The 225,390-nt window shown below is 63.4% G+C and carries 218 protein-coding genes and 4 pseudogenes (2 of these 222 running past the window's edge); 129 read left to right on the forward strand and 93 right to left on the reverse strand.

From position 1 onward, the window contains the following. The 8 genes from MRBLMA1_RS14870 to trbJ all read left to right on the forward strand — a co-directional run. Nucleotides 1–517, forward strand: the 3' portion of a protein-coding gene (locus tag MRBLMA1_RS14870; RefSeq protein ID WP_363737656.1) for a HEPN domain-containing protein. 350 nt of this gene lie to the left of the window's left edge; the window shows 517 of its 867 coding nt (coding positions 351–867); its start codon lies beyond the left edge, outside the window; it ends in the stop codon at nt 515–517. Nucleotides 518–677: 160 nt separating this feature from the next. Then, on the forward strand, nt 678–2,702 hold the full coding sequence (locus tag MRBLMA1_RS14875) for a conjugal transfer protein TraG (protein ID WP_363737658.1): 2,025 nt from the start codon (nt 678–680) through the stop codon (nt 2,700–2,702). A 7-nt stretch (nt 2,703–2,709) separates the two neighbouring features. Beyond that, nucleotides 2,710–3,114, forward strand: a complete 405-nt coding sequence (locus tag MRBLMA1_RS14880) for a CopG family transcriptional regulator (protein WP_363737660.1) — start codon at nt 2,710–2,712, stop codon at nt 3,112–3,114. Continuing rightward, a complete protein-coding gene (gene trbB, locus MRBLMA1_RS14885) occupies nt 3,114–4,106 on the forward strand; it encodes a P-type conjugative transfer ATPase TrbB (RefSeq protein WP_363737662.1) in 993 nt (330 codons plus the stop codon). Before MRBLMA1_RS14880 ends, trbB begins: the two co-directional genes overlap by 1 nt. A 1-nt stretch (nt 4,107) precedes the next feature. Next, nucleotides 4,108–4,443 (forward strand): TrbC/VirB2 family protein, encoded by a 336-nt coding sequence (locus MRBLMA1_RS14890; protein WP_363737664.1) that lies wholly within the window; start codon nt 4,108–4,110, stop codon nt 4,441–4,443. Beyond that, nucleotides 4,440–4,715 (forward strand): VirB3 family type IV secretion system protein, encoded by a 276-nt coding sequence (locus MRBLMA1_RS14895; protein ID WP_363737666.1) that lies wholly within the window; start codon nt 4,440–4,442, stop codon nt 4,713–4,715. The genes MRBLMA1_RS14890 and MRBLMA1_RS14895 overlap by 4 nt, the downstream gene beginning before the upstream one ends. Next, entirely contained in the window at nt 4,709–7,186 is a 2,478-nt protein-coding gene (gene trbE, locus MRBLMA1_RS14900; protein WP_363737668.1) for a conjugal transfer protein TrbE, read from the forward strand. The genes MRBLMA1_RS14895 and trbE overlap by 7 nt, the downstream gene beginning before the upstream one ends. Beyond that, a complete protein-coding gene (gene trbJ, locus MRBLMA1_RS14905; RefSeq protein WP_414714770.1) occupies nt 7,183–7,938 on the forward strand; it encodes a P-type conjugative transfer protein TrbJ in 756 nt (251 codons plus the stop codon). The genes trbE and trbJ overlap by 4 nt, the downstream gene beginning before the upstream one ends. On the opposite strand, the gene MRBLMA1_RS14910 is transcribed toward trbJ, so the two are convergent. Then, nucleotides 7,923–8,093, reverse strand: a complete 171-nt coding sequence (locus MRBLMA1_RS14910; protein ID WP_363737671.1) for a hypothetical protein — start codon at nt 8,091–8,093, stop codon at nt 7,923–7,925. The genes trbJ and MRBLMA1_RS14910 overlap by 16 nt on opposite strands. Here MRBLMA1_RS14910 and trbL point away from each other — a divergent pair. From trbL to MRBLMA1_RS14935, 5 genes are read left to right on the forward strand one after another with little or no spacing between them, the layout of a single operon-like run. Next, complete coding sequence (gene trbL / locus MRBLMA1_RS14915) at nt 8,067–9,371, forward strand: P-type conjugative transfer protein TrbL (protein ID WP_363737673.1); 1,305 nt, start codon at nt 8,067–8,069, stop codon at nt 9,369–9,371. The genes MRBLMA1_RS14910 and trbL overlap by 27 nt on opposite strands. A 5-nt stretch (nt 9,372–9,376) precedes the next feature. Continuing rightward, on the forward strand, nt 9,377–10,195 hold the full coding sequence (gene trbF, locus MRBLMA1_RS14920; protein WP_363737675.1) for a conjugal transfer protein TrbF: 819 nt from the start codon (nt 9,377–9,379) through the stop codon (nt 10,193–10,195). Beyond that, nucleotides 10,192–11,157, forward strand: a complete 966-nt coding sequence (gene trbG, locus MRBLMA1_RS14925) for a P-type conjugative transfer protein TrbG (protein ID WP_363737676.1) — start codon at nt 10,192–10,194, stop codon at nt 11,155–11,157. The genes trbF and trbG overlap by 4 nt, the downstream gene beginning before the upstream one ends. Continuing rightward, nucleotides 11,154–12,350, forward strand: a complete 1,197-nt coding sequence (locus MRBLMA1_RS14930) for a TrbI/VirB10 family protein (RefSeq protein WP_363737678.1) — start codon at nt 11,154–11,156, stop codon at nt 12,348–12,350. Before trbG ends, MRBLMA1_RS14930 begins: the two co-directional genes overlap by 4 nt. A 9-nt stretch (nt 12,351–12,359) precedes the next feature. After that, complete coding sequence (locus tag MRBLMA1_RS14935; protein WP_363737680.1) at nt 12,360–12,581, forward strand: DUF2274 domain-containing protein; 222 nt, start codon at nt 12,360–12,362, stop codon at nt 12,579–12,581. Between the two features lie 216 nt (nt 12,582–12,797). On the opposite strand, the gene MRBLMA1_RS14940 is transcribed toward MRBLMA1_RS14935, so the two are convergent. Next, on the reverse strand, nt 12,798–12,938 hold the full coding sequence (locus MRBLMA1_RS14940; RefSeq protein ID WP_363738247.1) for a hypothetical protein: 141 nt from the start codon (nt 12,936–12,938) through the stop codon (nt 12,798–12,800). Here MRBLMA1_RS14940 and MRBLMA1_RS14945 point away from each other — a divergent pair. After that, the gene (locus MRBLMA1_RS14945; protein ID WP_363738215.1) at nt 12,880–13,056 is read left to right on the forward strand and encodes a helix-turn-helix domain-containing protein; all 177 of its coding nucleotides are present in this window, start codon (nt 12,880–12,882) and stop codon (nt 13,054–13,056) included. The genes MRBLMA1_RS14940 and MRBLMA1_RS14945 overlap by 59 nt on opposite strands. 229 nt (nt 13,057–13,285) lie before the next feature. On the opposite strand, the gene MRBLMA1_RS14950 is transcribed toward MRBLMA1_RS14945, so the two are convergent. Together MRBLMA1_RS14950 and MRBLMA1_RS14955 are read right to left on the reverse strand one after the other, a co-directional pair. Beyond that, nucleotides 13,286–14,542, reverse strand: coding sequence for a type II toxin-antitoxin system HipA family toxin (locus tag MRBLMA1_RS14950; RefSeq protein ID WP_363737682.1), 1,257 nt, complete (start codon nt 14,540–14,542; stop codon nt 13,286–13,288). 11 nt (nt 14,543–14,553) lie between these two features. Further along, nucleotides 14,554–14,847: a helix-turn-helix domain-containing protein gene (locus MRBLMA1_RS14955; RefSeq protein WP_363737684.1), complete on the reverse strand. Its 294-nt coding sequence runs from the start codon at nt 14,845–14,847 to the stop codon at nt 14,554–14,556. A gap of 289 nt (nt 14,848–15,136) precedes the next feature. Between MRBLMA1_RS14955 and MRBLMA1_RS14960 the strand changes: the two genes are divergently transcribed. The 3 genes from MRBLMA1_RS14960 to MRBLMA1_RS14970 all read left to right on the forward strand — a co-directional run bounded on the left by MRBLMA1_RS14960 (nt 15,137) and on the right by MRBLMA1_RS14970 (nt 17,657). Then, on the forward strand, nt 15,137–16,030 hold the full coding sequence (locus MRBLMA1_RS14960; protein ID WP_363737686.1) for a TolC family protein: 894 nt from the start codon (nt 15,137–15,139) through the stop codon (nt 16,028–16,030). 648 nt (nt 16,031–16,678) lie between these two features. Continuing rightward, nucleotides 16,679–17,503, forward strand: coding sequence for a transglutaminase-like domain-containing protein (locus MRBLMA1_RS14965; RefSeq protein WP_363737688.1), 825 nt, complete (start codon nt 16,679–16,681; stop codon nt 17,501–17,503). Nucleotides 17,504–17,528: 25 nt separating this feature from the next. Next, nucleotides 17,529–17,657, forward strand: coding sequence for a hypothetical protein (locus MRBLMA1_RS14970; protein ID WP_363737689.1), 129 nt, complete (start codon nt 17,529–17,531; stop codon nt 17,655–17,657). A 258-nt stretch (nt 17,658–17,915) separates the two neighbouring features. Here MRBLMA1_RS14970 and MRBLMA1_RS14975 read toward each other — a convergent pair whose 3' ends face one another. Beyond that, the gene (locus MRBLMA1_RS14975; RefSeq protein WP_363737691.1) at nt 17,916–18,710 is read right to left on the reverse strand and encodes an N-formylglutamate amidohydrolase; all 795 of its coding nucleotides are present in this window, start codon (nt 18,708–18,710) and stop codon (nt 17,916–17,918) included. Here MRBLMA1_RS14975 and MRBLMA1_RS14980 point away from each other — a divergent pair. Genes MRBLMA1_RS14980 through MRBLMA1_RS14990 form a run of 3 tightly spaced genes read left to right on the forward strand, consistent with a single transcriptional unit; the run spans nt 18,704 to nt 22,468 of the window. Further along, complete coding sequence (locus MRBLMA1_RS14980; RefSeq protein WP_363737693.1) at nt 18,704–19,642, forward strand: transglutaminase family protein; 939 nt, start codon at nt 18,704–18,706, stop codon at nt 19,640–19,642. The genes MRBLMA1_RS14975 and MRBLMA1_RS14980 overlap by 7 nt on opposite strands. 5 nt (nt 19,643–19,647) lie before the next feature. Beyond that, entirely contained in the window at nt 19,648–20,463 is an 816-nt protein-coding gene (locus MRBLMA1_RS14985; protein WP_363737695.1) for a transglutaminase-like domain-containing protein, read from the forward strand. Then, nucleotides 20,456–22,468 carry a M3 family metallopeptidase gene (locus MRBLMA1_RS14990; protein ID WP_363737697.1) on the forward strand — a complete coding sequence of 671 codons (2,013 nt, stop codon included), beginning with the start codon at nt 20,456–20,458 and terminating at the stop codon, nt 22,466–22,468. Before MRBLMA1_RS14985 ends, MRBLMA1_RS14990 begins: the two co-directional genes overlap by 8 nt. A 20-nt stretch (nt 22,469–22,488) precedes the next feature. On the opposite strand, the gene MRBLMA1_RS14995 is transcribed toward MRBLMA1_RS14990, so the two are convergent. The 3 genes from MRBLMA1_RS14995 to MRBLMA1_RS15005 all read right to left on the reverse strand — a co-directional run bounded on the left by MRBLMA1_RS14995 (nt 22,489) and on the right by MRBLMA1_RS15005 (nt 26,954). Then, nucleotides 22,489–22,950: a hypothetical protein gene (locus tag MRBLMA1_RS14995; protein ID WP_363737699.1), complete on the reverse strand. Its 462-nt coding sequence runs from the start codon at nt 22,948–22,950 to the stop codon at nt 22,489–22,491. Beyond that, on the reverse strand, nt 22,947–25,034 hold the full coding sequence (locus MRBLMA1_RS15000; protein ID WP_363737700.1) for a catalase: 2,088 nt from the start codon (nt 25,032–25,034) through the stop codon (nt 22,947–22,949). The genes MRBLMA1_RS14995 and MRBLMA1_RS15000 overlap by 4 nt, the downstream gene beginning before the upstream one ends. Before the next feature lie 204 nt (nt 25,035–25,238). Beyond that, the gene (locus tag MRBLMA1_RS15005) at nt 25,239–26,954 is read right to left on the reverse strand and encodes an FAD/NAD(P)-binding protein (protein ID WP_363737702.1); all 1,716 of its coding nucleotides are present in this window, start codon (nt 26,952–26,954) and stop codon (nt 25,239–25,241) included. 106 nt (nt 26,955–27,060) lie between these two features. On the opposite strand from MRBLMA1_RS15005, the gene MRBLMA1_RS15010 reads away from it, so the two are divergent. From MRBLMA1_RS15010 to MRBLMA1_RS15030, 5 genes are all read left to right on the forward strand, one after another. After that, nucleotides 27,061–27,513, forward strand: a complete 453-nt coding sequence (locus MRBLMA1_RS15010; RefSeq protein WP_363737704.1) for a PA2169 family four-helix-bundle protein — start codon at nt 27,061–27,063, stop codon at nt 27,511–27,513. 348 nt (nt 27,514–27,861) lie between these two features. Further along, the gene (locus MRBLMA1_RS15015) at nt 27,862–28,440 is read left to right on the forward strand and encodes a hypothetical protein (protein WP_363737706.1); all 579 of its coding nucleotides are present in this window, start codon (nt 27,862–27,864) and stop codon (nt 28,438–28,440) included. Between the two features lie 11 nt (nt 28,441–28,451). Then, a complete protein-coding gene (locus tag MRBLMA1_RS15020) occupies nt 28,452–29,027 on the forward strand; it encodes a nucleotidyl transferase AbiEii/AbiGii toxin family protein (protein WP_363737708.1) in 576 nt (191 codons plus the stop codon). A gap of 72 nt (nt 29,028–29,099) precedes the next feature. After that, nucleotides 29,100–29,387, forward strand: coding sequence for a hypothetical protein (locus MRBLMA1_RS15025; RefSeq protein WP_363737710.1), 288 nt, complete (start codon nt 29,100–29,102; stop codon nt 29,385–29,387). 632 nt (nt 29,388–30,019) lie between these two features. Then, the gene (locus MRBLMA1_RS15030) at nt 30,020–30,424 is read left to right on the forward strand and encodes a GNAT family N-acetyltransferase (protein ID WP_363737712.1); all 405 of its coding nucleotides are present in this window, start codon (nt 30,020–30,022) and stop codon (nt 30,422–30,424) included. 245 nt (nt 30,425–30,669) lie between these two features. Here MRBLMA1_RS15030 and MRBLMA1_RS15035 read toward each other — a convergent pair whose 3' ends face one another. Beyond that, nucleotides 30,670–32,715: a TonB-dependent receptor gene (locus MRBLMA1_RS15035; RefSeq protein ID WP_363737714.1), complete on the reverse strand. Its 2,046-nt coding sequence runs from the start codon at nt 32,713–32,715 to the stop codon at nt 30,670–30,672. 110 nt (nt 32,716–32,825) lie between these two features. Between MRBLMA1_RS15035 and MRBLMA1_RS15040 the strand changes: the two are divergent. The 3 genes and pseudogenes from MRBLMA1_RS15040 to MRBLMA1_RS15050 all read left to right on the forward strand — a co-directional run. After that, nucleotides 32,826–32,984, forward strand: a pseudogene (locus MRBLMA1_RS15040) (integrase core domain-containing protein); the annotation flags it as partial. A gap of 732 nt (nt 32,985–33,716) precedes the next feature. Continuing rightward, complete coding sequence (locus MRBLMA1_RS15045) at nt 33,717–39,242, forward strand: hypothetical protein (protein WP_363737715.1); 5,526 nt, start codon at nt 33,717–33,719, stop codon at nt 39,240–39,242. A gap of 368 nt (nt 39,243–39,610) precedes the next feature. Continuing rightward, a pseudogene (locus MRBLMA1_RS15050) lies at nt 39,611–39,793 on the forward strand (integrase); the annotation flags it as partial. A gap of 83 nt (nt 39,794–39,876) precedes the next feature. On the opposite strand, the gene MRBLMA1_RS15055 reads toward MRBLMA1_RS15050, so the two are convergent. From MRBLMA1_RS15055 to MRBLMA1_RS15075, 5 genes are all read right to left on the reverse strand, one after another. Then, nucleotides 39,877–42,459, reverse strand: a complete 2,583-nt coding sequence (locus MRBLMA1_RS15055) for a TonB-dependent receptor (protein ID WP_363737717.1) — start codon at nt 42,457–42,459, stop codon at nt 39,877–39,879. Between the two features lie 335 nt (nt 42,460–42,794). After that, the gene (locus tag MRBLMA1_RS15060; protein WP_363737719.1) at nt 42,795–43,658 is read right to left on the reverse strand and encodes a cupin domain-containing protein; all 864 of its coding nucleotides are present in this window, start codon (nt 43,656–43,658) and stop codon (nt 42,795–42,797) included. A 210-nt stretch (nt 43,659–43,868) separates the two neighbouring features. Further along, nucleotides 43,869–45,512, reverse strand: coding sequence for an AMP-binding protein (locus MRBLMA1_RS15065; protein WP_363737721.1), 1,644 nt, complete (start codon nt 45,510–45,512; stop codon nt 43,869–43,871). Nucleotides 45,513–45,705: 193 nt separating this feature from the next. Then, entirely contained in the window at nt 45,706–46,554 is an 849-nt protein-coding gene (locus MRBLMA1_RS15070) for a cupin domain-containing protein (RefSeq protein WP_363737723.1), read from the reverse strand. 262 nt (nt 46,555–46,816) lie between these two features. Beyond that, nucleotides 46,817–47,326, reverse strand: a complete 510-nt coding sequence (locus MRBLMA1_RS15075) for an antibiotic biosynthesis monooxygenase family protein (protein WP_363737724.1) — start codon at nt 47,324–47,326, stop codon at nt 46,817–46,819. A gap of 179 nt (nt 47,327–47,505) precedes the next feature. On the opposite strand from MRBLMA1_RS15075, the gene MRBLMA1_RS15080 reads away from it, so the two are divergent. Both MRBLMA1_RS15080 and MRBLMA1_RS15085 read left to right on the forward strand, forming a co-directional pair. After that, the gene (locus MRBLMA1_RS15080; protein WP_363737726.1) at nt 47,506–49,002 is read left to right on the forward strand and encodes a PLP-dependent aminotransferase family protein; all 1,497 of its coding nucleotides are present in this window, start codon (nt 47,506–47,508) and stop codon (nt 49,000–49,002) included. 162 nt (nt 49,003–49,164) lie between these two features. Beyond that, nucleotides 49,165–50,577, forward strand: a complete 1,413-nt coding sequence (locus tag MRBLMA1_RS15085) for an aldehyde dehydrogenase family protein (protein WP_363737728.1) — start codon at nt 49,165–49,167, stop codon at nt 50,575–50,577. Between the two features lie 167 nt (nt 50,578–50,744). On the opposite strand, the gene MRBLMA1_RS15090 is transcribed toward MRBLMA1_RS15085, so the two are convergent. Continuing rightward, nucleotides 50,745–51,644 (reverse strand): AraC family transcriptional regulator, encoded by a 900-nt coding sequence (locus tag MRBLMA1_RS15090; RefSeq protein ID WP_363737730.1) that lies wholly within the window; start codon nt 51,642–51,644, stop codon nt 50,745–50,747. A 93-nt stretch (nt 51,645–51,737) separates the two neighbouring features. Here MRBLMA1_RS15090 and MRBLMA1_RS15095 point away from each other — a divergent pair, with 93 nt between their 5' ends. The 4 genes from MRBLMA1_RS15095 (at nt 51,738) to MRBLMA1_RS15110 (ending at nt 55,167) form a co-directional block, all read left to right on the forward strand. After that, a complete protein-coding gene (locus MRBLMA1_RS15095) occupies nt 51,738–52,487 on the forward strand; it encodes an SDR family oxidoreductase (RefSeq protein WP_363737732.1) in 750 nt (249 codons plus the stop codon). 120 nt (nt 52,488–52,607) lie between these two features. After that, complete coding sequence (locus MRBLMA1_RS15100; RefSeq protein ID WP_363737734.1) at nt 52,608–53,369, forward strand: class I SAM-dependent methyltransferase; 762 nt, start codon at nt 52,608–52,610, stop codon at nt 53,367–53,369. A 269-nt stretch (nt 53,370–53,638) separates the two neighbouring features. After that, a complete protein-coding gene (locus MRBLMA1_RS15105) occupies nt 53,639–54,217 on the forward strand; it encodes a hypothetical protein (RefSeq protein ID WP_363737736.1) in 579 nt (192 codons plus the stop codon). A gap of 11 nt (nt 54,218–54,228) precedes the next feature. Beyond that, nucleotides 54,229–55,167 (forward strand): nucleotidyl transferase AbiEii/AbiGii toxin family protein, encoded by a 939-nt coding sequence (locus MRBLMA1_RS15110; protein WP_363737737.1) that lies wholly within the window; start codon nt 54,229–54,231, stop codon nt 55,165–55,167. Nucleotides 55,168–55,733: 566 nt separating this feature from the next. Here MRBLMA1_RS15110 and MRBLMA1_RS15115 read toward each other — a convergent pair. From MRBLMA1_RS15115 to MRBLMA1_RS15125, 3 genes are all read right to left on the reverse strand, one after another. Continuing rightward, the gene (locus tag MRBLMA1_RS15115; RefSeq protein WP_363737739.1) at nt 55,734–55,970 is read right to left on the reverse strand and encodes a hypothetical protein; all 237 of its coding nucleotides are present in this window, start codon (nt 55,968–55,970) and stop codon (nt 55,734–55,736) included. A 143-nt stretch (nt 55,971–56,113) separates the two neighbouring features. Continuing rightward, the gene (locus MRBLMA1_RS15120; RefSeq protein ID WP_363737741.1) at nt 56,114–56,875 is read right to left on the reverse strand and encodes an alpha/beta hydrolase; all 762 of its coding nucleotides are present in this window, start codon (nt 56,873–56,875) and stop codon (nt 56,114–56,116) included. A 73-nt stretch (nt 56,876–56,948) separates the two neighbouring features. After that, the gene (locus tag MRBLMA1_RS15125; protein WP_363737743.1) at nt 56,949–57,446 is read right to left on the reverse strand and encodes a DoxX family protein; all 498 of its coding nucleotides are present in this window, start codon (nt 57,444–57,446) and stop codon (nt 56,949–56,951) included. 179 nt (nt 57,447–57,625) lie between these two features. On the opposite strand from MRBLMA1_RS15125, the gene MRBLMA1_RS15130 reads away from it, so the two are divergent. Then, nucleotides 57,626–58,360, forward strand: a complete 735-nt coding sequence (locus MRBLMA1_RS15130; protein ID WP_363737745.1) for an SDR family oxidoreductase — start codon at nt 57,626–57,628, stop codon at nt 58,358–58,360. Between the two features lie 61 nt (nt 58,361–58,421). Here MRBLMA1_RS15130 and MRBLMA1_RS15135 read toward each other — a convergent pair whose 3' ends face one another. Further along, entirely contained in the window at nt 58,422–59,327 is a 906-nt protein-coding gene (locus MRBLMA1_RS15135; protein WP_363738217.1) for a LysR family transcriptional regulator, read from the reverse strand. Nucleotides 59,328–59,442: 115 nt separating this feature from the next. Between MRBLMA1_RS15135 and MRBLMA1_RS15140 the strand changes: the two genes are divergently transcribed. The 7 genes from MRBLMA1_RS15140 (at nt 59,443) to MRBLMA1_RS15170 (ending at nt 65,120) form a co-directional block, all read left to right on the forward strand. Continuing rightward, nucleotides 59,443–60,351 (forward strand): pirin family protein, encoded by a 909-nt coding sequence (locus tag MRBLMA1_RS15140; RefSeq protein ID WP_363737747.1) that lies wholly within the window; start codon nt 59,443–59,445, stop codon nt 60,349–60,351. Nucleotides 60,352–60,387: 36 nt separating this feature from the next. Beyond that, entirely contained in the window at nt 60,388–60,984 is a 597-nt protein-coding gene (locus MRBLMA1_RS15145) for an NADPH-dependent F420 reductase (protein ID WP_363737749.1), read from the forward strand. Nucleotides 60,985–61,026: 42 nt separating this feature from the next. After that, nucleotides 61,027–61,797: an SDR family NAD(P)-dependent oxidoreductase gene (locus tag MRBLMA1_RS15150; RefSeq protein ID WP_363737750.1), complete on the forward strand. Its 771-nt coding sequence runs from the start codon at nt 61,027–61,029 to the stop codon at nt 61,795–61,797. A gap of 152 nt (nt 61,798–61,949) precedes the next feature. Continuing rightward, nucleotides 61,950–62,549: an NAD(P)H:quinone oxidoreductase gene (gene wrbA, locus MRBLMA1_RS15155; RefSeq protein WP_363737752.1), complete on the forward strand. Its 600-nt coding sequence runs from the start codon at nt 61,950–61,952 to the stop codon at nt 62,547–62,549. Nucleotides 62,550–62,675: 126 nt separating this feature from the next. Next, nucleotides 62,676–63,128, forward strand: a complete 453-nt coding sequence (locus tag MRBLMA1_RS15160) for an ester cyclase (protein WP_363737754.1) — start codon at nt 62,676–62,678, stop codon at nt 63,126–63,128. Further along, complete coding sequence (locus MRBLMA1_RS15165; RefSeq protein ID WP_363737756.1) at nt 63,121–64,074, forward strand: zinc-binding dehydrogenase; 954 nt, start codon at nt 63,121–63,123, stop codon at nt 64,072–64,074. Before MRBLMA1_RS15160 ends, MRBLMA1_RS15165 begins: the two co-directional genes overlap by 8 nt. A gap of 134 nt (nt 64,075–64,208) precedes the next feature. Next, the gene (locus MRBLMA1_RS15170; protein ID WP_363737758.1) at nt 64,209–65,120 is read left to right on the forward strand and encodes a LysR family transcriptional regulator; all 912 of its coding nucleotides are present in this window, start codon (nt 64,209–64,211) and stop codon (nt 65,118–65,120) included. Nucleotides 65,121–65,142: 22 nt separating this feature from the next. Here MRBLMA1_RS15170 and MRBLMA1_RS15175 read toward each other — a convergent pair whose 3' ends face one another. The 3 genes from MRBLMA1_RS15175 to MRBLMA1_RS15185 form a co-directional block, all read right to left on the reverse strand. Further along, nucleotides 65,143–65,382 (reverse strand): Atu4866 domain-containing protein, encoded by a 240-nt coding sequence (locus MRBLMA1_RS15175; RefSeq protein ID WP_363737760.1) that lies wholly within the window; start codon nt 65,380–65,382, stop codon nt 65,143–65,145. 69 nt (nt 65,383–65,451) lie between these two features. Next, on the reverse strand, nt 65,452–65,754 hold the full coding sequence (locus MRBLMA1_RS15180; RefSeq protein ID WP_363737762.1) for a putative quinol monooxygenase: 303 nt from the start codon (nt 65,752–65,754) through the stop codon (nt 65,452–65,454). A 27-nt stretch (nt 65,755–65,781) separates the two neighbouring features. Further along, the gene (locus MRBLMA1_RS15185; protein WP_363737764.1) at nt 65,782–66,612 is read right to left on the reverse strand and encodes an SDR family NAD(P)-dependent oxidoreductase; all 831 of its coding nucleotides are present in this window, start codon (nt 66,610–66,612) and stop codon (nt 65,782–65,784) included. Between the two features lie 303 nt (nt 66,613–66,915). Between MRBLMA1_RS15185 and MRBLMA1_RS15190 the strand changes: the two genes are divergently transcribed. Further along, entirely contained in the window at nt 66,916–67,812 is an 897-nt protein-coding gene (locus MRBLMA1_RS15190; RefSeq protein WP_363737766.1) for a helix-turn-helix domain-containing protein, read from the forward strand. A 246-nt stretch (nt 67,813–68,058) separates the two neighbouring features. After that, on the forward strand, nt 68,059–68,820 hold the full coding sequence (locus MRBLMA1_RS15195; protein ID WP_363737768.1) for an SDR family NAD(P)-dependent oxidoreductase: 762 nt from the start codon (nt 68,059–68,061) through the stop codon (nt 68,818–68,820). Nucleotides 68,821–69,188: 368 nt separating this feature from the next. Here MRBLMA1_RS15195 and MRBLMA1_RS15200 read toward each other — a convergent pair whose 3' ends face one another. From MRBLMA1_RS15200 to MRBLMA1_RS15210, 3 genes are all read right to left on the reverse strand, one after another. Next, nucleotides 69,189–70,040, reverse strand: coding sequence for a nucleotidyl transferase AbiEii/AbiGii toxin family protein (locus tag MRBLMA1_RS15200; protein WP_363737770.1), 852 nt, complete (start codon nt 70,038–70,040; stop codon nt 69,189–69,191). Beyond that, nucleotides 70,033–70,719, reverse strand: a complete 687-nt coding sequence (locus MRBLMA1_RS15205) for a type IV toxin-antitoxin system AbiEi family antitoxin domain-containing protein (protein WP_363738219.1) — start codon at nt 70,717–70,719, stop codon at nt 70,033–70,035. Before MRBLMA1_RS15205 ends, MRBLMA1_RS15200 begins: the two co-directional genes overlap by 8 nt. 411 nt (nt 70,720–71,130) lie before the next feature. Continuing rightward, nucleotides 71,131–72,312, reverse strand: a complete 1,182-nt coding sequence (locus MRBLMA1_RS15210; protein WP_363737772.1) for an acyl-CoA dehydrogenase family protein — start codon at nt 72,310–72,312, stop codon at nt 71,131–71,133. A gap of 258 nt (nt 72,313–72,570) precedes the next feature. On the opposite strand from MRBLMA1_RS15210, the gene MRBLMA1_RS15215 reads away from it, so the two are divergent. The 8 genes and pseudogenes from MRBLMA1_RS15215 (at nt 72,571) to cydX (ending at nt 80,867) form a co-directional block, all read left to right on the forward strand. Next, the gene (locus MRBLMA1_RS15215) at nt 72,571–74,295 is read left to right on the forward strand and encodes an N-acyl-D-amino-acid deacylase family protein (protein WP_363737774.1); all 1,725 of its coding nucleotides are present in this window, start codon (nt 72,571–72,573) and stop codon (nt 74,293–74,295) included. Between the two features lie 39 nt (nt 74,296–74,334). Continuing rightward, nucleotides 74,335–75,537: a cytochrome P450 gene (locus MRBLMA1_RS15220; RefSeq protein WP_363737776.1), complete on the forward strand. Its 1,203-nt coding sequence runs from the start codon at nt 74,335–74,337 to the stop codon at nt 75,535–75,537. After that, nucleotides 75,494–76,687 carry a Rieske 2Fe-2S domain-containing protein gene (locus MRBLMA1_RS15225; RefSeq protein WP_363737778.1) on the forward strand — a complete coding sequence of 398 codons (1,194 nt, stop codon included), beginning with the start codon at nt 75,494–75,496 and terminating at the stop codon, nt 76,685–76,687. The genes MRBLMA1_RS15220 and MRBLMA1_RS15225 overlap by 44 nt, the downstream gene beginning before the upstream one ends. Next, entirely contained in the window at nt 76,650–77,636 is a 987-nt protein-coding gene (locus tag MRBLMA1_RS15230; protein ID WP_363737780.1) for a VOC family protein, read from the forward strand. Before MRBLMA1_RS15225 ends, MRBLMA1_RS15230 begins: the two co-directional genes overlap by 38 nt. 70 nt (nt 77,637–77,706) lie before the next feature. Further along, nucleotides 77,707–79,041 (forward strand): flavin-containing monooxygenase, encoded by a 1,335-nt coding sequence (locus MRBLMA1_RS15235; protein WP_363737781.1) that lies wholly within the window; start codon nt 77,707–77,709, stop codon nt 79,039–79,041. Then, nucleotides 78,993–79,586, forward strand: coding sequence for a hypothetical protein (locus MRBLMA1_RS15240; protein ID WP_363737783.1), 594 nt, complete (start codon nt 78,993–78,995; stop codon nt 79,584–79,586). The genes MRBLMA1_RS15235 and MRBLMA1_RS15240 overlap by 49 nt, the downstream gene beginning before the upstream one ends. A gap of 439 nt (nt 79,587–80,025) precedes the next feature. Next, nucleotides 80,026–80,755: pseudogene (locus MRBLMA1_RS15245) on the forward strand (IS3 family transposase); the annotation flags it as partial. Nucleotides 80,756–80,765: 10 nt separating this feature from the next. Further along, a complete protein-coding gene (cydX, locus tag MRBLMA1_RS15250; RefSeq protein WP_363737785.1) occupies nt 80,766–80,867 on the forward strand; it encodes a cytochrome bd-I oxidase subunit CydX in 102 nt (33 codons plus the stop codon). A gap of 8 nt (nt 80,868–80,875) precedes the next feature. On the opposite strand, the gene trxC is transcribed toward cydX, so the two are convergent. Both trxC and MRBLMA1_RS15260 read right to left on the reverse strand, forming a co-directional pair. Then, nucleotides 80,876–81,319: a thioredoxin TrxC gene (gene trxC / locus MRBLMA1_RS15255; RefSeq protein ID WP_363737787.1), complete on the reverse strand. Its 444-nt coding sequence runs from the start codon at nt 81,317–81,319 to the stop codon at nt 80,876–80,878. Beyond that, nucleotides 81,316–81,567, reverse strand: a complete 252-nt coding sequence (locus MRBLMA1_RS15260) for a hypothetical protein (protein WP_363737789.1) — start codon at nt 81,565–81,567, stop codon at nt 81,316–81,318. Before MRBLMA1_RS15260 ends, trxC begins: the two co-directional genes overlap by 4 nt. A gap of 580 nt (nt 81,568–82,147) precedes the next feature. Between MRBLMA1_RS15260 and MRBLMA1_RS15265 the strand changes: the two genes are divergently transcribed. The 6 genes from MRBLMA1_RS15265 (at nt 82,148) to MRBLMA1_RS15290 (ending at nt 89,808) form a co-directional block, all read left to right on the forward strand. After that, complete coding sequence (locus MRBLMA1_RS15265; protein ID WP_363737791.1) at nt 82,148–83,524, forward strand: phenylacetate--CoA ligase family protein; 1,377 nt, start codon at nt 82,148–82,150, stop codon at nt 83,522–83,524. 21 nt (nt 83,525–83,545) lie between these two features. After that, a complete protein-coding gene (locus MRBLMA1_RS15270) occupies nt 83,546–84,976 on the forward strand; it encodes a hypothetical protein (RefSeq protein ID WP_363737792.1) in 1,431 nt (476 codons plus the stop codon). Further along, a complete protein-coding gene (locus MRBLMA1_RS15275; RefSeq protein WP_363737794.1) occupies nt 84,976–86,448 on the forward strand; it encodes an acyl-CoA reductase in 1,473 nt (490 codons plus the stop codon). Before MRBLMA1_RS15270 ends, MRBLMA1_RS15275 begins: the two co-directional genes overlap by 1 nt. A gap of 543 nt (nt 86,449–86,991) precedes the next feature. Further along, entirely contained in the window at nt 86,992–87,921 is a 930-nt protein-coding gene (locus MRBLMA1_RS15280) for an AraC family transcriptional regulator (protein ID WP_363737796.1), read from the forward strand. 285 nt (nt 87,922–88,206) lie between these two features. Then, nucleotides 88,207–88,986: an SDR family NAD(P)-dependent oxidoreductase gene (locus tag MRBLMA1_RS15285; protein WP_363737797.1), complete on the forward strand. Its 780-nt coding sequence runs from the start codon at nt 88,207–88,209 to the stop codon at nt 88,984–88,986. 30 nt (nt 88,987–89,016) lie between these two features. Beyond that, nucleotides 89,017–89,808: an SDR family NAD(P)-dependent oxidoreductase gene (locus MRBLMA1_RS15290; RefSeq protein ID WP_363737799.1), complete on the forward strand. Its 792-nt coding sequence runs from the start codon at nt 89,017–89,019 to the stop codon at nt 89,806–89,808. Nucleotides 89,809–89,844: 36 nt separating this feature from the next. Here MRBLMA1_RS15290 and MRBLMA1_RS15295 read toward each other — a convergent pair. The 15 genes and pseudogenes from MRBLMA1_RS15295 to MRBLMA1_RS15370 all read right to left on the reverse strand — a co-directional run. Further along, nucleotides 89,845–89,988: pseudogene (locus MRBLMA1_RS15295) on the reverse strand (IS3 family transposase); the annotation flags it as partial. A gap of 137 nt (nt 89,989–90,125) precedes the next feature. Continuing rightward, on the reverse strand, nt 90,126–90,779 hold the full coding sequence (locus MRBLMA1_RS15300) for a nuclear transport factor 2 family protein (protein WP_363737801.1): 654 nt from the start codon (nt 90,777–90,779) through the stop codon (nt 90,126–90,128). A 35-nt stretch (nt 90,780–90,814) separates the two neighbouring features. Then, the gene (locus MRBLMA1_RS15305; protein ID WP_363737803.1) at nt 90,815–91,240 is read right to left on the reverse strand and encodes a nuclear transport factor 2 family protein; all 426 of its coding nucleotides are present in this window, start codon (nt 91,238–91,240) and stop codon (nt 90,815–90,817) included. A gap of 409 nt (nt 91,241–91,649) precedes the next feature. Next, entirely contained in the window at nt 91,650–91,883 is a 234-nt protein-coding gene (locus tag MRBLMA1_RS15315) for a hypothetical protein (RefSeq protein ID WP_363737805.1), read from the reverse strand. Nucleotides 91,884–91,939: 56 nt separating this feature from the next. After that, the gene (locus MRBLMA1_RS15320; RefSeq protein ID WP_363737807.1) at nt 91,940–92,740 is read right to left on the reverse strand and encodes a kinase; all 801 of its coding nucleotides are present in this window, start codon (nt 92,738–92,740) and stop codon (nt 91,940–91,942) included. Continuing rightward, nucleotides 92,730–93,704: a 2-hydroxyacid dehydrogenase gene (locus MRBLMA1_RS15325; RefSeq protein ID WP_363737809.1), complete on the reverse strand. Its 975-nt coding sequence runs from the start codon at nt 93,702–93,704 to the stop codon at nt 92,730–92,732. Before MRBLMA1_RS15325 ends, MRBLMA1_RS15320 begins: the two co-directional genes overlap by 11 nt. Beyond that, nucleotides 93,701–94,750 carry an aldo/keto reductase gene (locus MRBLMA1_RS15330; protein WP_363737810.1) on the reverse strand — a complete coding sequence of 350 codons (1,050 nt, stop codon included), beginning with the start codon at nt 94,748–94,750 and terminating at the stop codon, nt 93,701–93,703. Before MRBLMA1_RS15330 ends, MRBLMA1_RS15325 begins: the two co-directional genes overlap by 4 nt. A 14-nt stretch (nt 94,751–94,764) precedes the next feature. Beyond that, the gene (locus MRBLMA1_RS15335) at nt 94,765–95,619 is read right to left on the reverse strand and encodes a fumarylacetoacetate hydrolase family protein (protein WP_363737811.1); all 855 of its coding nucleotides are present in this window, start codon (nt 95,617–95,619) and stop codon (nt 94,765–94,767) included. Between the two features lie 2 nt (nt 95,620–95,621). Next, nucleotides 95,622–96,788: an FMN-dependent L-lactate dehydrogenase LldD gene (gene lldD / locus MRBLMA1_RS15340; protein WP_363737813.1), complete on the reverse strand. Its 1,167-nt coding sequence runs from the start codon at nt 96,786–96,788 to the stop codon at nt 95,622–95,624. Between the two features lie 8 nt (nt 96,789–96,796). Continuing rightward, nucleotides 96,797–97,528, reverse strand: a complete 732-nt coding sequence (locus tag MRBLMA1_RS15345; protein ID WP_363737814.1) for an SDR family oxidoreductase — start codon at nt 97,526–97,528, stop codon at nt 96,797–96,799. Beyond that, nucleotides 97,525–97,890 carry an L-rhamnose mutarotase gene (locus MRBLMA1_RS15350; protein ID WP_363737815.1) on the reverse strand — a complete coding sequence of 122 codons (366 nt, stop codon included), beginning with the start codon at nt 97,888–97,890 and terminating at the stop codon, nt 97,525–97,527. Before MRBLMA1_RS15350 ends, MRBLMA1_RS15345 begins: the two co-directional genes overlap by 4 nt. Nucleotides 97,891–97,893: 3 nt before the next feature. Next, nucleotides 97,894–98,721: an amidohydrolase family protein gene (locus MRBLMA1_RS15355; RefSeq protein WP_363737817.1), complete on the reverse strand. Its 828-nt coding sequence runs from the start codon at nt 98,719–98,721 to the stop codon at nt 97,894–97,896. A gap of 4 nt (nt 98,722–98,725) precedes the next feature. After that, nucleotides 98,726–99,448 carry a GntR family transcriptional regulator gene (locus MRBLMA1_RS15360; protein WP_133653172.1) on the reverse strand — a complete coding sequence of 241 codons (723 nt, stop codon included), beginning with the start codon at nt 99,446–99,448 and terminating at the stop codon, nt 98,726–98,728. 72 nt (nt 99,449–99,520) lie between these two features. Beyond that, nucleotides 99,521–100,816: an MFS transporter gene (locus MRBLMA1_RS15365; RefSeq protein ID WP_363737819.1), complete on the reverse strand. Its 1,296-nt coding sequence runs from the start codon at nt 100,814–100,816 to the stop codon at nt 99,521–99,523. Continuing rightward, on the reverse strand, nt 100,783–101,877 hold the full coding sequence (locus MRBLMA1_RS15370) for a mandelate racemase/muconate lactonizing enzyme family protein (protein ID WP_363737821.1): 1,095 nt from the start codon (nt 101,875–101,877) through the stop codon (nt 100,783–100,785). The genes MRBLMA1_RS15365 and MRBLMA1_RS15370 overlap by 34 nt, the downstream gene beginning before the upstream one ends. A 316-nt stretch (nt 101,878–102,193) precedes the next feature. Here MRBLMA1_RS15370 and MRBLMA1_RS15375 point away from each other — a divergent pair, with 316 nt between their 5' ends. From MRBLMA1_RS15375 to MRBLMA1_RS15410, 8 genes are all read left to right on the forward strand, one after another. Next, a complete protein-coding gene (locus MRBLMA1_RS15375; protein WP_363737823.1) occupies nt 102,194–105,025 on the forward strand; it encodes a TonB-dependent receptor in 2,832 nt (943 codons plus the stop codon). Nucleotides 105,026–105,090: 65 nt separating this feature from the next. Further along, nucleotides 105,091–105,267: a hypothetical protein gene (locus tag MRBLMA1_RS15380; RefSeq protein WP_363737825.1), complete on the forward strand. Its 177-nt coding sequence runs from the start codon at nt 105,091–105,093 to the stop codon at nt 105,265–105,267. Nucleotides 105,268–105,575: 308 nt separating this feature from the next. Beyond that, nucleotides 105,576–106,445, forward strand: a complete 870-nt coding sequence (locus MRBLMA1_RS15385; RefSeq protein ID WP_363737827.1) for a cytochrome c oxidase subunit II — start codon at nt 105,576–105,578, stop codon at nt 106,443–106,445. Beyond that, nucleotides 106,445–108,163 carry a cytochrome c oxidase subunit I gene (locus tag MRBLMA1_RS15390; RefSeq protein ID WP_133653177.1) on the forward strand — a complete coding sequence of 573 codons (1,719 nt, stop codon included), beginning with the start codon at nt 106,445–106,447 and terminating at the stop codon, nt 108,161–108,163. Before MRBLMA1_RS15385 ends, MRBLMA1_RS15390 begins: the two co-directional genes overlap by 1 nt. Next, entirely contained in the window at nt 108,160–108,750 is a 591-nt protein-coding gene (locus MRBLMA1_RS15395; protein WP_363737829.1) for a cytochrome c oxidase subunit 3, read from the forward strand. Before MRBLMA1_RS15390 ends, MRBLMA1_RS15395 begins: the two co-directional genes overlap by 4 nt. Before the next feature lie 12 nt (nt 108,751–108,762). Continuing rightward, complete coding sequence (locus MRBLMA1_RS15400; RefSeq protein WP_363737831.1) at nt 108,763–109,458, forward strand: heme-copper oxidase subunit III family protein; 696 nt, start codon at nt 108,763–108,765, stop codon at nt 109,456–109,458. Between the two features lie 5 nt (nt 109,459–109,463). Beyond that, entirely contained in the window at nt 109,464–109,817 is a 354-nt protein-coding gene (locus MRBLMA1_RS15405) for a cytochrome C oxidase subunit IV family protein (RefSeq protein ID WP_363737833.1), read from the forward strand. A 3-nt stretch (nt 109,818–109,820) separates the two neighbouring features. Further along, entirely contained in the window at nt 109,821–110,492 is a 672-nt protein-coding gene (locus MRBLMA1_RS15410; protein WP_363737834.1) for a c-type cytochrome, read from the forward strand. A gap of 108 nt (nt 110,493–110,600) precedes the next feature. On the opposite strand, the gene MRBLMA1_RS15415 is transcribed toward MRBLMA1_RS15410, so the two are convergent. After that, entirely contained in the window at nt 110,601–111,401 is an 801-nt protein-coding gene (locus MRBLMA1_RS15415) for a DUF2189 domain-containing protein (RefSeq protein WP_363737836.1), read from the reverse strand. Between the two features lie 505 nt (nt 111,402–111,906). Between MRBLMA1_RS15415 and MRBLMA1_RS15420 the strand changes: the two genes are divergently transcribed. The 6 genes from MRBLMA1_RS15420 to MRBLMA1_RS15445 all read left to right on the forward strand — a co-directional run bounded on the left by MRBLMA1_RS15420 (nt 111,907) and on the right by MRBLMA1_RS15445 (nt 118,493). Next, on the forward strand, nt 111,907–112,554 hold the full coding sequence (locus MRBLMA1_RS15420; RefSeq protein WP_363737838.1) for a glutathione S-transferase family protein: 648 nt from the start codon (nt 111,907–111,909) through the stop codon (nt 112,552–112,554). Nucleotides 112,555–112,563: 9 nt separating this feature from the next. Beyond that, a complete protein-coding gene (gene arr, locus MRBLMA1_RS15425; RefSeq protein ID WP_363737839.1) occupies nt 112,564–112,980 on the forward strand; it encodes an NAD(+)--rifampin ADP-ribosyltransferase in 417 nt (138 codons plus the stop codon). A gap of 223 nt (nt 112,981–113,203) precedes the next feature. Next, nucleotides 113,204–115,462, forward strand: a complete 2,259-nt coding sequence (locus MRBLMA1_RS15430; RefSeq protein ID WP_363737841.1) for a molybdopterin-dependent oxidoreductase — start codon at nt 113,204–113,206, stop codon at nt 115,460–115,462. A gap of 5 nt (nt 115,463–115,467) precedes the next feature. Next, nucleotides 115,468–116,631, forward strand: coding sequence for a sulfotransferase family protein (locus tag MRBLMA1_RS15435; RefSeq protein WP_363738221.1), 1,164 nt, complete (start codon nt 115,468–115,470; stop codon nt 116,629–116,631). Next, the gene (locus MRBLMA1_RS15440; protein ID WP_363737843.1) at nt 116,631–117,539 is read left to right on the forward strand and encodes a DUF6473 family protein; all 909 of its coding nucleotides are present in this window, start codon (nt 116,631–116,633) and stop codon (nt 117,537–117,539) included. The genes MRBLMA1_RS15435 and MRBLMA1_RS15440 overlap by 1 nt, the downstream gene beginning before the upstream one ends. A 102-nt stretch (nt 117,540–117,641) precedes the next feature. Further along, complete coding sequence (locus MRBLMA1_RS15445) at nt 117,642–118,493, forward strand: SDR family oxidoreductase (RefSeq protein ID WP_363737845.1); 852 nt, start codon at nt 117,642–117,644, stop codon at nt 118,491–118,493. 267 nt (nt 118,494–118,760) lie between these two features. Here the strand turns inward: MRBLMA1_RS15445 and MRBLMA1_RS15450 are convergent, their stop codons facing one another. From MRBLMA1_RS15450 to MRBLMA1_RS15475, 6 genes are read right to left on the reverse strand one after another with little or no spacing between them, the layout of a single operon-like run. Then, the gene (locus tag MRBLMA1_RS15450; RefSeq protein WP_363737847.1) at nt 118,761–119,552 is read right to left on the reverse strand and encodes an enoyl-CoA hydratase/isomerase family protein; all 792 of its coding nucleotides are present in this window, start codon (nt 119,550–119,552) and stop codon (nt 118,761–118,763) included. Next, nucleotides 119,549–120,619, reverse strand: coding sequence for a phosphotransferase family protein (locus tag MRBLMA1_RS15455; protein ID WP_363737849.1), 1,071 nt, complete (start codon nt 120,617–120,619; stop codon nt 119,549–119,551). The genes MRBLMA1_RS15450 and MRBLMA1_RS15455 overlap by 4 nt, the downstream gene beginning before the upstream one ends. Further along, nucleotides 120,616–122,058: a DUF1254 domain-containing protein gene (locus MRBLMA1_RS15460; protein WP_363737851.1), complete on the reverse strand. Its 1,443-nt coding sequence runs from the start codon at nt 122,056–122,058 to the stop codon at nt 120,616–120,618. The genes MRBLMA1_RS15455 and MRBLMA1_RS15460 overlap by 4 nt, the downstream gene beginning before the upstream one ends. Beyond that, the gene (locus tag MRBLMA1_RS15465) at nt 122,055–123,215 is read right to left on the reverse strand and encodes an acyl-CoA dehydrogenase family protein (RefSeq protein ID WP_363737853.1); all 1,161 of its coding nucleotides are present in this window, start codon (nt 123,213–123,215) and stop codon (nt 122,055–122,057) included. Before MRBLMA1_RS15465 ends, MRBLMA1_RS15460 begins: the two co-directional genes overlap by 4 nt. After that, nucleotides 123,212–123,964 (reverse strand): SDR family NAD(P)-dependent oxidoreductase, encoded by a 753-nt coding sequence (locus MRBLMA1_RS15470; protein ID WP_363737855.1) that lies wholly within the window; start codon nt 123,962–123,964, stop codon nt 123,212–123,214. The genes MRBLMA1_RS15465 and MRBLMA1_RS15470 overlap by 4 nt, the downstream gene beginning before the upstream one ends. Continuing rightward, nucleotides 123,961–124,848, reverse strand: a complete 888-nt coding sequence (locus tag MRBLMA1_RS15475) for an SDR family NAD(P)-dependent oxidoreductase (RefSeq protein WP_363737857.1) — start codon at nt 124,846–124,848, stop codon at nt 123,961–123,963. Before MRBLMA1_RS15475 ends, MRBLMA1_RS15470 begins: the two co-directional genes overlap by 4 nt. 170 nt (nt 124,849–125,018) lie before the next feature. Here MRBLMA1_RS15475 and MRBLMA1_RS15480 point away from each other — a divergent pair, with 170 nt between their 5' ends. Beyond that, entirely contained in the window at nt 125,019–125,708 is a 690-nt protein-coding gene (locus tag MRBLMA1_RS15480) for a carboxymuconolactone decarboxylase family protein (RefSeq protein ID WP_363737859.1), read from the forward strand. A 13-nt stretch (nt 125,709–125,721) separates the two neighbouring features. Here MRBLMA1_RS15480 and MRBLMA1_RS15485 read toward each other — a convergent pair whose 3' ends face one another. Beyond that, a complete protein-coding gene (locus tag MRBLMA1_RS15485) occupies nt 125,722–126,474 on the reverse strand; it encodes an SDR family NAD(P)-dependent oxidoreductase (RefSeq protein WP_363737861.1) in 753 nt (250 codons plus the stop codon). 116 nt (nt 126,475–126,590) lie between these two features. Here MRBLMA1_RS15485 and MRBLMA1_RS15490 point away from each other — a divergent pair, with 116 nt between their 5' ends. From MRBLMA1_RS15490 to MRBLMA1_RS15525, 8 genes are all read left to right on the forward strand, one after another. Continuing rightward, a complete protein-coding gene (locus tag MRBLMA1_RS15490) occupies nt 126,591–127,208 on the forward strand; it encodes a TetR/AcrR family transcriptional regulator (RefSeq protein ID WP_133653197.1) in 618 nt (205 codons plus the stop codon). A 2-nt stretch (nt 127,209–127,210) separates the two neighbouring features. Then, nucleotides 127,211–128,008 (forward strand): helix-turn-helix transcriptional regulator, encoded by a 798-nt coding sequence (locus MRBLMA1_RS15495; RefSeq protein ID WP_363737863.1) that lies wholly within the window; start codon nt 127,211–127,213, stop codon nt 128,006–128,008. Nucleotides 128,009–128,176: 168 nt separating this feature from the next. Then, the gene (locus MRBLMA1_RS15500) at nt 128,177–128,599 is read left to right on the forward strand and encodes a Zn-ribbon domain-containing OB-fold protein (protein ID WP_363737864.1); all 423 of its coding nucleotides are present in this window, start codon (nt 128,177–128,179) and stop codon (nt 128,597–128,599) included. After that, nucleotides 128,596–129,744: a thiolase family protein gene (locus MRBLMA1_RS15505; RefSeq protein WP_363737865.1), complete on the forward strand. Its 1,149-nt coding sequence runs from the start codon at nt 128,596–128,598 to the stop codon at nt 129,742–129,744. The genes MRBLMA1_RS15500 and MRBLMA1_RS15505 overlap by 4 nt, the downstream gene beginning before the upstream one ends. A 4-nt stretch (nt 129,745–129,748) precedes the next feature. Continuing rightward, nucleotides 129,749–130,927 (forward strand): acyl-CoA dehydrogenase family protein, encoded by a 1,179-nt coding sequence (locus tag MRBLMA1_RS15510; RefSeq protein ID WP_363737867.1) that lies wholly within the window; start codon nt 129,749–129,751, stop codon nt 130,925–130,927. A 21-nt stretch (nt 130,928–130,948) separates the two neighbouring features. Beyond that, entirely contained in the window at nt 130,949–132,124 is a 1,176-nt protein-coding gene (locus MRBLMA1_RS15515; protein WP_363737869.1) for an acetyl-CoA C-acetyltransferase, read from the forward strand. A 3-nt stretch (nt 132,125–132,127) separates the two neighbouring features. Then, nucleotides 132,128–133,126, forward strand: a complete 999-nt coding sequence (locus MRBLMA1_RS15520; protein WP_363737871.1) for an acyl-CoA dehydrogenase family protein — start codon at nt 132,128–132,130, stop codon at nt 133,124–133,126. A gap of 11 nt (nt 133,127–133,137) precedes the next feature. Further along, nucleotides 133,138–133,884, forward strand: a complete 747-nt coding sequence (locus MRBLMA1_RS15525) for an SDR family oxidoreductase (RefSeq protein WP_363737872.1) — start codon at nt 133,138–133,140, stop codon at nt 133,882–133,884. Between the two features lie 76 nt (nt 133,885–133,960). Here MRBLMA1_RS15525 and MRBLMA1_RS15530 read toward each other — a convergent pair whose 3' ends face one another. From MRBLMA1_RS15530 to MRBLMA1_RS15545, 4 genes are all read right to left on the reverse strand, one after another. Further along, nucleotides 133,961–135,256, reverse strand: coding sequence for a spinster family MFS transporter (locus MRBLMA1_RS15530; RefSeq protein WP_363737874.1), 1,296 nt, complete (start codon nt 135,254–135,256; stop codon nt 133,961–133,963). 103 nt (nt 135,257–135,359) lie between these two features. Continuing rightward, entirely contained in the window at nt 135,360–138,248 is a 2,889-nt protein-coding gene (locus tag MRBLMA1_RS15535; protein ID WP_363737876.1) for a TonB-dependent receptor domain-containing protein, read from the reverse strand. A gap of 66 nt (nt 138,249–138,314) precedes the next feature. Continuing rightward, entirely contained in the window at nt 138,315–139,397 is a 1,083-nt protein-coding gene (locus tag MRBLMA1_RS15540; protein WP_363737877.1) for a phosphotransferase family protein, read from the reverse strand. Continuing rightward, on the reverse strand, nt 139,394–140,596 hold the full coding sequence (locus tag MRBLMA1_RS15545) for an acyl-CoA dehydrogenase family protein (RefSeq protein ID WP_363738223.1): 1,203 nt from the start codon (nt 140,594–140,596) through the stop codon (nt 139,394–139,396). The genes MRBLMA1_RS15540 and MRBLMA1_RS15545 overlap by 4 nt, the downstream gene beginning before the upstream one ends. A gap of 218 nt (nt 140,597–140,814) precedes the next feature. Here MRBLMA1_RS15545 and MRBLMA1_RS15550 point away from each other — a divergent pair, with 218 nt between their 5' ends. The 7 genes from MRBLMA1_RS15550 to MRBLMA1_RS15580 are packed head-to-tail and all read left to right on the forward strand — an operon-like array spanning nt 140,815 to nt 148,092. After that, nucleotides 140,815–141,522: a carboxymuconolactone decarboxylase family protein gene (locus tag MRBLMA1_RS15550; RefSeq protein ID WP_363737878.1), complete on the forward strand. Its 708-nt coding sequence runs from the start codon at nt 140,815–140,817 to the stop codon at nt 141,520–141,522. A gap of 40 nt (nt 141,523–141,562) precedes the next feature. Further along, nucleotides 141,563–142,360, forward strand: a complete 798-nt coding sequence (locus MRBLMA1_RS15555; RefSeq protein WP_133653209.1) for an enoyl-CoA hydratase/isomerase family protein — start codon at nt 141,563–141,565, stop codon at nt 142,358–142,360. A 3-nt stretch (nt 142,361–142,363) separates the two neighbouring features. Beyond that, the gene (locus MRBLMA1_RS15560; RefSeq protein ID WP_363737880.1) at nt 142,364–142,702 is read left to right on the forward strand and encodes an EthD family reductase; all 339 of its coding nucleotides are present in this window, start codon (nt 142,364–142,366) and stop codon (nt 142,700–142,702) included. Next, the gene (locus tag MRBLMA1_RS15565) at nt 142,695–143,489 is read left to right on the forward strand and encodes an SDR family NAD(P)-dependent oxidoreductase (RefSeq protein WP_363737882.1); all 795 of its coding nucleotides are present in this window, start codon (nt 142,695–142,697) and stop codon (nt 143,487–143,489) included. Before MRBLMA1_RS15560 ends, MRBLMA1_RS15565 begins: the two co-directional genes overlap by 8 nt. After that, entirely contained in the window at nt 143,467–145,008 is a 1,542-nt protein-coding gene (locus tag MRBLMA1_RS15570; protein WP_363737884.1) for a class I adenylate-forming enzyme family protein, read from the forward strand. The genes MRBLMA1_RS15565 and MRBLMA1_RS15570 overlap by 23 nt, the downstream gene beginning before the upstream one ends. Nucleotide 145,009: 1 nt before the next feature. Further along, on the forward strand, nt 145,010–147,079 hold the full coding sequence (locus tag MRBLMA1_RS15575) for a 3-hydroxyacyl-CoA dehydrogenase NAD-binding domain-containing protein (protein WP_363737886.1): 2,070 nt from the start codon (nt 145,010–145,012) through the stop codon (nt 147,077–147,079). Then, the gene (locus MRBLMA1_RS15580; RefSeq protein ID WP_363737888.1) at nt 147,076–148,092 is read left to right on the forward strand and encodes an NADP-dependent oxidoreductase; all 1,017 of its coding nucleotides are present in this window, start codon (nt 147,076–147,078) and stop codon (nt 148,090–148,092) included. The genes MRBLMA1_RS15575 and MRBLMA1_RS15580 overlap by 4 nt, the downstream gene beginning before the upstream one ends. Nucleotides 148,093–148,140: 48 nt before the next feature. On the opposite strand, the gene MRBLMA1_RS15585 is transcribed toward MRBLMA1_RS15580, so the two are convergent. The 4 genes from MRBLMA1_RS15585 to MRBLMA1_RS15600 form a co-directional block, all read right to left on the reverse strand. Then, nucleotides 148,141–149,340, reverse strand: a complete 1,200-nt coding sequence (locus tag MRBLMA1_RS15585) for a cytochrome P450 (RefSeq protein ID WP_363737890.1) — start codon at nt 149,338–149,340, stop codon at nt 148,141–148,143. Between the two features lie 269 nt (nt 149,341–149,609). Further along, nucleotides 149,610–150,617: an aromatic ring-hydroxylating dioxygenase subunit alpha gene (locus MRBLMA1_RS15590; RefSeq protein ID WP_363737892.1), complete on the reverse strand. Its 1,008-nt coding sequence runs from the start codon at nt 150,615–150,617 to the stop codon at nt 149,610–149,612. Beyond that, nucleotides 150,614–151,399: an EthD domain-containing protein gene (locus MRBLMA1_RS15595; protein WP_363737894.1), complete on the reverse strand. Its 786-nt coding sequence runs from the start codon at nt 151,397–151,399 to the stop codon at nt 150,614–150,616. The genes MRBLMA1_RS15590 and MRBLMA1_RS15595 overlap by 4 nt, the downstream gene beginning before the upstream one ends. Nucleotides 151,400–151,418: 19 nt before the next feature. Then, the gene (locus tag MRBLMA1_RS15600; RefSeq protein ID WP_363737896.1) at nt 151,419–153,875 is read right to left on the reverse strand and encodes a TonB-dependent receptor; all 2,457 of its coding nucleotides are present in this window, start codon (nt 153,873–153,875) and stop codon (nt 151,419–151,421) included. A gap of 279 nt (nt 153,876–154,154) precedes the next feature. Here MRBLMA1_RS15600 and MRBLMA1_RS15605 point away from each other — a divergent pair, with 279 nt between their 5' ends. The 3 genes from MRBLMA1_RS15605 to MRBLMA1_RS15615 all read left to right on the forward strand — a co-directional run bounded on the left by MRBLMA1_RS15605 (nt 154,155) and on the right by MRBLMA1_RS15615 (nt 157,625). Beyond that, nucleotides 154,155–155,036: a LysR family transcriptional regulator gene (locus MRBLMA1_RS15605; RefSeq protein ID WP_363737898.1), complete on the forward strand. Its 882-nt coding sequence runs from the start codon at nt 154,155–154,157 to the stop codon at nt 155,034–155,036. A 182-nt stretch (nt 155,037–155,218) separates the two neighbouring features. Next, nucleotides 155,219–155,551 (forward strand): hypothetical protein, encoded by a 333-nt coding sequence (locus MRBLMA1_RS15610; protein WP_363737900.1) that lies wholly within the window; start codon nt 155,219–155,221, stop codon nt 155,549–155,551. A 67-nt stretch (nt 155,552–155,618) separates the two neighbouring features. After that, nucleotides 155,619–157,625: a TonB-dependent receptor gene (locus MRBLMA1_RS15615; RefSeq protein WP_363737901.1), complete on the forward strand. Its 2,007-nt coding sequence runs from the start codon at nt 155,619–155,621 to the stop codon at nt 157,623–157,625. Nucleotides 157,626–157,662: 37 nt separating this feature from the next. Here the strand turns inward: MRBLMA1_RS15615 and MRBLMA1_RS15620 are convergent, their stop codons facing one another. The 3 genes from MRBLMA1_RS15620 to MRBLMA1_RS15630 all read right to left on the reverse strand — a co-directional run bounded on the left by MRBLMA1_RS15620 (nt 157,663) and on the right by MRBLMA1_RS15630 (nt 160,824). After that, nucleotides 157,663–158,235: a DUF3237 family protein gene (locus MRBLMA1_RS15620; RefSeq protein ID WP_363737902.1), complete on the reverse strand. Its 573-nt coding sequence runs from the start codon at nt 158,233–158,235 to the stop codon at nt 157,663–157,665. 19 nt (nt 158,236–158,254) lie between these two features. Continuing rightward, nucleotides 158,255–159,820 (reverse strand): peptide chain release factor 3, encoded by a 1,566-nt coding sequence (locus MRBLMA1_RS15625; protein ID WP_363737904.1) that lies wholly within the window; start codon nt 159,818–159,820, stop codon nt 158,255–158,257. Between the two features lie 119 nt (nt 159,821–159,939). Continuing rightward, a complete protein-coding gene (locus MRBLMA1_RS15630; RefSeq protein WP_363737906.1) occupies nt 159,940–160,824 on the reverse strand; it encodes an aldose 1-epimerase family protein in 885 nt (294 codons plus the stop codon). A gap of 96 nt (nt 160,825–160,920) precedes the next feature. Here MRBLMA1_RS15630 and MRBLMA1_RS15635 point away from each other — a divergent pair, with 96 nt between their 5' ends. Next, a complete protein-coding gene (locus MRBLMA1_RS15635) occupies nt 160,921–161,445 on the forward strand; it encodes a hypothetical protein (RefSeq protein ID WP_133653224.1) in 525 nt (174 codons plus the stop codon). Here MRBLMA1_RS15635 and MRBLMA1_RS15640 read toward each other — a convergent pair. The 7 genes from MRBLMA1_RS15640 to rpmI form a co-directional block, all read right to left on the reverse strand. Beyond that, nucleotides 161,393–162,103 carry a DUF4386 domain-containing protein gene (locus tag MRBLMA1_RS15640; RefSeq protein ID WP_363737908.1) on the reverse strand — a complete coding sequence of 237 codons (711 nt, stop codon included), beginning with the start codon at nt 162,101–162,103 and terminating at the stop codon, nt 161,393–161,395. The genes MRBLMA1_RS15635 and MRBLMA1_RS15640 overlap by 53 nt on opposite strands. Then, nucleotides 162,100–164,514, reverse strand: a complete 2,415-nt coding sequence (gene pheT / locus MRBLMA1_RS15645) for a phenylalanine--tRNA ligase subunit beta (protein ID WP_363737910.1) — start codon at nt 164,512–164,514, stop codon at nt 162,100–162,102. The genes MRBLMA1_RS15640 and pheT overlap by 4 nt, the downstream gene beginning before the upstream one ends. Continuing rightward, entirely contained in the window at nt 164,511–165,614 is a 1,104-nt protein-coding gene (gene pheS, locus MRBLMA1_RS15650; RefSeq protein WP_363737912.1) for a phenylalanine--tRNA ligase subunit alpha, read from the reverse strand. The genes pheT and pheS overlap by 4 nt, the downstream gene beginning before the upstream one ends. A 50-nt stretch (nt 165,615–165,664) precedes the next feature. Continuing rightward, a complete protein-coding gene (locus MRBLMA1_RS15655) occupies nt 165,665–165,856 on the reverse strand; it encodes a hypothetical protein (protein WP_363737913.1) in 192 nt (63 codons plus the stop codon). Between the two features lie 158 nt (nt 165,857–166,014). Further along, nucleotides 166,015–166,641 carry a LysE family translocator gene (locus tag MRBLMA1_RS15660; protein ID WP_363737915.1) on the reverse strand — a complete coding sequence of 209 codons (627 nt, stop codon included), beginning with the start codon at nt 166,639–166,641 and terminating at the stop codon, nt 166,015–166,017. A 94-nt stretch (nt 166,642–166,735) separates the two neighbouring features. Continuing rightward, nucleotides 166,736–167,098: a 50S ribosomal protein L20 gene (gene rplT, locus MRBLMA1_RS15665; protein ID WP_007689504.1), complete on the reverse strand. Its 363-nt coding sequence runs from the start codon at nt 167,096–167,098 to the stop codon at nt 166,736–166,738. Nucleotides 167,099–167,111: 13 nt separating this feature from the next. Further along, nucleotides 167,112–167,315, reverse strand: coding sequence for a 50S ribosomal protein L35 (gene rpmI, locus MRBLMA1_RS15670; protein WP_007689506.1), 204 nt, complete (start codon nt 167,313–167,315; stop codon nt 167,112–167,114). Nucleotides 167,316–167,473: 158 nt separating this feature from the next. Here rpmI and MRBLMA1_RS15675 point away from each other — a divergent pair, with 158 nt between their 5' ends. Then, entirely contained in the window at nt 167,474–169,642 is a 2,169-nt protein-coding gene (locus tag MRBLMA1_RS15675) for an AsmA family protein (RefSeq protein ID WP_363737917.1), read from the forward strand. Here MRBLMA1_RS15675 and MRBLMA1_RS15680 read toward each other — a convergent pair. From MRBLMA1_RS15680 to purD, 3 genes are all read right to left on the reverse strand, one after another. Further along, nucleotides 169,612–169,896 (reverse strand): hypothetical protein, encoded by a 285-nt coding sequence (locus MRBLMA1_RS15680; protein ID WP_363737919.1) that lies wholly within the window; start codon nt 169,894–169,896, stop codon nt 169,612–169,614. The genes MRBLMA1_RS15675 and MRBLMA1_RS15680 overlap by 31 nt on opposite strands. Beyond that, a complete protein-coding gene (locus MRBLMA1_RS15685) occupies nt 169,883–170,422 on the reverse strand; it encodes a hypothetical protein (protein WP_363737921.1) in 540 nt (179 codons plus the stop codon). The genes MRBLMA1_RS15680 and MRBLMA1_RS15685 overlap by 14 nt, the downstream gene beginning before the upstream one ends. A gap of 64 nt (nt 170,423–170,486) precedes the next feature. Then, entirely contained in the window at nt 170,487–171,770 is a 1,284-nt protein-coding gene (gene purD / locus MRBLMA1_RS15690) for a phosphoribosylamine--glycine ligase (protein WP_363737923.1), read from the reverse strand. A 7-nt stretch (nt 171,771–171,777) separates the two neighbouring features. On the opposite strand from purD, the gene xseA reads away from it, so the two are divergent. From xseA to MRBLMA1_RS15710, 4 genes are all read left to right on the forward strand, one after another. After that, nucleotides 171,778–173,274 carry an exodeoxyribonuclease VII large subunit gene (gene xseA, locus MRBLMA1_RS15695; RefSeq protein WP_363737924.1) on the forward strand — a complete coding sequence of 499 codons (1,497 nt, stop codon included), beginning with the start codon at nt 171,778–171,780 and terminating at the stop codon, nt 173,272–173,274. A 34-nt stretch (nt 173,275–173,308) separates the two neighbouring features. Next, nucleotides 173,309–173,518, forward strand: a complete 210-nt coding sequence (locus MRBLMA1_RS15700) for a DUF2093 domain-containing protein (protein WP_363737926.1) — start codon at nt 173,309–173,311, stop codon at nt 173,516–173,518. Beyond that, complete coding sequence (locus MRBLMA1_RS15705; protein ID WP_363737928.1) at nt 173,519–174,355, forward strand: M23 family metallopeptidase; 837 nt, start codon at nt 173,519–173,521, stop codon at nt 174,353–174,355. It begins immediately after the preceding gene. Nucleotides 174,356–174,676: 321 nt separating this feature from the next. Further along, nucleotides 174,677–177,700: a TonB-dependent receptor plug domain-containing protein gene (locus MRBLMA1_RS15710; protein WP_363737929.1), complete on the forward strand. Its 3,024-nt coding sequence runs from the start codon at nt 174,677–174,679 to the stop codon at nt 177,698–177,700. A gap of 89 nt (nt 177,701–177,789) precedes the next feature. On the opposite strand, the gene clpB is transcribed toward MRBLMA1_RS15710, so the two are convergent. Together clpB and MRBLMA1_RS15720 are read right to left on the reverse strand one after the other, a co-directional pair. Further along, on the reverse strand, nt 177,790–180,369 hold the full coding sequence (gene clpB, locus MRBLMA1_RS15715) for an ATP-dependent chaperone ClpB (protein WP_363737930.1): 2,580 nt from the start codon (nt 180,367–180,369) through the stop codon (nt 177,790–177,792). 101 nt (nt 180,370–180,470) lie between these two features. After that, nucleotides 180,471–182,105: a M28 family metallopeptidase gene (locus MRBLMA1_RS15720; protein WP_363737932.1), complete on the reverse strand. Its 1,635-nt coding sequence runs from the start codon at nt 182,103–182,105 to the stop codon at nt 180,471–180,473. 136 nt (nt 182,106–182,241) lie between these two features. Here MRBLMA1_RS15720 and MRBLMA1_RS15725 point away from each other — a divergent pair, with 136 nt between their 5' ends. From MRBLMA1_RS15725 to MRBLMA1_RS15755, 7 genes are all read left to right on the forward strand, one after another. Next, nucleotides 182,242–185,112 (forward strand): M16 family metallopeptidase, encoded by a 2,871-nt coding sequence (locus MRBLMA1_RS15725; RefSeq protein WP_363737934.1) that lies wholly within the window; start codon nt 182,242–182,244, stop codon nt 185,110–185,112. Between the two features lie 23 nt (nt 185,113–185,135). Then, nucleotides 185,136–185,438 (forward strand): hypothetical protein, encoded by a 303-nt coding sequence (locus tag MRBLMA1_RS15730; RefSeq protein ID WP_133653240.1) that lies wholly within the window; start codon nt 185,136–185,138, stop codon nt 185,436–185,438. Between the two features lie 147 nt (nt 185,439–185,585). Further along, nucleotides 185,586–186,035 (forward strand): MarR family winged helix-turn-helix transcriptional regulator, encoded by a 450-nt coding sequence (locus tag MRBLMA1_RS15735; RefSeq protein WP_363737936.1) that lies wholly within the window; start codon nt 185,586–185,588, stop codon nt 186,033–186,035. A gap of 43 nt (nt 186,036–186,078) precedes the next feature. Beyond that, entirely contained in the window at nt 186,079–188,154 is a 2,076-nt protein-coding gene (locus tag MRBLMA1_RS15740) for an FUSC family protein (RefSeq protein ID WP_363737938.1), read from the forward strand. Further along, on the forward strand, nt 188,151–188,366 hold the full coding sequence (locus tag MRBLMA1_RS15745; protein WP_363737940.1) for a DUF1656 domain-containing protein: 216 nt from the start codon (nt 188,151–188,153) through the stop codon (nt 188,364–188,366). The genes MRBLMA1_RS15740 and MRBLMA1_RS15745 overlap by 4 nt, the downstream gene beginning before the upstream one ends. Beyond that, complete coding sequence (locus MRBLMA1_RS15750; RefSeq protein WP_363737942.1) at nt 188,363–189,265, forward strand: efflux RND transporter periplasmic adaptor subunit; 903 nt, start codon at nt 188,363–188,365, stop codon at nt 189,263–189,265. Before MRBLMA1_RS15745 ends, MRBLMA1_RS15750 begins: the two co-directional genes overlap by 4 nt. A 52-nt stretch (nt 189,266–189,317) precedes the next feature. Then, a complete protein-coding gene (locus MRBLMA1_RS15755) occupies nt 189,318–190,706 on the forward strand; it encodes an efflux transporter outer membrane subunit (RefSeq protein ID WP_363737944.1) in 1,389 nt (462 codons plus the stop codon). 82 nt (nt 190,707–190,788) lie between these two features. On the opposite strand, the gene pal is transcribed toward MRBLMA1_RS15755, so the two are convergent. The 6 genes from pal to ybgC all read right to left on the reverse strand — a co-directional run bounded on the left by pal (nt 190,789) and on the right by ybgC (nt 195,350). Beyond that, nucleotides 190,789–191,301 (reverse strand): peptidoglycan-associated lipoprotein Pal, encoded by a 513-nt coding sequence (gene pal, locus MRBLMA1_RS15760; protein ID WP_133653245.1) that lies wholly within the window; start codon nt 191,299–191,301, stop codon nt 190,789–190,791. A gap of 87 nt (nt 191,302–191,388) precedes the next feature. After that, a complete protein-coding gene (gene tolB / locus MRBLMA1_RS15765) occupies nt 191,389–192,738 on the reverse strand; it encodes a Tol-Pal system beta propeller repeat protein TolB (RefSeq protein WP_414714771.1) in 1,350 nt (449 codons plus the stop codon). After that, nucleotides 192,735–193,646 (reverse strand): TonB C-terminal domain-containing protein, encoded by a 912-nt coding sequence (locus MRBLMA1_RS15770; RefSeq protein WP_363738225.1) that lies wholly within the window; start codon nt 193,644–193,646, stop codon nt 192,735–192,737. The genes tolB and MRBLMA1_RS15770 overlap by 4 nt, the downstream gene beginning before the upstream one ends. A gap of 18 nt (nt 193,647–193,664) precedes the next feature. Beyond that, the gene (tolR, locus tag MRBLMA1_RS15775; RefSeq protein WP_133653246.1) at nt 193,665–194,132 is read right to left on the reverse strand and encodes a protein TolR; all 468 of its coding nucleotides are present in this window, start codon (nt 194,130–194,132) and stop codon (nt 193,665–193,667) included. A 31-nt stretch (nt 194,133–194,163) separates the two neighbouring features. Then, nucleotides 194,164–194,883: a protein TolQ gene (gene tolQ, locus MRBLMA1_RS15780; protein WP_363737946.1), complete on the reverse strand. Its 720-nt coding sequence runs from the start codon at nt 194,881–194,883 to the stop codon at nt 194,164–194,166. Further along, nucleotides 194,880–195,350 carry a tol-pal system-associated acyl-CoA thioesterase gene (gene ybgC / locus MRBLMA1_RS15785; protein WP_133653248.1) on the reverse strand — a complete coding sequence of 157 codons (471 nt, stop codon included), beginning with the start codon at nt 195,348–195,350 and terminating at the stop codon, nt 194,880–194,882. Before ybgC ends, tolQ begins: the two co-directional genes overlap by 4 nt. Before the next feature lie 181 nt (nt 195,351–195,531). Between ybgC and MRBLMA1_RS15790 the strand changes: the two genes are divergently transcribed. Continuing rightward, on the forward strand, nt 195,532–196,410 hold the full coding sequence (locus MRBLMA1_RS15790; RefSeq protein WP_363737948.1) for a 3-hydroxybutyryl-CoA dehydrogenase: 879 nt from the start codon (nt 195,532–195,534) through the stop codon (nt 196,408–196,410). A 13-nt stretch (nt 196,411–196,423) separates the two neighbouring features. Here the strand turns inward: MRBLMA1_RS15790 and pspF are convergent, their stop codons facing one another. Beyond that, on the reverse strand, nt 196,424–197,446 hold the full coding sequence (gene pspF, locus MRBLMA1_RS15795; protein ID WP_363738227.1) for a phage shock protein operon transcriptional activator: 1,023 nt from the start codon (nt 197,444–197,446) through the stop codon (nt 196,424–196,426). A 176-nt stretch (nt 197,447–197,622) separates the two neighbouring features. Here pspF and MRBLMA1_RS15800 point away from each other — a divergent pair, with 176 nt between their 5' ends. The 9 genes from MRBLMA1_RS15800 (at nt 197,623) to MRBLMA1_RS15840 (ending at nt 201,257) form a co-directional block, all read left to right on the forward strand. Next, complete coding sequence (locus MRBLMA1_RS15800; RefSeq protein WP_363737950.1) at nt 197,623–197,796, forward strand: hypothetical protein; 174 nt, start codon at nt 197,623–197,625, stop codon at nt 197,794–197,796. A gap of 39 nt (nt 197,797–197,835) precedes the next feature. Continuing rightward, complete coding sequence (gene pspA / locus MRBLMA1_RS15805) at nt 197,836–198,516, forward strand: phage shock protein PspA (protein ID WP_363737952.1); 681 nt, start codon at nt 197,836–197,838, stop codon at nt 198,514–198,516. Nucleotides 198,517–198,519: 3 nt separating this feature from the next. Continuing rightward, nucleotides 198,520–198,801: an envelope stress response membrane protein PspB gene (pspB, locus tag MRBLMA1_RS15810; protein WP_133653252.1), complete on the forward strand. Its 282-nt coding sequence runs from the start codon at nt 198,520–198,522 to the stop codon at nt 198,799–198,801. Nucleotide 198,802: 1 nt separating this feature from the next. After that, a complete protein-coding gene (gene pspC, locus MRBLMA1_RS15815; protein WP_363737954.1) occupies nt 198,803–199,183 on the forward strand; it encodes an envelope stress response membrane protein PspC in 381 nt (126 codons plus the stop codon). A gap of 122 nt (nt 199,184–199,305) precedes the next feature. Beyond that, a complete protein-coding gene (locus MRBLMA1_RS15820; RefSeq protein WP_363737955.1) occupies nt 199,306–199,629 on the forward strand; it encodes a hypothetical protein in 324 nt (107 codons plus the stop codon). A 29-nt stretch (nt 199,630–199,658) separates the two neighbouring features. Beyond that, nucleotides 199,659–199,910 (forward strand): hypothetical protein, encoded by a 252-nt coding sequence (locus tag MRBLMA1_RS15825; protein WP_133653255.1) that lies wholly within the window; start codon nt 199,659–199,661, stop codon nt 199,908–199,910. Between the two features lie 30 nt (nt 199,911–199,940). Beyond that, entirely contained in the window at nt 199,941–200,174 is a 234-nt protein-coding gene (locus tag MRBLMA1_RS15830; protein WP_363737958.1) for a hypothetical protein, read from the forward strand. 90 nt (nt 200,175–200,264) lie between these two features. Continuing rightward, the gene (locus tag MRBLMA1_RS15835; protein ID WP_363737959.1) at nt 200,265–200,693 is read left to right on the forward strand and encodes a SufE family protein; all 429 of its coding nucleotides are present in this window, start codon (nt 200,265–200,267) and stop codon (nt 200,691–200,693) included. Between the two features lie 69 nt (nt 200,694–200,762). Further along, on the forward strand, nt 200,763–201,257 hold the full coding sequence (locus MRBLMA1_RS15840; protein ID WP_363737961.1) for a hypothetical protein: 495 nt from the start codon (nt 200,763–200,765) through the stop codon (nt 201,255–201,257). Nucleotides 201,258–201,291: 34 nt separating this feature from the next. Here MRBLMA1_RS15840 and ggt read toward each other — a convergent pair whose 3' ends face one another. Continuing rightward, on the reverse strand, nt 201,292–202,992 hold the full coding sequence (ggt, locus tag MRBLMA1_RS15845) for a gamma-glutamyltransferase (protein WP_363737963.1): 1,701 nt from the start codon (nt 202,990–202,992) through the stop codon (nt 201,292–201,294). A gap of 188 nt (nt 202,993–203,180) precedes the next feature. After that, nucleotides 203,181–204,230 carry a quinone-dependent dihydroorotate dehydrogenase gene (locus MRBLMA1_RS15850; RefSeq protein ID WP_363737965.1) on the reverse strand — a complete coding sequence of 350 codons (1,050 nt, stop codon included), beginning with the start codon at nt 204,228–204,230 and terminating at the stop codon, nt 203,181–203,183. 472 nt (nt 204,231–204,702) lie between these two features. Here MRBLMA1_RS15850 and MRBLMA1_RS15855 point away from each other — a divergent pair, with 472 nt between their 5' ends. The 10 genes from MRBLMA1_RS15855 (at nt 204,703) to MRBLMA1_RS15900 (ending at nt 212,506) form a co-directional block, all read left to right on the forward strand. After that, entirely contained in the window at nt 204,703–205,533 is an 831-nt protein-coding gene (locus MRBLMA1_RS15855; protein WP_363738229.1) for a helix-turn-helix domain-containing protein, read from the forward strand. A 197-nt stretch (nt 205,534–205,730) separates the two neighbouring features. Then, nucleotides 205,731–206,141 (forward strand): RrF2 family transcriptional regulator, encoded by a 411-nt coding sequence (locus MRBLMA1_RS15860; protein WP_133653261.1) that lies wholly within the window; start codon nt 205,731–205,733, stop codon nt 206,139–206,141. Next, nucleotides 206,138–207,622: a Fe-S cluster assembly protein SufB gene (gene sufB, locus MRBLMA1_RS15865; RefSeq protein ID WP_363737967.1), complete on the forward strand. Its 1,485-nt coding sequence runs from the start codon at nt 206,138–206,140 to the stop codon at nt 207,620–207,622. The genes MRBLMA1_RS15860 and sufB overlap by 4 nt, the downstream gene beginning before the upstream one ends. Nucleotides 207,623–207,654: 32 nt before the next feature. Further along, on the forward strand, nt 207,655–208,110 hold the full coding sequence (locus tag MRBLMA1_RS15870) for a hypothetical protein (protein WP_363737969.1): 456 nt from the start codon (nt 207,655–207,657) through the stop codon (nt 208,108–208,110). A gap of 17 nt (nt 208,111–208,127) precedes the next feature. After that, nucleotides 208,128–208,874: a Fe-S cluster assembly ATPase SufC gene (sufC, locus tag MRBLMA1_RS15875; protein ID WP_363738231.1), complete on the forward strand. Its 747-nt coding sequence runs from the start codon at nt 208,128–208,130 to the stop codon at nt 208,872–208,874. Continuing rightward, nucleotides 208,871–209,638: a SufD family Fe-S cluster assembly protein gene (locus tag MRBLMA1_RS15880; RefSeq protein WP_363737970.1), complete on the forward strand. Its 768-nt coding sequence runs from the start codon at nt 208,871–208,873 to the stop codon at nt 209,636–209,638. Before sufC ends, MRBLMA1_RS15880 begins: the two co-directional genes overlap by 4 nt. Beyond that, nucleotides 209,635–210,846, forward strand: coding sequence for a cysteine desulfurase (locus MRBLMA1_RS15885; RefSeq protein ID WP_363737971.1), 1,212 nt, complete (start codon nt 209,635–209,637; stop codon nt 210,844–210,846). The genes MRBLMA1_RS15880 and MRBLMA1_RS15885 overlap by 4 nt, the downstream gene beginning before the upstream one ends. Then, nucleotides 210,839–211,315, forward strand: coding sequence for an SUF system Fe-S cluster assembly protein (locus tag MRBLMA1_RS15890; RefSeq protein ID WP_363737972.1), 477 nt, complete (start codon nt 210,839–210,841; stop codon nt 211,313–211,315). The genes MRBLMA1_RS15885 and MRBLMA1_RS15890 overlap by 8 nt, the downstream gene beginning before the upstream one ends. Beyond that, on the forward strand, nt 211,315–211,686 hold the full coding sequence (locus tag MRBLMA1_RS15895; protein ID WP_363737974.1) for a HesB/IscA family protein: 372 nt from the start codon (nt 211,315–211,317) through the stop codon (nt 211,684–211,686). The genes MRBLMA1_RS15890 and MRBLMA1_RS15895 overlap by 1 nt, the downstream gene beginning before the upstream one ends. Before the next feature lie 22 nt (nt 211,687–211,708). Continuing rightward, nucleotides 211,709–212,506, forward strand: coding sequence for an SDR family NAD(P)-dependent oxidoreductase (locus MRBLMA1_RS15900; RefSeq protein ID WP_363737976.1), 798 nt, complete (start codon nt 211,709–211,711; stop codon nt 212,504–212,506). Nucleotides 212,507–212,748: 242 nt separating this feature from the next. Here the strand turns inward: MRBLMA1_RS15900 and MRBLMA1_RS15905 are convergent, their stop codons facing one another. Then, nucleotides 212,749–213,639, reverse strand: coding sequence for a DMT family transporter (locus MRBLMA1_RS15905; RefSeq protein ID WP_363737978.1), 891 nt, complete (start codon nt 213,637–213,639; stop codon nt 212,749–212,751). Further along, the gene (locus tag MRBLMA1_RS15910; RefSeq protein ID WP_363737980.1) at nt 213,636–214,652 is read right to left on the reverse strand and encodes a threonine aldolase family protein; all 1,017 of its coding nucleotides are present in this window, start codon (nt 214,650–214,652) and stop codon (nt 213,636–213,638) included. Before MRBLMA1_RS15910 ends, MRBLMA1_RS15905 begins: the two co-directional genes overlap by 4 nt. A 153-nt stretch (nt 214,653–214,805) precedes the next feature. Here MRBLMA1_RS15910 and MRBLMA1_RS15915 point away from each other — a divergent pair, with 153 nt between their 5' ends. Both MRBLMA1_RS15915 and MRBLMA1_RS15920 read left to right on the forward strand, forming a co-directional pair. After that, the gene (locus tag MRBLMA1_RS15915) at nt 214,806–215,897 is read left to right on the forward strand and encodes a branched-chain amino acid aminotransferase (protein WP_363737981.1); all 1,092 of its coding nucleotides are present in this window, start codon (nt 214,806–214,808) and stop codon (nt 215,895–215,897) included. Between the two features lie 93 nt (nt 215,898–215,990). Beyond that, nucleotides 215,991–217,199, forward strand: a complete 1,209-nt coding sequence (locus tag MRBLMA1_RS15920; protein ID WP_363737983.1) for an FAD-dependent monooxygenase — start codon at nt 215,991–215,993, stop codon at nt 217,197–217,199. A 20-nt stretch (nt 217,200–217,219) separates the two neighbouring features. Here MRBLMA1_RS15920 and ruvC read toward each other — a convergent pair whose 3' ends face one another. The 5 genes from ruvC to MRBLMA1_RS15945 all read right to left on the reverse strand — a co-directional run bounded on the left by ruvC (nt 217,220) and on the right by MRBLMA1_RS15945 (nt 219,718). Then, complete coding sequence (gene ruvC, locus MRBLMA1_RS15925) at nt 217,220–217,711, reverse strand: crossover junction endodeoxyribonuclease RuvC (protein WP_363737985.1); 492 nt, start codon at nt 217,709–217,711, stop codon at nt 217,220–217,222. A gap of 160 nt (nt 217,712–217,871) precedes the next feature. Further along, the gene (locus MRBLMA1_RS15930) at nt 217,872–218,615 is read right to left on the reverse strand and encodes a YebC/PmpR family DNA-binding transcriptional regulator (protein WP_363737987.1); all 744 of its coding nucleotides are present in this window, start codon (nt 218,613–218,615) and stop codon (nt 217,872–217,874) included. 68 nt (nt 218,616–218,683) lie between these two features. Beyond that, nucleotides 218,684–219,010 (reverse strand): heavy metal-binding domain-containing protein, encoded by a 327-nt coding sequence (locus MRBLMA1_RS15935; protein ID WP_363737989.1) that lies wholly within the window; start codon nt 219,008–219,010, stop codon nt 218,684–218,686. 22 nt (nt 219,011–219,032) lie between these two features. Further along, entirely contained in the window at nt 219,033–219,275 is a 243-nt protein-coding gene (locus tag MRBLMA1_RS15940; RefSeq protein ID WP_133653277.1) for a DUF2312 domain-containing protein, read from the reverse strand. Between the two features lie 143 nt (nt 219,276–219,418). Continuing rightward, the gene (locus MRBLMA1_RS15945) at nt 219,419–219,718 is read right to left on the reverse strand and encodes a DUF1244 domain-containing protein (protein WP_363737991.1); all 300 of its coding nucleotides are present in this window, start codon (nt 219,716–219,718) and stop codon (nt 219,419–219,421) included. A gap of 105 nt (nt 219,719–219,823) precedes the next feature. Here MRBLMA1_RS15945 and pyk point away from each other — a divergent pair, with 105 nt between their 5' ends. After that, a complete protein-coding gene (gene pyk / locus MRBLMA1_RS15950) occupies nt 219,824–221,275 on the forward strand; it encodes a pyruvate kinase (RefSeq protein ID WP_363737993.1) in 1,452 nt (483 codons plus the stop codon). Nucleotides 221,276–221,335: 60 nt separating this feature from the next. On the opposite strand, the gene MRBLMA1_RS15955 is transcribed toward pyk, so the two are convergent. Together MRBLMA1_RS15955 and ykgO are read right to left on the reverse strand one after the other, a co-directional pair. Beyond that, on the reverse strand, nt 221,336–221,959 hold the full coding sequence (locus tag MRBLMA1_RS15955) for an HAD family hydrolase (RefSeq protein WP_363737995.1): 624 nt from the start codon (nt 221,957–221,959) through the stop codon (nt 221,336–221,338). 3 nt (nt 221,960–221,962) lie between these two features. Further along, a complete protein-coding gene (gene ykgO, locus MRBLMA1_RS15960; protein WP_004210176.1) occupies nt 221,963–222,088 on the reverse strand; it encodes a type B 50S ribosomal protein L36 in 126 nt (41 codons plus the stop codon). A gap of 210 nt (nt 222,089–222,298) precedes the next feature. Between ykgO and MRBLMA1_RS15965 the strand changes: the two genes are divergently transcribed. Together MRBLMA1_RS15965 and MRBLMA1_RS15970 are read left to right on the forward strand one after the other, a co-directional pair. After that, nucleotides 222,299–222,913 (forward strand): DUF4136 domain-containing protein, encoded by a 615-nt coding sequence (locus tag MRBLMA1_RS15965; RefSeq protein ID WP_363737997.1) that lies wholly within the window; start codon nt 222,299–222,301, stop codon nt 222,911–222,913. Further along, on the forward strand, nt 222,910–224,040 hold the full coding sequence (locus MRBLMA1_RS15970; protein ID WP_363737999.1) for a M14 family metallopeptidase: 1,131 nt from the start codon (nt 222,910–222,912) through the stop codon (nt 224,038–224,040). The genes MRBLMA1_RS15965 and MRBLMA1_RS15970 overlap by 4 nt, the downstream gene beginning before the upstream one ends. 18 nt (nt 224,041–224,058) lie before the next feature. Here MRBLMA1_RS15970 and MRBLMA1_RS15975 read toward each other — a convergent pair whose 3' ends face one another. Then, a complete protein-coding gene (locus tag MRBLMA1_RS15975) occupies nt 224,059–224,778 on the reverse strand; it encodes a dienelactone hydrolase family protein (RefSeq protein WP_363738001.1) in 720 nt (239 codons plus the stop codon). A 104-nt stretch (nt 224,779–224,882) separates the two neighbouring features. After that, a protein-coding gene (gene purT, locus MRBLMA1_RS15980; RefSeq protein ID WP_363738003.1) for a formate-dependent phosphoribosylglycinamide formyltransferase crosses the window boundary here: on the reverse strand, nt 224,883–225,390 show its 3' end. It continues 662 nt past the right edge of the window; 508 of the gene's 1,170 nt are visible here — the last part of the coding sequence; its start codon lies off the right edge, out of view; the stop codon is at nt 224,883–224,885.

Raw genomic sequence — 225,390 nt, forward strand, 5'->3', positions numbered from 1 at the left:
GCTCTACGAACTCCCCGGCAGCACACTTGCGACGCCGCAGCCCCTGACAGCAGCCGATGCCTATGAGATGGCGAGCAAATATTTTCGCGATCAATTGAAATCTCTCGATCAATGGATCGAACTCGCCGAATTTTCGGGCTCGCGAGCTACGCAAGACCCAGACTGGAGCCGGAAGGCAGCCTTTAACCTGCATCAAGCGACAGAAACTGCCTACGCCTGTTTCCTGCTGGTCCGGACCCTCTATTTCCCCCGCTCTCACAACATCAAGTTTCTGCGCTCGCTCGCTGAGGACAGCGAACTGCGGCTGATCGAAGCTTGGCCGCGCGCGACCCGGATCGACCGCCGCCGCTTCGAACTGCTGAAGCGCGCCTATGTCGAGGCGCGCTATTCTGCGAGCTATGAGATCGGCAATGACGACCTAGATGCTCTGTCGGAGGCGGTGCGGTCCCTTCGCGACATCGTCGAGATTGTCTCGCGCGAGCGCCTCGAAACGCTCCGGATAGACGCCGGCCTGTAGGCCACCGAACGACGCCCATCGGATAGTGCCGTTCCGGCTCCTGACCGGAACAGACCGACGCGAGCCCATCTGCGCCCATCAGCGCCGTTCAATTTTCGGCGCCTGTCACCGAGTCTGAAACCGCCCGAACCGGTCCTGTCCGGCGGGCGGGAGCCTCGACGTGACACCCACCAAACTGCTCATCGGCCAGATCCTTGTCGTCTTCGCCATCGTCCTGCTGGGCATCTGGGCGGCGACACAATGGGTAGCAGCTATGCTGGCCTATCAGCCCGAATTGGGTGCGCCCTGGTTCCGGCTCGATGGCCTGCCGGTCTATCATCCCTGGGCGCTGTTCCTCTGGTGGTATCACTATGACGCCTATGCCCCGCATGTCTTCGACCGGGCGGGCATGTTCGCAGGCGCCAGCGGCTTCATCGGTTGTGCGGCGGCGATCTTCGGTTCGCTGTGGCGCGCACGCCAATCGAGCAACGTCACCACATACGGATCCGCCCGCTGGGCAAGCCGCCACGAAATCGTGCGCGCCGGCTTGCATCGCGATCATGGCGTCATGCTCGGCACACTGCGCGGAAGGTATCTGCGCCATGACGGCCCAGAGCATGTCATGGCGTTCGCGCCGACCAGATCGGGCAAGGGCGTGGGCCTCGTGGTACCGACCTTGCTCTCCTGGACGGGCTCGACCGTCATCCACGACATCAAGGGCGAGAACTGGACGCTGACCGCCGGGTGGCGCGCGCGCTTCTCGCATTGCCTGCTGTTCAATCCCACCGACGCCACCTCGGCGCACTACAATCCGCTGCTGGAAGTTCGGCGCGGCGTCAACGAAGTGCGCGACGTCCAGAACATCGCCGACATCCTCGTCGACCCCGAGGGCGCGCTCGAACGCCGCAACCATTGGGAAAAGACCAGCCATTCGCTGCTGGTCGGCGCGATCCTCCACATCCTCTATGCCGAGGAGGAGAAGACGGTCGCGCGGGTCGCGACCTTCCTCTCCGACCCGCAGCGCAGCTTCGTCGCCACGCTGCGCCGGATGATGACCACCAATCATCTCGGCGACGACGAGAATCCCAAGGTTCACCCGGTCGTCGCCTCGGCCGCGCGCGAACTGCTCAACAAGAGCGAGAACGAGCGCTCGGGCGTGCTCTCGACTGCCATGTCGTTCCTTGGACTCTACCGCGATCCGACGGTCGCCGAGGTCACCTCGCGCTGCGACTGGCGGATCGCCGACTTGATCGAGGCCAAGCAGCCTCTGTCGCTTTACCTCGTCATCCCGCCATCGGATATCAGCCGTACCAAGCCGCTGGTCCGGCTCGTGCTCAACCAGATCGGTCGTCGCCTCACCGAACGGCTGGATCAACCCGGCACCTCGCCGCGCCGCCATCAGCTTTTGATGATGCTCGACGAGTTTCCCGCGCTCGGCCGCCTCGACTTCTTCGAGACCAGCCTCGCCTTCATGGCGGGCTACGGCATCCGCGCCTTCCTGATCGCCCAGAGCCTCAATCAGATCGAGAAGGCCTATGGCGAGCACAACGCCATCCTCGACAATTGCCATGTCCGCGTCGCCTTCGCGACCAACGACGAGCGCACCGCAAAGCGTATTTCCGATGCGCTGGGAACCGCGACGGAGCAGCGCGCCATGCGCAACTATGCCGGGCACCGTCTCGCGCCCTGGCTTGCCCATGTCATGGTCAGCCGCCAGGAGACCGCCCGCCAGCTTCTGACGCCCGGCGAAGTGATGCAGCTCTCGCCCGACGAGGAGATCGTGCTCGTCTCCGGGCTTGCGCCGATCCGGGCACGCAAGCTGCGTTATTTCCGCGACCGCAACTTCACCGCGCGCGTGACGCCCGCTCCAAAGCTGACGCAAGGCCGCTATCCCGATTGTCCGAAGCCGCGCGATGATGACTGGTCCGACCAAGTTCGCGGCATCAATGTCCGGCTGCATCAGGCCGAGGATACCGCGGGCGGCGAGGACGATGGCGGCATGCAGCAGCAGCGTCACCCCGGCCTTCCTGAGCAACCAGCCAAGAGCGCCGACACCGCCGAAACCCGCGATCCGCAACTCGTGCCCGACGATGATGATGTCGCGGCCGACAAGCGCGCCATGGACCAGGCGCAGGGCCTGAGCGCCGTCGCCCGCGGCTATGCGATCAACGAGGGCGCCCACCGCGACCTCGTGCCCGGCATGTGAGGCGGCGATGAAGATCCGCCAGAACCTCTATCTCGATCGCGAGATCGGCGACGCGCTCGAAGCGCTCTCCGCCGGCAATCGCGGCAACAAGAGCCATTTGGTCAACGATGCGCTGCAGGACTGGCTGGCGCGCCGGGGCACAAAGGAAATCGACGATCTTCTGAAGGTCCGCCTCGACCGGCTGTCGCGCGAACTCGACGGCGCTCGCCGTGACATCGACGTGCTACTGGAAAGTCTGTCGCTGTTCGTCCGCTACCAGCTGATGGTGACGGCGCCGCTGCCGGAGGCCGATGCCGCAGGCCGCGCCATCGGGCGCGACCGCTTCGAATCTTTCGTCGCCCAAGTCGGCCGCCAGATCGCGGCAGGCACGCGCACGCTGGCGCCGCCCGAACCAAAGGGAGGCAAGTCGTGATGCCCGCCGGGTCCGACACGGTATCTGCCGACCGTCGCCGCGCCATGCTGCGCACCGCGATGGGGCCGGCAATCGCTGCCGCGCTCTCCGATCCGCGCGTCATCGAAATTATGGTCAATCCCGACGGCGCGCTGCGCGTCGATATTCTCGGCGAAGGCCGGGTCGATACCGATGTGAAGCTCGATGCACCCCAGGTCGAGCGGATCATCCGACTGGTGGCGTCGCATGCCCGTACCGAGGTCCATGGCGACAAGCCCATCGTCTCGGCCGAACTGCCGCCGCATGGACAAGGCGCCGGCGAACGCTTCGAAGGCATTCTGCCGCCGGTTTCGACAGCGCCATGCTTCTCGATCCGGAAGCCCGCGGCGCGGGTCTACACGCTCATGGACTATGTCGCCGACGGCATCATGCCGGCGGAGACCGCGCGCATGCTTTCTCTCGCGGTGGTCGATCGCCGGAACATCCTGATCGCCGGCGGCACCAGCTCGGGCAAGACCACGCTCGCCAATGCGCTGCTCGCCGAGATGGCGCATCTCGACGAGCGGGTCATCCTGATCGAGGACACCCGCGAACTGCAGTCGCCCGCCCGCGACACGGTGGCGCTGCGGACGCGGGCCGGTGCTGTCACGATGGGCGACCTGGTGCGCTCGACGCTGCGGCTTCGGCCTGACCGCATCATCGTTGGCGAGGTCCGCGGCGGCGAGGCACTCGACATGCTCAAGGCCTGGAACACCGGCCATCCCGGCGGAATCGCGACCGTCCACGCCAACAGCGCGTCTTCTGCGCTCTACCGGATCGAACAGCTCATCCAGGAAGCCGTCGTCACCGTACCGCGCCGCCTGGTCGCCGAGGCGATCAACCTGATCGTCTTCATCGCTGGCCGCGGCACCGCGCGACGCATCGAAATGATCGCCTGCGTCGCGGGCCTCGACCCCGATGGCGGCTACGCCGTCGTCGATCTCTCCCCAACCCCTGACAACACAGGAGACTGACATGCGCATCTTTCCCATTCCCAATCGTGACCGCTTTTTCCTGACCGGTCTGGCGCTTGGCCTTTCGCTCACCCTGACCGGCACGGCCCAGGCCAGCGGTTCCGGCATGCCATGGGAGCAGCCGCTCCAGCAGGTGCTGGAATCCGTGCAGGGACCCGTCGCCAAGATCGTCGCGGTGATCATCATCATAACGACTGGCCTGACGCTGGCGTTCGGCGAGACGGCGGGCGGGTTTCGTCGGCTGATCCAGATCGTCTTCGGCCTGTCGATCGCCTTCGCCGCGTCGAGCTTCTTCCTGTCCTTTTTCAGCTTCGGCGGCGGGGCGCTCGTCGCGTGAGTCACATCGACAACGGTCATGTTGCTGGCTTCGAGGCGCCGATCCACGCCAGTCTGGGCTTGCCGATCCTGCTCGGTGGCGCACCACGCGGCATAGCGATCGTCAACGGCACGATCGCCGCCGCAGTCGGTCTCGGCCTCCAGCAATGGCTGGTCGGCATCGCGCTCTGGGCAGTCGGCCACAGCATCGCGGTGTTCGCCGCCCGCCGCGATCCCGATTTCGCGCCCGTGCTGCTCCGCCACCTGCGCCAGAAGGGATATCTGGCATGTTGAACCTCGCTGAATACCGGTCGCGGGCCGACCGCCTCGCCGATCATCTTCCCTGGGCCGCGCTGGTGGCGCCCGGCGTCGTCCTCAACAAGGATGGCAGTTTCCAGCGCAGCTTTGCCTTTCGCGGTCCCGATCTCGAAAGCGCGACCGAGGCCGAACTCGTGTCGGCCTGCGCGCGCGCCAACAATGTGCTGAAGCGCCTCGGCACGGGTTGGGCGCTGTTCTTCGAAGCAGAACGGCGCGGCAGCCAGGGCTACCCCGACGGCGCCTTTCCCGATGCCGCATCCTGGCTGGTCGATCAGGAACGGCGTGCCGGGTTCGAAGCCGAAGGCCAGCATTTCGAGAGCATCTATCACGGTACCCTGACATGGCTGCCGCCCGCCGACAGCAGCGATGCTGCCGGACGGAGCCTGGTCGAGCGGCCCGATGATGCGCAGGGCCGCGACTGGCGCGCAAGCCTTGCCGGCTTCATCGCCGAAACCGATCGCATCCTCGACCTTCTCTCCGGCTTCATGGCCGAAGTCCGGGCACTCGAGGATGCCGAGACGCTGACCTATCTCCACAGCACGATTTCCGATCGCAGCCATTCGGTGGCGGCACCCGAGACGCCAATCTATCTCGATGCGCTGCTCGCCGACACGCCGCTCGTCGGCGGGCTCGAGCCGAGGCTCGGCCGAACCCATCTGCGCACCTTGACCGTGCTGGGCTTCCCGAACCTGAGCCGGCCGGGAATCCTCGACGCGCTCAACCACCAGGATTTCGGCTATCGCTGGGTCACCCGCTTCATCGCGCTCGACAAGCAGGACGCGACCAAGGCGCTGACCAGGATCCGCCGGCAATGGTTCAACAAGCGCAAGTCGATCGCCGCGCTGCTGCGCGAGGTGATGTACAACCAGCCAGTCCAGCTCCTCGATACCGACGCGGACAACAAGGTGGTCGACGCCGATCTCGCGCTGCAGGCGCTCGGGGCAGACATGCTCGCCTTCGGCTATCTGACCACCACGATCACCGTCGCCGATACCGACCGGACGCGGGTGGAAGACAAGGTCCGCGCGGTCGAGCGGATCGTCAACGGCCTCGGCTTCACCTGCGTTCGCGAGAGCCTGAACGCGGTCGAGGCCTGGCTATCCTCGCTGCCCGGCCAGGTTTACGCCAATGTCCGCCAGCCGCTGGTCCATACGCTGAACCTGGCCCATCTCATGCCGCTGTCCTCGGTCTGGGCGGGGCCGGCGGAGAACCGTCACCTCGGGGGGCCTCCGCTGCTCCATGCGCAGACCAGCGGATCGACCCCGTTCCGCCTGTCGACCCATGTCGGCGATGTCGGACACATGCTCGTCGTCGGGCCGACAGGCGCCGGCAAGTCGGTTCTGCTCGCACTGATCGCGCTGCAGTTCCGGCGTTACGCCCGCTCGCAGGTTTATGTCTTCGACAAGGGCTTCTCGGCGCGCGCGGCGGTGCTGGCGATGGGCGGCGCGCACCATGCCCTCGGGCTCGGCGCGGAGGGCGGCCCTAACGGCGAGGATGCCCTGGCGTTCCAGCCGCTGCGCCGGATCGACGATGCCGGTGAACGCAGCTGGGCGGCGGAATGGATCGCGGCGCTTCTGGCGCACGAAAAGGTCGTGGTCACGCCCGAGGTCAAGGATGCCGTCTGGTCCGCGCTGAACAGCCTCGCCTCGGCGCCCCCGCAGGAACGCACGCTCACCGGACTTGCCATGCTGCTCCAGTCGAACGCGCTGCGCACCGCGCTGACCGCCTATACGCTCGAGGGACCTTATGGCCGCCTGCTCGATGCAGCCGAGCAGAATCTCGCGCTGGCCGACGTCCAATGCTTCGAGACCGAGGCGCTGATGGGGCAATCCGGGGTGGTCGCCCCGGTGCTGACCTATCTCTTCCACCGGCTCGAGGAACGCTTCGACGGGCGGCCAACGCTGCTGGTGCTCGACGAGGCCTGGATCTTCCTCGACCATCCGCTCTTTGCCGCCCGCATCCGCGAATGGCTGAAGACGCTGCGCAAGAAGAACGTGGCGGTGCTCTTCGCGACGCAGAGCCTCGCCGACATTGCCGACAGCAGCATCGCGCCGGCCATCATCGAAAGCTGCCCGCAGCGCATATTGCTCCCGAACGACCGCGCCATCGAGCCGCAGTCGCACGCCGCCTACGAGCGCTTCGGTCTCAACGACCGGCAGATCGAACTGGTCAGCCGCGCCACCCCCAAGCGGCATTACTATCTGCAATCGGCGCGCGGCCATCGCCTGTTCGAACTCGGCCTGGGTCCGATCGCGCTGGCGCTCTGCGGCGCCTCCGATCCCGCCAGCCAGAAGCGGATTGACGGCATTCTCGCCGAGCACGGCGCGGACGGCTTCGCCGGTCACTTCCTGCGCTCCGCCGATCTCGCCTGGGCCGCCGACCTCATCGGCGAGTTTCCCGGCACCAACCAATCCACCGCTCCCCAACCTCCAGCCCCCGGAGAATGACCATGACCAGAATGCTGTCTTTCAAGAAGCCCCTCATCGCCGGAGTGGTCGGCTGTACCGTCACCGGCGCGCTCACCCTTGCCACGCTGGCGATAAGCAAGCCCGCGCACGCCATCATTGTCTTCGACCCCTCGAACTACAGCCAGAACATCCTCACCGCCGCGCGCACGCTCGAGCAGATCAACAACCAGATCCGCATGCTGCAGAACCAGGCGCAGGGGCTCATCAACCAGGCGAAGAACCTGACCACGATCAGCTTTCCCGAGCTCCAGGCGCTCAAGCAGACCATGCAGCAGATCGACCAGCTGATGGGCCAGGCGCAGGGCATCCAGTTCAAGGTCGCGAGCCTCGACCAGCAGTTCCGCTCGCTCTACCCCGGCAGTTTCGCGCAAAACCTGACCACCCGCCAGCAGGTGCAAAGCGCCCGAGCGCGAATGAATACCGCGCGCGCGGCCTTCGAGCAGACCATGACCGTGCAGGCCCAGGTCGTCGAGAATATCGCCGCCGACCAGGCGGCGCTGACCGGCATCATCGCGCGGAGCCAGAGTGCTGAAGGCGCGCTGCAGGCCAGCCAGGCGACCAACCAGCTGCTCGCGCTCGTCGCCAAGCAGCAGTTCCAGATCCAGACGCTGATGGCGGCGCAATACCGGGCCGAGGCGATCGAACGGTCGAACCAAGCCCAATCGCGCACCGATGCCCAAGGCGCCTCTGCGAAATTCCTCGGCTCCGGCAGCGCCTACACGCCCCAGTAGGCGCGGCCGGCCAGGGCGGCGGCGATCCCCCGCGCCTCTATCGCCGCCGCCGCGGCGGGGACCGGCTTCCGCTCCCCGAGTCCGGGGCCCGCGGCATCCTTTGAACCAAGCATCAGGACGCAAAGCGTATGGGCGATCTCAACGTCATCGATCAATTCATGGCAGCCTTCATCAGCTACATCGATAGCGGGTTCGGCCTGCTCGGCGGCGACGTCGGCTTCCTGACGCGCACGCTGATCGCGCTCGACGTCACGCTGGCCGGACTGTTCTGGGCATTGGGCGGCGAGGACAATGTGCTCGGCCGCCTGATCCGCAAGATCCTCTACATTGGCGCCTTCGCGTTCATCATCAACAGCTTCTCCACGCTGTCGGACATCATCTTCCGATCTTTTGCGCAGGCCGGGCTGACCGCCGGCGGCGGCACGATCACCGCTGCCGATCTGCTGAAGCCCGGTCGCCTTGCCGGAACCGGCTTCTCCGCCGCCTGGCCGCTGCTGCAACAGGTCAACCAGTATCTGGGCTTCACGACCTTCTTCGACAACTTCCTGACGATCGTGGTGCTGCTGGTCGCGTGGGTGATCGTGATCCTCGCCTTCTTCATCCTCGCCGTGCAGATGTTCGTCACCATCCTCGAGTTCAAGCTGACGAGCCTCGCCGGCTTCATCCTCGTGCCCTTCGCGCTGTGGAACCGCACCAGCTTCCTCGCCGAGCGCGTACTCGGCAATGTCGTCTCCTCCGGCATCAAGGTCATGGTGCTCGCGGTCATCGTCGGCATCGGCTCGAACTACTTCACCCAGTTTACGACTGCCCTCCAGGGCCAGGAACCCGATATCGGACAGGCCATGAGCCTGGTGCTGGCAAGCCTTGCTCTCTTCGGGCTCGGTATTTTCGGTCCCGGCATCGCCTCGGGTCTTGTCGCGGGCGCGCCGCAGCTGGGGGCCGGCGCAGCGCTCGGCACCGTGCTTGGCGCAGGCGGAGCCCTGTACCTCGGCGGTGCCGGAGCGGCCGGTGCTGCTCGCGGCTTTGCCGCCGCTGGCCTTGGGGCGGTGCGTGCGGGCACGGCGATGGGATCGGCAGCCTCGACCGCCTACACCCTCGGTCAGGAAGGCGCCGGCTCCTCCAGCGTCGGCGCCGGGATCGGCGGCATGGCGAGCGCCGCGGCCGGCGCCGCGCGGTCACGGATGTCGGCCGCGCTGGGTCTTGGCGAGGCCGCCGAGTCCGGCCGCCAGGCCGCGTTCAACGCCATGGCAGGACGTGACGCATCCGCCGCCACGCAAACCCCGGATAGCGCTTCGTCCATGCCCGGATGGGCGCGGGCCATGAGGGCGCAGCAGAGCGCCCGCCATCACCGCCAGACCGCCATCCACGCCGTGCAATCCGGCGACCGTGGTGGTCACGGCGCAACCCCCGACATCAAGGAAAGGGAGGACTGATCCTCATGATCTTCAGACGCGCCGTCCAGCGATATGGACATACACCTCAGCCCGAGACACCCTATCAACGCGCAGGCCAACTCTGGGACGAACGCATCGGCTCGGCCCGCGTCCAGGCACGTAACTGGCGGCTGATGGCCTTCGGCTGCCTCGGCCTCACCACTGCGCTTTCGGGCGGCCTGCTCTGGCAGTCGCTGCAAAGCCGCGTCATTCCCTATGTGGTCGAGGTCGACAAACTCGGCGAGGCGCGCGCCGTCCAGCCCGCTGACAAGGATTATCAGCCGACCGACAGCCAAGTCGCGTGGTTCCTTTCCCGGTTCATTGAGCACGTGCGGTCGGTCTCGCTCGATCCAGTACTGATGCGGCAGGATTGGCTTTCGGCCTATGATTTCACGACGAAGCGTGGGAGCATATTCCTTGGCGATTACGCCCGCGCCGCCGATCCGTTCGGTCATATCGGCGAGCGCACCGTCTCGGTGCAGGTCACGAGCGTGGTGCGCGCCTCGGACAAATCGTTCCAGATCAAATGGGTCGAGACTACCTACGAGCGCGGCGCTCAGGCAGGCACCTCGCATTGGACCGCGATCCTGACTATCCAGATGGTGCCGCCGACCAGCGCCGATACGCTGAGGAAGAACCCGCTCGGCATCTATGTCGATGCGATCGACTGGAGCCGCGAGCTCGAACCCACCGTTTCGTCCCTAGCGACCCCAACAGCCATTGCACCAGCGCGCTCAGCACTGCCGCTGCCGGCAAGGATCCCCGCCGGATCGCCGCTCGATCCCAACCTCGGCGCCGCCACAAATCAGGAGACCCAGCTATGAAAACCGCCCTTCTAGCGGCGATGTCACTTGCCTTCGCGGCTCCCGCTCTCGCCCAGAACGCGCCGACGATTCCGGCATTACCCGCGAACGCAGCGGTGCCGTCGGTTGCGGTCGCGGCACCGCCGGGCGCACCTGTCGTATCGTCTCCGCCGAAGGCCGCCACGCCGGTCCCGCGCCGTCGCCATATTTCCCCTTCGCCAGCCGAACTGCGTGTCCGGGCCGCCAATCGCGCCGCGACGCTCGAACCGGCGACCGGCGCTTATCTCAATGCTGTGCAGGTCTTTCCGTACAGCGAGGGCGCCATTTATCATGTGCTGACCGCGCCCGGGCAGGTCACCGACATCGCGCTCCAGCCCGGCGAGACGCTGGTGGCGGTGGCGGCGGGCGATACCGTGCGCTGGGTGATCGGTGATACAACGAGCGGTTCGGGCGATACCAGACGCACGCATGTCTTGGTGAAGCCGTTCAATGCTGGGCTCGCTACCAATGTGATCATCACCACTGATCGGCGGACTTATCATCTGGCGCTGAGCAGCACCGTGCGCACGGCCATGTCGGCGCTCTCGTGGACCTATCCGCAGGACGCGCTGATCGCGCTCAAGGCCGCGGCCGAACCGGCGCGGGCGGCGCAGCCGGTGGCTTCGGGGCTTGCCGTCGACCAGTTGCATTTCGGCTATGCCATCACCGGCGACAAGCCGGTTTGGCGGCCGCTGCGCGCGTTCGATGACGGGCGCCAGACCTTCATCCAGTTCCCCGCCAGTCTCGGCGAAAGCGAGGCGCCGCCGCTGTTCCTGGTCGATGCCAAGGGCAACGCCGAGCTGGTCAACTACCGCGTGCAGGGTCGCTACTATGTCGTCGACCGGATCTTCGATGCGGCGGAGCTGCGGCTCGGGCTCAAGCACCAGGACGTGGTGCGGATCAGCCGGACCGGTGAAACGGCCAGCCGGCGGAGGCCGTCGTGACCGAGGCGACGACGACACAGCCTGCCAAGCTCGATCCCGAGAGCCTGGCACTCCGTTCGCGCCCACCGCGCGCGATCCGGTTCAAGCGCGGCGTCATCATCGCCATCGCGGCGCTAGGATCGGTCAGCCTCGTGGCGGTGACCTGGTTGGCGCTGAAGCCACGCCTGTTCCACCGTGTCGCGGGGCAGGAGGAACTGTCCCAACCCGATCTGCGTCCCGCCAGCGATACGCTGAACGGCTTGCCGACGAGCTATGGCGACGTGCCTCGGCTCGGGCCGCCGCTTCCCGGCGACCTCGGCAAGCCGATCCTCGATCGCCAGCAGCAACTTGCGACCGAGATCAACCCGAGCGACCAACAACGCCAGCAGGCCGAAGCAGCCGAGCGTGAGCGCCAACTTGCCGAATTGAAAGCCGCGCGCGAGTCCGGTTTGCTGGTGCAGAGCCGGCAAGCGGCCACTGCCCCCGAAGCACCGACGCCCAGCGTATCAGCCGGAGAGAGTGCTCAGCCCAGTCTGCCGAAACTGGCGCTCGATCCGACGAACGATCCCAATGCGCAGGGGCGCAAAGAAGCCTTCGTCGGAAACCTCGATCCGCGCGGCGACGTCAATCCCCATCTTTTAACGCCGCCGCCATCGCCCTACACCCTGTCGGCGGGCAGTGTGATTTCAGCGAGCCTGATCACCGGCCTGCGCTCCGACCTGCCGGGGCTGGTCACCGCGCAGGTCACCGAGAACACCTATGACAGCGCCACCGGGCGGATCCTGCTCATTCCGCAAGGCGCGCGGCTGATCGGCAGTTACGATTCGGTCGTGGCATTCGGGCAGAGCCGCGCGCTCATCATCTGGCAGCGGATCGTCAGGCCCGACGGCGGTTCTATCCGGATCGACAATGTGCCGGCTACCGATCCGTCTGGATATGCGGGCCTGTCGGACAAGGTTGATTTTCACACCTGGGCCCTGCTTAGGGGCGTGGCGATATCGACCCTGCTCGGCGTAGGCGCGAACCTGACATTCACCGGCGAAAGCGATCTGGTCCAGGCGATCCGGGAATCCACGCAGCAGAACGTGTCCCGCGCCGGCGACCAGATCACATCCCGCAATTTGGCTGTCCAGCCGACGATCACGATCCGACCTGGCGCGCCGGTACGGCTGATTGTGCACCGTGATCTCATACTCGCACCGTGGCGCAATTAGGAGGAACACATGCCGGAACTCAAGCTCCCCAAGCTGCCGGACAGGACGGCGATCAAGCTGTCCATTGCCGTCACGCCAGACCTGCATCAAATGCTCCAGGATTATGCCGCGCTCTATGCAGAGTTCTACGGGCGCGAAGAGCCGATTGCAGAACTTGTTCCAGCAATGCTGGCCGCATTCCTCGAAAGCGACCGGGCATTCCTGCGCTCCCGGCGTGTCCCGGTGCGATGATGATCGCCTACGCTTCCCGCACTGGGACACGCCGCAATCTGGACGCCCTGCATGCCGCCGGATGGCGGCTGATGGCATCGACACGCGGTGTCCTTCGCACCAAAGGATACCGCTATGCGCTCGACAACGGCGCGTGGACCTCGTTCCAGCGCAGCGAACCCTTGCATGTAGCCGCGTTCGAAAGGCTGGCTAGCAGGAAGGGTCACACTATGACGCTCAATTGCCTGCGATCGCGGCCATGACGAGATCACCGACCATCGAAGAGCGCAGACAGGCGAGGCAGGAAGCCCTTGCCGCTATGGAGACATTGCCGACCGAGCCGATCAGCGTGCGGGTCTCCACGGCGGTGAAGCTCACAGGCATCCCCCGATCGACGCTTTACGAGTTAATCAAGTCCGGCGAGATCGAGACCGTCAAGATCGGCAGATCGACATTCATCCCCTATCGCTGCTTGAGGCGGCTGGTTGAAGGCTGAAGCAACAAATTGTCGAGGGCGTACGCGCGGCGACGCAAAAAAATGTTCCCGATCGGGAATGAATGCGGCGGCGAAAGATCGATAGGAGCGTCATATTCCCGATCGGGAATATGGATAGTCATCCTCTCGCCAAGATCGTTTGGGAAGAACGCAAGACATAGAGGGCTGCAGTGGAACGAACTCGCCGCCGCCTGCGATGACAACAATATCGTCCGAGTTTCTTCCGTGCTTATTTTTCCGCGCAGGAGTTCAGGATCGGCGTCATGACTTTCACATGCGCGTCGATACGCTCGAGCACCTTCGCAGGGACGACGGCGCGCTCCGGCAACTGCCACCAATGCTCGTTGACGCGAGCCACCGTCTCCACCACGGCTTGGAGAACCGCCGGCTCGGGCAGCCTTGCTCGGTTCGCGAAGGATTTCCAGCGCGGCGCCGATAGCGCCTTGAACGACCGCTCACCACCAAGCGACAACGCTATGCTGTCTGTGGGAATGTAGGGGATGGTCGATAACATGTCGTAGATCGGCGCGAGAGCAGGCGTGCTGCCGTCATCACGATAGATCAGCGACCAGTTCTTGAGGTGCATGTCGCCATTGCCGGTCACCACCGCCAGCACGAGCCGGCGCACGAATTCGAGCGCGGCGGCAGGGGAAACCGCCGCGTTCACGGCGGCGGCCACATCGTGATAGGCCGCCCCCTCATATTTACGGGAGGGATAGACGCCAAACACCTGAGCGAAGTCCTCGATGTGGATTCGCTCACCCCGTGGGCCACGGTCAAAACGCCTGATGAGAAGAACCTTGCCTTCCGACAGCGTGTCGAAATCCTCCGGAATGCCTTCAAAATCGGATTTCTCGACCAGTTCGCGCTCGGGCACGTCCATGCCGATCGCGGCCGCCAAGGCGAGATTGGCAAACTCGTTCTCGGACACACCCGGAAATGCCGTGGAGGGGAACTTCGCGATATATTGCCCTTGGCCGTCATCGAGCGGAAGCGTCAGTCCGCCGCCCTTGCCTGTGTTCTTCATCACCGACAGCTTCATCTGCACACCGGCGAGCGAAAAACGCGCCTTCGGTTTTCCCTTTGCACTGTCCTGCGGCGTTACTTTCATGCCGTCACTGGGTAGAACCCGGACGGCTCCCGGTAGATCTGCGCCGAGCGCGGCCAACAGGTCGAAGTCATTGCCCGGACGGACGGCGCCTGCATGATGCTTTTCCATCGCCTCGCGCAGCTTGTCCTCTGGCAGCAGGTTCGCAAAGAAGGGCGGCAATGCCCCGCTCACCGGCTTTGGATCCTTGCGCAAGCCCCCGGTGGCCGCGCGGAAGGACAGGCTGAGAATCGGTACACCGCCAGTTGTCCGATAGGCCTCTTCAAAGCTGAACGCATTGAAGTCACCGGGTGTCCTGACGATCACACCGACCTTCAGCGCATTCAGGAACACATCTAGGGACTGGATCGCCTGAGGTGCGTGAGACGTTTGAGCCATGATATTCGTCTTCAATCGGGGTGTGAGACAAAGGCGGGCAGGTCGTCGTCGTCATGCGGACGTAACAACGCCCGGACGGCCGGGACCATCGCTTGCGGCACCAGCATCATCTCCAGCCCAAGCGCACGAGCGACATTCATGAGCGTCGTGGCACGCGCAGCAGCAATGCCCGTTTCGATATCGCGATAGCGTGGACGGGATATGCCAGCCAGATCGGCCACCTGCTCTTGCGTCAATCCGGCGGCCAGCCTCGCCTGCCGTAGGAGTTCGCCTAGTTCGCGCAGGGTTTCGGATTGAGCACTCACTATGATCCCCATACGATTCAAAATGAAATCACATGAAGCGTCTACATATCTTTCTTCGGCCAGCACGTCAAATTCAGTGATCCCTTTTCATATCATATCGACCAATGAGATACGTAAACGAGTCATCGCCGATGGCATGGTCGTTTCGGGAGCGGAGAGAGGTGCAGACCGTTGTGGGTTTCGGCGGGGCCATAGGTCGAGACCGTCCGTCACCTTCCTGCCATCATTCACCGAGGTTCAAGAAATACCGCGTGCGCTTCAGTTCGCCCTGCTTGCGCAAAGCGTGACGGTGGCGGCGGAAACGACCCGCGCCTATCTCGACGCCTGTTCCTACGCCCATGCGCTCAATGTCGCGCAGGACAGCTATCGCGCCAGCAATGAAAGTCTGCGTCTGGTGACAGCGCAGGAGAAGGCGGGATCCGTCGGACGCTTCGATGTCGAGCGGGCTGCTGCTGCTGCGACCGCCCGCGCAGCCATTCCGTCGCTGGAGGCGCAGCATCAGGCTGCCCTGTTCGAACTCGCCGCGCTGCTGGGCAGTACGCCTGCCGACATTCCCCTTGCTGCACAGCAATGCACGAAACCACCCGCCGCAGTGGCATTACCGGTGGGCGACGGCGCATCACTGTTGCGCCGTCGCCCAGACCTGCGGCAGGCTGAGCGGCAGCTGGCGGCAGACACCGCGCGGATCGGTGTGGCTACGGCCGCGCTTTATCCCAAGATCAGCTTGGGCGGATCGGGGAATTTCTTCCGCAACGATAGCGTGCGTGGCAATGATAGTCTCAGCTTCTCGGTCGGGCCACTACTCAGCTGGAGCTTCCCCAATGTCAGCGTCGCGCGTGCCCGCATCCGTCAGGCGGAGGCGCAGGGCGACGCCTCATTGGCTGCCTTCGACGGGGCCGTCATCACGGCGCTCAAGCAGGTGGAGCAGGCGCTCAGCAATGCCGCGCGCGAACAGGAAAGACTCTCCATACTAGGAGAAGCGCGGACCCGTTCCCAGCGCGCCTTCGATTTTGCCACTGCGCGTTATCGCGCGGGTTCTGTCGGTCTTCTCGATGTGTTGGTCGCGCAGACGGCACTGCTGGACGCGCGGGCCGCGGAAGCGGCCTCGCTCCAGCGCCTGTCATCGTTGCGTGTCGACCTTTTTAAATCCCTCGGAGGTGGTTGGCGGGATATTGAGGCATAATCGGGCGCGCGATGGCAACAGCAGGCGCACATCAGCACCTGCCTTCAGTTCAATGAGCATGTCCCATGCTGGATCGCCAAAAAGCTGGGGAGAGCCAAGCAATTGCTCGTGCCTCTGCCTGCGGCGTACGGTTCGCCTCGCATTATCCAACGCGGTCCGCCTAACTCCCAGAACGCACCCGTGCGGTGTTTTGGATAGATGGCTCGATTGCATGCCGTCATGTGAACGAGCCTTAAACTCTCAAGTGACCGGCACAAAACCGTTACAAGTCCAGTTGGGTTCAAACCATCACGATAGATCCCAAGGATCTGCAACGGGCGGTCGATGCTGACAAGCTCCAGAGTGGTCTTAAGTCCATCTGATGTCGCGGCTTCATTGGGCTGTGAGTACCAGGCCATTTCAATCGATCAGATCAAGGTGGAGGCATTTGGCTTATGCTTGTCGCATCGGTGGCCAATTAATTCCGTTTTATTCCACGCGGTGGCTTGAAATGCATGAAGGCAAGGTCCATTTAATCTCATATCTTCTTCGACCTGATGGCTCGTCCAGATATGATGCAATTGCCCTCTTGAGCAATTGTCGCTGATCATGGCGTCAATATTTCAGCCGCGACCCGGTGCTTTTGATCCGGCAGACTAAGGATCATGAATGCTAATTCGGGCTGGATATGATATCGCCTTTGCGGCCGAAGAGGCCGTGCCGATGCTGGCCATGCTCAGCATCCACCCCAGCCGGAACCGGGATCTTCGCAGCGCCCAGCGGATATTCACCCAGCCCGATGTGGCCGCCTATGACTATGTCGATGGGTTCGGCAATATCTGTACACGGCTGACGATGCCGCGGGGTGGCATCGCCATATCCTGCGGCTTTGTGATCGAGGACAGCTTTCTGCCCGATGTCATCGCATCGAGCGCCATGCAGGTACCGTTGGAGCAAATTCCCGACGATGCTTTGCACTTTCTGCTGGGTAGCCGCTATTGCGAGACGGACCGCCTGTCCGATCAGGCTTGGGCGCTTTTTGGCCGCACGGCACCCGGCTGGTCACGGGTTCAAGCAATTTGCGATTATGTGCATGAGCATATCCGCTTCGACTATATGGCCGCGCGATCGACACGCACGGCATGGGATACAAACGAAGAACGCGTCGGCGTCTGCAGGGACTATGCGCACCTCGCCATGGCTCTCTGCCGTTGCATGAACATCCCCGCGCGATACTGTACCGGCTACATGGGCGACATGGATTTGCCGGCCCTTGTTGGCGACATGGACTTCTCGGCTTGGTTCGAGGTCTATCTCGACGGCACATGGTACACGTTCGATGCGCGCCACAACCGTCCCCGGCGTGGCCGCATCCTGATGGCCCGCGGGCGGGATGCGGCTGACGTGGCGCTGACCACGACCTTCGGCACTGCAAGGCTTACGCGCTTCGACATCTACACCGACGAGGATCGCCTCGGGCATATTGTGCCCTGATATTCAATCAGCCAGGAGACTGCGAATGGCCAAGAGCCAGAAGAGATCGAACCGCGAAGTACGCAAGCCCAAGGCCGAAAAACCGGGCAAGACTAATGCGTCCAATCCATCGACCAAGCCCGGTGTCGTCGGTATCGTGACATTGAAGAATTGATGATGCGACACACGTTTACACAGCGTGGCGCGGTGAAGCTTTCCGATGGGGAGGCCAGCCGCCAGAGCCGCGTGACAAAGCTCGCCCTGGAAAGGCTGGGCGTATCGGCCGCTATCGCTTTTCTCAAACGATCACCTGGACGATCTTTCGGGCCGACCGATCCAGATTGCCATGGCCAGCGAGGGGGGGGCTCCAGTCCATCGAGCGACTACTGGTTAAACGCCCGTGATCGCGAGATAGCCATCAACATCGTTGGCGCTAGGCGCTCGCCGCTGCCAGAATAGTATCGGCCAGTCGCTGCGCCCAGCTAGACTGGCCGGCTTGGGTCGAGATCATGTCCTGCCGGACTTCGATCTCGGCATAGCGCAATGCGCGCGAAATGGCGTGGCGGGGTATGGTATAGTCGGTGTCGTCCATTGCGTAGGGCGCATTGTCGCCGATTGTGATATCGCCCCGTTGCGCCAGGGCATGCAGCATAGCCACCGCCATGTCGATGCGACCATGCCAATACAGGATACCGATATCCCAGGGCCGGGTCATACCGTTCATGATCGGCGTAAAGCTGTGCAGTGACAGCAGGATCGTTTGGCGACCGGCCGCGAGGCGCGCGTCGATGATGGCTTCGAGCGCGGCGTGATAGGGCCGATGAATCTCCTCGATCCGCGCCTGCCGCGCGACCGCGTCCAGTCCTTCGTTGTCCGCGATAGTGATGCCATCGGACACCGCCGGCATCGCGTCCGGCCGATCTGGATCGCGGTTGCAATCGATGACGAGGCGCGAATAGGTCTGATGCAGAAAAGGCGCGTCGAGCAACAGCGCCAGTTTCCGTCCCATGCCAAGCACGCCGATATCCAGCGCAATGTGGCGAGTCCGATCGGCAGGCCCCAGTCCCAGGTCGCCGAGCGCGCTGGGAATGGCCGAACCGGCATGATCGCCGATCAGCAGGAACGGCGCGGCGCCCCCTGCGTTAAACAGAGTGAACGGCGCCGGATCATCCGGGCCCAACAGTCCGTCCACTGCGCGCCCGACCGTCAGGATCCCATTCCATGCCATTGCTGACGATCCGCCATGTCACTGACTATCGCTACAAGGCGCCGGTATCGCTGGGTGAACATCGCATCATGATGCGCCCACGCGAGGCGTTTGACCAGCATTTGCTGTCTGCTCGCCTTGATATCGATCCCAAGCCCAGCGAATTGCGTTGGCTGCATGATGTGTTCGGCAATTCGGTGGCGATGGCCCTGTTCGAGCGGCGGACGTCGAAACTGACCGTCACGAGCGAGACGACGCTGGAACATGCGCCTCTGGCGCAAGGGCAGGTCGACGTCGAACCCTATGCGCGGCTGTTTCCGTTCACCTATTCGTCCGAGGACATGCCCGATCTGCTCCGGTCGATCGAGCGCCAGCATCACGACCCCGAACGGATCGTCGACAACTGGGCGCGCGGTTTCGTCAGCAATCATGGCGATACGGAGACCGTCGCCCTGTTGACGGCCATCGCGACCGGCATCAAGCGCGATTTCACCTATGTGCCCCGGCACGAAAAGGGCACCCAGTCGCCGATCGAGACCTTGAGGAAGCGGCAGGGCACCTGCCGCGACTTCGCCGTACTGATGATCGAGGCGGTGCGCGCGCTCGGCTTCGCCGCGCGGTTCGTGTCGGGCTATGTCTACAATCCCTCGCGCAAGGAAGACGTCCTGGGCGGCGGCAACACCCATGCCTGGGTGCGGATCTTCCTGCCCGGTTCGGGCTGGGTCGAATTCGATCCGACCAACGGCATCATCGGCAATCGCGGCCTGATCCGTGTCGCCATCGCGCGCGATCCCTATCAGGCCTTGCCATTGTCCGGCACCTGGTTCGGCTTGCCCGCCAGCTATCTGGGCATGGACGTCACCGTCGATGTTTCTCGCGCCGATCCCGCCAAATTCCCGCGCTCTTCCCATGGCGCCATCAACAGCCGACCCGTCGGCTCTTCAGGAAAGTGACATGCATGCTGATCCGTTGCGGATATGACATCAGCTTCCAGGCCGAGACCCGAACCGCGATGATGGCGATGCTGAGCCTGCATCCCTCGCGTCATCAGGACCTGCAAACGGCGCAGAGGCTGACGATCAGCCCCGACATTCCGCTCTATCATTATGAAGACGGTTTCGGGAACCTGGCCACGCGCCTCACCGTTCCGCCAGGCGGCGTCACACTGTCCTGCGATTTCGTGATCGAGGACAGCGGCGCGCCGGATCGCCGCGCGCCGACGGGGCCGCAGATGCCGGTGGAAGATCTGCCGGACGATGTGATGATCTTCCTGCTCGGCAGCCGCTATTGCGAGACCGACCGGCTGATGGACGTGGCCTGGGCCAATTTCGCCCATTATGGGACGGCCAGCGAGCGTGTCGATGCGATCGTCGATTTCGTCCACAATCACATCGAGTTCGGCTATCATCATGCACGGCCTGACAAAACCGCCTGGAATGGCTACCAGGAGCGGCAGGGCGTCTGCCGCGATTTTGCCCACCTCGCCATCACGTTGTGCCGGTGCATGAACATTCCGGCCCGTTACTGCACCGGCTATCTGGGCGATATCGGCATTGCGCCGGTGGACGCGCCGATGGATTTCAGCGCCTGGTTCGACGTCTATATCGATGGCCAATGGTATACGCATGATGCCCGCCACAACCGTCCCCGGATCGGCCGCATCCTGATGGCGCGCGGACGTGACGCCACCGATGTCGCATTGACCACGGCCTTTGGTCCGGCGACGCTGACCCTGTTCGAGGTCCATTGTGACGAGGTGCAATCGATTGACTGATCTCCCCGTCCTGTTGCGGCCATGGGACGGTCCGCTCGGCGCGCCGCCCTTCGCGCAGGTGCGGCCCGAAGATTTCCCGTCGGCTTTCGATACGGCCATGGCGTGGCATCGTGCCGAGATCGCGGCGATCGCCGACCAGTCCGCCGCGCCGGACTTTGACAACACGATCGCCGCGCTGGAACGGTCGGGCGAGGCGCTAGCGCGCGTGCGCCGGCTTTTCTGGACACTGTCCTCCACGCAAGCGACGCCCGACATTCGTGCAATCGAGGGCGACATTGCGGCGCGGCTGAGCGCTCATTCCACCAAAATCGGCCATGATGACAGGCTCGCCGCGCGGATCGCGGCGGCTCATGCGGGGCGGCATGACGCCGGCCTGAATGACGCGCAGATCCGGTTGGTCGAAACGACCCATGCCGGTTTCCTTCGCAGCGGATCGATGCTGGAACCGGCGCAAAAGGCGCGCTTCGCGGCCATCGACGCACGCCTTGCCGCTCTCGCCGTGCAGTTCGGGCACAATGTGATGGCCGCGACCGGCGCCTGGATACTGGACCTGGACTCGGATGATCTCGCCGGCCTGTCGCCCGGGCTGTGCGCGGCGTCCGCCGGGCGCGCCACGGCGAACGGTGCGCAAGGCCGCTATCACTTTACCCTCGACCGCACGGACTATGAGAGCTTCCTGACCTTCTCGGCGCGGCGCGACCTTCGCGAGCGATTATGGCGCGCCTTCACCGATCGTTGCGACGGTGACGCTCACGATAACTGGCCGGTCATTGCCGAGACGCTGGCTCTGCGGCGCGAGCGCGCCACTCTGCTAGGCTATGCCGATCACGCGCACTATGCTCTGGAAGACAGCATGGCGAAGACGCCCGATGCCGTCCAAGCGCTGCTGATGCAGCTTTGGAAGCCGGGCAAGCGCCGCGCTGCCGAAGAAGTGGCTGAATTGCAGGCGCTGATCGACCGTGAAGGCGGCGGCTTTGCACTCGCACCCTGGGATTGGCGCTATTATGCGGAAAAGGTGCGCCGGTCCCGCTATGCGCTGGACGGGGCGGCGGTGGCGCAGCATCTGCGTCTGGACGCCATTCGGCAGGCGGCGTTCGATACGGCCGCAATGCTCTATGGCCTGCGCTTCATCCGCCGCGCCGACATCGTCGGCTATCACCCCGACGTTTGGGCGTGGGAGGTGAAAAACGAAGAGGATGTGCCGGTCGGCCTGCTCTTCACCGACTATCTTGCCCGGCCGGAAAAGCATGGCGGCGCCTGGATGGGCAGCCTGCGCGTGCAGGAAAGCATGGACGGCGACGTGCGGCCGATCGTCTATCTGGTCGCCAATTTCGCCGCCGCGCCGCCGCCCGACACTGCCCGCCTGTCGATCGACGAGGCGCGCACGCTCTTCCACGAATTCGGCCATGCTTTGCACGGCTTGCTGTCCCGCGTCACCTATCCCAGCCAGTCGGGCACCGCCGTCGCGCGGGACTTCGTCGAGTTCCCCAGCAAGTTCATGGAGAACTGGATCGTCAGCCGGGAGGTACTGTCGGGATTTGGCGTACCCGACGCACTGATCGCGGCGATCCATGAAGCGGAAGCCTATGGCCAGGGATTTGCGACGGTCGAACTGATCAGCTGCGCCCTGGTCGATCTCGCAGTCCACCGCGCGCCGGATGCCGCCGCCGATCCCCGCGCCTTCATCGATGCGGAACTGAACAGGCTCGGCATGCCACGGGAAATCGGTCTGCGGCACCGCTTTCCCTGTTTCACGCATATCTTCGATGGCGGCTACGCCAGCGCCTATTACAGTTATGCCTGGTCCGAGGCGCTGGACGCCGATGCCTTTGAGGCCTTTGTTGAATCCGGCGACATATTCGACACGGGCCTGGCGCATCGCTTCAAGCAGGAAATCCTGGAACGGGGCGACAGCCGTGACCCCATGGCCTCATTTCATGCTTTTCGTGGTCGCGCTCCCGATCCAAAAGCCCTGATGAGGGCACGGCATCTGTTATCCGGCTGATTTGAGGCGGATCCGCTGTTCTATTGTTTCTCGCGTTTCTTCAGCCGCCGGGCATTGGCCGTCGCCGTCTTGTGGATCGGTTCCAAGGTCACTGCTGCCATGCGCGAAACCGCATCGATCGACCGCAGCGCCTGGCTGCGGCCCTGAAGCATCCACAAGGGATTGCCTGACAGCATCGCCGCCGCCATCGCTTGCCCTTGCGACAGGAACGCCTGATGCATGACAGCTATGTTCTGCGTCAGCGCCGCCCCGCTTTGCGTAAAGGCCTCGATCTTCTCCGGCACCATGCGCGACAGTTCGCGATAATCGCCGGTCAGGGGAGACCGACCGGCATTGCAAATAAGGATGGTTCGGGCATCGATGACGCGCTGCGACGCCAGGAGCGTCTCCGTCGCCTTCATCCATGTCCTTTGCAGGTCGAAGCCGATTACGAACATTTGCGACCAGGTCGCGAGCGGTGAGGTCGTCTGCGGCGCGCTCATGCGAGCGTCCGCAGCGCGGGTTCGCGTGCATAATATCGCAATGCTGCCGCCTTTACGAAGGCCTCGCCTGTTCCGACCACGCCTTCGTCCGGCTCGACGCCCGCCTTGTCCAGCAGCGGCTTGGCGGCGTCGCTCGCGCCGATCGCCTTGAGGTGGCCGAAGGCATCCATCGCGAACTGAACGGCGGCCGCCTCTTTCACCAGCGCGGCGCATCCTTCTTGTGACAGGATGATCGCGACTGCGTCGAAAATCTGGCTCGGCGACCCGGCCAGCTGGCCATCGGCCTTGCGCATCTTGCCGTCGGACAGTTTGGCGCCGCTAACCTTGGGCGCGACGACCAGGGCCTTGCCCCCGGCCTTTCCGATCGCCGCGATCAGGCTGTCCAGTTCCTGCGCGTCGGTGCCATCCGCGATCAATATGCCGATCGCCCGGCCCTCCAGCGTGGCCTTCATATTCTTGTGGATCGAAAGCGCATCGGAGGACGCCATGTCTACCGGCGCCTTTGCCGCCGGCGCGGCCTTGGGCAGTGCGATGCCCAGTCCATCGGCGACCCGCTTCGCCAGATCCTCATCGACGTTGCGCAAATTGGCGACCAGGCGCGCTGGCACCTGGTCGAGATCGGCCACCTTCGACAGCTCGAATACGAAGGAGGAGGCGATATGGGCCTGTTCATTCTTGGTCTGCGATAGGTAGAACAGCCGCGCCTGGCTATAATGATCGGCGAAGCTTTCCGCGCGCACCCGCAGCTTCTCGCCAGCTTCCTCTTCACCTGAAAATGCGGTCGATGTCGCAAAGCCGCTTTGCGGACTTTCGCGAGGACCGCCGTTCTCGCCATGGTCGGAAAGGCTGTTGGGTTCGTAGTTGGCCCGGCCTTGGGGCACCGCCATCTGCATGTGCCCGTCGCGCTGGAAATTCTGGAACGGGCAGCGTGGCGCGTTCACCGGAATCTGGTGGAAATTGGCCGTGCCCAGCCGGGACTTCTGCGTATCGAGATAGGAGAAGAGCCGTCCCTGAAGCAGCGGATCGTTGGAAAAATCGATGCCCGGTACGATATTGCCGGGGCAGAAGGCGATCTGCTCGGTTTCGGCAAAGAAATTGTCGACATTGCGATCCAGCACCAGCCGGCCGATGATGCGCACAGGCACATCCTCCTCCGGGATCAACTTGGTCGCGTCGAGCACATCATAAGGCTGGGCGTCGGCAAAGGCCTTGTCGAAGACCTGGATGCCAAGTTCCCATTCGGGAAAATCGCCGGCATCGATCGATTCGAACAGGTCACGGCGATGATAGTCGTTGTCGGCCGCCTGCAGCTTCAGCGCCTCGTCCCAGATCGTCGATTGCAGGCCGAGTTTCGGCTTCCAGTGGAATTTGACGAAATGCGTCTTGCCGGCCGCGTTGACGAGCAGGAAGGTGTGGACGCCGAACCCCTCCATCATGCGCAGGCTGCGCGGCAGGGTCCGGTCGGACATCGCCCACATCAGCATGTGCGTGGTCTCGGGCATCAGGCTCGCCCAGTCCCAGAAGGTGTCGTGCGCGCTGCCGGCCTGCGGATAGCCGCGGTCGGCCTCCATCTTCACGGCATGGACCAAGTCCGGGAATTTCATCGCATCCTGGATGAAGAAGACGGGGATATTGTTGCCGACCAGATCCCAATTGCCTTCGCGCGTGTAGAATTTTACCGCGAAGCCGCGCACGTCGCGCGGCGTATCTACTGACCCCGCGCCGCCCGCCACGGTCGAAAAGCGCACGAAGACCTCGGTCTTCTCGCCTTTGGTAAAGAGCGCCGCCTTGCTGAGGTCGGAAATATCGTCGGTTGCTTCGAAATAGCCGTGCGCGCCCGTCCCGCGGGCATGAACGATGCGTTCGGGTATACGCTCATGATCGAAGTGGAAGATCTTTTCGCGGAGGACGAAATCCTCCAGCAAGGTAGGGCCGCGCGTGCCCGATCGCAGGCTGTTCTGATTGTCGGAAACGGCGATGCCCTGATTGGTGGTGAGGATGGCACCGGCGCCGGCGCCCCTGGCCGCCGTCTGATGCGTTTCTCCACCCTGTGAAGGCGACGTGTTTGAAGTGCGGTTGGCCATCGGGCGTCCTTTTCATGATGGGATGTCTGGTCGGCGCGGCGGACACCGGCCTTCGATCATCCAAACGTCCGAAAAGCAGGTCCGTCCCTGTTGCGGATCATTCTCAGGTCAGACTGATCTGCATCAGCGGAACCCAGGTCGATTGCCATGCCGTTCCCTCATTGTCGGACGGGGTGGGGAGGCAGTGTGGATCTTCGAGCAGCTTCAAGCGGCAGTCCGCTCCACCAGCGTGGCATTATCGTCGTGACAACGGCCAATGGCAGCGGCCAGCCTTTCCCCGACCACTTCGCCCATGTCGTGCGCGCTTGTTATGCCCTGGATGAAAGGGTGGCGGCCCATGAGGAAGGGCAGGCTGAGACAGAAGATCTGGTCCTCGGGAATGTCTTCGGAAATCGGATGAAACGCATCGTCTATGACGATGCCGCGCGACGGACTGTCGCCATTCGCCGGATTGACGTCGCGGATCACGCCCTGGCGGCGGAGTGAAGGGAAGGGAAAATCCTTGGCGCGGAGCGCGCGCTGGCCCATGGCCTCGATGAACACGGGATAGTGCGTGCGTTCGCCGTCCTTTATGAGGGTGGCGCCGCCTTCGAGGGTGTGGCTGTCCACGCGGTACTGCTCGCCCACCGCGATCACGTCCAGTTTTCCCGCGCGATGCAGCGCCAGCATCCGCTTGACGGATTCGTGAGGCGCTGTCGCATAGTCGTCGATGAACACAGGAGCGAGGAATCGAGAGAAGTGTTCGAATTCCTCATCGTTCAGATGTGGGACCAGCGTTTCCAGCACTTCGTGCATGCGCAGGATCGCGTAGCGCCAGGGGACGGTGTAGCGGGCTTCGTAATTGGCCTGGGCCTCGCGAAGGTTGCTTTCCGCCCACGCGAATGTCGGCGTGGCCATCCGCTCGGCGAAATAGCGTTCGGCGAACCCCTCAAGGTCAAGCTGCGCCACTTGCAGCCTCCGCGCATAGTCCGGGTCGGCCTCAGTCAGCTCCTGCCTGAAGAGCATGTAGGCCCGGTTGAGAAGGTCGCCGCCACCGTCCTCCGCCAACCTTGCCATCGCCTCGCGGTTGCAGACGGCCAGCGGCTCGTAGGGAAGGGGGAAATAGAAGTCCGCTTCGGGCAGCAGGCCTTTGCGGGAAATCATGGTGATGGCGAAGGCGTCCGTCCCCGGCAACGGCGTGTAGGACAGCATATCGTCCGCCGCCTCGACGAATTCCCCATGCATCACCGCCAAAGCCACCGCAGCGTCGATAGCGCTGAGCGATGATCCCCGGATACAGACCGGGACGGGTGGGATGCCGGCAAGGGCGGAGGCTGGCCAGGGACTGAGGAAATAGCCTGGGCGAACCTCCGGCTCGGCCGGCCACTGGTGGCCGGTGGCCAGCACGACATGGGTAAAGGCCTGTTCGAATGACGGACCTCGCTTCGGTCTGACCGACAGCGTCATGCCGACGGGGCCGCTTGAGGCGTCGATCACCTTGCAGTTGGTCCGGACAGTGACGTCGATCCCTTTCCTCCTGGCCCGGTCGATGAGCGCGTGGAGCTGATCGACGAAATATTCGCCGAGGGCGAGGCGGGGGTAGAAGGCGCGATCGTCGATTTCGGATGGTTCTATGCCCAGCCGGACAAGTCTCTCATTGGACTGACGACCGAGCCATTCGACCAGACTTTCGGCGAGCGGCGGGATCTCCACGCTGGATATGTTCGAAAGCATGGCCGGATCGTTCCAGCCCGGTCGATACGGCGTGCCGCGACCGACGCCCGCCTGCTCCTCGAAGATGGTGAGGTTGAAAGGTACGGACGCATGGTCGATAAGCGCATTGAGCGTATAGATCGTCGTCGGGCCGGCTCCGACGAAGGCGATGGTTGGGTTCATGCCTGCATAATGTTCGGCAATGTTGTTCGGTGCCGGGACCGTCACGCAAATCGTGCTGATCCAGGTCAATGTCGATGGGACTTTTCTCGGCCGCCCGTCGTTAAGGGGTGTCGGCGTTGCCCCAGCGCCGTCCTTAATGACAGGAATTATCATGTCCGAGAACAGCCACGACATTTCCACCCTCAACGGTCTCATCGCCACCACCCTCGACAGCGTGAAAGGCTATAGTGAAGCCGCCAAGGAGAGCGAGACCGGCCGTTACGGCGCGCTGTTCACTTCGCGCGCAAGCGAGCGCCAGCAAGTCGCGACACGGCTGCAGCAGGAGGTCGCGACGCTGGGTGGCAAGCCCGAAGACGACGGCACCATCGCGGCGGGCGCCCACCGCCTCTTCATCAACCTCAAGGCGGCAGTTACCGGCCATGACGACAAGGCGATCGTCAACGAGGTCGAGGCCGGAGAAGACCATATCAAGGCTAAGTTCGAGGACGCGCTGGCGGATCGGGAACTGTCCCCCGCCGTCCGCTCACTGATCGAGACCGCCTATGCATCGGTCAAGGAAGGCCATGACGAAATGCGCGACCTGAAGCACGCGCTGCGGGATTGAAGAGGGTGGCGGGGGAAGCCCCCGCCCCCATCTATGGAGCAAGACAGCTATGGTTGAATGACGCTGGCTGTGATAGCCCTGCCTCCCTTGCGTACCGTGCTTATTGCGGGCTTCACCGCTTCCGAGTGTACGCCAATCCATATGATCAAGTCTCTTTCCCTGCTGCTGCGTCGTTCGTTTTGAACCCCTTGGGGTATCCGCCACGGTGGCGAAGCGGCTCAACGCTCGTTCGGCGGGCACAGGATTGCGCGCTATGCTGTTCGCGCATGGCTTCATCTGCATGAGTTTTTAATGAGAATCGTTGCATCACATACTCCAAGCGCTTATCTGGGGCGCAGGAGATATGACATGTCGGCTCTCAGCGAACTCAAGCGCCACCTGCGCCCCGGACAGGTTTACCGTCGCAAGGATCTCGCGCGCTGGTCCAACGCGGTCGATCGTCATGTCCGGCAACTAGTGGAGGAGGGGCGCCTCGAAAAGGTTTCGGCAGGTGTCTATATGGCGCCGCGTCAAACCAGGTTCGGGGCGGCGCCGGCCAAGCCCGAAAAGCTCGTCGAGACATTCCTCGGCGACGACCGTTTTCTGATGGTCTCGCCAAATGCGTTCAACGGGCTCGGGGTCGGTACGACGCAGCTTTACAACGAGCCGGTCGTCTACAACCGCAAGCGGCACGGAAAGTTCACCCTCGACGGGCGCGTCTATGATTTCCGGATGCGACCCTCGATCCCCAAGCGGCTGTCCAAGGAAATCCTGCTGGTCGATCTGCTGCACAATCTCGATCGGCTGCCGGAAGACAAATCGGCAGTGCTTCCTCGCGCGCTCGAGCGGGCGAAAGAAATGGACCGTTCGCGTCTCGCCAAGGCCGTCCAGGACTTTGGCTCGGCGCGGGCTGAGCGCTTGCTCGCGCCTGTTCTTGAACAGGCCTGACAGCGCACGAAATGTTGCTGCACGATCATACAGATTTCGACGATCTCCTGGCGGTCGTCTCGCGCGAGCAAGCGATCGATTCGGGGCTGGTCGAGAAGGATTATTGGATCATGCACGCCCTCTGGGGCTTGCAGCAGTCGGGTTTTCGCTTTGAACTCAAGGGCGGAACGTCGCTCTCGAAAGGGCATGGCCTTATCCATCGGTTCTCCGAGGACATCGACATCCTGATTAACCCCGACTTGGACGATCTCCCAATCGGCAAGAACCAGAACAAACCCGCCCATATAGAGGCACGCCGTACATTCTATGATGGCCTGTCGGCCAAGATCACGATCCCCGGCATAACTGAGGTCGAGCGCGACGAAGCATTCGATGATCAGCGCCTGCGCAGCGCGGGCATCCGCTTGCATTATGCCTCCCGCAACCTGTTACCGGAGGGCATCAAGGATGGGATTTTGCTGGAGGCCGGTTTCGATCAGGTGGCACCCAATCGGCCATGCCTGATCAGTTCGTGGGCCTATGACAAGGCGGCGGCAAGTGGCCTTCCTGATCTGACTGACAACCGGGCGTTCGACGTGCCCTGCTAATCTGGCTATACGCTGGTCGAGAAGCTCCAGACGATTTCGACGAAGTTCCGGCGGCACCTTGAGGATGGCAGCATGCCGCAGAACTTCCTCCGCCACTATTACGACGTCTACTGCCTCCTCGGCGATCCCGGCGTTCAGGCGTTCATCGGCACCGAAGCCTACTTCGCCCATAAGGACGCACGCTTCCCGGCTGCGGACAACAAAGTGATCGGCGAAAATCTCGCGTTCGATCTTTCGGACCAGACCACGCGGGATCGCTTCGCCCGCGCCTACGCCGCCACGTCTGCGCTCTATTATCGTGGCCAGCCCAACCTCGACGATATCCTCGGACGCATCCAGGAGTATGCGCATCGGCTGTGAGAGATCAGCGCCGGCCTATATCAAACGGACGAAGCGAAAGCGGTCGGAGCTGGTGCGGATGCGCGACACCCGAATCACCATGCAACGGAACAGCCGACAGCTAAAAGCGCGGCAAAGGGACTCGAACCTCATCAACAAAAAGTCGTAGGGTATCGACGAGGGTATCGGCTGATGATGTCATGAAAAAATGATTATTTCTCAACTTACTAGCGCGATTTTCGAGTCCTCTTCTGGCACCACATCCACTTAAAAAACAAGGATTTTTCAAGGGGTTTGGCACAAATTGGCACACTGCTCCTTTTGGCGAATGCCATGCGCCGTTTCAAAATTGCGATGAACGGAGGCAAAGACAACGCTGATCGGCTTGGCGGATTTTGGTACGTGAGGCTGTCTCGCCGCCCTGGAGGATATGGGCTGGTCATCCCCGGACGCATGTCTATTAACCCCTTCCTACAGTGGCCCACTCTCAACTGGGGTGCAGTCGCGAGCCCTCGTGGATCAGACCCCGAACAGGCTGAAGTCGACCAACTCTCGTCGTTCGGTGTCGATGCGTGAACGACCGAATGTGGCGGACGCTGACATAGCGGCTTTTACCTATTTGCCGCGCATAATTGGAAAGGCTGGTAGGCAAAATGTTGTTCCGTCAGGTCACGGAGATGGAAATCAGACTGGCCCAGCCCGGCGAATACGAAACTATCGCTGCCATTTGGTATGAAAGCGCTCGCCAGATGGATGGAGGCGCGCCCGCCCTTGATGACCCGAGCACTTTGCCTGCCCGGATCATCGCGAGCATCGAAAATGGCTGGTGCCTGAAAGTTGCCGTGGTGGACGATCATATCGTTGGCCTACTTGCGACCATCCCTGCGCAACGCATTCTCGATCAGCTTTTTGTCGCGCCAGACGCCCAACGCAAAGGCATTGGCGCTGCGCTGCTCGATGAAGCTAAGCAGCAACTTACGACAGGGTTCACGCTTCGGACTCCCCTCACCAATGCAGCGGGCATCGCTTCTATGAACGCCAAGGTCTACGAGCGGTGAAGGATACAGCCCACCCAACCACTGGAGCGCTAGTTCGCTGCTTCGAATGGAAGCAATAGCCATCCGCCCCTCCCGGGAATCACATGAATCTCAGGCAGTCACCGCGTAATTCCGTCGAGTATCCGTCGCGCATGGAATTGCGCGGTGCTGCTATTCCTTAGAATGTCCGGAAATCACTGTCGGATTGAGGAAGTGTCCGACAACGCCCGTGGTGGGGTTTTCCGTCATGCTCTCTCCACAACGTGTCAGAAGCTGAAACGGGCCGTCCCGATGACCGAGCGCGGGGCACCGGGAAGGTTCAGGATCGGCGACGTCCCATGTCCTGCGATGATGTAACGCTTGTTGGTCAGGTTATAGGCGTTGAGCTGAAGCCGGACGGGACCGAACTGCGCCCATGCAAGGGCGTCGAACGTAACATAGGATGGCAGCACCGTCGTATTGACGGGGTCGGCCCAGCGGTCGCCGACATAATTGACCCCGCCACCCAAGCCATAGCGGGTGGCGATCGTCTTGGTGAAGAAGAGGCTGGCGCTATTGAGCGGGGTGAGCGTGGCGCGCTTGCCGATCAGGCTGGGTGTCGCCGATTCCGTAATGCGCGTATCGAGATGGGCATAACCCGCGATCGCGCGAAAGCTCTCCGGCAGATCTAACGCGGCGGACAGTTCGACACCGCGCGTCCGCTGCGTGCCGATCGGGACGATGCGCTGCGTGACCGGATCGGTACCCTTGATCCCGGTTCGCCGCAGGATGAAGGCGGCCGCCTGCACCGACAGCCGACCTCCGAACAGCGTGTATTTCGCACCGACTTCCTTGTTGGTGGTCTGTTCCGGTTCGATATCGCTATTGTTGGCGGCCAGCGCGAAGGTCTCAGCGGAAGGCTGGAAGCTACGGCTCCACGATACATAATAGGATTGAGCCGCATCGGGCTGGAAGAGCAATCCGGCGCGAGGACTCCAGTTGCGATCGGTCCGGGCCAGGTCTGTCTGGCCCGGCAGACGGCGGTCGGTCTTCTGGATGAACCAGTCATGCCGCAGGCCCAGCATCGCTTTGATGCCATGCCCGAAGTCGATCAGATCCTGCACATAGAGGCCGCGCGTATCGAGGCGCGTGACGCTATTGTCGGTAAACGTGTTGAAGCTGTCGTTGTCGACCACTGGCAGGACAGGATCGAAAATGGACGTGACCGCGACCGTGCGGCCCGCGAAACGCTGGCTGCCCTTGCTCTGATGCGCGATCTCGAAGCCATAGAGGATGGTGTGCGCGGTCCCGAGCAGGTTCAGCTTTTGCGTAAGCTCGGTCTGGTTGGACCAGCCTTCCTCATCCCGGTCGAAGCGGCTGTGTTCGAGCGTCACAGTTTGAGCTATCGCGTTTACCGCTGAAGGGATCGTGCTCTGGCGATCCAGAGTATAGCGATAATGGTTGAATCCGTTGCGCAGGCTGAGCCTGTCGGAGAAGCGGTGTGTCACGGCCACCCGCTGCGACAGCACTTCTGAATGCGCCAGGTCAGCGTCGCGGGCGTTGGCAGCGCCGTAGTAAGTGGAACGCGGCACATCGACAGGTCGGCCGTTCAGGGCCGGTATTCCCAGGTCCATCAAGCGCCGGTCATTGATATAATCGGCCTGGAGCAGAATGGTCGTATCCTGTCCGGCGCCGATCAACAGCGACGGGGCCAAGGCGAAACGCTTGAGGAACTGTTGCTCGCGGAAACTGTCATTGTCCTCGATGGCGCCGGTCAGCCGGAACCCAACATGCGACGTTTGATCGAGCCGCCCGATATCCAGCTCGCCCCGATAGCTGTCGAAGGAGCCTGCCGAAAGGACGAGGGCGGTGATGTCGCCATCGGGCTTCTTGGTCACGCGATTGACGAGGCCCCCCGACGATCCCCGGCCATACAGCACCGCGGCCGGTCCCTTGATGACCTCGACCCGATCCACGTTCGACAGGTCGCGATAATAGAGGGCATCGTCCCGGAAGCCGTCGACGAATTGGTCGGCGATCGCCGTGAAGCCGCGTATCCGGAACTCGTCACGCTGTCCGTCGCCCGACGCAAGGGTAACGCCGGGAACATTCCTGACGGCATCCTGTAGCGAGAGTGCCCGCTGGTCGCGCAGCACCTCGGCAGGCACCACCGCAACGGACTGGGGGATATCACGGAGCGGGAGCGCCACCTTCGCGGCGGAGCTGTCCTGCGGCACGTAGCCGTCCCGCAGCCCTGTAACGATAATGTCGGTGCGCTGCTGGTCTTCGCCGGATTCGTTGGCACGTGCGGCCGTCCCTAGCGTCAATGCCATGAGCGCGCACGATATGCGCAAACCTTTCCGAAACTTCATATGAACCCCGCACTTGCCCAACCTATATTAGCCCGCCACTAGTGCTAATGATTACCAAAAGCAAGTAAGCGGGCGGCAAGATCAGCATGGACGGTCGGGGACGCTGGATGGACAATGTCTTCATCGAACGGCTCTGGCGGTCTGTGAAGTACGAATGCGTCTATCTGCACGCCTTCGAAACCGGATTTGAACTGCGCGCCGGCCTTGGCCGATGGTTCCAAAGCGTGAATCACATCTACGCCAAAATGGGAATCCTAAATCCCTACAGGTCTTAATCCAGATTAACTCGTAAGGTACGTCAATGAAACACTCGATTGAACCGCCTTTATTGGGACATTCCCGCCCTTCAAGCGGGCGATGGCGAACGACAGCTGTTGGCAGGAAGTGGGCATTCGCGAAGTTATTGGCGTTGCCCGCTTGAACGAGCAAGGCTGGCCAGTTTTCTGCCCATCGCGTTTCAGAGGTGGTTTTGCAGGTCACTGCCGTTCGTGTCGATCAGGTACATTCGAAGAAGCCGCCGATCGCCTTTCCGCCAATCTTCCCGGGCCAGAGCCATGCTCAGCGACGCGCGAGATCAACGACTGTCGGTTTAACCCTCTGATTTCTTGAGACTGCCTTGAGGCGAATGTTCCCGGTGCCCCAGTGGCATTAAAAATTTTGTAACCTCGCCGGAATTTCTGGACACCTTATCCCTTTGTGCCACAGGATTGAAATCTGGCGGATACACAGTGTTCAAAAGCGGGGGAATTTTTTCAATGTCTGACCGACAGATGGCGCGGGCGCGTCACTGGTTCTTTGCGCTCGGTTCGAGCATTGCAACTGTAGCAGTTGCATCGGCATCTCCGGCATGGGCGCAATGCAGCCCTGACCCGACGGTGGCAGATAGCACCACGGATTGCACAGGCACAGATACCGATGGCCTACACGTAACCACCAGCGGCAGCACGGTGCAGGTTGCTTCCTTGGCCAGCGTCGTTGGCGATGGCGGTGCGGCGATAACGGTGGATATCGCGCAAGTCCCTGGATCTTATGAGGCGCGCACGGCCGCGATCAACGTGGGCGGCAGCGTGGACGGCGGCACGCAGAGCGGCATCGCGGTCCTGTCCGGACCGGTGGCAGCGAATAGCTACGACTTCTATGGCACAACAGCGAACGTCACAGTTGAGGCGGGCGCTACCGTGTCGGGAGCCACGGGCATCACCGCCGGGCCTTCGTCCGGGAACGATTATGCCCCCGCGCTCGTTAGCGTGACGAATGTCGGCACCATTACGGGGACTTCCGGTGTCGCCCTGCTGGCAACCGATCCTGCGCGCGGCGCTTTCGAGGTCATCGACAACGCTCAGAGCGGCACGATCGGCGCGATCGTCGGCACGATCGGGGAGTTGAACAACGCCGGGATCATCGATGGAGGATCGCTCAGCGCGGTCGACCAGACCACCACCTACAATTCGCACCCCTATCCTACTGGTTGGACTAACACCGGCACCATCCGCTCCACCTCCTCCGCGGCGACGATTGCGAACCTGTCCACCGTGTTCAACCCGCTGACCAACAGCGGTACGATCACCAATGCTGGCACCGGCGCAGCCATTCAGGGGCAGGGAATCTCGATCGTCAATCTGGCCGGGGGGGCCATTTCCACCGCGGGCAGCAAAGCGATCGTCGCCACCTCGCTGACGCTCACCAACAGCGGCACGGTCACCGGGGATATCGTGACACAACCTGCTTTCGGCACTTACTTCTACAGCATCATCGATTCCACCCAGGGAACGATCGCAGGCGACGTCTCGCTGGGCAGCGGCAACGACCTCATTTACGGCCTCTATGATGGCACGGCGACGCTGGTGACCGGGATAACTGGTAAGATCGATGCTGGCGACGGCACCAATTCCCTAGTGCTCGCGCCCGACGCGGACCTGGCTGTATCCACCGCTATCGCATTGCCGACCAGCTTTCAGTACCTGCGGCTTGCCCCTGCGGCCGATACGACGCTCACGCTTGGTCAGGGCTTCGTGGCTCCCGGTACCATTGAGTTGGGCGGCTCCGGCACTGTCGTCAACGCGGCGGCGATCACGACGCAGGGGCAGGCTTTCGTCGTGCCGTACCATGTGTCCGGAAATCCTAGCCTCACCAACACCGGCTCCATTGATGCAACAGTGACCCAAGGTTACTACGCAGTAGACATGGGCTTCTATGGCACGCTGACCAACAGCGGGACGATCACGTCCAGCGGCAACGGCGTGAGTACATATGGTGACGTTGTCAATTCCGGCACCATCACCGCCGTCAATACCGCGCTCTCGATGTTCAACGGCGCGCTGGACAACAGCGGTATGATCCGATCGACCGGAGGCATCGGCGTCTATCTCAGCGGCAACACCGACAATACGCCGGCCGTCAACAGCGGCACGATCGAGGGCGCGACCTACGGCGCCGTCACCGGCTATGTTCTGACCAACAGCGGCACGATCTCCACCAGCGAATACGGCACCGCAGTGGGCCTTGGAAACTACGGCGTGCTCAACAACCTTGCCGGCGGAGTGATCAAAGGCGGGGCCTGGGCCATCACCGGACGCGATCCCTACGGATCAACCAGCACGGACAATGCCTATGTCTTCAATGCGGGAACGATCAACGGAGATGTGACCTTCGTCTCTCCACGCGATAGCTCCTATTACAGCAATCACAACACCTATGTCGCGCTCACCGGCGGTGTCCTCAACGGTAACCTGACGCTGGGCAAGGGCGATACGCTGGTGACCGATCTCGTCAATACCGGCACGAGCCAGTTCGCCGGCATTAACGGAACTGTGACCGCCACGGACGGCCTGCTGCGCTACCGCGTCTCCGGAGATGCGAGCGCCGTAATCGGCGCGGTGGGACCGTTCGCCACTACTGGCTATGAACTAGTTGAAGGCGCGCATCTGACCCTCACCGCAGACATGGCCCAGAGCTTGCCGCTGGTGCTCGCTGGCAGCGGCACGGTGGACCTGAACGCCGACATCTCGACCACCAACCAGGAAGCGATCGAAGTTACTGCGGCCGCCCTGGTTCCGGGATCTTTACAAGATGGCACGCTGACCATCATCAGCCGCGGCACTCTGACCGGCACGATTGACAATTACTTCGCGGGCGCCTTTGGCGTAGTCAGCCCGGGATCGGCCGACACTCTCCAGAATGAAGGCACGATCAGGGCCGCTTACACCGCGACCAACGGCGGTGACTCCTTTAACGCTGCCGTTGTCTGGGCTAACACCCTGATCAACAAAGGGCGGATTGAACTGGACGGCAGCTATGGAGCTTATCGCGTCGCCACGGTGGTGAACACCGGCACGATCGAGCAGACGGGCACGCGTACTTCCTACGGAATCTATGATGCCTACAGTGTGACTAACAGCGGCACCATCCAAACTGCAGGCAGCGCGATCTCGGGTGGTTACGGCACCGTGGTCGTCAATTCCGGCACGATCGCCAGCACCGCGTCCACCGCGATCGCGTTTGCCCGACAAGTCACCAATCTCGCCGGAGGTACCATTACCGGCGGTAACGGCACGGCCATCACCATGGACGGCGGAGCCGTGACGAACGCGGGCGCCATCATTGGCGATGTGGACCTCGGATATTGGTATAGCAGCGGCAGCGCCTATTACGCCAACGGTGGGACCCTCACGGGCAACCTGAGGCTGGGCAACGGCGACGATGTGTTCCTCCAGAGTGGAAACGCCACTGGGGTGAGCGGCACTATCGACGCGGGTGAAGGCCGTGACGCATACGGTATCGCGCTGATGAGCAGTGGCACTGTTTCGGTCGGTGCAGCTCCGGGCAGCGGCTTCGAAGATGGGATAGTCGCCGCCTTCGGTGCGGATACGGTCGCGACACTGACTGGGCTTGATGCCTCTCTCACCAATTTCCATGCTGCGGGGGATGGCACTGTCGTCAACAAAATCGCGTTCTTGGGCAACGTGGTGTTGGGCAGCCCTTCTTACTCCGGACAAGCTGCCACCCTCGGTGAGACGCTGGGCGGCTTCATCAACGACAGCTCAATCGCGGGTAACGTGAGCGGTTCGGTCACGCGCCTTGTCAACACCGGGACAATCGGATCGGCCGACTTTACCGGTCCCGCTGTCGCGGTCTGGAACAGTGGTGCGCTCTCGTTCGAAAACAGCGGTGTTGTGACGGCAAGCCAGACTGAAGGCCTAGCGTCGACTCTGTATGCATACGCCATCGACATAGCCAATACCGGTACGTTCGAAGATGGCCTGCTAGCCTATGCGGCTAATTCGCAGGACGGCCTGCCCGGCACGGTAAGCGTCGCCAACAGTGGTACGATCACCAATGGAGATGCCGGTACCGCCCTGCAGCTAGTGGCTGGATCATATGACGCCAGCATACCCGGCACCGTGTCACTCTCCAACAGCGGCGAGATCAGTGCCATTGCGCCTGCGAATGGTGAAGCCGCAATCGCGGTGAGTCTGGACCTTGCCGTTCCTCAAATATACGGCCAGCAAAGCCCGACATATGGTCTCGTAAATGGCACGATCACCAATGCCGAGACGGGGACGATCGTCGCTACCGGCGCCGGCGCCGCGGCGATCCAGACGCAAGGCACTTCGTTCACCCTCGAGAATGCCGGCCGCATAGAGGCCAGCGGGGATGGCGCGCTGGCCATTCATGTGTCGGGGGCGCTTCCCGCCATCATTTCCAACACGGGGGCCATCCTGGGCGGAATGGTGCTTGGCGAAGGCAACGATCTGATTGAGAACAGCGGCACGATGGGTTCCGTTGCCTTCGGTGGCGGTGACGACCTCCTGCGCCTCGCCGGCGGCACATTTGCCGGCTCCATCGACGGCGGAGAAGGCACCGACACCGTGGAAATCACCGGAGGCGAAGCTGCCTTCTCGGCGATTTCCGATGTGGAGGCGCTGCGCATCAGCGCGGGGCTCGCCAAAATAACCGGTGACGCCTCGCTTGGCAGCATAGTGCTCACCGGCGGTCGAGTAGTCGGGCTTGCGGGCTCGACGATCACGGCGCCGACAATCACCGTCGGGCAAGGGGCAACCTTCGGTTCGGCAGGCACTATCACCGGTAGCATAACCGTCGCAGGCACGCTTAGCCCCGGCGCGTCGCCCGGCACGATGACCGTGAATGGCAACGTCGCACTGGCCGGTACTTCAGTCTCCATCTTCGAGATTACGCCTACTGTCTTCGACAAGCTGATCGTCAATGGCAATCTGTCGATCGCTCAGGGCGCTACACTTCAGATCGAGGCGAGCGGGATCGTGACCGCCGGCCAGTCTCTAGATCTGATCGACGCCGACAGCATCACCGGAAGCTTTACGAACATCCTCAGGTCGGGTTCGATTTTCGGCGTCATCGCCCAAACCGGCGGCACCATTTTGTTACTGGGTCAGTTTGAAAACGATCCGACCTTTACGCCGCAGGTCCAAAGCTCCATCAACTACGTCAACGGCCTTTTGGTCAGCGGCCAAGCCTCGTCGGCGTTCATGGCTGCGGTTCCAGGATTGATCGCCAACGCCAGCACCTCAAACCAAGTCGTCTTCGCGCAATTGACGCCGGAGGCCTATGCGGCAGCCGGTCAGGTTACGGTGGAGCAGGGGCTGGAACTGGCGGATGTCGGGCGCAGCGTTGCATTCGCGCCGCGTCGCGACACGCCCGGAGCGTTTACGTTCGCAAGCACACTAGGCAACATCCGCACGCTCGATAGCAGTTTGCAAGGCACAGCGCGGACCCGGATCAGCGGTTACGGCTTCCTTGGCGGAATTGGCTGGGGAAGCAATGACTGGTCAATCGGCGGCTTCGTCGGTTACCTTAACAGCCAACAGACCCTGTCGTCGCTGGGCTCCAAGACCTCGGTCGATGCGGTGGTTGCGGGTGTCCATGGCCGCTGGACCAGTGGCAGCCTCGCCATCATGGCAACGGTGGCTTACGACGGCAGCAACGCCGAGACCCATCGCAGCGTGCTTGGTGGCTCGGCGAAGGGGGGCTATGACCTGACTGGCTGGACCGGCGACCTCAGCATCGGCTACACTATGTCGCTCAACGGTAATTTGATCGTACAGCCAGGCATCGGGGTAACGGCCATTCGCACAGGCCGAGATCCGGTTACAGAGACGGGTGGCAATCCCTACGCGCTCCAAGTGGCCCGCAATCGCGGCAGCGCCGTATTTGTCGATGGCGCCCTGACGTTCAAGGGCGGCATGAAGGAGGCCGCCACACGGCCTTACCTTTCGCTCGGGGTGCGTTACCAGGTCGATGGCCGGTCTCCGTTCGCAATCGCTGCCATGGGCGGAGGAGATTTCGGCCTTGCTGCAGCTGGCGCCCGGCGCGCGCCCGTCTTGGCCACCGCCACTTTGGGAGCGGACGTCGCTCTAAGCGCAAGCCTGACGCTGTTCGGCGCGGTTAGCGGGGAAACGGGTAACGCAGACAGACGCGGCAGCGCACGCGCGGGCCTGCGTTTGGCCTTCTGATAAATTGGTGGTCGGGGCCGATTTTCATCGATCCCGGCGACTCTCATAGACCAGATGCCGCGTATGAACTGTGCGTCTGCGATCAGACCATGGGCCAACTGCGGTCAGGCCGTTCAGGGCGGCTGGGCGGTGGGCCACCACGGAATTCCGCTTTCGAGTCTTCGCGCATCAGCGGAGAATGACGGAGATGAAGCGCGAGGATGCTGGCCTGCTCGGAAAAAAGCGAATGACGGCTTCCGTTTTGAGCTGCCGTTCGGTGTTGGGCTCGGGATCGTCCGGACGTGGTCGGCACGAGCCCAAAGCCACTCCTTCGCATCCTCTTCGGCAAGCGTTTTGCAGATGGCCGATGTGGCCATGGGAGAACGATCATGGAGATGGCTGAAACAGAACTCACCGCCACCATGCGCCCGGTTTGGAATGCCGGAAGGACCGTGGGTGCAAAGCGGGCTCTGAAACCCAAGCAGATTTGGGAAATCCGTTTCTACCTCAATCAGCGCCGCCGCCTGCGAGATCGGGCATTGTTCGATCTGGCGATCGAAAGCAAGCTTCGCTGCCATTGGCGGACCTTCATTCAGCTAGCGGTGGTGGCGACCGAAAGGAGGAGGGAAGACAAAGGCTTCCCTCCCAGTCGCCGTCAGAAGCGCAACGTGGCTTCGACCCCGAAGGTGCGTGGCAGCGCGCGCACGAGGTAGCCCGCGCCGGTGATCCCCTCGTTAGGATAGCCTGCCGGGAAGTAGAGCTTGTCGGAGAGGTTCTTTCCCCAGACAGACAAGGTGTAGCGGTCCGTCACATAGCTGATGCGGCCATTGAACACCCAGTAATCGCCTTCTCCTTGCGTATACCGCCCGCTCGCTAGATTGGGCAGGACACCGCGGCTGTAATCCTTGAAAGTGTCATAGTAGAAACGTCCGGTATAAGCGGTGTCGCCATGCACCTTGATCTTGCCCTCGCCGATATCCACCGCGTCCCAGTCGAACGCGAGGTTGACCGAGGTCTTGGGCGCATAGGGGAAGGGATTGCCGCCGACGCTGACATTGCCGGCTCCCGATTGCACGCAGGACCCGTCCTGTGCAGGGAAAAGGCCGCTTAGATTGAGAGCGACGCAGGCGGCCTGATCATAGCTCTTATATTTGCTGTCGAGGATACCGAGCGACGCGCTCAACGTCAGGCGATTCGTCGCAGCGAACTCAACATCGAGTTCGAGGCCCTTCATCGTTCCGTCGAGAGTGATGATGTTCGCGGTCACGCTCGGGTCGACGACCTGGCTCTGCTGGTCCTTATAATCATAGTAGAAGAAACTGCCGTTGATCTGCAAGCGGTTGTCGAGGAAGCGGGTCTTGAAGCCGACTTCGAAGGCATTCACCTCCTCGGGCTTGACGAAATAGACCTGCGGCGAGCTGATATAGGCGAGGCCGTTGAAGGTGCCGGCGCGATAGCCGCGGCTGTAGCTGCCATAAAGCATAACACCGTCTACCGGCTTCCAGTCGAGGATCGCGCGGCCCGAGACGCGGCTCGTCTTGCCGCTCTTGTTGATGCCACCAGGATTTGGGGCCGCAGTCGCGGGGATGACCACGTTCCCGCTTTCGTTATAGACAGGCGCCAGGAAATAAGGCGCGCCGTAGGCCGACACGGCCAGCATGCGCGGATTGCCGGCATCGTCATAATAGGTGGTGAGGCCATCCTTATAGTCGGTCGTGTCGGTGGTATATCGCAGGCCCGCCGTCAGTTTGAGCCTAGGCGTGATCTCGTAGCTGCCCTCGCTATAAACGGCCCAGCTTTCCCGGTTCTGCTTGAAATGCTGCTTGCCGCGAACGCCGGTGGGAACCGAGCCGGCCGACAGTGCCGTCCCGTTGAAGCCGCCCGCGGGATTGAACCAGGTTGCGGGCAGGCCCACGGCTGCACGCACATCGCTCAGCAAATTGAAGATATCGATGTCGTTGTCGGAGGTTACACTGTCCCAGCCATAATAGGCACCGACGATCATCTTGAAAGGCCCGCTGCTATAATCGAGGCGCAGGTCCTGATTGAACGCCTCGAAGGACGAACGATAGCCGTTCGAGCACAGGCGCAGTGGGCCGCTGTCACAATCGGTTGCTGTCTGGAGATAAAGGCCGGAATCATAGCCTGTGATCGAGGTCAGGTTGAGCTTGTCGGCAAGCTCGGTCTTCACGGTCAGGACGACGCCTTCGGCGCGCGTCACTGCGCGGCCAATCGTATCCTGCTCGATCTGCTTGTCGGACAGACCAACCCGGCTATAGCTGCTGGGCAGCAACCCGGCACCATTGTCACCGAGCGCCTGGAATAGAGGTGCCAGGGGGAAAGCTGGGTTCTCATAATTGATCACCCCAGGGTTGGTGCGCGAGGGCCCCGCGCCCAGCGACGCGGCGACGCCGCCGGTCGATTTAGCCGCATAGCCCTTCAAGGTGACATCAAGCGTATCGGACGGCGCGAAGCGCAGTGTTCCGCGGATGCCGTAGCTTTCGTCGCCATTGGGATCACGCCCCGTTGCATAATTGAGACCGGACGCACCGCCGGCAGCCGTGGTGTTGAGCCCGGCGGGCATCAGATTATGGATATAGGGATCGGATTTGACATAGGTGCCCGCGATGCGGATGCCGAGTTGGCCTTCCACGGGCGTCAGCTCGATCGCACCTTCAGCGCTCTTCCGGTCGTAATTGCCGTAGCCGAGCGTAAGGTAGCCGTTGGCGCCCTTCATCTGCGGCTTGCGAGTGATGAAGTTGATCGCCCCGCCGGTCGTGTTGCGGCCATAAAGCGTGCCTTGGGGACCGCGCACCACCTCGACCTGCTCCAGATCGTAGAGCTGCTGCCCCTGGCTCGCCCTGAACGTCTGGTAGACCTCGTCCACGTAAACGCCAACCGGCGAAGCCGCGCTCGCGCTCAGTTCCGTCCCCACACCCACGCCGCGCAGCGTGAAATTGGGCTGCTGCGTGCCATAAGCCGACGACACCTGGAGATTGGGCATCGAGGCATTGAGGTCCGAAGTATCGAATACGCCCTTGGCGGTGAGCGCCGAGGCGGAAATGGCCGATACCGCGACCGGCACATCCTGCAGATTTTCGGAGCGCTTGGTTGCCGTGACGACGATCTCTTCCAGCCCCCCAGATTGCGCCTGCTGCTCGTCGGGCTGCTGGGCGAGCGCTGGCGCGCCAAGGCACGCTGCGATCGCAAAAACGCTTATGGATCCAACCCTTTTCATACGGACCTCCCTGTTCGGACCACTGCATCCCAGTGCATTTCGTGGTCCAGTTTCGCCTGGACGCCGGCTTTTCGAGGGTGGGCGCTTGCCTATGCCCTCGACTCCGTTGTCAAAGGCCAAGGTGCCGGAGAACTGATACTCTCCTTAGAGCCTCTTCCTCGCTGATTGATGGTGCCAGATGATGTGAGCGGGCTTGAGGCACCGGCCTTTGTTCGCGGGCGTGCAATAGCGCGCAGCGCAGGCCGCTCTGCCCCGCTCATCGCTCTATCGCGGCAGTGCGAACGCTTGGGCACACGCTTTGAAGTGCCAGGTCGGACCTGCCGCCTGGCGCACCATCATTCCGGCAGGCTTGCGTTCGCAATCAGCCAGAATTTCTTGGCAAATGGACCCTTTGACGACCAGGACAGCCTCGTGCCGCGTGGCATGGCGAGGACGTCGCCGCCTCGCAGATTGTGGGTCTCGCCGGTATCTTCGTTGACGACATGATAGACGCCTTCGAGCAGCAGCTCGATCTCGTCGCCCAAGGGAGAGGTGTAGAGAATGGCCGTCGAACCATCCGGTGCGCAGCCTGCAATGCCGACGCCTGCCCGCCACAGGCCGCAGAGCAGGGTTCCGGTGCTTCCCGTCGAGCGCAGCTTGAACAGTTCGCCGCAAACCATCGAGCCATGGTCGGGCTCGTCCCAGGTGAAGGGTTCCCATGCTTCGGGATTGTCGCTGATATGGCCGACATAGACGTCATCGTCCTTGACCGAGGGCGCCGGCGAATCCCAAAGGATCCAGAATTTCTTGAGGAAGGGCGCATCAATGTCCCAGCTCAGCGCTACGTCCTTGGGATGGCTGATGATCGTACCGGCCTCAAGTCGGTACTGCTTGCCCGTCGCGGCGACCGTGACGGTAGCTGTGCCTTCGAGGATGACCATGGTTTCATCGCCAAGGGGCGCGGAATAGTCGACATGGCATGAACCGTCCTCGTTGCAGCCGGGGATACCCTTACCGGTTCGCCAGAAACCGAGCTGCAGCGACCCGCTGGTGTGGTCGAAGGCCACCGGCGCCACCTCGCCTTTCACCTGAGGGCCGAAATGCGGATCGTCCCAGGTGAAGGGCGCCCACTGCGCGGGATTGTCATTGCGGTTGCCAATGCCCACGGAGCGGGGTGCGGCCGCATGGGAATTGCCCTGGATGTTCGGATCGCTCGCCATAGAAAAACTCCTCGCTCGCTGCTGCCTCCCGGCTCCCCGTCAACGCGGCGCATGTGCGCCCTTGGGGATGGCTGGGAACGACGATCGGAAGCCTATGGACCAGGTGCATCTCGCCCTAGAGCCTGATCGGGCGTTTGCGATGGTGCCAGTGTTCTCAAACGGGCCATGAGGCATCCCGGCACGTCTGCGTGAAGCCCACCACGGGGTTTCCTACAGGGTGCGCAGGATGAAGCGCTGGATCTTGCCGCTGGGTGTCTTGGGCAGTTCGCTTACGAACACGACAAGCCGGGGATAGGCATGAGCCGACAGCCGACTCTTCACGTGACGTTTGAGATTCTCCGCCAGATCTGGCGAGGCTTCATAACCCTGATTGAGAACGATGAACGCCTTGACCAACTCGGTTCGCTCCGGGTCCGGTACCCCGATGACCGCCGTTTCCATCACAGCGGGATGTTCGATCAGGGCGCTTTCCACATCGAAAGGACCGATCCGGTAGCCCGAAGAGGTGATGACATCGTCAGCGCGGCCGATGAAGCTGATGCTGCCGTCGGTTTCCCATTCTACCGTGTCACCGGTTCGGTAATAGCCGTCTGCAATAGCCCGCTTTTCCTGTTGCCAGTAGCCATCGAACCAGAGAAGAGGCGAGCGGGCGATATCGATCGCCAACTCGCCGGGTTGGTTTGGTCCCAGTTCGCAGCCCGTCTCGTCGAGCACTGCGACGCGGTACCCCGGCATGGGGAGGCCTGCCGATCCCATGCGTATGCGGTGGGCCAGCCCATGATGATTGTTCACCACCATGCCCATTTCGGTCTGGCCGTAATGATCGTGGATAGGAACGGCCAGATGCCTGTCGAACCAGCGAATAATTTCGGGGTTGAGCGGTTCGCCCGCGCTGCTCACCACGCGCAGACTGCCTTTTGCCTGCGCGGCCGCCTCCGGCCCTGCGGCGATCAGCAGCCGGTATGCGGTCGGCGCCCCGGCGAGGTTAGTGATCCCGAGCCGGTCGATCACCTCATAAGCCGCCTTCGCCGTAAACCCGCCATCATAGAGCGTTGTCGCATGACCAAGCAGAAGCGGCCCGGTGATACCGTAATAGAGACCATAGGCCCAGCCCGGGTCGGCGATGTTCCAAAAGCGGTCCTGTGGCCGTAGGTCGACTGCCCAGCGCATATAGGCGCCGATGGCCAGGAGGCCACGCAGCGGCACCCCGACCCCCTTGGCAAGGCCCGTGGTGCCCGACGTCGACATCATCAGGAAGAGGTCGTCGGGGCTGCGCAGAACCGGTTGGAACACGGCGCTGCGCGCATCGAGTTCGGCGCAGAAGTCAAGATCGCCTTCCCGCAGCATGTCGCCGGGCGCAAGGACGGTCGCGACTTTCGGACAATCGGCTATTTCGTCCAGCTTGAACCGATTGGCGCTGTCCGTGATGATAAGTTTCGCGCCGCTGATGCCCAATCGGTGCTGGATGGCCTTGGGGCCAAAGGCGGTGAAGAGCGGCTGATAAACCGCTCCCGCGCGCCAGACGCCCAAGATGGTCGCAAGAAGTTCCGGAATGCGGGGAAGAAGTCCGGCCACGCAATCGCCGGGGCGGACGCCATGTTCGACCAGCATGTTGGCCATCTGTGCGGACAGATCGCGCATCTGGGCGAAGCCATAGTCTTCCCGTTGCCCATTTGCCGATACCCAGACGAGCGCGGTCCGATCATCGTCGGCATATCGATCGCAACACTCCACACATGCGTTGAAACCCGCCTGGATGCTACCCGAAAGCCGCCCGCATTCGGTCTGGATGGCGAAATTGTCACGCGCAGCCCGATAGGATTGCGGGGTGATGGATGCCGGTGTGCCGGTCATGCCTTCATGGTCCTCTTCCGTGCTCGCGATTCTTGCGCGAAGCGTTGTCTGCTGGTTGAGAGCCGGTCACGGGGCGTTCGGCGATCAACCAAAAAGCGCATCATGACCATGGCGGGTCAGACATGGTCCTAATGGATAGGATGGCGAAGCGGCACCTGCTGGAAAACGGCCCGCTCCGCCCGCGTTCGCGTGCCTATTCAGGCAATGTGTCGCGCGTGATGACCCAGAGCTTCTTGCTGAAAGGCCCCTTGGACGTCCACGTGACGTGCATGCCCGAGGAAAGACCTATCACGTCTCCAGCCCTGAAATTATGCACGTTGCCGCTCTCGGTTTCGGTGACTTCGACCTCGCCTTCGAGAAGCAGGATGGTCTCGTCGCCTAGCACCCCGGTATAGGGTGTGGACATGGTGCCCTTGTCGTCGACATCGCTTCCGGCAATGCCCTTGCCAGAGCGCCATACGCCGCTCAGCATCGTGCCGGTCGAACCGCCGGTGCGGATGAAATAGAGTTCGCCGGCAACGAGAGGCCCCTCGGCCGGCTCGGTGAAATGATATTCCTGCCATTCCTCCGGATTGTCGCTCACATGCGTGATGAGCAGATCTTGTGGCGGATTGGCAGTGGGTTCGCTGCCGTTCCAGATACACCAGTATTTCTTGAAGGCAGGACCCTCAATGTCCCATTGGACTTCGAGCCCCTTGGGCGAACTGATGACAGAGCCGGGCCCGACTTGATAGCGCTTGCCGGTGGAAATGACCGTAAGGACAGCGGTTCCGTCGATCACGCAGGCGGTTTCATCGCCGAGCGGCGAAGAATATAGTAGCGTATGCGACCCGTCGGATGCTGCTCCGGGCGCGGTCGGCCCCGTCCGCCACAAACCCGCGGAAAGCGATCCGGAGACGCCCTCGGGCCGGATCACGACATATTCGCCATGCACCTGCGCGCCAAAGCGCGGCTCGATCCATTCGAAGGGAACCCACTTCTCATTGGGTTCATTCTGCACTCCGCCATGTACGGCGCTACGGACGAGAACTTCCGACGTCATCCCCATTTCTCCTTTTCCCTGCCCGTTGCCGCGCCCGCTGGCTGAAGGCAGCTCGGGCGAGACTATCGGCGATATGCTCAAATCTGCGGCAGAACTGTCCCGGTCGCTAGCGCCATTAATCCTCTTTTTGATGGTACCAGATCCCCGTTCGGGTCGCGCCGCTATCGTTTGTTTATGGGATGTCCCTCCTGCGGGACCGCTAACGACGCTCCGCCCACCTTTGCAGCGTTTGAGTGCTGGCACGCCGTTCGTGACCGGACGATCAGGTCGGTGACGGCAAATCCGTCTCAGCGCCTGGTTGCTGCTGAAGCTTGGGCACGTCCTTGAAGACGGCGAAGCTGCTTGGCGTATTGGGCATCACCGGGAAGTGGAATTCGCATTTTGGGCAGGGCTCAGCGAGAACCTTCTGCTCTTCCTGGAGGTCGAACGCCTTGTCCTCGACCACGCCGCAATTTGGGCAGACGCGCAACAGGCGCGTGTTGGTCAGTTCGAAATTGGTGATGATGTCTTCCATGATGGCGCCGCGCGCAGCCCATTCCTTGGCATATTTATGATAGACATTCATGTGCCAGTCCTTCAGCGACTCGCGGTCGACCCAGAAGCTGACTTCGTTGAACCAGCCCGGGTCTTCGGGATGCACCCACCAGGTGAGATGCAGGAAGCCCGGCATTTTCATGAGATGGTTGCGGGTGTCGGCAAAGATCACCTTGAACTTTTCGTAGCCGTCCGGACTGGAAAAGCGCACGCGCTGCATGCTGAGATAGACGGACATTTCTTGTACTCCCCTCGATGAGTCCAGCCCTGAGAGCTGTCCTGAAAGGATTAGGTACGGCGTGGCCGTCCGGTAGGACCACAGCCCGGAAACTTTATGGTGCCAGAGTGCGGAAGCCCTATCATTGAGCCGAGCAGGCGATAGGATAAGTTGATCCGTTTCCGAGAGGCATCCTGGTCATGATGTCAATGAACCTCATCATCACCGTAGATCGAAATGACGAACGGTCGTTGCAAGTGCAGCTTTACGAGGCGCTGCGCGACCAGATCCTCAAGGGAAGTCTGCCGGCCGGCAAGCGTTTGCCTTCCACCCGCAGCATGTCCGAGCAACTCGGCATCGCCCGCAACACCGTCATGCTCGCCTATGAACGCTTGGCCGCTGAAGATTATATCACCTCACGTGCCAAGGCCGGGATATTCGTCAACGATAAACTACCTGACGCAACGGTATTGCTGCGCAACGGTCACGGTGCCGCGCAGCCTCCCCCCAAACGGCTTCGTCTCGGCAAGAACCCCTCATTCACGGGCCGCTCCCCCCAGCTGTGGCATGAGAAGCGCGCACGGCCGCAATTCGATCTTTTTGTGGGTCGCCCGCATCCTTCTGGATTCCCGACGACGTTCTGGCAGCGCGCCGTCACCCGCCACCTGACCTATGCGCGCGGTGCCCAGACCGAATATGGCGATCCCCAGGGCTTGGCGTCGCTTCGTGAGGCGATTGCGGCCCATCTGGCCGAGACCCGCGGCATTAGCCCTGGCGCAGATCAGATCGTGATCACATCGGGGATCCAGGGCGCGCTCAATCTGCTGGCGCGGATATTTCTCGCCGGTGCGTCCAAGGCAAGCGTGGCAGTCGAAAATCCCTGCTATCAGGGCGCCGCCTATCTCTTTGGCAGCTATGGCGCCAGCATTCGCCCGATCGACGTTGACGAACAGGGGATCATTGTCTCGCAACTCGACGGGTTCATGGGGAACCTCGTCTATGTGACGCCATCACATCAGTTCCCGACCGGTTGCACGCTGAGCCTCGACCGGCGTCTGCATCTTCTGGACTGGGCCTATCAGACCGGTAGCTATATCATCGAGGACGATTACGACAGCGACTTCCGCTATGACGGGCCGCCGCTAACTGCGCTGGCCGGGCTCGACCGCAATGGTCACGTCATCTATCTAGGCACCTTCTCCAAATCGATCGGGGCTGGTCTGCGGATCGGCTACGCGGTGCTCCCGCGCCACCTGATCGATCCGGCGAGGATCGTGAAGACCCTGACGGATAATGGCGCGCCCTGGCTAGAACAGGCCGTGATCGCCGATTTCCTGAAAGAAGGTGCCTTCCTGCGTCATCTGCGGCGCATCCGCCGATCCTATATGGGCGCAAGAGATGCTGTGGTTGAAGCGATCGCCAAGCATTTCCCAGGCGGCGAGCTTCTTGGCCAGGAGTGCGGCATGCACATGATGTGGACACTTCCGCCCGACTTACCATCTGCCAATGAGATGCATCGCCTAGCCCTGAACTGCGGTGTTGGCCTCTACCCTTTTGCTGGAGCCGCCGTGCACGAATATGGGATGCCAGGGCGTTTTCAAGAGCGATCATTGGTGCTCGGTTATACAGGCCTTGGCGAGCACGACATCCAGGAAGCCTTTGGTCGCGTCGCCGACCTGCTTGCCCGCACTTCCTGAGTTGAAGCCTTTCGACTGGCACCATCAATAAGGTCTGGAATGGTCCTATGTCCCTGACAGGGCGGGGCTTAGGATTCTACGCCAACACCAGATGACTGGTGCCGGTCGCTGCCTTTTACCCACATGGGCGAGCGATTGGCCAATAGCCCGGGGAGGATGACAATGGCGGAATATAAGCTTCTGATCGATGGCAGGCTGGTTGACGGCGCAGCCGTCATGGACGTACTCAATCCGGCAACCGAGGAGGTGTTGGCGCGCTGTCCCCGGGGGTCCGCCGAGCAACTCGATGAGGCGGTTGCAGCCGCGCAGGCGGCCTTTCCGGCCTGGATGCGGACGTCTATCGCCGAGCGGCGCGCGCTCATTCTCAAATTTGCCGACAGCATCGAAGTTCAGGCTGAGGATCTCGCGCGGCTACTGACGCAGGAACAGGGCAAGCCCTTGAGCGAGGCGAGCGCCGAAATCGCCTACAGTGTTGCCTTCATTCGTCAACTTGCCAGCTATGACTTGCCGGTGCAGCTTCTTGAGGACAATGACGCTCGGCGCGTGGAACTGCACCGGCGCCCCCTGGGCGTTGTTGGCGCGATCATCCCCTGGAACTTCCCCGTCCTGATCGTCGCTTTCAAGCTGCCGTTTGCGTTGCTGGCCGGCAATACGCTTGTAATCAAGCCCGCGCCTACCACGCCACTCTCCACCTTGCGCCTTGGTCAATTGATGGCCGGGATCTTTCCTGCAGGAGTCGTGAACATCGTCACCGATCAGAACGACCTTGGTGGCCATCTCACGACTCATCCCGGGATCGCCAAGATCAGCTTTACCGGCTCTACCGCGACGGGACGCAAGGTGATGGCAAGCGCGGCGGCCTCGATCAAGCGCCTCACTCTGGAATTGGGCGGTAATGACGCAGCGATCGTTCTTGCCGACGCCGATCCCGTCAAAGTGGCGCCGGACATCTTCAATGGCGCCTTCATGAACGCCGGCCAGATCTGCCTCGCGATCAAGCGCGTCTATGCTCATTCCGATATCTATGACGCACTTTGCGCCGAACTGGCGCGATTGGCGGAAGAGGCCGTGGTCGACGATGGGCTCAAGCAAGGTGCCCAGATCGGCCCGCTACAGAACAAAGCCCAATATGAAAAGGTCAAGGCGCTGCTTGAGAACGTGCGCACCGATGGGACCATCATCGCTGGCGGCGAGGTTCTTGATCGACCCGGCTATTTCGTCCGTCCGACCATCGTGCGCGATATCAGCGACGGGGCACGTCTGGTAGATGAGGAACAGTTCGGCCCCATCCTCCCTATTATCCGCTTCGACGACCCTGAAGATGCACTGGCGCGCGCCAATGCCTCAGACATGGGGTTGGGTGGCTCCATTTGGTCTCCCGACCGTCAAAAGGCGTACGATCTTGCCACGCGTATGGAAGCAGGCACCGTGTGGATCAACAAGCATCTCGATTTTGGTCCGACCATGCCGTTCGGAGGCGCTAAACAATCAGGGCTTGGCGTCGAATTCGCGCAGGATGGTTTGCACGAGTTCACCCAGGCCCACGTGATTAACGAGGCAAAACGGGTGCCATGATCAATTCGCCTCCCTGGCAAAAGAACGTTCATTTTTGCATGCGCAATGGCCGCTTTCGACCGGAGCGGCCGTCCGCAATCCGATGAGGAACGGCAAAAGTTGGTCGGTTCGGGCCACAAGCGGAGGGGGCCAGGCAAGGCCAAATCACTACATCGCGAAATTCGTGATCATGCACTCATTCGCGCAAACTGGCCCGGTGGGCATCCCAAGCGCTTGCGAAAGGCGGTGCTGAATGCGCTGGCCGACTCGTAGCCGATCTCAGCAGCAATCCGATCGAGCGTTTTGACGCCGCTTGCCAACGCATCTTTGGCGAGCGCCATTCTCCAGCGCGCCAGATATTCGATCGGCGCGCATCCGATCGTTTCGCCAAACCGGGCTGAGAATGCCGACCGCGACATGCCGGCGATGCTGGCAAGGCCGGCGACCGTCCAATTGGCACGGACGTCAGAATGGATCGCCTGGATCGCACGCGTGAGGGAGGGATCCTTCATGCCATTGAGCAATCCTGCAGTGACTCCTTGGCCTTCAATGCTGTGCCAGCGAAGCGCCTCTACGAGGAGTGCCTCCAGCATGCGCTGGATGATAAGCTCTTTCCCCGGATAGTCTGTTGCGCACTCCTCCGCCAGCAACTCAATCAAGCGACCAAATCGGGTCGCACGTCCCTGCGACGCGGGAATGTAGATTTGCTTGGGCAGCAAACTGAGCAGCAGCGGCGCGTTGACGCGTTCAAACGTGAAACTGCCCCCCAGAGCAACGAAGTCTGGCTCGCCCTCTTGTTCGCCATGTCGCACCGCTTCATTGCGCGGTGCAACCGAAACGCAAGACATCCCCTTCTCACTGCTAAGAGAGAAGGCCGGCGTCGTCGGAAGTAGCAGAAAATCACCCCGACCTAGCTGCAGTGGTTCATGGCCATTCAGGGTCAACCACACTTCGCCAGTAAGGATGATCGAGAAGCCAGGGGCGTCATGCGCCGCATACTCTACGCCCCACCGACCTCTACCCGAGATTGGCTTGGATAGGGCCGCACTGGGGCGAAGCAGGGCGATGACGTCGCTCAAAGGGTCCATCTGGACGATCCATAACTAATATTGGACTAAGGATTATATATCGTCCGGTTGGCCTCGTCTATCAAATCGTCATCCACCACGCGGAGACAGGCTATGACCAAGACAATTCTCATCACCGGCACCTCTTCCGGCTACGGCAAGGCCATCGCAGAGCACTTCCTGTCCCATGGCTGGAACGTTATCGCCACGATGCGGCGCCCCGACAATGCGTCTTTCAGTGGCGATACCACTCGGCTCCGCGTGCTGCCGCTGGACGTCACCAGCGACACAAGTATCGCTGCGTTGATCGAAGTCGCTGGCCCGATCGACGTGCTCGTTAACAATGCCGGCGTCGGCGCCGTCGGGGCGTTTGAGGTGACTCCGATGTCGCTGGTGCGGCAGCTCATCGAGACCAACACGATCGGCGTAATGGCCATGTGCCAGGCGGTCATATCACAAATGCGCGAGCGTCGTTCGGGCACGATCGTCAACGTCACGTCGAGCGTCACGCTTGGCGCGTTCCCCTTGGCGGCTGCCTACACGGCCAGCAAGCAGGCGATCGAAGGGTTCACGGGCTCGCTCGCACATGAGCTCGCGTATTTTGGTATCCGCACGAAACTGGTCGAACCCGGTTACGCGCCGACCACGAATTTCGGTGCCAATGCGATCATTCCTTTCGATCAGCTCATTCCCGCCGACTACGCCGACTTCGCTGGCCCCATTATCGAGGCGTTCGGAAAGCCCGCGCTGACGACCAAGGAAAGTGACGTGGCTGAGGGCGTCTGGAACGCCATCCATGATACCGGAAACCAGCTCCACTTCCCCGCGGGTCCGGACGCCGTCGCGCTCTCCCGCGCGCGTTGAGGGTAGCCCCGTGCCACCGGCACGGCGTAACGTCAGTCTGACTTGCGCGTCTTCGCTCCATGGGTGCAGAAGGGGCTATTCCAGATGTCGGCCGCGGTTCACGATGAGGGACGATACCCCATGTCGGTTCATGAGAAATCCCAAGGCTACCGTTCGGGTGCCCGGGATTATGTCGCCGGCCGGCCAGGATATCCGCCGGAAGCGATCGAGTGGTTGCGCGACGTCCTGGGCGCCGCTCCGGGCAGGAAGATCGTCGAGATCGGAGCAGGAACCGGCAAGTTCATCCCGACGCTGCAAGAAGTGGGCGGGACCATCATTGCGGTTGAACCGATCACCGAGATGCGGGAGCAACTGGTCCAGTCTTTTCCGGATGTGACAGCTTTGGCGGGGTCGGCTGACGCCATCCCCCTCCCGGACGCCTCGGTAGATGCGGTCGTCTGCGCGCAGGCATTTCACTGGTTTGCGACCGTCGAAGCGGTCGCAGAGATGCGTCGCGTGCTGGTGCCGGGCGGGAGGCTCGGTCTCATCTGGAATGGACGGGACGAGGGCGTTCCGTGGGTTGCTGCGCTCTCCCAGATCACCGATCGCCGTGAAGGCGATACGCCGCGATACCGCACCGGTGCTTGGCGGAAGGCGTTCCCCGCTCCGGGCTTCGAGTTCATCGGTGATCGGCACGTGCGCAACCACCACATTGGTACGGCTGAACAGGTCGTTCTCAAACGCACAATGTCGGTGAGCTTCATCGCCGGTCTGCCCGCGATCGAACGGCATGCGGTCGAGCGGGAAGTACGGGACTTGATTGACGGAACTCCGGAACTGGGCGGAGGCCGGGAGGTCGCCTTCCCTTATGTGACCAGCATGTTCGCTTACCGAGCAATCTGACAGCCGAACGGCGGCTTTCGTCAGATCTGCACGTTTGCGGCGCCGCAGTTGAACGACCTGACTTGGTCGGAAGTTGCCGATTTTCTACCCAGCTAGCGGGATCGCCACTTCACAGCCTACTGGCGAGTGTTGGTTGGTCACTTTGCGCCGGTCCTTTTGAATGGAGAGAGTGAAAGCGCCATCTCAATTCGGATCATCTGCATGAGTTTTTAATGAGAATCGTTGCATTACATACTCCAAGCGCTTATCTGGGGCGCAGGAGATATGACATGTCGGCTCTCAGCGAACTCAAGCGCCACCTGCGCCCCGGACAGGTTTACCGTCGCAAGAATCTCGCGCGCTGGTCCAACGCTGTGGATCGTCATGTCCGGCAACTGGTAGACGAAGGACGTCTCGAAAAGGTCTCAGCCGGCGTCTACATGGCGCCGCGTCAAACCAGGTTCGGGGCCGCGCCAGCCAAGCCCGAAAAGCTCGTCGAGATATTCCTGGGCGACGACCGTTTTCTGATGGTCTCGCCAAATGCGTTCAACGGGCTCGGGGTCGGTACGACGCAGCTCTACAACGAGCCGGTCGTCTACAATCGCAAGCGGCACGGAAAGTTCACCCTCGACGGGCGCGTCTATGATTTCCGGATGCGGCCGTCTGTACCCAAGCGGCTATCCAAGGAAGTCCTGCTGGTCGATCTGCTGCACAATCTTGATCGGCTGCCGGAAGACAAATCGGCAGTGCTTCCGCGTGCGCTTGAGCGGGCGAAGGAAATGGACCGTTCGCGTCTCGCCAAGGCCGTCCAGGACTTTGGCTCCGCGCGGGCTGAACGCTTGCTTGCGCCAGTTCTCGAGCGAGCCTGAAGGCGCACGAGATGCTGCTGCACGATCATCAGGATTTCGACGATCTCCTTGCAGTCGTCTCGCGCGAGCAGGCGATCGATCCGGGTTTGGTCGAGAAGGATTATTGGATCATGCACGCCCTCTGGGGCTTGCAGCAGTTGGGCTTCCGCTTTGAACTCAAGGGCGGAACGTCGCTCTCGAAAGGGCATGGTCTCATCCATCGCTTTTCCGAGGACATAGACATCCTGATTCACCCCGACCTGGACGATCTGCCAACCGGCAAGAACCAGAATAAGCCCGCCCATATAGAGGCACGCCGCACGTTCTATGATGGCCTGGCGGCCAAGATCACGATCCCCGGCATCAGCGACGTCGGGCGCGACGAAGCATTCGATGACCAGCGCATGCGCAGTGCTGGCATCCGCCTGCATTATACTCCCCGCAACACTCTGCCGGAGGGCGTCAAGGACGGGATTTTGCTGGAGGCTGGTTTCGATCAGGTGGCCCCCAATCGGCCATGCCGGATCAGTTCGTGGGCCTATGACAAGGCGGCGGTGAGTGGCCTCGCTGACCTGACCGACAATCGGGCACTCGATGTGCCCTGCTACGAACCCGGCTACACACTGGTCGAGAAGCTCCAGACGATCTCGACGAAGTTCCGGCGGCACCTTGAGGATGGCAGCATGCCGCAGAACTTCCTCCGCCACTATTACGATGTCTACTGCCTCCTCGGCGATGCCGACGTTCAGGCGTTCATCGGCACCGAAGCCTACATCGCCCATAAGGACGCGCGCTTCCCGGCTGCAGATAACAAGGTGATCGCCGAAAATCCCGCATTCGATCTTTCGGACCAAACCACACGGGATCGCTTCGCCCGTGCCTATGCCGCCACGTCTGCGCTCTATTATCGTGGCCAGCCCAACCTCGACGATATCCTTGGGCGTATTCAAGAGTATGCGCATCGGCTGTGAGAGATCAGCGCGGGCCCACGTCAAATGGACGACGCGAAGGCTGTCGAATCTGATGCGGAAGCGCGGCATCCGAATCACGGTGAACCGGACAGCCGGCAGCAAGAAATGCCCGGCAAAGGGACTCGAACCTTACGGCCAGAAAGTTGTAGGGTATCGACGAGGGTATCGGCTGACGGATATCTGGAAAAGTGATTATATTTCAATTCACTAGCGCGATTTTCGAGTCCTCTTCTGCTTGGAATCCGGGGGCGTTCACTGGCGTTCGGGTGGGTCCAGCTAGAGAGAGACTACGCGTTCAATTCTGAATGTGAAAGTCTCGTCCCGCGTTTCCCGAAGCCGACCATTTTGTTGACGTGTCAGAGTGTGTTGAGCGGCGGGACTTGGAAGCCGTCGTGCGGGGGATCGCCGGGACCGTCAGGTTTCGGTTAAACCTGCCTCTCGGCGGCGAGGCGGTTATCGACCGCTGAGTTGCCTGATCTCTGCGATCACAAACTCAACGGTGAAGGCAATCTGGGTGGCTTGACCGGCGTTGAAGCCGCATAGCGTCAGAAAAACAGGTACCCACTTCATGAGAGCCCCCTGTCGCGTGAAGCCATGGCGTATCCATAGAGCGCCGGGTGACCCGTGAATGCCGTCGCCATCTTGGTATCACCAAGCACACTTGCAGCCTTGAAAAATACCGAAAGCGGAGAAGTGACAGATGAAAGAGAAATCGCCATTGCGGGTGCCGTTTCTCCAACCGCATGCAGCAGCGGTTTGAAGATTCGATCCATGTCATGGGTCACCTTTTGTTTGCTGTTCATGATGATATTTCCCGACAATTTGGATTGTATGCCGCTAGAATAGGGAGAGTGTTTGGATCACTTAATAGCTCTGCGTGCTTCAACGCTTGTTAGCGACGCCACATAGTCCGAAGACCGAAAATAGTGGCGGCAAGCAGAAACCGTCAGTGATCGCCGCCTATTTTCGAGGCCTGAACGATGACCGCCGCCACTTTCCGGGGTTTGGACATCTGGATCAGGTGGCTGCCGGGAAGTTCGAGCGTGACCGTATGAGAACGGCGATACAATGTCCGCAGCATCTCGGGCGACAGCGTGCGATCATCCTGCGCGACGATCCCGAAACTGGGCTTGGTGTGCCACGCCGCATTCGGCACCCTGGTTCCGAATGCGGCGACCGGCGTCGGTCGCTGTGCGGAGGCAAGATAGCGAGCCTCCGACGCAGGCAGGTCGCCCGCTACATCCTGCTGGAACATCGCCGGTTCCACGATCAGCGAGGTATCATCGACCATCATGAGATGGCTCGGAAGCGGCCATCTGGCGTTCAGCTCTCCGACCGTTTCCCCAGCGTCTGGCTGCACAGCTGCCACGTAAACGAGCGATTTCACCTTGGCGTCTGTGCCTGCTGCAGTGATCACCGCGCCGCCATAGGAATGCCCGACCAACACGACGGGGCCGTTCTGGCGTTCGATGATCTGCCGGGTCGCAGCTATGTCAGCATCCAGCCCTGTGAGGGGAAGCTGCACGACCGAGACGTTGTAATGTTTGCGGGTGAGGATGTCGTAGACCTTGCGCCAGCTGGAACCATCCATCGCGGCGCCATGTACGAGGATCACGTTCTTGGTGGGAGGCGCCTCGCGGGCGGCGGCTGCGCCGCTGGCGAAGGTTGCTGCGGCGGCTGCAGCCAGTGACATGAAACTGCGCTTCATTGGTTCATCCTGTACGATCTTTCAGATTGGCGGACGCTCGGCACGGCCGCGCCGTGCCGTGCCGAGGGGGTGTTCAACGGCCTGCCTTGCCATCGAGGCTGAAACGACCGGCTCCGAACGCGACGATCTGAAGCAGTCCGCCGATGATGGAAATGTTCTTGAAGAAGTGGATGAACTGGTTCTGGTCGGCCAGATTGCTGTGGAATGCGAGCGCGGCGCCAAGGGTGAACAGCGCCATGACGGCGGCCACGAAACGCGTGCGGTAGCCGGCGAGCAGTGCGATGCTGCCTGCAATCTCGACAAGGACAGCCAGGCCGAAGCCGACCGAGGCGAACGGGAGCCCGGCGCTTGCGATCATTCCGATCGTTGCCGCGGGAGCCGTCACCTTGGAAACGCCCGAGAGAAGGAAGAGTGGGGCGATCAGCACGCGGCCAGCAAGGGCGGAATAGGACGATGCATTCGCGGAAGAGTGTGCGCCCGAGATGGTCTGGGCGGGGCTGATAGCTGCTGTATTCATGAGGTATCTCCTGGTCTTCTTCAGCCGGTCACCATGACCGCTGCTGACGTCCAAATGGCACCTCACTGCTCATCGAAATAGCCGAATTGAATAGAAGATTAGGATCGATGAAATCGACATGTTTGGACAACTCTATCGCTCGGCCTAACAAAGCTTGATGCTTTCCAGATGATTATTTCGTGTGATCCGCCGGGCTACATCCGCTTCACCAACCAAGTGAAAGGATAGCTCTCATGCAAAATCTCGATGGCAAGGTCGTGCTGATCACCGGTGCAAGCAGCGGCATTGGCGAAGCCACCGCGCGCACTCTGGCCGAGGGCGGCGCCACGGTTGTTCTGGGTGCTCGCCGCACCGACCGCCTGAAAAAGCTGGTCGCCGAAATCGAAGCTGCCGGTGGTAAGGCTCTGGCAAAGCCTCTGGACGTCACCGACCGAGAAGATGTCGCGGCTTTTGCCCAGGAGGCGCTGGCGCGGTTCGGCAAGATCGATGTCATCGTCAATAATGCCGGCGTCATGCCGCTCTCGCCGATGGCGGCACTCAAGGTCGACGAATGGGACCGCATGGTCGATGTCAATATCAAGGGAACGCTGTACGGGATCGCCGCAGTGCTGCCGGTGATGAACGAACAGGGCTTTGGTCAGGTGATCAACATCGCCTCGACGGGCGGCCACGCCGTGTCCCCGACCGCTGCGGTCTATTGTGCTACCAAATTTGCCGTGCGTGCAATTTCTGAAGGCCTGCGTCAGGAGAATGACAAGATCCGCGTGACGGTTATCAGCCCGGGCGTGACGGCATCCGAACTGGCCGATTCGATCTCCGACCCAAAGGGGCGCGAAGAGATGAAGGAATATCGCAAGGTCGCCATCAGCCCCACCGCGATCGCCCGGGCCATCCGCTTTGCCATCGTGCAACCTGCGGATGTCGATACGACCGAAATGATCGTCCGTCCTACCGCCACGGCCCTTTGAGCCAGGCTCGAAGCCTCCGCCCGAACAATCACCAGATCAGGCGATGGGCTGGGCGCTGCGCCTAAGTCGGTGCAGCGCCCGCCTGCTCCTTGAATCGCTGGATCAGCCAGCGACCGGCGGGGCCGGGCGGAGTGTCGGTCCGGTAGATCGCATCCATGACATAGTCGCCGCCGATGCTGTCGGGCATTTCCAGCTTCACCAATCTTCCGGCCGCTATATCGTCGCCGATCATCGGCTCTGGCATATTGCCCCAGCCGATCCCCGCCTTGAGCAGCATATGCTTGGAACTCAGGTCGGCAAGGCGCCACGTGCTCGTGCCGACGACAGCAATGTCGCGGCCCCTGGTGAGCGCGGATCGGTCAGTGAGCACAAGCTGGACATGCTCGCGGCCGGCTCCAGGAAGATTTTCCTTGGCAAGGGCAAGGGGATGGGTCGGGGCCGCCACGGGGATCATCCGCACGCTTCCAATGCCCTCCTTTTCGATACCGTCTACCGTCACCAGCGGCCCCGCGACCCCGATGCTGGCAACGCGGTCCAGCACCAACCGCGTCACCGAGCCCAGTGATTCGACATAAAGGTGGAGCGCCACAGTCGGGAATTGATCGCGGAAACTGGTGAGCGCATCCACCACCCGCTCCTCCGGCAGCAACGTGTCCAGAACGATATGAAGTTCGGACTCCAGCCCCTGCAGCATGCCTTTCGACTTTGCGCGCAGGCTGTCGATGCCGCCCGCCACTCGGCGCGCCTCGGCCAGGACCATCCGTCCCGCTTCGGTGAGCTGCGGCTTGCGGGTCGTTTCGCGATCGAAGAGCGTGAGCCCGAGTTGCGCCTCGAGGTTCGCGATCGAGTAGCTGACCACCGAAGAGGCGCGATTGAGCTGCCGCGCGGCGCCCGCAAAGCTGCCGATGTCGACAACCGTCAGAAAGACCTTCAGCTGGTCGAGAGTGGGTGTACCTGGCTCACTTATCATGTCGAATTCCTCGAACCTAATCACCTATCATATGCCGGTTTTTTAGGCCGAAGGAAACGCATAACTCTCCGTCATCGCCAACGGCGCATTGCCGACGATGAAGGAACAAGACATGACTTTCCAAGCAAATCCGCCACTCGTCCAGCAGGTCGTACTGCCGGCGGTGCGCGACCTCGGCGGCTTCGATGTACGCCGGGCGCTCCCTTCGATCCAACGCCGAATGATAGGACCGTTCGCCTTCTTCGACGCCTTTGGACCTGCGGTATTCCGGTCCGGTGAAGGCGTCGATACACGCCCTCATCCGCACATCGGGCTCGCCACTCTCACTTATCTGATTGAAGGCGAACTCGATCATCGGGACAGCGAAGACTACTTCCAGACCATCCGTCCCGGTGAGGTAAACCTGATGACCGCGGGGCGCGGGATCGTACACTCCGAGCGCAGTGGTCAGGCCTTCCGCGACCGCGAAGACCGCATGTTCGGCTTCCAGACCTGGCTGGCATTGCCGCTGGAGCTGGAAGAAGCAGATCCAGGTTTCAAGCATATCGAGGCGGCCCGCATCCCGCGCCTGACCGAGGACGGCGTGCGCGTGAACCTGCTTGCCGGCAGCCTGGGCGGCGAGAAGTCTCCGACACCGATCTTTTCCGAGACGCTCTATGCCGATCTGCAGCTGAATGCCGGAAAGCGCTTCAAGCTGACCTCCGATCATATCGAACGAGCGGCCTACGTCGTCGAAGGAGAGGTCGAGGTCACAGGGCAAGAAGGCCGCTTCGTCAAAGACCAGCTGATCGTCTTCAAACCCGGGTCGGAGATCATCCTGCGCGCTGTCTCGAATGCGCGATTGATGGTGCTGGGCGGCGAACCGCTCGAAGGCGAACGCCACATCTACTGGAACTTCGTCTCGAGCCGGCTCGATCGCATCGAGCAAGCCGCCGCGGACTGGCGGTCCGGGCGCTTCCCCACTGTTCCGGGCGATCCCGAGTTCATCCCTCTCCCCTCGACGTCGCCCCGCGCCGCCTGAGCTCCCCCAACCAATTCCATCAAAAGGATATTCATTATGACCTACGCAATCATCGGCTCCGGCGCGATCGGCACAGCCCTTGCCCGCCAATTCGCCCGCACCAACACGCCTGTCCTTATCGCCAATAGCCGAGGGCCCGCCTCGCTCGCCAGCCTGGCGCAGGCGTTGGGATCGGCTGTCCGCCCCGTCGCGCTTTGGGATGCGCTGCAGGCTGAAACCATCATTCTGGCGGTGCCGTTCTCAGCGGTCGAACAGGTGGCAGCCGAAACGGCCGACTGGAGCGGCCGGGTGGTTATCGATGCTACGAACGCGATCAACTTCACCGATTTCTCGCCTGCCGATCTCGGCGGTCGTCTGTCGAGCGACATCGTCGCGGCCGCGCTGCCCGGCGCTGCCATCGTGAAGGCCTTCAACACGCTTCCGGCAGCGATCCTCGCCGAGGAGCCGGGATCGGACGCGGGAAAGCGGACGATCTTCCACGCGAGCAATAACTCGCAAGCGTCGGCCGTAGCCGCCGCGCTGATCGCCACCCTTGGTTATGCCCCGATCAATCTCGGCCGCATCGATGAGGGCGGCCGTCTCCAGCAGTTCGGCGGAGCGCTGATGGTCCACAGCCTCATCAAACAGGCCTGATCACTTTCTTTGAAAGGCGCCCAAGCGCCCAGGAGAATGCACATGTCCAATATTCTTGAAGGCAAGACCGTCGTCGTCACCGGCGCAGCCAGCGGCATCGGCCGCGCCATCGCCATCTCGGCTGCAAAGCATGGCGCCAAGGCCGTCATCGTCTCCGATATCGTCGAAGCGCCGCGCGAAGGCGGCACCCTCACCACGCAGGAGATCGAAGCATTGGGTACGCCTTCGTTGTTCGTGCGGGCCGACGTGTCGAAGAAGGACGACAACGAGCAACTCGTTGCTGATGCCGAGCAATTCGGCGGCGTTGACGTCATGGTGCTCAATGCCGGCATTTCCCTTCGCTCCGATGGGGCAGAGGTCTCCGAGGAAGACTACCGACGTCTGATGTCGATCAACCTCGATGGGACGCTGTTCGGTGCCCAGGCGGCCGCCCGGCAGATGAAGGCTGCCGGAAAGGCCGGCAGCATCGTGCTGATGGCCAGCATGGGCGGCCTTGTGGGCGCGGGCATCACCGTCGCCTATTCGACCAGCAAGGGCGGCGTCGTCCTGATGGCAAAGGCGCTCGCCGACGCGCTTGGCCCCGACGGAATCCGCGTCAACGCCGTTGCTCCCGGAACGATCGACACGGAACTGCTGCGCAGCACGCCGGACATCGCGGCCGCGAGCGAAGGCTTCCGCCAGCGCACGCCTTTGCGCAGGCTCGGTCAGCCCTCGGAAATCGGCGATGCCGTCGCGTTCCTGGGATCTGACCTGTCCAGCTATGTTTCTGGCATCGCGCTTCAGGTTGACGGCGGCTTGCTCGCGGTCATCTGAAAACCGGCAAGCCCGATCGGGCCAGCACCACGCTTGTCGATTTTCTCGATGGTAGCCGTCGATCGTATTCGGATTTTCGAACCGAAAGATGGCTGGCAAAACGAATTCACACAGACGCTTTCGCTCCACCACCTCTCTCAAGGATCACTATAATGGTCAAGGTACTCGTTCTCTATTACTCCTCCTATGGGCACATCGAGACGATGGCGCATGCCATCGCCGAAGGGGCTCGTTCGGCCGGCGCGACCGTCGACGTCAAGCGGGTGCCCGAGACGGTACCCGAAGACATCGCCCGCGGCGCGCATTTCAAGCTCGAACAGGATGCGCCGGTTGCGACCGTCGCCGAGCTGGCCGACTATGACGCGATCATCGTGGGGACCGGCACGCGCTTCGGGCGCATGTCCAGCCAGCTTGCCGCTTTCCTCGACCAGGCTGGCGGGCTGTGGGCGCGGGGCGCGCTCAATGGCAAGGTAGGCGCAGCCTTCACGTCTTCGGCCACACAGCATGGTGGCAACGAAACGACACTGTTCTCGATCATCACCAACCTGCTGCACTTCGGCATGACCATCGTGGGGCTCCCGTACAGCCATGGTGGCCAGATGAGCATGGACGAGATCGTTGGGGGTGCGCCCTATGGCGCCACAACGATCGCGGGCGGCGACGGTTCGCGCCAGCCTTCGCAGATCGAACTCGATGGCGCGCGCCATCAGGGCGAGATCGTTGCGAAGACTGCCGCCAAGCTTTTCGGCTGACAATCGGCCCGGGCCGCAAGTCCCGGGCTCCCACCACCGACAGGAAATTACCTTGGAAGTCCTGCTCTTCCGCGCGATGACGCGCGCCTCGAGCAGCTTCCGCGATCAGGTTTCAGGAGACTGACCATGGCACAGGATAGCAGCGATCTTGCAAAGTCCGTCATCCGCCGCAACACCGACGAAGTGCAAGGCGGCGGTGACTGGGCGCTGTTCGAGGAACTTTTCTCGGACGATTTCTACGATCATACGCCGCAGCCCGGCGGCACCCGTGACAAGGCCGGCGTGCTGCTGCTCTACAAGCGCCTGCGCGACGCCTTTCCGGATTTTACGCCGGAGATCCACTGGCAGAGGGTCGACGGCGATGTCGTCACCACCTTCAAGACCTACCATGGCACGCATCTGGGGAACTTCCTTGGACAGGCGGGCACCGGAACGCGCGTCAGCTTCGAAACCGTGGACGCCATGAAGGTGGTCGATGGTAAGATCACCGAACACTGGGGCGTCGCCAACCTCTACTCGGTTCTGCAGCAGATCGGCGTAATTGCGCCGCTGCCCGCCGGAGAACCTAGCCATGTCTGACGTCATTCGCATGCATGCGGTCGGTGGACCGTCCGTACTAGTCGCCGAGCAGGAAACGGTTGGCGCTCCGGGACCGGGACAGGTGAAGATCCGGCACACCGCGATCGGCGTGAACTTCATCGATACGATGTTCCGCAGCGGGGCGTTCGGTGTCTCCCTCCCGTTCGTGAACGGTGTGGAGGGGGCGGGCGACGTCATCGAGGTGGGCGCTGGTGTCGAAAATCTGCAAGTCGGTGACAGGGTGGCCTATTTCTTCGCGCCCGGTGCCTATGCTCAGGAGCGGATCATCGACACCGCACCGCTGGTGAGATTGCCGCAGGATGTACCGACACAACTTGCAGCTGGGATGCTGACCAGGGGCGCGACCGCATGGCTCGCCGTCCGAATGCTGCATCAGGTCAGGCAAGGTGATGTGATCCTGGTGCAGGGTGCGACCGGAGGCGTCGGATCGCTGGTGGCACGCTGGGCCAGGAAGTTGGGCGCGACGGTCATCGCCGTGGGATCTTCGGCCAAGCTTGCACGCTTGCCGGCAGATATCGTTCATCGCCTCGCTTCCGAAAGCGCCGATCTGGGGACAGACATCCGGGCGATCGCACCGGACGGTGTCGACGTGGTCTATGATTTCGTGGGGCGAGCTACGGCCGATGCCTCTCTCGAGGCGGTAAGGGACGGCGGCGCAATCTTCACCATCGGCGCCGCGTCCGGAGCGGCGAACTTTGACGAGCAGCTGGTGGCCTCCCGTCGGATCACCGTCCGGCATGCCAGCGCGGCGTCAGCTGTGAAGGGCGCTGCGCTTGAGGCTGCCGCGCAGGAGGTCTTCGAGTGCTGGCGAGATGGCACGTTCGGGGAGATCGAACTGGATCGTTACGCTCTCAAGGATGCGGCCATTGCGCACCAGGCCATTGCTGATCGAACGATCGGATCTAACCCCGTGCTGCTCCCTTGACCAGACCATGCGGCAGCGGCGGCGCGTTGCAAAGTGTGGATTACGTCCGCTCGCCCGTATAAATACAACGTGCACGGCTTGGCCTGGTGGCCCGGGTTGCATAATGTCCGGGTTCATCACGAGTGAGGTACTCCATGACGCCGGCGGTTCAGGGCAGCGAGTTTGCGCAATTGCGCGCCTTTGTTTCCGTCGCCGAGCATGCCAGCTTCTCACGGGCGGCCGCGCAAATGGGCATTACCCCCTCGTCCCTCAGCCAGACCATCCGCAACCTCGAAGAGCGTTTGTCACTTCGTCTGTTCAATCGCACGACGCGCAGCGTAGCCCTGACCCCCGCGGGCGATGCGCTCCTGCAGCGGCTGCGTCCGGCCATGGATGAGATCGCGGCGGCGCTGGCGAATGCGTCGCACTTCCGCGACAGCGCTGCCGGGACGGTCCGCGTGCATGCGGCGCGGGTGGCTGCTGCGGCGCATATCGAGCCGATCCTGGGCGAGTTCTTCGAGAAATATCCGCAGATCCTTCTCGATGTGACGGTCGATGATGCCACCGTGGACATTGTCGCAGGCGGGTGGGACATCGCCCTGCGGCCCGGAGAAGTCGTGGAAAGGGACATGGTCGCCGTCCAGCTTGGTGGCGAACTGCGGCAGTATCCGGTCGCCACGCCGCAATATCTGGAACGCCATGCGGCGCCGCAAACGCCCGAGGATCTCCTCGATCACAACTGCATCCGGTGGCGGTGGGCAGGACGTCCACTCCCCTACAACTGGGAGTTCCAGCGCGACGGCGAGTGGTTCGAGCTGGCCGTCAGCGGATCACTAATCGCGACGGATCGTCCGATGATGATGCGCGCCTGCCTCGATCATGTCGGAATCGCCCTTGCGACAAACCGTGAGGCAGACGAACTTGTCGCCCGCGGCAAGCTTGTGCCGATGCTCGATCCCTACTGCGCTTACTACCCCGGCTATTTCCTCTGCTATCCCAAGCAGCGCCAGATGGCGCCAGCGCTGCGTGCGTTCATCGACTTCATACGAATGAAGGCGAAAGAGTAGCCCCCTTTCGCCTTAATCCAGCCTATTGGCGGTAAAGGACCATCCCGGCGTGATAGAGGACGTCGTTCCTGAAATCGCCATCAGCCGTAAACCCGGTGTCGTCCCAATATTCGATATGATCGCCAGTGACCTCATAGCGCCCCTGGTAGGCGCTATTCTTCTTTCCGCGGGCTTCGTCGTAGCGGCCGTTGGGCAGAAGCTCATGGCGAATATAATCATCCTTCGTGACCCACATTCCGACATAGTCGCGCTGCTGCGTCATCCTGCCTCGCATGTTGTTCAAAGTTGCGGCCTGGCGGACGGGGTTTAGCCGGTCCGCCCGTCCGATCAATCAAGCCGTGGGGCCGACGCGGATGAAGGGTTTGAGGTCAAGATCGCCTTCAACCAACTCCGGCACGCTGGCGACGAATGCCTGCATATGCGGAAGGCTGAAATGCTCGGTCAGGTCGTCGAAAGACCGCCAGACCTCGTAGACCATCCACAAATCCGGATCATGCGTGCCTTGGTGGATCTGGTAGATGATGCAGCCGGATTCCGCGCGGGAGGGGGCAACCAGGCGCTGCAGCGCAGCACCCAGTTCTTCGCTGCGCCCGGCCTTGGCCCTCATTTCGGCAAGGTTGGTGTGTTCTGCCATGATATTACTCCTTTCTGGCAAACATTTTCAGATCGCGAAATCGGTGCTGGTCGAAATGTCCTCCCATTGTCGCAGATCGTCCTCAAAGCGGTCGAGCCGAGCGCGCGTGCGCTGCAGGGCGTCGCTGCCAAGGACGAGGTCGAGCGGGGGTTCATCGGCGTCGACAGCGGCAAGAATTGCGGCAGCTGCCTTCTCAGGATCGCCGATCTGCTTGCCGTTCTTGTGGAGCAGGCCCGTGACGGCCCGCCCGCTGGTGGCGGCATAATCGTCGATGTTGCGCTGTGTGCGGCAAACCGACCTTTCCGAAAGGAACTCGGTTCGAAATGAACCCGGCGAGACGGTCGTGACCCAGACGCCCATCGGGGCGACTTCCTGTGCCAAACTCACCGACAAGGCAGAGATTGCCGCTTTCGTGGCAGAGTAGATCCCGGACCCGGGAGCGGGCGCGATGGCCGCCACGGAGGAGATGTTCATGATATGACCGCGCGTACGTCTTCGCAGGTGCGGGAGCGCGCCCCTGATCACGGCCAGCGGCGCGTAGACATTCACCATGAATATCTGCTCGATCTCCCGTTGAGACGCCGTCTCGATCGATCCCAGCAGGCCGAATCCCGCATTGTTGACAATCACGTCGAGGCGCCCAGCCACGCCCGCAGCCTTGGATACAGCCTGCTCGATCGCCGCCATGTCGCTCAGTTCGAGCGGAATGATGTGCAAGCGCTCTGATGAAATCGCTTCGGGCACGCGGCCGTCGCGGGTGGTTCCGACGACGACGTCGCCGCGTGCGATTGCAGCCGCAGCGATTTCCAGACCTAAACCACGAGAAACGCCTGTGATGAACCAGGTCTTGTGCGCCATTCCAACCTCCAAAAATGGCCGCGGCACCTGCCGCTCTGCTGCACAGGATTTAGGGCTTCACATGTCGGCGCATAATCACTCCCGTTCCGAACGCGCTTGTTAGCCGCACCACATAAATTGGCCACCTTGCTGCGATGCCCCTTGTTTATCCGCTGCCACCCCGCAAGACCCGCTGGCAATTCGGTATCCCGATGCAGGGGTCATCAAAGCCACTTGGAGATAGAAGCGAAGCCCTTGTAGGCATGCGGTCTAAAGCGGCCGTGGGCTCCGCAAACTGATCGATGGCGCGAGGATCGTTACGGAATGACAGAGCGGACGGCGGCAGAAACGCTGGACAAGCATATTCGGGGGCGGCTCGTTGCGGACGGCGGCGATCGTTCGATGAAATCGGTCATTGCCCAGATCTTCGTCCGAGAACGTGAACAGGACGGCTTCCTTGTCCCTGCCGTAGCTGAGCCCCTTATCGTATGGATCCTCAAGGGGACTGCCATCGTCGAAGAGCGTGAGCTTGGAGGCGAATGGACCGCTGCCCGCGTGGCGGCCGGTGATTTCTTCATCACGGATTCCGATGCGCCATATGAATTGCGCTGGAATTCACTCGATGACGGTCCATTCGAAGTGATGCACCTTCATTTCGGCTTGCCACTGATGGAACGGGCCGGTGCCGAAGTCCTGGGAAGCAAGCACCGCCCTCTGCTTTCAGAGGTATCCGGCGCGCGGGACGATCAGCTTGCGCCCTACATCGCCTTGATTGCAGAGGAGATCGCCGGGCAACCGAGACCAAGCCCGCTATATCTCGAAAGCCTCGCCCAGGCCCTCGCCATCCGTCTTGTTCAACACTACCGCGACGAGGCGCAGGATGGCAGCAGGCGACGTAACGCGCTTCCGGCTTACCGCCTTCGACGGGTCACCGAACTTATGGAGCAATCCATGGGCGAAGAGTTCGATCTCGCTCGCTATGCCGATGTTGCGAGCATGAGCATCGCCCACTTCAGCCGCCAGTTCAAACAAGCCACGGGCCTTGCTCCATCACAATATTTCATCCGCCTCCGCATCAGGCGTGCACGGCAGCTGCTCAGGGAAACCAACCAGCCGATCATCTCGGTTGGCATGGAAGTTGGTTATTCCAGTCCGAGCCACTTCGCGCAGGTCTTTCGCAAGGAAACGGGCGTTTCGCCCCGGTCGTACCGACGGGCATGACGACGGCACCAAAGAATAATCTATCGATCTGCACGCCCTGCCTTTGGCCGTAACTTCCACATGCCCAGCGCACGGGAAAGCTCCCGATAGGCAAAATCAAGCAAAACTCCGACAGTTTTCGCATAGCCCCGAGAGAAGGTCGGCGGTGGAAATGACATATCCGGTTCACGTCATCCGACGGAGCCGGATTGACCCAGGGATCACCAAGGCCGGCACAAATCGAGCGATCCTAGATGGAGAGAGATCATGACCAGCATCGTGAACACTGTGAATGAAGTTAAGGGTAAGGTTGCCATCGTGACGGGGGCAGCCAGCGGCATCGGACGAGCGATCGCAGAACTGCTGCATTCGCGTGGCGCCAAGGTCGTTGCGGAAGACGTCGATCCGGCGGTGAAGGATCTCGAGCGCGACGGCATTGTCGCCCTGGTCGCGGACATCACGGTGGACGGCATCGCAGAACAGGCCGTATCGCTTGCAGTCGATACGTTCGGCAAGCTCGACATCCTCGTCAACAATGCCGGCCGCATCCTCTACAAGAACATGATCGACCTCTCCCGCGAGGAGTGGGAGTGGCAGATGCAGACGAATGTCACTGGCGCCTTCCTCCACTCGCGTGAAGCCCAGAAGGCGATGATGAAGAATGGTTCGGGCGCGATCGTGAACATCGCTTCCTATGCGTCCTACTTCGCCTTCCCAGGTATCGCGGCCTACACCGCTTCCAAGGGCGCGATTGCCCAGATGACCCGCACGCAAGCCCTCGAGGCAATCGGGCACAACATCCGCGTCAATGCCATCGGCGTCGGCGACGTGGTCACCAACCTGCTCAACCACTTCCGCGATGACGGCCGCGAATTCCTCACCGACCATGGGCAGAATGCGCCCATCGGACGCGCAGCAGATCCGAAGGAAATCGCGGAAATCGTGGCATTCCTCGCATCCGATCGCGCGAGCTTCATCGTCGGCTCGGTTGTCATGGCTGATGGCGGCATGAGCGTTGCGATCGGCTGATCGATAGAGCGCGGGTGGCTCCGGGTCGGCGCCACCCGCGCATAGTCTCACTCCAATATGGGGTCCTGCACGGACCGCCCACGTGACTGGAATTTGTGCCGAGGCCGCAAAACGGGTTGGCGGTTGGCGAACGGCGGGTTTCGGCACAAGCAGTCATTCCCAGACGGGCTCCTGAGAGGCGAATATTGGTCGTCTCCTTCCTGAGATGTCGAATGCCGGTAAGCCGCGATTTGACCGCCAGTTCTGTTCAGGCCGTAGAACGACCTGGCGGCTTTATCGCGGAAAGCGTCAAGGTTTCTCTCTGCGGCATGGCAACCAGTCAGTGCGTTGGACAAAACGCCGCTGATCCCCATCTCTGAATGGCCAAGTCACGCCGCCGCCATCTTCTCAAGCTTTGCGACGAAGAAGCGGTCGCTCCATAATTCCAGCGACTTTGCCTCCGCCGGGCGCAAAAAGCGTCTGACATCGTCGGCGGCGGCCTTCCAGTCGATAGTGGCTATGGTGTTCCGCAACGTACCCTCCAACCATAGCATGTCGATCTTGAGGTCTGCCTGCCCCGTCCATGGGCCTGCCTGTATGAGGGCCGCCTGGAGATGTGTCAGATTGGGCAACACCCCGTTCGAGACGTACCAGGAAAAGTCATACCAATCCCTGCCCTTCAAATAGCCCCGACAAAGCAAGGCATGGATTTTCAGCGCGAAGTTGGAAGACATATCCTGATGCCGCACCTCGTAGTCGGCGGGAAAATCGAGAAAGGTGCTGGCTTCGCCGGATCCGGGCGGCGGATTGGTGTCGATCTCGAGCTTGATCTTGATCGTCCGGCGACGTCCGGTGCCTGCGAAGGTCAGATCGAGCTGGCTCGCGATGGATTCATCCTTGAGCACTGCCTCCCGAATCGCCTTGTCCATCCTTTCCTTGGGCTGGGCATCGAGCTTCAATCCAAACTGCGCAAAAACCTCGACCAGAATTTTGAGATAGGATGTCCAGTCAAACTCGGGGTTCGGTGACCGGAGCATAAAATCGAGAACTTCGGAAAATCTTGGAAGGCGATGCAGAATGCGTAGGCTGGTGCCACCTTGGAAAAGAGCGATATCAAAAAAATCGGCACGCCAGAGCGCGTAGAGGGCGATCTCCTGCACGATCTCCTTGGTCGCATTCTCTTCCTCGATCGCGTTGGTCGCTCCATATTGGCGGAGCTTTTCTTGAATAATCTCAATCATCCGAGGGGCGTCCTTTAGCCGCACCTTTGATCGTCAGAATGGCGTCTTCGAGTGAATGGAGGAACTCGTTGGCGGCCTTGTGCCTGTAAACGGGGCGGAGTGCGGAAAAATCCTTGCACCTGAGCGATCGCAGCCGGTCCTCGTCGATCCGCATGCCCTGGGTGAGCCAGTCCAGGCCGGACCATTGCTCCTTGCGCAGAGCGACAAGATCGATCAGCGCCCGTAAGGGCTGCGCGACAAATGCTGTGAGTTTCCCGAATTTTTCGCGATCTACGCCCGTGAGGAATTGGTATTCCCGGAGCGCGAGCGGATGAAAGCTGAATTGCCCGAGGGATGGTGTATCATAGGTAATCGTCTTGCGGCCTGGTGAAACACTTGCCGTGGTGAAAACGCTTTCGGGAATCCAGCCATGATAGGCCAGGGCAGTTTCAAACGAGATGTAGCTGCCCGGCAGGAGCGCCTGTGCCACGATAAAGGGATGGACGGCATCGTTGTTGATGCGCCGACCGAGCATATAGGTCGCCCGTTTGAGACGGATCAACGAACCGTCCTTCAGCGCCCTATGAACCAGAGCATAGCGACGAGCATCGCTGCCGCCTAGAAGCTCACGAAGCTGACCTTCGCTGAAAATCCGATCAACAAGGCTTGATTGTGTAATCTGATCAGCAAGCGCGCTCATAAAATTCCAGATACTTTCAAAGAGTGAAAGTTTCAAGAATTTCCTGAAACGGCGTGCACTATTTGTTCCTCTTCTGGCACCAATACTCAATATAAGTATATCAGATACTTAGATTTTATGGCGAGATAGAAAGCGCCAGTGACCCTTTTGGCGCCCCTTTTCTCGCATAATTGATTTTACGGTCGAATGCCGCCGAAACTCAGCCAATCCCGCCACACGACCCACCACCTCACCTTGCCAAGTTCTATGAGGCACTCGAACGTGCCTCTTATGGCCGATGGTGCATCGTCCGTGCAGCAATGGAAGGATGCGCTGTAGGACAGGTTCTTCAAGAAAGCGCCTGGACTACAGCGGCAATCCGTCGAGCAATATAAGGTCGTCAGGAATTTGCCTGATGCATGGCCACCACGGCTACAGCATCAGGTCGACAGGTGCGCCGCCCATCAGTAGATCGCCGAACGTGCGTGCGTACATGCGGAATTGTGCAGCAGCGTGTTGACGACCGCAGCGCATGTTGCGGTAGATGCGCGGGATACTGGTCTTTTCATAGACGCCGCCGCCGCCGGCAATCGTCATCATGTCCTCGGCAAGCCGGACGCAACGGTCAGCCACCGCAGCGCTTTGCAAGCGGAATAAGTGGCGCATTTCCATCGGCAAGGGTTCGTTGCGCTCTGCATACTCGGCCATGGTCTGGAGATTGGCGAAAAGCGTATTCTTCATTTCCGCAATGCCAGCCGTGGCCATGGCGACCGCATAATGCGCGTCCGGGTCACGCCCGGTCCGAGTGCCGACAAAGACCTTCTCCCGCGCATATTCCTTAAACAGATCAACCATCGCCTGGAGCGCGCCAATCTGCGAATTGGTAATACCGCGCATGAACACCAGCATGAACGGTGAGCGATAGATCGCGCCCGGATTCACGAAGCGGCCCGGATTCTGGCAATTATAGCCGTCGATGAACTTGTGTGTGCGGTGTTCCGGCACGAACGCCTTCTCGACCACGATGTCCTGGCTGCCCGTCGCCTGCAGCCCGGGGACATCCCATCCGCCGACGATCTTGGCGTCCGCGCGCGGCAGCAGGAACGACCGGAGATCCTGCCCGTCGGTGCCATCGACGATGCCGCCAAGGAAGGTCCATTCGCAATGGTCGCAGCCGCTGGAATAGGCCCAGCGGCCGCTGATCTCGTAGCCGCCGGGCACAGGTTTGGCGATGCCCCCGGGCATATAGGGGGACGCGATCAGCACCGAACTGTCCTCGCCCCACACGTCCTGTGCCGCCTGGTCTTCCATCAGGCAGATGTGCAGTGAGTGCAGGCTGATTACGCCGAAAATCCAGGCGACCGACATGTCGCCCTCGGCGAGCGTCATCTGCACTTCGGCAAAGGCGCGCTGCCCGAGCTCGTAGCCGTCCCAGCGCCGCGCCTGGAAGACGCGGAACAGGCCCGCCTCCTTCATGCGCCTTACTGTATCCGGGTTGACCAGGCCATTTTTCTCGTCTTCGGCGGCGCGCTCCTTGAGCAACGGGACCAGTGCTCGCGCCCGTGCGACAAGATCCTCGACGGTCGGCGCGGCTAATTCGTCGGCAATAGCCAAGGGCGATATCGATTCCACAATAATTACTCCACAGCCATTGAAAGTACAATTTCCGTTTTGCGAAAATTCATCAATCTCACGCAAGTTATATTGCAGGAAATTATATATTTGACACAATACTACCCTCAGTATCTCCTGTCATAGTCTGAATAGACTAAACATTTTATTACATATTTTGATCTACATCAAATACCGCATGCCTATGTTTAACTTATACTTGAAAAAGAATGTATCGTTCTGACTTGAGGAGAGTGGATCGTGAGGGGTAATGCGCTGATCAAGGGTGGTCGTGTGATTGACGGGACGGGCGCGCCGGCATTTACAGCTGATCTGCGGATCAAGACCGGAAGGATCGTCGAGATCGGCCCGGATCTGGCCCCAGGCGAGGAAGAGGTGTTCAACGCGGACGGCTGCTATGTCTCGCCCGGATTCATCGACACGCACGCTCATTATGATGGTTCACTATATTGGGATCCCAGGTTCGACCCCATTGCCCAGCATGGCGTCACCACGCTGCTGATCGGCAATTGCGGTCTTGGCATCGCACCGATTCACAAGCACCAAATTCCGGGCATCTCTGCCCTGTTCAGCTATATCGAGGACCTGCCGCGCGGCGTATTCGACACGGAAGTCCCGTGGACCTGGGGCGACTTCGATGCCTATGTCAGCGACCTGCGCTCGCGCGAATATGCCGTCAATGTGGCGACGCTGGTGAGCCATTCCCTGCTGCGCATGTTCGAGGTCGGGGACGAATCCTGGAACCGCCCCTCCACGGCGGAAGAGCGCAAGCGTCTGGCCGGGTGCCTGGATCGGGCAATGAAGGCAGGCGCGCTCGGCTTCTCGACTTCGAGATTTGACGTCAATCCGGATGGAAACAAGGTTCCCAGCTATTTTGCCGATGCGCAGGAATGGGACGACCTCTTCGCGGTCACCGCCGAGAACAAGGGTGTCGTTCAGATCATCCCGGACCTCAGTTCGCTCGACAACCAGGAAAAGGACCTGCGCGAGATGTGCGAGCTGTCGATCCGGCATGGCGGCGTGCCGGTCATGTCGAACGGCATCTATGAACGCCCCGAGGACGCTACATATGCAACGCGCCTTCTCAAACTCGGCCGCGAGATGCGGGCGAAGAGTGCCACCTTCTATTATTTCGCATCGCCGCGTTCGATCGAACTCGTCGTGAACTTCCATCAATGCATGGTGATGATGTACATGCCGGCGTGGGCCGATCTTGTGCAGTCGGTCGTCCCCGACGACGAAAAGAAACGTCGCCTTGCCGACCCGGCATGGCGCGCGACGGCGCGGGAGCAGTGGGATGCCGTCCAGGAGGGTTTCCCCAGCCGCGGGGGGCTTGCAAGATGCCGGATCATCACGGTCGACCGGCCGGAATATGAACACTATCTCGGCAAGACTTTCGACGTGATCCTCGGCGAGCGCGGGGGGCACCCGTCGGACGTACTGGCCGACTGGGCGCTCGAAAACAATCTCAAGGCCGAATTGGTTTGCCCCTTTACCAATCTCGATCTGGATGTGGTCGGGCAGTTGCTCGCGGCTGACGAGTCGCTGATCAGCGGCAGCGATGCGGGCGCGCATATCGGTATGTTCGACGGCGCGGGAGACACCACTCTCGTCCTGACCCGCCATGTGCGTGATCGCCACGACATGCCGATCGAGGTCGCCGTCAAGCGCATGTCGAGCGATCAGGCAAAGGTATTGGGACTGGTCGACCGCGGGACGCTCGAGGTCGGCAAGATCGCCGACGTCGCGGTCTTCAACCTCGACGATCTCAACTGGGCGCCGGAAAAGAAGGTGTTCGACGTTCCCGGGGGCGGATCGCGCCTGCGGCGGCCCGCTGGCGGCTTTCGCTACACGTTCGTCAGCGGCGTCCTGGTTCAGCAGGACGGCGAGTATACCGGCGTGATGCCGGCCCGCTTTCTCGGGCAGGAAGCCCGTGTCGCCAGCCCTTCGCCTGTCGCTGCCTGACCGCGACGGAGACGCAATTCTTTTTCGAGGGATTCAGCAATGTTCAGCCCGACCAACGATCTTACCGAAGCCCAGCTCGACAAGCTTGCGGCCAATTTCGATCATCATAGCCCGGAATATCGCAGTCATTCGATCGACATTCTCGGACATATGCAAAAGAAATGTCCGTTCACGCATAGCGAAAATTATGGCGGCTTCTGGATATCGACCAAGGCGTCGGATTGCCTCGAAATCGCCAAGAATGTCGACGTCTTTTCGAACTATCCCACAGATGTCATTCCCGACCTCGAACCGACTCTGATGATCCCCATCAATGTCGATCCGCCGGAGTTATACGACTATCGCGCCATTCTGGGCCCGGCCTTCGGCCCCGCCAAGGCCAAGGCGCTGACGAGCTTCGTACGGGAAACCGCCGAAGCCTTGATGTCCAGGATCGTCGAAAAGGGTGAAGGCGATCTCAAGTGGGACTATGCGCTGCCGCTTACTGGCAAGGTGACCTGCCTTGTCGCCGGCCTGCCGGCCGAGGATTGGGAATATTACGCGCCGCCGCTCCATGAACTGATCTACAGCGGCAAACCCATGGAAGAGCGCCTTGAGGGCATGGCCAAGATGATCGACTATATGCGATCGGAAATCGCCCGCCTCAAGGACGCGCCGGCACCAGGCAGCCTGATCGAGTATCTGTACAATGTCGAGATGGCCGGGCGGAAATTACGCGTCGACGAGATCGAGGGCATCGTCCTGATCCTGCTGGGCGGCGGACTGGACACGACCCAGGCGCTGTTCGGGATGAGTGCCGTGTGGCTGGCGCGCAACCCGGACCGCCGGAACGAACTGATCCACAATCCCCATTTGATGGACAATGCCATCGAGGAATTCCTGCGCGTGTTCCCGCCGACGCAAGGCAATGTGCGTCGGGCAACCGCGGATGTCGTCGTGGCAGGCCAACAGGTCAGGGCCGGTGAACAGGTTTTCATGTCCTATGCGGCCGCGAACCGCGACGCCGAAGAATATGAAAATCCGCACGAGATCGATTTCCACCGCGACAACATCCGTCACCTTTCTTTCGGGCTTGGTCCCCATCGCTGCCTGGGATCGCATGTAGCCCGGCTCCAGGCAAAAACCATGCTGCAAATATTGCTGGACATGGCGCCGGAGTATCGGCTGGTCGAAGACGAAGTCCAGCTCGCAACGGACATTGGAAACATCGCAGGATTTGCCAAAATCCAGATCAGAATATGACCTGAAAAATATTTCAGTGATGTATTTTTGGGAGAACAAAGAGATGGCAACCGCAAAAGATTATGGACTTGGCCCGTTCATCTTCCCTAGAGGCTGGTTCATGGTGGCGACCTCTGCCCAGATAGGGCAGAAGCCCTATTGTGTCCGCTTCTTTGGGCGCGATATGGTGATTTACCGCGGTGAAAGCGGCAAAGCCTATATGGTTGGTGCCTACTGCCCGCACATGCGCACGCATATCGGCAAGAGCACGACGTCATTCATGACGCAGCGGGGCGAGCAGATCGAGGGAGAATCCATCCATTGTCCCTATCATGCCTGGCGCTTCGGTCCCGATGGCAAGTGTAACAAGATACCCTATTCCGAGACGATTCCGCCCGCCGCCGAGCTGGGGGCCTACCCGGTCGTCGAGAAATACGGGGCGCTCTTCTATTGGCATGATCCCGAAGGCGGGGCACCTGACTATGATCTGCCTGAAATTCCCGAGTGGGATGATCAGCATTATGTGCAATGGGAAATCGACGAACTCGGAGCAATGAACCTGCATCAGATCGAGGTGATCGACAATATCTGCGACACGCAGCACCTTGGGCCAATCCACGCCACGACCAAGCAGTTCTATTTCGAGAACATCATCTGCGGCCATCGCGTGACACAGTTGCTGGGCGGCAAGCACGAGATCCTGGGTCACGATGTACCAATCTCTGAGTTCATCACCTATTACACCGGTCCCGGCATCCTTCTCTCGCGCTTTATCGGCGACAACTCCAACGATTCGATCATGTTCATCGCCCATACCCCCGTCGATGACGGTTCGGTGCGCGTCTGGCATGCCGTGCTCTGCAAGATCGCCGAGCGCAAGCCGACCCCCCAGGACATTGTGCAGGCGCGCGCGCTCCAGAAGCTCAGCCTCGATGCCTTTGCGCAGGATTTCGAGATCTGGTCCAACAAGGAACCCTGCCTGAAGGTGATGCAGATGCCTGCCGACGGCAACTTCCTGAAGGTCCGCACCTGGTACAAGCAGTTCTACGTGCCCCGCGCCGACGTCGCGGGGGTGCTCGCCCGCTGTGAGGGCCGGTACACCATACCGGGAATGGCCGGTGCGGAGGAGGGCCATGCCCGCCAGCGCGCGCTCGAGGCGATCGAGGCCTAGCAAAGGGCCTAGAGTGCTGATCGACAAATTGTTGCAGATGCGTCCCATCCAAACTGGGGAGGCGGGAATGGAAATCAGAGAACTGGCCTATCTTCTTGTCGGCGCGGCCGAAACGGCGGCGTGGCGGCAATTCGGCCAGGACGTGGTCGGCGCGATGGCGCACGATGGCCCGGATGGTTCGCTCTATCTGAAAATTGATGAGCGCGACTTCCGGCTGGCGGTCTTGCCCGGACATGATGATGGCTTGCTTGCCTGCGGCTGGCTGGTCGGGTGCGAGGCGCATTTCGCGACCGCGCGCGCCCGTTTTGCAGAAGATGGGGTCACCATCAACGATGGTACGCCCCAGGGTTCGCACCTTCGGCGCGTGCAGAACTATTTCTCCTTCGCCGATCCGGCGGGCATAACACATGAAATCGCGTGGGGCGCGATATCCGAGTTCGCTCCATTTACCTCGCCCGCCGGAGTGAGCGGGTTCGTGACAGGCAGGCAGGGCTTGGGCCATGTCGCGCTGGCGGTGGGTGACGAATATGATGCGGAACTCGCCTTCTGGGACCGCCCGGGGCGGTTTGCGGTATCCGATATCCTGCGTGTCCCCGGCCCTGCCGGGATGGCGCGGGTAAGCTTCCTGCATTGCGCCAATCCGCGCCAGCACAGCATGGCGTTGGGGGAACTGGCTATTCCCGGCCACTGCATCCACATCATGTTCCAGGCGAACAGCATCGACGACGTCGGGCGCTGCCTTGATCGGGCCAAGCGGATCGGCGTCAGCCTCACGGCGACCCTCGGCCGGCATATCAACGACGAGATGCTCTCCTTCTACATGCGCACGCCAGCAGGCTTCTCGCTCGAATTCGGCACCGGTGGCCGGGAGATCAACGACTGGAGCGAGAACGTCTTCTTCGAAACGACACGCGGCAGCGACTGGGGCCACGCGTTCACGCCTGCCTGACATTCCCTCAGACACGTTGACGGGCTTCACTGCGTCAGGGCCGTGCAAATAGAGATCAGAGGAACGGAATATGGTCGAGAAAAGTTCTGGAAATGGCGTCGATACCGCCGCGCTGTTCCGCAAGTATGAAGAAGAAAAGGCCAAGCGGGTCCGCGCGGAGGGCATGGGGCAATATGCCCGGATGGAAGGCAAGCTGGCCCACTTTCAGGCCGATCCGAATGCCGCGCCGCTGACGCGCGATCCCGTTTCAAAAGATGTCGAGGTGGCGATCCTCGGTAGTGGCTGGGGTGGAATACATGCGGGTGTATACCTGCGCCAGGCCGGTATCGATGATGTCTGCATCATCGACAAGGCCGCCGATTTTGGCGGGGTGTGGTATTGGAACCGGTATCCCGGCGTTGCCTGCGACACCGAATCCTACGTCTATATGCCGCTGCTTGAGGAAATGGGCGTCATGCCCAAGGCGAATTACGCCAGCGGCCCCGAAATCATGGCGCATGCCCAAGCCATCGCCCGCAAGTTCGGCCTTTACGACAACGCCCTCCTTCAGACCTCGGTAAAGGAAGCGCGTTGGGACGAACCGGCCGCCAGGTGGATCATCACGACCGACCATGGCGATACGGTTCGCGCAAAATATTTCGTGATGACCTCGGGGTCGCTGCAATTGCCCAAGCTTCCCGGCATTCCCGGGATCGAGGAATTCAAGGGGCACAGCTTCCATACCAGCCGATGGGATTTTGCCTATACCGGCGGTGACGCCCATGGCGGCCTGACCAAGCTGAAAGACAAGCGCGTGGCCATCATCGGCACGGGCGCGACGGCCATCCAGTGCATCCCGCACCTTGCGCAATGGTCCAAGCATCTCACGGTCGTGCAGCGCACGCCCTCCGCAATCGACGTGCGCAACGAGCATCCGACCGATGAAGCCTGGTACAAGTCCCAGCCCTCCGGCTGGCAGATGAAACGCATCGAAAACTTCACCGACGTCGTTTCGATGCACCCGGTCAAGGAAGACCTGGTCAATGACGGCTGGACGCGGCGCACATTTGCCGCCATGCAGCAGATCACGCCGGACATGTCGGAAGCCGACATCGGCGAACTGCTCCAGCTGACCGACTACCGGACGGGCGAGGAAGTTCGTGCGCGTGTCGATGCGGTCGTCAAGGACAAGGCGACCGCCGAATCCCTGAAGGCGTGGTACACCGCCTGTGCAAGCGCCCCTGTTTCCACGATGGCTATCTCGACGTCTACAATCGCGAGAACGTCAGGCTCATCGACACTCAGGGCAAAGGGGTCGAGCGGATTACGGCGACCGGTCTCGTCGCTGACGGCAAAGAGGTCGATGTTGATTGCATCGTGTATTCCACGGGCTTCGAGCTCGGGCCCTACACCGATGCCCCGGTAATCCCGGTGATTGGTCGCGGCGGCGTGACGCTGACGGACAAGTGGGCCAGTGGTGCAACAACACTCCACGGCTTTCACGTCCACGGTTTCCCAAATTTCCTGATGGTCAGCATCACGCAGAGCGCCTGGGGCGCCAACTTCATGCATATGCTGCTCGAACAGGGGCGCCATGTGGCCTATGTCATCAAGGCGCTTCGTGACCGCGCAGTCCGGGTGGCCGAAGTGTCAGAAAAGGCCGAGCAGGCCTGGGTCGACCACCATGTTTCGCTGGCGCCCCTGATGTCGCGGCTGTGGGAGAACTGCACGCCGGGTTTCTTCAACAATGAAGGGAAGCTGGATGACCGGACAGCGCGGAGCGGACCCTATGGCGCCGGCGTAAGAGCCTTCGTCGAAAAGTTGGAACAATGGCGCCAGTCCGGGGATCTGGAGGGGCTCGCGCTGAACCAGCTGGATCGGGAATCCCGGCAGTCGACATCTTCGGCCCATCCGGGACGCAGGGCGGAAACCGCTCTGACCAAAGGAAGCCTACATGGCGCCATCCAGTAAAATGCAATTACTTGACACTATTATGGAGCGTGCATGCGATATTCTTGGAGATGTTACTCCACATGTATTTAATCTATATTACGTCACCTTCCCGGAAGCGCGCGCACATTTTGTCAAACATGCCAGATCGAAATGCGGGCAATTGGAAGGGCAAATGGTCGAGCAGATTCTCTATTGCCTGATGGAATGGCCGGAATCCCCGGAACAAGTCAAAATCATATTACTGGACTGTGGACCACATCATGTCGAAACTCTGGATATACCTCCCGGACTGTTTTATGGACTAATCGATGCCGTCTGCAATGTCATAGACAAGACAATCCCACAACAAGAAGAAGATGAGAAAGCCTTGTGGAAGAGCATTCATAACGACGTGCAGGCGGTCTGCCTCGATCAGTTAGAGACCGTTGGGAAAGGGTCATTCCGCAGGGATGGAAGCCGCCCGAGGATGACGATGGAGTTGAAGGAAGTAGGTCTCGATGTTGGCGAACGCCGGGTCGGATGACTGATGACCCGAAGGGCGGCGAAGCCAACATCAACGGGATCAAGCCAGTTCGCACGCGCAGGCACAAGGTTATAACTGACAGCCATCATCGTCTCGGTGTCGCGGCAAACTGGCTGGATGGTGATTTCGCCGCCGATGCCCCTGATCGTAAGTGGGCGGGCGACATCACCTATGTCTGGACTGCAGAAGGTTGGCTCTATCTCGCCGTCATCTTCGATCTGCATAGCCGCCGCGTCGTGGGCTGGGCTGTCAGCGACAGGATGAAGAAGGACTGGCGATCAGGGCACTGGATATGGCGGTGCGCCTGCGTCAGCCACCAGAGGGCTGCCTTTTCCATTCCGATCGCGGCAGCCAATATTGCTCCTATGACTATCAGAAGAAATTGCAGGCCTACGGCCTGCATCCGTCGATGAGCCGCAAGGGTAATTGCTACGACAACGCCTCTGTCGAAACGTTCTTCAAATATCTGAAGGCCGAACTCATCTGGCGGCAGCGATGGCCAACGCGGCGGCAAGCGGAAGCTGCCATCTTTCAGTATATCAACGGCTTCTACAACACCCGCCGCCGCCATTCATACCTTGGCGGCATCAGCCCGCTCGCGTTCAAGGTCATGTTCGGCCGAGTCACTCTGATTGACGTCCGCAGCAATCCAGATTTTTATTGAGGGCAATCCCATGTGGTATTTTTCCTGGGTTCTCGGCCTTGGCCTCGCCGTCGCCTTCGCGATAATCAATGGACTGTGGCACGAGATACATTCGGTGCCGGACGAGGAGTAGCTGCTCGGTCAGTGCCGGGCCAATGCTCCCTGAACCCAGCGCACCATGGCATTTTGATCCAACACGCCCGACTGCCGCGCGATTTCGCACCCTCGCTCGAAGAGCGCCAGCGTTGGGATCGACTGGATCCGGTATCGCGCGGCGAGCTCCTGCTCCGCCTCTATATCGATCTTGACGAGCCGGATACGCGGTTCGAGCCTGGCCGCAGCCGCTTCGAATTGGGGCGCCATCAAGCGGCAGGGACCGCACCAGCCAGCCCAGAAATCGACGAGCACGGGCAAGGTACCGATCCTGATCAGGCGGTCAAAGCCCGCAGCATCAAGCACGACCGGTTTGCCGATAAACAGCGGCCGCCCGCATTTGCCGCACTTCGGCTGCTCGGCAAGCCGAGCCTCCGGAACGCGATTGGCCGTCGCACAGGCCGGGCACAGGATGATTCGGTCAGTGGTCATGGGTGTACCCCGAGCGCCATTGCGCTCTTCCACATCATATAGGCGGCGATAGCGAGGATCAGAAGGGCAAAGACGCGGCTCAGCGCCTCTTTGGCGGCGAGCCTTCGCGCTGCGAACGTTCCGATGAAGCCACCCGCCATGCCGCCGGCAATGAACAATGCTGCAAGCACCGCGCCGGAGCGCGTGGTGGTTCCTGGGCGGTGCCCTGCGCGAGGACGGCCGCATCGCAATTGAGGCAGCGTCTGCATAGTTGTGCATCTATGAAAGATGACATACTTGCCTCGATCGACCAGGCATCGGAGTTCCTGAAAGCGCTCTCCGGACGCAGCCGGTTGCGGATCCTGTGCCATATCTGTCCCAGCGACCCAGAGAGCTGAAATCGTACTATGAGCCGAATAGCGTATACTCCGGGGCCGTGATGTCACTCCAATGCGCTGAAGGATGCCGACGGCAACTGGCGAGATGTTGCGAAGAAGCCCCTTTCCTGCGGAGGGCTCCAAGTTCGAGAGTCGTGATCGCGGGTGCGTCAAGCCTTTTGGGACTCGAACCAGTCCGATAAAAAGTCCCAGGGTATCGGTGAGGGCATCACCTCATGGAGCCTCTCAAGAAATGGCTGTTTTCTGCACCTGAACGGGTCGTTTTCGAGTCGTTTTCTAGAATGCCTTGGCAGGATCGCCGCGCATGCTCGAGGCTTCAACAGCTAAATGAGCAGGATCGCCCTTACGCAGCAAGAATGCCCGCGCTTTGAGGAAGTTTGCCGCGTAGACGGAAAATCTAACAAGCCAAGCATACCGCTGAAAGCGGAAACATGGTGCGAGGAGAGAGAGGATGAACCTTGCCACAGCGGCTGGCGCGCAGCAGATGCGTATAGATGCCCAAGGACAGAGCGTCGGGCGGTCAATCGGCGCGCAGCGCTTGGGCGCCGTACATCCCGGTTATCTCAATAACACAAGCCGTTCGCTGTTCGATCCAACGTTGGAGGCGATGGCGCCCGTCGATCGGAGGGCCCTGCAGCGCGCAGCCTTCACTATAGAGTGGGAGCGTGCCTGGACGTTGCCCTTCTACCGTGAGCGATACTTGCAGGCGGGATTGAAGCCAGGAACGATTCCGGATCTTAGCGACATCCCGATGGTCCGTAAAAGTGACCTGCGCGCTAACGAGGCTGCGCTACCGCCGTTCGGCAGCCACCGAGCAGTGAACCTGGCCGACGCAGTACGAATTGCGCGGTCATCGGGTACCACGGGTCGCCCGTGGTATACCTTCTATACAATAGACGACATAGATCGCATGCGGGAAATCGATCGCACCATCTATTGGCGCGCCGGTTACCGACCAGGCATGCATTACTCACTCAGTTTTCCGCAGAACCTATATCCGACCAACGTCAATGGTGGGCGCAGCATGCGTGACGCGGGCATGCTCGAAATTCCAGTTGGCGTTCCTTTCTCGGTTGAAGACGCTGTCGGCCATATCAGAGTTTGGCAGGAAATCGGTGTCGACATCCTGATGCTCTCCTTGCCGCAACTTAACCTGTATGATGAAGCGGCAAGGTCAATTGGGTTAGACTTGGCCGAATTGCTGTCCGGCAACATCGTCTCAATCATCGAGGCGAGCATGCAATGGGAGACCCCCCGGAAGCGGTTGGAAGCGGCATACAACATCCGTGTCCGCAATACCTACGGTGTTTCAGACTGTATCGGCTTCTCCGTATTAGACGGTGAGACGCACTCCGGTATGGCACAGCCAGTCAATTATTATATCACGCAAATTTGTGATCCGGACACCGGGCGCGAGGTGGAGCCCGGCACGCCGGGTCATCTCGTGGTCACCATGTTCGGGATGGACCAGTTCATGCTGCGTTTCGACTCCGAAGACGTTGTGGTCGAGCGGACGGACCCGTGCCCAACTGGATCAACGCTGATGCGTTGGAACTATCTCGGGCGCACGGCGGACATGGCAGTGATTGGCGATGTGCGTCTGCTTCCCGTGCAGGTCCAACTGGAACTGGAGGCTTATGGCGCGCCGGAGTTTGGCATAGCGCCAGGCGCGGCCGACGTACTCCGATTGAAAGTCGAGCATCCAGACGCTGATTCCATTGCGCGCCATCTTTCCGAGAGGCTCGGCGTGCCAGCAACCGTGATTTCGGCGCCGCAGGGATCGATGCCGCGCTCCACTTACAAACCTCGCAGACTGGCGTTTGATTGAACCAGGAACAGGACAACTCAAATGAGCGCAATTCCTACTGAGCCACCCCGCTCGGAGTTGATCGATACGCTGATCGACGCGCCCGAGCGGTATGTCGACACCTCCTACAACATGATCTTCTCAATCACCGATGAACAGCGCGAGCGGCTGTGGATCCAAGGAGCGCGCCGACGCTTTGCGGAGATGCGCCCCAAGATCGCAATGCTCGAGACCTTGGCGGTGCGACAAGGGGTCGACGCAATCGCGACACTCGATGACCTGGCCCCACTGCTATTCAAAGCCTCAACCTACAATTCATATCCACTATCTTGGCTCGAAAAAGGCGATTTTGGGCGGCTGACACGCTGGCTGGACAAGTTGACGGTTGTCGATCTGTCGCACGTTAACATGGCCGGTGTAGAACTTATCGAGGAATGGTTTGCAGCGCTCGCCAAGCAGACAGATCTAATCGTCTGCTATTCGACCACGACGTCCGGGAAGATGACATTTCTGCCTCGTACCGTCGCGGAATGGCAGCTGTACTGGCGCGGAGGCCAGTGGCGGCTGGAGCCGTTTGGCGAGGAGCGGGCTCACTATCGACCGTTGGTACCCGGCGTTGACAAGGTGCCGATCTTCTTCCCCGGGCCAAAAGGGGGCAACCGCCCCTTCAACATCAATCTCGCCATCTACGAAGATGTCTACGGCGAAGGCCTCGTCAAAGCGCCCAGCGCTTACATGGACGCCGATTTGATGTCGCTGGCCGGGCGCATACAGGAGGCGAGCAAGCGTGGCGAGGAAGGCATGCTCGCCATCAATCCGCGGCTCCTCGCCCGGAAGGATGAGATTGCGCAAATCAAGATCGATGGCCCAGCGCAATATGCTGCCTGGGTGGACACACTGATAAACGCCCATCGCGGGCAGCGCGTTTGGGTGCTGGGTACGATGGGGAGCGTACACGCACTTGCGCGGCAGCTCCTTGCTGAAGGCACCACCGGTGCTTTCACTCAGGACTCGCTGATCTCAGTGGGCAGCGGCTTCCCTGATGGGGTTGAGCCGGAGAATTGGCAGGAGGAGGTGTATTCCGCCTTCGGTATACCTGCGCGCAACATGAACATAGATTTCGGTATGGGAGAGATGATGAGCGTCGCTACCCGCTGTCCTCATCGCCACTACCACCTGCCGCCGACGACCATTCCCTACATCCTCGACGTCGATACCGACGAGGTTCGACCGCGCAGCGGCAGTCAAACCGGGCGGTTCGCCTTCTTTGATCTCTTGGCCAGTACTTACTGGGGCGGCTTTGTCTCTGGCGACCAGGTTACATTGAATTGGAACCCATGCGCCTGCGGGCGAACCGGCGCTTACCTTAGCAACGAAATCGGCAAGATTCCGGAGGATGGTGAGAAGATCGGCTGCGCCGGATCAGCGCAGGCCCATGATGACGCGACTGAATTCCTGCTGGAGAATTCTTGATGACGAAATCCTACTCAATCCCGATCTTCGCCAGAGGCGAGATCATTGATGATCCAGAGATGACTTACGCCGGACGGTTCGGCACAGAGTTCAGTGCGCCCGATGCCGCTAAATACTTTGATAAGCTGATCCTGCCGTCCCGCCACGCTCTAAGCGAGCTCTACGATCTGTCGATTGACGATATCGTCAACTTCCTCGTCGAACTGGGACATCGCCTGGATTTGGAAACCAACCCACATCTGAAGTGGGCGCTTGAACTCAACGAGGCATTTTCCGACATGCCGCCGTCCCTCTGCGCCGGCAGCTTTCGGGGAATAGCGGGAAAGAACGGCATGCTTTCTCGCGAGCGGATCGAAGCCGTGATCGACACGATCGGACGCGAGCATATCGATCAGTGGGCCACGACCACTCAGTATAATGGTCGGACGATCGGGGTGCGTGCGATCGGCGTGCCCACGGTTCACGTCATCGCCGGCAATGCGCCAGGAATTGCAACGATCACCTTCATTCGCAACGCTCTCATTCGCGGATATGCGCTTGTGAAGATCCCTTCAAACGAGTTGGGCGCCGCGATTGCCATCGGTCGAACGCTGATCGACATGGATCCCCATCATCCTCTTACAAAATCATGGAGCGCGGCTTACTGGCGAGGCGGTGACACCGGGTTTGAAGAAAAGATTTACCACCCGAAGAACTTCGACCGCGTCGTGGCTTGGGGTGGGAAGAAGTCGATCACTCACATCGCGCGCTACTTGCGGCCTGGGCTCGATCTTGTGATGTTCGATCCGAAAAATAGCCGAGCCTTCATAGGTCGCGAGGCGTTGGAAAGCGAAGACGCAATGCGCGAGGCGGCGATGCGGCTTGCCGCCGACGTCGGTTACAACAACCAGATTGGCTGCGCGAATGCGCGCATGGCATTTGTCGAGTGCGACGAGGATCCGACCAGTCGGGCACAGTTGCGCCGCTTCGGCCGGCTTGTGTTTGATTCGATCCAGCGGCTTCCAGCGCAGATCAGTACACCGGCTCCCCGCATCAGCAGCGAATTCGCGGCACAACTTGACTCGCTCACCATGCTCGACGAGGAGTTCGAGCTGATCGGCGGCGGACGGGACGGCGGCGTGATCCTTTCTCTGTGCGACGAACCGGTAGACTTCTTTGAGGATCTTGCGCACCGTACCGTCAATATCGTGCCGATCAAAAGCTTTGAGTCTGCATTGCGCCGAACTACGCGCGACGTCCAAACGGTTGGCATCTTCCCGGAGCATCTTCGGGAAAAGTTGCGCCTGCCGTTGGCGCTGCATGGTGTGCAACGGGTTACAGATCTCGGCTACATGCTCAACTATGACTCACTAACGGTCCCGCACGACGGTACTGAGGCTCTCCGACGAATGGCTACCTGGGTCGTGTCCGAAGATTGCAGCAACGTACCCGAATTGTGGCATGCGCTACTTCGTGAAAAGATTTCAGCGTGAAATAGCCTTGCCATCACTTTGATAAATTGCGCTCGAGGACCGAGCTCCCATGCTCTTCAGAGCATTGGAGGCGATTCACTGCAAAGCTGAGGACCCATAAAGAATATTAATCTGCGGGAGGGAGAACATGGCGAAAGTCATAAGTACGACGACAGTGTCATCCATTGCGATGTTGGCGACGGCCGGCAGTGTACAAGCTCAGCAAGCTCGGACTGTATTGAGGTGGTGCCGCCTTCTTGGACAGTTTGGCGGCTGAGTTAAGCTCATCCTGGTCGTGGTTATGCCGCCTGTTCGGGATTAGCTTAGCATCCTGTCCAGAAAACCGGCACCATCTCAGAGATCAGCATGGCGTTCTGAAGGCGGCTTGATCGCCTCTGCTCCGTGCGGAACTTGGTTGATGGAACCTAAGCTATTTACCAACGGCCTACCATCGAAACGCGACACTTGAAAAGCGACCGCATGACGGTGAGGGGCGGGGTAAGCGGGAGCGCTCCTTGCGACAAACAGCTCGCCAGTAGGCCACGTCGGCGGTAGGCTTCCGTAATGCCAGGCTTTCAAATTAGAAACTTTATTCGCACGCCGTTGAATGTGCTTGTAGAGGATCACGACCAGACGGGAGTGTCAGCATGTCACGTCGCGGCACCCCCCGATACTATCTGGCGTTACAGGGCTGTGATGCCGGAGAAGACTCATGTCATCAGCGTCTATTTCCAGCATAGCCTTCAACATCGCTTGGTCGTTGATGATACTGTGCTCATCGAGGGGCCGCTTCCAGATATTTTCATCTGTTTTTTACCGGCGGGCACTCGCGTTGAGGCAAATGTGACCAACGGATTCGACATTTTGCAAATGTTCATGCCTTCTTGGTGGATTGAGGGCCTGGCGCAGAAGATCCAGAGGCAACAAAGCGCCTTGGCTAATCTGAGGTGTGACCCATTCGTCTGCTCCGATCCAGGGCTCTTCTATCTTGCACGGGCCATATTGGAATCGATGCGTGGCTTCAACGAGGATCAGCGCCTCCTCGAGTTTCGCACGATGGCTGAAGCCTTTGCCACGCGCTTGGTTGCAGAACACATGCTGGTGCCAGGGGATCGCGGACGTAGTTCCGGCTTGAGCGAGGTCGATGTGAAGCGGGTTAGAAGATATGTTGAAGACCACCTGGATACTCCGCTGCGAGTGGAGCTGCTTGCCAATTTGACTGGACAGAGCCTCTTCCATTTCACCCGCGCGTTTAAACGCGCTACCGGCTTTCCGCCTTACCGCTATATACAGGACCGACGAATGCGCCGTGCTCTTGAGCTCTTACGCAACTCGAACCTCTCCATAGGAAGCGTAGCTGCTGCAGTTGGCTACGAGGATCCAAGCCATTTTGCGGGGGTTTTCCGTCGCACCTTCGGTTCGGAGCCGCGCCGCGTACGGCAATCTGATCAACTCTCGTCGCTGTCGAGACCTTCCGATCAGTCTTCTGACTAATGTGGTGGATTTGAAATACGCCTCATTATAGCGGCTAGGTAGGGAGCGTATTTCAAATCCAAAAAAATACACTAAAATCATATATTTACTAGTAACCCTGATGAATCTGAAGTTCGTTCAACACCTATCCAACAGTGTGACGAACTTCAGATTCGGGTCACTAGGCCGCAGAGACATCGACAGAATTCCTGGGGTCAGGACCGCAGCGCTGTCTGAACAGACGAGGATGTTGAGGCGCAACCGGTCCTACCCAGGGGATGGAGCAGGATGACATGGAGCGCGCAGATGAAAATGCTTGAAGGGCGTACTGCCCTCGTAACCGGCGCAGGTTCCGGAATTGGCCGCGCATCGGCCCGTCTCTTCGCCGAACGCGGCGCGCGCGTCGTTGTGGCGGATATCGATGCGCAAGGGGGGCATGTCACGGTCGAGGAGATCCGGCGTCAAGGGGGCGAAGCGCGCTTCATTGGGGCCGATGTGACGAGCGAGGCATCGGTTCGCGACATGATCGAATTTGTGATCGAGACCTATGGTCGGATCGACATGGCGCACAATCATGTGGGTCATGGCGGCCCGATCGGGAAGATCACCGACATATCGCTGGCTGAATTCGAGCGATGTCATGCTCTCAATACCGTCTCCTGCTTTCTCTGCATGAAATATGAAATACCCCATATGCTGGAGGCAGGCGGCGGCGCGATCGTGAATACCGGCTCGCTGGCCAGTCTGATCGGCACGCCGGCGATGAGCGCCTATGTCAGTGCCAAGCACGGTGTGGCCGGATTGACCAAAACGGCCGCTCTGGACTTTGCGACCAGCAACATCCGCGTCAACGCCATATGCCCCGGCGCTACCGATACGCCGATGATGCGCGGCGCGCTTGAGGAAGTGAGCAGGACAAATCCGGAAATGATCAAGCAATGGGTGGAGCCGATCGGGCGGTTCGGTACAGCAGAGGAGCAGGCCGAGGCGGCGGTATGGCTCTGTTCGCCCGCGGCCTCCTTTGTGACGGGTCACATTTTTCCTGTCGATGGCGGGCATATGGCGGGCAACCGGCCAAGCGACTGAACTTCAGGTCATGGGAAGGAAGGAATGTCGATGAACAAGCGCATGGACGGCAAAGTCGTAATAGTGGTCGGCGCGACCCGGGGCATAGGTGCTGCAACATCGCGTCGCCTCGCCCAGGAAGGCGCTGTCGTGATCCTGGGCGGGATAAGCGTCGAACGCGGTCAGGCCTTTGCAGAGGAGCTGAACGACAGCGGGGGCAGGGCCGAATTCCGATTGGCCGATCTTTCGAACGGCGACAGCCTGCTGGACCTGATGAACGGCGTCGCCCATGACCACGGCCGCATCGATGGTCTGTTCAACAATGGGGCCGATCTCCACCTGCTCGATCGTGACGGCGATGTTCTTAGCACCGATCCCGAGATTTTCGCGCGGTCGCTGACGACCAATCTGACAGGTTATTTTCTTTCATGTCGGGCGGCTATCCCTCATATGCTGAAGACCGGCGGTGGTGCCATCGTGCAAACCTCGTCGCTGGCGGCTTCACGCGGCGATTCGGCGATGGTGGGCTATTGCGCATCCAAGGCGGGCGTCGATGCGCTGACCAGGCATGTCGCCGTGCGGTTCGGCAAACAGAAGATCCGCTGCAACGCCATCCAGCCCGGCATGATAATGGTCGAAAATGCGGTGGCCATGGGGGATGCGCTGCCCCTCGAACTCATCCTGAAGCAGACGGCCGGGCCTCGCCTGGGAGAACCCGAAGACATTGCGAGCGCGGCGACCTTCCTGCTTTCGGATGACGCCGCTTTCATCAACGGCCAGATCATCCGCGTCGATGGTGGCATGAGCATCCCGCTGCTGAGCAATTCCATAGCGCAGTCTTGATTGGCCCTGCCGGGTGGTCCGGTTCGACAGTTGGCGCATTGTTGCCTCTGGCGCCGTGGCGGGCCGAAGGTGGAGCGAAGCGGAACCGGAGGGAGGCGATGGCGGCGTAGCCGTTTTCGGCGCCGAGGGGCGATAGCCCAGCGAGCTGTGCGGCCTGTCAGTTTTGTGATGCCGCCGCCATCAGCAGTACAAGCTGGCCGACATCGGCTTCACCGAGAACGGTATCGACCGCATCAGCGGCGACTGCGTGCGCGCCTACGACGTTCCGCTGGAGCGCTGAACCGGCAGCGCCCGGACAATGTCCGGGCGCTGCCGGTTCAGCCCGCCGGGTGCGGACCTCGGGAATAGGTCGCAAGGTCGCGGACCGTGTCGTAATCGATTCCGTCCGGCGGCACGAAGCGTTCGCGCAGGTTCACGAACGGGCGGCGATAGGACGGATCCTCGCGCGTCTGGCTGGGTACGCCGTTGGCTAGGCGATCCGGCGCCCACCGGAACGGGATCGGCGCCCCCGGAATGTTGCAGCAGCCGTCGATCGTCGCATAGCGGAAGGCGATCCGCCAACCTTCCGGCCGCCGCTCCACCCGGTCGAGATAGCGGCCAAACGCGATCGAATTGCTGCCGTCGAGCAGCGGGCCGGTGAAAATCCAGTAGGTTTCCGTAATCGCTGTGTCCGCGTCGATGAACTCGCAAGTCTGGTTGGTCGTATGATGCAGCGTGGTTTCGATGGACCGCTTGTGCGAATCCCAGATCCATTCGAAAAATTCCTCGCGGTTGCCGCAGAAGCCCAGATGGTCGTCGATCGCATCATCGGCATAGGCGGTGAACAGGATATCCTTGTCCAACCGGTCGTCCCCGCGCGCGAGGCGGATCGCCACGTCGCGCACTGCCATGCGGTCGTGCAGGTGCTGCACTTGGGCCTGCAGGGCTTCCACCGTCCTGCACAGTCGGTCGATCTTTTCCGCGTCGGTCATTTGCTGCCTCTCCACCATGCTTCCCGTCGCCCGGATCACATGACCGGCTTGGGCGCGTCGGGATCGATCAGCCGCATGACGCAATAGCGATGCGTGATCCGCCACCCGGCGGCGGTGCGGGTCAACCGGTCACGATAGACCCCGGTCATCGTCCGGGCATCGGCGAGCACGATCACGATCTTGGAATCGCAGCGGGCCCCGTCGGGCCCGTCGGGATCGACCACCAGGTTGGTCACGTGATGACCCCAGGGGTGCACTGATGCGCCCCAGGCGTCCTGCAACTCGCGCAGGCTATTCAGCCGCACGCCATACGGCTCCACTTCGAACACCGCCTCGGGAGTGAAGATCTCGCCAAGTCGATCCCACGGACCGCCGGCGGCGGAACATTCGTCCATGATGTGGCCGTAGCGGCCCATCAGGTTGTAGATGGCAATGAAATCCTCGGCCGCGATCTGACGCATCGGCTCATCCTCCGGAAACGTGCGGTTCCCATCCGGCTTCCGTGATGCGCGCTCCGCGCCCTGCCGCAATCGTCCGTGTGGCCTAGATGCCGTAATGGGCCGTCGCCTGAAGGGCAGCGCCCGAAAGCTTTAAGGCCCTCGCCAAACAACGCTATCGCTGGCGTTCGGCACGGTACAATGTCTTTGGGAGCCTTGCGCAACCCTGCGTACGCCCCGCCTGTCGGACCTCGAGGTGGCCGGATCGCTGCAGGCCTGGCTGTTCCAGATCGTCTTCGCCGCGATCTTGCGTCCATCGATCTGGTGCCGCTCAATCCGGTCGTCGACACCGTCCTGCGTGTCTCGCGTGCGAACGCACCGGACGGGTCGCCGTCTGAACAGGATGCTACTCGGCCGCATTCGCGGAAGTCGATCATAGGCCGCGCTCGGCTGCAGCACTTCCGGCGCGACGTCCCGAAAAGGCGTCGGCTATCGTCATGCCGCTGGCGTCCACGACGCCACCGGTCCGCTCGTCGACCTCCAGCCCGCCGAGCATGAAGACCTGCGTGAAGCTGTATTTGTTCACAGTCGAAATGTTCGCCGCATAAAAGGGGCCCTTGCGGATTGCCGACCGGTTCCCAGGCGACTTGCCGAAGGCATCGTTCACTGGTCGGCTTCGGCTATCGTGAAACTATTCAACACTGGCCCGAGGACCAGCTATACCTACGGGCTAGGCCAGTCGATCGATATGCCATGCCGATTGGCGTCCAGGAACATGACGATATCGGCTCGTTCCGGCATTTCAGCCAATATATGACGTGTCAGACGCTCGTAATGGCTGATGAACCGGCTGATATCCGCTGTGGTCATGATAGCGTCGCCTGGCGCGCCGCTCTGACGCAGTGCCTCTTCCTGTTCGAGCCGCCAGCCATGCACGACATCCCAGCCTGGTGCGGCGAGGAATATCAGGAAGTCGATGCGCGCGAACAGGGAGCGGTAAGGCCCGGCCAACATGTCGTTTACATATCGGCGCCATGTGCCGTCGCGATCCTCTTCCCGCTCCAGCGCATTGGCCGGTTCCGCTAGCGCCTCGCTTTCCTGCGGCAGCGCGCCGACGCACCATCCCTCGAACAGCATGATACGGGTGTTTGCGGCTGCCGTCGGCCATGACGTTTCCGGTGATCGATCGTCGATCGCCTTGTCGAAACGGGGCAACCGAACCGCGGCGCCGCGATCCAGCGACGCCATCACGGCCATTCCCAGGTCGATGTCATGGGTGCCCGGCACGCCGCGTGTGCGGAGCAATGGATGGACATCCCGGGCCAATGCCTCGCGCTCCGCCCGCGTGAGGTAGAGATCGTCGAGCGAGAGCGTGGCGACACGGTCCAGACGCTGCGCGAGGCGGGCCACCAGCGTCGACTTGCCACTTCCCTGCGCGCCGCAAATGCCCACGACCAGCGGACGGTCGGGGCTCTGCGCCGCCGCCGCCTCGATCGCGGCGATCAGCCGATCGTCAGGCGACACGGTTGGGCAGCGCCTTGCCTGACAGGAATGCGTCGATGTTGGCGATGGCCTGCATTCCCATCGCGTTGCGCGCCTCGATCGTCGCACTGCCGAGATGAGGCAGCAGGACGGAGCGCGAATGGGCGAGCAGTCCTGGATGCACCACCGGCTCCTCCGCATAGACATCCAGGGCGGCGGCACCGATCCAGCCCGCCTCCAGCGCCTCGACGAGCGCGGCCTCGTCGATCACCGGCCCACGCGCCGTGTTCACCAGGATCGCATGGGGTTGCATCGCGCGCAGGATCCCCCGGTCGATCATGTGACGCGTCGCCGCGCCGCCCGGCGTATGCAGCGACACCACATCTGCGCCTCGGACCAGATCGACCAGCGTGTCGACCGGCTCCGCGGCAAGCCGCGCCGTCACCGCCGGATCGACCGGGGAGCGATTGAAGTAGCGGATCGTCATGCCGAGCCCGCGCGCCTTCGCGGCCGTGGCTTGCGCGATGCGGCCGAAGCCAACGAGCGCGAGGACGCGGCCGTGCAGCCCGTTTCCGACCAGATGGGTGGGACGCCAGCCTGTCCACGCGCCGGCGCGAACCTCGCGTTCGCCCTCGCCCGCGCGGCGAGCCGCCATCAGCATCAGCAGGATGGCGAGTTCGGCCGTCGCCTCGGTCAGCGCATCGGGCGTGTTGGTGACCGCGATCCCGGCATCGCGCGCGGCGGCCAGGTCGATGTGGTCGACGCCGGCGCCGTAGCTGGCGATCAGCCGCACCCGGCGTCCCGGCACCGTCAGCAGTTCCGCATCGATGCGATCGGTGATCGTCGGGACGAGGATGTCGGCGTCCCGCATGGCGTCGGCCAGCTGCGACCGGTCGAGCGGCACGTCGTCCGGATTCAGCCGGGCACCAAGCCGCTCCGCGAGCACGCGTTCGACCTCCGTCGGCAGCCGGCGCATCACGCGGATGGAGGGATGCGCCGCTGTCATGCCCGAACCGCTTCGTCCCGCGCCGTCGGCACTGGCGCGTCGCTTCGCAACAGGCCCTCCGTCACCAGCGCCTGCCAGAAGCCTCCGGGTATCGGACGGCGATACAGGTCCAGCGTCTGCGCCAGCCGGCGCGGATCACCGATGCCGGGGAGGACGCTGACGACGCAGGGATGGGCAAGCGGGAATTGCAGCGCGGCGGCGGCCAGCGGCACCTGCCACGCGTCGGCAACGGCCTCGATCCGCCGGACGCGTGCAACGATCTCGTTCGGTGCCGGGCCATAGTCGTAATAGGGCGTACCGCCGGTGCGCGTCCCGGTCGCGAGAATACCGCTGTTGTACGGTGCGCCGGCGATCACCGACACGCCGTTCTTCGCGCACAGCGGAAACAGCGTGTCGAGCGGCGTCTGTTCGAGCAGCGTGTAGCGGTTGGCGAGCAGGAGGACGTCGATCGGCGCGGCGTGGATCGCGTCGATGCAGACCTCGACCTCGTTCACGCCCAGTCCGAACGCACCGATCGCCCCCTGGTCACGCAACGACTCCAGCGCGTCGAACCCGCCGCCCGTCGTCAGTTCGGCCCAGTGACGATCGTGCGCGTCGCCCTGCACCATCCGACCGATGTCATGGACGAACAGCATGTCGACCCGGTCGAGCCCGAGGCGGTGCAGGCTCGCCTCGAACGAGCGCAATATGCCTTCGCGGCTATAGTCGTACACGACCCGGAACGGCATTGGCGAGAGGAAGCCGTCGCGCGCTTCCTCCGCGGTCGCCGACGCATCGGGCGTCAGCAGCCGCCCGACCTTCGTCGACAGGATGATCGCGCGATCCGCTTCCCGCAGTGCATCACCGACGCGCCGCTCGCTCAGGCCCCGTCCGTAAAAGGGGGCGGTGTCGACGAAGCCGACCCCCGCCGCGATCGCCGCGTCGATCGCCGCCCGCCCGGTCGCATCGTCGATCCGCCGGTTGAGGTTGCCGAGCGACGCGGCGCCGAAGCCGATCTCGGTCAGCCGGATCTTTGTCTGCCCGAGCGGGCGGGTCGGAAGGGTCATCGCGCCGGTCCCGTTCAACCATTCGCCGCGGCGACGAAGTCCTGGCGCTGCTCGCCCAGGCCCTCGATGCCGAGTGTCACCACGTCGCCCGCCTTCAGATAGCAGGGCTCGGGCTTCTGGCCGAGCCCGACGCCCGGCGGTGTGCCGGTGGTGATGATGTCGCCGGGTTCCAGCGCCATGAACTGCGAACAATAAGCGACGATCTCGGCGATGGGGAATATCATCGTCGCGGTGCTGCCGGTCTGCATCCGCTTGCCGTTGACGTCGAGCCACATCGACAATGCCTGCGGGTCGCCAACCTCGTCGGCGGTGACCAGCCACGGGCCGATCGGCCCGAAGGTCGGGAAGCCCTTGCCCTTGTCCCAGGTGGCGCCGCGCTCGGTCTGCCATTCGCGTTCCGACACGTCGTTGACGACCAGATAGCCGGCGACATGATCCAGCGCCTTGTCGACCGGAACGTCGTGCGCCGGGGTGCCGATGACGATGCCCAGTTCGACCTCCCAATCGGTCTTCTTCGATCCGCGCGGGATCACGACCGGGTCGTTCGGGCCCTGGATGCAGTTCACCCATTTGTTGAACACGACCGGCTCTTCCGGGATCGGCAGGTTCGATTCAGCGGCGTGGTCGGCATAGTTCAGGCCGATCGCGATGAACTTGCGGGTGCCAGTGACCGGCGGACCGTAGCGGACCCCCGCATCGACCAGCGGCAGATCGTCTGCGGAGAGCGCGGCGAGGCGGCGCAGTCCCTCCACCGAGATCGCGGCAGGATCGATGTCGGCGACATGCCCGGACAGGTCGCGGATGCGGCCGGCGGTATCGATCATGCCCGGCTTTTCGTGACCGGTGGTGCCGAAGCGGCAGAGTTTCATGGCTATTCCTTTGTCGAAAAATTGTTGGAAACATTGGCGAGGATGCTGTGGTCGATTGCGGAAACGGCATTGACGCCGGTCAGCGTCATGGCGACCCGCATCTCGTGTGCGAGCATGGCGAGCATCCGCGCAACGCCCGCCTCGCCTTCGGCGGCGAGCGCCCACAGCCATGCCCGGCCGAGCAGCACGCCCTTCGCCCCCAGCGCCAGCAGGCGGACGGCATCAAGGCCGGAGCGGACACCGGAATCGGCGAGCACGGTCAACTGGTCGCCTACTGCGGCGGCGATACGCGGCAAAGCGGCGGCGGTCGACATCACGCCATCGAGTTGTCGTCCGCCATGGTTCGACACGACGATGCCGTCCGCGCCGTAATCGGCGGCGGCGCGGGCATCCTCCGGATCGAGGATGCCCTTGATGATGAGCGGCCCGTCCCATTCGGCGCGCAGCCAGTCGAGGTCGTTCCAGCGGATGCCGGGGTCGAAGTTCGCGCCCAGCCAGCCCATGTAATCGTTCAGGCCGCTGGCATTGCCCAGCACTGGCTCCAGATTGCCGAGCCGGTGCGGACGACCACGCAGTCCGACGTCCCATGCCCACCCTGGCTTGCCGATCGCCTGGGCGACGCGCTTCATTGCGGCGCCCGGCCCCGACATCCCCGAATGCGCGTCGCGATAACGGATGCCGGGTATGGGCATGTCGACGGTAAACACCAGCGCCTGCGCGCCCGCTTCTTTCGCCCGCGCCAGAAGTTCCCGCATGAAGCCGCGGTCGCGGATGACGTAGAGTTGGAACCACAACGGCCCGTCCGACGCCGCCCCGCGCAGTTCCTTCATGCTGCAAATGCCGACGGTCGACAGCGTGAAGGGCACGCCGTGCCGATGGGCTCCCCGCGCCGCCTGCGTTTCGCCGCGTCGGCGGAACATGCCGGCGATGCCGATCGGACCCAGTACCACCGGCAGCGGCTGCTCGCGACCGAACAGCGTCGTGCGCAGGTCGAGCGCGGCCACGTCCTGCAACACGCGCTGGCGCAGCACCGTGGCGTGCAGGTCGTCGACGTTGCGGCGGCAGGTGACCTCCGAAAAGGCGGCCCCATCGGCATAGTCGAACAGGAAACGCGGCAGCCGCCGCCGGGCGGCGGTGCGGAAGTCGTCGATGGAGGCGATGATCGTCATCGGGCGGCTCAGGCCATCGTCCAGCCGCCATCGATCGCCATCAGGCTCCCGGTGATATAGCTGCTTTCGTCGGAGGCGAGATAGAGGGCCAGTGCGGCAATCTCTTCAGCGGTGCCGATCCGCCCCATCGGCTGGCGCGCAATGAAGGCCGCGCGCGCAGCCTCGGCATCGCCGGTCGCCGCGAGCCGCTGGTCGAGCGACGGAGACTGCACGGTGCCAGGGCAGATCGCGTTGCAGCGGACGCCGTGCCGCACATAATCCACGGCCACCGATCTGGTCAGCCCGCCCAGCGCGCCCTTGGACACGCAATAGGCGAAGCGGTCAGGAACGCCGATCATCGCCCCCGCCACCGACGCGACGTTGACGATGGACCCGCCACCCGCGGCGATCATGCCGGGCAGGAAGGTGCGGATCATCCGCATCGCGGCATCGACGTTGAGGTCGAACGACAGGCGATAGCCCCGTTCCCCGGTGGAGAGCAGGTCGCCGGCATCGACATAGCCCGCGCAATTGACCAGCACGTCGATCGTCCCGACCTCCGTGCCCAAGGCGTCGACCGCCACGGCGTCGAGCAGGTCGACCACCTTCGTCCGGCACCCGGCCAGCGTCGCCAGCGCCTCCGCCTGCACGTCCAGTGCGATCACCTCCGCGCCTTCGCGCAGGAACAATTCCACCGTCGCGCGGCCAATCCCCTGCGCCGCCCCGGTCACGAGGGCGCGCTTGCCCGCCAGTCTGTTCATATCCTGTCCTCATTCGATAGATGATCACTCTGCCGGAAGACGCGATGCGCCACCGGCCAGGGTTCGCCATCGGCAAATGGCGCCCGTTGAAGCTCGGCCATGCAGGCCTGCCATGCGATGAGCTGGGGATGATCGCGCTCGATCCGCCGCAATCCCTCCGCGTCGAAATCCTCGGCCAGCGTCAGGATCATGACCAGGCGGTGGCCGGCCCGGAAGATCTCCATCTCGAGGATGCCATGACGATGCTGCGCCTCGACGACCGCAGCCAGCGTCCGGCCGACGCGGTGCGCATCGTCATAGGCCGCGATCGCCGCGGCATCGGTGGCGAGGTCCATGATGCGGACCACTCGGTGCGTTCCCATCGCTCAGCCCTTCATGCCGTAGAATGCGGCCGCCGCACCGCGAAACAGGCGATCCCGCGCCGGCCCGTGCAGGCCGGTGAGCCGGTCGGCATCCGCCACCCATTGCGCGAAATCGTCCCCCGACAGGCGCAACACCGGCCAGTCGCTGCCCCACATCAACCGATCGCCGAAGCATGCGAGCAGATGGTCGACATAGGGGCGCAGTTGGTCCGCCGGAGCGCCGGCCACCTGTTCGGTGCGCAGGCCCGACAGCTTGCACCATGCGCCGCGATCAGCGAGCACGGCGATCTGCGTCCGCCACGGATCGATCCTGTCTTGGGCGATGAAGGGCTTTGCCGCATGGTCGATCACGACCGGAAGATCCGGCCAGCGATCCATGAAACGCGCCAGCATCGGCAGATGCCGGGGCTGCACGAGCGCATCGAAGCGCAGGCCGTGCCGCAGCATCGCCGCGATGGCGGGCTCCAGCGCCGGGTCGAGCAGCCAGTCGGTGGCGGCGATGGACTGCAGCATCGGCCGCAACCCGCGCAGCCTGGGCGCGGTCGCGAGCGTGGCGATCCTGCCCGGTGCCTGCGGCGACGCGAGATCGACCCATCCGACGACGGCACCGACGACAGGGCTCGTCTCCGCCACGGCCAGCATCCAGTCGGTATCGGCGTCGGTCGGCTGCGACTGGACCAAGACGCTGGCAGCCAGCCGGACATCGCCCGTCGCGGCGATCAGGTCGTCCATCGCGAAATCACGATGAATCGACGGTTCCGCGACGGTCGGCCACCGGTGCCCGGGCGTGTCGAGCGCCCAGAGGTGATGGTGCGCGTCGATCACCTGCATGGTATCACGCCATACCGAGAATCCGTTGCAGCGCCTGCTGAAAATGGCCGGCGAGCGCCGCTTCCGCCGCGTCCGCATCGCGGTTCGCGCACGCCTCCAGAATGTCGAGATGCTCGCGCAGCGTACGCAGCGCCAATGGTCTCGTCACCAGCCGGTCGAGCCGAACGAGCGTCACGTAATTCTTCAGCCGTCGCGCGGTCATTTCGATCAGCGAGTTGCGCAACGACGAGATCAGCGCGCCGTGCAGCTGCTCCTCCAGCAACCCTAGCCGATCCTCCTCGGCCGGACCCAGGTCGTGACGCTCCAGATCGGCGATCAGATCGCGATGCGCCGCGATCATCTCCGCAATCTCCGCCGCATCGCCCGTTTCCGCGAAAGCCCGCGCGCCCGCCCGTTCGATCAGCGAGCGGAACTGGTAGGTCGATCGCGACAGTTCCAGATCCGCCTTGACGAAGCGGATACAGGATCGCGCGTGAATCGTGACCAGGCCCTCCGTCTCCAACGTTCGCAACGCGTCGCGCAGCGGCTGGATGGTGAGGCCGAGCAATCGCATCAGTTCGTTCTGCGACAATTCGGCGCCGACCGGGATGGTTCTGTCGAACAAGCCCTGAAGGATCGCACGATAGGCCTTTTCGGCCAGCGGCGGTTCGTTTCCTCTCTCGCCGACGGATTTCTCGCTGGCAGGGGGATCGGTCGCCGACACGGCGCTGATTTTCGAACGTGGCATAGTCAGACGAAATGGCCTCATCACCGGGACGGGTCAACCGCAAAGCCTTTCGGCAGGATAGCGAAGCGCCGCTCATCGCACCGACCGGATCGGCAACACGAGACACGCACCCGCCAGCACGAACGCCCCCGCGACGACGAACAGCAGCGGATAATCGTTGCCGGTCGCGCTGAGCAGCGTCGCAGCGAGCACCGGGCTGAGGATTTGCGGGACGTTCACCGCGGTGGTCAGGATGCCGAGATCCTTGCCCGTATCATCACCGCCTTCGCTGGCCGGCAGCACCTGCGTCATCAATGCGAGGTCGACCGACATGAAGGCACCATAGCCGAGTCCGATCAGCACCGCATAGGCGAACATGCCGGCGGCGTTGGGCTGCACCAGCGGGGCGACGACCGCCAGCGCCATGATGATACCAGCGGCGAAGACCAGCGGCTTGCGGCGCTGCCAGCGATCCGACAACCAGCCGGAGGCGAGGCCGGAGATGACCAGCGCGACGAATGTTACCGACGACAGCCGCGCGATGGTGGTATTTGCGTCGCTCTGGCTCAACCCGATGTGATCCTGAAGGATATAGAGCAGATACGTGACGATCGCCTGATAGCCCATGTAGATCGTGAAGCGCCCGAGGAACGCCCATGCGAAATCGGGATGTTCGCGCGGGTCGATCCAGAAGGAGCGCAGGAACGCGCCGAGGCGAAACGGCGAGGCCGGCGGCAGCGTTTCGCGCGGTTCCGGGTTGAGCGCCACGAACGACAGGCAGGCGAGGATGATCGCACCGCCCAGCAGGCCGTAAGCGAGCCGCAGATCATGAGCGAGCAGTCCGCCGTAGATCGTGCCGGCGGAAATGCCGGCCGTCATCGCCGCGCCGACCACGCCCGACACGAAGCCGCGCTCCTCCACCGCGAACCGGTCGGCGACGATGGTCGTGATCGCCGGCTGCATCGAATTGAGGCTGATCGCCGCCACGACCCAGAGGGCCGTCACCGCGACGATGCCCGATCCGTAAGGCACCATGATGATGGCGCCGCCGCCGATCAGCGCGCCGATGACGATCCACGGTGTGCGTCGCCCGAACCGGCTTCGCGTCCGGTCCGAGAAGGCGCCGGCCATTGGCGTTGCCAGCGTGCTGAAGACGGACGTGATCGCGAACACCACGCCTAGCGTCTTCGTCTTGGTGGCGGGCGAGATATCCTGGATCTGGTTGGGCAGCAGCACGCCCAGCACCGCGGCATACAGCGTCAGCAGCACGAAGAAGACGACACCCAGCGACACGATCAGTCGCCAGTCGCGCCGACCGGTCGCCATCGTGCGGGGCGGGGGAGCAAAGGGCGCTGTCATGCCGCTGCCGCCGCAGTCAGTCGCCGGCAATCTTCCTGCGCGGTGGCGCTCAACCGTAAACCGTGCCCAGGCGTATCGCTGCCGAAGATCATGCCGTCGCGGATTGTAAACGTCTTTTCGACCAGATGGTCGAAATTCTGGAAGCTGTATTCCAGCCAGCGCACGCCTGGCAGCGCCAGCGCCATGTTGACGCCGATCTCGAGGAAACTGTTGCCCAGCGTCACTTCGACATTCTGCTCGCTGGCCAGCCATCCGGCGCGCATCACGTCCCCGACCTGGGCATGGACGTTGAGCATGTCGCATGCCTGTTGTTCGAGCAGGCGCCGCTTGCCGGACAGGTCGAGATATTCGCCGGCGTTGACCCGGGTGATGCCGGTCCGCCGGATCAGCTTCAGCCCCGCGATATCGTCGCGGGTCACGGGATCCTCGACCCAGTAGATGCGGTGCCCCGCGCGCTCGAACGTCTGCAGGGCGTCGATCGCCTGCCCGACGGTCCACGCCTCGTTGGGATCGACCATCACCGGGCGGTCCTGGCCCACCGTCTTGCGCAACAGGTTCAGCCGGTGAACGTCGCGCTCGAGGTCGGGATGGCCGACCTTGATCTTGAAGCCGCGATAGCCGGCTTCCGCGGCGTTGCCGAACAGCTCGACGAAAGCGTGGTCCGACAGATGGAAGTCCAGCCCGCTCGCGTAGACGGGAACGCTTGACCGATCGGCGCCCAGCATCTGCCACAGCGGCAGGCCCTGCTGCTGTGCGAACAGGTCCCAGACCGCCTGTTGGATCGCCTCCTCGAACGGCAGCGACATGCGGCGCACATTGCCGCCGCGCGGACGCCGCACCGCGAGCGCCAGTGCCGCCGGTTCCTGACCATCGAGGGCGGGCCACGCCTGTTCGAGGAAGGTCCGCTCGATCTCCTGCTCGTCGGGAAGGGCGTTGAACAATGATTGCGCGAAGCCGAGGCCGACATGTCCCGCCGAATCGATCAGTTCGATCGCGGCCACATGGATTTCGGTCGTATGCACCTGCGAATCGCCGACCGGTCGATCGCGAGGATAGTGAAAACGGGTAATCCGATATGCCGTAATCCTCATCCCCGTTTGCCTTTCGTCATATCTGATATTTCAGATCTATATTTCAGAGAAATTTTACGGGCGCAAGCCGATAAATCGATCTCAACGGCCGCAAATCGCGCCTAACGGCACAGCGCCGTCACCGGCAATAGAGGGGTAATCCCGCCCCGACAGCGGCATTTCGGTCTGAATTATCCTGTATCTTCAACAAAATTCATCCACTGATATATCAAAATATGAATTAGATAATGTTTTTGGCTTGCATGAAATATCGATTGGCTGCATTCACGGCGAACAAGGGCGGCGGTCGACCGATCGCGCAAGAGGGAGAGGATGAATGAAGATCACCCGGATCATGTGCCTGTGCACGGCAGGTGCAATGTCTCTCATGCAGGCGTCGATGGCCTGTGCGCAGGCTGGAGGTGAGGCGACCACGCCGTCCCCCGGCTCGCCGGCACAGCCGCAGGACTCCTCTGATGCCGCAGCTGGCACGGCCCCGGCACAGGCCAGCAATGTCGAGGATATCATCGTCACCGGTTACCGCGCCTCGGCGGAGCGTGCCGTGGCGGTCAAGCGTGAGGCCGCGTCCGTCGTCGAGGCCGTCACCAGCCAGGATCTGGGCCGCTTCAGCGACGTCAACATCGCCGACGTCCTGCAGCGTGTGCCGGGCGTTCAGATCGAACGCAACGACAGCGGCACCGCTGGCGATCGCGCATCGATCCGCGGCCTCGGCCCGGGCTACACGCAAGTCACGATCAACGGCCGCGTTCCGCTGACCGGCGGCAACGAGGGCATCAACTCACTGCGCCAGGTCAATCTCGACGTGCTGCCGACAGAGGTCATTTCGGGCATGCTGGTGTACAAGACACCGACCGCCGACCTGGTTGAAAGCGGCATCGCCGGCGAGATCGACGTCCAGACGCTGAAGCCGCTCGACTATCGCGCGCCCGGTGGCGGCACGTCGTTCGGCAGCCTGACCGTCCGTGCCGACTATGACGACCAGACGAAAAACTTCATTCCCCGGATCAGCGGTGTCGTCGGCACCAAACTGCTCGACAACCGGCTGGGCGTCTATCTGTCGGGCCTGTGGTCGCACGGCGACACTTCCAGCTCCGAACTGTTTTCGCGCTTTGCCACTCGGGATTTGTCGTTCGACGATAATGCTGACGGCAGCATCGACCGTGTCGAGCGCGGCGTGCTGGTGCCCTCGCGCATCACGGCGTCGAAGAACGACGGTAAGATCAGCCGCCTGGCGTTCAGCAGCGGTCTTCAGTTCAAACCGAGCGATCAATGGGAAATCAACGTCGACGGAACCTATTCCAAGTTTCTGAACGAGCAGTTCCGGCCGACCAACGATCTCCAGCTCAATGGCGCCAGCAGCGTCTATGACGGTGTGGCCAGCCCCGGCGGCTATACCGTCCGTGACGGACGGCTGCTCGCATTCGATACGTCGAAACTCGCCTATGCGGGAGGAACGGGCCCGGGCGTCACGCTCGATCCGCAGCCGCTGAAGTTCTTCAACAACCAGTATGCGATCGTCGCCGGCGGCAACATCAAGTATAACGGCGACGGTTTCCGCGCGAGCGTCGACTATGGCTATTCGAACGGTCGCTATGATCAGGATCTGCGGCTGTTCTTCGGCGGCACCAGCGCGCCGAATCGCAACGTGCAATTTGACGGCGTTCCAATGGTGCCGACGATCACGGGAGTGACCAACGTCGTCACGCCGCCGGGCGGCGTCTTCAACGGCTTCTTCGGGCGCAAATATTTCAACCGTTCGCATGCCCATGCGCTTCGCGGCGACATCGCCTATGACGTGGCACCGGATGTCGTGCTGAAGGCGGGCGTGCGCTATCAGGACACGACCATAAGGCTGCGCAGCACCTCGCTGTTCGTGCCGGCTCCCGATGCGGCTACCGGCTTCACTACCGCCATTTCCCAGCAGATGCCCGACGTGATCTTCAACGGGCAGGATGCCGGCTTCCTGACACGCTTCAATTTCGGGGTGCCGATCCCGTTCCTCGATTATCCGGCGGCGGCCAATCTGGTTCCCGCGCTGCGTGACGCGGCGATCGACAAGGAAGACGCGTCCTTCGCCATCACCGCGCATGAAAAGACGACCGCATTCTACGTGCAGGCCGATGGGAATGGCACCTGGGGCAATATGCCGGTCAAGGGCAATGTGGGCGTCCGGGCGGTCTACACCGATCTGACCTCGCGGTCGACGCAGAGCACGACGATCCTCAACGGCCTGAACGCGACGCTCAGCCAGACGCTGACGCCGACCAGCGACACGCATCGCTACTGGGAATTTCTTCCCTCGGCGAACCTCGACCTCAATCCCACCGACCCGCTGCATGTCCGTCTGGCCGTGTCCCGCGTGATGTCGCGCCCGGAATATGAGGATACCGCGCCACGCAACGCGGTCAGCTATTATGATCCCAACGATCCGCGCGTCGATCCCAGCCAGCGCGGCACCGCGACGCTCGGCAATACGAAGCTGAAGCCGCTGACGGCGTGGCAGCTTGACCTGGGGCTGGAATATTACACCCGTGGCGGTGGTGCGCTGTATCTCGGCGGCTTCTACAAGAAGGTCGACGACTTCATCCTGCGTACGGTGACCCTCGACACCACCATTCCGGCACAGGGCGCGACCCGCCTGGACGTGACGCAGCCCGTCAATGCATCGAATGGACGCGTCTATGGTGCCGAAGTCGGGTTGAACCAGCCGTTCAGCTTCCTGCCCGCACCGTGGGACGGGTTCGGCGTGCAGGCGAACTATACCTATATCAACTCGAAGATCACCATCGACAATGCCGCGTCGACCACCTCCTACGGCTTCCCGGGGGCATCGAAGCACAATGCCAACGCGATCGCCTATTATGAGAAGGGGCCGTTCGCGACCCGCGTCGCCTATGCCTATCGGTCGAGCTACTTCCAGGCGCTCGGCGGCGGCAACGATCGTGCTGCGCAACCGACCTTCACCAAGGGATATGGCCAGCTCAACGCGAGCATCTCCTACCGTCCGATCGAGCATCTGGAGCTTAGCGTCACCGGCACCAACCTCACCCGTGCCAATCGTCGCGACTATATCGTCGATCCCGACATGTTCCGCTCGTTCATCCAGCGCAGCCGGACGATCGCCTTCGCCGTACGCGGCTTCTTCTGATCGACCGGACCCTCGCCAGGTTCTTCGGCATCGATATCGGGACGTCCGGCGTCAAAGCCATCGTCATGGATCCATCCGGGAAGACGCCGGGCGAGGGCGTGGGCGAGGGCGTGGGGGTGCTGCCGGTGCAGCGCCCCCGGGGCGCCCGCGCCGGCCAGATGCCTGGTGCCACTCTGCTGGGGGCGGACGACCGTCCGCTCCTATTTGCCTGCAATCGGGCACAGGTGGCCCCACGCCCCTGAGTGAAATTGCCATCCGCGCGGCTCCATACTGCGCGCATATAGCCACGCTCCGCCGGAAGGGCTCGATGCTCCGCCTCATCCCCCCTCAGACGCGGCAATCGCGGCATGGGGCGAGGTTTCTGCATCAGATGCGCAGGCAAGATGAAGGATCCCTCGACATTCTGGAGGGGACGATATCGTCGGGCCCAACACTTTCACAACGCCGCGTTTTTCTGTAGACTGCGGCAAACGGTTATTATCCGAAGGCGACTCGTAAGGTCGACAAGCCGTTCGACCGGAGCCGCCTCACCATTGGTGGGAGAGGGCCTGTGCCGATTGCGGTCGCCATCGCCTTGCTGGTGTTTGGTTCGGTCGCCTTCCACTTGTTCAGTCCATGGTGGCGGACACCGATCGCGACCAATTGGGGTTCGATAGACTCCGCGCTCGACGTTACGCTGTGGATTTGCGCGGCGGCATTCGTCCTTCTCAACCTCTTCCTGGCCTGGGCGCTGGTGCGATATCGGCACCGGCCCGGACACCGCGCCCATTATGAACCGGAAAATAGTCGGCTCGAAAAACGGCTGACCTTCTGGACGGCAATCGGCATCGCCGGGATGTTGGCGCCAGGACTGGCTGCCTGGGGCAAATATGTATCGGTGCCCAAGGGGGCAACGATCATCGAGGCGGTGGGGCAGCAATGGCAATGGTCGTTCCGCTATCCGGGTCCCGATGGCGTTCTGGGCGCCGCAGCGGTCAAATATGTGACGCCGGACAATGTGCTGGGGCTCGATCCGCTCGACCCCTATGGTCGCGACGACCTGCTGGTCGAAACGGGCGACCTGCATCTACCCGTGGGCAAGCCGGTGAAGATCCTGCTGCGTTCCAAGGACGTGCTGCACGATTTCTATGTACCCGAATTCCGCGCCAAGATGGATCTGGTGCCGGGCATCGTCACCTATTTCTGGATGACACCCACGAAGACGGGGACGTTCGATATACTCTGCGCCGAACTGTGCGGCACGGGCCATCATGAAATGCGCGACAAGGTGGTGGTCGATTCGCCCAGGGCCTTCGCCGCGTGGCAGGCGCAACAGAGCAGCTTCGGGCAGATACTGGCCGAGACGCCTCCAGCCGCCATGTCGATCCTGCTGATCAAGGCGAACGCCTGTTCAGTCCCCGCCTCCTGGAGCATTCGCTGATGGCTACCACCCTGGCCGACGATCTGCGCCCGCTGCATCATCCGCATAGTTGGGTCACCCGCTATGTCTGGAGCCAGGATCACAAGGTCATCGCCATCCAATATAGCGTGACCGCGATCAGCATCGGGCTCGTGGCGCTGGTCCTTTCGGCGCTCATGCGGCTGCAATTGGGCTTTCCGGGGGCCTTCCCGGCGATCCAGCCGGACAATTACCTGCAGTTCGTGTCGATGCACGGCATGATCATGGTCGTTTATCTGCTCACGGCCCTGCTGCTCGGCGGCTTTGGCAATTATCTGATTCCGTTGATGATCGGTGCGCGGGATATGGTCTTCCCCTTCGTCAACATGCTCAGTTACTGGCTGTACCTGCTTTCGGTGATCGTGCTGGTGGCGGGTTTCTTCGTGCCGGGCGGACCGACGGGCGCGGGCTGGACGCTCTATCCGCCGCAAGCGATCAGCGAAGGAACGCCGGGTCACCAATGGGGCATCGTCACCATGCTGGTCAGCCTGGCGATCTTTGTTGCGGCATTCACCATGGGTGGCCTCAACTATGTGACGACGGTGCTGCAGGCGCGGACGCGAGGCATGACGCTGATGCGGATGCCGCTGTCGGTGTGGGGCATTTTCACCGCTTCGGTCATGGGCCTTCTGGCCTTTCCGGCGCTGTTCGTCGCCGCGGTCATGATGCTGTTCGATCGTCTGGCGGGTACCAGCTTCTTCATGCCGGCGATGCAGTCGGCCGGCATGATCACGTCGACACAGGGGGGCAGCCCGCTGCTCTTCCAGCATCTTTTCTGGTTCTTCGGCCATCCGGAGGTCTATATCGTCGCGCTTCCCGCCTTCGGCATCGTGTCCGACCTGATCAGTGTCCATGCGCGGCGCAATATCTTCGGCTATCGCATGATGGTCTGGGCGATCGTCGTGATTGGCGCGCTGAGTTTCCTCGTCTGGGCGCATCATATGTATGTGAGCGGGATGAACCCCTATTTCGGTTTCTTCTTCGCCACATCGACGCTGATCATCGCCATTCCCACCGCGATCAAGGTCTATAACTGGATGCTGACCCTATGGCGCGGCAACATCCATATGCGCGTGCCGATGCTGTTCGCCATCGCCTTTATCTTCACCTTCATCCATGGCGGACTGTCAGGACTGTTCCTGGGCAATGTGAGCGTCGACGTACCCTTGTCGGACACCTTTTTCGTGGTGGCACATTTCCACATGGTCATGGGCGTGTCGCCGGTTCTGGTAATCTTCGGCGCGATCTATCACTGGTATCCCAAGATTACGGGGCGGATGTGGAACGAGACGCTGGGAAAGCTCCATTTCTGGATCACTTTCCTCGGCGTCTACGCGATCTTCCTGCCGATGCACTACCTTGGCATATTGGGCGTGCCGCGCCGTTATTATGCGCTGGGGCAGGCCGACTTCATCCCGCCATCGGTGCATTTGGCCAACCAGTGGATCAGCATCGCGGCGCTGGCAGTGTTCGCGGCGCAGAGCCTGTTCTTCTTCAACATGATCTGGAGCCTGTTCCGCGGTCCGAAGGCCGATCCCAATCCCTGGGGCGCGGCGAGCCTGGAATGGCAGACGCCCCAGACACCGCCGGCCCATGGCAATTGGGGGCCGAAGCTGCCGGTCGTCTATCGCTGGGCCTATGATTACAGTGTCCCTGGCGCCGAGCGCGACTTCATCCCGCAGACCGAGCCGCGCGCATGAACCTCATCGCGCGCCTTTCCGAACGGAGCTGGGAACCGGCGAGCGACAGGCTGGACCCGTCGCATCGCCCCTCGGCGGGATCGGTCGGGCTGACCCTCTATGCGGTGGTGATGGCCGTCATGTTCTCGCTGCTGGTGGCGGCCTATGTCATGCGCATGGGGCTGCACGCGGCCATGGGTCATGCAGACGACTGGGCCGCGATGCCCGACCCGCCATTGCTGTGGATCAACAGCGCAGTGCTGGTCATGAGCAGCATTGCCTGGGAAATGGCCCGGCGAGCCGCGATCCGGGGCCGGGCGAGCATGGCGTCGCTCGCGGGCGGGGTGCTGGGGCTATGCTTCCTCGGCGGACAGTGGATGCTGTGGCGTCATTATCAGGCGGCGGGCTATTATCTGGCGACGAATCCGGCCAACGCCTTCTTCTATCTGCTGACCGCGCTGCATGGGCTGCATATCATCGGCGGGCTTGGCGCCGCGGGCTGGGTGCTGGCCTCGCGAAACCCGGGCCAGGTGCGACTGTGCGCGCTCTACTGGCATCTGCTGTTGCTCATCTGGATATTGATCGCCGTCTTGCTGCTGCTGACTTGAGGTTGTTGCGCCATGCTCCAGACCACGCAGGATCGTAGGGACAGGGAAGTCATCACCCCAGCCCTGCGCGAGATCGCGGCCGACTGGTCGGCGGATCAGGAGGTGTTTCGCCATACCCATTGGGGCAAGGCGATGATGTGGATCTTTCTGCTGTCGGATACCTTCATCTTCTCCTGCTTCCTGACCGGCTACATGACAATGCGCGCTTCGGCCGTGCTGCCCTGGCCCAACACGGCCGAGGTTTTCGCGCTCAACATCGGCGGACAGGACATTCCGCTCGTCCTGATCGCGATCATGACCTTCGCGCTCATCAGTTCCAGCGGCACGATGGCCATGGCCGTGAATTTCGGTTACCGGCGCGACCGCCGCAGAACGGCGGGGCTCATGCTGCTGACCGCGCTGTTCGGCCTCACCTTCCTCTCCATGCAGGCGTTCGAGTGGAGCAAGCTGATCTTCGAAGAGGGGGTGCGGCCCTGGTACAACCCCATGGGCGCGCCGCAATTCGGTGCCTCCTTCTTCATGATCACCGGCTTTCACGGACTGCATGTGACCTGTGGGGTCATCCTGTTGCTGATCATCGCGTCGAAGGTCGCGCGCGGCGATTATGATCGCACGGGCGATTATAGCGCGGTCGAGATTGCGGGACTCTACTGGCATTTCGTCGATCTCGTCTGGGTCTTCATCTTCGCATTCTTCTACCTGTGGTGAGCTCCATGAAGCAGGATCTGTCCAATGCCGATGTCGGGGCTGTGCATGAAGGGGTGCATCATCCGATCAGCCTTTATCTGAAGGTCTGGGGCTATCTTTTCCTGCTCAGCACCCTTTCCTATCTGGTTGACTACATGCATGTGCAGGGGATCGTCCGCTGGACGTTGATCGTGCTGTTCATGTTGCTGAAGGCGGGGCTGATCCTGTCCATATTCATGCATCTCGCATGGGAACGGCTGTCCCTGATCTACGCGATACTGACGCCGCCACTGGTGCTGCTGGTGCTGGTGCGGATCATGACGATCGAGGCGAACTACGCCTTCTGGACAAGGGCGATCTTCATGGGCGGGGGAGGCTGAACCATGGCGCGGATGCGTTGGGTGGTGACGGGGCTGTGTGTCGCGGGGGCCGCGGCGTCGCTCTGGAGCTTCAACTGGTTTTCAGGGCAACTCTATCCGCATGCCAGTGCCGGCGACCTTGCCTACAAGCCTGACGACATGCCGCCGCGCATAGATATGGCATCGGTGCAGCGCAACTGGCCGGCGAGCCTCGATGATCCGGCGGATGGCAATCGGCTGATCGCCTATCACCGCGACATGCGCGGGAAGGTTTCCCTGCCATCGACTGGCGCCGGGACCGGCGGCACCGCCGCCACGCCGCCGGCGGATTTGGGAACGCTGCTCGCCAGTGCCGATCCCAATGCGGGCAAGGCGAAGGCCCAGCTCTGCGCCAGCTGCCACGACTTCAGTCAGGGCGGGCCGAACCGGATCGGCCCCAATCTCTGGGGCGTGGTCGCCCGCCCGGTGGCGAGCCATGCGGGCTTTGCCTATTCGCCCGCGATGAAGGCGCATGGGGGCGCATGGAGCTATGACAAGCTGTTCGAATTCCTTGCCTCGCCGGGGCGGGACGTGCCGGGGACGAAGATGAGCTTTGCCGGGCTCCGCCGGCCCGAGGATCGAGCAGCGGTGATCCGCTATCTGGCGACCTTGGGGAATGGAGCGCCGCCTTTGCCAGCGCCGAAGAGCGCGAACTGAGTTAGAGCACGACGCTTCAGCGCCCATTCGGGCTGCGCTTGTTGAGGCGCAGCCCTTTCCTTCAGAAAAGCGAAGGGCCTGGACAGGCTCAGCCCGAACGGGTTCGGGTTACCGAACCACCGCCCGCGTGTAGAGATGCCAGGTCGCATAGCCCAGCACCGGCAGCACGATGGCAAGCCCGACCAGACCCGGCAGCGCGCCGAGGATCAGCAGCCCGACGACGATCAGTCCCCACATGGCGACCGTCACCGGATTGGCCCAGGCGACCCGTACGGAAGTGCGCAGCGCCACGCCCCAATTGGTCCGCTTGTCGATGATCATGGGAAAGGACACGACGCTGACCGCCAGGGTTATGATTGCGAAGCCGAGGCCGACCAGATTGCCGACGATGATCATCTTCCAGCCCTCGACCGTGCCGAATACCGCGTTCAGGAAGACACCGACCGAACTGACCGCTTGGGGACCGAGCTGGCCGACAGTGGCGTTATAGATGAGCCACGCTGCACCGAGCCAGGCCAGGAACAGCAGGGCGGTGATGCTGGTAAGGTCGAAGAGCGCGGGCGCCGACGGTCCGCGCACCACATCCAGGAAATGCCGCCAGCGACTGTCGAGTCCCTGTTCGCGGCGTCGTGCCAGTTCGTAGAAGCCGCTCGCCAGGGCCGGGCTGAACAGGATGGAGCCGGCGACCAGCGGGAAGAGCAGCGGCAGTATCGACACGCGGCTGGCCATCAATATGGCCATCAGCACCACTGCGGGATAGATGAAACCGATGAAGATCAGGTCGCCCCGCTTGGCCTGGAAATCGTCCCAGCCCTGTTGCAGTGCGATCTTCAGATCAGGCAGTCCGATCCTGCGAATCTCATATTCGTCACGAGACGATGCTTTTTCACCTGGATGAGCAATTGCCATGGCCGCTCTCCCTTTGAAGCTCGCCATGACGAGCGTCCGGCTTGTCCTGCCCTCTGTCGGGACCGGTGCGCGATGCAGTCCATGTTGGAGCCTGCCCAGGGCATCGTCCCGGCATGAGGAAACGCCTCATGGCCAAGGCGAAGAGTACATCTTTCCGCCGGCTTTGGACAGGGGCTGATCGCGGTCGAAACGTACATGCCGGCCCGCGGTTTCCAGCGCCACCGACAGCCCCTGGAGGCGTGCCGGCAAGCGGCGGCAGCCGTTGCGGTCAATCAAGCGCAAGCTCGTCGGTTGAACCCCGGGTCGCATGAACCTGATATGCATTGCGACAAGGCAGGATGATCCGCGCACATTCGCAACTAACTGTCTGGTTGCGATACATTATTGGCGCAATATAGCACGTCATCGACTTTGGTCATAAGATCGTCCTGTGTCGGCGGCTTGCAAGGAGGATTGGCGGGTGCGGGCATAACATCGACCCACGGCTTCGAACCGGAGATTGCCCATGAGCGACCTGATCCTGACCACGTACGACTGGGTGCCGGAAATGCCACGGGGCCTTGTGCGCGACCTTCGGGTGCGCTGGGCGCTCGAAGAGGCAGGATTGCCCTATCGGGTGGAAAGCACGCCGTTTCGAGATCGCGGCCCCGAACATTTCGCGGCGCAGCCCTTCGGCCAGGTGCCGTGGCTGACCGACGGCGACCTGACCCTGTTCGAGAGCGGCGCGATCCTGCTGCATCTGGCGGACAAGAGCCCGGCGTTGATGCCGCAGGACGCGCGGGGTCGGGCCGAAGTCCTGTCATGGGTCATCGCCGCGCTCAATTCGGTCGACCTGCCGTGCCAGCCATGGAGCCTGTTCCGGTTCATGGGATTGCCCGGCGAAGCACCCGAGGCGAAGATGATCGACAAATTCCTGAAAGCCCGGCTCGACCGAATGGATGCGGTTCTCGTCGATCGCGAATGGCTCGTTGCGGGCCGCTTCACGGTCGCTGACCTGCTCATGGCGGATGTGATGCGGCAGGTCGATCGGTTCGACGGGTTGTCCGGTCACGCGGCCTGTCGCGACTTCCTCGCCCGTGCCACGGCGCGACCGGCGTTTGAAAAGGCGCATCGTGACCAGATGGCTCACTTCGCCGCCGCCGATGTGGCCTGAGAACGCGCCATGTACGCCAAGGACGTTCCCGCCGGGACCATCTTCTATCACGGAACCAAGGCCGATCTGGCCATCGGCGACCTGATCGCGCCGGGGTTCGAGAGCAATTTCGTCGAACGGGGGCTGAAGCACGTCTATTTCGCGGCGAAGCTCGAAGCGGCCACATGGGGCGCGGAACTGGCGAGGGGTGACGGGAGGGGTCGTATCTTCATCGTCGAGCCGACCGGCCCGTTTGAGGATGACCCGAACCTCACCGACAAGAGGTTTCCCGGCAACATGACCGCCTCCTACCGATCGACCGCGCCGCTGCGGATCACGGGCGAACTGGAAGATTGGGTCGGCCATGCTCCCGAGCAAGTCAGGGAGATGAAGGACAATCTCGCCCGCATGAAACGCGAGGGCACGGACACGATCATCGAGGACTGATGCGCCGAAGGCCGGACCGCGGCAGAAAACTCCAGGCCCGAGCGGCCCAGGGCCGGATGGCGGCGCATCCTTGGCGCAGCCTCTCCATCAGGGGTCGCGGCAGGAGAAGGCCACGATTCCTGATAAGGACAAAGCCCACCCGGCACGCCACTCCCGCATTGTCCGAAAGGACGAGGCGACCGCCCAGCACCCGGTTCATGATCCGGGCTGGGAGATTAAATCGATGGCGCTGCAAACATTCCCCCGAATTTGCCCGACCTGCGAGGCCAGCTGCGGGTTGGTCATCGAAGCCGATCCCGACAGTGGCGTGGTCGGCCGGGTGTCCGGTGATCCGGCCCATCCGTCGAGCAAGGGCTATGTCTGCCCGAAGTCGCAGGCGATCAAGGCGCTGCGCGAGGATCCCGACCGGCTGACGAGGCCGCTGATCCGCGATGGCGAGGGCTTCCGCGAGGCGAGTTGGGAAGAAGCGCTGGACTTTGCGGCGGCCGGGCTCAGGCGCGTCGTGGCTGACCATGGGTCGAGCGCGCTGGGCATCTATCTGGGCAATCCCACGGCGCACGTCGCCGCGTTGCAGTTGGTCGGAGGGTCGCTGCTCTCCGCCATGCCGGCGCAACTCACCGGGGCGGCCGCGATCGACAACTTTGCGCGCAACATGGTCGACGCCTATCTCTATGGCGATATCGGCAATGTTCCCGTACCCGACGTCGACCGTACCGAATTCTTCCTGATCTTCGGCGCCAACCCGGCCGTGTCGAATGGCAGCATGTTCGGCGCCCCCGGCATGCCCGGTCGGCTCAAGCGGTTGCGTGCCCGCGGCGGGCGGCTGGTGGTGGTCGATCCGCGTCGCACGCCCACAGCCGAACTGGCCGACGACCACTTCGCCATCCGTCCGGGCACCGACGCGCTGCTGGCGCTGGCGATGATCGACACGCTGTTCCGCGAGGGGCTGGTGCGCCTTGGCCGCCTGGAAGGGCACGTGTCGGGACTCGACGAATTGCGCGCCGTCGCGGCGCAATTCCCGGCCGAGCGCGTCGCCCCGCTCACCGGCATCGCAGCGGAGCGCATCACCCAGTTGGCGCGCGACTTTGCCGCCGCCGGCAGTGCCGCCGCCTATAGCCGGGTCGGCATCAATACCCAGAGCTTCGGCACGCTCGGCGTCTGGGCGATAGACTGCCTCAACATCCTCACCGGCAATTGCGATGCCGAGGGTGGGGTGATCTTCCCCGAGGGCAGCCTGCCGGTCTTCACCCGCGATCCCTATGTCGGCGATCAGCCGCCCCATGGTCGCTGGCACTCGCGCGTCTCGGGCGCGCCGGAACTGGGCGCCACCATGCCCACCCACGCCATGTGGGAGGATGTCGAGACGCCGGGCCCTGGCCGGATCCGGGGCATGACGATCATCGCCGGCAACCCCGTACTGTCCAACCCCAATGCCGGCCGCGTCGCCGCCGCCCTGGACAGCCTGGAGTTCCTGGTCGCGGTCGACATCTACCTCAACGAGACGACGCGCTTTGCCGACGTCATCCTGCCGCCGGGCGATCACCTGCGCCACAGCGAGTTCACGCTGATCTGGAACAACTGGATGGTGGAGGACGTGATCTCCTGGTCGCCGCGCATCCTGCCGCCCGATCCCGACGGACGCACCGACTGGAGCATCATCAACGGCCTCGCCGCCCGCTTCATCGGCATGGACGAGGCCGCTTACGACCTGCGCTGCGCGATGGAATATCTGTCGCGCCAGGCACCCCAATTGCCGCGCCTGCCCGCCGGGGCGGACCTGGCCGGGCTGCTGGCCAGCGCTGATGGCGAGGACTGGCCCGAACGCATCTTCGATATCCTGTTGCGCGGCGGCAAGAACGGCGACGGCTTCGGCAGCCATCCCGGCGGCCTGTCGCTGGCCCGGCTGCGCGAAAGTCCGGCCGGGATTTCCCACGGGCCGATGCAGCACGGACGCCTGCCGCGGGCGATCGCCACCCCCGACGGCAAGATCGCGCTGGCGGCCGCTCCGTTCCTTGCCGATATTCCCCGGCTGGAGCAGGCGATCGACGATGGCAGGTTCGCGCACGGTACGCTGCGCCTGATCGGTCGGCGCGAGATGCGCTCCAACAATAGCTGGATGCACAATCTGCAGCCGCTGGTGAAAGGGCCGAAGCGCTGTACGGCGATGATCAGTCCGGCCGATGCCATCCGACTCGGCATCGACGAAGGCGACGAGGTTCGGTTGCGCTCGCGGGTTGGCGAGATCACGCTGCCCGCGCGCATCACCGACGAAGTGGGGATCGGCACGGTATGCGTGCCGCACGGCTGGAGCGAGGCGCTTGACGGCTCGCGCCTGGGCCTCGCCCACAGCCTCGACGGCGCCAATTACAACCGGCTGAGCGACGACGCCGAATTCGACGTGCCGAGCGGCTGCGCCAGCTTCAATGGCACGCCGATCGTCGTGGAGCTGGCAAGGACCATCGCGCAGCAGGACGCAGCTTGAACACTATGGTCCTGGCGATTGCCGAGGTCGAACGCCTGGTCGCCCGGGCGGCGGCAGCGGGCATCCCACCGACCGGCGAAAGCTGGCGTGAAGGATTGGAGGTGTTCCTCGCCGATCTGGCGCGTTCGCGCACGATGCGACCGGGCGCGCGCGAATGGACGGAAGCCTTCCTGGTGGAGACGCTCCGAGCCCGGTTCGCGCTGGAAGCGTGGCACGCCGCGCATCCGGCGGCGGCCGCGACGCCAGTGACGCGCCCGTTGATCGTGCTGGGCATGCCGCGCGCGGGCACGACCTTCCTGGTCAACCTGCTCAGCCTCGACCCGCAGCGGCGGATGCACTGGAACTGGGAGGGCAATCGCGAACTGCCCCCGGCCGAGGCCGCCCACCTGCACGATGATCCGCGCATCGCGGTGCGGGTGCGCGAGGTCGATGCGCGGATCGAAAGCGGTTTCCTGCCGCTCAACCATCATGTCGAGCGCGGCGACGAGCCCACCGAGTGTTTCTGGCAGATGCAGCAGGACTTCAAGTCGTTCTCGCTGCTGATCCATACCCAGGTGCCAGACTATTTCGAATGGTGGCTGCACCATGCCGACATGGCCGCCGCCTATGCCTGGCACTGCCGCTATCTCCAGGTGCTGCAGAGCGCCGCACCGGGGGCCTGGACGCTCAAATTCCCCTCGCATGCGCTCGCTGTGGAAGAGATCATCGCCACATATCCCGATTCGCGGATCGTCTACACCCATCGAGACCCGATCAAGCCGCTCGGCTCGACCTGCAGCCTCAATGCCCATCCGCTGTCGATGACCAACAGCGATGTCGATCTGGCGATGGTCGGTTATCAGGTCTCCGGGATCCTCGCCGCCAGCGCGCAGCGGATGATCGCCGCGCGCGACCGCCATCCGGACCATGCCTTTCACGACATTCACTACCGCGATTTCATCCGCGACCCGATGGCGACGATCCGCGCGCTCTATGCGTTCGAGGGGCTGGAGCTGAGCGACGTGGTGGCGCAGGCGATGGAAGCGGCGATCACCACCCATGAGGCAGCGCGTGGCCACGCCGGCGCCCATCTCTATGACCTTGCCGATTATGCGCTGACCGAAGCGACGGTCGATCGCCAGTTCGGCGACTATATCGCCCGCTTCGACATTGCTCTGGAAAGACGCTGATGCACCAGTGGTTCCCCGACTATCCGACGCGCGATGCGGACATCGTCGACTATCGTCCGTTCACCCTGGACGGTTGCCCGGTCCCGTTTCGCGGGCCCGCAATCGATCCGCAGGCCGCGCCGGAGCGGTCGTTCTTCACCTGTCTCGGCGCGGCGCAGACCTATGGCTGCTTCGTCGACCGTCCCTATCCCGACCTGCTCTCCGATCGTCTTGGCCTCAGCGCCCTCAACCTAGCGGTGGGCGGCGCCGGGCCGGGATTCTATCTCCAATATCCCGCGCTGATCGCCGCGATGAACCGGGGCCGCTTCGTCGTCGTGCAGGCGATGGCGGCGCGCCACGAGGCGAACAGCCGCTTTGCCGCCGACGGCTATGTCGAATATCTGCGTGACCGGGTGAGCGGTGACAGCATCGATACCGTTTCCGCGTGGAGCCGGGTGCTGGAGGAAACGCCCGATGACGCGCCCCGCCTCGTGGCGGAAAGCCGGGCGAGCTGGCTGGAATCGATGCGGCGGCTGCGCGCTGCGATCACCGTGCCGGTGGTGTTCCTGTGGTTCTCGCAGCAAAAGCCGGCGGCGCTTGCCTGGCCTGAACTGCGCGCGGAAGTGGGCCGGCGGCCGACTGTCGAGCTGGTCCACCGGATGTTCGGTGCGTTTCCGCAGCTGGTCGACGCGGCGATGGCCAAAGAGGCGGCGGCGATGTGCACCGCCGCGGTCAACTGCGTAAGCGAGCGGGGGGCCGGCGCGCCACTCATCAACCGCTGGACTGGCAAGCCGATCGATCCCGCCAATTATGAAAATCGCGGGGTCGAATATGTCGCGCTGGCCACCGGCCGCAACGATTACTACCCCTCGCCCGAGATGCACGAAGATGCAGCAACAGCGCTGCTCGGAGCCGTGAGGGGGTTGTGACCGCCTTGGGCACCGCGAAGGGCCCGAAATGGCGGCCACCGCCCGTTCGCGAAATTGAACAACCATCAAGCGCAACACCCCCAATATCATAGGAGCGGAAACATGAATGATAATGTCGTCGTCATTACGGGCGTTCGCGGACTGGGCCTTGCATGTGCCCGCCGTCTCGGCGTTGGCAAACAGCTTGTGCTCGCGGACAACAATCCTGAGGTTCTGGCCGACACGGTTCGGCAATTCGAGGACGATGGCTACAAGGTGCTGTCCGCGGTGGTCAACGTGGCCGACCCCGATTCCGTGAACGAGCTAGCCGCACTGGTAGCCAGAACCGGGCGGCTCGCAACCTTGATGCATACGGCGGGCGTCTCTCCCGGCATGGCGGACTGGGAGACGATCTTCAACGTGAACCTCGTCGGCACGATCCACATATTGAATGCGTTCAAGCCGCTGGCCGTGGACGGCACGGTGGCGTTCGTCACCGCCAGCAACGCCGCCTATTACTCGCCGGTCCCGCTGGACGTGGAGGAAAAACTCGCGCTGGCCCCGATCGAGGACCTGAAGGCGGTGGTGCAGAGCGTGGCGGGCCACGACACAGGCATTGGCTCATACTGGCTTGCCAAGCGCTCCAACCAGCTTCGCGTGCAGGCGCAGGCCGCCGACTGGGGCGCCCGCGGCGCGCGGTTGCTCTCGATCAGCCCCGGCATCATTTCAACCGCGATGATCCGCCATGAACGCAAGCACGGAGCGCCGATCGACCAGACCATCGCCAGCCAGCCGATTGCGCGGTTGGGGAATGCCGAGGATATTGCCTCCGCCGTCTGTTGGCTTGCCGGTCCCGAGGCATCCTACATCACGGGCACGGACCTGCTCGTCGATGGCGGCATGCAGGCTTCGCTGCGCTGGTCGAAACTGTCGACCGAATATCTGGAAAGCTTCAAGAAAGATACGAACTCGTAAGGCCCGGACCGCGTCGGGATCTTGCCGCGCGGATCATGGCTGTCTGCGGTGCTGCGGTGTTTGTCGCCCGGTATCGCGGGCTGCCGCGGCCCGATCCTTGTTATCCGCTGATCAGGCGTCGGCCAGGATCAGGTCCGACGCCTTTTCGCCGATCATGATGGCGGCGGCGTTGGTGTTGCTCTGGAGCGTCGTATCGATGGTCACACGCTGACCGCAGTCAGGCCGGAATCTCGCAGGCGGCCGATACGGACTGCGCGCTTTTTCCCATCAACTCACAGCCACGAAACGCGGCGGTCGCTTCGCCAGGAAAGCGGCGACTCCTTCCCGCCCTTCGGACGCCCCGGCAGACGCTGCAATCCAGGCGGCTTCGCGATCCAGCTGGGTGGGAAGGTCGGCGATGACGGACCCCATCAGCAAGGCGCGACATCTGGCGAGTGCGCGGATCGGCCCCTTTGCTAGCGCCGATGCCACGGTCGACGCCTCGGCACGGAGCGCATCGTCGGCGACCACGCGTGTCACAAGGCCCATGCCTGCCGCTTCCTCCGCCCCGACCCGTCGATTGGTGAACAGCATCTCCTGCGCTCGCCGCATCCCGATCAGGCGCGGCAACCACCATGATGCGCCGCCATCCGGTGTCAGCCCGACAGCGCTATAGGCCGAAGTGAAATGCGCGGAGGCGGCTGAGAGCGCAATATCCCCCAATATCGCAAGGCTGAGCCCAGCGCCGGCGGCGGGGCCGTTGATAGCCGTGACGAGAGGTTTTTCCATCGTGGCCAGTCGATGGATGCCGGCATGGAAACTGCGTGCGAGGGCGCCGACCGCCGCTTCGGCATCCTCCCCGGCGGCGGAGAAGGCATCGATGTCGCCACCCACGCAAAAGAATTTGCCGCTTCCGGTGAGCACGACGCAGCGTATGTCCTGGTCCGCCGCGCATCGCTCCGCCAGTTCATGAAGGCGCAATGCGAATTCGGGATCGACCGAATTGCGCTTTTCGGGGCGCGCCAGCGTCAGCCAGGCGATGCCATCCTCGACAGTGAGCGTGATGGCCGGGCTGCTCATCGGGCGCCCGCCCTTTCCGCCTGCTGCCATGCGAGACGCATGAGTTCCGGGAGCACCGCAACGCGCTCGCGCGCCTGCGCGGACGAAGCGTTGCCGCGGATGACCCGGCCCTTGATGCCATGGAAGATGGCCGCGAGCCGAAAGAAGTTGAAGGCAATATAGAAGTCGTAACCCGGCATGTCCGCCAACCCCCTGCGCCGGCAATAGGTGGCGAGATAGGCCTCTTCATCGGCTATGCCGAGCGCAGCGGGGTCGCTCCCGCCGAGGCCGGCGACGATGTGCGGCGGCATCCTATACATCATCGCGTGATAGGCGAAGTCGGCACCCGGATGGCCCAGCGTCGAGAGCTCCCAGTCCAGCACGGCCAGCACGCGCGGCTGCGTCGGGTGGAAGATCAGATTGTCGATGCGGAAATCGCCATGGACGATGCTCGTTTCCTCCCCCGGCGGGATGTGTGCGGGGAGCCATTCCACCAGCCGGTCCATGCAGGGATCGCGCCCCGCCTGTGCGTCCTCAAGATATTGGCGCGACCAGCGCGCAATCTGTCGTTCGAAATAATTTCCTGGCCGGCCATAGTCTGCAAGGCCGGCAGCCGCGTAGTCGATGCTGTGGAGATCGGCGATCGTCGCGTTCATGGCGTCGAAGAGCGCTGCCCTTTCCGTGGGGGACATATCGGGAAGCGCGGCATCCCAGAAGATGCGGCCCTCCACCATGTCCATGACGTAGAAGATCGTGCCGATGATGGCGGGATCGGTGCACAGGCCATGGACGGCGGCGACCGGGAAGCCCGCTCGCGACAGGCCAGCGAGCACCTTCGCCTCGCGGTCGAGCGCATGGGCACCCTTGAGCAAGGGGCCGGGTGGTTGCTTGCGCAGAACATAGGCCTTGCCCGGCGTGATCAGCTTGTAGGTCGGATTGGACTGCCCGCCCCGGAACTGCTCGATCCGGAGCGGCCCGCCATAATCGGCGACATTGGCGCGCATCCAGGCGTCCAGCGCGACCAAATCCAGCTCATAGCCGGGACGGACGGTCGCCGTACCGCTATTGTCTTCGACCAGGGCGTTCATCGGGCGTCGCCATCCCTTGAAATGGGCGGGGGCAGCCATTGGCCGTTCAGCATGTCGGGCTTCGGTCCATAGGCGCGGATCACGACGAAAAATGGTCCCGCCGGTGCGGGAAGCCAGTTTCCATCAGATGATGCGGCGCGCTGGATGCGGATTTCGATCGACCCATCCTTCTGTACCTTCAGGCCCTTTGTCCGATCGCTCACCAGATAGCGGTGGAGCGGATTGGGGTGGAGAGCGAAGGTCTTCGCGTCGTAGAGGGTGACGGACCAGAAGCTGTTGACGGGCGGAGGCGTTTGCAGCCGGAGCATGTAGCGGGACGACGCGCCGTCCAGCGCAGCACCCTTGCCGTCCGCGAACGTCGTGTAGGACGCATTTTCCTCCCGCACATTCGCGCCGAGGCCTGCCATGTTGATGACGGAACGGCGCAGATAATTGAACCCGTAGACGCCCTTGTTGACCTTCATCCAGCCAGTGCCGGTAGGTTCGCCCAATTGCGACTTGGCGCGTGTGAGCATAGCCATCGCGTCAGAGTAACCGCTTTCGATCGCGGCTCGCGTGGCAGGGGGAAGCCTATCGGGATCGAACGGGCGGTCGCCCATTATGCCGAGCGGTCGGAAGCGCGACACGAGCGCTTCCTCGCCCGGCTGCCAGCCATTGGCCCGAAGCACATAGTCGAGCGCGCGGAGATAGCCGATAGCGCCAGCGGCGGGTGGTGGTGGTGAGGATGCGTCGCCATGAGAGCTCACCGTCCCTTCCTCTTCCGGAGCGATGATCCGGACCGCATCCTGAAAAGCACGAGCAGTCCGGACCTCAGCGTCGGACTGGGCGAAGGCGCGCATGAGGATCCAGAGCTGGGTCGTGGCGGCCGGATAGACCGTGACCCCGGCGGGCGGGTTTCCGCGCCAGCCGCGCGGCACCAGCAGGAACCGGCCGCCTTTGACGCCGATGGTACGATTGCTGAGATTGCTGGGATTGCCGAAAATGTCGAAAATATTGAGCGTGAAATATTTGAGCTGCGTGGCCGGGATGTCGATTTCGACCGGGCCCTTGCTCAGGTCTACCCAGGCCGTGGAGTAAAGCGTGTCCGTATTGGGCACCTTGAAGGTTGCATAGTCCGGCCCCGCAAGGTTCCTCTCATGCGCAAAGCGGTTGAATCCGGTGTAATTGCTCGAACTTCGATCGAACGCCTGCCGATAGAGTTGCTCATAGTGCAGATAGGCAGCCATGCCATAGATGGTCGCGTCGAACGCGACGCTCCGAATCAGGGCGGCGCGATCCTTCTCGTCCCTGGGCAGCAGGTCCTCGCCATAACCGGCTTGCGAAGTAGCGGCCTCGGGCGCTGCGAAGTTCGCTGGCTGGGCATGTCCAGCGGTCGACAGGAGGAGCGGCAAGAGGGCCAGCATCGGCCGCATGGCCGGCATCCATCGTCCAGCGCTCATCCCTGCGCCGCCTTCCAGTCGCGCTTGATCTTCTTGGCCAGGCTCCATTTATGAACTTCGGTCGGACCGTCATAGATGCGGAAGGCGCGGATTTCCCGGAAGGCCTGCTCGACGATGGTGTCGCCGGACACGCCCGTCCCGCCCATCACCTGGACGCAGCGGTCGGCGACACGGAACAGCGCATCCGACACCGCGACCTTCGCCATGGAGCTTTCCGCCGTGCCGAGCGAACCTGTGTCGAGAACATCTGCGCACCAGTCGATCATGCGTTCGGCCTGTTTCAGGTCGATGAGGTTGTCCGCCAGCATGAAGCCGACGCCCTCATGATCGACCAGCGGCTTGCCGAAGGCGTGGCGGCGACAGGCATAATCGGTTGCGATTTCCTGTGCGCGCATTGCCAGGCCGAGCCAGCGCATGCAGTGGGACAGGCGGGCAGGGCTGAGGCGTATCTGCGCATAGGCGAAACCTTCTCCGCTCGCGCCCAGCATCTGGTCCGCTGGAACGCGCAGATCGACGATGTCGACCTCCGCGTGCCCGCCGGGCATGGAACTGTCGATCGTGTCGATCACGCGCACCGTCCGGATCGCGGGATCGGGCAGGTCGACGAGGAACATGCAGGCGCCGTCGTCCGACCCGGCCATGACGATGCCCACGCGCGCCCCTTCCGCCCCGGTGATGAACTTCTTGCGGCCGTTGATGATCCAATGGTCGCCGTCGCGACGGCAGGTCGTCTGCATCATCGACGGATCGGATCCCGCGCCCCCGTTTTCGGCAGGTTCTGTCATGAAGAAGGCGGAGCGCGCCTCGCCCCTCACCAGCGGATCGAGAAATCGGGCCTTCTGCCCGGCGTTGCCGACCTTCCCGAGCAGATACATGTTGCCCTCATCGGGAGCGGCGGTGTTGCAGGCGAGGGGGCCGAGCGGCGACAGCCCCGTCCTCATGAGGACGATGGCCGTCTCCCGCTGCGTCAGATGCGATCCGTCGTGCAGGACATGCGGGGTCAGCACGCCTGCCTCGCGTGCCTTTGCGCGCAGTTCCCAGACGAGCGCATCTTCCGGCCCATGGAAGCCGAGACGACTGTCCCTTTCGTAGGGAATGACCACGTTCCGGACGAAGGCTTCCACCTTCGACGCGATGGCAGTTGCCCGATCGGTCATTGCGCGGTGCTCCCCCCATCGATCACGAGTTCGGCCCCGGTCATGTAACGGGATTCATCGCTTGCCAGGAAAAGGATGCCATCCGCGATCTCCTCCGCCTGTCCGATGCGTCCGAGCGGGACATCCGCCAGCAGGGTCCGGGCGATTTCCGCATCGGCATAGGCAGGTGCGGTCAGCGGTGTCGCGATGTGACCGGGGTGGACGGAGTTCGCGCGCACGCCATTGCCGGCCGCGGCGCATTCAAGTGCGGTCGCCTTGGTGAACAAACGGACGCCGCCCTTGGCCGCGCTGTAGGATCCGGTGCCGGCGCCAGCCACGATGCCCCGGATGGAGGACATGTTGATGATCGCGCCACGGCCGGAGGCGGCGAGGAATGGCATCATATATTTTGTCCCCAGAAAGACACTGTCGAGATTGACGGCGATGATCGACCGCCACTGCGCCAGCGTCGTGTCCGCGATCGACGTGAACTTGCCGAACCCGGCATTGTTCACGAGGATGTCAAGCGTGCCGGACCGTGCTGCAACCCGATCTGCCAGCGCGGCCCATGCCTGCTCTTCGGTGACGTCCATGATGACGAACTCATGCCCGGCGCCCGGCAGCGATTCGCGCGCATTCGACAGCGCGTCGCCGTTGCGGTCCGCCAGTATGAGCGTCGCGCCCTCCGCCGCGAAGCGCCGGGCGGTGGCGAGCCCGATGCCCGAAGCAGCGCCGGTGATGAGCGCGATCCGCGCCTGAAGCCTGCTCACGCTCTTTGCCCTTCTGCGTCAGCCTTGCCCTTGCTGAGCGAAATCAGGCTGTCGAATACGGGATTTTCCCGGGCAAGGATGGCTTGCGTCCGCCGCGCGATCACCTGATCGTACCGCGCCGAGGTAAAGACATAAAACTGATCCTGGCGGATGCCCTCGAACGCCTGGGCGGCAACCTCCTCAGGCGACGGGGCATTCTGGAACAGATTGTCCGAAATCGACTGCAACTCCGTGGCTTCCGCCGGTTGGCCGTCGTTCGATCGCAAATGTGCGGGCCGGGATCGTTCGGCCTCGTAAATGCGGGTCGCGACCAGGCCGGGGCACAGCATCGTGACGCCGATCGGGGCGTTCCGCTCACGCAGACCGGCATAGAGCGCTTCAGTGATGCGGACGACGGCATGCTTTGACGCGCCATATACGGCGGAGCCTTCGCCGCTCACGAAGCCGGCCACGGACGCGGTATTGAGAATATGTCCCGGCCGTCCCTCCGCCAGCATCCTGGGCACGAAGCTGCGGATGCCGTTGACCACGCCATCCATGTTGACGCCGAAGGCCCAGCGCCAGTCCTCCAGCGCATATTCCCAGACGTGCCGGTGGCGGCCGCCGGGGACGACGCCGGCATTGTTGCACAGCAGGGATACGTCGCCAAAGCGCGACCATGCAAGGTCGGCCAGAGCCTGCACCGCATCCGGATCGGCCACATCGGTTCTGTGCAGCGCGATCGCCGGACTTTCGATGGTGCCGGCCACCGCCTCCAGGTCGGCAAGATTGATGTCGGCGAGGACTAGGTTCATGCCCTCGCCTGCGGCGAGATGCGCGAGCGCCGCGCCGATGCCGCTGCCGGCCCCCGTGATGACGGCCGTCCTGCCCTTGAAGTCCTTCATCCAGGCATGCTCCTCTCGCATCTGCCGATCCGGGATCGACCCTTGTACAAGGGTGCGATTTAGTCGACCGTCCGGTCGGACGTCAACTCCTTATCAGAAGTTGACCGCGATCGCGAAGCGGCATAGCCATATTCAACCGACCGGACGGTCCATGCATTAACGGAGAGACGATGACTGACCTTCTGCCCCCGCTCGCCAGTCTTGGCCGCTTGCGTCGCGACGCACCGAAGACCATCGCGGGATTCCGCCGCTGGCGCATGATCATCGATTCGGACGGGGCGGTCCCGGCGCGGATCAAGAGGTTGTTCGTCGCCTGCGCCGCCACGATAAAGGGCTATCGGGAACTTGCGACGCGGGAACTGGCCGAGGCCCGGTCGGCCGGTCTCACCGAAGCGGAGGCCGGCGCGGCGGTCGCAATCCTTGCAAGCGTGCGTGGGGAGGGGGCGTCGCTGCGCTTCCATGATCTTTTCCGGGAGATCTATCCGGAAGCCGCCGATCCCGACTGGCCTGACGACGACATGGTCGTGGAAGATGGTGCCGCGGAGGCGAATTTCCTGCAATATTTCGGCGCCATGCCGCCTTCCCTGGGCAAGCTGTTCGAGGTCAAGCCCCTGGGCGCCGACGCCTATTATCTCATGCGCGAGGGGACCTTGTCGGGGACGGCGCTGGGGCCTGTATATGCGGAGCTGCTGCTCGTGACCGTCCTTGTCGCCGACTACAGCGCCTGGGCGTCGGTTCACGTCAAGGGCGCGCGAGCCGCCGGAGCCAGCGAGGAAGCCGTGGCCGAAGCGGTAATCTGCGCAGTGCCGACCGCGGGCCTGTCCGCCTGGGTCGTCGGCGCGACCGCCATGGACGCATAAGGGCCGCCTGTCGTCAAAGGCCGCTGACGAGATGCCCGCCATCCACCGCGATGACCGCGCCGGTCATGTAGCGCGACTGGTCGGAGCACAGCAGCAGGAGCGGCCCGTCCAGGTCATGCACCTGGCCGAGTCGCTTCTGCGGGATGCGCGAGATGAGGCGCTGACCTGCGTCGGATGCGAAAAAGTCGCGGTTGAGGTCGGTTTCGATATAGCCGGGTGCGAGCGCGTTGACCCGGATGTCGAGCGGCGCCCATTCCAGGGCGAGCGCCTTCGTCAACTGGATGAGGCCGGCCTTGCTGGCGGCATAGGCCGCCAGTCCCTTGGACACGCGCTCTCCCAGGATCGAGGCGACGTTGACGATCGTCCCGCCGCCATGCCGCATCATCCGCGCCGCCTGCTGGGCGACGAGGAAGGCACCGGTCAGATTGGGCTGGATCACCTGCGCCCATTCGGAGGCATCGAGGTCGAGCGCCGCACGGGTCTGGGCGACGCCTGCATTGTTGACGAGGATCGAGAGAGATCCCGCAAGTTCGCGCTCGATCTGCCGGAAGGCTGTCGCGACCGCTTCCGGATCGGTCACGTCCATGGCGACGGGGATGCATGTGCCGCCCTGCCCACCAATCTCATCGGCCAGCGCGGAGAGCGCGTCGAGTCGGCGCGCCGCTACCACCACCCTAGCCCCTTCGCGCGCCAGCAGGCGCGCGAAATGTCGGCCCAGACCCGAACTCGCCCCGGTGACCAGCGCTGTCTTGCCCTCAACTTGCATAGTCCGCTCCCTCGCGCTTGCATTCTTGTCATCCAGCCCTATCCCTAGGGGGAACCGACCAGACGGTCGACTTACCTTTGTGAGAGGTAGGACGCAGACAGGGAACAGGGCCGGCAATGGCGCGACAAGCAGCAAAGAAACGGCAGACGACCGAGGCGCATGACGAAAAGCGCAACGAGATATTGAGACATTGCGCGACGCTGTTCGACCGGGTGGGATATCACAAAGCGTCGATGCAGATGCTGGCGGACGAGGTTGGCCTCGGCAAGCCGACGCTCTACCATTATTTCCCGAGCAAGAACGCCATCCTCTTCGCGATGCACGATGCCCATATGAGCGCCCTGCTCGCCGGCCTGGACGAGGAGGGGGGATCGGACGATCCGCTCGGGCGCCTGCGCGCGGCATGCATCGACATCCTGCGCCAGATTGCGGAGCATCCGGGTTATGTCCGGGCGTTCATGGACCATTATGAAGATCTGGAAGGCAAGATGCGCGACCATATCCGGGCGCAGCGCAATGCCTATCTGCAACGGGTGCGCGGCATCATCGAGCAGGGGATCGCGAACGGCCATTTCCGGCAATGCGACCCAGGGCTCACCACGCTCGGTTTCCTCGGCATGTGCAACTGGGCCTATAAATGGTACCCCCCCCTGGCGAAGCGCAGATCGCCCGAGGACGTCGCCGATGCGATCTGCCAACCCTTTTTCGAGGGGTTGAGCCTGAAGGGGCGCTGACCATGCCCGCTACCGACCATTCCTGCTCCATGCCCTCAACTGCCTTGATCGAAGCCGTCCGCTTTTCAGAGCCGGGAGGCATAGGGGCGTCGGCAGAGCGGCTGCGGGATGCGGTGATGGACCTTTGCGGGCTGCGCACGGCGGTCACGCATAATGTGGCCTCCCGCGAACCGATGCGCGATGGAAACGGCGCCGTGCTCGCCAGCGAGGTCTTTGGCTTTCGCGGCGAGGAGGCGCGGTGGTGGGAGGTGCCTCAGCTCGCCCTTTCCTCACCGATCGTTCACGCCTGCCGGGTGGAGGCGGAGCCGTTCTGGTGCAACGCGCATGGCTTTCGCACCCGCTTGCCCAACCCGCTGCTCGATGTGATCGACCTGCATGATTTCCGCATCCGGGCGATGACGGCGGCCGCGATCGTGGTTCCCATCCACCTGCCGTTCGGCCAGATCGGCGCGGCCAGTTTCCTCTCGCCAGAGCCAGAGGCCAACGACCTTTCCGATGCCTATTCCTGCGCCGCGGACGCGCTGGCCGTGCTGGCGCGGGCCTTCGTGCAAAGCTATGTCAAGGTGACCGCGCGGGCGCGTCCCGGCTTGGGCAGTATATCGCTGACCAAGCGCGAGGTGGAGTGTCTGCGTTGGGCGGCTGCTGGAAAGACGAATGAGGAAATCGGCATCATCCTCGGTCTGCAACGCACCACGGTGCGCTTCCACATCCGATCGGCTTCGGTGAAGCTGGATGCCGTCAACCGCGACCAGACGATGTTCAAGGCGGCGCAGCTCGGCTTTCTTGGAATGATAAACTAGAGCGGATTTCGATCTGATTGAATCAGATCGCCGCTCTGGATTCCTTGTTTTCCGCGATTTCTTAACCAGCGATCGGTTGCGATCGCTTGGAAATCGCTCTAGCTCCTGTCGCATTGGTCAGAAGCCGACCGAATGGTCGGGCGCTATGTCTCTCCAAGGAGATATGCCGTGCCCGACACCCTGCCCGTTCCGATCGCCGATGACCTTGTCTGCTCCGACAGCGGCGGCATCGCGCTGCTCGCCTCCCGTGAGCGCGCGACCAGCCGGATCTGCTTCCCGGCGCGACCGGAAAGCGATGCGCGCTACGACCGCGTCGTGCTGCCGCGGACAGGCCGACTATGGTCGTGGACCGTTCAGCGCTTCCGCCCCAAGTCGCCGCCTTATGCTGGCCCGGACGCGTTCGAACCCTATGCGGTCGGCTATGTCGAGCTGGATGGGGCGCTGATCGTCGAAGGGCGTCTGGTCGATGCGGCGTTCGATGATCTGGAAATCGGCATGGCGATGCGGATCGTGCCGCTGCCCTTCCTGCTGGCGGACGGCTCGCTGCGAACCAGCTTTGGCTTCGCGCCGGACAGGGGCGCCGACATATGAGCGAAGACGTCTTCATCGTCGGTGCGGGAATTCATCCTTTCGGCCGCACGCCCGGTCTTTCGGGCCTTCAGCAGGGCGTCTTCGCCGTCCGCCAGGCGCTGGAACGGGCGGGGCTTGAATGGCGCGATGTTCAGTTCGCGTTCGGCGGATCGGATGCCGCCGGGAATGCGGATACCATGGTGTCGGAATTGGGGCTTACCGGCATTCCCTTCATCAACGTCGCCAATGGGTGCGCGACCGGCGGCTCGGCCATGTTCGGCGCCTACAGCACGATCAAGTCCGGCGAGTTCGACCTGGGCCTGGCCGTCGGTTTCGACAAGCATCCACGCGGCTCCTTCTCGCCCCTGCCGGCGGACTGGGGGCTGCCGGCCTGGTATGGCGAGACCGGGCTGATGCTGACCACCCAGTTCTTCGCCATGAAGATCCAGCGTTACATGAGCCTGCACGGCATCACGCCGCACACGCTGGGCGCGGTCGCGGAGAAGGCGTTCGCCAACGGCGTTCTCGCCGATCACGCCTGGCGGCGCGAAGCGGTCGATATCGATACAATCCTCCAATCCCAGATGGTCAGCGATCCGCTCACCAAATTCATGTTCTGCTCGCCGGGGGAGGGGGCGGTGGCGCTGTTGCTGGCGAGCGGCCGGAAAGCGCGCGAACTCGGCCTGCCAGCGGTACGGCTGCGGGCCGCAGCGGTCCGCACCCGCCCGACCGGTTCATTCGAGGTCTTCTCGCCAGCGCTTGATCTCGATCGTGGCGGCTCGCCAACCGGCCTCGCTTCCCAGGCAGCCTATGAAATGGCGGGCGTCGGTCCCGAGGACATCGACATAGCGCAACTCCAGGATACGGAGGTCGGGGCGGAGATCATGCACATGGCCGAAAACGGCTTCTGCGCGGATGGCGAGCAGACGGCGTGGATTACCGAGGGGCGCACGCGGATCGACGGCACCTTGCCGGTCAACACCGATGGCGGATGCCTTGCCTGCGGCGAGCCGATCGGGGCTTCGGGGCTACGCCAGGTCTATGAGAATTATGTCCAGTTGATCGGGCAGGCGGGCGCGCGACAGGTGCCGGGCAAGCTGCGCCTCGGCTACAGCCATGTCTATGGCGCGCCGGGCGTCTCTGCTGTCGCGATCGTGGAGCGCTGACGCCATGGACCTCGCGCTTAGCAGGGAGCAGCGCGCATTCCGTGAGGAAGTGCGCGATTTCCTGGCCTCGTCGCTCTCCCCCGCGCTGCGGCGCGGGGCCGCGCTGACATCCGGTGTCTTCGCCGAACCCGACATCGCGCGCGAATGGCAGGCGATCCTGGAGGCGAAGGGATGGCTCGTCTACCACTGGCCACACCATGCGGGCGGGCCAGGATGGACGCCTGTCCAGCGCTGGATTTTCGAAAAGGAATGTGCGGAGGCGGGCGCTCCGATCCTGCCCGGCATGGGGCTGAAGCTGGTGGGGCCGGTGCTGTACACATTCGGCACCCAGGCGCAGAAGGACCATTATCTCCCGCGCCTGCGCACGGCCGAGCATATATGGGCGCAAGGCTTTTCGGAACCCGGCTCCGGCTCCGACCTTGCGAGCCTGCGCACCCGCGCCGTCCGCCATGGCGACCATTATATCGTGTCCGGCCACAAGATCTGGACGACGCAGGCCCAGTACGCCAACCGGCTGTTCGCGCTGGTCCGCACCGATGCCGAGGTGAAGCCGCAACAGGGCATCAGCTTTCTGCTGATCGACATGACCCTGCCGGGCGTGACGGTCAAGCCGATCCTCAGCGCATCGGGCGATCACGAGTTGAACGAGGTCTTCCTCGACGAGGTGCGGGTGCCGGTGTCGGAGCGCGTCGGCGAGGAAGGGCAGGGCTGGTCGATCGCCAAGTTTCTGTTGGAGAATGAACGGGGCGGGTCCAGCTTCGCGCCGGCGCTGCTGGCCGATCTTGCCCGTTTGCGGATGTCGGCGGGGCCGCTGACCGGCGAACTGGCGGACCGCGCCGTCCGGCTTCAACTGGAGGCCGAAGCGCTCGAGATGACGGAGCTGCGGACGCTCATCGAGATCGAGCAGGGCGCCACGCCCGACCCGCGCAGCCTGATCACCAAGCTGCTGGCATCCGAAATCCGGCAGGGTGTGGAGGCGCTGGCAGTCGATGCCTTTGGCCTCGCCGGCCTGCAACTGCCCGTCGAGCGCCCCTTTTATGGCGACGACATGCCCGCTCCGATTGGTTCGGCGCAGGCGCAGGTCGCAGCGGCCCGCTATCTCAACGCTCGCGCCTGGTCGATCTTCGGCGGCACCAGCGAGATACAACTGACACTCATCGCGAAGGCCGCGCTCGGCCTTTAGACAAAGAAAGAAGGATGCATCATGCCTGAAGCCTATATCGTGTCCGCACGCCGCACCGCCGGCGGCCGCCGCAACGGTCGCCTCGCCGGCTGGCATCCCGCCGACCTTGGCGCCCTCGTGCTGGACGCGCTGGTCGCCGACGCGGGTGTCGATCCCGCCGCGATCGACGATGTGATCATCGGCTGCGTCAGCCAGGTGGGCGAGCAGACCTTCGCCTTTGGTCGCAACATCGTGCTCGCGTCCAGCCTGCCCGACAGCGTGCCGGCGGTGACGATCGACCGGCAGTGCGGCTCATCCCAGCAGGCGGTGCATTTCGCGGCGCAGGCGGTCATGTCGGGGCTTCAGGACCTCGTGATCGCGGGGGGCGTCGAAAGCATGACGCGCGTGCCGATGGGGTCTCCCATCACGCTGGCCCAGGCGGGCGGCATCGGGGCCAACCCATTTTCCGGGGCGATCCAGAAGCGCTACGGAGTCGAGATGTTCAGCCAGTTCCACGGCGCGCAGATGATCGCCGACAAATATGGCTTCACCCGCGACGACCATGACCGGTTCGCGCTCGCCAGCCACCACAAGGCAGCAGCGGCGATGAATTCAGGCGCGTTCGACGCCGAGATCGTGCCGGTGCCCATCGTCACGGCGGAGGGCGAGCAGGCGATCCACGACCGCGACGAGGGGGTTCGGGCCGATGCGTCGATGGAATCGATCGGTTCGGTCAAGCTGCTGAGCGAGGGCGGCACGCTTTCCGCGGCCACCGCCAGCCAGATCTGCGACGGCGCGAGCGGCGTGCTCATTGCGTCCGAAGCGGCGGTCAGGGCGCATGGCCTGAAGCCCATCGCCCGTATCGTCAACCTGGCGGTAACGGCGGGCGACCCGGTCATCATGCTGGAAGAGCCGATTCCCGCGACCCGCCGGGTTCTCGATCGGGCCGGCATGGCCATGAAGGACATCGATCTGTTCGAGGTGAACGAAGCCTTCGCGTCGATCCCCATGGCATGGATGAAGGCGCTCGACGCCGATCCGGCAAGGCTGAACGTCAATGGCGGGGCCATTGCGCTTGGCCATCCGCTCGGCGCGACAGGCACGAAGCTGATGACGACGCTCATCCATGCGCTGAAGGCGCGGGGCCAGCGCTATGGTCTTCAGACCATGTGCGAGGGCGGTGGCATCGCCAACGCCTCGATCATCGAGGTGCTCTGAGCCATGAACCTCGCGCTCAGCGATGAGCAGGTGATGGTGCGCGACATGGTCCGCCGCTTCCTGGCGGACCGATATGACGCGACGACCATGGCGAAAGGGCCGATGTCTCCCGCCGACTGGCGCGCATTGGGGGAGCTCGGCCTTTTTGCCCTGCTGGCGCCGGAGCAGGCAGGCGGGCTGGGCGGCGGCGCGGTGGAGGTGATGATCATCTCCGAAGAGATGGGGCGCGCCCTTGCGATCACCCCGCTGGCCGAGGGCATCCTGCTGTGCGGACGAACGATCCTTGCCGATCCCGCCACCGCACGCTGGGGTGCCAGGCTGATGCAGGGGGATGTCCTGCTTGCATTTGCGCAGGGCGGCGCGCTTGTCGACGGAGGGCTCCGCGGATCGGCCGCCATTGTCCGGGACGGCATGGATGCCGACGCCTTCGTCGTGGAGACGAATGTAGGCGCGCTTTTGCTGGTGGACGCTCAGGATAGCGGCGTCCGCAGGACGCCGGTTCGTCTGGTCGACGGCAGCATGGCAGCCAATGTGCGTTTCGATGCCGCGCAGGCCGTGCCCCTCGCGGTTCCGGTGAGCATATGGGCGGAGGCTCAGGGCCTGGCCGGCCTGTCGATCGTCGCCGAACTGGTTGGCGCGATGGCGACCCTGCTGGACCTGACGGTCGATTATGTCAGACAGCGGCACCAGTTCGGCAAGCCGATTGCGAGCTTCCAGGTCGTGCAGCATCGCTGCGCGCGAATGTACACCTGGCTGGAGCAATCCCGCTCCCTGCTTTTGAAGGCGGCCATGGCCGAGGAGGAAGCGCGGGTCCGGGCTGTGACGGCGGCAAGGGCCTATATTGGCGACGCTGCCCTGAAACTCGCGGAAGACGCCGTGCAATTGCATGGCGGCATGGGCGTGACCGATGAACTCGCGGTGGGGCGTGGGCTGCGCCGCCTGTTGTTGCTGTCACGCCTCCATGGCGGCCCAATCGCCGCCCGTGCCGCGCTGGCAGCGTGAGGGGATCGGCGATGACCAGGAAGGGCAGGGTCGAAGACAAGGTCGTCCTCGTGACCGGCGCCGCGCACGGACTGGGCAAGGCCGATGCCGAAGCATTGGCGCGCGAGGGCGCGCGGGTAGTCGTCGCCGACATTGACGAGGCGGAAGCGCAGCGGGTCGCAGAGACGCTTCCGGCCGCAACGGCCTTGGGCCTGGACGTGACCTGCGAAGCGCAATGGCAGGCCGTCCTGGCGAAGATCATGCGCACCCATGGCCGCCTCGACGCGCTGGTCAACAATGCGGGCATCGCCGCCTTTGAAACGGTCGAGCAGTCGTCGCTGGAGGCGTTCCGCCGCGTGATGTCGGTTTCCGCCGAAGGGACGTTCCTGGGATGCAAGACCTGCCTGCCGGCACTGGCGGCCAGCGGCGCAGGATCGATCGTCAACATCGCGTCCGTGGCTGCGATCCGCGGCAATCCGGCGGTGTTCGCCTATAGCGCGGCCAAGGGTGCCGTGCTCTCCATGACGCGCAGCCTGATCGTTCATTGCCAGCAGCAGGGCCACCCCGTTCGCGCCAATGTCGTCCTGCCCGGCTCGCATGATACGCAGATGGTCCGTGAGGCCTATCATTTTGCCGCGCCCGAATTGCGCGACGCCGCCCGCAAATATGAAGGACAGCCGGAACATGTTGCCGACCTGGTCCTGTTCCTGGTGTCGGACGAATCGATCCGCTTGAACGGGGCGGAGATCGTGATCGACAATGGCCGGACAGTGGCCTGATGCCGGGCTGTTCCGCAGCCTGCTGAGCCAGGCGGGCCGGTAAAGCGCATCATCGCCAGCGGTGCGAACGGGGTCATCAATGTTTCTTGAGATCGGACGCATAGAAGCGTGATGCCCATCCGATACTGCCCGCGCCGGCGAGCGAGAACAGCACCACGGCCGAAAGCGCGAAACGCAGCGATGTGTCGTGCATCCCGGCGCCTGCCAGCCGATCGCTGAGGAACCCGGTCACGGCCGGGCCCAGGCCCAGACCGAACAGGTTGAAGACGAGCAGGGTCACGGCAGAGGTCAAGGCCCGGATGCGGGGCGGGACGATCGACTGCGGGACGCCTATGATCGGGCCGTAATAGAAGAACATCAGCATGGTCGCGACGAAGCCGAACGCCAGCGATGCCGTCAGCGAGGGGGTCAGGAACTGGATCAGTGCCGCCGGCACCATCAGCAGCATCGCAACGGCGCTCACCCAGACGCGACCCGCCGGGTTGCGCGATCCCGCTGCGTCCGACAGGCGGCCACCCAGGTAGATCCCGATGCCGCCGCCCAGCCCGTTCATCAGCGCCAGCCAGGAGGCGACGTCCGCGAGCGGCATGTGATGGACGCGCATGTAGAAGGGCGCGGACCAGCTCATCATCGCATATTGGGCGAAGGCATGAAGCGTCGTGCCGATCAGCATGTAGCGATAGGTCCGCAACCGCCACAGGAAGCGCATGGCCTCGCCGAGGGGCGGCGCTTGTTCTGTTCGGGTCGAACCGCTCGATCCCGCACGCGCAGGTTCCCGCACGAGCAGCAGGACGAGCGGCGCCAGCGCCAGCCCTGCGACGCCTATCACCCCAAAGGCAAGGCGCCACCCCAGCGCGGAAGCGATCCAGCCGCCCGATGCATAGCCCAGCATGATCCCCGCCGGGAGCGCCAGCCCCCATAAAGCGAGCGCCGTGACCCGCTTTTCGGGCGGGTAATAGTCGGCGATGATGGAATGGGAAGCCGGCACGGAACCCGCTTCTCCCAACGCGACGCCGATGCGGAACGCGACCAGGGAGCCAAAGCCGGTCGCCAGTCCCGAGAGAGCCGTCATGCCGCTCCAGGTGGCGAGCGACGCGGCGATGATGTTGCGGCGATTGAAGCGGTCCGCCAGACGCGCGATCGGAAGGGACAGCGTTGCGTAGAACAGTGCGAAGGCAAGGCCGGTGAGCAGTCCGAGCTGCCCGTCGCTCAACCCCAGTTCACGCTTGATCGGCTCCTGGAGCACCGACAGGACGGTGCGATCGATATAGTTGAACATCGACACCAGGCCCAGCATGACCAGCATCATGCGGCGCAACCCGGCCACGGAGGTCGTCGGCGGGGCGGTAAGTCCGATGGGCTGGCTGGTCATGCGATTACCTCTTGAAAGGCGCCTGGATTGAAGGGAGGCCCGCCTTGGGCGAGCCTCCCTGGACTGTCGAACGTCCCTTGCGGGCAGTCCATGCGGCAATCCATCAGAACTTGAAACGGACCCCCGCCGTAAGCGTGCGCCCTGCGACATTGTAGAGCGTGAACAGCGTGGGGTAGAGAAGTCCCGGCGCGGCTGCCGCGGCAACCAAAGGCGGCTTGCGATCCAGCAGGTTCGTGGCGGTCACGAACAGCTCCGGCTCCCCGCGGACGTCGAATTTATAGGATGCCGTGGCGTCGGTATAGAAGACCGGCTTGATCGCCGGGACAGCATAAAAGGACGTCGGATCGTTTTTCAGGTTGCCGATGGTCACCTTGCCGATCATCGATTCCTGCACGAACAGGGTGAGGCCGCCATGGGAGTAATTGGCGCTGAGCGTGCCCCTGAACTTGGGATATGCATAGGCCGTCTGGCTGTTGACGCCATGCCCGGCATAATCGATCACCGGCGCGATCGAGTTTGTCTGCGTCTTGTAGCGGTCCAGATAATTGCCGGAGGCGCGCAGCGCGAGTTCGCCATCGCCGAGCCTGGTGCGGTATGACATGGTGATGTCGAGGCCGCTGGTACGCAGGAAGCTGATATTCTGCGTGATGAGGCTCACCGAAATCGGATAGTTGGCGGGCGAGCGATCGCTGAACGGCAGCGGCCTTTCGATGAGGGCGCATGTCGGCGACGTGCCGTTCGACGTTTCACACTCGTTGACGACATCGTTCAGCCCCTGCGTGGCGATGGCGCCCTTGATCTTGAGATCGTAATAATCGACCGAAAGGTCAAAGCCGGGCAGGAAACTCGGACTGAGGACCACGCCCGCGGCAAAGGTGTCGCCGGTTTCGGGATCAAGGTCGGGGTTGCCGCCACTGAACTGACGGATCGAACCTGGCGTGCCCGTGTGGGGATCGTTGAAGTTCACAGGCGCGGTCTGGACGCCGGCGAACAGTTCGAACAGCGAAGGTGCCCGAATATCGCGGGACCGCGTGACTCGGAACATGATGTCCTGGATCGGCTTGTAGACGGCGCCCACCTTCCAGGTCTTGACGCTTCCGCTGGTGCTGTAGTCGGTGAGGCGGAAGGCGCCGTTGAGGCTCAGTTCCTCGGCGAAGGGCTGGTTCTTGAATATCGGAACCTGCGCTTCGGCAAACACTTCCTTCACATTCACCTTGCCGAAGGCGGAGCCGACATTGGTGTTGTTGAAACGGGTCATGCGATTGGCCGGGATGCCCCGCAGCCCGGTGAAGTCGACGGGCACCGCGGGATCGGAATTGGACGTCAGGTCCAGCTTCTGCTTGCGATATTGCCCGCCTATGGCGACCGTGACGGGCCCTGCCGGAAGCTCGAAAAGGTCTCCCCGCGCAGACAGGACGAAATCGTCGGTCGTGTTCATGGCGCGGTAGCGGGATACGCCTAGGACGGTTTGCAGATCGGCTGTGGAGGGCGTTCCCGCGCCGAAGACATTGAGCGGGACGCATCCAGGATAAAGGCCGGGGTTGGTCAGCGTGACGCGGCAGACGATCGAACCATTGGGGTCGCGAACCGCGTCCAGGGCTGCCGCAAGCTTGGGAATCTCGATCTGCGTCTGGGCGAATTTGGTGACGGACCTGCCATGGGTATAGTCGGCGGTGATGTTCCAGCCCCCCAGGTTCCACTCGAGCCCGCCGTTGATCAGATAGGCATTGGTCGCCTCGCGCGTCGGGATGGGACCCTGTTCGCCGATGAAGCGAAAGACGGTGAAGCTGTCGTTCGGGCCCATCTGCGCCTGGACCGCGGGGTTCAGGAAGGCGTTGCCACTGAAGAACCGGAAGCCGAGCACCGACTGGGCCTGCGTATCGTAGCGGGTGACGCTGCGCGAGTAGCTGCCCTGGACGTGCGCCGTCAGCGCGTCGCTAAGGTCGTACGACAGTCGGCCGAAGCCCTGGGTGGTCGTCAGCGGCGCGATCAACTGGTTGAAACCTGGGATATAGAGGCCGTCGCCGCCCACATTGGTGCCCGGCGTGCCGGTGGCCGTCCCGCGCTGAATGGGCCGCACCGCGCCGCCGGGCAGGAAGATAGTGTTGGTGAGCGAGGGCACGGTGCTCGTCAGGATGATGCCGTTATTATAGTCGTTCGTCGTAAAACGCAGGTTCGGCAGGAAGATGAACGGGTTTGCCTGGCGACCCGGCGCGGCGGTCGATCCGGGGACCGAACCCACGGCCGCATAGGCATCGTCGCCGTAGATGCGCGCGCTGCGCTTGATCCCATCGCTTTGGAAGCGTTCGATCGAGGCGAGGACATGACCGCGATCGCCCGCAAAGCTGAGGCCGCCCGCAATGCCGATCCGGTAGTTGCCCAGGTCGCCGCGCGTCGACACACCGCGCTGCGCGACGCCTTTCACGCCCTCGAACTTCTTGTCGAGGACGAAGTTGACCGCGCCGCTGACCGCGTCGGAGCCGTAGACGGCCGAAGCGCCGCCGGTCACAACGTCGACACGCTGGATCAGCAGTTGCGGGATGGTGTTGACGTCCACCGCGCCACGGAAAGTCGTAGGCGGCACGCGGATGCCGTCGAGCAGGATCAGTGCCCGCGTCGGACCGACGCCGCGCAGGTTGAGCAGATTGCCATGCTCGCCGCTGTTGCCCTGCAACTGGCTGTTGGACTGCGGGCTGACCGAGTTGGCGAATTGCGGCAGCTTGTTGATCGCATCGGCGAGGTTGGTGGGGGTCGCCTTCTCCAGCTCCGTGGTCGGCGCGACGGTCACCGGCGTCGGCTGGTTATAGCCGTCGCGTACGACGCGCGTTCCGGTGACGATGATGTCTCGCGCGGACGACGCGCCGGCATCCTCCACCGGCTGCGGCTCGGTAGCCGCCGTCGCTGCGGTTTGCGCATGGGCCGGCACGATGATCCCGGCAATCGCGCATCCCGAAAGGAGCACCAATCGGCCAAATTTGAATCTTGTCATCATCTCTCTCCCTCTGATTAGGGCTGTTATGTATTTCGCCCCGAAATCTCGTTTCATGCAGTGAGAAGGTCAGCGTGCGCCCGCCTCCTGCGCCGCCAGCCAGGCGGCCTTGGCGAGCGGCTCGATCCGTGTGACGATGTCGCCGGCATTTGTTGCGGTCTGCACGCCGTCCCGTGCCCGCCCCGCAATGCCTTGCAGGATGGCAGCGACGCGGAACAGGTTGAAGGCGCGGTAGAAGGGGTGCGTCGGATCGCAGCGAAGGCCGGTTCGCTCGCAATAGCGCCGGGCATAGTCTTCAGCCGTGGGTATCCCCAGCCAGGCAAGATCGGCGCCCTGCAAGGTTCCGCGAACGTCCACGCCCTCCGGCCTGAACCACTCCATCATATGATAGGTGAGGTCGCCCAGCGGATCGCCCAGGGTCGACAATTCCCAGTCTATGACGGCGCAGACGCGCGGCTCCGTCGGATGGACCAGCAGGTTGTGGAAGGAATAGTCGCCATGGATGATCGTGGTGCGCTCTTCGGTGTCGGGAATCGCATCCGGCAACCAGGCGACAAGCCGGTCCATCTCCGGGATGTCGCGTGTGCGCGAGGCTTCATATTGCCGGGACCAGCGGGAAATCTGCCGCGTGAAATAATTGCCCGGCTTGCCATAGTCGGCGAGCCCTAACGCCGCGAAATCGACCAGATGCAGGCGGGCAAGCGTTTCATTGGCGCTATCATAGATCGCGGCGCGCTCCGCCCGGTCGAGGCCGGGCATGAGCGGGTCCCAGAAACTGCGCCCCGGAACATAGCGCATCACATAGAAGATGCTGCCGATAACATCCTCGTCCTCGCACAGCAGCAGCGGCTCGGCAACGGGCAGGCCGGCTTCGTGCAGTGCCTTGGTAATGCGATATTCGCGGTCCACCGCATGGGCGGACTTCAGCAAAATCCCCGCGGGCTTGCGCCGCAGGACATAGCGGTGGTCCTGCGTCGACAGAAGATAGGTCGGGTTGGATTGTCCGCCCTCGAACCGCTGCACGCGCATGGGTCCGGAAAAATCGGCGAGCCGGCCCGCCAGATAAGCGGCAAGGCGGGTTTCGTCGAACGCACTGTTGGCGGCGACATCGATCGTCGCGCCGATCGTCGCGGCAGGCTGCGTGGCGCTCATGATGCTGCGCCCTCGGCATATTTGGCGAGTTCCATCCGGGCGAGCTGGCGTTCGTGGACTTCGTCCGGCCCATCCGTCAGCCGCACGATGCGGGTGTTCGCCCAAAGTTCGGCCAGGCCGAAATCGTCGCTGACCCCGCCGCCGCCATGCGCCTGGATGGCGTCATCGACGATCTGTTGCGCCATTTTGGGGGCGGCGATCTTGATCATGGCGATCTCGGCGCGGGCGGCCTTGTTGCCGACCGTGTCCATCATATGCGCCGCCTTCAGGCAGAGCAGGCGCGCCATCTCGATCTCGCAACGGGCGCGGGCGATCCGTTCTTCCCAGACGGAATGTTCGGCAATCGCCTTGCCGAAGGCCCGTCGCGACAGGAGGCGGCGGCACATCTTCTCCAACGCGACTTCCATGGTCGCGATGTTGCGCATCGTGTGGTGGATGCGGCCGGGACCAAGGCGCCCCTGCGCGATCTCGAAGCCGCAGCCTTCGCCGAGCAGCATATTCTCCGCCGGCACGCGGACATCCTCCAGCGCCACCTCGAAATGCCCGTGCGGCGCATGATCATAACCGAAGACGGGGAGGTGGCGGACGAGCGTCACGCCCGGCGTGTCGCGCGGCACCAGGATCATCGATTGCTGCCGGTAGGGCGCGGCATCCGGGTCGGTCTTGCCCATGACGATGAAGAAGTCGCAACGCGGATGGCCAGCGCCCGACGACCACCATTTCCGGCCGTTGATGACATAGTCACCGCCGTCGCGGCGAATGTCCGTCGTGATGTTGCGCGCATCGGAGGAGGCGACGGCCGGTTCGGTCATCAGGAATGCGGACCGGGTCATCCCGTCGCGCAACGGCACCATGAAACGCTGCTTCTGCTCGGCCGTGCCGTACCGATGCAGCACCTCGAAATTGCCGGTGTCCGGCGCCATGCAGTTGAACACCTCGGAGGCGAAGGAGATGCGGCCCATCAATTCGGCGATGGGGGCATATTCGACGTTGGTAAGGCCGACGCTGGTGAAAAATTCATCATCATGCTCAGATGGCGGCATGAAGATGTTCCACAGCCCCGCCTCCCGCGCCTTGTCCTTGAGTTCGTCGAACACCGGCGGGATTTCGGTCCAGCGGTCGATCGCGGCGGACTGCCGGTGATAGACGGGAACGGCAGGAACGATGTGCTCCTCCATGAAAGCGCGCACGCGCTCCATCCATTCCCTGGATTTTGCCGACTGTTCGAAATCCACGCATCCGCTCCACTTATGCCGCCGGATTCGAGCCGGCCCGCTCTTGCTATAAGACTCGCCCGACCGATCGGTCGAGAGTTAAATAGTCGACCGGTCGGTCGGCTGTCAAACTGGTCAGGAGAGAAATTTTTTATTGACGCCCGACCAGTCGGTCGATCATCTGAACGGCAGGAGAGCAAGCGATGACGAATAGCCCACTCATGGATGTTGCCCTGCTGCAGGGCCATGCGCCGTACACGCTTGCCGGCTACGACATTTTCCGGTCGGTGATCGAGTCGGACGGCGCGGTGCCCGCTCGTTTGAAAGCGCTGTTCGCGGCGGTGGCTGCCGTCGATCGCCGCCATTTGTCGCTTGCGCGCCGGGAACTGGAGCGTGGCGCGTCGCTCGGCCTGACCTCGAAGGAGGCCACTGCCGGCCTCATCGTGCTGTCCAGCCTCCGTGGCGAGGCTGCGGCGCTCGATTTCGCGCAGATCATTGAAGAGAGTTTTGGCGACACCCAGGCGCCGGACCCGCAACCGCTGCCGACGGCGGCGGAGGGAGAAGCGGAGGCCAATTTCCGCGCCTATTGGGCGGGGAGCATCCCGGCGCCGCTCGGCGCGCTGATGCGCCTCGTGCCCGAAGCGGCGGACGCCTATTATCTCATGCGGCGGGGCAGCATCGATGCGAACCCGCTTTCCGCCAAATATGGCGAGCTGCTTCTGCTCACCATACTCGCGGCCGGATACAGCCCCATGGCGGCAACTCATGTGCGCGGTGCGCGCAATGCCGGCGCGAGCGACGAGGAAATTGCCGAAGCGGTGCTCTGCGCCGTCCCATCGGCGGGGATCGCCGCCTGGATGGCGGTGGGCGGGATGCTCGCCCCTCCAGAAGACGGCGGCATCGTCCGCTGAAACGACCGATTTTTCACATCTTTGCCAAGGAGAGACTTACATGGAACCGGAAAAGGACGTCATCCAATATGAAGTGGCTGACAATGGTATCTGCACAATCTGGCTCAATCGCCCCCATGTGAAGAATTGCGTCAGCCCCCAGCTTCTGCGCGACCTGGAGGTCGCGGTGGACAAGGCGGCCGAGGACGATTCGGTCCTGGCGGTCGTGTTCCGCGGTCGCGGCAATACCTTCTGCGCCGGCGCGGACCTCGGGCAGCTCGTCGGGCCGGTGCTGCACGAAACCAGCACCTCGCTTCAGCTCGCGATCGATTCGGCGCGCACCTATGACAAGATCTACAACATGAAGAAGCCGACCATTGCCTGCGTCGAGGGCTATGCCGTCGCCGGCGGGTTCGAACTCTTCATCTCCTGCGACTTCGGCATCGCCGCCGACGACGCCAAGATCGGCGACTTCCACATCCGTCGTGCCTTGTTCGGCGGTGCTGGCCCGATCTATCGCCTGCCGCGCTATATCGGCATGCGCAAGTCGAAGGAGCTGATGCTGACCGGCAAGCTTCTGTCGGGCAAGGAATGCGTCGAATGGGGCCTGTGCAACGCGTCGGCGCCCAGTGAACAGCTTGAACAGCTGATCCAGGATTTCTGCGCGCCGCTGATCGACAAGAGCCCCTTCTGCATGTGGATGACCAAGATGGCGGTCAATCGCGGCATGGATGCCGACACCAACTCGCTCATCACGCTGGAAACGATGACCTGCAACGTTGTCCACCATTCCGCCGATGCGAAGGAGGGCGTCGCGGCGTTCCTCGAGAAGCGCCAGCCGGTCTGGACGGGCAAGTAAGCCATGGCGGTCAGCATGGTCGTCCTGGCCAGCCGGCCGCAGGACTGGACGCACGAGCAGTTCACCACCTGGTGGCGCGGCCCCCATGCCGACGCCGCCAGGGTCCTGCCCGGCCTTATGGCCTATCGGCACGGCGCGGTGACGAAGGATTATGACAATCCGGATGCACCGGGCTGGGACGGTCACGCCGTGCTGACTTTCGCTGATCAGGCGGCGCTCGACACCGCCTTCGCTTCGCCCGAATGGACGTCGGCGACCGCCCAGACGAAGGGTATGGGCGGTCGGCGCATCATCCTCATCACCGATGAGGTCGACCTGCTTGCCGGAGAAGATCATGGCTGACTGGAACCCTGGTTTCACCGCTGCTCAGTTCCGTCTCGACGGCAAGCGCGCGCTCATTACCGGCGGACGCGGTGCCCTGGCCGAGGCCATGGCCGCGACACTGGCCGACCTTGGCTGCGCTGTCGCCCTCGCGTCCCGAACGGAGGCCGACTGCGCCGACCTGGCGGCCGGCATGGCTGAACGGTTCCGGGTTCCGGCTGTCGGCCTTTCCTGCAACATCGCCGACGAGGCGTCGGTCGAGGCGGCGATCGCGACGACTGTCGATCGGCTGGGTGGCCTCGATATTCTCATCAACAATGCGGGCGCGTCCTGGTGGGGCCTGCCAGAGGATATCCCGCTCAAGGGCTGGCAGAAGGTGATGGACGTCAATGTGACGGGCACCTTCCTCGCCTGCCGCCACGCCGCGCGTCACATGATCGCGGCGGGCGGCGGCGCGATCGTCAACATCGCGTCGGTTGGTGCATTCCTGTCCTATCAGCCGGACGAAGGGCAGGTCGTTCCCTATACCACCAGCAAGGCGGCGATCGTTCACCTGACCAGCGATCTCGCCGCCCAATGGGCGAAGCACAACATCCGCGTCAACGCCATCGCGCCCGGCTCGATCGAAACGGGGATGACAGAGACGCTCGACCCCGCCATCCAGGAAAAGACGCGGGCGGGCATATTGATGCGCCGCTTCGGCCGCCCTGACGAAGTGGCCGGCACGCTGGCCCTGCTGGCGTCCGAAGCGGGCAGTTTCATCACGGGTCAGACCTTCCTGGTAGATGGAGGCCAATCCCTTGCGTGAAGAGCAAAGCCATCCGGCGTTCGAATGGGATGCCGAGCGGCTCTGGCCGCAATTCCTCCGTCTTGCCGACGCCGCACCGGATGCCCTTGCCCTTGCGGATTGCGGCGACCGCCTGTGGAGCCGCGGGGCGTTGCGGGGGCAGGCGATCGAGATCGCGGCCTTGCTGAAGGCGGCAGGGGTCGGGCCGGGTGACCGCGTCCTCGTCACCGCGCACAAAAACGCCGCGACGATCGCCACGGCGCTTGCCATATCTTCGTTGCAGGCGACCTTCTGTCCCGTGTCGCCAAAGCTTGGAGCCGGCGATCTTGCCCTGCTAGAATCCCTGCTCGGCCATGCCGCCAAGGTGAGCGGCACCGGCAGCACCTTGCCCGAAGTGACCGCTGCGGCCGGCGAACGGTCGACCGACCCGCGCGATCGGAACGCCGTGCTCATCGGCTTCACCTCCGGCAGCACCGGCGTGCCCAAGGGGGTGATGCACGGCCCGGAAGCCCTGAATTATGCCACCCGTGCCTGCGCGGCCATCGCCGGACTGGAACCGGATGACGCGATCCTGGGCATCGTCCCGCTCGACAGCGCGCCCGGCTTCACCTTCACGGCGCATTTCGCGCTGTCATTGGGGCATCCGCTTGTGCTGGTCGACCCATGGGTGCCCGCCGAAGCGCTGCGGCGGGCGGAACATTATGGGTGCGGCTGGGCGATCGCGGTTCCGACGCATCTTTTCACGATGGTGGAGGCGGCCCGGCTCGGCGAATGGTCCGGTCGCCTTCCGCTTCGCGCCATGGCGGTGGGCGGCAGCGCGATGACGCCCGAACTGATCGAGGACGCCGACCGGCTGCTCGGCCTCAAGGCGCTGCGGATGTTCGGCATGTCCGAATGCATGGGCCATGCGTCCACCCACCCGGCCCATTCGCTGGAACGCCGCCAGCTTTTCGACGGCATCCCCTTTCCCGGCACGCAGGAAGAGGCGTTCGATGCCGAGCTGCGCGCCCTGCCACGCGGCAGCCGGGGGCAGGCGGGCGTGCGTGGTCCCTCGCTCTTCCTCGGCTATGCGCAGGGCATGGGGGCGGGGCAGGAGCGTATGACGCCCGATGGCTTCTACCTGACCGGCGACGAGATCGTTCGCGATGAGGTCGGCTTCGTCCGCGTGGTCGGCCGCATCAAGGACCAGATCATTCGCGGTGGCTTCAACATCGACCCTGCCGAGGTGGAGGCGGCCCTGCTGCGCCATCCCGCCATCGCGGAGGCGGCGGTGGTTGCCGTGCCCGAACGCAAGCTTGGGGAGCAGGCCTGCGCCGTTTGCCGGCTGCGAACGGACGACGGGAGCATCGACCTGTCCATGTTGCTCGACCATCTCTCGCAGCAGGGCCTGTCTCGCAAGAAATGGCCCGAACATCTGGTGCTGGTCGATGCGATGGCCGTCACCGCCACCGGCAAGCTCGACAAGAAGGCGATGGCCGCCATCGCCGTGGAGGAGGTCGCCCGCAGGCGCGCGGCTGCTTCCACCAGACAGGACGCATGACATGAAGCAGACCGCAACCAGCGCCGTCGCCGACGGCGTCGCCATCATCACGCTCGACAACCCGCCGGTGAACGCGCTCTCCGCGTCCCCCCGGCGGGGATTGCAGGCCGAACTTGAAAAGGCGTTTGACGATGAGGCGGTTGGCGCCATCGTCTTGATCTGCGCGGGACGGACCTTCATTGCCGGCGCGGACATCACCGAGTTCGGCCAGCCCTGGCAGCCGCCATCCCTGCCCGACCTGTGCGCCATGCTGGACGATGCGCCCAAGCCCGTCATCGCTGCCATTCACGGAACGGCGCTGGGCGGCGGGTTCGAACTGGCGCTTGCCTGCCACTATCGGGTGGTGGCGCAGAGCGCGAAGGTCGGCCTGCCGGAGGTGCATCTGGGCCTGCTTCCCGGTGCGGGCGGCACCCAGCGGGTGCCCCGGATCGTCGGTGCGGAGGCAGCGCTCGAAATCATTACGTCCGGGCGGCAGATCAAGGCTGCCGAAGCCCTTTCGCTGGGGCTGGTCGATGCGGTGGTCGATGATGCGGCCTTGGCGGAAGAGGCGCTGGCCTTCGCGCGCCGCATCGTGGCCGATGGTAGTGCGACGCCGCGGGTACGCGATCGCGCCGACGCCCTCCAAAGCGATCGGGATCGCCCGGAGCTTTTCACCGCCTTCGCCACCGCAAACGCCCGTCGGTTCAAGGGATTTGTCGCGCCCGCCGCCATCATCGAGGCTGTCGAGGCGGCAGTGACTCTTCCCTTCGAGGAGGGGCTGGCAAAGGAAACCGCCTTGTTCGAACGACTGGTCGCCAGTCCTGAGTCCGCCGCCCAGCGCCATGTCTTCTTTGCGGAGCGGGGGGCGGCCCGCATTCCCGACATCGGTCCCGATACATCCGCGATCGACATCCGATCGGCGGGCGTCATCGGCGCGGGCACGATGGGCGGCGGCATCACGATGAACTTCCTGAATGCCGGCATTCCCGTCACGCTGGTGGAAACCAGCCAGGAAGCGCTGGATCGCGGCATCGCCACCATCCGCCGCAACTATGAGGCGACGGCTGCCAAGGGGCGGATGACGGCGGCGCAGGTGGAGCAGCGCATGGGCCTTATCTCACCCAGCCTCGACCTGGCTGCGCTTGCCGACGCGGATCTCGTCATCGAGGCCGTCTACGAAAGCATGGACGTCAAGACGGACATTTTCGCCCGGCTCGACCGGATTGCGAAACAGGGGGCGATCCTGGCGTCCAACACCTCATTCCTCGACCTCAATCGCATCGCGGCGGCGACCAGCCGGCCCGAATGGGTCGTTGGTCTCCACTTCTTCTCGCCCGCCAATGTCATGCGCCTGCTGGAGGTGGTGCGAGGGGCGGAAACGTCGAAGCCGGTGGTCGCCACGGCGATGCGGCTCGCCAAGCGGATCGGCAAGGTCGCGGTGCTCAGCGGCGTGTGCGACGGCTTCATCGCCAACCGGCTGCTGGCGCCGCGTGGTGCGCAGGCCGAAGCAATGATGCTGGAAGGCACGCCGATCGCGGAGATCGACCGCGTGCTTGTCGATTATGGCTTTGCCATGGGGCATTTCCAGATGATGGATCTGGTCGGGCTGGACGTCATCGGCCGGAACGCGACGGAACGGACCGTAATGGGCGACCTGGTCGCCGCCGGCCGGCTGGGCCAGAAACGGGGCGCTGGCTATTATGATTATGATGAGAAGCGGCGGTCGCGTCCTTCGGACGTGACAGCCAGCCTGGTGAAGGAGGTCGCCGCGGCCCAGGGCATCGCTTACGGCCCCACGGCGGGCGATGAGGCGCTGCTCGCGCGGCTGCTCTATCCGGTCGTCAACGAGGGCGCGAAGATCCTGGAAGAAGGCATCGCGTTGCGCGCATCCGACATCGATATAGCCGCCGTGCTTGGCTATAACTGGCCGGTCTATCGCGGCGGGCCGCTCTTCTGGGCCGATCAGGTCGGACTGGACCGGATCGTCGCGGACATGCGCCGGCTGGAAGCGGTGCATGGTGAAACCTTCCGCCCTGCATCGCTGCTCGTGCATCTGGCGGAGGGAGGGCGGCGGTTCGGCGACAGGTCGTGACCCTCAACCGTTCCTGGGTGCTTGCGCACAGGCCCGAAGGCCCGGTGCGGTCCAGCGACTTCGCCTATCGGGAGGAGGCGTTCGATACGCCCGCGTTGCAGGAGGGCGACATTCTCGTCCGCACCCGGATCATTTCCTGCGCGCCGACGATCCGCAACTGGCTGAACCCGCCCGAACGCAGCTATCGCGGCGCGATCGGCATCGGCGATCCGATCCGGGGCATGGCGGCGGTCGAAGTGCTTGCCTCTCGTCATGCACGCTTTGAACCCGGACAGTGGGCCACGGCCGTGGCGCCTTGGCAGGATTATGCCGTCCTGCGCCCGGATGAGGCGGTTGTCCCTGTCACGCCGATCGAGAGCTGGATGGATCCGGTCGACGCGATGACGCTTTACTCGCCCAACAGCCTGACCGCCTATTTCGGCCTCTTCGCGGTGGGGGAACCAAGGCCCGGCATGACCGTGCTGGTATCCGGCGCCGCCGGATCGGTCGGGGCGATGGTGTGCCAGATGGCCCGAATCGCGGGCTGCCGGGTCATTGCGGTGGCGGGCGGCCCGGACAAATGCCGCTGGCTCTCACAGGAGGTCGGGGCGGAAGTCGCAATCGACTACCGTTCGGCGGACCTTCCGGCGGCTTTGAAGCATGCCAGTCCCGACGGCATAAACATCTTCTTCGACAATGTGGGTGGGGAGGTGTTGCAGGCTGCCGTCGACCGGATGGCGCCGCATGGCCGGATCGTGCTTTGCGGTCAGCTCGCCGCCTATGATTCGAACAGTCCGGCGGCCGGCCCCAGGGATATGATGAAGCTGGTCTATGGACGGATCCGGATGCAGGGCTTTGTGGTTGGCGACCATGCCGACGATTATGCGTCCGCGATCGCGTCGATCCGACGCTGGGCGGCTGAAGGGCGCCTGCGCAGTCGGCATGATGTGCGCGACGGGTTCGATCGCATACCCGACGCCTTCGTCGACATTTTCAACGGGCGCAATGCCGGAACATTGATCGTCCGGACCTGAACCTCCGCGCTGCGCAGGAGCGCAGCCACCGCGCCTTACGGACGAAGCTTATCGGGGCCAGACCAGGTCAAGCCGGACCATCCCGTTCACCGCACCCGTGGCGGCGAGGGGTTGGCTCCCCGGATCGAGCGTGAATTCGGGGATGCGCTTCGTCCATTCGTGCAGCATGATCGCCAGCTCGCTGCGCGCCAGCCCCGCGCCCGGACAATTGTGAATGCCGTTGCCGAAGGTGCAGTGCGTTTCGCGCTTGCGGTCGAAATCCACGTTGAGCGCGTCCGGCCAGCGGCTCTCGTCCAGCCCATGGAGGCAGGTCGGCAGCACGATCATGTCGCCGGCCTTCACGGTCACGCCTTCATGCACGATATCTGCTGTCACCCGGCGGGCCACCGTCGCGACGCCATGGCGGCGCAGGATTTCCTCGACCGCGAAGGTGATCTTCTCGGGCTGTTCCACCAGGGTGCGATAATGGTCCGGATGGGTCGCCAGGAACTTCATGATGAATCCCATCATGCTCGCGACGGTGTCGAGCCCGCCAAACATGACGTCCATGCACTCGCCCATCACCTCAAGCTCGTTCATCGGCCTGTCGCCGACGGTGCCGTGAATGATCGCGCTCAACAGGTCCTCGCCCGGATCGGCCCGCCGCTTGTCGATCCACGACTGCAGATAGCCCGCCATCGACCTCTGGCTTTCCTCCTTTTCCTGCGTGGATTTCGGCCGCACCGACTTGTCGGCCACGTCGACCAGCCATTCGCGGTCTTCATCGGGCAGATCGACCAGAGAGAGGAAGATGCGCATGGGAACATGACGCGCGAATTCGGTCATGAACTCGCAGCGTCCGCGCGGCTGGAACCCGTCGATCAATGCCGCCGTGAGGCCGCGTACGTCGTCGGTCAGGCGCTTTACCGCCCTGGGGCTGACGAATGGCAGCACGATCTTGCGGTAATGATGATGTTCGGGATCGTCCGACTCGTTGGGGATCATCTTGAGCGGGCTGTCGCTTGGCGGAACCGACAGGTTGCGCGCCGAGAGGCGGTCTACATCCGCGAACAGTTCCCAGATCAGCGGTGCAGAGGTCGCTATCCAGTGGCCGCCATTGTGAGGCGTCCAGACCAGGCCTGGGTTGCCCGCTATGTCCAGCGCCTTCCACGCCATCTGGGGGTCGCGCTCGCCGCCTTCCAGGGCATAGATGTTGGCATCGACCACAAGTTCAGCCGGCACATTCTTGGGAAGCGTCTGTATCTGCAAGCTCTCTCTCCCAACCGTCCGGACTCGCGGAAGAGGATTACCGGCATGTCGAAGCCCCGCATGCGTGCCGCGCCAGAGAGCGGCGCGCTCCTACATGCGGACGTCCCAGCCTCTCTCCCATTTGCGCGGCGGCATCTTGTGAATCACTATTCCTGCCCAGGACATGTCTATCAATCTCGATCCGGGCGGAATGGCGCGTGCCTGATTCATCGCATCTCTGATCCGCCGCCGCCGGACATCTCCGGCGGACAGCGGACCGGACCTGTTCCTCAACCCTGTTTCGCAGCCTCGATCAGCTTGGCGAGCCGACGTCGCGCCTGTACCGCACCCTTGTCGATCGGCAGCATCTTCGGTTCCAATGACCACAGGTCCGGCGTGCCCATCTGGCGCTGGATCTTCTCGATCATCGGCTTGTCCTCAAACTGGAAGGCATGGATGAGCTGATCGCGCAACATGGCGGTGAAATCGGCGTCATCGACCAGGAAGCTGCGCGCGTTACAGGTGAAATAATGCGTCGTTGTCTCCGTTTCCGGCGTCATGTTGTGAAGATTGAGGCTGTCTATGCCCTGTTCGGGCTTGCCCACGGGATGGCCGCCTGCACGCAGGACCATCAGCGCCGGCGGATACCAATCCACCTCCGTCCACAGCTTTGCCGGGGACTCCATGTGGAAGACCGGCGGCGGCTCGTCGCTGTCGGATCGCCAGGCTATCGAAAAATGATCTGGATATTCCTCCATGGTCGATTTGGCGCGCGTGTTGAACCCGCTGCCCAGACTGTTCGCATGAAGATAATCCGCATGGCTCAGGTCCATGATGTTGTCCGAAAGCAGTTCGTAATTCGCCGCCACCAGAGTGTATAGCCGCAGCTGCGCGGTCTCGGGCGTGGCGTCAATGAAGGACAGGTCGGGCAGCACGCTCTCATCCGGGCTGTTCTTTCCTACCCAGATCCAGACCGCCTTATATCGTTCCAGCACGGGATAGCTGGTCACACTGAGTGAACTGGTCGCCGCGCCGTGCGGATTGTGAACGCAAAGCCCTGCGGCATTGAAGACCAGCCCATGATAGGGGCAGGCGATCGTATCCCCCTCCCGCTTGCCTTCATTGAGGGGGGCGAAGCGGTGGGGGCAGCGGTTGTCCAGCACGGCGATGTCGCCAGATTCGGTGCGAAAGGCGACCATGGGTATGCCGACGACCTGACGACTGAGTACTGCGCCATCCGCGAGTTCCTCGGCCCAGGCAAGCTGGTACCATCGATTTTCCAGAAATTCGACCATCATGACATCTCCACTGCGCTGCGCGTATCAACTGCGTCCGTCGTCCCGCGATCGGCGACGATAGTGCGTTCCTCGACCATGAAGAGCGCCTCCCTCCGGCGGTCCAACATGCCGGCAAGGTGCGATCCAGCTTCTTCGATGACGGCGCGATAGGCCTCGATGGCGCTCCACCCTGCATCGCCGTCGAACCAGAGGCTTTCGACGCCGGCATAGGGGCTGAGCGGCGCGTTGGCGACGAAATTGGCGGGCAGGTTCGCGTCCGGCTCGCCGGCTATGCTGATGCTGCGGGTCATTCGGCGGATCGATGGGCCCAGGGTCGGATGATCGGCCATTCGGGCCATTTCCTGCGACCAGGCCGCATCGAATGTCTCGGCGGACGCCGCACCGTTGCTCGCCAGAAGGCGCATCACCTTGACCGGCGCGTCGCCCGGCATGGTCACCGCCACCTCCTCGACCCGCGTGGCAAGCAGGATGACCGCGCTGTGGCAGACGAAGTTCAACTCGTCGGGCTGGATAGTCTCGCGATAATAGGGGTCGGCGATGGAGCGCGCGAATGCGGCTCCATCCGGGAAGCTGATTTCGCTGAAAGAGTCGAAATCGGGTCCCGGCGTCCAGCCTTCGCCACGGCTGCCATATACCGCGTCGACGACGTGATTCTGGATATAGCCCAGCATGAAACCGGGATTATGCGCTACCGTCCCGCCATGGACATGCTGGGCGTAGTTCAGATAATCGCGGTGCGTCATTCCGGCGCGGCGGCGGCCGCCAATGATCATTTTCAACATCGCACTCTCTCCGGATCTGTCAGAATGTGTATCGGACGCGCAGGCCATAGGTGCGGGGCGGCGCATATATGGAAGAGATGACCCCGCCGGCCGGAGCGACGAACTGTGTGAAAAGGGGCACCGCCTTGTCGGTCAGGTTGCGGACGAAGCCTGTGACCGCCCAGTGATCGTCCGCCGCGCCGAAGGTGGCGGAGGCGTCGAATGTCCAGAACGCACCGCTATTCTGCTGCGGCAGATATTCAAAGCCGATGACGCTGTTGGAACGGTAGCGCGCATCACCGTTCAGGACGATTTTGTGGGCGCCTAGCGCGATGCTTTTCTCGATCCCGCCGTTCAGCGACCAATGCGGCGAATTGTAGCTCGGCTTGCCCGCGCAATCGATCGCATAGACGGGTGCGCCGTTCGCTGTCGTCGGCGTCACGGCGCAGCCCACCGCGGGTGGCGGTGAGGTCGCATCGCGGGGGCTGTTATAGGTATAGCGCTTGACCCTGGCGTCCAGATACTGGACCGTCCCGCTCAGTCGCGTCGTTGGAGTGAGCAGCCACTGCGCCTCCACATCGACGCCCTTGATCGTCGAGCGTCCTATATTCTCGGTAAAATAATTGGTGCTGTTATTGGCGTCCAACCCGTAATGCGACACCTGCTGGTTGCGGTAGCGCCAGTGGAACAGTTCCACATTGAACTGCAGGCGGCGATCGAAGAAGCGATTCTTCGACCCGATGGTCCAGGCTTCCACATATTCCGGTTCGAAGGTTTCGTGTCCAGGCGCATTGGAAAAGCCGCCGGAACGATAGCCCGTCTCGTAGCTGGCATAAAGCAACGAAGCCGGCGCCAGGTCATATTCGGCCGCCAGTCGATAGGTGACGCGGCCCTTGTCGATCCCCGCATTCACCTGATTTGGAATGTAGAACAGGATATTGCCAGCGGTGCCATAGGGAACCGCATTGGCTGGGCCGGGCATGGCCGGCGCGCCGGGCACCTGCGCCAGGGTTTGGACGACGGGTAGCGATGGTCCGCCAAAGCAGCCGGGACCGAATGGGGGCGGCGCATTGGTGCACAGGTCGATAAGCGTGTCCGCCCCGCCGTTGAAATCCTTGCCGTCATGGGTGTAGCGCCCCGCCGCCACGAATCTCAGACTGTCGCTCAGATGCGCCGTGACACGGCCGAAAGCGGCATAGGACTTCGTCTTCGATGTGAAGTCCTGGAAGGAAATGATCTGATATTGATTGATCCCGTACAGGCCCTTTACGGTTTCGTTGAAATAATAGCCGCCGACCAGCCAGTCTATCGGACCCAGGCGTGGACCCTGGAACCGTAACTCCGTGCTGAACTGCCGGTCATCCTCACTGTTGAGTGAGCCCCTGAATGAAGGACCATTGAACAGATTGTCCAGTTTCGCCCGTCGATAGGATGGCAGGATCGTCAACGTCCCTCCGGCCACATCGGCGTTGATCTCCGCCGTCAGTCCCCAATATCTGTTATTCAGATAGGGGGAGGCCAGCGGGGCGGGATTGATGAAAGTTCCCGGAATGACGGCATGCCCAAAATAGGCGCTGCCGGCTGGCGAAAGGAGCCCGCTGAAGGGATCGACGCCAGCAGCCGTGAAGCTGTAATTTGGCGGCGAGATGGACGTCGCCGGGGTGCCAGGCGTAAAATTTTCCGTGCCGACATAACTCGCACCGACGCCTGCGCCACCTTGATGCGAATAATCACCGCTCAGGCGGATGGAGACGGCCGGGCTGGGCTTTATCAGCAATTGCGCCCGAACCGCCTGCCCCACTTCGTCGGACGTGCCGTCTTCGTTGTAACCCTTCCGGTCTACAACCTTGCCGGCAATCCGTATGGCCGCATTGTCACCGATCGGCAAATTGGCGGCGGCTTCGGCATCGATCGCATCGTAATTTCCGAAACTGCCGGAAACAGAGAGGGTTCGCTCTCCCAACCGGGGCTTCGCCGGAATGACGTTGATGGCGCCACCCGTGGCATTGCGGCCGTAAAGCGTCCCCTGCGGCCCCTTCAACACCTCGATCCGCTCGAGATCGAAGAAGGTGCCCGTCGTGGAGGTCGGCCGGCCGAGATAAATGCCGTCCAGGTTGAATGCGATCGCCGGGTCCGAGTAGCCGTTGTTGGTGAAATTGCCGACACCGCGAACAAAGAAGGTGGTATTTGCGCCGCCTCCCTGCTGCACCGTAAGCGCAGGAACCGTCGCGTTGAGCATGGTGGCGGTGACGACGCCCGCGCGGGTCAGCTCCTGCGGCGAGACAACATCTATCGCGACCGCTGCGCGCTGTGCCGTTTCGGCGCGGCGCTGCGCGGTCACGATGATGTCCGCAAGCCCGCCATTCGCGTCGGAAGACGGTGCCGGGCCAGCAAGTGAATGGGATTGGGCAATATCCGGCGCTGCCTCCTGCGCTGCGAGCGGCACGGGCGCCGACATGGCGGCGATCGCGGTGCCGACCAGAAATAATGTTTTCATGGATCCTCCCCTGGGCCCTCGTTGAGCCTCTGTTCCGGGATTAAATCCATCTTGTACGCCGCAGGCAAATCGCATGTTCGCACCGCATTATTCGCAGGATGAATAATGTGGCCTGATTTGCATTGTTTCTTTTGAGGCATGCGGGACGGCGCGCTGGATGCCGCGCCGGGGTGCTGTCCCGAAAACGGCCCGGTCGATGCCCTTGGGGCTGCAGGCAGCGGCTGCTATATCCCTCCTATGACGGCACCGCTCAATCTGGCTTCCATAGACCTCAATCTCATGGTCATTTTCGACGCGCTCATGAAGGATCGTCATTTGTCGCGCGCGGGCGACCGGGTCGGGCTTAGTCAGCCAGCGATGAGTCATGCGCTGCGCCGCCTGCGCGCCGTGCTGGGCGATGATCTCTTCACCCGGCGCCGGGGGGTTATGGAGCCCACGCCCCGCGCGCTGGCGCTTGCCGATCCGATAGGTGGGGCCCTCGACCGCCTGCGTTCGGCGCTTGATACCGAACCGGCCTTTGAATCGTCGACGGCCAGCCGTTGCTTCACCCTGACCATGTCGGACGCAAGCGCGGCTCGCCTGCTGCCGCAACTGATCCCCCGTCTTCGCGCGCAGGGTTCCGGCATCGACATCGACATACTGGCATCGGGAGCGCGCGAGGGCATAGAGCATCTGCTGTCAGGCGCGGCCGATCTCGGCGTTGGAGTCTTCCCGAACCTTCCCGAAAGATTGCATTGCGAGGTTATCCAGACCGCCAAGCTGGTCTGCATCGCCGATGCGGCGCATCCGGCGTTGCAGGGAGGGCTGACGCTTCAATCCTTCCTTGCGCTGCCGCATGTCGGCGTCGACGTCGGTCATGACACGGGCGCGAATGTCGATTCCCTGATCGAAACGATGGGCCTGCGCCGCAGGATCATGCTCCGCGTGCCGCACTTCATGGTCGTTGCATCCGTCGTGATCGGGTCGGACCTCCTCGCGGTAGTACCGGCGGCTGTTCTTCGGGAGGAGGAGAAGGGCCATCTGGCCGTCTATGAGTTGCCGGTTGCCGTTCCCGACGTCGCCATCCACATGGCCTGGCGCGCGCGCCAGTCACAGGATCCCGCCCTGCTCTGGCTGCGCCGGCTTGTTGCCCGGTCCATGCAAATCCCGATCAACGGATGAAGGCAGGTCGAAACCGGCCCTGAAGATGCGGGCACCGACGCTATGGGATAATATTACATAATCTTAATTTGTGTCCGGTCCCCGACCTTTTGTAGAGCCAGGATCGTGCTTCACCATTCGGAACCAGCCATTTGAACCCGCCGGGCTCATCCCGTTCCGAAAGAAGTCGCGCCAGCATCCTGGTGATCCTTGCCATCCTGGCCATGTGCATCTCCACCATGCTGGCGGTGCAGGTCCATCGCGAAATCGGCCATGCCGACCATCTTGCCCCGTCCCATTCGGCGCGGTTCGCGCATCAGCCGGGCAAACCGGCTTTCCTCTTCAGCTATTGCAAGCTCTGCGACCTGAAATTCCAGGCAGAGTCTGCTCCGCCGCTGCCGGTTCGCGTGATGGCGAATCGGACGCCGGTTCACGTGCGGCATGACGATGTTTCGCTCCATTTCCTGACCGTCGCATCGACAGGTCATATATGGCACAGCCGCGCGCCGCCGGAATCTCCGGTTCTCATCGCCTGATATTCCCTGCGCGCGGCGAAGCGACCGCGCCTGTCGGGGAATCAAACCGATTTCCTGGAGTATTCCCATGCGTGCCATGCTTTTTGGGGGCGCAGCGGCGGCTGCGTTCATGACCTTCCCGGCGCTCGCGGATGACGCGCCTTCATCTTCGGCCGGGACGAATCCCGGCGCCAATATCATCGTCACCGCCTCGCCGATCGCGCACGAACGCGACGACACCCCTTCCATCGTCGCCAGGGTCGATGCGGACCAGATACGCCGTCAGGGCGGCGCCACGATCTCCGATGCGCTGGCGCGCGTGCCGGGCATCGCCGCCAGCGGTTTCGCGACGGGCGCCAGCCGCCCCATCATCCGCGGCCTTGACGCAAACCGCGTTCGCATCCTGGAGGATGGGACGAGCGTTTCCGACGTGTCCGACATAGGGCCGGATCATGGCATCCCCATCGACCCGCTGGCGGCGCAGAGCATAGAGGTCGTGCGCGGCGCGGGGACGCTCCGCTATGGCAGCCAGGCCATTGGCGGCGTCGTCAACGTGATCAACAACCGCGTGCCCAACGCCCTGTCCGAACACCCGATTTCGGGACAAGTGGAAGGAAGCTATGGCAGCGTGTCGGACCTCTGGCAGGGCGCAGGGATGGTCGACGCGTCGCTGGGCCAGTTCGCCCTGCATGCCGACGGCTTCATCCGTGACGCGGGCGATTATGAAACGCCATTGGGCGTCCAGCAGAACAGCTTCTTTCACGGACATGGCGGATCGCTGGGCGGATCCTATTTCTTCGGTTCGGGCAATGACAGCCATGCCGGCGTGGCCGTGACGCAATATGATGCCCGCTACGGCATACCGAGCGACAGCAGCTATATCGACATGCGGCAGACCAAGGTCATGACCAAGTCGTCATTCAGCCTGGGCAGCGGCCTGTTCAAGTCGCTCAGTCTGGACGGCAGCTATTCGAACTACAAGCATGATGAGAAGGACCCGGATGGCACCATTCTCACCACCTTCAGGAACAAGGAATATAACGGCCGGGCGGAATTGCTGCTCAACCGGATCGGCTTTGTCGACAATTCGGCGCTGGGTGTGGAATATCAGCATCGCGACTATTCGGCGGTGGGCGACGACAGCAGCTATCTCTTCCCCTCGACCATGGAAAGCTTCGCCGGCTATCTCTTCGCCGATACCCGCCTGGGCGACCGGCTGCACCTGGAGACCAGCGGCCGCATCGAAAATGTGAAGATCAGCGGTACGCCGGCGTCCGATCTGTTCACAAGGCGGGAATTCACCCCGATCAGCGGCGCTGTCGGCGCGCTCTATACGGTGAGCCCCGCGATCAAGCTGGGCATGACCTTCTCCAGCACGGGACGGGCGCCCGCCATGGCCGAACTCTTCGCGCGCGGCGGACATGATGGCCCCGACACCTTCGAAACGGGTGATCCTTTCCTGAAGATGGAGCGGGCCAATTCGCTGGAGGGCACCCTGCGGATCCGCAGCGGCGGCTTCCACCTGGACGGGAGCGTCTACAGCAGCTGGTTCCGCAATTATATCTATGGCGATCTGACGGGCCGGACCTGTGATGATGCGGGCATCTGCTCGGCGGGTGGCAATGGCGGCCTGCGCGAGTTGAACTATCGGCAGCAGGGCGCCCATTTCCGGGGGCTGGAGGCGGAGGCCAGCTATGATCTGGTCAAGACCGATCATGGCACCTTCCGCCTCGACATGCTGGGGGACTATACCCGCGCGACCTTGGATGACGGCAATAATGTGCCGCGCATACCGCCCTATCGCATCGGGGGAGGGTTGAACTGGTCGGGTGATCGCCTCGACGCCGGCTTCAACCTCATCTATGCCGGACGGCAGGACAAGGCGGGTCAATTCGATACGCCGACGCCGGCCTATGTCTCGCTGGACGGCCAGATCGCGTTCAGGCCATTTGCCCGATATCCGGGCATCGAACTGGGGATCACCGGCCAGAACCTCACCAATGACGTGCAGCGCCTGGCCACGTCGCTCAACAAGGATGATGTCGTCATGCCCGGCCGCAGGATCATGGCGACGCTGAAACTTTCGACATTCTGATCCGCCGGCGCCCGGCGCAGGAAATGACCCGCGGGCCTCAGCTCGTCGTCAGCCGGAAGATGGACAGCTTCACCCCCGGCGCTTCTGCCGTTCCGGCCGGGCCGATCGTCCCTGTGAAGATGAACTGGTTCATCCAGGCATAGGGGCCGTCGGGCGCCTCGAACTGGGGCGTGGAAATATTGTAGTCGGCCGGCCAGTCGCCGTTCGGGCTGTGCCAGAGACCGCGATTGAGCACATGGATCTGCGCCCCGTCATGCGTTTCCATGAAATATTCCGCCTGGAGCTCCCAATAGCCGTCTGAACGAAGGAGCTGCCAGTCGAACCCGCCCGGTATGATCTTTCCGCGTATCGACGGCCCGGAAAAATCCCCGCCGATGATCGGTACGCGGAAACGCTTGCCGCGGATCGTCTGGCCATGCGGTATTTCCTTCTGGAGCAACACGACGGCGTCATAGATCCACTCGGTACGCGGCGGTCTCGGCGCTGGCTGCGCGTCGGCCGCGGCCGCCAGGGAAAACGGCGCGGCGCCGGCCAGGGCCCCCGCTGTCGCTGCTCCGGAAAGAACGCTGCGTCGCGTCATGGAATCCTGCACGCCTGCCTCCTGCTTCATGCCCCCTGCACCAGCGGCCTTACCGCTCCTTGGTGGCGCTGAACCTGACCTTGGGATGGCGTTCCTGCTGATAGCCGATATCCCAGGCGCTTTTCGCCATGAAGACGATGTTGCCGTCGCGATCCTTGGCCATATTGGCGCCGTTGAACGCGACCAGGTCCCTGACGGCCACATCATCGCCCGAAATCCAGCGCGCGGTGTCGAAGGGGGAGGCCTCCAGCCCGGCCGCGACCTTATATTCCGCCTCCAGCCGTGAGATCAGCACGTCCAACTGCAACTGTCCGACCACGCCGACGATCCAGTTCGACCCGATCTCCGGATAGAAGACCTGGATCACGCCCTCTTCGGAAAGGTCGTCCAGCGCCTTGCGCAACTGCTTCGTCTTGGTCGGGTCCTTCAGCGCGACGCGCCGCAGGATTTCCGGCGCGAAGTTCGGCAGGCCGGTGAAGCGCACCCCCGCCTTCTCGCTCAGCGTATCGCCGACGCGCAACGTGCCATGGTTGGGAATGCCGATGATGTCGCCCGGAAAGGCCTCATCCGCGATCTCGCGGTCCTGTGCGAAGAAGAGGATGGGGGAATGCACCGCGATCGGCTTGCCGCTGCCGCTCGGCGTCAGCTTCATGCCCCTTTTGAACTTGCCCGAACAGAGTCGCATGAAGGCGATCCGGTCGCGATGCTGCGGGTCCATATTGGCCTGGACCTTGAAGATGAAGCCGGTGACTTCGCTGTTCTCCGGCTCGACCGGCGCGGGTTCGGCGGGCTGGGCGCGCGGGGGCGGCGCATGGGCGGCCAGCGCGTCGATCAACTCGGTCACGCCGAACAGCTTGAGCGCCGATCCGAAATAGACCGGGGTCAGGTCGCCATGGCGATAGGCGGCAAGGTCGAAATCGGCATAGCCGCCCACTGCCAGTTCGGCTTCCTCGCGCAGCCGCGCCAGCCCCTGTTCGGACAGATGCCCGGCCAGGGCGTCGTCGTCGACGCCGGAGAAGACGGCCTCCTTGCCTTCAAATTCCTTGCTCGCGCCCGAAGGCTGGCGCAGGCGGTTCCTGGCGAAATCGTAAATCCCCTCGAACTCGCCGCCCATGCCGACCGGCCAGCTCATCGGGCACACGTCCAGCGCCAGCGCGTCGGCCACTTCGTCGAGCAGCGCGAAGCTGTCACGCCCTTCGCGATCGACCTTGTTGATGAAGGTGATGATGGGGACGTTGCGCAGCCGGCACACCTCGAACAGCTTGCGCGTCTGCGGCTCGATGCCCTTGGCGGCGTCGATCACCATCACGGCGGAATCCACCGCGGTCAGCGTGCGGTAGGTGTCCTCGGAAAAATCCTCGTGCCCCGGCGTATCGAGCAGATTGAAGGTGATCCCGTCCCGCTCGAAGGTCATGACGGAGCTGGTCACGGAAATGCCGCGCTGCTGTTCGATCTTCATCCAGTCGGATCGCGCGCGCCGGTTCGCCCCGCGGGCCTTGACTTCCCCGGCCAGATGGATCGCACCGCCCTCCAGCAGCAGTTTCTCGGTCAGCGTGGTCTTGCCCGCGTCGGGGTGGGAGATGATGGCGAAGGTGCGGCGGGAAGGAATGGTCATGAAATTTCATTCTGTCTGGAAATGCGTCATCCCCGCGCCGGCGCCAGGTGGTCAGGCCGGGAACTGGGCCGGGGGGTCGATCCCCGCCTACGCGGGAATGAGGGAAAAGAACAGAGGCATCAGCGGTCCACCAGCGTCACGTCCATCCGGAAGGCCCGCTCCGCCCCCGGGGCCAGCCGCATGATCCCCTGCTTTTCCCAGACATCTCCCGCAAAGCCCACCAGATCGGCCATCCCCGCCCACGGCTCGACGCAGAGATAATGCGCGCCCGGCTTCTGCCACAGTCCCAGCCAGGGCGTATCGGGAAAATCGATCCTCAGACCCTTGCCGCCCGGCACGCCCCAGAACAGGCTGCGGCTCTCCAGCCGGTCCCAGATCAGCGCGTCGCCCTCGAACATCGCATGGGCAGGCGCCAGCAGATTGCCCTCGACCGGCGAGGCGATGCTCTCCCGGGCGATCAGGCCCGGTTCGTCCCCCACCTTGCGGATCGGCGCGGGTTCGGCCTTCTCGAACAGCATCCGGTGCTCCTCCGCCGCCCCGTCATAGGGCAACGGCCAGGCGAAGGCAGGATGATAGCCGAAGGAGAAGGGCAGGGCGCCCGTCCCCCGATTGACGACCGTGGCGGTCATTCGCAGCGCCGCCCCCTCCACCGCAAAGCGCATGTCCAGCCGGAAGTCGAACGGATAGACCGCCCGCGTCTCCGCATCCGCATCCAGCCGGAAGGTCACGGCGTCCCCGCTCCGGTCGGCCACATCGAAGACCTTGCGCCGCGCAAAGCCATGCTGCGGCATGGGATAATCCCGTCCCTCGAAGCGATAGACGTCCCCGCGCGATCGCCCGACAAAGGGAAAGAGCAGCGGCGCATGGCCGGTCCACCAGCGCGGATCGGCATCGGTCATGAGTTCGCGTCCCTGCCGGTCCCTGAGCGACCAGAGCTCCGCCCCCAGCGGGTTGATGGCGGCGCTCATATCGCCCGACCCGATGGTGATGAATTCGTCCGCCATATGCCGCAATCTCCTCACCCTCCCGCATAGCGGCGAAGCGGGCGCGGAACCACGCCCTATCTCAAGGGGTTGAAGAAGCAGCAGGGAGAAAATCGGATGAAATGGATCGGCGTGGTTGCGCTTCTGCTCTGTTCCACGGGCGCCTTGGCCCAGGAACAGGAGAAGAAGGACGATACGTTGAAAAAGGCGGGCAGCATCGCGACCCAGCCGGCGCGGGACGTCGGCATCGACAAGGACAAGATTCCCGACGTGCTCCAGCAGGCGGTCGAAGACCCCTATAAGCGCCCGCCCGTACGGACCTGCAAGGCGCTCAAGGGCTCGCTCGATGAACTCAACCTGGTGCTTGGCCCTGATTTCACCGTGGGGCAGAAGGCGAACGAGAACCGCACCGGCAAGATCGCGGAGGCCGTCGGCAAGACGATCGTCAACTCGATCATCCCCTTCCGCGGCCTCGTGCGGGAAATCAGCGGCGCCGCGCCGGCCGAACGTCGCCTGCAAGCCGCCGTCACGGCCGGCATAGCCCGGCGCGGCTATCTGCGCGGCCTGGCCGACGCCAAGGGGTGCAAGATCATGAGCCCGCCGCCGACGGCGGAGGAAAAGGCCGACGAGCCGAAAAAATAAGCCATAGCGCGAAGACCGCCTCCGCCAGCACTGCCACGATGTCGGCCTGAATGACGGTCGCGTCGGCCAGGTCCGGCGCGATCAGGGTCACCAGCCGGACGACCGCCTGGAGCGAGCCGCCGAACATCAGCGCCGCGCCCAATGCGCGGGGAAACCACCGCGAGCGATAGGCCAGCAACCCGGTCAGAAGCAGGCCCAGTCCCAGAAGGATGCGCGCGACATGCTGAACCTGATCCCGCAGCAGCAGGGTCAGTTCCACCAGGGAATAGGTCTGCGCCATGCCGATGCCCGGATGCGGCGCCCCATCCAGCAGGACGATCGGCGCCATGGCGAGGATGCCGCCTGCCGCCAGCGCCGCGATGCCGATGACGGACAGCAGCGCCGCCATCCGCGCGACATGCCTCCCCACCGGCGCGAACAGCGCGTAAAGCAGCACGGTCGCCGCCAGCATGGCGCAGATCATGACCAGGTCGCTCGCCTCCGCCATGCGATAGGCCCAGGGAAAGTCCCTGATGTTCCGCGCCGTTTCCCGCCCGGAACCCGGCACGACCAGTGCGGCGCGGATCATGGCTTCCCCCACGCCGCGCGCCGCCATGCCGCCGAGAAGGAAAAGGCCGGCGAGCCGCGCTTTCCCCTCCATCCCGGCGAACAGTCTCATCCCCGCAGCGTGCCGCCCAGCTTTGCCGCCGCCTTCACCACGGCCGCGCTGATCGCGTCCAGCTCCTCCTGCGCGAAGCTCTTTTCGCCGGGTTGCAGCGTGATCTCGACGGCCAGGCTCTTCTTGCCCTCGTCCACGCCGGGGCCGACGAAGACGTCGAACAGCCGCGCGTCGACGATCGCTTTCTTGTCCGCGTTCCTGACGGCGCGGACCAGTGCGTCGGCTTCGACGGCTTCATCGACGAGGAAGGCGAAGTCGCGCTTCACCGCCTGAAGGGCAGGCGGCGCATAGGGGGCGCGCATGAAGCCATTGGCCCGCTTGGCGGGGATCGCGTCCAGGAAGATTTCGCCCGCGACCACCGTGCCGGTCAGCCCGAACTGCCTGGCCAGGCTGGGGTGCAGCACGCCGAACTCCGCCAGCACCGTCTTCGGCCCCAGCCGCAACGTGCCCGACTGGCCCGGATGATAGGCGCCGGACGCCTCGCCGAAGCTCTGGAGATTGGCGACGGGCGCGCCCGCCGCGGCGAGCAGCGCCGTCACCTCGCCCTTGGCATCGAAGGCGGTGAAGGGCTGCGCCTTCCCCGTCTGCCAGCCTCGCGCCAGCTTCTCGCCAGCCAGCACGAAGCCGACCGTCGCCCGTTCCTTGTCCGCCTGATAGCGGCGGCCCAGTTCGAACAGCCGCACCGACGCCGCGCCGCGATCCACGTTCCGCCGCGCCGCGGAAAGCAGACCGGGCAGCAGCGAAGGCCGCATGACCTTCAGATCCTCCGAAATCGGATTGGCCAGGGTCCATGCCCCGCCACCGACCGCAGCGGCCTCCTTTTCCGAGATGAAGGACCAGTTGATCGCTTCGGCAAGGCCGCGCGCCGCCGCCGTCCGGCGCACGCGCCGCTCTATCGCCTGCTCCGGCGTGGCGGTCGGCTTGGCGACGCCGGGCGCGCGGGGCAGGGGGGTAGAGGGCACCTGGTCCAGCCCGACGATGCGCACGACTTCCTCGACAATGTCGGGCCAGCCGTCGACGTCGCGCCGCCAACTCGGCACCGTCACGGTCCATGTGGCCGGGGTCGTGACCGGCACGCCATCCTGATATTCGAAGGTGGCGTCATGGCCTTCCACCGCGAAGCCCAGGCTTTCCAGGATGCGCTTCTGCTCGGCGTCCGCCACGTCGACCCCGGCCAGCGCCAGGCATTGCGCCGGATCATAGGTCACGGTCTTCGCGACCACGGGCGGATTGCCCGCACGCGTCGCCTCGCTGGCGCTGCCGCCGCACAGATGCGTCACCAGATAGGTCGCGATCGACAGGCCGTCGTCCAGGAAGGCGGGGTCCACCCCGCGCTCGAACCGTCCGCGGGCGTCGCTGGTCAGCCCCAGCTTCTGCCCCGTCACCGCGATCCGTTCCGGCGTGAAATAGGCGCATTCGATCAGCACGTCGGTCGTGCCGTCCTGCGCGCCCGAATGCTCGCCGCCCATGATGCCGCCAATGTCGTGCACCGCCTCGTCATCCGCGATCACGGTCATGCTGTCGTCGATGGCGTATGTCTTCCCGTTCAGCGCCAGCACCTGCTCGCCTGGCCGCCCGTGCCGCGCGACCAGCCCGCCCTTCAGCGTCGCCATGTCGTAGACATGCAGCGGCCGGCCGAGATCGGTCATGATATAGTTAGTGATGTCGACCAGCGTGCTGATCGGCTTCTGCCCGATGGCCTTCAACTGCTTCGCCATCCATTCGGGCGAACTGCCGTTCTTCACGCCCCTGACCGTGCGCGCGAAGAAGGCGGGGCAGCCATCGGCATCCTCGATCCGCACGTCCGGTCCGGGTCCGGCCGCCTCGATCGTCGGCACGATCAGCGCGTTCAGCGTGCCCAGGCCCGCCGCCGCCAGATCGCGCGCGATGCCGCGCACGCCCATGCAATCCTGCCGGTTGGGCGTGATCGACACGTCGATGACCGGATCGTCCAGCCCGGCCCATTCGGCATAGACCTGTCCCACCGGCGCGTCGGCGCCAAGTTCGATGATCCCGTCATGATCCTCGCCCAGTTCCAGTTCACGGAACGAACACATCATGCCATTGGATTCGACGCCGCGAATGGCGGTCTTTTTCAGCACCATGCCATTGACCGGCACCACCGCGCCCTCGGTCCCGAACACGCCGACCAGTCCCGCCCGCGCATTGGGCGCGCCGCAGACGACCTGCAGGGCGCCGTCGCCCGCGTCCACGGTCAGCACCTGCAGCTTGTCCGCCTGCGGATGGCGTTCCGCCGTCAGCACCTTCGCAATGCGGAAGGCGCCCAGCTTTTCCGCCGGATTTTCCACGCCCTCGACCTCAAGCCCGATATTGGTCAGGCCCTTGAGGATCGTCGGCAGGTCGGCATCGGTGTTGAGATGCGTCTTGAGCCAGCTCAGCGTGAACTTCATGCGCCCACTCCTCCGCTCAGCGTCGGCACGTCCAGCGCCGAAAAACCATAATGTTTCAGCCAGCGCAGATCGCCGTCGAAGAAAGCACGCAAGTCGTTCATCCCATATTTCAGCATGGCGAGCCGGTCGACGCCGGTGCCGAAGGCAAAGCCCTGCCATTCGTCCGGATCAAGGCCGCATGCCTCGATCACCCGGCGGTTGACCATGCCGCTGCCCAGCACTTCCAGCCAACCGCCGCCCGGCGCATCGCCGTCGCCGCCGATCACCCGCTGGCCGCTCACCAGCGTATATCCGACATCGACCTCGACCGAAGGCTCGGTAAAGGGGAAATAGCTGGGCCGCAGGCGCAGGACGATGTCGTCGCGCTCGAAAAATGCCTTCAGGAAGGTTTCCAGCGTCCATTTGAGATGGCCGAGCGTGATGCCCTTGTCGATCACCAGCCCCTCGATCTGATGGAACATCGGGGTATGCGTCGCGTCGCTGTCCGACCGATAGACCCGGCCTGGCGCGATGATGCGGATCGGCGGCGCCGCGTTCATCATCGTGCGGATCTGCACGGGGGAGGTGTGGGTGCGCAGCAGCATCTTCTTCCCGGCCCCATTCTCATCGGGCCCATCCGGGAAATAGAAGGTATCATGCATCGCCCGCGCCGGATGGGTCTCCGGAATGTTGAGCGCGGTGAAATTATGCCAATCGTCCTCGATCTCCGGCCCGGTCGCGACGGAGAAGCCAAGGTCCGCGAAAATCTCCGCCAGCTCGTCCATTACCTGGCTGACCGGATGCACCGACCCCTGCGGTCCCGTTTCGGCGGGCAAGGTCATGTCGATCTTCTCGGCCGCGAGCTTCGCATCGAGCGCCGCCTGCTCCAGCGCGGCCTTCCTGTCGGCCAGCGCCGCCGTCACGCTTTCGCGCAGGTCCTGGATCGGCGGTCCCTTCTCCAGCCGCTCCTCCGGGCTCATGCCGCCAAGGGTCTTGAGCAGCCCCGTCACCACGCCGCTCTTGCCCATGGCACCGACGCGCAGCGCCTCCAGCGCCTCCAGCGTATCGGCGGCGGCGATGTCGGCGATCAGGCCGGCTTTCAGATTGGCAGTCTCACTCATCACAGTCGTTCCCGCGAAGGCGGGAACCCATCTCCCGCACTATTCAAATTTCATGGCGCCCAATCGACGCCCCGACGCTCCAGAGGCTCAAAAACCGGATCAAGGGCGAGATCACGCCATTCGGGATGATCCCGCTCGATCAGGTCGATCGTCCCCTGCCTGCTCCACTTCTTGATCTGCTTCCCGCGCCGGATCGCCTCTTCCATCGAACCGCCGTTCCCGAACCACATCAGCCGGTGCACGCCGTAGTCTTTTGTGAAGCCTTCAATCAAGCCGGAACGATGCTGATGCCGCCGTTGAAGGCGATTTGACGTCCCTTCGATGCAAAGCGTGCCGTTTCATGACTGGCGCGGATGCAGGCTGTCGGATGGATTCCCGCGCACGGGAACGATGATGGCGGTCAGGCCCGCGCGCCTAGCAAGGCCCCGCCAAAGCCGATGAACATCACCCCCGTACCGCGATTGAACAGCCGCTGCCGGTTCACAGGCGCCAGCCAGCGCTTCAGCTTCATGCCGCCCAGCGCATAGACGCTGTACCAGAAGCTTTCGATCACCACGAAGCTGACCACCAGGATGGCGAGCTGCACGCTGAAGGGCCTTGCGGTATCGATGAACTGCGGAAACAGCGCGGCGGCAAAGATGATCAGCTTGGGGTTGCTGAGACCCGTCAGCAGCCCGGTCCCATAAAGCGCCCCAGCCGACTTCGCTCCAGCCCGCGTCGCGCCCACCTCGCCAGCGTCGCCTACCGGCGCTCGCCAGGCCTTGACGCCCAGCCAGATCAGATAGGCCACGCCCGCATAGCGCAGCACGTCGAACAGTCGGGGCGATGCCTTGAGCAATGCTCCCAGCCCCAGCGCCGACGCGATCAGGCAGAGCAGCACGGCACTCATCAGGCCCGCCATCGTCATCATCGCCCGTCGCGGCCCGTGGTGAATGCTCTGGGTCATCACATGCAGCATGTTCGGTCCCGGCGTGGCCGAGATCAGGAAAACCGCCGTGACATACAACCACCACACATGCAGCGACATGGGACGCTCCCTTCAAGGGTGACAGAAACGAAAAGGGGCGCCGAAGGCATCTGCCCCGGCGCCCCTTTTTGGACGATCTTGCGACCGATCCGGCTCAGGCCGCGGGCAGCGCAGCCTTCGCCTGGGCGATGATGGCGCTGAACGCCTCGCCCTCGTGCATCGCGATGTCGGCCAGAACCTTGCGGTCCAGTTCCACGCCGGCCAGCTTCAGGCCATGCATGAACTGCGAATAGGTCAGGCCTTCGGCGCGGACGCCGGCGTTGATGCGCTGGATCCACAGGCCACGGAAGGTCCGCTTCTTGACCTTGCGGTCGCGATAGGCGTACTGGCCGGCCTTTTCGACGGCCTGGCGGGCGATGCGGATCGTGTTCTTGCGACGGCCATAATAGCCCTTCGCCTGATCCAGAATCCTCTTATGCTTCGCCTTGGTGGTCGTACCACGTTTTACGCGTGCCATGTGCCTCTACTCCTTACTTCAGGCCGTAGGGCGCCCAGAGGCGCACATGTGCCACGTCGGCGTCGGACATGACCGAAGTGCCGCGGTTCTGGCGGATATATTTCGCATTGTGGCTGATCAGGCGGTGACGCTTGCCAGCGACGCCGTGCTTGACCTTGCCGGAAGCGGTGAACTTGAAGCGCTTCTTCACACCGCTCTTGGTCTTGAGCTTGGGCATTTTCGTCTCCTTTTCAAAGCGCGACGATTACGAACAGCCACGGCAGCCCTAGTTAGCCGGGCGGTCCTTCCGAATATCGCGAAGGGCGGCCCATAGTCGGAAGCATTGCCGAACGCAAGCGATTCGGACCCAAAAAGGCGGATCGGCGTTCAACCGCCATGGCCGACGCCGATCCCCTCCGGCCGGACATGCCGGCAAGCGGTGCGCCGCATCCCCGTGGCACGCGCCACTATGTCCGGCGCGCGCGCGAGGGCTGGCGAAGGCTCCCCCTGCCGGCGCGCATCCTGCTCTGGATCATCGGCATATTCTTCGCGCTCTGGCTGATCCTCTTCATCACAAAGGGCCGCTTCCTCAAACATCCCTTCGAACGGATCGTCAGCAGCCGCCTGGAGCGCCCGGTTCGCGTCGGCGGCGACTTCCAGCTTTATTTCGACCCCGTCACCATCAAGTTCCGCGCCCGGCAAATGGTCATCGCCAATACGCGCTGGGCCAGCCGGCCCGCCTTTTTCCGCGCCGACCTGATCGACAGCCGCATCGCGCCGCTCAGCTTGCTGTTCGGGGACAGGTACAGACTGCGCTGGCTGGAACTGCGCAACGCCGCCGTCGATCTCGAATGGTCGCGCGACGGCAGGAACAACACATGGACCTTCGGTGACCCCCTCAGGAAGGGTGAGCCGCTCAACCTGCCGCTGATCCGTCGCGCCGCGCTGACCGGGACGACGCTGCGCTATCGCGATCCCCGCATGCAGCTTGCCGCCGATCTGGGCTTCGAGACGGTGAAAGCGCAAGACACCCGCTTCGCCAGCGATGTGCGCTTTTCTGGTGCCGGCACGATGCGGGGCCGCCCCTTCACATTGCGCGGCGGCCTGCTCTCGCCCGATGAAATGGTGACGGGCGGCAGGAACCAGCTTGCCCTTCATGCCCAGGCGGGCGCGACCGTGCTGGAGGTCAGCGGCACGCTACCCGGCGCGACGGAGATAGAGGGCGCGGACCTGCGCCTGATCACCCACGGACCCAATCTTGCCCGGCTGTTCGATTTCCTGGGCGTGGCCATCCCCGAAACCCGCGCCTATCGGTTCACCTCCGCCCTGACCAAGGTGGAGGGCGAGTGGCGCTTCACCCATCTCAAGGGCCGCTTCGGCGACAGCGATCTGGCGGGACGCATGACCGTGTCGCAGCCGGATGATCGCCTGCTGCTGAAGGCCGCCCTTGCCACCCGCAGCCTTGATATCGTCGATGTCGGTCCCTTCATCGGCTATGATCCCGAGCGGTTGGCGAAGCAGGGCAAGGCCGGCGCGATCCAGACCGTGGACGGAGCGCCGCGCGTTCTTCCCGATGCGCCGCTGCGGGTGGAGGCGCTCCGCAATTTCGATGCCCGGCTGCGCTATGACATAGGCCGCATCCGCGCCGACAATGTGCCCGTGTCCAATATCGGCCTCACCCTCTCGCTCGACCGCAGCCTGCTCACCCTGTCGCCGCTGACCTTCGACATGTCGGGCGGCCATGTCAGTTCCGACATCAGCATCAACGCCCGGACACAGCCGGTTCGCACCAGTTACGACATCCGCCTGTCGCCCACGCCGATGGGCAAGCTGCTCGCCCGCTGGGGCGTCGAGGAATCGGGCACCACCGGCACGATCAAGGCGCGCGTCCAGATGACCGGCCTCGGCAACACGCTGCACGATTCGCTCAGCGCCTCCAACGGCCGCATCGCGGTCATCCTGCCGGCCGGTTCGATGTGGGCGCGCAACGTCCAGCTGTCGGAACTCGACATCGGCACCTTCATCACCAAGATGTTCCAGAAGAAACTGAAGGATCCGGTGGAGATCAACTGCGGGCTGATCGCCTTCACCGTGCGCGACGGCGTGGCGGCCGCCGACCCGATCATCATCGACACGCGAAAGAATGTGATGCTGGGCCGGGGCGGCTTTTCCTTCCGCAATGAGAGCCTGGACCTCGCCTTCCGCGCGGACGGCAAGAAGTTCAGCCTGTTTTCCGGCCAGTCACCCATCGGCATCAACGGGACGTTCGCCCGACCCGGCATCGACGTGATCAGCCCCGAGCTGGTGGCGCGCGGCGGAGCAGCCGCCGCCCTGGGCATCGCCGCGACCCCGCTCGCCTCCGTCCTTGCCTTTGTCGATGTCGGGGACGCAAAGAGCGCCGCCTGCGGCCCGGTGCTCGCCGGCGCGACTGCGGCGGCCCAGCGCACCAAAGGCGGCAAGCCCCGCGACGATGTCGGCCACGGCACCACGGCCAAGGATGAGGCGGGCAAGGGAAGCGTCCGGGAAAACAGGCGTCAGGAAAAGAAGTTTCTCGGCATCTTCTGATCATCCGCCGCGGTCCGGGAGGGGGGCACCGCGCCTCCTTGACGGACGCAGCGGTCTATCGTCGCGGGCGGCAGCACGTCGTTCAGCCGCTGGCGCACGACATTGGCCCAGATGCGATATCCGGCCGGATTCATATGCACGCCGTCCGCCTGATAATTATCGCCCAGCTTGCCGTCCTTCAACAGCGACAGGGGCCGGCGGCGCCATCCCTGACCCCATCGCCGCTGCCGGCCTGACCCGTCAGATCTTGCCATATTTGGCTTCGAAGCCTGCAACATCCCCGGCGGCGAGATATTTTGCCTGGTCGATCCACTGGTCGCGCACCGGACGGCCCTTGAAGCTGCCCAGCCTGGCGTCGATCGCGGCGATGTCGGCATCGTTCCAGCCCGCGATCTGGGCATAGCGCGTGACCCCCAGTTCGATCAGCAGCGTGTTGAGCTTGGGGCCGACCCCCTTCAGCTTCAGCAGGTCGTCGGCATCGCCGGACGGCGCGGCAGCCGCCGGTGAATCGGGGGCAGGAACCGGCGCCAAAGGTTCGACCGGCGCGGGCGCGGGCGAGGGGGCGGCCGGAGCGGCCATCGCCGGTTCGGGCGCGCTCGTCTCGACCGGCACGGAAACCGGCGGAGCGGCAACAGGCGCCGCCACCGCCACCGGCTTCGACTCGGCGGGAATGGAAGGCTCACTGGGACGGTTGCGCCCGGACAGCAGGAAAACGATGCCGATGATGACCAGCAGCGCGATCAGCAGCCACAGGCCATAGTCCATGAAGAATTCTTGCATCGCTTGTCCCTCCCTGTCTGAATTTGCCTTATTTAAGGACGGTTGAGCGCACGCCGCAAGGGGATCAGCGCTGCGCTTCCTCCCGCGCCACTTCGCGCCACCCGATGTCCCGGCGGCAGAAGCCGGTCGGGAAGGAGATGGCGTCGACCGCGCTGTAGGCGGCCTGCTGCGCCGCCTTCACCGTCGGGCCGGTCGCCGTGACGTTGAGCACGCGGCCGCCATTGGCGACGATCATGCCGTCCCGCTCTGTCGTCCCGGCGTGGAAAACCCGCGCGCCGCCGGCCTCCGCCGCATCGATGCCGGTGATCGCGCCGCCCTTGTCGGGCGTGCCGGGGTAACCGTTCGCGGCCATGACGATGGTGAGCGCGGCGCGGTCCGCCAGTTGCACCGGTCCCTGGTCCGCCAGCCTTCCTTCCGCCACGGCAAGCAGCAGCGCAACCAGATCGCCGTCGAACCGCATCATCAGCACCTGGCATTCGGGATCGCCGAAGCGGGCATTATATTCGATCAGCTTCGGCCCTTCGGCCGTCAGCATCAACCCGGCATAGAGCACGCCGCTATAGGGCGTTCCTTCGGCGGCCAGCGTGTCGACCGTGGGACGGATGATCGTCGCGATCACTTGCGCTTCCAGTTCGGGCGTCAGCACGCGGGCCGGGCTGTAGGCGCCCATGCCGCCGGTATTGGGGCCGGTGTCGCCGTCGCCCACCCGCTTGTGATCCTGTGCCGATCCGAAGGGCAATATGGCGCTGCCGTCGGTCAGGGCGAAGAAGCTGGCTTCCTCCCCCGTCATGAATTCCTCCAGCACCACTTCCTCACCCGCCGCGCCGAATGCGCCGGAAAACATGGTGTCGAGCGCCTCCAGCGCCTCCTCGCGGGTTTCCGCGATGATCACGCCCTTGCCCGCCGCCAGCCCGTCCGCCTTGATCACCACGGGCAGCGCGAAGTCGTCCAGCGCGGCGATGGCGCCGTCCTTGCTCTTGACGCGTTCATAGGCGGCGGTCGGGATGCCTGCGCGCTTGCACAGATCCTTGGTGAAGCCCTTGGACCCCTCAAGCTGCGCTGCCCTCTTGCCGGGGCCGAAGACCGGGTAGCCCTTGACCCGCAGATTGTCGGCAAGTCCGTCGACCAGCGGCGCTTCCGGGCCGATCACCACCAGGCCGATGCTGTGGCGCAGGCAGAAATCGACCACGGCGCGATGATCCGCGGCATCAAGGTCGACCAATGTCGCGTGCTGGGCTATGCCGGGATTGCCCGGCGCGGCATAAAGGGTGTCGAGCGCCGGCGATTGCGCCAGCTTCCACGCCAGAGCATGTTCGCGGCCGCCGCCGCCCAACAGAAGGATGTTCATTTCGCCCATGTCCCCGGAATATGAAGCTGGTTTCGATGTGTCGGGGCGCCTGTTAGCCGAGGAACGCTCGGGGGACAACGCGCCGCCGCTCAGCGTGAGCGAATTGTCGGGCCTGTTGAAGCGCACGGTCGAGGACCGTTTCGGCCATGTCCGCGTTCGCGGGGAGATTTCCGGCTTCAAGCGGGCTGGATCGGGGCACATCTATCTTTGCCTGAAGGACGACAATGCCGTGATCGACGGCGTGATGTGGAAGGGCGGGGCGGCACGCCTGCCCTTCGCGCCGCAGGATGGTGCGGAGGTGATAGCGACGGGCAAGCTCACCACCTATCCCGGCCGCTCCAAATATCAGATCGTGATCGAGCGGATGGAACTGGCTGGCGAAGGCGCGCTGATGGCGCTGCTGGAAAAGCTCAGGCAGAAGCTGGCGGCGGAAGGGCTGTTCGACCGGGAACGCAAGCGCCGCTTGCCGTTCATGCCCCGCGTGATCGGCGTGGTGACGTCCCCCACGGGTGCGGTGATCCGCGACATCCTGCATCGGCTGGAGGATCGATGCCCGACGCAGGTGCTGCTCTGGCCGGTGCTGGTCCAGGGGCAGGGCGCCGCCGATCAGGTGGCGCGCGCGGTGCGCGGCTTCAGCGAGATGCAGCCCGGCGGCATGGTGCCCCGGCCCGATCTGGTGATCGTGGCGCGCGGCGGCGGTTCGATCGAGGATCTGTGGAGCTTCAATGAGGAGATCGTCGTCCGCGCCGTCGCGGAATGCTCCATCCCCATCATCTCCGCCGTGGGGCATGAAACGGACACGACGCTCTGCGACTATGCCGCCGACATGCGCGCTCCCACGCCGACCGCCGCCGCCGAAATGGCCGTGCCCGTGCGGGCCGAATTGCTGGCGATGCTGACCGAACAGGGGCTTCGCATGGACCGGGCCGTGCGGCGCGGCGCGGCGCAGGCGCGAGAACGGCTGGAAATGCAGGCGCGGCTGATGCCCACGCCCGACATGCTGCTCAGCCCCCAGCGGCAGAGGCTGGACCAGTTGTCCGATGGCCTTGGCGGCGCGCTGCGGCACCGCGTGGCCGACGCGCGCGCGCATCTCGGCCAGGCGGGCGGCGCGCTGCGGCCTGCGCTGCTCCGCCAATATGTCAGCCGCGCTGCCGAGCGTGTCGACCGGTTGCGGCTGCGCCCGGATTATCTGGAGCGCGTCTATCAGGACCGGGCGACCGCCTTCGACCGGGTGTCGCGGCTCTTCACCTCGGTCGATCCCGATCTGCCGCTGCAACGCGGATTTGCGCGGGTGATGGCGGGCGACCGGCTGGTGAAATCCGTGGCGCAGGCCCAGGCGGAAGGCGTCGTCAGCCTGCACTTCCGCGATGGCGCGGTGGGCGCGAGCATCCAGGGTGGCACCCCCCTTGAGAAGCCGTCCGCGGAAGCTATATCGAGTCCGTCCCGCACCCCGCGCAAACCGCGCGAGGGCAAGGAAATCGGGCAGCAGGACCTGTTTTCCTGACGATGCCGCCGTACGAGAAAGGCCGAGTGATCCCATGCTGATGTCCAACCGCGACCGCCCGGCCCGGCTGCACTATATGGCCTACAGCTTTCGCGTCCTGCAGGCGGGCGACCATGTGGTCTGCGCCGTCAGCGGACGGAAGATCCCGCTGGACGACCTGCGTTACTGGAGCATATCGCGGCAGGAACCTTATGCCAGCGCCGAACTGTCCGCCCAGGCCGAACTGAAGGCGCGCGGATCCTAGATGAAGCGCTGGATCGTCGCGGCGGCACTGGCGGTGGCCGGCATGACGGTCGCGACGTCCGCTGCTCCCGCCGGTCCGGAACTGGTTCTGAACGGCGCCCCCATGCAGGGCGGCGCGTTGCTGGGCACGGCGCCCAGGGGCACCGTCGAACTGCGTTTCGATGACCAGCTGGTGCCGGTCGATGCCGATGGCCGCTTCCTGATCGCCTTCGATCGCGATGCCGCGCCGCAGGCCGGGCTGAGGGCGCGTCTTGCCGACGGAACCATGGTCGAGCGCACCCTGGCCGTCGCATCGCGGGATTGGCGGATCGAACAGGTCGATGCGCCGCTGCGCCCCACCAGGAACACGCAGGCCTTCCTCGCCCTGCGAAAGCCGGAGCTGGAGCAGATCGCCGCCGCTCGCCAGGAAATGACCGACGCGCAGGGCTGGCGCCAGCGGTTCATCTGGCCACGCCTTGGCCGTATCTCCGGCCTGTTCGGCGCACAGCGTATTTATCAGGGACAGCCGGGCGCCTATCATGGCGGCGTCGACATTGCGGGCGCCCCGGGCGAGCCGGTGGTGGCCCCGGCCGATGGAGTGGCGACGCTGGCGGCCGATCACCCTTTCACGCTGGAGGGCAATCTGCTGATGATCGACCATGGCCATGGATTGAACAGCGCCTTCCTGCACCTCTCGCGGATCGATGTGATTCCCGGCCAGCATGTGGTCCAGGGACAGCGCATCGGCGCGATCGGCGCCACCGGCAGGGCGACCGGACCCCATCTGCATTGGGCCATGAAGTGGAATGACGCCCGGATCGACCCGCTTCTGCTCGCCGGTCCAATGCCGCCGCAGTGAAGCAATATTTCACGGAACTATAATTTTATTCGTTCGTTTGCCGGAGCCGGAAATGTAAAATTTTGCCCGAAAACTCGGACCTGTAACAATGTTGTTAAACAGCCGTTCAATGTGAGTTTTTCGGGTTTGTGGCATAATTGCTACAGTTCAGATCAAATGCGATTTTTGACCTTCTCCCCTGCTTTACACTCATAAAACGTCTGCGCAGAGTAATCCGCAGCACGCGTGAAGAGGGTTTTGCTGTCGGGCTCTTCGCCCTCTTCACGCGTCCAAAACAGTACGCGGGCCAATCCGCGGGCCTCCAGAGCAAGGGACTGGATAGTGAAGACCAACTCGAATAACGCGTGGCTGCGCGGAAGCGCGGCGCTGCAGGCGCTTGCATTGGCAGGCGCTGGTTTTGCCGCTTTCGCCACACCCGCCTTCGCCCAGGAAGCGGCGCAGGGCGCAGCGCCTGAAGATAACGGCGACGTGATCGTCGTTACCGGCTCCATCATCCGCCGCACCGACGCCGAAACCCCGTCGCCGATCACCACCGTCTCGGTCGAAAATCTCGACAAGCGCGGCATCAGCACGGTTCAGGAAGGTCTGCAGCGCATAGCCGCCAATAACGGCCCGGCGCTGACCAACAGCTTTTCGGCCAACGGCGCATTTGCGGCCGGCGCTTCCGCCGTGTCACTGCGCGGCCTGTCGACCAACTCGACGCTGGTCCTGTTCGACGGCATGCGCGCTGCCTATTACCCGCTGTCGGATGACGGTACGCGCAACTTCGTCGACCTCAACACCATCCCCGACGATATCGTCGACCATGTCGAAGTGCTGCGCGACGGCGCCTCGTCCAGCTATGGCGCGGACGCGATCGCGGGCGTGGTCAACGTCATCACCAAGAAGAATTTCAAGGGCGTTGCCGGCCGCGTGGAAAGCGGCATCTCCAGCCGCGGCGACGGGCAGCAATATCGCCTGTCGCTGACCGCCGGCACCGGCGATCTGGAGGACAATGGCTATAACGCCTATGTCAGCGGCTTCTATTATAATAGCAAGCAGCTGAAGAACAGCCAGCGCGGCTATCCCTATAACAGCGACGACTATCGCGGTGTTTGCCATGACGGCAATTGCGGCCCCAACAACGTCGTCGATGGCCTGGACGGTGAAGGTAATTATCCGGGTTTCAGTCCGGTCGTCACCAACACCGGCAGCAACTTCTTCGTCCGACCCGCGAATTCGCTGACCGGCACTCAAAGCGGCAACTATCAGCTTCTAAATCCCGCTGGTTGTAATGCCCGCAGCACCTCCTATTCCCTGACGCCTGCCGAACTGGCGGACAATCTCGCAGCGGGTGCGCCGTCGACCGTCTGTCAGGAAGACCTGACCAAGAATTACGGCGTCATCAATCCGGATATTCAACGCTACGGTTTCTCGGCCCGCTTCACCGCCCGGGTCGGCGATTCGAGCGAAGCCTATGCCCAGTTCAACTTCCTGCAGACTGATGTCAGCTATGACGGCCTGCCCACGACCATTCGTGCGAATGCGCCGGCACCCTTCTATTTCCCGCGCTACAGCAGCTCGGGCAATGTGGCTTATTATGGCGGCAACACCATCCTGCAACTGCCGGTCTATGTCTGCCCGCGCGGCACGACCGTGGCCTGCACCGCCGCCAACGGCACGTTGAACCCCAACAACCCTTTCGCGGCATCGGGTCAGAACGCCGCGATCATCGGTCGCATTTCCAATTCGATCGAGCATGACGAATCGCGCACCCGCGCCTATCGCGGTGCGATCGGCATCAAGGGACCGATCAACGACAAGTGGAACTATCAGGTCGACGCGACCGCGATGCACATGGACCTGCGCCGCAAGTCGGACGGCTATGTCTATATCCAGCATCTGTTGGACGTGATCGCCGACGGCAGCTACAACTTCGTCAATCCGAACGCCAACAGCCAGGCAACCCTGGATTATCTGATGCCGACGGCGATCGCGACGTCGACCTCCGACATGGTGCAGGCGCAGGCGAATGTCAGCGGCGACCTGCTCGATCTGCCCGGTGGTCCGCTGCAGCTCGGCTTCGGCGTGTCGTTCCGCTACGAAGCGGTCGATTCGCCCTCGATCAATTCGGATATCAACGGTGGTACGGAGCGCTATTATCGCCTGAACGGCTTTGCCGTGAAGGGCAATCGCCGCGTCTATTCGGCCTATGCCGAATTGAACGCGCCGATCATCGACCAGGTCGAAATCAACGCGTCGGGCCGTTATGACCGCTATTCCGGCGGTATCGACAATTTCTCGCCGAAGATCGGCGTGAAGGTGAAGCCGATCAGGCAGGTGCTGTTGCGCGGTACCTATTCGAAGGGCTTCCGCATCCCCAGCTTCGGTGAGGCGAATGCGACCTTCCCGACGACCGGTTATGTGGGCAATGGCGCGACGCTGTTCAACGACACCTATCTGGCTCAATATGGCTGTACGGTCGCGACCTTCAGCAGCTGTCCGCAATATATCCGCAGCGGCACCTATGGTGCGACGTCGCTGGCCAATCCCAATCTGAAGCCGGAAAAGTCGCGCAGCTTCACCGCCGGCATCCTGGTCGAGCCGATGCGGGGCCTGTCCTTCACCGTCGACTATTACAACATCAAGAAGACGGGCGCGATCACCACGGCGGACAATACGCCTGCACTGCAGGCCTATTATGCCGGTCTGCCGATCCCGGCGGGCTTCAACGTGATCGAGGACGTGCCCATCGCCCCGGGCGATCCGCGTCAGCCGCGCGTGGCCTTCGTCCAGTCCGGCTTCATCAACGCCGACACGATCAAGTCGGAAGGCCTGGACTTCGGCGCCAATCTCGACCTGCCGATCAGCGACGGCATCCGCTGGAACAGCTCGCTGGAGGCCAGCTACATCATCCGTCTGGAAACCAAGTTCCCCGACGGTTCGGTGCAGCGCTATGATGGCACGCTGGGCAACTTCAACCTGACCGCCGGTTCGGGCACGCCCAAGTGGCGCGGCACCTGGACCAACACGTTGGACTTCGGCAAATTCGCGCTCAGCGGCACCACCAACTTCTTCGGCGGGTACGACCTGTCGGCGATGGACCAGGGTGACGGCTACAAGGATTGCGGCCAGAATCCGGACCGCTTCGTGCCCTGCCGCGTGAAGAACTACATCACCTTCGACCTCAATGCGCAGGTCAAGGTGACGGATCAGTTCACCTTCTATGCCAACATGCTGAATGTGTTCGACAAGATGCCTCCGATCGATCCGGTCACCTATGGCGCCCATGCCTATAACCCGGTCCAGGGTGGCGAGGGTATCCTTGGTCGCTACTTCCGCGTCGGCGCGAAGTTCAACTACTGATCTTCACGGGTCCGAAAGGGTATAAGGAAAGGGCGCTTCCATCAGGAAGCGCCCTTTCTGTTTGTCTCATCCGGTCCTGATTGAAACGCTCAACCAATCCCCAGCCTCAACCCCCCGTCGCCTTCATCGACCTTCACAGTCGCCCCGTCAGGCACCTCGCCGCGCAGGATCAGGTCGGCCAGCGGGTCCTGCAAATAGCGCTGCACCGCCCGCTTCAGCGGCCTTGCGCCATAGACCGGGTCATAGCCGACCCGCCCCAGCCACGCCCGCGCGCCGTCGGTCAGGTCCAGCGTCACCTTGCGGTCCTTCAGCAGCTTGCCGATCCGCGCCACCTGGATGTCGACGATCGGCGCCATATGGCTCGCGCCCAGGCGGTGGAACAGGATCACCTCGTCCAGCCGGTTCAGGAATTCCGGCCGGAAATGGGCGCGGACGATGTCCATCACCTGATCCTCGACCTTCTCCACCGGCTCGTCATCGGCCAGCGAAGCGATGAACTGGCTGCCCAGGTTCGACGTCAGCACGATGATCGTGTTGGTGAAGTCCACCGTGCGGCCCTGCCCATCGGTCAGGCGGCCGTCGTCCAGCACCTGCAGCAGCACGTTGAACACGTCGCCATGCGCCTTCTCCACCTCGTCGAACAGCACGACCTGATAGGGGCGGCGGCGGACGGCTTCGGTCAGCACGCCGCCTTCCTCATAGCCGACATAGCCCGGAGGCGCACCGATCAGCCGGGCGACCGAATGCTTCTCCATGAACTCGCTCATGTCGATGCGCACCATCGCGCTGTCGTCGTCGAACAGGAAGCCGGCAAGCGCCTTGGTCAACTCGGTCTTGCCGACGCCCGTCGGCCCCAGGAACAGGAACGACCCCAGCGGCCGGTTCGGGTCCTGCAATCCGGCCCGGGATCGGCGCACGGCGGTCGCCACGGCCTTCACCGCATCGGCCTGCCCGATGACGCGCTTGCCCAGTTCCGCTTCCATGGCGAGCAGCTTCTCCCGCTCGCCCTCCAGCATGCGGTCGACGGGGATGCCGGTCCAGCGGCTGACGACAGAGGCGATGTCCTCGCTCGTCACCTCCTCGCGCAGCATCGCGCCCTGGGTGACGTTCTGGGCCTCCTCCAGCTTGCGTTCCAGGTCGGGGATGCGGCCGTAAGCCAGTTCCCCCGCCTTCGCCAGATCACCGGCCCGCTGCGCCTGGTCCAGCTCGACGCGAGCGGCGTCCAACTGTTCCTTCAGCTTGCTCTCGCCCGCGATCTTGTCCTTCTCCGCCTGCCAGCGCTGGGTCAGTTCGGCCGACTGCTGCTCCAGATTGGCCAGGTCTTCCTCCAGCGCCGCCAGACGGTCCTGCGACGCCTTGTCCGTCTCCTTCTTCAGCGCCTCCCGCTCGATCTTGAGCTGGATGATCCGCCGGTCGAGCGTCTCGATCTCCTCCGGCTTGGATTCCACCTCCATGCGCAGGCGGCTGGCGGCCTCGTCCATCAGGTCGATGGCCTTGTCCGGCAGGAAACGGTCGGTGATGTAACGATTGCCGAGCGTCGCCGCCGACACGATCGCGCCGTCGGTGATCCGCACGCCATGGTGCAGCTCATATTTCTCCTTGAGGCCGCGCAGGATGGAGATGGTGTCCTCCACCGTCGGCTCGCCCACGAAGACGGGCTGGAAGCGCCGCTGGAGCGCGGGGTCCTTCTCGACATATTTGCGATATTCGTCGAGCGTCGTCGCGCCGATGCAATGGAGTTCGCCGCGCGCAAGGGCAGGCTTCAGCAGATTGCCCGCATCCATCGCCCCCTCGGACTTGCCCGCGCCGATCAGCGTGTGCATCTCGTCGATGAACAGGACGATCTGGCCCTCCGCGCCCTTCACCTCGTCGAGAACGCCCTTCAGCCGTTCCTCGAACTCGCCGCGATACTTGGCGCCCGCGATCAGGCTGCCCATGTCGAGCGCCATCAGCGTGCGGTCCTTCAGCGTATCGGGCACGTCGCCATTGGCGATGCGCAGCGCCAGCCCTTCGGCGATGGCGGTCTTGCCGACGCCGGGATCGCCGATCAGGACGGGATTGTTCTTGGTGCGGCGAGCCAGGATCTGGATCGTCCGCCGGATTTCCTCGTCGCGGCCGATCACGGGGTCGAGCTTGCCCTCGCGCGCCGCCTCGGTCAGGTCGCGGGCGAATTTCTTGAGCGCGTCATAGCGATCCTCCGCCCCCGCCGTGTCGGCGGTCCGTCCGCCGCGCAGATTGTTGATCGCGGCGTTCAGGCCTTCCGCCTTCACGCCCGCCGCGCTCAGCGCCTTGCCCGCCGCCGTGGTGGTGGCCAGGGTGAGGGCCAGCAACAGCCGCTCGACCGTGACGAAGCTGTCGCCCGCCTTGGCCGCGACCTGTTCCGCGCTGTCCAGCACGCGCACGGCGTCGTTGTCGAGGCCGGGTGTCTGCTGCGCCCCGCTGCCGGAAACGGCAGGAACCTTGGCCAGCGCCGCATCGGTTTCGCGCAACGCCACGCCCGCATCGCCGCCCGCCGCCTTGATCAGGCCGGACGCCATGCCCTGCTGGTCCTCCAGCAATGCCTTCAGCAAATGCTCCGGGCTGATGCGCTGATGGCTCATCCGGATCGCGACGGTCTGCGCCGACTGGAGAAAGCCCTTGGCGCGGTCAGTGAATTTTTCGAGGTTCATACTATCCCCTTCGTGAAGCTGCTCACGATGTAATGTTGCATAAAAGCAACACAAGAGGCGCTACGCAAATATCCTTATGCGCTATCAATTCACCGGATCGTTCATGGTTTCGTCGCCTTGGGCGCATCCGGCGCAAATGCATCTCCAAAGAAATCCCCCTTGTACCAGCGCGGCGCCTGCGGCTCGTCCGCGATCTCCCGCGCAATGGCATAGTTCACCCTGGCGAACTTCGCGGCCGCATCCCAGTTGAAGGGCAGGCTCATCTGATCGGAAAGCTGGTGATAGTCGGTCTTGAGGAAATGTTCGAACGCCTCCCTTCCCGGACCCGCAAAGCCGGTCATCAGGAACAGCGCCGGCACCCCTTCCTGGACGAAGCGATAATGGTCGGACCGGGTGAACAGCCCTTCGGCCGGCAATGGATCGGGCGAAAGCGAGATGCCCTGCGCCCTGGCCGCCTTCTCTGCGATTGGCCCAAGGGTCGAATGATCGGCGCCAAAGGCGATCACGTCATGGAAATCATAGGTCAGGATCGGCATGTCGAGATTGACCACCCCGACCAGCCTGCCGCCTGCCGGCAGGACAGGGTTCTTCGCCAGATATTGCGACCCCAGCAGCCCGTCTTCCTCCGCGGTGACGGCCGCGAACAGGATGGACCGCCTGGGTCGCTCCCCACTCTCCGCGAACGCCCTTGCCACGGCAAGCAGGGTGGCGATGCCCGACGCATTGTCCATCGCGCCGTTATAGACCTTGTCCGGTCCCTTGCCGTTCTCCTCCATCCCCAGATGATCGAGATGCGCCATCAGCAGCACATATTCATGCGAAAGCGCCGGGTCGGCGCCGGGCAGAACCGCCAGCACATTGCGGCTGGGTGCCGTTTCGACGATGCTGGTGCGGTCGATCCGGACCGTGGGTCGCAGCGCGAATCCCCTGGGCCGGGCACCCTTCCTTTCCGCCTGCGCGCGGATCGCGGCGAGGCTCTTGCCCGACCCTGCGAGCAGTGCGTCGGCGGCTGCGCCGGTCACCGTCGCGGTGCCCCGGATGGCAGGCGTGCGGACATAGGGCTGGCCGTCCCTGGCGATCCAGCTTACCGAAGGGTGCTGCGCCCGGTCGCGTATCTTTTCCCACGGCGTGCGGCCCAGATAGCTGGCGGTGGGTATGGTGATAAGGCCGACGGCGCCTGCCTGCTGCGCGGCCAGGGACTTTTCGGCGGCGAGATGCGCGCCGATCTCGCTCGGCATGCCGGCCGGGGCGCCGGACAGCGCAACCGCGAACTTGCCCTTGAGGTCGAGGCCAGCATAATCGTTGATCTTCTCGCGATCGGATTGCAGGCCATAGCCGACGAACACGGCCTGCGCCTCCATGCTCTGCCGCGGTTCGCGTCCAAATGCGCCGATGGCGATATCCTCGCCATTGGCGAAGCGCCTGTTGCCGATGCTGATCGAGGGCGCGGACACCTTGTCTAGCCGTGCCACGGCGAGCGTCACGGGCTGATACCAGCTATCGGGAATGACCTGCCGCAGGCCCAATGCCTCGAACCGGGCGGCGACATAACGGGCGGCGATGTCATAACCGCGCGTGCCCGCGTCGCGCCCCTCCAGCAGGTCGTCCGCCAGGAAACCGATATCGGCGCGAATGGCGTCCGCACCGATGGCAGGCGCGGTTTCAGCGGAGGAGGGGTAGGGCGTGGCGAGGACAAGGCCGAGGGCGGACACGAAGGCGAGGGAATGACGGCGCATCGGGTGCGAAGACCTCTTCTTATGGTTGGAGGCAAAGCCTATCGCGCCCATCCCGCCTGTCCAGCGGAAAGCGTATTGCGCGGCTAAAGCGCCCCGCTATGCTGCCGGCCAATCCACTGACCATCATGAGGCGCTCATGACCTTCTCCCCCTTTTCCCGCCGGATAATGTTGATGATCGGCCTGTCCTTGCTCGCGCTTGTTCCCACGATGCCGGCGGCGGCCGCTCCGGTGGCGCCGTCGGCCAGCGCGCCCGCGCCGCTCTCCAGCCTGGTGGCGGCGGTGAACATTCCCTATGAGCAGTTCACGTTGAAGAACGGGCTCCGCGTCATCGTCCACACCGACCGCAAGGCGCCCGTGGTCGGCGTATCGATCTGGTATCATGTGGGATCGCGCTTCGAACCGGCAGGCAAGACGGGCTTCGCCCATCTGTTCGAACATCTGATGTTCTATGGCTCGGAAAATGCCGACGGACCCTTTTTCGGACGGCTGGAGGATATCGGCGCGACCGACTGGAACGGCACGACCTGGTTCGACCGCACCAATTATTTCGAGACGGTGCCGACCGGGGCGCTCGACCGGGCGCTGTTCCTCGAATCCGACCGCATGGGCCATTTGCTCGGCGCCGTGACGCAGGCCAAGCTCGATACCCAGCGGGGCGTCGTGCAGAATGAAAAGCGGATGGGCGAGAATGAGCCCTATGGGCTGGTCGAATATGCGCAGCTCGCCGCCATGCTGCCGGAAGGGCACCCCTATCGCCATTCGACCATCGGTTCGATGGCGGACCTGAACGCCGCCAGCCTCGGCGACGTGCAGGCATGGTTCAAGACCCATTATGGCCCGAACAACGCCGTGCTGGTGCTGGCGGGCGACATCGACGTGCCCACGGCTAGGGCGAAGGTCGAAAAATGGTTCGGCAACATCCTCGCCGGCCCCGCGCCCAAGGATGTGGATGCGACCGTGCCCACGCTCGACAAGGATGTCGAGAAGGTGATGCATGACAATGTCGCCGCCACCCGGCTCTACCGCAACTGGATCGTGCCTGGGGTGAATTCGGACGACCTGGTCCCGCTGAACCTTGCAATGGCGGTGTTCGGCGGCCTCAATTCCTCCCGCCTCGACAATATACTGGTGCGTGACGAGAAGGTCGCGGTGGGCGTGAAGGCGAACATCCAGCCCTTCGAGAAGCTCTCCATCGCGGAGATCACCGTGGACGTGAAGCCGGGACAGAACCCGGTGGCGGTCGGCAAGCGGCTCGACCAGCTTCTGGCCGACTATCTTGCCAAGGGTCCGACGGCGGACGAGGTGCAGCGCGCCGCGACGCAGCAGCTTTCGGGCACCATCGGCGGGCTGGAAAAGGTCGGCGGCTTCAGCGGCAAGGCGGTGACCCTGGCCGAAGGCGCCGTCTATTCGAACGATCCGGGCAAATATAAGAAGGATCTGGCCGCCTATGCCGCGGCGACGCCCCAGTCGGTCAGCGATGCCGCGCGCAAATGGCTGGGAAGGCCGGTCTTCCGGCTGACCGTGGCGCCGGGCGAGCGGTCGGCGGAGGACAATGCGCTGGCCGGCAACGCCACCCATCATCCGGCCTATTTCCGCGATCCCAAGAAGCCCGCGCCGGTCGCGGCGACCCCGCCCCTGCCGACCAGGATCGCGGAGCCGGGGATCGAGCCGGTCAAGGACCTGGAGTTTCCGGCGGTCGAACATGCGACCTTGAAGAACGGCATCCCGGTGGTGTTCGCGCGCCGGGCGACGGTGCCGGTGGTGCGGGTGTCCGTGTCCTTCGACGCGGGCAACGCCGCCGACGACAAGGCGAAACTGGGCACGGCGGGCCTCACCACGGCGCTGTTGGACGAGGGCACGACAACGCGCAGTTCGATCCAGATCGCCGAGGAGCAGGAACGGCTGGGCGCGTCGATCAGCGCCGGCAACGGCATGGATGCGACCAATGTCGGCCTCTATGCGCTGAAGCCGAATCTGGACGCCTCGCTCGGCCTGCTGGCGGACGTGATCCGCAACCCGGCCTTCGCGCCGGCGGAGGTCGAACGCCTGCGCGGCCAGGTGCTGACCCGGATCGCGGCGGAAAAGACCGAACCCATGCCGATCGCGCAGCGCCTGCTGCCGCCCTTGCTCTATGGACAGGCGCACCCCTATGGCATTCCCTTCACCGGCTCCGGCACGGAAAGCGGGGTGAAGGCGGTGACGCGGCCCGATCTGGTCGCCTTCCATGACAAATGGCTTCGGCCGGACAATGCGACGATCTTCGTGACGGGCGACACGACGCTGGCCGACGTGATGCCGCTGCTGGAAAAGCGCTTCGGCGACTGGAAGGCACCCAGGGTTGCAAAGGGGACGAAGCTGTTCCGCATGGACCGCATGATGCGGCCTTCGCGGATCATCCTGGTCGACAAGCCGCAAAGCCCCCAGTCGATGATCCTTGCCGGGCAGCTGACCAACAAGGCGGGCACCGACAATCCGGTGACGCTGCTGACCGCCAATGAAGTGCTGGGCGGCAGCTCGACATCCCGCCTGATCATGGACCTGCGCGAGACCAAGGGCTGGGCCTATTATGCGGGCAGCGCACTGCCGGGCGTCAAGGAGACGATCCCGCTGCTGGTCTATGCCCCGGTGCAGACCGACAAGACCGGCGAGTCCATCGTCGCCGCGCGGAAGGACATCGGCGATTTCCTGACCGCCAAGGGAACGACCGAGGCGGAACGCAACCAGACGATCAACAGCCAGATCCTGTCCTTGCCGGGCAGTTTCGAAACCTCGTCCGATCTGCTGGGGGCGATGATGCGGAACCGGATGATCGGGCGGCCGGATGATTATTATGAGACGCTTCCGGGCGTCTACCGCGCCATGACGGCGGCGGACATGGACAAGGCAGCACGGGAGGCGATCAATCCCGACCGGCTGATCTGGGTCGTGGTGGGCGACGCGAAACTGGTGAAGCCACAGCTTGACGCGGTCGGACTTCCGGTCGAAATGGGCACATTGGCAGATTGACGATTACGTAAAGGAGAAGTGCTATGGCAGCAGTGGACGGCGCCTATGATTGCGTGGCGAAGACGCCGATGGGCGACCAGAACGGCGTGCTGACCGTCATCAGCTCGGGCGACGGCTTTCACGGGACCTTCGCCGGCATGATGGGCTCGCTCGACGTGGCAGAAGGCAAGGTCGAGGGCAACAAGCTGAGCTGGAAGATGAACATGACGCTGCCCATGCCGATGACGCTGGAATGCGAGGCGGAAGTGAGCGGCGACAGCATCACCGGCACCATGCAGCTTGGCGCCTTCGGCACGGCGGGCTTTTCGGGTACGCGTCGGGCCTGAAGGATCGGCAGGCTGAGGTTGGAAGGCTGGGAAAGGGCTGGGCGCGCGACTTCCCAGCCCCATTTTCTTGGCCCGAAAATACTCCCGATTGCGCCGGGGCGGAACGGAAACCCTTGACGCAAGAGATTAGTTAGCTATCTAAATAAAATGTCCCGATCGGAGTTGAAGCGCGCGCTGGCGCATAAAATGCCGCAGGTGGCCCGGCAATGGCGGCAATTGGCCGATCTGGCGCTGGCCGAATTCGGCGTTTCCAACAGCGCGGCCTGGTGCCTCATCTATCTCGACCGGCTCGGCGCCGATGCGCGGCAGGCCGATCTCGCCGAGGAACTGGGGATCACCCAGCCTTCGCTGGTGCGGACCCTGGACCAGTTGCAGGCGGCGGGACTTGTCGAGCGCGTGCCGAATCCCGATGATCGCCGTTCCAACCGAATCGCCTTCACGCCGGAAGGCCGGGAACTGATCGGCCGGATAGAGGCGCGGCTGGAGGATTTGCGGCGCGAATTGCTGGAGGGTGTGCCGGACGCCGCCATCGAGATCATCGTCAACCTGCTGAACCTGCTGGAGCGGCGCATGGCCGAGCGGCGGGGTCAGTCGTAACGGGGACGACCCGCCATGAATGGTCCGACATGCGAGCGCTGACATGAACGCCTTCGGCGAGCGCGTGGGCTGGCCCGCGGCTCTGTTTTCCCTCAAATGCTTCGCGGCGGCGATGCTGGCGCTCTACGTCGCGCTCAGCATCGGGCTGGAACGTCCCTATTGGGCATTCCTGACCAGCTATATCGTCGCGCAACCGCTGGCCGGTGCGGTGATTTCCAAGGCGGTGTTCCGCATCATCGGCACGCTGACCGGGGCGATCTTCTCCGTTGCCGTCGTGCCGCCTCTGGTCAATGCGCCGGAATTGCTGTCGCTCGCCATGGCGCTGTGGCTGGCCTTGTGCGTTTTCGTCTCGCTGCTCGATCGCACGCCGCGATCCTATATGTTCGTGCTGGCGGGCTATAGCGCCTGCCTCATCGTCTTTCCCGACGTCGACACGCCGCAGACCATCTTCACCGTGGCGACGCTGCGGGTGCAGGAAATCACCATCGGCATCCTGTGCGGCACCCTGGTCCACGGTGTTGTCTTCCCCGGCTCCATAACCGATCTGCTGCTCGCGCGCGCGGCGGCCATGCTGCGCGATGCAGAACGTTGGTCGCATGACGCCATCGCGCTGGAGCCGGTGGAGGGGCTGGCGCAGGAACGCCGCCGCCTGGCGCAGGACATCACCGAACTGCACCAGATGTCGGTGCATCTGCCCTTCGACATAAGCCGCCTCGCGCCGCGTGTGCGAACGGTGCGCGCCATGCAGGACCAACTCTCGCTGCTGCTGCCGCTGGGCGCGGCGGTGGAGGATCGTCTGGCCATGTTGAAGGCGGCCAGTGGCGGCGTCGTGCCGCGGCAGGTCGAAACATTGATAGCGGATGTCCGGGCCTGGATCGTCAACCCCGGCGAAGATCTCGCCGTCCGCAATGCAGCGGCGGACGCGCTGATCGCCCGATGTTCCGCGCTGGAACCGGCGGCGCGGGCGGAGATGGGCTGGGCGGACATGATGCGCCTCAGCCTTTTTGCCCGCCTCGCCGCACTGATTGCCGCGCATCGCGACTGCCGCGACCTCTATGACCAGATGGTGACCCACAGGCGGGAGGCGGTCAGCGCCCGCGTCGGCGAATTGCTGGAGGGGCGGCGCAACCGGGAACTGCACAGGGACTATGGCGGCGCGGCGCGCGGCGCATTCGCGGCCTTCGTCACCGTGGCTCTGGGCTGCGCGCTCTGGATCGGCAGCGGATGGAAGGACGGCGGCAGCGCGGTCATGCTGGCGGGCGTGTTCCTTTCGCTCTTCGCGGGGTCGGACAATCCGCTGGCGCCGCTAAAGGGTTTCATGATCGGCACCATCGCCGCTTCGCTGCTGGGCGCGGTCTATGGCTATGCCATCATGCCGCGCCTTGACGGCTTTGCCATGCTGGCCGCCGCCTATGCGCCGATGCTGCTGCTGTTGGGCACCATGATGGCCTCGCCGCGCTGGATGGGCATCGCCTTGCCGACGCTGCTGGGACTGGGCAGTCCAGTGCTGTTGTCCGATCGGTATGTCGGCGCCTTCGCGAGCTATGCCAATGGCACCGTGGCCCAACTGGTCGGCATTTGGTACGCGATCATCATGGCCGGGCTGCTGCAGTCGGCGGGGGTGGAGCGGGCGATCCGGCGCACGGTGCGCGCAGGGTGGAACGACATCGCCAATCGCGCCACGCTGATGACGCCGCCTGACCTGCGCGGCTGGATCAACCGGATGCTGGATCGCATCGCGCTGCTGGCGCCCCGGCTGGCCGCTGTCCGTTCCGACAGCGGGCAGCCGCTCTACGACGCGCTCCGCGACCTGCGGACCGGCGTTGCCATCGGCGAATTGCGGCAGTTGCGGCTCGACCTGCCCGTCGATGAAGCCGCGCCGCTCGCCGATGTGCTGACGGGCGTCGGCGCCCATTATCGCGGGCTGGACCCGGATGCGCCGGAACCGGCCCGTCCGGCGCTGCTGACCGATATCGACGGCGCGATCAGTCATCTGTCCGATAATCCCGACGCCGCGATCCGGCGGGAGGGTATCCTTGCGCTGGTCAGCCTGCGCCGCAATCTTTTCCCCGACAGTCAGGGCTATCGGAAACCCTCGCCGATCGGACAGCCGGCATGACCGGAGAAATCGCCCTGGGCGGCGTCTATGTGCCGACCCTTTTATTGCTGGCGCTGGTGGCGCTGATCCTGAGCTGGGGCGTAACCCGGTTGATCGGCGCCTTCGGCCTCTATCGTTTCCTCGCTTATCGCGCGGCGGTCGACCTCAGCATCTTCGTGCTGATGCTGGGCGCGCTCGTCATCCTCGTTCCCGCCCTTGGAATCCGTCTATGAACCGCTTTGCCGCCACGCTGACCCGCAGCGCCGCCACCATCGTCCTCGTCATCGCAGCCGTGCTCGTCGCGCTGTGGATGTGGAATCATTATGAGCGCAGCCCCTGGACGCGCGACGGGCGGGTGCGGGCCGACGTCGTGCGGGTGACGCCCGACATTGGCGGACTCGTCACCTCCGTCGCGGTGCATGACAATCAGGCGGTGAAGGCGGGCGACCTGCTGTTCGTGATCGACCGGCCCCGCTACGCGCTGGCGGTGGAGCAGGCCGAAGCGCAGATCGCCAGCGCCAGGGCGACGCTCGGCCAGGCCCGGCGGGAGGCGGCCCGCGACGTGGCGCTGGGCGATCTGGTGGCGAAGGAAGCGCATGAGCAGAATGTCGCCCGCGTCGCGACGGCGGAGGCGGCGCTGGCCGAAGCGATGAGCGCGCGGGATGCCGCCGCCCTCAACCTCCGGCGGACACGGGTGGCCGCGTCGGTCAATGGGGTGGTCACGAACCTCGACCTTCATCCGGGCGATTTCGTGGCGGCGGGGCAGCAGGCCATGGCGCTGGTCGACCGCGACAGCCTGCGCGTGGAGGGCTATTTCGAGGAAACCAAGCTGCCGCTGGTCTGCATCGGTGCGCCCGTGACGGTGCGCCTGATGGGGGAGGCGCAGGATCTGCACGGCCGGGTCGACAGCATCGCCTATGGCATCAATGACAGCAGCCGGTCGGATTCGGGCAATCTGCTGCCGACGGTCGAGCCGACCTTCTCCTGGGTGCGGCTGGCCCAGCGCATCCCGGTGCGAGTGAAGCTGACGCAGGTGCCCCCGGAGGTAAAGCTCATCGCCGGGCGTACAGCCACCGTGACGATCGAACCGGCGCGCAAGGATGCGAAGGCCGGGGGGTGCCGTCATGCGTGAGATGCGGGCCAGTGGTGCCTTTTCTTCCTCCGGCCGAAGGCGCGGAGCAAGGATGGGGGCGCCTGTCCTCGCCCTTGCACTGGTCGCCTGCGCCACGGCGGGTCCGGACTATCGTCCACCCGAAAATTCGGCGGCAACCGCTCCCGCCGCGCAGGGCGCCTTCCTGTCGGCGCAGGATGCCCGCTTCAGCAACGCCGATCTGCCCGATCATTGGTGGCGGCTCTATGCCGACCCCCGGCTGGACGCGCTGGTGGAACAGGCCCTTGTCGCCAATCGGGACCTGCGCGTCGCCGACGCCAACCTGACCGCTGCGCAGGCCGTCCTGCGCGAGGCGGAGGCCGCACGCACCATCGGCACGACGGTCAGCGGGGGCGCGACGCTTTCGCGGCCTTCGGGCACGGCAGAAAGCCTGCCGGGCGTGGTCGGCTATGATCTGGGCCTTGCCGCCTCCTATCCGCTCGACCTCAACGGCCGGATCAGGCGCGCGATAGAGGCGAGCGCCGCCGATCTGGAAACGGTCGCGGCGGCGCGCGACTATGTGCGGGTCAGCGTGGCGGCGGCAACGGCGCGCGCTTATGCGCAGGTGTGCGCCGCCAATTATTCGCTGGCCGTCAACCGGCGCGTCGTGGCGCTGCAGCGGGAAACGCTGGGCGCCACGCAGCGGCTGTTCAGGGGAGGGCGGGGCACGGCCTTCGACGTCAGCCGGGCGCAGGCGGCGGTCGACGCAAGCGAGGCCAGCCTGCCCGCCTTCGACGCGCAGCGGCAGGGTGGATTGTATCTGCTGGCAACCTTGCTGGGCCGGCCGCCGGCCGATTATCCGAAGGATGTAGAAAGCTGCGCGACCCTGCCGGCGCTGGGTGCGGCCCTGCCGGTGGGTGATGGCGCTGCGCTGATCCGGCGACGGCCGGACATCCGGCAGGCGGAACGCGGCATCGCCGCCGACACGGCCCGCGTCGGGGTGGCGACCGCCGATCTCTACCCGCAGATCAGCATTGGTGGATCGCTGGGCCTGTCGGGACCGCTCAGAAGCGCGGGTTCAGGGACCAGTTTCGGCATGAGCCTGGGACCGCTGTTAAGCTGGAGCTTTCCCAACCGTCCCGTCGTCAGGGCGCGGATCGCGCAGGCCGATGCGCAGGTCCAGGCCGATCTGGCGCGCTTCGACGGAACGGTGCTGGAGGCGTTGCGCCAGACGGAAACGGCGCTGGAAAACTATCGTCGCCATGCCGATCAGGCGGCGGCTCTCGACCGCGCGCGGGACAGCGCGGGGGTTTCGGCCGCGCAGGCAGGCAAGCTGTTCCGCTTCGGGCGGGGCGATTTCCTGTCCCTGCTGGACGCGCAGCGCTCGCTCGCCAATGCGGAGGCTTCGGCGGCGGCGGCGCGGGTGCAGTTGGTGCAGGACCAGATTGCCGTCTTCCTGGCGCTCGGCGGCGGCTGGTCCTGAAAGGAAAACCCCGGAACAGCGATCTGATCAGATCGCTGTTCCGGGGGTCATGAAGCTGGTGCGACCCGAAAGCTTCACATGATCAATATTGGACCGTGACGGTTACCGCGCGACGGTTCTGCGCCCAGGCGGCCTCGTCCGAACCCAGCGCGGCGGGGCGTTCCTTGCCATAGCTCACGGTGGTGATGCGGCCGGCGTCGATGCCCAGCGAAGCGAGATAATTCTTCGCCGCATTGGCGCGGCGTTCGCCCAGCGCGATATTATAGTCACGGGTGCCGCGCTCGTCGCAATGCCCCTCGATGGTCACGCGGACATTGGGGTTCTGTTGCAGCCAGGCGGCCTGACTTTGCAGGATCTGCTGGTCCTGCGCGTCGACATCATATTGGTCGGTGCCGAACAGGATGCGATCGGATGCGACCGATGCGACGAAATCCTCCTGGCTGCCCTTGACCGGGCCAGTCGGGGCGGCAGGAGCGCCGGTTTGCGCCGAACTGTCGCCGCCGGGCGCGGGGGGCAATTCCTGCGGCGGCTTCTTGGAGCAGGCGGCAAGGGCCACGATGGCGGTCGCCATCAGCAAAGGACGGGAAATTTTCATCGGATGCTCCTCAACAGGGTCTGAAGGTCGTTACGCAGTCGGGACGATTCGGTTCCGTCATGATGCGAATCAGCATATGTCGGCGTCCTAGGGCAGCAAGGGCCCCCAGGCCGGGTCCGACCCGCTGAGCGGCGTGGGTATGCGCCGTTCGTTCACGCCGGTCAGGTCGACCTGCCACACCTGGCTGCTGCCTTCCCGGCCGGGCGTGGTGCGGAAGAATTGCAGCACGCGGCCATTGGGCGACCAGCTCGGCTGCTCGTCCTGCCATCCATTGGTCAGGATGCGCTCATTGTCACCCGTCGGCGTCATGACCGCGATCTTGAAGTCGCCGGAAATCTTGGTGAAGGCGATCAGGTCGCCACGCGGGCTCCATTCCGGCGTCGCATAGCGGCCACCGCCATGGCTGATCCGGTGCTGGCCCGAACCGTCGGCGTTCATCACATAGATCTGCTGGCTGCCGGAACGGTCGCTTTCGAACACGATCTGGCGGCCGTCGGGGGAATAGCTGCCGCCCACATCGATGCCCGGCGCCGTGGTCAGGCGCACCGGCGCGCCGCCGCTGGCGGAAATGCGATAGATGTCGGTGTTGCCCGCGATCGCCATGGAGAAAAGGATGTTGCGGCCATCCGGCGACCAGCGCGGCGCGAAGGTGGGATTGTTGCTTTCCGTCACCAGCCGCTGCCGCCCCGTGCCGATGTCATAGATATAGATGCGCACGCGGTTGTTGAGGTAGCTCACATAGACGATCGACTTGTAGTCGGGCGAAAAGCGCGGCGTCAGCGCGATCGACTGGCCATTGGTGATGAAGCGGTGGTTTGCCCCGTCCGAATCCATGATGGCGAGGCGCTTGGTGCGGTTCCCCTTGGGGCCGCTCTCCGCGATATAGGCGATGCGGCTGTCGAAGAAGGGGCTCTCGCCCGAAAGGCGCGCATAGATGGCGTCGGCGCATTTATGCGCGGCCCGCCGCCAGTCCCGCGGCGCCACGACATAGCCCTGCCGGGTCAGTTCCTGCTTCAGCGCCACGTCGTAGAGATAGCAGCCGACGGTGATGTCCGCCTCGCCTCCCGTCGTGCGCACGAAACCCTGCACCAGCGCCTGATAGGCGCCCCATTTGTCATAGACGGGATTGGTCACTTCGGGAAAGGCGATCGCCGGAATGCCGGCAGGGCCGGAGGGATCGAACAGGCCCGACCCCTTGAGGTCGGCCGCGATCACCTCGGCGATCTTGCGGCCCAGCTCGGTCGAACCGCCTGCGGGCGTGGAAACCTCCGCCTGCGCCGGCAGGGCAGGGACCACGATCTTGAGGTTGGAGGAGGATTCGTCCGTCACATCGACGCTGAGCTGCGCCGAAGCGGCGGGCGCGAGCGCCAGCAGCAGCGCCCCCAGCATGGCCCCGAACGTGGCGCGGGCCTTTCCTGTCCTGAAGGATGGGGTCATTGCGATAGCCTCTTGTCGAAGGAGATGCGGAGGGATTTCCAGCCATCATACAAAGCGGGTGGCAGCTTGAAAGGCGCGGCGAGGCGGATCGCCTTGACCGCCAGTTCCTGATGCAACGTCACCTGGGTGCGGTTGCTGGCGGTGATGCCGGTGGTGTTGACGACCTGCGGCTGCCCCAGGAGCGAACCGTCGCGGGAAAGCTGCACGTCGACGAAGGTGCGAAGCTGCTCGATATCCGCGCCGCTGGGGGATTTCCAATAGGGCTTGAGCTGGCGACGGATTTCCGCGTCCAGCGCGGCCTTCTGCGCCGGCCCCATGGCGGCTGCCGGTGGCGGCGCGGGCTTGCGCGGGGCGTCGTCCTCGGTGTCGATGCCCTTCAGGAAGTCCTTGCCCAGCAGCGATCCCTTGGGCTTGTCCGCCTTGCCCTGGCCGGAGGCGCGCGCGGACGCATCGGACTTGGGCTTGGCCGCGGGCTTCTGCGATGCCTTGGCCGGTGCGGGCTTTTCTGCCGCCGGCTTGGGCTTCGGCTTGGCGGCCGGCACATCCTTCTTCGGGGGTGCGGGCGCGGGTTTGGGCGGTGCAGGCTTGGCCGCCTGCTTGGGTGGAGCCGGACGGGGAGCCGGCGGCGCCGGGCTTGGTTCGGGTCGTGGCGCCGGTTCGGGTTCCGGCGCGGGCGCGGCGTCCTCGGTCGGGCCCTGTTCCGGCGCGACGCTGGGGGGTGGGGGGGCGGTCGACACCTGCGGTGCCGTTGATTTCAGCGCGACCTCATCCACCAGGCTGACGTCCATCGGCGGCGAATTGAGCTTCAGGGGGTTAGGGGTAGCCAGAAAGCCGGACGAAAGCAGGCCGAACAGCAGGACATGTCCCGCCGTTGCCACGCCAAGGCCGATTTTCTCCGCACGATCCATCGCCAAGACCTATGGCCCCTATTCTGAACCGCTGCTGACAGCGGACCTGTCCTCGGTGCCGGTGCTGACCAGCGCGACCTTGTTGAGTCCCGCGCGGTTCAGCTCGCCCATGACGAGCATCACCCGGCCATAGTCCAGCCCCTTGTCGGCGCGCAGAAAGATCTGCGGCGGTTCAGCCTTGCCGGCATTGGCGGACATGATCTCGGCCAGGCGGCCGGGCAGTTCGGCGTCGCTGATCTGCGCGTCGTCGATGAAGACGCCGCCGTCGCGGTCGATCGAGACCACGGTGGGCTTCTGGTCCTGGTCCAGCCCCTTGGCGCGGGTTTCGGGCAGGTTCACCGGCACGCCCGTCACCAGCAAGGGCGCTGTGACCATGAAGATGATCAGCAGCACCAGCATGACGTCGACCAGCGGCGTCACGTTGATGTCCGCCATCGGCGCGCGACCGCGTCCGCGACGGCTGGAAGGAGGCCCGGACATGGCCATTACATCGCCCCCCGCTTTATCCCGGCCTTCGTCACCGCTGCGCCTCCAGCTCGCGGCTCAGCGTCGAATAGAAGCCGTCGGCAAAGCGGGTCAGCCCCGATTCCATGCGGTTGATGCCATGGCTGAAGCGGTTGTAGGCGATCACCGCCGGGATCGCCGCGAACAGGCCGATGGCGGTGGCGAACAGCGCCTCGGCAATGCCGGGCGCAACGACCGCCAGGCTGCTGTTCTGTTCCGCCGCGATGCTGGTGAAGGCCCGCATGATCCCCCACACCGTGCCGAACAGCCCGACAAAGGGGGCGACCGAACCGATCGTGGCGAGAATGTTGAGCCGGTCCGACAGCCGGTCCATTTCCGCAGCGATCGTGCTCGACATGGCGGTGGACAGCCGATCGCGCGTCCCCTCGCGATCGATCACCTTCTGCGCGGTCGACCGGCGCCATTCGGTGACGCCGGCGGCCATCACCTTGGCGGCCGGGAACTCCGCCTTGCCGCGGCCTTCATAGAAGCGGTCGATATCCTCCGCCTTCCAGAAATCCTGTTCGAAGGCGCGGCTTTGCCGGCTGGCCTTGCGCAGGGTGAAGCTGAAGCCGATGATCATCGCCCAGGTCCAGATGCTGGCCAGCAGCAGGCCCAGCATCACCACCTTCACGACGATGTCGGCCTGAAGGAACAGGGCCAGCGGCGAAATGGTGGCAGCTTGCGCGGCATTGCCGACCGCAAGGCCAACGTCGGGCATCGAAAGGCTCATGGGTTGATGTCTTCCCCTCTCATCAAACGGCTGAAAATGTCGGTCCAGGGCTTTGGTTGCCGGCGCGGGCGGCCCTGGGGTGTCAGGAAGGCGACGGAAACATCGCCCTGGGTCAATATTTCCTCATCGCGCATGACCGTCTGATGAATGGAACATGAAGCCGCGCCGACTTTCGTGACGCGGCTCACGACCATCAGCTCATCGTCCAGCCGGGCGGGGCGGCGATAGTGGAGCTGAAGGTCGGTGACGGCATAGACGCCCTCTCCACCCTCCAGATTGGCGCGCTGGTCGATCCCGGCAATGCGCAGCATGTCCGATCGGGCCCGTTCCATATAGCGCAGATAATTGGCATGATAGACAAGGCCGGACAGATCGGTGTCCTCGAAATAGACGCGCAGCGGAAAGTGATGCACGGCGGCGATGAACCTTCCGGTCGCCGGCGCGGGCAGCAGGTCTGAAACGGACATGCCGGGGCTTTTAACCATCAAGCAGGCGCTGCGCAAAGCGGGAAATCGCAGAAAGATCGGCGCTCCGCCTCCCGCACGGGGCTTTCCGTCCGCTTTGACGTTGCGCGGAAGCACTGGCAGCCCGCCTGTCATGGCGCTACGGGGGCGGGCGAAGAGGATTCAGTGCAGGAGGGTTTCGACCATGACGGATATTCGGACCGTGGGGGTGATCGGCGCGGGCCAGATGGGCGCGGGCATCGCGCAGGTGGCGGCGCAGGCGGGCTATGAGGTCATCCTGTCCGACATCGACCTGCCCCGCGCGCAGAAGGGCCGCGACAGCATCATCCGCCAGCTTGGCCGTGCGGTCGAAAAGGGCAAGCTGGCGCAGGCCGATGCCGACGCCGCCATCGCCCGGATCACGCCGGTGGGCGAAATCGCACCACTGGCCGCCTGTCAGCTGGTGATCGAAGCCGCGACCGAGCGGGAGGAGATCAAGCGCGCCATCTTCGGCAATGTCGGCGCGCTGCTGGCGCCCGACGCGATCCTGGCGTCCAACACCTCCTCCATCCCGATCACCCGGCTGGCGCAGGCGGCGCCCGACGCAAGCCGGTTCGTTGGCGTGCATTTCTTCAACCCGGTGCCGGTGATGGCGCTGGTCGAGGTCATTCGCGGCCTTGCCACCAGCGCGGAAACGGTGACCGCGGTCGAGGCCTTCGCCGCCAGCCTGGGCAAGCAGGTGGTCCATGCCTTCGACGCGCCCGGCTTCGTGGTGAACCGCATCCTGTTGCCGATGCTCAACGAAGCGATGTTCGCGCTGGGTGAGGGCGTCGGCAGCGTGACCGACATCGACAAGGGCGTGATGCTGGGCCTCAACCATCCCATGGGGCCGCTGACGCTGGCGGATTTCGTCGGTCTCGATACCTGCCTGGAAATCTGCAAGGTGCTGCAGGACACGACCGGCGACCCCAAATATCGCCCTGCGCCGTTGCTGGTGAAATATGTCGAGGCCGGCTGGCTGGGCCGGAAGACCGGCAAGGGCTTCTACGACTATTCCGGTGCGGAGCCGGTGCCGACGCGGTGATGTGGGGGTTGGGCTACCCCGCGCTCAACCCATGCTTCTTCATGCAATGGCGAAGCTGGTCATAGGTCAGCCCCAGCCCCTTCGCCGTCGCCCGCTGGTTGTAGCGAAAGCGCTCCAGCGCCGCGCGGACGATGGCCGCCTCATGCGCATCCACGGCGGATTTGAGGTCCGTGATCGCGTCATGGCCGTTGGCGACGGGAGCTGGTGAGCCCATGGTCCGACCCTCCGCCACGACCTGCACCGGCATCAGCGGCTGGGGTTTCCAGGGCGAGGCGAAGGGATCGAACACGATCGCCGCGACCGGCCGCCCCGGCTCGTTCCAGCGATAGACCGCGCGCTCCACCACATTGCGCAGTTCGCGTACATTGCCCGGCCAGTAATGGGCCTCCAGCTCGGCCATGCAGGCGGCGGAAAAGCCCGGCCATTGCGGCCAGCCGATCTCCGCCGCCATGCGCCGCCCGAAATGATTGGCGAGCACCGCGACATCCCCCTCCCGCGCCCGCAACGGGGGCAGGGTGATCACCTCGAAGCTCAGCCGGTCCAGCAGGTCGGGCCGGAACCGCCCGGCATCGGCAGCGGCGGGCAGGTTCTCATTGGTCGCCGCGACGATGCGCACGTCGACCGTCAGCGGCTTCGACGCGCCGATCCGCGTCACCTCGCCATATTCGATGACGCGCAGCAGCCGCTCCTGCGCCGCCATGGAAAGCGTGCCCAGCTCGTCCAGGAACAGTGTGCCGCGATCGGCCTCTTCGAACCGTCCCGCCCGCGCCCGCGCCGCGCCGGTGAAGGCGCCCTGTTCATGGCCGAACAATTCCGCCTCGATCAGCGTTTCCGGCAGCGCCGCGCAGTTCATGACGATCAGCGGTTCGTCCCAGCGGGGCGAAAGATGGTGAAGGCGCTCCGCGATCAGTTCCTTGCCGGTGCCGCGCTCCCCGATGACCAGTACCGGCCGGTTGAGTTCCGCCGCCCGTCCGGCCTGCTCGACCGCATCGAGAAAGGCCAGCGACTGGCCGACGAACTGGGTGTTTTTCTCCATGCCCCAACTTATGGTGAAAATTCCCATATTTCGGCAAGTCCTATTCTTGCACGATCGTAAAAAACCGCGAAATTCTGCCATTTCCGGAAATTGGCACGGCTTCTGCAAAGTTGGAAAGCGAAGCCGCTGACCTATCGAGCGGCACGCATATGAAGGCCAAGGTTCAGGAGTTTATCATGGAAAAGCAAAGCAACAGCGTCCGCGAAATCGGTCAGTTCCTGTCCGTCGCCATCGCCTCCGTCCTGTTCGGATCGACCCTGATCCTTTCGGCGGTAGGCCCTGCCCGCGCCAGCGAAGTCCCGATGATCGCGAACCCGGAATGCCCCGCAGCCTTGCACTATCTGGCGTAAGGCTCGCCCCGACACGTTCGTACCAGGAGTGAAGTTCAAATGGGTATTTTCTCCCGCACCCGCGACATCATCGCCGCCAATGTCACCGACCTGCTCGACCGGGCGGAAGACCCGGCGAAGATGATCCGCATGATCATCCTCGAAATGGAGGAAACACTGGTCGAGGTGCGCGCCTCCGCCGCCCGCACCATCGCCGACCAGAAGGAAATGCGGCGTCACATCGCCAAGCTCCAGGGCCTGCAGGACAGCTGGACGGAAAAGGCCCAGCTCGCGCTCAGCAAGGACCGCGAGGATCTGGCCAAGGCCGCGCTGGTGGAAAAGCAGAAGGCGGTCGACATGGCGGAGCAGCTTTCCCATGAGATCGAGGTGCTGGACGAAGCGCTGCGCGCCTCCGAAGAGGACATCGCCAAGTTGCAGGGCAAGCTGCGCGAGGCCCGCGCGCGCCAGAACAGCCTGGTCACGCGCATGGAAAGCGCCCAGAACCGCCTGCGCCTGCGCGAAGCCTATGCCGGCGAGAAGGTGAACGACGCCTTTGCCCGCTTCGACATGCTGGAGCGCCGGGTCGACATGGCCGAAGGCCGCGCCGACGCCCTGAGCCTAGGCAACCAGCCCAAGACGCTGGAGGAGGAGATCGCGGAGCTCAAGACGTCCGACAAGGTCGACGCCGAACTGGCCGCGCTGAAGGCGTCGATGAACGCCGGTACAAACAGGGGAGAATGACGCATGGAGGACGTGTTCCTGCCCCTCATGATCTGCGGCATGCTGTTTATCGGCATGCCCTGGCTGATCTTCCACTATGTCACCAAGTGGAAGCAGGCCCCCAAGATCACCGATGAGGACGAGAAGCTGCTGGACGAGCTTCACCTGCTCGCCCGGCGGCTGGAGGAGCGGCTTCAGACCGTCGAACGGATCGTCGCCGCCGACAACCCCGATTTCCGTCCCGCCGGTCCTTCGCAGGACGAGGATTATGACTTCGACCGCCAATATCCCCACAGGAGGAACTGAGATGGCTGCCCGTCGCACCAAATTCTATCTCGACAAGCAGAACGGCAAATGGATGGGCGTATGCGCCGGCATAGCCGACTATAGCGGGATCGACGTGCTGTGGGTTCGCGTCGGTGCCGTGCTGGTGACGCTGATGGGGGCCTTTCCCTGGACGCTGATCGCCTATTTCATCGTGGCCTATTTTGCGGAGAACAAGCCGGCGGGCCTCTATGCCGACCGGGATGACGAGAAATTCTGGCAGGGCGTTCGCACCAATCCAGCACGCTCGACCCGCGATGTGCGGTCCAAGTTCCGCGACATCGACCGTCGCCTGGCCGATATCGAAACTTATTATACCAGCCGTAACACCCGGCTCGCCGATGAGATCGACAACCTGCGCTGACGGAATCGCGTGGCCCACGCCGTTTATCGAACGGGCTTGGGGGTCTGTCGAAAAATCGGCATTTTGTCTGAGAAATTCAACATCTGATATGCCGCACCTGCGGGTAGCGAGGGAGGTTTGCCATGTCGGAACAATTTGCGTTGGTTGCGCAACTCGCACCGCTGATCGTGATCTGCACCGGGATCGGTGTGGGCGGCTGGATCGTCACCACCTGGCTGCGGATCAAGCATGGCTATCCGCTGGACGGGGCATGGGGCCAGGCCATCTATCCGCAGGCAGGCAATGAGGCGATGGAACGGATCAGCCTGCTGAGCCAGGAAAATGCCCAGCTACGCGCCGAAATCGGATCGATGAAGGACAGGATGGTCGTGGTCGAGCGCATCGTCACCGATGAAAGTCACTCACTGAACAGGGAAATCGAGCGTCTGCGCGGTCCCGCCAACTGACGGCCCCAGGCTCAGCAAGGGAAAAAATCATGAATCCGTTTGAAATGGTCGTCGCCATCGTCGCCATAGCAGCCGTCGCCAGCGTCGTTCGCGCCAAATATGGCATCGTTCGCCGCCACAAGGGCGAAGAATTGGTCCAGCGCGGACCCGATCCGGAAGCCGAGCGGCTCCGGGCGGAGGTGAAGGCGCTGAAGGACCGGGTCGCCGTTCTGGAACGGCTGGCGACGGACAGCAGCACTGCCCTGGAGCGCGAATTCGACAAGCTCCGGGACCGCGACTGACGCGGGCATCATCATCACAGGGAGGACGATATGCAGGACCCCCTCAACACTTTGACATTGGCGATTGCGGGTCTGTCGGGACTCATCATCGTCACCGCCGCGGCCTTGCGGGGCTGGAATGGCTGGCTGGACCTTAAGCGCGCGGAACTCGCCCGCGGGACGGAGGGGGCAGCGCCGCCCTCCACCGCGACCCGGATCGAGGTTGCCGACCTCAAGGAACGCATCCGCAAGCTGGAAGCCATAGCCGCGGGCGTGGATATCTGAAAAAGGCCGATTTCCTCCTCCCGCCCGGCGGGAGGGGGACGGCAGCGGGAAGAGCTTTCCCCGCTTGAATTTCACCCTATATGGGCGGCCATGACCCAATTGCCCGTCCTTGCCGATCTGGTCGAAGAATATGAATTCCTCGACGCTGACGACCGCTACCGCCTGCTCATCGACCTGGGCAAGGCACTGGAGCCGATGCCCGACGCGCTCAAGACCGACGCCACGCTGGTTCGCGGCTGTTCGGCGGCGGTATGGGTCTATCCCACCGTGATCGACGCCGATTCCGCCAGGGGCAAGCGGCTCCATTTCCTGGCGGACAGCAACGCCGCCATCACCAAGGGGATCATCGCGCTCGTCCTCCTCACCGTGCAGGATCAGTCGCCTGCCGCCATTGCCGGGACGGATATCGAAACCGCGCTCGCCCCCTTCGACCTGCGCAACCAGTTGAGTTCCAACCGGACGCAGGGCATTCCCAACATGATCGCGCTGATCCGGGATACTGCCGCCCGCTATAGCTGAGCGGAGGGAAACCCCGCCGGCGCCATGCGTTCTCCTTCCGCCAACGAAACGGACAGAAGGAGAAAAGCGATGCGATCGATAGCGGTGCTTGCCGCCCTGGGGCTGATCGCCGCCTGCTCATCCTCCGACGACAAGGGGCCGACGCAGCGCGACCAGATCGGACAGGCCTGGAAATATGAAGGCGGCGAGGGCGGAAAGGCCAGGGTCGCCTATATCGGCAGCGCCAACACGGTCCAGACCATGACCGCCGCCGATACGTTCGGCGTGCTGCTGGTCCAGCCGCTGCAGGAAGGCGGGGCGGATGTCACGGTCAAGCTGGTCGGCGCACCCTTCACCTGCGACCTGTCGGACTGCGAGGTCACGGCCGTCACGGACGACGGCAAGACGCATGAATGGAAAGGCCGGATGACCGAGAACCAGGACGGTATCGAAGTCCTGCCCGCGGCCAAGGCCTATGACGCGATCAAGGACAGCCGGACGATCAAGGTGAACCTGGTGGTGGGGCCGAAGGACAAGAGCTTTCCCTTCCAGTTCAACGTCGCGGGCCTGAACCTGAAAGTGTAGCCGCCGCAGGAGCACGGCGCGTTCCAACAGGGCTTCACTCCTGCAACGACACGCCCGGACTGCGCGGATCGGCGCCGCCCACCCAATGGCCGTCGGCCGTGCGCTCCGCCGCATTGGCTTTCAGGCCGAAGCGTCTGATCGACACCTTGTGCCCCAGCTTCTCCAGCGGCGCCTTCATCGCCTCCAGCGATGTGCCCTGTTCCAGCACCAGCCCGTCCCGGTCGAAGAACTCGAACCCCAGCGCGATCGAATCCTGCGCCGACAGGCCCCAGTCGAAATGCGCGATCAGCGCCTTGGCGACCTGCATGATGATGGTCCTGCCGCCCGCCGCGCCGATGGTGAAGACCGGGGTTCCCGCCGCATCATAGACGATGGTGGGGGACATGGACGACAGCGGCCGCTTGCCCGGTTCGACCCGGTTGGCGACGGGCGCGCCGTCCTTTTCGGGGGTGAAGCTGAAATCGGTCAGTTCATTGTTCAGGATCACGCCATTGGCGACGAGCTGGCTGCCGAAAAAGCTCTCTATGGTGGAGGTCCAGGCAGCGATGTCGCCATTGCGGTCCACCGCGACGAAATGGCTGGTGCCCGATTCGGGCTGGGGCAGGGCTGCGGTGCGCTTTTCCGCACCCGGCGGCGTGCCGGGGCGATAGTCGTTCAGCGTCCTGCCCATGCTGATCAGCGCCGACCTCTGCCGGAGATAGCCGGGATCGATCAACCCGGCGATCGGCACGGACACGAATTCCGGATCGCCCAGCCAGTTGTCCCTGTCGGCATAGGCGAGCTGCATCGCTTCCCCGATGACATGCCAGGACCGGGGATCGTCCTTGCCCCACTTGGCCAGCGGAAAGCGTTCCACCATGCCCAGCACCTGCAATACGGTGATGCCGCCCGCCGAGGCCGGTCCCATGCCGCATATCGTATATCCGTGATAAGGCCCGCAAACCGGCTTGCGCGGCTTGGCCTGATAGGCCGCGAGGTCGGCCTCCGTCATCGGCACGGGATTTTTCGGCGCCTTGCTGACCGTGTCCGCGATCATGCGCGCATTGTCGCCCAGATAGAAGGCGTCCGGCCCCTCCGCCGCGATCCGCCTGAACAGGGCGGCGAGCGACGGATTCTTGAGGATCGTGCCCATCGGCGCAGGTTTGCCGTCGATCCAGAAATATTTCTGGATCTCGGGAAAATCAGCCCACACCGGCGCAACCGCCTTCATCGCCGTGTCCAGTCGCTGGCGCACCTCGAACCCCTGTTCGGCCAGTCTGATGGCCGGCTGAAACAGTTCGGCCCAGCGCAGCTTGCCCCATTTGCGGTGCGCCTCCCAGGCAAGGCGGACATTGCCGGGCACGCCGACGGAATAGCCGCCTGGCCAGGCATCGCGGAAGGAGAGGGGCTTGCCGTCCGCGCCCATGAAGCGATCGGGCCGCGCCGCCGCCGGCGCGGTCTCCCGCCCGTCGATCGATTCCAGCACGCCGGTCCGCCCGTCATGATGCATCAGGAATCCGCCCCCGCCGATACCGCTGTTATGCGGTTCCACGACATTCAGCGTCAGCATCATGGCGATGGCGGCGTCGGTGGCGCTGCCGCCCCTGCGCAATATCTCCTGCCCTGCCTCCGCCGCGCGCGGATCGGCGGCGGACACGGTGGCGTTGACCGCGACCGGCTCCCGCGCGGCCAGCGGGGAGGGGGAAAGGGCATAAAGAGCGAAGGGAGCCAGCAGGCCGAAAAGGCGAAAGGTCATGTCGGGTACCCTAGAGCATCGTGCGCAAAAGTGGGAACCGGTTTTGCGCGAAAACGATGCGACATCAAAAGCATAGAGCGCGCTGCGTGACTCGGATTCAGCGCAACGCGCTCCAGAGCGATTTCCAGGCGATCGGAACCGATAGCGCGCTCGATCGCTGTATTGCGCTCCGCAACCCGCTGGACGAATCAGGCGTCGATACCCACTATCTCGCTGATATTCCTCACCCCGTCGCGCGCCATCAGCGCCTTGATGCCGCTATTGATCCGCCGGGCGAGATAAGGCCCCTCATAGACCAGCGCGCTGTAAAGCTGGATCAGGCTCGCACCGGCGCGGATGCGGGCATAGGCCTGTTCCGCCGTGGCGATGCCGCCCACGCCGATCAGCGGCAGGCGAGTGCCCAGCACGCGCCGAAAGTCGCGCAGCCTTTGCAGCGCCAGATCGTGCAGCGGGGCGCCCGACAGGCCGCCCGCCTCCCCGGCGAGCGGCGACCGCAGCGAAGGCCGGGATATGGTGGTGTTGGACACGATCAGCGCGTCGATCCGGTGGTCGATGCAGGCGTCGGCAATATCCTCGATATCGGCGGGCTCCAGGTCCGGGGCCACCTTCAGGAAGATGGGCGTCCGATTCGTCCCCCGCGCCGCCATGACCGCGCCCAGCAATTGGTCCAGCGCGGCCCGGTCCTGAAGCGCGCGCAGTCCCGGCGTGTTGGGCGACGAGATATTGACCGTCAGATAGTCGGCCAGGGGCGCCATGCAGGTCACGCCCGTGGCATAGTCCGCGATCCGATCGGTCGCGTCCTTGTTGGCCCCGATATTGATGCCGATCACCGGGTTTTGTCCGTTCCTGCCGGGCCGCCTGCGCTTCGCGATTCGCTCAGCCGCTGCCGCCTGGCCGCCATTGTTGAAGCCCATGCGGTTGACGACCGCCCGGTCCTCGGCCAGCCGGAACAGCCGGGGCAGGGGATTGCCCTTCTGCGGCAGGGGCGTCAGCGTTCCCAGTTCGGTAAAGCCGAAGCCCAGCCCGTGCATCTTGTGCGCGACCAGCCCCTCCTTGTCATAACCTGCCGCCAGGCCCACCGGATTGGGAAAGGTGATGCCCGCCACCGTCTGGCCCAGCATCGGATCGGGTTCGAGCGCGGGCGGCACCGGCATCAGGCGCAGCAATCTGATCGACAGATGGTGGGCGCGCTCGGCATCCAGCGCGAAAAACAGGGGGCGGATCAGGCGATAGGACATGGCGGCGCTATGCCATCGCAAAGCGCACAGGTCGAGTCGCTGTTGCAGCGCGGCAACAGTAAGGACGGAATGACATTTCTTAACAAAATTCCTTGGGATTCGTCCCGTTTTGGTTCGACCAATGTCCGATCCATCCAATAAAGTTTCAGCGATTCGGACGTAAGAGAGTCCTGCGACCCGAAGGCTCTAGGCCATATGGCTGACGAGACCTTTTCCTGACCCGGCGGTGAAAACCGCCGGGTCGTTTTTTCCCTGCCCTGCGACATTCATTGACGGGCCCGGCATGGTGGAAAGCGCATTTCCGCCACGCATAACCCTTGCACCTTCACGCCGATGGAGCATATTGCATCACCGGGGTGATAATATGGGGCCGCATGACAGCGAGACGTCCGGGGGGGCGTTGAATATCAAGGCGAAAGATGGTCATGCGCCGCTGTCCTATACAGTCGACGCGGCTCAGGGAGCGGTACGGTTGCGCTATTTCGCGCCACCCGACCAGCTCAACGCCTATTTCGGTTCGCTCTACATCTTCACCGAAACGGCGGAACATTATTCCGACGTGACCCGTGCCGATGTGCCGCAGCTTCGTTTCATGCTGGACAACAGCGGCGACTATCATTTCCATGATGGAACGATAGTGCCGACGCCGGAAGTCTGCCTGTTGGGCCCGACCATGGGGGCGACTCGCTTTGAACTGACGGGGCCGGGCCGCGTGGTCGGTATTTCGCTGCTCCCTGCGGGCTGGATCGCGTTGCATGGGGGGGATGCCAGCATTCTCACCGATCGGCTGCAGGAGATGGTCGACCTTCCCGGCTACCGGCAATTGCTGGAGCAACTCCGCGCCACCGACGATGCGGAGGAGATGGCCACGCTCTGCTGGTCATTCCTGTCGGAACGTCTTGTTCCCCTGTCGGATTCGACATGGCGGCTGCTGAAGGCGGTGGACGGCTGGCTGATGGATGAAGGTTCTCCGCGGATCGAGACGCTGGCCGACATCACCGGCCTTTCGCCACGCCAGCTCGCCCGGCTCACCAACAAATATTATGGCTGCCCGCCCAAGCTGCTGGCGCGCAAATATCGGGCGCTGCGGTGCAGCGCGCGGATCGCGCTGGACCATGAAAGCTGGCAGGCGCTGTGCGACGACGGGCGTTTCTATGACCAGTCGCATTTCATTCGGGAGATCAAGCATTTCATCGGCCTGACCCCGCACCAGTTGCAGACAGAGCCGAGCGCGGTGGCGCAGCTCACCCTGCTGCGCCGCTCGCTGGGTGGAGACGTCGCCGTGATCAACCGTTTCAGCTAGAGCGATTTCCAAGCGATCGCTGGTTAAGAAATCGCGGCAAACAAGGAATCCGGAGCGGCGATATGATTCAATCAGATCGAAACCCGCTCTAAACCTCATCCATCAGCAAAAATGCCTTGATTCCCGCCTCTGCCGGGACCACATGCCAATCGGATTGATTCGATCCGATTTGAGAATGGTTCGCAAGACGCAGGGTCATGAGGCTTTCGAGTTTCGCAGATTATGCCGTGGTGCTGATGTCCGCCGCCGCCCGCCATTGCGGCGCGGCCAGGATGAACGCGACCACACTTTCGGCCGAAACCGGCATTCCCCTGCCCACCGCGCAGAAGCTGGTGAGCCGGCTGTCGGCCGCGGGTCTGCTCGAATCGAGCCGGGGGACAGGCGGCGGCGTGCGCCTTGCCCGCCCGCCCGCCGCGATCACGCTGGCCGATGTGGTGGAGGCGGTGGAAGGCCCGATCGCCATGACCGCCTGTACCGAAATGGGCGCCCATGACTGCACGCTGGAGCAGGATTGCCGCGTCCGGCCGCATATGAACGTCGCGAACAATGCGATCCGATCGGCGCTCGCGAGCGTCACCATCGCTAGCCTTACCCGAGAAATGGCATGACCGAGGAAACCACCACCGTCCGCAACCGTGAAGCGCATGAGGCGGCCGATCGCGCCTCCACCTACGAGCATGGCTGGTCCTCCGCCATCGAACAGGATTTCGCGCCCAAGGGGCTGAACGAAGACACGGTCCGCTTCATTTCCGCCAAGAAGAAGGAGCCGGAATGGCTGCTGGAATGGCGGCTCAAGGCCTTCGCCATGTGGCAGGGGATGGAGGCGCCGGACTGGGCCAAGCTCAACATTCCGCCGATCGACTATCAGGACGCCTATTATTACGCGGAGCCGAAGAAGAAGATCGAACTGGACTCGCTGGATCAGGTCGATCCGGAGATTTTGGCGACCTATCAGAAGCTGGGCATTCCCATTGCCGAACAGGAAGTGCTGGCCGGGGTGAAGGGCAGCCGCAAGGTCGCGGTCGACGCGGTGTTCGACAGCGTTTCGGTCGCCACCACCTTCCGCAAGGAACTGGAGGAAGCCGGCGTCATCTTCCGCTCCATCAGCGAAGCGGTGCGTGAATATCCCGATCTGGTAAAGAAGTGGCTGGGCAAGGTCGTGCCGATGCACGACAATTATTTCGCGACGCTCAACTGCGCGGTCTTTTCCGACGGCACCTTCGTCTACATCCCCAAGGGCGTGCGCTGCCCGATGGAGCTTTCCACCTATTTCCGCATCAATGCGGAGAATACCGGGCAGTTCGAACGCACGCTGATCGTCGCGGACGAGGGCAGCTATGTGAGCTATCTCGAAGGCTGCACTGCGCCTATGCGTGACGAGAACCAGCTACACGCCGCCGTGGTCGAACTGGTCGCGCTGGACGATGCGGAGATCAAATATTCGACCGTCCAGAACTGGTATCCGGGCGACGAGAACGGCAAGGGCGGCATCTATAATTTCGTGACCAAGCGGGCACTCTGCCAGGGGCGCAACAGCAAGGTTTCGTGGACGCAGGTGGAAACCGGCAGCGCGATCACCTGGAAATATCCGTCCTGCGTTCTCAATGGCGAGAACAGCGTCGGCGAATTCTACTCGGTGGCGCTGACCAACAATATGCAGCAGGCCGACACCGGCACCAAGATGATCCATAATGGCAAGGGGTCGCGCTCGACCATCGTGTCGAAGGGGATCAGCGCGGGGCGCTCCAACAACACCTATCGCGGCCTCGTCCGCGTCGCGCCGGGCGCGGAGGGCGTGCGCAACTTCACCCAGTGCGACAGCCTGCTGCTGGGCGACCAGTGCGGGGCGCATACCGTCCCCTATATCGAGGTGCGCAACCCTTCGGCGCAGATCGAGCATGAGGCGACGACGTCGAAGATTTCCGACGACCAGCTCTTCTACGCGATGCAGCGCGGGCTGGACCAGGAAGCGGCGGTCAGCCTGATCGTCAACGGCTTTGCCCGCGAAGTGCTGCAACAACTGCCGATGGAATTTGCCGTCGAGGCGCAGAAGCTGCTCGGCATTTCTCTCGAAGGATCGGTGGGCTGAGGCCTGCCACACGAACACCAAGGACAAGACTCTTGAGCGACGAAGACGATATTCAGGATGCCCTCGCCGATTTCGCGGAGGATGTCGGAAATGGTCAGGCATGGACCGCCGCGATCCGCATCCTGACCGAGGATTATGAGCTGGAAGAGGGCGAGCTTCAGGCCCGCGCCGCCAAGGATTTCGGCGACCTCGACGCCTATCAGGCCGAATGCCGCGCCGCGCTGGAGACGGGCGACCTAGCCTTCACCGAGAAGCTGAAGAGCGACAAGGCCTTCCACAAGGCGAAGGCGCCCAATCTCGCCCGCATGGGTCCGGTGACCGAATTCGTGACCGGCGTGCTGGAAAAGGGCGCGCCCGAACCCGGCGCCGACTGGTGGCCCTATATGCCGATCAAGCGCCATATCGACACGCTGTTCCCCGCGCCGGGCGACGTGCGGGACATGGCCTTCTGGACCGCGCGGACGCTCCAGCGCGCGCATGGTCGTTGATTTTTGGGGTGTGAATGATGCTGACGATTGAGAACCTCACCAACGAGATTGACGGCAAGGCGATCCTGAAGGGCCTGTCGCTCTCCATCAAGGCGGGCGAGATCCACGCGATCATGGGGCCGAATGGCGCGGGCAAGTCGACGCTGGCCTATACGCTGGGCGGCCGCCCAGGGTATCAGGTTACCGGCGGCAATGCCTCTTTTAACGGTGTGAACTTGTTCAGCTTGGAGCCGCACGAGCGCGCCGCCGCCGGCCTGTTCCTGGGCTTCCAATATCCGGTCGAGATCCCCGGCGTCTCCAACCTGCAATTCCTGCGCGAGAGCCTCAACAGCCAGCGCAAGGCATGCGGCCAGGAACCGTTGTCGGGCGGCGAGTTCATCAAGCTCGCCAAGGAAAAGGCGGCTCTCCTCGGCCTCGACATGGAAATGCTGAAGCGTCCGGTGAATGTCGGCTTTTCCGGCGGCGAGAAGAAGCGCGCTGAAATGGTGCAGATGGGCATTCTCGATCCCAAGCTGGCGATCCTCGATGAAACCGACTCCGGCCTCGACATCGACGCGCTCAAGATCGTGGGCGCCGGCATCAACGCCATCATGCGCAAGCCCGACAAGGCGGTGCTGCTGATCACCCATTATCAGCGCCTGCTCGACTATGTGAAGCCGGACTTCGTGCACGTCCTTGCCGCTGGCCGGATCGTCAAGTCCGGCGGCCCGGAACTGGCGCTGGAACTGGAGCGCGAGGGTTATGCGGAGGTGGTTGCGGCGTGACCACGCTCTCCCTTGCCGCACGCCCCCTCCCTACAAGAAGGGCCGAGGAATGGCGCTACAGCGACCTTGATGCGCTGGCGGCCATCTGGCCGACGCCCGCGCCGACGCACATCGATGTCGCGGCCGGAGAAACTGCGCACCATCATCTGTTGCAGGATGCGGGCGAAGGCGCGGCGGCGGTGCATGATTATGTCATCAGCATCGCGGACGGCGCTCGGCTCGACTTCCACCTCCTCAATATCGGCGGGAAATTCGGTCGCGTGGCCTTTACCGTGACGCTGGGGCGGGGCGCGCATTTCGAACTGAACGGCGCGATCATCGGCAGCGGCGAGCAGACGCTGGAGATCATCACCTCCGTCACCCATGCCGAGCCGGACGCGACCAGCGGCCAGACGATCCGTTCGATCCTGGGCCAGCGCGCCACCGGCAGCTATCTGGGCAGCATCAATGTCGCCCGCGATGCGCAGCGCACCGATGCCTTCCAGTCGGTGAAGGCGATGCTGCTCGACCGCACCGCCACGGCCAATGTCAAGCCGGAGCTGGAAATCTACGCCGACGACGTGAAATGCGCCCATGGCGCGACGGTGGGCGAACTGGACAAGCAGGCCCTCTTCTACATGGCGAGCCGCGGCATGGACCCGGCGACCGCCAAGACGCTGCTGCTCAAGGCCTTTGTCGCGGGCGTGTTCGACGATGTGGCCGACGAAGCGGTCAAGGACCGGCTTGAGTCCGCCGCCCTCGCCAAGCTGGAGAGGCTGGTATGACCGATCTGGCCGAGGCTTTGCAGCTCAGGGACGACTTTCCCGGCGTAGGTAGCTGGCATTATCTGGACAGCGCCGCGACCGCGCAGAAGCCCCATGACGTGATCGACGCCATCGCCCGCGCCTATGGCCCGGACTATGCGACGGTCCATCGCGGCGTCTACGAACGTTCGGCGAATATGACGCTTGCCTATGAGGCGGCGCGCCGGAAGGTGGCGCAGTTCATCGGCGCGCAGTCGGACAGCGAGATCGTCTATGTCCGCGGCGCGACCGAAGGCATCAATCTGGTCGCGCAAAGCTGGGCAGGGACGCAGCTCAAGGCCGGCGACCGCATCCTGCTCTCCATGCTGGAGCATCACAGCAATATCGTTCCGTGGCAGATTGTCGCCGAAAAAGTCGGGGCCGGGATCGATGTCGTGCCGCTGACCCCGGACGGCAAGATCGATCTGGATGCCATGGCCGCGATGATCACGCCCGCGCACAGGATGGTCGCGCTGGCCCATGTGTCGAATGTGCTGGGCAGCGTGCTCGACGTCCGCCGTGCCGCCGAAATCGCGCATGGCGTGGGCGCGAAGATCCTGATCGACGGCTGCCAGGCCGTGCCGCGCCTTGCCGTAGACGTGCAGGCGCTGGACTGCGATTTCTACGTCTTTTCCGCGCACAAGCTCTACGGTCCCACCGGCATCGGCGCGCTCTGGGGGCGAAAGGCCCTGCTCGACGCCATGCCGCCCTATCAGGGCGGGGGATCGATGATCGACAAGGTGACGTTCGAAAAAACCACCTATGCCCCCGCGCCCACCCGGTTCGAGGCGGGGACGCCGCATATCACCGGCGTTGTCGGTTTGTCGGCGGCGATCGACTATGTGCAGGCCATTGGGCTGGACGCGATCCACGCCCATGAATGCGCGCTTGTCGCGAAGGCCAGGACCGCGCTGCAAAGCCTCAACAGCGTGCGCGTGTTCGGCCCGGAAGATTCGGCGGGCATTCTTTCCTTCGAGGTGGAGGGGGTGCATCCGCACGATGTCGGCACCATATTGGACGAAACCGGCGTCGCCATCCGGGCTGGGCATCATTGTGCGCAGCCGCTGATGCGCCATTTGGGCGTCGAGGCCACGGCACGGGCCAGCTTCGGCATCTACAGCGACGAAAGCGATGTGGATGCGCTGGTCAAGGGCATAGAAAGAGTGAGGAAGATCTTCGCCAATGACTGAAGTGAATCGCGAAGAGCGCAAGATTCTGGTGGAAGAGGTCGAGGGGGTGGAAACGCCCCCGAAGGCGCGCGTCGAGGAGGCGGCCGGTTCCGGCCAGCGCCAGCGCGACTATCTGGACGGCTTCCTCGCGCAGAAGCCTGCCGACATGCCCAGGGGCGAACCGGGCGGCAGCCTCTATGATGCGATCATCGATGCGCTCAAGGAAATCTATGACCCGGAAATCCCGGTCAACATCTATGATCTGGGCCTAGTCTATGGCGTCGACGTGACGGAGGATGGCCACGCCGTCGTCACCATGACGCTCACCACGCCGCACTGTCCGGTGGCCGAATCCATGCCGGGCGAAGTCGAATTGCGTGTCGGCGCGGTGCCGGGCGTGGGCGATGCGCAGGTGAACCTGGTCTGGGATCCGCCGTGGGATCCGCAGAAAATGTCGGACGAAGCCAAGCTCGAACTGGGAATGCTCTGATGACTCCTCCTCACACTGGCGAAACAAAGATCCGTGCCCGTCCGGCCGCCGTCGTGCTGACGGCGAGCGCCGAGCAGCGCATTGCCGACCTGATGGCGCAGGCGCCCGAAGGCGCGATCGGGGTCAAGCTGTCGACGCCGCGCCGTGGCTGCTCCGGCCTTGCCTATTCGGTCGATTATGTGAACGAGGAGGCCAAGTTCGACGAGAAGATCGAAACGCCGGGCGGCACCTTCTATATAGACGGCGCCTCCGTGCTCTATCTGGTCGGATCGACCATGGACTGGGTGGAGGATGACTTCACCGCCGGTTTCGTCTTCAACAATCCCAATGCCAAGGGTAGCTGCGGCTGCGGCGAGAGCTTCACGGTCTGACTTGGCCAGCGGCCGCCTGAACATGCCCCATATGCTCATCCTGGGCATGGGCTACACCGGCTCCCGGCTCGCCATGCGCCTGCGGGCCGAGGGATGGCATGTTACCGGCGTTCGTCGCGCCGCCGATGCCGAAACGCTCGACTTCAGCGACGAAGCCGCTGTGCTGACCGCCATCGCGCGGGCCAGCCACATCCTGTCCTCCGTTCCGCCCGAGGGTGATGCCGATCCGGTCCTCACCCGCTATGGCGGCGCCATCGCCGCAGCGCCTGCCATCTGGACCGGCTATCTCTCCTCCACCGGGGTTTATGGTGATGCGGCGGGCGCCTGGGTCGATGAAGCAAGCCCGACCGGCGTGGCCCGGCGGGCTGCGCGCGCGCAGGCCGATGCGGATTGGGGCGCTCTGCGTCCGGACCTCCGCCGCTTCCGCCTGCCGGGTATTTACGGCCCCGGCCGCTCCGCGCTCGATCGTGTGCGGGAAGGGCGGGCGCACCGCATCGACCTGCCCGATCAGGTGTTCAGCCGCGCCCATGTCGATGATATCGTCGCCGGCGTCCTCGCGTCGATCCATCATGGTCCGCCGGGCATCTACAATCTGTCCGACGACCTGCCCTGCGCGCAGAATCGGCTGATCGAGGAAGCCTGCGCCCTGCTTGGCCAACCTGCCCCGCCGCTGCTGACACTGGAGGAGGCACAGCTTTCCCCCATGGCGCGCTCCTTCTACGCTGAAAACCGCAGGGTGGCGAACGGACGCGCCAAGCGCCTGCTGGGCTGGTCTCCCCTCTATCCCACCTATCGTGAAGGGCTGCGCGCCTGTCTGTGACTCGCTCCGCCGCAAAGTAGGATCATCACTAACGGCTTCTTAACCATCCCTGCCCGATGGCTGGCCCGTCAGCTTCCGGGGAATAAAGAGATGGACCGCTTCGATCATGCCTTCACCGCTCTGGGCCAGCGCATCAACAGCCTGTCCCTGCCCGAACGCACCGCATCCGCGCCGGTGCCGCTCGCCAGCCTGATCGACAGGGTCAATGCGGCCAAGCGGCTTTACCAGCCGGGCGTCCGCCCTCAGACCGGCTTGGTTCGCAGCGCGACGACCATCCCTGCAATTGCCAGCAGCGCCCCCGCACCCGCCAGCGCCGTCCAGCGATAGCCCTCGACCAGCGTCGAGATCAGCATCGCGATCACCGGGATCAGCACGCTGGTATAGGCCGCCCGCCCCGCACCCATTTGCTGGATCAGCCGGAAATAGAGCGGGAAGGTCACGACCGAACCCGCCAGCCCCAGCCAGGCAATTCCTGCCAAATAGCCCAGACGCATCTCGATGACCGGCGGTCCGGCCGTCGCCCAGGCGAACAGCCCATCTACAGCCGCGCCGATCAGCATTGCCCAGGCGAGCACTGCCGCCATCGGCAGCCGCCGGGCGATCTCCATCCCCTGCATGACATTGGCCGCCGACGCGCTCAGCAGCCCGGCGATCGAAAATGCCGCGCCCAGCAGCACCATGTCCGGCCGGACCCGGGCGCCATGATATTCATGCGCCAGCATCAGCGCGATGCCCGCCAGTGCGACCCCCGACCCCGCGATGAAGGCGCGGCTCACCGGCTGACGGAAGAAGAGATAGGCGAGGATGCTGTTGGGTATCAGCAGCATCGCGTAGATCACCGCGACCACGCCCGATGTCAGATAATGCTCCGCACGATAGACGAAATTGAAGTTCATCACGAACTGCGCCGTACCCAGCAATCCCGCGAAGGCCAGCCCGCTGCCACCGATGTTGAGCGGCAAGCCGCGCAGCCGGGCGAAGATCGCTATCGCCGATCCGGCCAACAGGAAGCGGTAGCAGACAGACCAGCTTGGCGGCACATTTCCCAACTGGTCCCGGATCACGATCCAGGTGGAACTCCAGATCAGCGTGACGAGGATGAAGGGCAGGAAAACGCCCTTGCCCTCGCTCATCCCTCCAATGTCCTGATCGCCTCGGCCAGAGGCTGCACGCTGGAGGCATGCTGCGACCAGTTGGCGACGAGCCGCGCCGCATCCCCGCCCCAGTCATGGAAATCGAAGCCCTGCGCCCGCAATTGCGTCCTTTCCGCCTCGCTCAGCCGCACGAACAGTTCATTGGCCTGGACCGGATGCAGCAGCCGTCCCGCCGCGCCCGCCGCCAGCGCCTGGGCCGCGGCATTGGCTGCCCGCGCGTTGCGCAGCCACAGGTCGCCCTTGACCATCGCCAATAGTTGCGCCGCCAGATAGCGGCCCTTGGAGAAGAGGTGTCCACCCCGCTTGCGCCAGCGCGCCGCCTCGGCCGCTCGCGCCTGCGCCTGATTGCCGAAGAAGACGAGGGCTTCGCCCACCATGCCGCCATTCTTGACGCAGCCGAAGGAGAGGATGTCGACTCCTGCGCGCCAGGTCACATCGCCGGGATGGCAGTTTAGATACGCCACCGCATTGGCGAAGCGTGCCCCATCCATGTGGAAACCCAGCCCATGCTCCCGTGCCAGATCGCCCAGTGCCGCGACTTCGCCGGGCGTATAGACCAGGCCATATTCGGTCGCCTGGGTGATGCTGATCGCCCGTGCGGGCACCTGGTGCACGTCGGGACGGATAGCCTTCAACAGGTCCAGCACTGTTTCTGGCGACAGTTTCGCGCCCTCGCCAGGCAATGCCATCAGGGTCGCCCCATGGGTGTAGAAGCCGGGCGCGCCGCATTCATCGACGACGATATGCGCCTCCTCATGGCACAATATTCCGCCATAGGGTGGGCAGAGCGAGGCCAGCGCTATGCTGTTTGCCGCCGTCCCGGTCGCGATCCACAGCGCCACCGATTCCGTCCCGAACAGATCGGAAAAGGCACCGTTCAAGCGGGCGCTCCAGCGGTCCCCGTCATAGCCATGATCGGCCTGGTCGGCCGCGACGATGGCTGCCATGACTTCCGGGCAGACCGGCGTCGCATTGTCGGAGAAAAAGTGCATGACCCATGGGATAGCCGTGCTGCGGCCCAGCGCCAAGATGCCACCCCGACGGGATCGGCCATGGACCGCAACTTGGGTCAGTAATATTGACCATTGTTTCGCGCCGCCATCTGTGACATAGGCGGCCCGTCCGATCCAAAGGAGTTTTTCGACATGGACGTCCAGCAGACATCGCGCTTTACCGTCACCCGCAGCAGCAAGGCTGTGTCGGCTGATCAGCGCGCCGTATTGCTGGCGGATCCCGGTTTCGGAAAGCTCTTCACCGACCATATGGTGACGATTCGCTATACCGAGGGGCAGGGCTGGCACAGCCACGCGATCGGCCCGCGCGAGCCCTTCCAGCTCGATCCCGCCTGCGCCGTGCTCCACTATGCCCAGGAAATCTTCGAAGGCATGAAGGCATACCGGCTCGAGGACGGCAGCATCGCCATGTTCAGGCCAGAGGAAAATGCCCGCCGCTTCGCTGAATCGGCTGAGCGCATGGCCATGCCCGTTCTGCCCGAAGACCTTTTCCTGGAGGCGGTCGAGGAATTGGTGAAGATCGACGTCGACTGGATCCCGTCCGGGGAGGGTAGCCTGTACCTGCGCCCCTTCATGTTCGCGAGCGAAACCTTCCTGGGCGTGCGCCCGGCGAACGAGTATATTTTCTGCGTCATCGCCTCGCCTGCCGGCGCCTATTTCAAGGGCGGGAAGAAGGCGGTTACGCTCTGGGTGTCGGAACATTTCACCCGCGCCGCGCGGGGCGGCACCGGCGCTGCCAAATGTGGCGGCAACTACGCCGCTTCGCTGGTGGCGCAAAAGGAAGCGATCCAGCATGGCTGCGACCAGGTCGTCTTCCTCGACGCTGCCGAGAACAAGTGGGTCGAGGAACTGGGCGGCATGAACGTCTTCTTCGTGATGGACGACGGTTCGATCGTCACGCCGCCGCTGTCCGGCACGATCCTGCCGGGCATCACCCGCAACAGCATCCTCTCGCTCGCCCGCGCCAGGGGGCATGACGTGCGTGAGGAGCTCTACAGCTTTGCCCAATGGCGCGCCGACGCCGCCAGCGGCAAGTTGCGCGAGGCCTTTGCCTGCGGCACGGCGGCGGTCGTGACCGCGATTGGCACGGTGAAGAGCGTCGACGGCGACTTCACCATCGGCAATGGCGATGGCGGCATCGTGACGGAAGCGCTGCGCGCGGAACTGACCGGCATCCAGCGCGGCACGGTGGCCGATCCGGCGAACTGGGTGCGGAAGCTTTAACGGCCGGACGCACGCTCCGGACGGGCGAACGGGGGGAGGCGAGGCGCTCTGACGCCCTTCCCAATCCGTTCAGGAGCGCCTAGAACCGCCGTCATGCAACGCTTTGACGTCACCATATTGGGCGGTGGCCTTGTCGGCCTGACCCTTGGCATCGCCCTTTCCGGCCATGGCGTGCGCTGCGCCGTGATCGATCCGGCCAACCCGGTGGAAACCACCGCCACGGATTTCGACGGCCGCGTATCGGCGATCAGCTCGACCAGTTTCGCCATGCTGTCGGCGATCGGCGTGGCCGACCATCTGGAGGGCAAGGGTTGCCCGATCGACCGCATCTGGGTCAGCGACGGGCTGGCGCCCGGCGCGCTCGATTTCGCTCCGGATGCGGACGATGGGGTGATGGGCATCATGTTCCCCAATCGCGACCTGCGCGTGGCTCTGGCGAAGACGGCGGAGCAGGCCGAAAATCTCACCCGTTTCCAGCCCGACCGGGCGCTGCATGCCGATCGCAATGCTGATGGCGTGACGCTGACCCTGGCCAGTGGCGAAACCATTCACGGCGCACTGCTGGTCGCGGCGGAGGGACGCAACAGCCCCACGCGCGAGGCAGCCGGCATCCGCACCACGCGCTGGGCCTACAAGCATGTCGCGATGGTGACCGCGATCGATCATGAAGTGCCGCACGCCAACACGGCCTATGAGATCTTCTATCCCGGCGGCCCTTTCGCGCTGTTGCCGATGCTGCCGGGCACCCGTTCCGCGATCGTGTGGACCGTGCCGACGGAGCAGGCGCCCGCCATGCTCAAGCTCTCCGAACGCGCCTGGCTGGCAGAGGCGCAGAAGCGCATGGGTGGATTCCTGGGCGAAATTGCACTTGCGGGCCCGCGCTCCAGCTATCCGCTTGGCTTCCACCATGCGGCACGAATCACCGACACGCGCCTCGCACTGGTGGGGGACAGCGCTCATGCGATTCACCCGATCGCCGGGCAGGGCCTCAACCTGGGCTTCCGCGACGTCGCCGCGCTGGTCGAGGTGCTGGTCGAAGGCATGCGGCTCGGCCTCGATCCCGGCGATGCGCAGTTGATGGCCCGGTATCAGCGTTGGCGCGGGCTGGACGCGATGATGACCAGCGTGGCGATGGACGGGCTGGTCCGGCTGTTCGATGTGCCCGGCCGCATGCCTTCGCTTGTTCGCCGCGCCGGGCTGGCGGCGGTGCAGCGCACGTCCCTGCTCAAGAATCGCTTCATGGCGGAGGCGCGGGGGCAATCCGGCGCACTGCCCCGCCTGCTGACGGGCGAGATGGTGTAGGCCGATCTGGCCGGCGCCTTCTATTTTCTCGGAATCCTTCGCGCGCTGGCCAGGTGATGGGCGTGGGTGATCGCCACGGCCAGCGCGTCTGAGGCATCGGGGCCGACGACCTTGGCGCCGGGGAGGAGGCGGGAGACCATGGCGTGAACCTGCTCCTTCGATGCATTGCCGACGCCGACCACGGATTTCTTGACCAGCCGGGCGGCATATTCGCCCACCTCCATGCCGGAGCGCGAAGCTGCCAGCAGCACCACGCCGCGGGCCTGGCCGAGTTTCAGCGTCGATTGCGGATTGACGTTGAGGAACACCTCTTCGACCGCGGCGCCATTGGGCTGATGTTCCAATATGAGGTCGGTCAGCGCCAGATCGAGCACCAGCAATCGGCTCGCCAGCGCCATGGCCGAATCGGTCTTGATCTGGCCGTTGGCGATATGGGTCAGGCGGTTGCCGTCGGCGGCGATCAGTCCCCAGCCGGTCGTGCCAAGACCGGGATCCAGACCCAGGATGATCATGATCTCTCTCTCGACCCTTGGCGGGAGACAATGGCACTGCCTGTCAGGAGAAAGCGGTGGTCATGCACGTCGCTCGCCCGGCCTTCAAAGATCCGCCAAGGCGGCAAAGCTGCCAGTGCTTCGCTTCCCTCTCCCCGCAGGGGAAAGGGAAGGCGAAGGATCAACCCAGTTTCTCCATGACTTCGTCGGAGACCTCGTAATTGCCCCAGACGGTCTGGACGTCGTCATCATCTTCCAGCGTGTCGACGAGCTTCATCAGTGTCGCCGCATTGCCTTCGTCCACTTCGACGGTGGTCTGCGGCTTCCAGGCGAGCTTGGCGCCTTCCGCCGGGCCGAGCTTGGCTTCCAGCGCCTTCGCGACTTCGTGCAGCGCGTCCATGGCGGTCCAGATCTCATGCTCGTCCTCGTTCGAGGACACGTCGTCCGCACCCGCCTCCAGCGCCGCTTCGAAGATCGCGTCGGCATCGCCCGCGCTTGCTGGATAGCTGATGAGGCCCATCCGGTCGAAACCGTGGCTGACCGCACCTGAAGCGCCCATATTGCCGCCATTCTTGGAAAAGGCGGTCCGGACATTGGTCGCGGTGCGGTTGCGATTGTCGGTCAGCGCCTCGACGATGATCGCCACGCCGCCGGGACCATAGCCCTCGTAGCGGATTTCCTCGTAATTCTCCATGTCGCCGCCGATCGCCTTGTCGATCGCGCGCTGGATATTGTCCTTGGGCATGGACTGCGCCTTGGCGGCGTTGATCGCGAGGCGGAGGCGCGGGTTCATGTCCGGGTCGGGCATGCCCATCTTCGCCGCGACGGTGATTTCGCGGCTGAGCTTGGAGAACATCGAGGAGCGCTTCTTGTCCTGCGCGCCCTTGCGATGCATGATGTTCTTGAATTTGCTATGGCCGGCCACGGCCTGCTCCTGACTTGTCTGTTTGTTGGATGCGCGCTCTCTAGCGAGCGCGCCCCATTCGCGCAATGTCAGACGAGGATCGCCGTGCCCGATACCGTGACCATCAGCATCGATCCGCTCGATCCCACCGTCTCATAATCCAGATCGACACCAACGACCGCATTGGCGCCCAGCGTCGCGGCGCGGGTGCGCATTTCCGCGATCGCCTGTTCGCGGGCGCGCTGAAGCACGTCCTCATAGGCACCGGACCGTCCGCCGACGATGTCGCGGACGCTGGCGAACAGGTCGCGGAAGAGATTGGCGCCCACGATCACCTCGCCGGTGACGATGCCGAGATATTCCCTTGCGGGGCGGCCCTCCAGCGAAGGCGTGGTGCTGACGATGATCTCGGTCATGAGCGCTCTCCTGTGTTGCGATCTATTCGATGCCCAGCGCCGACTTGTATGTTTCCAGCAGCGCTTCGGCTTCCATGCGGGCGTTGCGTTCCATCTTGCGCAGGCGAACGATGGACCGCATCGTCTTCACATCATAGCCATTGGCCTTGGCTTCCAGATAGACGTCCTTGATATCGTCCGCGATGCCCTTCTTTTCCTCTTCCAGGCGCTCGATGCGCTCGATGAAAAGGCGTAGCTGTTCGGCGGCGACATTGCCATCGCTCATGAGAATCTCCAGTGAGTGTGAATCGGTGGGTGAATCGGTTGGCCCCAGCCTCTAGAGCGTTTTCACGATGAGTGAAAACGCTCTTGTCTTTCAAGGCCGCATTTTCCGAGCCGTTTGGCGGTAAACGGCCAGCCTGAAATAGTCTAATGCCCGTCGGCATTCTTCGCCACGCTCTCCTTCATGCGGGCGATCTGTTCCGGCGTGGCCTCGCCCTGGTATCGGGATTTCCATTCGGCAAAGGGCATGCCGTGGATGACCTCACGCGCCTCGTCCTTGCCCATCGTGCCGTCCGCTTCCGCGATCCAGTCCGCCAGGCAGTTGCGGCAGAAGCCCGCCATTCCCATCAGATCGATGTTCTGGACGTCGGTGCGGTGCTGCAAATGCGCCACCAGTCGTCGGAAGGCGGTTGCGGCGACCGCATCGCTGAGTATGGTATCGTTCACGGCGATCCTTTCGCTGATCTACATCATCCTGTCGTGCAGCACGGATAATCGAAAACCGCGCCCTGGCAACCCAGAGGCGACCATGACGGTCAGGAGACAAGAGGAATGACGAGATTACCGCCCCGTTCGCGCAAGGTTCGCATCTTGGCGACCCTTGGCCCCGCGAGCGACAGCCCGGAGATGATCCGCGCACTGTTCGTCGCCGGGGCCGATGCCTTCCGCATCAACATGAGCCATGGCGCGCATGAGGATCATGCCGCGCGCATAGCGGCGATCCGGGCACTGGAAAAGGAATTCGGCCGTCCGACGACCATCCTGGGCGACCTTCAGGGCCCCAAGCTGCGGGTCGGAACGTTCGACCGGGGATTGGCGATGCTGGAGACGGGGGCGGCGTTCGTGCTGGACAGCGATCCGGCACCGGGCGACGCGACGCGGGTCAATCTGCCACATCCGGAGATCTATGCGGCGCTGCTACCCGAAACCCGGTTGCTGCTGGACGACGGCAAGATGGTGCTGCGGGTCAAGAAGGTGACGGAAAACCGCATCGACACAGTGGTCGAAGTCGGTGGTACCCTCTCCAATCGGAAGGGGGTGAACGTGCCCGACGTGGTCGTGCCGGTGCCGGCGCTGACCGAAAAGGACCGGCGCGACCTCAGCTTCGCGGTCGAGCAGGGCTGCGACTGGATCGCCCTGAGCTTCGTCCAGCGGCCCGAAGACCTGGCCGAGGCGCGCAAGCTGATGGGCGGCTATGGCGCCTTGATGGCGAAGATCGAGAAGCCGGCCGCCGTGCAGCGGCTGGAGGAGATCATCGAACTGGCCGACGGCGTGATGGTGGCGCGCGGCGACCTTGGCGTCGAACTGCCGCCCCAGGCGGTGCCGCCTCTTCAGAAGCAGATCGTGGCGGCGGCGCGGCGCATGGGAAGGCCCGTCGTGGTCGCGACGCAGATGCTCGAATCGATGATCAAGGCGCCCACGCCCACCCGCGCCGAAGTGTCGGACGTGGCGACGGCGGTTTACGACGGGGCGGACGCGATCATGTTGTCGGCGGAAACGGCGGCGGGCGACTGGCCGGTCGAGGCAGTGACGATGATGGACAGCATCGCCCATAGCGTGGAGCGGGATCCCGGCTATTTCGGGCGGTTGCATTATACCGAGACGAAGCCGGACCCAACCACCGCCGACGCCCTGGCGGAGGGCGCGGGCAGCATCGTGTCCGTGGTGGGGGCGAGCGCCATCACCTGCTTCACCTCCTCGGGCAGCACCGTGCGCCGCGTGGCGCGCGAACGGCCCATGACGCCGATCCTGGCACTGACGCCGCGGCAGGACACGGCACGCAAGCTGGGGCTGACCTGGGGTGTATATGCGGTGCGGACAAAGGATATCGGCACTTTCGAAGAGATGATCGGCAAGGCACGCCGCATGGCCCTGCGCCATGACCTGGTCGAGAAGGGCGGCAAGATCGTCGTGCTGGCGGGCGTGCCGTTCGGGACGCCGGGATCGACCAATGTGCTGCACGTGGCCGCGGTGCGCGGCGATGAGCTGAGGGGGCGGGACTAGGACGTTTCCCAAGCAGATCTGATGGACGCGAGTTCCAGCCTCGCGCGAACGAAGGTCAACTCAGGCTGCCGCCGGGCCAATCAGGTTCAATCCTGCCAGGTCCCGGCGCAGCGTGGCCGCGTCGCGGAACAGATGGCCGCGCATGCCTTCCGCCTCGGCTCCGAGGATGTTCTCCTCGCGATCATCAATGAACAACGCCTGTCCCGTGTTCAAGCCGAATCGCCCCAGCGCCAGCCGGTAGATCGCAGGGTCGGGCTTCACCAGTTTTTCCGTGCCGGAAACCACAATGTCGCTGAAAAGCGCGAACAGCTCGGCTTCGCGCGCGCGAAAGGGCGCCCAGAATTCATCGCTGAAGTTGGTGATGGCGAACAGGGGAATGCCGCCTGCGTGCAGTTCGTGGACGATCTGCGGCATGCCCTCGACGGCTGGCCCTATGCTGTCGATGAACCTTTCGCCCCAGACGCGAATCAGCGCGGCCTGTTCGGGATGGCGCGCGATCAGTTCGGCGCTGGTTTCCGCGAAGGGCCGCCCCTGATCATGCTGGAAATGCCAGTCCAGCGTCACGACGTCGCGGAGAAACGCATCAAGCGCCCGATCGTCATCGATCAGGCGCTCGTACAGAACCCTGGGGTTCCAGTGATACAAGACATTGCCGACATCAAAGATGACGGCAATATCCGCCATGAATCAGCCCTGGCGGGCCTTGAAGCGGCGGTTGGTCTTGTTGATGACGTAGGTGCGGCCGCGGCGGCGGATCACGCGGTTATCCCGGTGACGGCCCTTGAGCGACTTGAGCGAATTGCGGATCTTCATGGAACCAGCCTTTGAATGAATCTTGCATGATCGAAAAATCGAAGCGCAGCCCCTATGGGTGGGACGGTCGAAAGTCAAGGGCAGCCGCCCGGATTTCACCCCCATTGTCTCGCTGTTCATCCTCCATGCAGCAAATCCGTGGCTTGACGCTTTTAAGGGATTAGCGGCCCGGTGTCGTGTAGAGCTTGTCATCCCCCGGAGTGCCCATCCATGCTGAATCCGTCAATGATGAAGAAGATCGCCTTTCCCGCCCTGCTCGCCCTGGGCCTGAGTGCTTGCGCCACCGCTGTTCCCCCCGTGGAAGTGACGCGGTTCCACATCGAAAATCCGGCCCGCAGCGGGAGCATCGCGGTCGAGGAAATGGCCGGCAACCCCGACGTCGGCCTCGAATTCCGGACCTATGCCGCCGCCGTGGAGCAGGAATTGCAGCGCGTCGGCTTCACCAGCGCGGCACCGGGTGCAAGGAGCGACTATGTCGCGCTGGTGAGCTTCCGCCGGACGTTTCGCGAACCCGAAAGCTATGGCGCCAATGGCAAGCCGGTGAGCGTCGGCGTCGGCGGCGCCGTGGGCAGCGGCGGTTATTCCGGCCTCGGCCTGGGCATCGGCATCAACCTGTCTGGCAAGCCCAAGGGGCAGGTGTTCACCGAATTGCAGGTGCAGATTCGCCGTCGGGCCGATTCGACCACTATATGGGAAGGCCGCGCGCAGACCGGGGCAAGGGAGGGCACGCCTGCATCGCAGCCCGGCCTGGCGGCGCAGAAGTTGGCGGCGGCATTGCTGGGGGGCTATCCGGGCGAATCGGGCCAGACTATAACCGTCAAATGAGCATCTCGATCACAAGTGCCTTTGACAGTGGCAATATTCGCGTCCTTTCGATCTCCGATACCGGCACCGGCGTCCGCGCCGAGCTGGAAATCGTCAAGGACCGGCAGAGCGACTTCTACCAGTGGTTCCATTTCCGCGTGGCTGGCGTCGCCGGGCGGGAAGTCGAACTGGCGATCGTCAATTGCGGCACGTCGGCCTATCCCGATGGCTGGCCCGGCTATCAGGCGCGGTTCAGCGAAGATCGGGAGAATTGGCTGCTGGCGCACACCGGCTATGCCGACGGCACGCTGACGATCCGCCTGTCGCCCGACAGCAATGCGGTGTGGCTTGCCTATTTCGCGCCCTATTCGATGGAACGGCACCATGATCTGGTCGCTTGGGCGGCGTCGCAGCCGGGGGTGCAGCATCGCGAACTGGGGCTGACGCTGGACAGGCAGCCGCTCGACCTGCTGGTGCTGGGGGATGGGCCGAAGAAGGTCTGGCTCTACGCGCGGCAGCATCCGGGCGAGAGCATGGCCGAATGGTGGATGGAGGGTGCGCTGGAGCGGCTCTGCGACGAAGAGGACGCTGTGGCGCGGCTGCTGCGCAGGGAGGCGACCTTCCATATCGTGCCCAACATGAATCCGGACGGAAGCCGTCGCGGTCATTTGCGGACCAATGCGGTCGGCATCAACCTCAACCGCGAATGGCATGATCCGTCGCTGGAGAAGAGCCCTGAGGTTTTCCTGGTGCGCAGGGCGATGGATGAGGTCGGGGTTGACTTCGCCATGGACGTGCATGGCGATGAGGCCATTGCGGCCGTGTTCCTCGCCGGGTTCGAGGGTATTCCCTCCATCACGGAGCGTCAGTCGACCCTCTATCGCCGCTATTGCGACACGCTGGCCGCCCGGACGCCCGATTTCCAGACGAAGAAGGGCTATCCAGCGACACCGCCGGGGAGGGCGAACCTGTCCATGTCCACAAACCAGCTGGCAGAACGCTTTGGCGCGGTGGCGATGACGCTGGAAATGCCGTTCAAGGATAATGACGACCTTCCGGATGCGGATTTCGGCTGGTCGCCTGCGCGATCAATCCAGCTTGCGAAAGATTGCCTCGGCGTGCTGGCGGAAATGATCGACGACATCTGATCTCCGACCCACGCCGGGTCAGCCGAAAATGTCGCCCAGGAAATCGGCCATCGCGCGGAAGCTGCGGCGGTCTGCGTCGGCATTATAGGCCAGGCCCTTTTCCGGCATCCTGGCGTCATGGTCGGTGAAGGCGTGGCCGGTGCGGCCATAGGCGTGGATCTGCCAATCGCATCCGGCGTCGGTGAGTTCCTTTGCAAGCGCGACAGTGGCGTCGGGCGGCGCGATCGGATCGTCCCAGCCGTGGCAGACCAGCAGCCGGGCCGCGATCTTCGCGTTGGGGAAGGGCGGTGCGTCATAGACGCCGTGGAAGCTGACGCCGGCCGCTATGTCCGCACCGGAACGGGCAAGGTCGAGCACGCATTTGCCGCCGAAGCAGAAGCCGATCGCGGCGGTTCGTGTTTCGTCTGCTTCGTCCAGTGATTTCAGCAGTGCATGAGCGGCGTTCACCCGGTCCCACAACAGGCTGCGGTCATTGTTGAGTTCGGCCATGTACCGGCCCATGTCGGGATCGGCGCGGGTGGTGCGCTTGCCCTGGCCGAAGACGTCCGCGACCAGGACGGTGTAACCGAGCGCCGCGACCCTTTCGGCATAGGCGAAATCGGCCTCCTTCGTGCCCAGGACATTGGGGAAGAGAAGGAGGCCTGGGCGCGGCGCGGCGATCGCTTCGTCGAATACCGCCATGCTCTCGAACCGGCCGCCAGGCCCTTCATGTACAGTGACGCGGCGGATGATGGTCATGGAACGGCTCCTTGCTTCGGTTCAGCACGCATGTCGAACACCGACAGGGGATTGGCAAGTTCAGCCGCCAGCCAAGTGCCGGAAGCAGGCTCCCGGCTTTCTGCCTATTGACCGTAGACGATCCGTACCTTCGACGCAGCCTCGGCCGCCAGCATGCGCGCCTTGTCGGCATCTTCCGCGACGGCGAGCGCGACGCCCATTCGGCGATAGGGGCGGGTCGTCGGCTTGCTGAACAGGCGCAGGTCGATTTCTCCTCCAGGCGTCGACAGCGCTTCGGCCAGCCCTTCGAACCGGAAATCGTCCGATTCCCGATCCGCCAATATCACCGCTGATGCTGCGGCCCTGCGCAGCGTCACTTCCGGTACCGGCAGACCCAATATGGCACGGGCATGAAGGTCGAATTCGCTCCAGTTCTGCGAAATCAGCGTCACCATGCCGGTGTCGTGCGGCCGGGGGGAGAGTTCGGAGAAGATGACATCCTCTCCCTTCACGAAGAATTCCACGCCGAAAATGCCGTAGCCGCCCAGATTGTCGACCACCTTGCGCGCCATGTCCTGCGCGGCCGCCAGCGCGGCGCCGGACATCGGCGTGGGCTGCCAGCTTTCCTGATAA

The organism is Sphingobium sp. LMA1-1-1.1 (assembly GCF_040676365.1).
GTDB lineage: Bacteria > Pseudomonadota > Alphaproteobacteria > Sphingomonadales > Sphingomonadaceae > Sphingobium.

Coding starts and splice junctions, on each gene's coding strand:
- MRBLMA1_RS14880 (WP_363737660.1), top strand. CDS start 2,710: ATGAAGATCCGCCAGAACCTCTATCTCGATCGCGAGATCGGCGACGCG.
- trbB (WP_363737662.1), top strand. CDS start 3,114: ATGCCCGCCGGGTCCGACACGGTATCTGCCGACCGTCGCCGCGCCATG.
- MRBLMA1_RS14890 (WP_363737664.1), top strand. CDS start 4,108: ATGCGCATCTTTCCCATTCCCAATCGTGACCGCTTTTTCCTGACCGGT.
- trbE (WP_363737668.1), top strand. CDS start 4,709: ATGTTGAACCTCGCTGAATACCGGTCGCGGGCCGACCGCCTCGCCGAT.
- trbJ (WP_414714770.1), top strand. CDS start 7,183: ATGACCATGACCAGAATGCTGTCTTTCAAGAAGCCCCTCATCGCCGGA.
- trbL (WP_363737673.1), top strand. CDS start 8,067: ATGGGCGATCTCAACGTCATCGATCAATTCATGGCAGCCTTCATCAGC.
- trbF (WP_363737675.1), top strand. CDS start 9,377: ATGATCTTCAGACGCGCCGTCCAGCGATATGGACATACACCTCAGCCC.
- trbG (WP_363737676.1), top strand. CDS start 10,192: ATGAAAACCGCCCTTCTAGCGGCGATGTCACTTGCCTTCGCGGCTCCC.
- MRBLMA1_RS14935 (WP_363737680.1), top strand. CDS start 12,360: ATGCCGGAACTCAAGCTCCCCAAGCTGCCGGACAGGACGGCGATCAAG.
- MRBLMA1_RS14945 (WP_363738215.1), top strand. CDS start 12,880: ATGGAGACATTGCCGACCGAGCCGATCAGCGTGCGGGTCTCCACGGCG.
- MRBLMA1_RS14950 (WP_363737682.1), bottom strand. CDS start 14,542: ATGGCTCAAACGTCTCACGCACCTCAGGCGATCCAGTCCCTAGATGTG.
- MRBLMA1_RS14965 (WP_363737688.1), top strand. CDS start 16,679: ATGCTAATTCGGGCTGGATATGATATCGCCTTTGCGGCCGAAGAGGCC.
- MRBLMA1_RS14970 (WP_363737689.1), top strand. CDS start 17,529: ATGGCCAAGAGCCAGAAGAGATCGAACCGCGAAGTACGCAAGCCCAAG.
- MRBLMA1_RS14980 (WP_363737693.1), top strand. CDS start 18,704: ATGCCATTGCTGACGATCCGCCATGTCACTGACTATCGCTACAAGGCG.
- MRBLMA1_RS14975 (WP_363737691.1), bottom strand. CDS start 18,710: ATGGCATGGAATGGGATCCTGACGGTCGGGCGCGCAGTGGACGGACTG.
- MRBLMA1_RS14985 (WP_363737695.1), top strand. CDS start 19,648: ATGCTGATCCGTTGCGGATATGACATCAGCTTCCAGGCCGAGACCCGA.
- MRBLMA1_RS14995 (WP_363737699.1), bottom strand. CDS start 22,950: ATGAGCGCGCCGCAGACGACCTCACCGCTCGCGACCTGGTCGCAAATG.
- MRBLMA1_RS15000 (WP_363737700.1), bottom strand. CDS start 25,034: ATGGCCAACCGCACTTCAAACACGTCGCCTTCACAGGGTGGAGAAACG.
- MRBLMA1_RS15010 (WP_363737704.1), top strand. CDS start 27,061: ATGTCCGAGAACAGCCACGACATTTCCACCCTCAACGGTCTCATCGCC.
- MRBLMA1_RS15015 (WP_363737706.1), top strand. CDS start 27,862: ATGTCGGCTCTCAGCGAACTCAAGCGCCACCTGCGCCCCGGACAGGTT.
- MRBLMA1_RS15020 (WP_363737708.1), top strand. CDS start 28,452: ATGTTGCTGCACGATCATACAGATTTCGACGATCTCCTGGCGGTCGTC.
- MRBLMA1_RS15025 (WP_363737710.1), top strand. CDS start 29,100: ATGCCGCAGAACTTCCTCCGCCACTATTACGACGTCTACTGCCTCCTC.
- MRBLMA1_RS15030 (WP_363737712.1), top strand. CDS start 30,020: ATGTTGTTCCGTCAGGTCACGGAGATGGAAATCAGACTGGCCCAGCCC.
- MRBLMA1_RS15035 (WP_363737714.1), bottom strand. CDS start 32,715: ATGGCATTGACGCTAGGGACGGCCGCACGTGCCAACGAATCCGGCGAA.
- MRBLMA1_RS15055 (WP_363737717.1), bottom strand. CDS start 42,459: ATGAAAAGGGTTGGATCCATAAGCGTTTTTGCGATCGCAGCGTGCCTT.
- MRBLMA1_RS15060 (WP_363737719.1), bottom strand. CDS start 43,658: ATGGCGAGCGATCCGAACATCCAGGGCAATTCCCATGCGGCCGCACCC.
- MRBLMA1_RS15065 (WP_363737721.1), bottom strand. CDS start 45,512: ATGACCGGCACACCGGCATCCATCACCCCGCAATCCTATCGGGCTGCG.
- MRBLMA1_RS15070 (WP_363737723.1), bottom strand. CDS start 46,554: ATGACGTCGGAAGTTCTCGTCCGTAGCGCCGTACATGGCGGAGTGCAG.
- MRBLMA1_RS15075 (WP_363737724.1), bottom strand. CDS start 47,326: ATGTCCGTCTATCTCAGCATGCAGCGCGTGCGCTTTTCCAGTCCGGAC.
- MRBLMA1_RS15080 (WP_363737726.1), top strand. CDS start 47,506: ATGATGTCAATGAACCTCATCATCACCGTAGATCGAAATGACGAACGG.
- MRBLMA1_RS15085 (WP_363737728.1), top strand. CDS start 49,165: ATGGCGGAATATAAGCTTCTGATCGATGGCAGGCTGGTTGACGGCGCA.
- MRBLMA1_RS15090 (WP_363737730.1), bottom strand. CDS start 51,644: ATGGACCCTTTGAGCGACGTCATCGCCCTGCTTCGCCCCAGTGCGGCC.
- MRBLMA1_RS15095 (WP_363737732.1), top strand. CDS start 51,738: ATGACCAAGACAATTCTCATCACCGGCACCTCTTCCGGCTACGGCAAG.
- MRBLMA1_RS15100 (WP_363737734.1), top strand. CDS start 52,608: ATGTCGGTTCATGAGAAATCCCAAGGCTACCGTTCGGGTGCCCGGGAT.
- MRBLMA1_RS15105 (WP_363737736.1), top strand. CDS start 53,639: ATGTCGGCTCTCAGCGAACTCAAGCGCCACCTGCGCCCCGGACAGGTT.
- MRBLMA1_RS15110 (WP_363737737.1), top strand. CDS start 54,229: ATGCTGCTGCACGATCATCAGGATTTCGACGATCTCCTTGCAGTCGTC.
- MRBLMA1_RS15115 (WP_363737739.1), bottom strand. CDS start 55,970: ATGAACAGCAAACAAAAGGTGACCCATGACATGGATCGAATCTTCAAA.
- MRBLMA1_RS15120 (WP_363737741.1), bottom strand. CDS start 56,875: ATGAAGCGCAGTTTCATGTCACTGGCTGCAGCCGCCGCAGCAACCTTC.
- MRBLMA1_RS15130 (WP_363737745.1), top strand. CDS start 57,626: ATGCAAAATCTCGATGGCAAGGTCGTGCTGATCACCGGTGCAAGCAGC.
- MRBLMA1_RS15140 (WP_363737747.1), top strand. CDS start 59,443: ATGACTTTCCAAGCAAATCCGCCACTCGTCCAGCAGGTCGTACTGCCG.
- MRBLMA1_RS15145 (WP_363737749.1), top strand. CDS start 60,388: ATGACCTACGCAATCATCGGCTCCGGCGCGATCGGCACAGCCCTTGCC.
- MRBLMA1_RS15150 (WP_363737750.1), top strand. CDS start 61,027: ATGTCCAATATTCTTGAAGGCAAGACCGTCGTCGTCACCGGCGCAGCC.
- wrbA (WP_363737752.1), top strand. CDS start 61,950: ATGGTCAAGGTACTCGTTCTCTATTACTCCTCCTATGGGCACATCGAG.
- MRBLMA1_RS15160 (WP_363737754.1), top strand. CDS start 62,676: ATGGCACAGGATAGCAGCGATCTTGCAAAGTCCGTCATCCGCCGCAAC.
- MRBLMA1_RS15165 (WP_363737756.1), top strand. CDS start 63,121: ATGTCTGACGTCATTCGCATGCATGCGGTCGGTGGACCGTCCGTACTA.
- MRBLMA1_RS15170 (WP_363737758.1), top strand. CDS start 64,209: ATGACGCCGGCGGTTCAGGGCAGCGAGTTTGCGCAATTGCGCGCCTTT.
- MRBLMA1_RS15175 (WP_363737760.1), bottom strand. CDS start 65,382: ATGACGCAGCAGCGCGACTATGTCGGAATGTGGGTCACGAAGGATGAT.
- MRBLMA1_RS15180 (WP_363737762.1), bottom strand. CDS start 65,754: ATGGCAGAACACACCAACCTTGCCGAAATGAGGGCCAAGGCCGGGCGC.
- MRBLMA1_RS15185 (WP_363737764.1), bottom strand. CDS start 66,612: ATGGCGCACAAGACCTGGTTCATCACAGGCGTTTCTCGTGGTTTAGGT.
- MRBLMA1_RS15190 (WP_363737766.1), top strand. CDS start 66,916: ATGACAGAGCGGACGGCGGCAGAAACGCTGGACAAGCATATTCGGGGG.
- MRBLMA1_RS15195 (WP_363737768.1), top strand. CDS start 68,059: ATGACCAGCATCGTGAACACTGTGAATGAAGTTAAGGGTAAGGTTGCC.
- MRBLMA1_RS15200 (WP_363737770.1), bottom strand. CDS start 70,040: ATGATTGAGATTATTCAAGAAAAGCTCCGCCAATATGGAGCGACCAAC.
- MRBLMA1_RS15205 (WP_363738219.1), bottom strand. CDS start 70,719: ATGAGCGCGCTTGCTGATCAGATTACACAATCAAGCCTTGTTGATCGG.
- MRBLMA1_RS15220 (WP_363737776.1), top strand. CDS start 74,335: ATGTTCAGCCCGACCAACGATCTTACCGAAGCCCAGCTCGACAAGCTT.
- MRBLMA1_RS15230 (WP_363737780.1), top strand. CDS start 76,650: ATGCCCGCCAGCGCGCGCTCGAGGCGATCGAGGCCTAGCAAAGGGCCT.
- MRBLMA1_RS15235 (WP_363737781.1), top strand. CDS start 77,707: ATGGTCGAGAAAAGTTCTGGAAATGGCGTCGATACCGCCGCGCTGTTC.
- cydX (WP_363737785.1), top strand. CDS start 80,766: ATGTGGTATTTTTCCTGGGTTCTCGGCCTTGGCCTCGCCGTCGCCTTC.
- trxC (WP_363737787.1), bottom strand. CDS start 81,319: ATGACCACTGACCGAATCATCCTGTGCCCGGCCTGTGCGACGGCCAAT.
- MRBLMA1_RS15260 (WP_363737789.1), bottom strand. CDS start 81,567: ATGCAGACGCTGCCTCAATTGCGATGCGGCCGTCCTCGCGCAGGGCAC.
- MRBLMA1_RS15265 (WP_363737791.1), top strand. CDS start 82,148: ATGAACCTTGCCACAGCGGCTGGCGCGCAGCAGATGCGTATAGATGCC.
- MRBLMA1_RS15270 (WP_363737792.1), top strand. CDS start 83,546: ATGAGCGCAATTCCTACTGAGCCACCCCGCTCGGAGTTGATCGATACG.
- MRBLMA1_RS15275 (WP_363737794.1), top strand. CDS start 84,976: ATGACGAAATCCTACTCAATCCCGATCTTCGCCAGAGGCGAGATCATT.
- MRBLMA1_RS15280 (WP_363737796.1), top strand. CDS start 86,992: ATGCCAGGCTTTCAAATTAGAAACTTTATTCGCACGCCGTTGAATGTG.
- MRBLMA1_RS15285 (WP_363737797.1), top strand. CDS start 88,207: ATGAAAATGCTTGAAGGGCGTACTGCCCTCGTAACCGGCGCAGGTTCC.
- MRBLMA1_RS15290 (WP_363737799.1), top strand. CDS start 89,017: ATGAACAAGCGCATGGACGGCAAAGTCGTAATAGTGGTCGGCGCGACC.
- MRBLMA1_RS15300 (WP_363737801.1), bottom strand. CDS start 90,779: ATGACCGACGCGGAAAAGATCGACCGACTGTGCAGGACGGTGGAAGCC.
- MRBLMA1_RS15305 (WP_363737803.1), bottom strand. CDS start 91,240: ATGCGTCAGATCGCGGCCGAGGATTTCATTGCCATCTACAACCTGATG.
- MRBLMA1_RS15325 (WP_363737809.1), bottom strand. CDS start 93,704: ATGACAGCGGCGCATCCCTCCATCCGCGTGATGCGCCGGCTGCCGACG.
- MRBLMA1_RS15330 (WP_363737810.1), bottom strand. CDS start 94,750: ATGACCCTTCCGACCCGCCCGCTCGGGCAGACAAAGATCCGGCTGACC.
- MRBLMA1_RS15335 (WP_363737811.1), bottom strand. CDS start 95,619: ATGAAACTCTGCCGCTTCGGCACCACCGGTCACGAAAAGCCGGGCATG.
- lldD (WP_363737813.1), bottom strand. CDS start 96,788: ATGACGATCATCGCCTCCATCGACGACTTCCGCACCGCCGCCCGGCGG.
- MRBLMA1_RS15345 (WP_363737814.1), bottom strand. CDS start 97,528: ATGAACAGACTGGCGGGCAAGCGCGCCCTCGTGACCGGGGCGGCGCAG.
- MRBLMA1_RS15350 (WP_363737815.1), bottom strand. CDS start 97,890: ATGGGAACGCACCGAGTGGTCCGCATCATGGACCTCGCCACCGATGCC.
- MRBLMA1_RS15355 (WP_363737817.1), bottom strand. CDS start 98,721: ATGCAGGTGATCGACGCGCACCATCACCTCTGGGCGCTCGACACGCCC.
- MRBLMA1_RS15360 (WP_133653172.1), bottom strand. CDS start 99,448: ATGCCACGTTCGAAAATCAGCGCCGTGTCGGCGACCGATCCCCCTGCC.
- MRBLMA1_RS15370 (WP_363737821.1), bottom strand. CDS start 101,877: ATGAGGATTACGGCATATCGGATTACCCGTTTTCACTATCCTCGCGAT.
- MRBLMA1_RS15375 (WP_363737823.1), top strand. CDS start 102,194: ATGAAGATCACCCGGATCATGTGCCTGTGCACGGCAGGTGCAATGTCT.
- MRBLMA1_RS15380 (WP_363737825.1), top strand. CDS start 105,091: ATGGATCCATCCGGGAAGACGCCGGGCGAGGGCGTGGGCGAGGGCGTG.
- MRBLMA1_RS15390 (WP_133653177.1), top strand. CDS start 106,445: ATGGCTACCACCCTGGCCGACGATCTGCGCCCGCTGCATCATCCGCAT.
- MRBLMA1_RS15395 (WP_363737829.1), top strand. CDS start 108,160: ATGAACCTCATCGCGCGCCTTTCCGAACGGAGCTGGGAACCGGCGAGC.
- MRBLMA1_RS15400 (WP_363737831.1), top strand. CDS start 108,763: ATGCTCCAGACCACGCAGGATCGTAGGGACAGGGAAGTCATCACCCCA.
- MRBLMA1_RS15405 (WP_363737833.1), top strand. CDS start 109,464: ATGAAGCAGGATCTGTCCAATGCCGATGTCGGGGCTGTGCATGAAGGG.
- MRBLMA1_RS15410 (WP_363737834.1), top strand. CDS start 109,821: ATGGCGCGGATGCGTTGGGTGGTGACGGGGCTGTGTGTCGCGGGGGCC.
- MRBLMA1_RS15415 (WP_363737836.1), bottom strand. CDS start 111,401: ATGGCAATTGCTCATCCAGGTGAAAAAGCATCGTCTCGTGACGAATAT.
- MRBLMA1_RS15420 (WP_363737838.1), top strand. CDS start 111,907: ATGAGCGACCTGATCCTGACCACGTACGACTGGGTGCCGGAAATGCCA.
- arr (WP_363737839.1), top strand. CDS start 112,564: ATGTACGCCAAGGACGTTCCCGCCGGGACCATCTTCTATCACGGAACC.
- MRBLMA1_RS15430 (WP_363737841.1), top strand. CDS start 113,204: ATGGCGCTGCAAACATTCCCCCGAATTTGCCCGACCTGCGAGGCCAGC.
- MRBLMA1_RS15435 (WP_363738221.1), top strand. CDS start 115,468: ATGGTCCTGGCGATTGCCGAGGTCGAACGCCTGGTCGCCCGGGCGGCG.
- MRBLMA1_RS15440 (WP_363737843.1), top strand. CDS start 116,631: ATGCACCAGTGGTTCCCCGACTATCCGACGCGCGATGCGGACATCGTC.
- MRBLMA1_RS15445 (WP_363737845.1), top strand. CDS start 117,642: ATGAATGATAATGTCGTCGTCATTACGGGCGTTCGCGGACTGGGCCTT.
- MRBLMA1_RS15450 (WP_363737847.1), bottom strand. CDS start 119,552: ATGAGCAGCCCGGCCATCACGCTCACTGTCGAGGATGGCATCGCCTGG.
- MRBLMA1_RS15455 (WP_363737849.1), bottom strand. CDS start 120,619: ATGAACGCCCTGGTCGAAGACAATAGCGGTACGGCGACCGTCCGTCCC.
- MRBLMA1_RS15460 (WP_363737851.1), bottom strand. CDS start 122,058: ATGAGCGCTGGACGATGGATGCCGGCCATGCGGCCGATGCTGGCCCTC.
- MRBLMA1_RS15465 (WP_363737853.1), bottom strand. CDS start 123,215: ATGACCGATCGGGCAACTGCCATCGCGTCGAAGGTGGAAGCCTTCGTC.
- MRBLMA1_RS15475 (WP_363737857.1), bottom strand. CDS start 124,848: ATGAAGGACTTCAAGGGCAGGACGGCCGTCATCACGGGGGCCGGCAGC.
- MRBLMA1_RS15480 (WP_363737859.1), top strand. CDS start 125,019: ATGACTGACCTTCTGCCCCCGCTCGCCAGTCTTGGCCGCTTGCGTCGC.
- MRBLMA1_RS15485 (WP_363737861.1), bottom strand. CDS start 126,474: ATGCAAGTTGAGGGCAAGACAGCGCTGGTCACCGGGGCGAGTTCGGGT.
- MRBLMA1_RS15490 (WP_133653197.1), top strand. CDS start 126,591: ATGGCGCGACAAGCAGCAAAGAAACGGCAGACGACCGAGGCGCATGAC.
- MRBLMA1_RS15495 (WP_363737863.1), top strand. CDS start 127,211: ATGCCCGCTACCGACCATTCCTGCTCCATGCCCTCAACTGCCTTGATC.
- MRBLMA1_RS15505 (WP_363737865.1), top strand. CDS start 128,596: ATGAGCGAAGACGTCTTCATCGTCGGTGCGGGAATTCATCCTTTCGGC.
- MRBLMA1_RS15510 (WP_363737867.1), top strand. CDS start 129,749: ATGGACCTCGCGCTTAGCAGGGAGCAGCGCGCATTCCGTGAGGAAGTG.
- MRBLMA1_RS15515 (WP_363737869.1), top strand. CDS start 130,949: ATGCCTGAAGCCTATATCGTGTCCGCACGCCGCACCGCCGGCGGCCGC.
- MRBLMA1_RS15520 (WP_363737871.1), top strand. CDS start 132,128: ATGAACCTCGCGCTCAGCGATGAGCAGGTGATGGTGCGCGACATGGTC.
- MRBLMA1_RS15525 (WP_363737872.1), top strand. CDS start 133,138: ATGACCAGGAAGGGCAGGGTCGAAGACAAGGTCGTCCTCGTGACCGGC.
- MRBLMA1_RS15530 (WP_363737874.1), bottom strand. CDS start 135,256: ATGACCAGCCAGCCCATCGGACTTACCGCCCCGCCGACGACCTCCGTG.
- MRBLMA1_RS15535 (WP_363737876.1), bottom strand. CDS start 138,248: ATGATGACAAGATTCAAATTTGGCCGATTGGTGCTCCTTTCGGGATGC.
- MRBLMA1_RS15540 (WP_363737877.1), bottom strand. CDS start 139,397: ATGAGCGCCACGCAGCCTGCCGCGACGATCGGCGCGACGATCGATGTC.
- MRBLMA1_RS15545 (WP_363738223.1), bottom strand. CDS start 140,596: ATGGAGCGCGTGCGCGCTTTCATGGAGGAGCACATCGTTCCTGCCGTT.
- MRBLMA1_RS15550 (WP_363737878.1), top strand. CDS start 140,815: ATGACGAATAGCCCACTCATGGATGTTGCCCTGCTGCAGGGCCATGCG.
- MRBLMA1_RS15555 (WP_133653209.1), top strand. CDS start 141,563: ATGGAACCGGAAAAGGACGTCATCCAATATGAAGTGGCTGACAATGGT.
- MRBLMA1_RS15560 (WP_363737880.1), top strand. CDS start 142,364: ATGGCGGTCAGCATGGTCGTCCTGGCCAGCCGGCCGCAGGACTGGACG.
- MRBLMA1_RS15565 (WP_363737882.1), top strand. CDS start 142,695: ATGGCTGACTGGAACCCTGGTTTCACCGCTGCTCAGTTCCGTCTCGAC.
- MRBLMA1_RS15570 (WP_363737884.1), top strand. CDS start 143,467: ATGGAGGCCAATCCCTTGCGTGAAGAGCAAAGCCATCCGGCGTTCGAA.
- MRBLMA1_RS15575 (WP_363737886.1), top strand. CDS start 145,010: ATGAAGCAGACCGCAACCAGCGCCGTCGCCGACGGCGTCGCCATCATC.
- MRBLMA1_RS15590 (WP_363737892.1), bottom strand. CDS start 150,617: ATGATGGTCGAATTTCTGGAAAATCGATGGTACCAGCTTGCCTGGGCC.
- MRBLMA1_RS15595 (WP_363737894.1), bottom strand. CDS start 151,399: ATGTTGAAAATGATCATTGGCGGCCGCCGCCGCGCCGGAATGACGCAC.
- MRBLMA1_RS15600 (WP_363737896.1), bottom strand. CDS start 153,875: ATGAAAACATTATTTCTGGTCGGCACCGCGATCGCCGCCATGTCGGCG.
- MRBLMA1_RS15605 (WP_363737898.1), top strand. CDS start 154,155: ATGGTCATTTTCGACGCGCTCATGAAGGATCGTCATTTGTCGCGCGCG.
- MRBLMA1_RS15615 (WP_363737901.1), top strand. CDS start 155,619: ATGCGTGCCATGCTTTTTGGGGGCGCAGCGGCGGCTGCGTTCATGACC.
- MRBLMA1_RS15620 (WP_363737902.1), bottom strand. CDS start 158,235: ATGAAGCAGGAGGCAGGCGTGCAGGATTCCATGACGCGACGCAGCGTT.
- MRBLMA1_RS15625 (WP_363737904.1), bottom strand. CDS start 159,820: ATGACCATTCCTTCCCGCCGCACCTTCGCCATCATCTCCCACCCCGAC.
- MRBLMA1_RS15630 (WP_363737906.1), bottom strand. CDS start 160,824: ATGGCGGACGAATTCATCACCATCGGGTCGGGCGATATGAGCGCCGCC.
- MRBLMA1_RS15635 (WP_133653224.1), top strand. CDS start 160,921: ATGAAATGGATCGGCGTGGTTGCGCTTCTGCTCTGTTCCACGGGCGCC.
- MRBLMA1_RS15640 (WP_363737908.1), bottom strand. CDS start 162,103: ATGAGACTGTTCGCCGGGATGGAGGGGAAAGCGCGGCTCGCCGGCCTT.
- pheT (WP_363737910.1), bottom strand. CDS start 164,514: ATGAAGTTCACGCTGAGCTGGCTCAAGACGCATCTCAACACCGATGCC.
- pheS (WP_363737912.1), bottom strand. CDS start 165,614: ATGAGTGAGACTGCCAATCTGAAAGCCGGCCTGATCGCCGACATCGCC.
- MRBLMA1_RS15660 (WP_363737915.1), bottom strand. CDS start 166,641: ATGTCGCTGCATGTGTGGTGGTTGTATGTCACGGCGGTTTTCCTGATC.
- rplT (WP_007689504.1), bottom strand. CDS start 167,098: ATGGCACGCGTAAAACGTGGTACGACCACCAAGGCGAAGCATAAGAGG.
- rpmI (WP_007689506.1), bottom strand. CDS start 167,315: ATGCCCAAGCTCAAGACCAAGAGCGGTGTGAAGAAGCGCTTCAAGTTC.
- MRBLMA1_RS15675 (WP_363737917.1), top strand. CDS start 167,474: ATGGCCGACGCCGATCCCCTCCGGCCGGACATGCCGGCAAGCGGTGCG.
- MRBLMA1_RS15680 (WP_363737919.1), bottom strand. CDS start 169,896: ATGGCAAGATCTGACGGGTCAGGCCGGCAGCGGCGATGGGGTCAGGGA.
- MRBLMA1_RS15685 (WP_363737921.1), bottom strand. CDS start 170,422: ATGCAAGAATTCTTCATGGACTATGGCCTGTGGCTGCTGATCGCGCTG.
- purD (WP_363737923.1), bottom strand. CDS start 171,770: ATGAACATCCTTCTGTTGGGCGGCGGCGGCCGCGAACATGCTCTGGCG.
- xseA (WP_363737924.1), top strand. CDS start 171,778: ATGTCCCCGGAATATGAAGCTGGTTTCGATGTGTCGGGGCGCCTGTTA.
- MRBLMA1_RS15700 (WP_363737926.1), top strand. CDS start 173,309: ATGCTGATGTCCAACCGCGACCGCCCGGCCCGGCTGCACTATATGGCC.
- MRBLMA1_RS15705 (WP_363737928.1), top strand. CDS start 173,519: ATGAAGCGCTGGATCGTCGCGGCGGCACTGGCGGTGGCCGGCATGACG.
- clpB (WP_363737930.1), bottom strand. CDS start 180,369: ATGAACCTCGAAAAATTCACTGACCGCGCCAAGGGCTTTCTCCAGTCG.
- MRBLMA1_RS15720 (WP_363737932.1), bottom strand. CDS start 182,105: ATGCGCCGTCATTCCCTCGCCTTCGTGTCCGCCCTCGGCCTTGTCCTC.
- MRBLMA1_RS15725 (WP_363737934.1), top strand. CDS start 182,242: ATGACCTTCTCCCCCTTTTCCCGCCGGATAATGTTGATGATCGGCCTG.
- MRBLMA1_RS15730 (WP_133653240.1), top strand. CDS start 185,136: ATGGCAGCAGTGGACGGCGCCTATGATTGCGTGGCGAAGACGCCGATG.
- MRBLMA1_RS15735 (WP_363737936.1), top strand. CDS start 185,586: ATGTCCCGATCGGAGTTGAAGCGCGCGCTGGCGCATAAAATGCCGCAG.
- MRBLMA1_RS15740 (WP_363737938.1), top strand. CDS start 186,079: ATGAACGCCTTCGGCGAGCGCGTGGGCTGGCCCGCGGCTCTGTTTTCC.
- MRBLMA1_RS15745 (WP_363737940.1), top strand. CDS start 188,151: ATGACCGGAGAAATCGCCCTGGGCGGCGTCTATGTGCCGACCCTTTTA.
- MRBLMA1_RS15750 (WP_363737942.1), top strand. CDS start 188,363: ATGAACCGCTTTGCCGCCACGCTGACCCGCAGCGCCGCCACCATCGTC.
- MRBLMA1_RS15755 (WP_363737944.1), top strand. CDS start 189,318: ATGGGGGCGCCTGTCCTCGCCCTTGCACTGGTCGCCTGCGCCACGGCG.
- pal (WP_133653245.1), bottom strand. CDS start 191,301: ATGAAAATTTCCCGTCCTTTGCTGATGGCGACCGCCATCGTGGCCCTT.
- tolB (WP_414714771.1), bottom strand. CDS start 192,738: ATGACCCCATCCTTCAGGACAGGAAAGGCCCGCGCCACGTTCGGGGCC.
- MRBLMA1_RS15770 (WP_363738225.1), bottom strand. CDS start 193,646: ATGGATCGTGCGGAGAAAATCGGCCTTGGCGTGGCAACGGCGGGACAT.
- tolR (WP_133653246.1), bottom strand. CDS start 194,132: ATGGCCATGTCCGGGCCTCCTTCCAGCCGTCGCGGACGCGGTCGCGCG.
- tolQ (WP_363737946.1), bottom strand. CDS start 194,883: ATGAGCCTTTCGATGCCCGACGTTGGCCTTGCGGTCGGCAATGCCGCG.
- ybgC (WP_133653248.1), bottom strand. CDS start 195,350: ATGTCCGTTTCAGACCTGCTGCCCGCGCCGGCGACCGGAAGGTTCATC.
- MRBLMA1_RS15790 (WP_363737948.1), top strand. CDS start 195,532: ATGACGGATATTCGGACCGTGGGGGTGATCGGCGCGGGCCAGATGGGC.
- pspF (WP_363738227.1), bottom strand. CDS start 197,446: ATGGAGAAAAACACCCAGTTCGTCGGCCAGTCGCTGGCCTTTCTCGAT.
- MRBLMA1_RS15800 (WP_363737950.1), top strand. CDS start 197,623: ATGGAAAAGCAAAGCAACAGCGTCCGCGAAATCGGTCAGTTCCTGTCC.
- pspA (WP_363737952.1), top strand. CDS start 197,836: ATGGGTATTTTCTCCCGCACCCGCGACATCATCGCCGCCAATGTCACC.
- pspB (WP_133653252.1), top strand. CDS start 198,520: ATGGAGGACGTGTTCCTGCCCCTCATGATCTGCGGCATGCTGTTTATC.
- pspC (WP_363737954.1), top strand. CDS start 198,803: ATGGCTGCCCGTCGCACCAAATTCTATCTCGACAAGCAGAACGGCAAA.
- MRBLMA1_RS15820 (WP_363737955.1), top strand. CDS start 199,306: ATGTCGGAACAATTTGCGTTGGTTGCGCAACTCGCACCGCTGATCGTG.
- MRBLMA1_RS15825 (WP_133653255.1), top strand. CDS start 199,659: ATGAATCCGTTTGAAATGGTCGTCGCCATCGTCGCCATAGCAGCCGTC.
- MRBLMA1_RS15830 (WP_363737958.1), top strand. CDS start 199,941: ATGCAGGACCCCCTCAACACTTTGACATTGGCGATTGCGGGTCTGTCG.
- MRBLMA1_RS15835 (WP_363737959.1), top strand. CDS start 200,265: ATGACCCAATTGCCCGTCCTTGCCGATCTGGTCGAAGAATATGAATTC.
- MRBLMA1_RS15840 (WP_363737961.1), top strand. CDS start 200,763: ATGCGATCGATAGCGGTGCTTGCCGCCCTGGGGCTGATCGCCGCCTGC.
- ggt (WP_363737963.1), bottom strand. CDS start 202,992: ATGACCTTTCGCCTTTTCGGCCTGCTGGCTCCCTTCGCTCTTTATGCC.
- MRBLMA1_RS15850 (WP_363737965.1), bottom strand. CDS start 204,230: ATGTCCTATCGCCTGATCCGCCCCCTGTTTTTCGCGCTGGATGCCGAG.
- MRBLMA1_RS15860 (WP_133653261.1), top strand. CDS start 205,731: ATGAGGCTTTCGAGTTTCGCAGATTATGCCGTGGTGCTGATGTCCGCC.
- sufB (WP_363737967.1), top strand. CDS start 206,138: ATGACCGAGGAAACCACCACCGTCCGCAACCGTGAAGCGCATGAGGCG.
- sufC (WP_363738231.1), top strand. CDS start 208,128: ATGCTGACGATTGAGAACCTCACCAACGAGATTGACGGCAAGGCGATC.
- MRBLMA1_RS15885 (WP_363737971.1), top strand. CDS start 209,635: ATGACCGATCTGGCCGAGGCTTTGCAGCTCAGGGACGACTTTCCCGGC.
- MRBLMA1_RS15890 (WP_363737972.1), top strand. CDS start 210,839: ATGACTGAAGTGAATCGCGAAGAGCGCAAGATTCTGGTGGAAGAGGTC.
- MRBLMA1_RS15895 (WP_363737974.1), top strand. CDS start 211,315: ATGACTCCTCCTCACACTGGCGAAACAAAGATCCGTGCCCGTCCGGCC.
- MRBLMA1_RS15900 (WP_363737976.1), top strand. CDS start 211,709: ATGCCCCATATGCTCATCCTGGGCATGGGCTACACCGGCTCCCGGCTC.
- MRBLMA1_RS15905 (WP_363737978.1), bottom strand. CDS start 213,639: ATGAGCGAGGGCAAGGGCGTTTTCCTGCCCTTCATCCTCGTCACGCTG.
- MRBLMA1_RS15910 (WP_363737980.1), bottom strand. CDS start 214,652: ATGCACTTTTTCTCCGACAATGCGACGCCGGTCTGCCCGGAAGTCATG.
- MRBLMA1_RS15915 (WP_363737981.1), top strand. CDS start 214,806: ATGGACGTCCAGCAGACATCGCGCTTTACCGTCACCCGCAGCAGCAAG.
- MRBLMA1_RS15920 (WP_363737983.1), top strand. CDS start 215,991: ATGCAACGCTTTGACGTCACCATATTGGGCGGTGGCCTTGTCGGCCTG.
- ruvC (WP_363737985.1), bottom strand. CDS start 217,711: ATGATCATCCTGGGTCTGGATCCCGGTCTTGGCACGACCGGCTGGGGA.
- MRBLMA1_RS15935 (WP_363737989.1), bottom strand. CDS start 219,010: ATGACCGAGATCATCGTCAGCACCACGCCTTCGCTGGAGGGCCGCCCC.
- MRBLMA1_RS15940 (WP_133653277.1), bottom strand. CDS start 219,275: ATGAGCGATGGCAATGTCGCCGCCGAACAGCTACGCCTTTTCATCGAG.
- pyk (WP_363737993.1), top strand. CDS start 219,824: ATGACGAGATTACCGCCCCGTTCGCGCAAGGTTCGCATCTTGGCGACC.
- MRBLMA1_RS15955 (WP_363737995.1), bottom strand. CDS start 221,959: ATGGCGGATATTGCCGTCATCTTTGATGTCGGCAATGTCTTGTATCAC.
- ykgO (WP_004210176.1), bottom strand. CDS start 222,088: ATGAAGATCCGCAATTCGCTCAAGTCGCTCAAGGGCCGTCACCGGGAT.
- MRBLMA1_RS15965 (WP_363737997.1), top strand. CDS start 222,299: ATGCTGAATCCGTCAATGATGAAGAAGATCGCCTTTCCCGCCCTGCTC.
- MRBLMA1_RS15970 (WP_363737999.1), top strand. CDS start 222,910: ATGAGCATCTCGATCACAAGTGCCTTTGACAGTGGCAATATTCGCGTC.
- MRBLMA1_RS15975 (WP_363738001.1), bottom strand. CDS start 224,778: ATGACCATCATCCGCCGCGTCACTGTACATGAAGGGCCTGGCGGCCGG.